206 protein-coding genes, 4 tRNA genes and 1 riboswitch (2 of these 211 running past the window's edge) are annotated in these 225996 nt (G+C 71.9%); of the genes, 125 read left to right on the top strand and 85 right to left on the bottom strand.

Features of this window, described 5'->3' with window-relative positions; translation table 11 throughout:
- Both ACKUU6_RS14525 and ACKUU6_RS14520 read left to right on the top strand, forming a co-directional pair.
- On the top strand, nt 1-522 hold the 3' portion of the coding sequence (locus ACKUU6_RS14525; RefSeq protein ID WP_407988949.1) for a DeoR/GlpR family DNA-binding transcription regulator. 258 nt of this gene lie to the left of the window's left edge; the window shows 522 of its 780 coding nt (coding positions 259-780); the start codon falls outside the window, past its left edge; the stop codon is at nt 520-522.
- 133 nt (nt 523-655) lie between these two features.
- On the top strand, nt 656-1945 hold the full coding sequence (locus tag ACKUU6_RS14520; protein WP_407988948.1) for an extracellular solute-binding protein: 1290 nt from the start codon (nt 656-658) through the stop codon (nt 1943-1945).
- A 21-nt stretch (nt 1946-1966) separates the two neighbouring features.
- Here the strand turns inward: ACKUU6_RS14520 and ACKUU6_RS14515 are convergent, their stop codons facing one another.
- Nucleotides 1967-2323 carry a cupin domain-containing protein gene (locus tag ACKUU6_RS14515; RefSeq protein ID WP_407988947.1) on the bottom strand — a complete coding sequence of 119 codons (357 nt, stop codon included), beginning with the start codon at nt 2321-2323 and terminating at the stop codon, nt 1967-1969.
- Between the two features lie 115 nt (nt 2324-2438).
- On the opposite strand from ACKUU6_RS14515, the gene ACKUU6_RS14510 reads away from it, so the two are divergent.
- Together ACKUU6_RS14510 and otsB are read left to right on the top strand one after the other, a co-directional pair.
- Nucleotides 2439-2666 (top strand): DUF3263 domain-containing protein, encoded by a 228-nt coding sequence (locus ACKUU6_RS14510; RefSeq protein WP_407988946.1) that lies wholly within the window; start codon nt 2439-2441, stop codon nt 2664-2666.
- Between the two features lie 36 nt (nt 2667-2702).
- Nucleotides 2703-3527, top strand: a complete 825-nt coding sequence (gene otsB / locus ACKUU6_RS14505; protein WP_407988945.1) for a trehalose-phosphatase — start codon at nt 2703-2705, stop codon at nt 3525-3527.
- Here the strand turns inward: otsB and ACKUU6_RS14500 are convergent.
- From ACKUU6_RS14500 to ACKUU6_RS14480, 5 genes are read right to left on the bottom strand one after another with little or no spacing between them, the layout of a single operon-like run.
- Complete coding sequence (locus tag ACKUU6_RS14500; RefSeq protein ID WP_407988944.1) at nt 3524-4519, bottom strand: LacI family DNA-binding transcriptional regulator; 996 nt, start codon at nt 4517-4519, stop codon at nt 3524-3526. The two genes, otsB and ACKUU6_RS14500, sit on opposite strands and share 4 nt — an antisense overlap.
- Complete coding sequence (locus ACKUU6_RS14495) at nt 4516-6258, bottom strand: glycoside hydrolase family 36 protein (RefSeq protein WP_407988943.1); 1743 nt, start codon at nt 6256-6258, stop codon at nt 4516-4518. The genes ACKUU6_RS14500 and ACKUU6_RS14495 overlap by 4 nt, the downstream gene beginning before the upstream one ends.
- Complete coding sequence (locus ACKUU6_RS14490) at nt 6255-7070, bottom strand: carbohydrate ABC transporter permease (RefSeq protein WP_407988942.1); 816 nt, start codon at nt 7068-7070, stop codon at nt 6255-6257. Before ACKUU6_RS14490 ends, ACKUU6_RS14495 begins: the two co-directional genes overlap by 4 nt.
- On the bottom strand, nt 7067-7909 hold the full coding sequence (locus ACKUU6_RS14485; protein WP_407988941.1) for a carbohydrate ABC transporter permease: 843 nt from the start codon (nt 7907-7909) through the stop codon (nt 7067-7069). Before ACKUU6_RS14485 ends, ACKUU6_RS14490 begins: the two co-directional genes overlap by 4 nt.
- Nucleotides 7906-9249 carry an ABC transporter substrate-binding protein gene (locus ACKUU6_RS14480; protein ID WP_407988939.1) on the bottom strand — a complete coding sequence of 448 codons (1344 nt, stop codon included), beginning with the start codon at nt 9247-9249 and terminating at the stop codon, nt 7906-7908. The genes ACKUU6_RS14485 and ACKUU6_RS14480 overlap by 4 nt, the downstream gene beginning before the upstream one ends.
- Nucleotides 9250-9440: 191 nt before the next feature.
- On the opposite strand from ACKUU6_RS14480, the gene ACKUU6_RS14475 reads away from it, so the two are divergent.
- Together ACKUU6_RS14475 and ACKUU6_RS14470 are read left to right on the top strand one after the other, a co-directional pair.
- Nucleotides 9441-11405 carry a hypothetical protein gene (locus ACKUU6_RS14475; protein WP_407988938.1) on the top strand — a complete coding sequence of 655 codons (1965 nt, stop codon included), beginning with the start codon at nt 9441-9443 and terminating at the stop codon, nt 11403-11405.
- A gap of 101 nt (nt 11406-11506) precedes the next feature.
- A complete protein-coding gene (locus ACKUU6_RS14470; protein WP_407988937.1) occupies nt 11507-12247 on the top strand; it encodes an SDR family NAD(P)-dependent oxidoreductase in 741 nt (246 codons plus the stop codon).
- Between the two features lie 3 nt (nt 12248-12250).
- Here ACKUU6_RS14470 and ACKUU6_RS14465 read toward each other — a convergent pair whose 3' ends face one another.
- Both ACKUU6_RS14465 and ACKUU6_RS14460 read right to left on the bottom strand, forming a co-directional pair.
- The gene (locus tag ACKUU6_RS14465; RefSeq protein ID WP_407988936.1) at nt 12251-13723 is read right to left on the bottom strand and encodes an alpha,alpha-trehalose-phosphate synthase (UDP-forming); all 1473 of its coding nucleotides are present in this window, start codon (nt 13721-13723) and stop codon (nt 12251-12253) included.
- Nucleotides 13724-13851: 128 nt separating this feature from the next.
- Nucleotides 13852-14835: a glucosyl-3-phosphoglycerate synthase gene (locus ACKUU6_RS14460; protein WP_407992129.1), complete on the bottom strand. Its 984-nt coding sequence runs from the start codon at nt 14833-14835 to the stop codon at nt 13852-13854.
- Between the two features lie 204 nt (nt 14836-15039).
- A riboswitch (SAM riboswitch) is annotated at nt 15040-15176 on the top strand.
- Between the two features lie 17 nt (nt 15177-15193).
- On the opposite strand from ACKUU6_RS14460, the gene thrC reads away from it, so the two are divergent.
- From thrC to ACKUU6_RS14430, 6 genes are all read left to right on the top strand, one after another.
- Complete coding sequence (gene thrC / locus ACKUU6_RS14455; RefSeq protein WP_407988935.1) at nt 15194-16507, top strand: threonine synthase; 1314 nt, start codon at nt 15194-15196, stop codon at nt 16505-16507.
- A 32-nt stretch (nt 16508-16539) separates the two neighbouring features.
- On the top strand, nt 16540-16818 hold the full coding sequence (locus tag ACKUU6_RS14450) for a ubiquitin-like small modifier protein 1 (protein WP_407988934.1): 279 nt from the start codon (nt 16540-16542) through the stop codon (nt 16816-16818).
- 588 nt (nt 16819-17406) lie between these two features.
- Nucleotides 17407-17613, top strand: a complete 207-nt coding sequence (locus tag ACKUU6_RS14445; RefSeq protein ID WP_184915598.1) for a cold-shock protein — start codon at nt 17407-17409, stop codon at nt 17611-17613.
- Nucleotides 17614-17928: 315 nt separating this feature from the next.
- Nucleotides 17929-19551, top strand: coding sequence for a chaperonin GroEL (gene groL / locus ACKUU6_RS14440; RefSeq protein WP_407988933.1), 1623 nt, complete (start codon nt 17929-17931; stop codon nt 19549-19551).
- Nucleotides 19552-19726: 175 nt separating this feature from the next.
- Nucleotides 19727-20083, top strand: coding sequence for a hypothetical protein (locus ACKUU6_RS14435; RefSeq protein WP_407988932.1), 357 nt, complete (start codon nt 19727-19729; stop codon nt 20081-20083).
- Complete coding sequence (locus ACKUU6_RS14430) at nt 20070-20411, top strand: DUF4031 domain-containing protein (protein WP_407988931.1); 342 nt, start codon at nt 20070-20072, stop codon at nt 20409-20411. The genes ACKUU6_RS14435 and ACKUU6_RS14430 overlap by 14 nt, the downstream gene beginning before the upstream one ends.
- Here the strand turns inward: ACKUU6_RS14430 and ACKUU6_RS14425 are convergent.
- Nucleotides 20392-21021 carry an HD domain-containing protein gene (locus tag ACKUU6_RS14425; RefSeq protein WP_407988930.1) on the bottom strand — a complete coding sequence of 210 codons (630 nt, stop codon included), beginning with the start codon at nt 21019-21021 and terminating at the stop codon, nt 20392-20394. The two genes, ACKUU6_RS14430 and ACKUU6_RS14425, sit on opposite strands and share 20 nt — an antisense overlap.
- 180 nt (nt 21022-21201) lie before the next feature.
- On the opposite strand from ACKUU6_RS14425, the gene ACKUU6_RS14420 reads away from it, so the two are divergent.
- Complete coding sequence (locus ACKUU6_RS14420; RefSeq protein WP_407988929.1) at nt 21202-21888, top strand: copper homeostasis protein CutC; 687 nt, start codon at nt 21202-21204, stop codon at nt 21886-21888.
- Nucleotides 21889-21949: 61 nt separating this feature from the next.
- On the opposite strand, the gene ACKUU6_RS14415 is transcribed toward ACKUU6_RS14420, so the two are convergent.
- From ACKUU6_RS14415 to ACKUU6_RS14405, 3 genes are all read right to left on the bottom strand, one after another.
- Entirely contained in the window at nt 21950-24016 is a 2067-nt protein-coding gene (locus ACKUU6_RS14415; RefSeq protein ID WP_407988928.1) for a HelD family protein, read from the bottom strand.
- A gap of 206 nt (nt 24017-24222) precedes the next feature.
- Nucleotides 24223-25860: a DNA repair helicase XPB gene (locus ACKUU6_RS14410; protein WP_407988927.1), complete on the bottom strand. Its 1638-nt coding sequence runs from the start codon at nt 25858-25860 to the stop codon at nt 24223-24225.
- 88 nt (nt 25861-25948) lie between these two features.
- A complete protein-coding gene (locus ACKUU6_RS14405) occupies nt 25949-28480 on the bottom strand; it encodes a tetratricopeptide repeat protein (protein ID WP_407988926.1) in 2532 nt (843 codons plus the stop codon).
- A 192-nt stretch (nt 28481-28672) separates the two neighbouring features.
- Between ACKUU6_RS14405 and ACKUU6_RS14400 the strand changes: the two genes are divergently transcribed.
- A complete protein-coding gene (locus ACKUU6_RS14400) occupies nt 28673-28921 on the top strand; it encodes a hypothetical protein (RefSeq protein ID WP_407988925.1) in 249 nt (82 codons plus the stop codon).
- Between the two features lie 3 nt (nt 28922-28924).
- Here the strand turns inward: ACKUU6_RS14400 and pgeF are convergent, their stop codons facing one another.
- Complete coding sequence (pgeF, locus tag ACKUU6_RS14395; RefSeq protein ID WP_407988924.1) at nt 28925-29644, bottom strand: peptidoglycan editing factor PgeF; 720 nt, start codon at nt 29642-29644, stop codon at nt 28925-28927.
- A 10-nt stretch (nt 29645-29654) separates the two neighbouring features.
- Nucleotides 29655-32189, bottom strand: coding sequence for a helicase-associated domain-containing protein (locus ACKUU6_RS14390; protein WP_407988923.1), 2535 nt, complete (start codon nt 32187-32189; stop codon nt 29655-29657).
- 126 nt (nt 32190-32315) lie between these two features.
- On the opposite strand from ACKUU6_RS14390, the gene ACKUU6_RS14385 reads away from it, so the two are divergent.
- Complete coding sequence (locus ACKUU6_RS14385) at nt 32316-32948, top strand: hypothetical protein (RefSeq protein ID WP_407988922.1); 633 nt, start codon at nt 32316-32318, stop codon at nt 32946-32948.
- A 2-nt stretch (nt 32949-32950) separates the two neighbouring features.
- Here the strand turns inward: ACKUU6_RS14385 and ACKUU6_RS14380 are convergent, their stop codons facing one another.
- Nucleotides 32951-33934, bottom strand: a complete 984-nt coding sequence (locus ACKUU6_RS14380; protein WP_407988921.1) for an ABC transporter substrate-binding protein — start codon at nt 33932-33934, stop codon at nt 32951-32953.
- A 105-nt stretch (nt 33935-34039) separates the two neighbouring features.
- Between ACKUU6_RS14380 and ACKUU6_RS14375 the strand changes: the two genes are divergently transcribed.
- Nucleotides 34040-34645 (top strand): HAD family hydrolase, encoded by a 606-nt coding sequence (locus tag ACKUU6_RS14375; RefSeq protein ID WP_407988920.1) that lies wholly within the window; start codon nt 34040-34042, stop codon nt 34643-34645.
- A gap of 49 nt (nt 34646-34694) precedes the next feature.
- Here ACKUU6_RS14375 and ACKUU6_RS14370 read toward each other — a convergent pair whose 3' ends face one another.
- Nucleotides 34695-34910 (bottom strand): hypothetical protein, encoded by a 216-nt coding sequence (locus tag ACKUU6_RS14370; RefSeq protein WP_407988919.1) that lies wholly within the window; start codon nt 34908-34910, stop codon nt 34695-34697.
- Between the two features lie 168 nt (nt 34911-35078).
- Between ACKUU6_RS14370 and ACKUU6_RS14365 the strand changes: the two genes are divergently transcribed.
- Nucleotides 35079-36218 carry an alpha/beta hydrolase gene (locus tag ACKUU6_RS14365; RefSeq protein WP_407988918.1) on the top strand — a complete coding sequence of 380 codons (1140 nt, stop codon included), beginning with the start codon at nt 35079-35081 and terminating at the stop codon, nt 36216-36218.
- Nucleotides 36219-36599: 381 nt separating this feature from the next.
- The gene (locus tag ACKUU6_RS14360; protein WP_407988917.1) at nt 36600-36983 is read left to right on the top strand and encodes a cold-shock protein; all 384 of its coding nucleotides are present in this window, start codon (nt 36600-36602) and stop codon (nt 36981-36983) included.
- 7 nt (nt 36984-36990) lie between these two features.
- Here ACKUU6_RS14360 and ACKUU6_RS14355 read toward each other — a convergent pair whose 3' ends face one another.
- From ACKUU6_RS14355 to ACKUU6_RS14340, 4 genes are all read right to left on the bottom strand, one after another.
- On the bottom strand, nt 36991-37833 hold the full coding sequence (locus ACKUU6_RS14355) for a 1,4-dihydroxy-6-naphthoate synthase (protein WP_407988916.1): 843 nt from the start codon (nt 37831-37833) through the stop codon (nt 36991-36993).
- On the bottom strand, nt 37830-38570 hold the full coding sequence (locus tag ACKUU6_RS14350; protein WP_407988915.1) for a futalosine hydrolase: 741 nt from the start codon (nt 38568-38570) through the stop codon (nt 37830-37832). The genes ACKUU6_RS14355 and ACKUU6_RS14350 overlap by 4 nt, the downstream gene beginning before the upstream one ends.
- 2 nt (nt 38571-38572) lie before the next feature.
- Nucleotides 38573-39133, bottom strand: a complete 561-nt coding sequence (locus tag ACKUU6_RS14345) for a hypothetical protein (RefSeq protein ID WP_407988914.1) — start codon at nt 39131-39133, stop codon at nt 38573-38575.
- 101 nt (nt 39134-39234) lie between these two features.
- Nucleotides 39235-40542 carry an MFS transporter gene (locus tag ACKUU6_RS14340; protein WP_407992128.1) on the bottom strand — a complete coding sequence of 436 codons (1308 nt, stop codon included), beginning with the start codon at nt 40540-40542 and terminating at the stop codon, nt 39235-39237.
- A 498-nt stretch (nt 40543-41040) separates the two neighbouring features.
- Here ACKUU6_RS14340 and ACKUU6_RS14335 point away from each other — a divergent pair, with 498 nt between their 5' ends.
- Together ACKUU6_RS14335 and ACKUU6_RS14330 are read left to right on the top strand one after the other, a co-directional pair.
- Entirely contained in the window at nt 41041-41916 is an 876-nt protein-coding gene (locus tag ACKUU6_RS14335; protein WP_407992127.1) for a DUF3027 domain-containing protein, read from the top strand.
- 303 nt (nt 41917-42219) lie between these two features.
- Entirely contained in the window at nt 42220-45510 is a 3291-nt protein-coding gene (locus ACKUU6_RS14330; protein ID WP_407988913.1) for a sacsin N-terminal ATP-binding-like domain-containing protein, read from the top strand.
- A gap of 40 nt (nt 45511-45550) precedes the next feature.
- Here ACKUU6_RS14330 and ACKUU6_RS14325 read toward each other — a convergent pair whose 3' ends face one another.
- On the bottom strand, nt 45551-48016 hold the full coding sequence (locus tag ACKUU6_RS14325) for an HAD-IC family P-type ATPase (protein WP_407988912.1): 2466 nt from the start codon (nt 48014-48016) through the stop codon (nt 45551-45553).
- A gap of 52 nt (nt 48017-48068) precedes the next feature.
- On the bottom strand, nt 48069-48344 hold the full coding sequence (locus ACKUU6_RS14320; protein ID WP_407988910.1) for a DUF2530 domain-containing protein: 276 nt from the start codon (nt 48342-48344) through the stop codon (nt 48069-48071).
- Nucleotides 48345-48588: 244 nt separating this feature from the next.
- Between ACKUU6_RS14320 and ACKUU6_RS14315 the strand changes: the two genes are divergently transcribed.
- Complete coding sequence (locus tag ACKUU6_RS14315) at nt 48589-50049, top strand: NCS2 family permease (protein WP_407988909.1); 1461 nt, start codon at nt 48589-48591, stop codon at nt 50047-50049.
- 217 nt (nt 50050-50266) lie between these two features.
- The gene (locus ACKUU6_RS14310) at nt 50267-51964 is read left to right on the top strand and encodes a hydrogenase maturation protein (protein ID WP_407988908.1); all 1698 of its coding nucleotides are present in this window, start codon (nt 50267-50269) and stop codon (nt 51962-51964) included.
- A gap of 57 nt (nt 51965-52021) precedes the next feature.
- On the opposite strand, the gene ACKUU6_RS14305 is transcribed toward ACKUU6_RS14310, so the two are convergent.
- Complete coding sequence (locus ACKUU6_RS14305) at nt 52022-52801, bottom strand: MHYT domain-containing protein (RefSeq protein ID WP_407988907.1); 780 nt, start codon at nt 52799-52801, stop codon at nt 52022-52024.
- Between the two features lie 237 nt (nt 52802-53038).
- Here ACKUU6_RS14305 and ACKUU6_RS14300 point away from each other — a divergent pair, with 237 nt between their 5' ends.
- Together ACKUU6_RS14300 and ACKUU6_RS14295 are read left to right on the top strand one after the other, a co-directional pair.
- Nucleotides 53039-53479, top strand: coding sequence for a MarR family winged helix-turn-helix transcriptional regulator (locus ACKUU6_RS14300; RefSeq protein WP_407988906.1), 441 nt, complete (start codon nt 53039-53041; stop codon nt 53477-53479).
- 230 nt (nt 53480-53709) lie between these two features.
- Nucleotides 53710-55125, top strand: a complete 1416-nt coding sequence (locus ACKUU6_RS14295; protein ID WP_407992126.1) for an MFS transporter — start codon at nt 53710-53712, stop codon at nt 55123-55125.
- A 21-nt stretch (nt 55126-55146) separates the two neighbouring features.
- Here ACKUU6_RS14295 and ACKUU6_RS14290 read toward each other — a convergent pair whose 3' ends face one another.
- A complete protein-coding gene (locus ACKUU6_RS14290) occupies nt 55147-55665 on the bottom strand; it encodes a GNAT family N-acetyltransferase (RefSeq protein WP_407988905.1) in 519 nt (172 codons plus the stop codon).
- A gap of 44 nt (nt 55666-55709) precedes the next feature.
- On the opposite strand from ACKUU6_RS14290, the gene thpR reads away from it, so the two are divergent.
- On the top strand, nt 55710-56300 hold the full coding sequence (gene thpR / locus ACKUU6_RS14285; protein WP_407988904.1) for an RNA 2',3'-cyclic phosphodiesterase: 591 nt from the start codon (nt 55710-55712) through the stop codon (nt 56298-56300).
- Between the two features lie 43 nt (nt 56301-56343).
- On the opposite strand, the gene fxsT is transcribed toward thpR, so the two are convergent.
- From fxsT to pdxH, 6 genes are all read right to left on the bottom strand, one after another.
- Nucleotides 56344-60348 carry an FxSxx-COOH system tetratricopeptide repeat protein gene (gene fxsT / locus ACKUU6_RS14280; RefSeq protein ID WP_407988903.1) on the bottom strand — a complete coding sequence of 1335 codons (4005 nt, stop codon included), beginning with the start codon at nt 60346-60348 and terminating at the stop codon, nt 56344-56346.
- Nucleotides 60345-61748, bottom strand: coding sequence for a TIR-like protein FxsC (locus tag ACKUU6_RS14275; protein ID WP_407988902.1), 1404 nt, complete (start codon nt 61746-61748; stop codon nt 60345-60347). Before ACKUU6_RS14275 ends, fxsT begins: the two co-directional genes overlap by 4 nt.
- 117 nt (nt 61749-61865) lie before the next feature.
- Nucleotides 61866-62654, bottom strand: a complete 789-nt coding sequence (locus tag ACKUU6_RS14270; RefSeq protein ID WP_407988901.1) for an aminoglycoside N(3)-acetyltransferase — start codon at nt 62652-62654, stop codon at nt 61866-61868.
- A gap of 8 nt (nt 62655-62662) precedes the next feature.
- The gene (locus tag ACKUU6_RS14265; RefSeq protein WP_407988900.1) at nt 62663-64999 is read right to left on the bottom strand and encodes an FxsB family cyclophane-forming radical SAM/SPASM peptide maturase; all 2337 of its coding nucleotides are present in this window, start codon (nt 64997-64999) and stop codon (nt 62663-62665) included.
- 27 nt (nt 65000-65026) lie between these two features.
- Nucleotides 65027-65209, bottom strand: coding sequence for an FxSxx-COOH cyclophane-containing RiPP peptide (gene fxsA / locus ACKUU6_RS14260; RefSeq protein ID WP_057227683.1), 183 nt, complete (start codon nt 65207-65209; stop codon nt 65027-65029).
- A gap of 203 nt (nt 65210-65412) precedes the next feature.
- Nucleotides 65413-66111, bottom strand: coding sequence for a pyridoxamine 5'-phosphate oxidase (gene pdxH / locus ACKUU6_RS14255; protein WP_407988899.1), 699 nt, complete (start codon nt 66109-66111; stop codon nt 65413-65415).
- A gap of 329 nt (nt 66112-66440) precedes the next feature.
- On the opposite strand from pdxH, the gene ACKUU6_RS14250 reads away from it, so the two are divergent.
- Nucleotides 66441-67541, top strand: coding sequence for a citrate synthase 2 (locus ACKUU6_RS14250; RefSeq protein WP_407988898.1), 1101 nt, complete (start codon nt 66441-66443; stop codon nt 67539-67541).
- Between the two features lie 180 nt (nt 67542-67721).
- Nucleotides 67722-68840 (top strand): phosphoserine transaminase, encoded by a 1119-nt coding sequence (gene serC, locus ACKUU6_RS14245; protein WP_407988897.1) that lies wholly within the window; start codon nt 67722-67724, stop codon nt 68838-68840.
- Between the two features lie 224 nt (nt 68841-69064).
- Here the strand turns inward: serC and ACKUU6_RS14240 are convergent, their stop codons facing one another.
- Nucleotides 69065-69976 carry an AraC family transcriptional regulator gene (locus tag ACKUU6_RS14240; RefSeq protein WP_407988896.1) on the bottom strand — a complete coding sequence of 304 codons (912 nt, stop codon included), beginning with the start codon at nt 69974-69976 and terminating at the stop codon, nt 69065-69067.
- Nucleotides 69977-70061: 85 nt separating this feature from the next.
- Here ACKUU6_RS14240 and ACKUU6_RS14235 point away from each other — a divergent pair, with 85 nt between their 5' ends.
- Nucleotides 70062-71822 (top strand): glycoside hydrolase family 35 protein, encoded by a 1761-nt coding sequence (locus ACKUU6_RS14235; RefSeq protein WP_407988895.1) that lies wholly within the window; start codon nt 70062-70064, stop codon nt 71820-71822.
- A 28-nt stretch (nt 71823-71850) separates the two neighbouring features.
- Entirely contained in the window at nt 71851-72804 is a 954-nt protein-coding gene (locus ACKUU6_RS14230) for a 2-hydroxyacid dehydrogenase (protein WP_407988894.1), read from the top strand.
- 19 nt (nt 72805-72823) lie between these two features.
- On the opposite strand, the gene ACKUU6_RS14225 is transcribed toward ACKUU6_RS14230, so the two are convergent.
- From ACKUU6_RS14225 to ACKUU6_RS14215, 3 genes are all read right to left on the bottom strand, one after another.
- On the bottom strand, nt 72824-73696 hold the full coding sequence (locus ACKUU6_RS14225) for an alpha/beta hydrolase (protein ID WP_407988893.1): 873 nt from the start codon (nt 73694-73696) through the stop codon (nt 72824-72826).
- Nucleotides 73697-73761: 65 nt separating this feature from the next.
- Nucleotides 73762-74715, bottom strand: coding sequence for a DUF4231 domain-containing protein (locus tag ACKUU6_RS14220; RefSeq protein WP_407988892.1), 954 nt, complete (start codon nt 74713-74715; stop codon nt 73762-73764).
- Nucleotides 74716-74890: 175 nt separating this feature from the next.
- Complete coding sequence (locus ACKUU6_RS14215) at nt 74891-75640, bottom strand: sugar isomerase domain-containing protein (RefSeq protein ID WP_407988891.1); 750 nt, start codon at nt 75638-75640, stop codon at nt 74891-74893.
- 219 nt (nt 75641-75859) lie between these two features.
- Here ACKUU6_RS14215 and ACKUU6_RS14210 point away from each other — a divergent pair, with 219 nt between their 5' ends.
- The gene (locus ACKUU6_RS14210) at nt 75860-76558 is read left to right on the top strand and encodes a metal-dependent transcriptional regulator (RefSeq protein ID WP_407988890.1); all 699 of its coding nucleotides are present in this window, start codon (nt 75860-75862) and stop codon (nt 76556-76558) included.
- A gap of 413 nt (nt 76559-76971) precedes the next feature.
- On the opposite strand, the gene ACKUU6_RS14205 is transcribed toward ACKUU6_RS14210, so the two are convergent.
- Entirely contained in the window at nt 76972-77667 is a 696-nt protein-coding gene (locus ACKUU6_RS14205) for a bifunctional DNA primase/polymerase (RefSeq protein ID WP_407988889.1), read from the bottom strand.
- Nucleotides 77668-78021: 354 nt separating this feature from the next.
- Between ACKUU6_RS14205 and ACKUU6_RS14200 the strand changes: the two genes are divergently transcribed.
- Both ACKUU6_RS14200 and ACKUU6_RS14195 read left to right on the top strand, forming a co-directional pair.
- Nucleotides 78022-79398 carry a transcriptional regulator gene (locus ACKUU6_RS14200; RefSeq protein ID WP_407988888.1) on the top strand — a complete coding sequence of 459 codons (1377 nt, stop codon included), beginning with the start codon at nt 78022-78024 and terminating at the stop codon, nt 79396-79398.
- 157 nt (nt 79399-79555) lie between these two features.
- Complete coding sequence (locus ACKUU6_RS14195) at nt 79556-80641, top strand: hypothetical protein (protein ID WP_407988887.1); 1086 nt, start codon at nt 79556-79558, stop codon at nt 80639-80641.
- 56 nt (nt 80642-80697) lie between these two features.
- Here the strand turns inward: ACKUU6_RS14195 and ACKUU6_RS14190 are convergent, their stop codons facing one another.
- The gene (locus ACKUU6_RS14190) at nt 80698-81897 is read right to left on the bottom strand and encodes an ABC transporter substrate-binding protein (protein ID WP_407988886.1); all 1200 of its coding nucleotides are present in this window, start codon (nt 81895-81897) and stop codon (nt 80698-80700) included.
- A gap of 267 nt (nt 81898-82164) precedes the next feature.
- Here ACKUU6_RS14190 and ACKUU6_RS14185 point away from each other — a divergent pair, with 267 nt between their 5' ends.
- Nucleotides 82165-82683, top strand: a complete 519-nt coding sequence (locus ACKUU6_RS14185; protein ID WP_407988885.1) for an SCO4402 family protein — start codon at nt 82165-82167, stop codon at nt 82681-82683.
- Between the two features lie 111 nt (nt 82684-82794).
- The gene (gene purU / locus ACKUU6_RS14180) at nt 82795-83661 is read left to right on the top strand and encodes a formyltetrahydrofolate deformylase (RefSeq protein WP_407988884.1); all 867 of its coding nucleotides are present in this window, start codon (nt 82795-82797) and stop codon (nt 83659-83661) included.
- Between the two features lie 12 nt (nt 83662-83673).
- On the opposite strand, the gene ACKUU6_RS14175 is transcribed toward purU, so the two are convergent.
- The gene (locus ACKUU6_RS14175; protein ID WP_407988883.1) at nt 83674-84795 is read right to left on the bottom strand and encodes a zf-HC2 domain-containing protein; all 1122 of its coding nucleotides are present in this window, start codon (nt 84793-84795) and stop codon (nt 83674-83676) included.
- A complete protein-coding gene (locus tag ACKUU6_RS14170) occupies nt 84792-85310 on the bottom strand; it encodes an RNA polymerase sigma factor (RefSeq protein ID WP_407988882.1) in 519 nt (172 codons plus the stop codon). The genes ACKUU6_RS14175 and ACKUU6_RS14170 overlap by 4 nt, the downstream gene beginning before the upstream one ends.
- 426 nt (nt 85311-85736) lie before the next feature.
- Here ACKUU6_RS14170 and ACKUU6_RS14165 point away from each other — a divergent pair, with 426 nt between their 5' ends.
- The 7 genes from ACKUU6_RS14165 (at nt 85737) to ACKUU6_RS14135 (ending at nt 94486) form a co-directional block, all read left to right on the top strand.
- Nucleotides 85737-86207 (top strand): ATP-binding protein, encoded by a 471-nt coding sequence (locus ACKUU6_RS14165; RefSeq protein WP_407988881.1) that lies wholly within the window; start codon nt 85737-85739, stop codon nt 86205-86207.
- Nucleotides 86208-86558: 351 nt separating this feature from the next.
- Nucleotides 86559-87821, top strand: a complete 1263-nt coding sequence (locus tag ACKUU6_RS14160; protein WP_407988880.1) for an MFS transporter — start codon at nt 86559-86561, stop codon at nt 87819-87821.
- A gap of 56 nt (nt 87822-87877) precedes the next feature.
- Nucleotides 87878-89161: an MFS transporter gene (locus ACKUU6_RS14155; RefSeq protein ID WP_407988879.1), complete on the top strand. Its 1284-nt coding sequence runs from the start codon at nt 87878-87880 to the stop codon at nt 89159-89161.
- Nucleotides 89162-89172: 11 nt separating this feature from the next.
- Nucleotides 89173-89697, top strand: a complete 525-nt coding sequence (locus tag ACKUU6_RS14150) for a GNAT family N-acetyltransferase (protein ID WP_407988878.1) — start codon at nt 89173-89175, stop codon at nt 89695-89697.
- A gap of 111 nt (nt 89698-89808) precedes the next feature.
- The gene (locus ACKUU6_RS14145) at nt 89809-90135 is read left to right on the top strand and encodes a DUF4229 domain-containing protein (protein ID WP_407988877.1); all 327 of its coding nucleotides are present in this window, start codon (nt 89809-89811) and stop codon (nt 90133-90135) included.
- Between the two features lie 14 nt (nt 90136-90149).
- A complete protein-coding gene (locus tag ACKUU6_RS14140; protein WP_407988876.1) occupies nt 90150-91178 on the top strand; it encodes a LacI family DNA-binding transcriptional regulator in 1029 nt (342 codons plus the stop codon).
- A gap of 113 nt (nt 91179-91291) precedes the next feature.
- Nucleotides 91292-94486 (top strand): SdrD B-like domain-containing protein, encoded by a 3195-nt coding sequence (locus ACKUU6_RS14135; protein ID WP_407988875.1) that lies wholly within the window; start codon nt 91292-91294, stop codon nt 94484-94486.
- Nucleotides 94487-94544: 58 nt separating this feature from the next.
- Here the strand turns inward: ACKUU6_RS14135 and ACKUU6_RS14130 are convergent, their stop codons facing one another.
- Nucleotides 94545-95756, bottom strand: coding sequence for an MFS transporter (locus tag ACKUU6_RS14130; protein WP_407988874.1), 1212 nt, complete (start codon nt 95754-95756; stop codon nt 94545-94547).
- A gap of 354 nt (nt 95757-96110) precedes the next feature.
- Between ACKUU6_RS14130 and ACKUU6_RS14125 the strand changes: the two genes are divergently transcribed.
- Both ACKUU6_RS14125 and ACKUU6_RS14120 read left to right on the top strand, forming a co-directional pair.
- Nucleotides 96111-97409, top strand: a complete 1299-nt coding sequence (locus ACKUU6_RS14125; RefSeq protein WP_407988873.1) for a dicarboxylate/amino acid:cation symporter — start codon at nt 96111-96113, stop codon at nt 97407-97409.
- Nucleotides 97410-97528: 119 nt separating this feature from the next.
- Nucleotides 97529-98089 carry a Uma2 family endonuclease gene (locus ACKUU6_RS14120; RefSeq protein WP_407988872.1) on the top strand — a complete coding sequence of 187 codons (561 nt, stop codon included), beginning with the start codon at nt 97529-97531 and terminating at the stop codon, nt 98087-98089.
- Here the strand turns inward: ACKUU6_RS14120 and ACKUU6_RS14115 are convergent.
- Together ACKUU6_RS14115 and ACKUU6_RS14110 are read right to left on the bottom strand one after the other, a co-directional pair.
- A complete protein-coding gene (locus tag ACKUU6_RS14115) occupies nt 98086-99075 on the bottom strand; it encodes a bile acid:sodium symporter family protein (RefSeq protein ID WP_407988871.1) in 990 nt (329 codons plus the stop codon). The genes ACKUU6_RS14120 and ACKUU6_RS14115 overlap by 4 nt on opposite strands.
- Nucleotides 99076-99241: 166 nt before the next feature.
- Nucleotides 99242-99445, bottom strand: a complete 204-nt coding sequence (locus tag ACKUU6_RS14110) for a cold-shock protein (RefSeq protein ID WP_057227626.1) — start codon at nt 99443-99445, stop codon at nt 99242-99244.
- 350 nt (nt 99446-99795) lie between these two features.
- On the opposite strand from ACKUU6_RS14110, the gene ACKUU6_RS14105 reads away from it, so the two are divergent.
- From ACKUU6_RS14105 to ACKUU6_RS14070, 8 genes are all read left to right on the top strand, one after another.
- Entirely contained in the window at nt 99796-100668 is an 873-nt protein-coding gene (locus tag ACKUU6_RS14105) for a menaquinone biosynthetic enzyme MqnA/MqnD family protein (protein WP_407988870.1), read from the top strand.
- An 84-nt stretch (nt 100669-100752) separates the two neighbouring features.
- Nucleotides 100753-101961, top strand: a complete 1209-nt coding sequence (gene mqnC / locus ACKUU6_RS14100) for a cyclic dehypoxanthinyl futalosine synthase (protein WP_407988868.1) — start codon at nt 100753-100755, stop codon at nt 101959-101961.
- 9 nt (nt 101962-101970) lie between these two features.
- Nucleotides 101971-102570: a hypothetical protein gene (locus tag ACKUU6_RS14095; RefSeq protein WP_407988867.1), complete on the top strand. Its 600-nt coding sequence runs from the start codon at nt 101971-101973 to the stop codon at nt 102568-102570.
- 183 nt (nt 102571-102753) lie between these two features.
- Nucleotides 102754-103326, top strand: coding sequence for a hypothetical protein (locus tag ACKUU6_RS14090; RefSeq protein ID WP_407988866.1), 573 nt, complete (start codon nt 102754-102756; stop codon nt 103324-103326).
- 99 nt (nt 103327-103425) lie between these two features.
- Nucleotides 103426-104118 carry a demethylmenaquinone methyltransferase gene (locus ACKUU6_RS14085; RefSeq protein ID WP_407988865.1) on the top strand — a complete coding sequence of 231 codons (693 nt, stop codon included), beginning with the start codon at nt 103426-103428 and terminating at the stop codon, nt 104116-104118.
- Between the two features lie 83 nt (nt 104119-104201).
- On the top strand, nt 104202-105485 hold the full coding sequence (locus tag ACKUU6_RS14080; protein WP_407992125.1) for a geranylgeranyl reductase family protein: 1284 nt from the start codon (nt 104202-104204) through the stop codon (nt 105483-105485).
- A gap of 162 nt (nt 105486-105647) precedes the next feature.
- Nucleotides 105648-106364, top strand: coding sequence for an NAD(P)H-binding protein (locus ACKUU6_RS14075; protein ID WP_407988864.1), 717 nt, complete (start codon nt 105648-105650; stop codon nt 106362-106364).
- Complete coding sequence (locus ACKUU6_RS14070) at nt 106364-106531, top strand: hypothetical protein (protein ID WP_407988863.1); 168 nt, start codon at nt 106364-106366, stop codon at nt 106529-106531. The genes ACKUU6_RS14075 and ACKUU6_RS14070 overlap by 1 nt, the downstream gene beginning before the upstream one ends.
- Nucleotides 106532-106580: 49 nt before the next feature.
- On the opposite strand, the gene ACKUU6_RS14065 is transcribed toward ACKUU6_RS14070, so the two are convergent.
- Nucleotides 106581-106901 (bottom strand): MazG-like family protein, encoded by a 321-nt coding sequence (locus ACKUU6_RS14065; RefSeq protein WP_407988862.1) that lies wholly within the window; start codon nt 106899-106901, stop codon nt 106581-106583.
- Nucleotides 106902-106967: 66 nt separating this feature from the next.
- A complete protein-coding gene (locus ACKUU6_RS14060) occupies nt 106968-107657 on the bottom strand; it encodes a peptidylprolyl isomerase (protein WP_407988861.1) in 690 nt (229 codons plus the stop codon).
- 233 nt (nt 107658-107890) lie between these two features.
- On the opposite strand from ACKUU6_RS14060, the gene ACKUU6_RS14055 reads away from it, so the two are divergent.
- The 19 genes from ACKUU6_RS14055 to ACKUU6_RS13965 all read left to right on the top strand — a co-directional run bounded on the left by ACKUU6_RS14055 (nt 107891) and on the right by ACKUU6_RS13965 (nt 130413).
- A complete protein-coding gene (locus ACKUU6_RS14055; protein WP_407988860.1) occupies nt 107891-108784 on the top strand; it encodes a DMT family transporter in 894 nt (297 codons plus the stop codon).
- 583 nt (nt 108785-109367) lie between these two features.
- Complete coding sequence (locus ACKUU6_RS14050) at nt 109368-109727, top strand: NADH-quinone oxidoreductase subunit A (protein ID WP_407988859.1); 360 nt, start codon at nt 109368-109370, stop codon at nt 109725-109727.
- Between the two features lie 67 nt (nt 109728-109794).
- Nucleotides 109795-110349 (top strand): NuoB/complex I 20 kDa subunit family protein, encoded by a 555-nt coding sequence (locus ACKUU6_RS14045; RefSeq protein ID WP_184915313.1) that lies wholly within the window; start codon nt 109795-109797, stop codon nt 110347-110349.
- Complete coding sequence (locus tag ACKUU6_RS14040; protein ID WP_407988858.1) at nt 110346-111050, top strand: NADH-quinone oxidoreductase subunit C; 705 nt, start codon at nt 110346-110348, stop codon at nt 111048-111050. Before ACKUU6_RS14045 ends, ACKUU6_RS14040 begins: the two co-directional genes overlap by 4 nt.
- 1 nt (nt 111051) lies before the next feature.
- Nucleotides 111052-112392, top strand: a complete 1341-nt coding sequence (locus ACKUU6_RS14035; RefSeq protein WP_407988857.1) for an NADH-quinone oxidoreductase subunit D — start codon at nt 111052-111054, stop codon at nt 112390-112392.
- On the top strand, nt 112389-113129 hold the full coding sequence (nuoE, locus tag ACKUU6_RS14030) for an NADH-quinone oxidoreductase subunit NuoE (protein WP_407988856.1): 741 nt from the start codon (nt 112389-112391) through the stop codon (nt 113127-113129). The genes ACKUU6_RS14035 and nuoE overlap by 4 nt, the downstream gene beginning before the upstream one ends.
- The gene (gene nuoF / locus ACKUU6_RS14025) at nt 113129-114484 is read left to right on the top strand and encodes an NADH-quinone oxidoreductase subunit NuoF (protein WP_407988855.1); all 1356 of its coding nucleotides are present in this window, start codon (nt 113129-113131) and stop codon (nt 114482-114484) included. The genes nuoE and nuoF overlap by 1 nt, the downstream gene beginning before the upstream one ends.
- A complete protein-coding gene (locus tag ACKUU6_RS14020) occupies nt 114481-116919 on the top strand; it encodes an NADH-quinone oxidoreductase subunit G (RefSeq protein WP_407988854.1) in 2439 nt (812 codons plus the stop codon). The genes nuoF and ACKUU6_RS14020 overlap by 4 nt, the downstream gene beginning before the upstream one ends.
- A complete protein-coding gene (gene nuoH, locus ACKUU6_RS14015) occupies nt 116916-118247 on the top strand; it encodes an NADH-quinone oxidoreductase subunit NuoH (RefSeq protein ID WP_407988853.1) in 1332 nt (443 codons plus the stop codon). The genes ACKUU6_RS14020 and nuoH overlap by 4 nt, the downstream gene beginning before the upstream one ends.
- Nucleotides 118248-118249: 2 nt before the next feature.
- The gene (nuoI, locus tag ACKUU6_RS14010; protein WP_407988852.1) at nt 118250-118831 is read left to right on the top strand and encodes an NADH-quinone oxidoreductase subunit NuoI; all 582 of its coding nucleotides are present in this window, start codon (nt 118250-118252) and stop codon (nt 118829-118831) included.
- Nucleotides 118828-119685 (top strand): NADH-quinone oxidoreductase subunit J, encoded by an 858-nt coding sequence (locus ACKUU6_RS14005; protein WP_407988851.1) that lies wholly within the window; start codon nt 118828-118830, stop codon nt 119683-119685. Before nuoI ends, ACKUU6_RS14005 begins: the two co-directional genes overlap by 4 nt.
- Nucleotides 119682-119981, top strand: a complete 300-nt coding sequence (gene nuoK, locus ACKUU6_RS14000; RefSeq protein ID WP_184915291.1) for an NADH-quinone oxidoreductase subunit NuoK — start codon at nt 119682-119684, stop codon at nt 119979-119981. The genes ACKUU6_RS14005 and nuoK overlap by 4 nt, the downstream gene beginning before the upstream one ends.
- Nucleotides 119982-119995: 14 nt before the next feature.
- On the top strand, nt 119996-121891 hold the full coding sequence (gene nuoL, locus ACKUU6_RS13995; RefSeq protein ID WP_407988850.1) for an NADH-quinone oxidoreductase subunit L: 1896 nt from the start codon (nt 119996-119998) through the stop codon (nt 121889-121891).
- Nucleotides 121892-121922: 31 nt separating this feature from the next.
- Nucleotides 121923-123539, top strand: a complete 1617-nt coding sequence (locus ACKUU6_RS13990) for an NADH-quinone oxidoreductase subunit M (RefSeq protein ID WP_407988849.1) — start codon at nt 121923-121925, stop codon at nt 123537-123539.
- The gene (gene nuoN, locus ACKUU6_RS13985; protein WP_407988848.1) at nt 123536-125167 is read left to right on the top strand and encodes an NADH-quinone oxidoreductase subunit NuoN; all 1632 of its coding nucleotides are present in this window, start codon (nt 123536-123538) and stop codon (nt 125165-125167) included. The genes ACKUU6_RS13990 and nuoN overlap by 4 nt, the downstream gene beginning before the upstream one ends.
- Before the next feature lie 159 nt (nt 125168-125326).
- Entirely contained in the window at nt 125327-126340 is a 1014-nt protein-coding gene (locus ACKUU6_RS13980) for a polyprenyl synthetase family protein (protein ID WP_407988847.1), read from the top strand.
- 243 nt (nt 126341-126583) lie between these two features.
- Nucleotides 126584-127246, top strand: a complete 663-nt coding sequence (locus tag ACKUU6_RS13975) for a LuxR C-terminal-related transcriptional regulator (protein ID WP_407988846.1) — start codon at nt 126584-126586, stop codon at nt 127244-127246.
- Between the two features lie 273 nt (nt 127247-127519).
- Complete coding sequence (locus tag ACKUU6_RS13970; RefSeq protein WP_407992124.1) at nt 127520-129382, top strand: 2-oxoacid:acceptor oxidoreductase subunit alpha; 1863 nt, start codon at nt 127520-127522, stop codon at nt 129380-129382.
- On the top strand, nt 129382-130413 hold the full coding sequence (locus ACKUU6_RS13965; RefSeq protein ID WP_407988845.1) for a 2-oxoacid:ferredoxin oxidoreductase subunit beta: 1032 nt from the start codon (nt 129382-129384) through the stop codon (nt 130411-130413). Before ACKUU6_RS13970 ends, ACKUU6_RS13965 begins: the two co-directional genes overlap by 1 nt.
- A 35-nt stretch (nt 130414-130448) precedes the next feature.
- Here ACKUU6_RS13965 and ACKUU6_RS13960 read toward each other — a convergent pair whose 3' ends face one another.
- On the bottom strand, nt 130449-130832 hold the full coding sequence (locus tag ACKUU6_RS13960) for a winged helix-turn-helix transcriptional regulator (protein WP_407988844.1): 384 nt from the start codon (nt 130830-130832) through the stop codon (nt 130449-130451).
- Nucleotides 130833-130928: 96 nt separating this feature from the next.
- On the opposite strand from ACKUU6_RS13960, the gene ACKUU6_RS13955 reads away from it, so the two are divergent.
- Together ACKUU6_RS13955 and rarD are read left to right on the top strand one after the other, a co-directional pair.
- Nucleotides 130929-131777, top strand: coding sequence for an NAD(P)H-binding protein (locus ACKUU6_RS13955; RefSeq protein WP_407988843.1), 849 nt, complete (start codon nt 130929-130931; stop codon nt 131775-131777).
- Between the two features lie 97 nt (nt 131778-131874).
- Entirely contained in the window at nt 131875-132879 is a 1005-nt protein-coding gene (gene rarD / locus ACKUU6_RS13950) for an EamA family transporter RarD (RefSeq protein ID WP_407988842.1), read from the top strand.
- Here rarD and ACKUU6_RS13945 read toward each other — a convergent pair.
- Genes ACKUU6_RS13945 through ACKUU6_RS13935 form a run of 3 tightly spaced genes read right to left on the bottom strand, consistent with a single transcriptional unit; the run spans nt 132816 to nt 135825 of the window.
- Nucleotides 132816-133676: an ABC transporter permease gene (locus tag ACKUU6_RS13945; RefSeq protein ID WP_407988841.1), complete on the bottom strand. Its 861-nt coding sequence runs from the start codon at nt 133674-133676 to the stop codon at nt 132816-132818. The two genes, rarD and ACKUU6_RS13945, sit on opposite strands and share 64 nt — an antisense overlap.
- Nucleotides 133663-134643 carry an ABC transporter ATP-binding protein gene (locus tag ACKUU6_RS13940; protein ID WP_407992123.1) on the bottom strand — a complete coding sequence of 327 codons (981 nt, stop codon included), beginning with the start codon at nt 134641-134643 and terminating at the stop codon, nt 133663-133665. The genes ACKUU6_RS13945 and ACKUU6_RS13940 overlap by 14 nt, the downstream gene beginning before the upstream one ends.
- A gap of 9 nt (nt 134644-134652) precedes the next feature.
- Complete coding sequence (locus tag ACKUU6_RS13935) at nt 134653-135825, bottom strand: LolA family protein (RefSeq protein ID WP_407988840.1); 1173 nt, start codon at nt 135823-135825, stop codon at nt 134653-134655.
- A gap of 179 nt (nt 135826-136004) precedes the next feature.
- On the opposite strand from ACKUU6_RS13935, the gene ACKUU6_RS13930 reads away from it, so the two are divergent.
- Both ACKUU6_RS13930 and ACKUU6_RS13925 read left to right on the top strand, forming a co-directional pair.
- A complete protein-coding gene (locus ACKUU6_RS13930) occupies nt 136005-138587 on the top strand; it encodes a bifunctional FO biosynthesis protein CofGH (RefSeq protein ID WP_407988839.1) in 2583 nt (860 codons plus the stop codon).
- A 143-nt stretch (nt 138588-138730) separates the two neighbouring features.
- The gene (locus tag ACKUU6_RS13925; RefSeq protein ID WP_407988838.1) at nt 138731-139825 is read left to right on the top strand and encodes an ADP-ribosylglycohydrolase family protein; all 1095 of its coding nucleotides are present in this window, start codon (nt 138731-138733) and stop codon (nt 139823-139825) included.
- Between the two features lie 65 nt (nt 139826-139890).
- Here the strand turns inward: ACKUU6_RS13925 and ACKUU6_RS13920 are convergent, their stop codons facing one another.
- The 3 genes from ACKUU6_RS13920 to ACKUU6_RS13910 all read right to left on the bottom strand — a co-directional run bounded on the left by ACKUU6_RS13920 (nt 139891) and on the right by ACKUU6_RS13910 (nt 142036).
- Nucleotides 139891-140100, bottom strand: a complete 210-nt coding sequence (locus ACKUU6_RS13920) for a DUF397 domain-containing protein (protein ID WP_407988837.1) — start codon at nt 140098-140100, stop codon at nt 139891-139893.
- Complete coding sequence (locus tag ACKUU6_RS13915) at nt 140097-140954, bottom strand: helix-turn-helix domain-containing protein (protein ID WP_407988836.1); 858 nt, start codon at nt 140952-140954, stop codon at nt 140097-140099. Before ACKUU6_RS13915 ends, ACKUU6_RS13920 begins: the two co-directional genes overlap by 4 nt.
- Before the next feature lie 329 nt (nt 140955-141283).
- On the bottom strand, nt 141284-142036 hold the full coding sequence (locus ACKUU6_RS13910) for a GOLPH3/VPS74 family protein (protein ID WP_407988835.1): 753 nt from the start codon (nt 142034-142036) through the stop codon (nt 141284-141286).
- Nucleotides 142037-142222: 186 nt separating this feature from the next.
- On the opposite strand from ACKUU6_RS13910, the gene ACKUU6_RS13905 reads away from it, so the two are divergent.
- Nucleotides 142223-143191, top strand: coding sequence for an IS481 family transposase (locus ACKUU6_RS13905; protein WP_407988834.1), 969 nt, complete (start codon nt 142223-142225; stop codon nt 143189-143191).
- A gap of 212 nt (nt 143192-143403) precedes the next feature.
- Nucleotides 143404-145263 (top strand): D-alanyl-D-alanine carboxypeptidase, encoded by a 1860-nt coding sequence (locus ACKUU6_RS13900; RefSeq protein ID WP_407988833.1) that lies wholly within the window; start codon nt 143404-143406, stop codon nt 145261-145263.
- Between the two features lie 83 nt (nt 145264-145346).
- On the opposite strand, the gene ACKUU6_RS13895 is transcribed toward ACKUU6_RS13900, so the two are convergent.
- From ACKUU6_RS13895 to ACKUU6_RS13870, 6 genes are all read right to left on the bottom strand, one after another.
- A complete protein-coding gene (locus ACKUU6_RS13895; RefSeq protein ID WP_407988832.1) occupies nt 145347-146165 on the bottom strand; it encodes a YhjD/YihY/BrkB family envelope integrity protein in 819 nt (272 codons plus the stop codon).
- A 79-nt stretch (nt 146166-146244) separates the two neighbouring features.
- Entirely contained in the window at nt 146245-147006 is a 762-nt protein-coding gene (locus ACKUU6_RS13890; RefSeq protein WP_407988831.1) for a polyprenol monophosphomannose synthase, read from the bottom strand.
- Nucleotides 147007-147008: 2 nt separating this feature from the next.
- Nucleotides 147009-148499 carry a glycosyltransferase family 39 protein gene (locus ACKUU6_RS13885; protein ID WP_407988830.1) on the bottom strand — a complete coding sequence of 497 codons (1491 nt, stop codon included), beginning with the start codon at nt 148497-148499 and terminating at the stop codon, nt 147009-147011.
- Nucleotides 148500-148598: 99 nt separating this feature from the next.
- The gene (locus tag ACKUU6_RS13880; protein WP_407988829.1) at nt 148599-150050 is read right to left on the bottom strand and encodes a carboxyl transferase domain-containing protein; all 1452 of its coding nucleotides are present in this window, start codon (nt 150048-150050) and stop codon (nt 148599-148601) included.
- 147 nt (nt 150051-150197) lie between these two features.
- On the bottom strand, nt 150198-150734 hold the full coding sequence (locus ACKUU6_RS13875) for a phosphatase PAP2 family protein (RefSeq protein ID WP_407988828.1): 537 nt from the start codon (nt 150732-150734) through the stop codon (nt 150198-150200).
- A gap of 70 nt (nt 150735-150804) precedes the next feature.
- Entirely contained in the window at nt 150805-152124 is a 1320-nt protein-coding gene (locus ACKUU6_RS13870; RefSeq protein ID WP_407988827.1) for a diacylglycerol/lipid kinase family protein, read from the bottom strand.
- A gap of 181 nt (nt 152125-152305) precedes the next feature.
- Here ACKUU6_RS13870 and ACKUU6_RS13865 point away from each other — a divergent pair, with 181 nt between their 5' ends.
- The 3 genes from ACKUU6_RS13865 to ACKUU6_RS13855 all read left to right on the top strand — a co-directional run bounded on the left by ACKUU6_RS13865 (nt 152306) and on the right by ACKUU6_RS13855 (nt 153530).
- Nucleotides 152306-152794, top strand: coding sequence for a hypothetical protein (locus ACKUU6_RS13865; protein WP_407988825.1), 489 nt, complete (start codon nt 152306-152308; stop codon nt 152792-152794).
- A 139-nt stretch (nt 152795-152933) separates the two neighbouring features.
- Nucleotides 152934-153006, top strand: a tRNA-Arg gene (locus ACKUU6_RS13860).
- 134 nt (nt 153007-153140) lie between these two features.
- A complete protein-coding gene (locus ACKUU6_RS13855) occupies nt 153141-153530 on the top strand; it encodes a YrdB family protein (RefSeq protein ID WP_407988824.1) in 390 nt (129 codons plus the stop codon).
- 25 nt (nt 153531-153555) lie between these two features.
- Here the strand turns inward: ACKUU6_RS13855 and murJ are convergent, their stop codons facing one another.
- Together murJ and ACKUU6_RS13845 are read right to left on the bottom strand one after the other, a co-directional pair.
- A complete protein-coding gene (murJ, locus tag ACKUU6_RS13850) occupies nt 153556-155514 on the bottom strand; it encodes a murein biosynthesis integral membrane protein MurJ (RefSeq protein ID WP_407988823.1) in 1959 nt (652 codons plus the stop codon).
- Between the two features lie 304 nt (nt 155515-155818).
- The gene (locus ACKUU6_RS13845; protein WP_407988822.1) at nt 155819-156727 is read right to left on the bottom strand and encodes a phosphatase PAP2 family protein; all 909 of its coding nucleotides are present in this window, start codon (nt 156725-156727) and stop codon (nt 155819-155821) included.
- Between the two features lie 350 nt (nt 156728-157077).
- Between ACKUU6_RS13845 and ACKUU6_RS13840 the strand changes: the two genes are divergently transcribed.
- The gene (locus tag ACKUU6_RS13840) at nt 157078-158049 is read left to right on the top strand and encodes a sigma-70 family RNA polymerase sigma factor (RefSeq protein ID WP_407988821.1); all 972 of its coding nucleotides are present in this window, start codon (nt 157078-157080) and stop codon (nt 158047-158049) included.
- Nucleotides 158050-158182: 133 nt separating this feature from the next.
- Nucleotides 158183-158368: a hypothetical protein gene (locus ACKUU6_RS13835; RefSeq protein ID WP_407988820.1), complete on the top strand. Its 186-nt coding sequence runs from the start codon at nt 158183-158185 to the stop codon at nt 158366-158368.
- 35 nt (nt 158369-158403) lie between these two features.
- Here ACKUU6_RS13835 and mscL read toward each other — a convergent pair whose 3' ends face one another.
- From mscL to ACKUU6_RS13810, 5 genes are all read right to left on the bottom strand, one after another.
- The gene (gene mscL, locus ACKUU6_RS13830) at nt 158404-158820 is read right to left on the bottom strand and encodes a large conductance mechanosensitive channel protein MscL (RefSeq protein WP_407988819.1); all 417 of its coding nucleotides are present in this window, start codon (nt 158818-158820) and stop codon (nt 158404-158406) included.
- A gap of 71 nt (nt 158821-158891) precedes the next feature.
- Nucleotides 158892-159182: a hypothetical protein gene (locus ACKUU6_RS13825; RefSeq protein WP_407988818.1), complete on the bottom strand. Its 291-nt coding sequence runs from the start codon at nt 159180-159182 to the stop codon at nt 158892-158894.
- Between the two features lie 256 nt (nt 159183-159438).
- Nucleotides 159439-159756, bottom strand: a complete 318-nt coding sequence (locus tag ACKUU6_RS13820; protein ID WP_407988817.1) for an FmdB family zinc ribbon protein — start codon at nt 159754-159756, stop codon at nt 159439-159441.
- An 80-nt stretch (nt 159757-159836) separates the two neighbouring features.
- On the bottom strand, nt 159837-161135 hold the full coding sequence (locus ACKUU6_RS13815; protein ID WP_407988816.1) for an MFS transporter: 1299 nt from the start codon (nt 161133-161135) through the stop codon (nt 159837-159839).
- 313 nt (nt 161136-161448) lie between these two features.
- Entirely contained in the window at nt 161449-162933 is a 1485-nt protein-coding gene (locus tag ACKUU6_RS13810; protein ID WP_407988815.1) for a potassium/proton antiporter, read from the bottom strand.
- A 273-nt stretch (nt 162934-163206) separates the two neighbouring features.
- On the opposite strand from ACKUU6_RS13810, the gene ACKUU6_RS13805 reads away from it, so the two are divergent.
- Complete coding sequence (locus ACKUU6_RS13805) at nt 163207-165933, top strand: penicillin acylase family protein (protein WP_407988814.1); 2727 nt, start codon at nt 163207-163209, stop codon at nt 165931-165933.
- 10 nt (nt 165934-165943) lie between these two features.
- Here ACKUU6_RS13805 and ACKUU6_RS13800 read toward each other — a convergent pair whose 3' ends face one another.
- Complete coding sequence (locus tag ACKUU6_RS13800; RefSeq protein WP_407988813.1) at nt 165944-166522, bottom strand: 5-formyltetrahydrofolate cyclo-ligase; 579 nt, start codon at nt 166520-166522, stop codon at nt 165944-165946.
- Between the two features lie 102 nt (nt 166523-166624).
- Here ACKUU6_RS13800 and ACKUU6_RS13795 point away from each other — a divergent pair, with 102 nt between their 5' ends.
- The 8 genes from ACKUU6_RS13795 (at nt 166625) to ACKUU6_RS13760 (ending at nt 172889) form a co-directional block, all read left to right on the top strand.
- Nucleotides 166625-167494, top strand: a complete 870-nt coding sequence (locus tag ACKUU6_RS13795) for a GGDEF domain-containing protein (RefSeq protein WP_407988812.1) — start codon at nt 166625-166627, stop codon at nt 167492-167494.
- A gap of 72 nt (nt 167495-167566) precedes the next feature.
- Nucleotides 167567-168490 (top strand): UTP--glucose-1-phosphate uridylyltransferase GalU, encoded by a 924-nt coding sequence (galU, locus tag ACKUU6_RS13790; protein ID WP_407988811.1) that lies wholly within the window; start codon nt 167567-167569, stop codon nt 168488-168490.
- A gap of 18 nt (nt 168491-168508) precedes the next feature.
- Complete coding sequence (gene glp / locus ACKUU6_RS13785) at nt 168509-169825, top strand: gephyrin-like molybdotransferase Glp (RefSeq protein WP_407988810.1); 1317 nt, start codon at nt 168509-168511, stop codon at nt 169823-169825.
- A gap of 56 nt (nt 169826-169881) precedes the next feature.
- Nucleotides 169882-170379 carry a cyclic pyranopterin monophosphate synthase MoaC gene (gene moaC / locus ACKUU6_RS13780; RefSeq protein ID WP_407988809.1) on the top strand — a complete coding sequence of 166 codons (498 nt, stop codon included), beginning with the start codon at nt 169882-169884 and terminating at the stop codon, nt 170377-170379.
- The gene (locus tag ACKUU6_RS13775; RefSeq protein WP_407988808.1) at nt 170376-170966 is read left to right on the top strand and encodes a MogA/MoaB family molybdenum cofactor biosynthesis protein; all 591 of its coding nucleotides are present in this window, start codon (nt 170376-170378) and stop codon (nt 170964-170966) included. The genes moaC and ACKUU6_RS13775 overlap by 4 nt, the downstream gene beginning before the upstream one ends.
- 23 nt (nt 170967-170989) lie before the next feature.
- The gene (locus ACKUU6_RS13770; protein ID WP_407988807.1) at nt 170990-171589 is read left to right on the top strand and encodes a GNAT family N-acetyltransferase; all 600 of its coding nucleotides are present in this window, start codon (nt 170990-170992) and stop codon (nt 171587-171589) included.
- Between the two features lie 150 nt (nt 171590-171739).
- Entirely contained in the window at nt 171740-172756 is a 1017-nt protein-coding gene (locus tag ACKUU6_RS13765) for a hypothetical protein (RefSeq protein ID WP_407988806.1), read from the top strand.
- 56 nt (nt 172757-172812) lie between these two features.
- Nucleotides 172813-172889 (top strand) — tRNA-Ala (locus tag ACKUU6_RS13760).
- A gap of 255 nt (nt 172890-173144) precedes the next feature.
- On the opposite strand, the gene ACKUU6_RS13755 is transcribed toward ACKUU6_RS13760, so the two are convergent.
- Together ACKUU6_RS13755 and ACKUU6_RS13750 are read right to left on the bottom strand one after the other, a co-directional pair.
- Entirely contained in the window at nt 173145-174938 is a 1794-nt protein-coding gene (locus ACKUU6_RS13755) for a hypothetical protein (protein ID WP_407988805.1), read from the bottom strand.
- The gene (locus ACKUU6_RS13750; RefSeq protein ID WP_407988803.1) at nt 174935-175858 is read right to left on the bottom strand and encodes a hypothetical protein; all 924 of its coding nucleotides are present in this window, start codon (nt 175856-175858) and stop codon (nt 174935-174937) included. Before ACKUU6_RS13750 ends, ACKUU6_RS13755 begins: the two co-directional genes overlap by 4 nt.
- Before the next feature lie 39 nt (nt 175859-175897).
- Here ACKUU6_RS13750 and ACKUU6_RS13745 point away from each other — a divergent pair, with 39 nt between their 5' ends.
- Nucleotides 175898-176248 carry a helix-turn-helix domain-containing protein gene (locus ACKUU6_RS13745; RefSeq protein ID WP_407988802.1) on the top strand — a complete coding sequence of 117 codons (351 nt, stop codon included), beginning with the start codon at nt 175898-175900 and terminating at the stop codon, nt 176246-176248.
- 208 nt (nt 176249-176456) lie between these two features.
- Here ACKUU6_RS13745 and ACKUU6_RS13740 read toward each other — a convergent pair whose 3' ends face one another.
- Complete coding sequence (locus ACKUU6_RS13740; protein WP_407988801.1) at nt 176457-176978, bottom strand: hypothetical protein; 522 nt, start codon at nt 176976-176978, stop codon at nt 176457-176459.
- Between the two features lie 421 nt (nt 176979-177399).
- The gene (locus tag ACKUU6_RS13735; protein ID WP_407988800.1) at nt 177400-177771 is read right to left on the bottom strand and encodes a hypothetical protein; all 372 of its coding nucleotides are present in this window, start codon (nt 177769-177771) and stop codon (nt 177400-177402) included.
- A gap of 164 nt (nt 177772-177935) precedes the next feature.
- On the opposite strand from ACKUU6_RS13735, the gene ACKUU6_RS13730 reads away from it, so the two are divergent.
- The gene (locus tag ACKUU6_RS13730; protein ID WP_407988799.1) at nt 177936-178337 is read left to right on the top strand and encodes a contact-dependent growth inhibition system immunity protein; all 402 of its coding nucleotides are present in this window, start codon (nt 177936-177938) and stop codon (nt 178335-178337) included.
- 58 nt (nt 178338-178395) lie between these two features.
- Here ACKUU6_RS13730 and ACKUU6_RS13725 read toward each other — a convergent pair whose 3' ends face one another.
- The 3 genes from ACKUU6_RS13725 to ACKUU6_RS13715 all read right to left on the bottom strand — a co-directional run bounded on the left by ACKUU6_RS13725 (nt 178396) and on the right by ACKUU6_RS13715 (nt 180795).
- Entirely contained in the window at nt 178396-179079 is a 684-nt protein-coding gene (locus ACKUU6_RS13725) for an SMI1/KNR4 family protein (protein WP_408649631.1), read from the bottom strand.
- A gap of 123 nt (nt 179080-179202) precedes the next feature.
- Nucleotides 179203-179826, bottom strand: a complete 624-nt coding sequence (locus ACKUU6_RS13720) for a hypothetical protein (RefSeq protein ID WP_407988797.1) — start codon at nt 179824-179826, stop codon at nt 179203-179205.
- Between the two features lie 258 nt (nt 179827-180084).
- Nucleotides 180085-180795, bottom strand: a complete 711-nt coding sequence (locus ACKUU6_RS13715; protein WP_407988796.1) for a hypothetical protein — start codon at nt 180793-180795, stop codon at nt 180085-180087.
- Nucleotides 180796-180863: 68 nt separating this feature from the next.
- Between ACKUU6_RS13715 and ACKUU6_RS13710 the strand changes: the two genes are divergently transcribed.
- The 4 genes from ACKUU6_RS13710 to ACKUU6_RS13695 all read left to right on the top strand — a co-directional run bounded on the left by ACKUU6_RS13710 (nt 180864) and on the right by ACKUU6_RS13695 (nt 182836).
- On the top strand, nt 180864-181376 hold the full coding sequence (locus ACKUU6_RS13710; protein WP_407988795.1) for a DUF2199 domain-containing protein: 513 nt from the start codon (nt 180864-180866) through the stop codon (nt 181374-181376).
- A 184-nt stretch (nt 181377-181560) separates the two neighbouring features.
- A complete protein-coding gene (locus ACKUU6_RS13705) occupies nt 181561-181800 on the top strand; it encodes a hypothetical protein (protein WP_407988794.1) in 240 nt (79 codons plus the stop codon).
- Nucleotides 181801-181843: 43 nt separating this feature from the next.
- Nucleotides 181844-182176 carry a hypothetical protein gene (locus ACKUU6_RS13700; RefSeq protein WP_407988793.1) on the top strand — a complete coding sequence of 111 codons (333 nt, stop codon included), beginning with the start codon at nt 181844-181846 and terminating at the stop codon, nt 182174-182176.
- A 135-nt stretch (nt 182177-182311) separates the two neighbouring features.
- Entirely contained in the window at nt 182312-182836 is a 525-nt protein-coding gene (locus tag ACKUU6_RS13695) for a hypothetical protein (RefSeq protein WP_407988792.1), read from the top strand.
- A 99-nt stretch (nt 182837-182935) separates the two neighbouring features.
- On the opposite strand, the gene ACKUU6_RS13690 is transcribed toward ACKUU6_RS13695, so the two are convergent.
- The 6 genes from ACKUU6_RS13690 to ACKUU6_RS13665 all read right to left on the bottom strand — a co-directional run bounded on the left by ACKUU6_RS13690 (nt 182936) and on the right by ACKUU6_RS13665 (nt 186389).
- Complete coding sequence (locus ACKUU6_RS13690; RefSeq protein WP_407988791.1) at nt 182936-183439, bottom strand: hypothetical protein; 504 nt, start codon at nt 183437-183439, stop codon at nt 182936-182938.
- Nucleotides 183440-183508: 69 nt separating this feature from the next.
- Entirely contained in the window at nt 183509-183802 is a 294-nt protein-coding gene (locus tag ACKUU6_RS13685; protein ID WP_407988790.1) for a transposase, read from the bottom strand.
- 13 nt (nt 183803-183815) lie between these two features.
- Complete coding sequence (locus ACKUU6_RS13680; RefSeq protein ID WP_407988789.1) at nt 183816-185015, bottom strand: IS30 family transposase; 1200 nt, start codon at nt 185013-185015, stop codon at nt 183816-183818.
- 74 nt (nt 185016-185089) lie between these two features.
- Entirely contained in the window at nt 185090-185884 is a 795-nt protein-coding gene (locus ACKUU6_RS13675) for an IS3 family transposase (RefSeq protein WP_407988788.1), read from the bottom strand.
- Complete coding sequence (locus ACKUU6_RS13670; RefSeq protein WP_407988787.1) at nt 185881-186192, bottom strand: transposase; 312 nt, start codon at nt 186190-186192, stop codon at nt 185881-185883. Before ACKUU6_RS13670 ends, ACKUU6_RS13675 begins: the two co-directional genes overlap by 4 nt.
- Before the next feature lie 68 nt (nt 186193-186260).
- Complete coding sequence (locus ACKUU6_RS13665; protein ID WP_407988786.1) at nt 186261-186389, bottom strand: hypothetical protein; 129 nt, start codon at nt 186387-186389, stop codon at nt 186261-186263.
- A gap of 219 nt (nt 186390-186608) precedes the next feature.
- Here ACKUU6_RS13665 and ACKUU6_RS13660 point away from each other — a divergent pair, with 219 nt between their 5' ends.
- The 3 genes from ACKUU6_RS13660 to ACKUU6_RS13650 all read left to right on the top strand — a co-directional run bounded on the left by ACKUU6_RS13660 (nt 186609) and on the right by ACKUU6_RS13650 (nt 188661).
- Nucleotides 186609-187097 (top strand): hypothetical protein, encoded by a 489-nt coding sequence (locus ACKUU6_RS13660; RefSeq protein WP_407988785.1) that lies wholly within the window; start codon nt 186609-186611, stop codon nt 187095-187097.
- A complete protein-coding gene (locus ACKUU6_RS13655) occupies nt 187094-187486 on the top strand; it encodes a hypothetical protein (RefSeq protein ID WP_407988784.1) in 393 nt (130 codons plus the stop codon). The genes ACKUU6_RS13660 and ACKUU6_RS13655 overlap by 4 nt, the downstream gene beginning before the upstream one ends.
- Before the next feature lie 992 nt (nt 187487-188478).
- Nucleotides 188479-188661: a GNAT family N-acetyltransferase gene (locus ACKUU6_RS13650; RefSeq protein WP_407988783.1), complete on the top strand. Its 183-nt coding sequence runs from the start codon at nt 188479-188481 to the stop codon at nt 188659-188661.
- A gap of 135 nt (nt 188662-188796) precedes the next feature.
- On the opposite strand, the gene ACKUU6_RS13645 is transcribed toward ACKUU6_RS13650, so the two are convergent.
- Both ACKUU6_RS13645 and ACKUU6_RS13640 read right to left on the bottom strand, forming a co-directional pair.
- The gene (locus ACKUU6_RS13645; protein WP_407988782.1) at nt 188797-189684 is read right to left on the bottom strand and encodes a peptidase; all 888 of its coding nucleotides are present in this window, start codon (nt 189682-189684) and stop codon (nt 188797-188799) included.
- Nucleotides 189685-189686: 2 nt separating this feature from the next.
- Nucleotides 189687-190997, bottom strand: a complete 1311-nt coding sequence (locus ACKUU6_RS13640; RefSeq protein ID WP_407988781.1) for a VWA domain-containing protein — start codon at nt 190995-190997, stop codon at nt 189687-189689.
- Between the two features lie 29 nt (nt 190998-191026).
- Here ACKUU6_RS13640 and ACKUU6_RS13635 point away from each other — a divergent pair, with 29 nt between their 5' ends.
- The 9 genes from ACKUU6_RS13635 to ACKUU6_RS13595 all read left to right on the top strand — a co-directional run bounded on the left by ACKUU6_RS13635 (nt 191027) and on the right by ACKUU6_RS13595 (nt 202669).
- Nucleotides 191027-191431 carry a hypothetical protein gene (locus ACKUU6_RS13635; protein WP_407988780.1) on the top strand — a complete coding sequence of 135 codons (405 nt, stop codon included), beginning with the start codon at nt 191027-191029 and terminating at the stop codon, nt 191429-191431.
- 139 nt (nt 191432-191570) lie between these two features.
- Nucleotides 191571-192080: a DUF1269 domain-containing protein gene (locus ACKUU6_RS13630; RefSeq protein ID WP_407988779.1), complete on the top strand. Its 510-nt coding sequence runs from the start codon at nt 191571-191573 to the stop codon at nt 192078-192080.
- A gap of 74 nt (nt 192081-192154) precedes the next feature.
- A complete protein-coding gene (locus ACKUU6_RS13625) occupies nt 192155-193525 on the top strand; it encodes an FtsW/RodA/SpoVE family cell cycle protein (RefSeq protein ID WP_407988778.1) in 1371 nt (456 codons plus the stop codon).
- Between the two features lie 113 nt (nt 193526-193638).
- Complete coding sequence (locus ACKUU6_RS13620; protein ID WP_407992122.1) at nt 193639-195045, top strand: penicillin-binding transpeptidase domain-containing protein; 1407 nt, start codon at nt 193639-193641, stop codon at nt 195043-195045.
- A gap of 155 nt (nt 195046-195200) precedes the next feature.
- Complete coding sequence (locus tag ACKUU6_RS13615) at nt 195201-196460, top strand: glycosyltransferase 87 family protein (RefSeq protein ID WP_407988777.1); 1260 nt, start codon at nt 195201-195203, stop codon at nt 196458-196460.
- A gap of 12 nt (nt 196461-196472) precedes the next feature.
- Nucleotides 196473-198083: a DUF2079 domain-containing protein gene (locus ACKUU6_RS13610; protein WP_407988776.1), complete on the top strand. Its 1611-nt coding sequence runs from the start codon at nt 196473-196475 to the stop codon at nt 198081-198083.
- Between the two features lie 138 nt (nt 198084-198221).
- Nucleotides 198222-199703, top strand: a complete 1482-nt coding sequence (locus tag ACKUU6_RS13605; RefSeq protein ID WP_407988775.1) for an amino acid permease — start codon at nt 198222-198224, stop codon at nt 199701-199703.
- Between the two features lie 105 nt (nt 199704-199808).
- Nucleotides 199809-201125: a glycosyltransferase 87 family protein gene (locus ACKUU6_RS13600; RefSeq protein WP_407988774.1), complete on the top strand. Its 1317-nt coding sequence runs from the start codon at nt 199809-199811 to the stop codon at nt 201123-201125.
- A 29-nt stretch (nt 201126-201154) separates the two neighbouring features.
- Nucleotides 201155-202669, top strand: a complete 1515-nt coding sequence (locus ACKUU6_RS13595) for a N,N-dimethylformamidase beta subunit family domain-containing protein (RefSeq protein WP_407988773.1) — start codon at nt 201155-201157, stop codon at nt 202667-202669.
- Nucleotides 202670-202704: 35 nt separating this feature from the next.
- Here the strand turns inward: ACKUU6_RS13595 and ACKUU6_RS13590 are convergent, their stop codons facing one another.
- Both ACKUU6_RS13590 and ACKUU6_RS13585 read right to left on the bottom strand, forming a co-directional pair.
- Nucleotides 202705-204402, bottom strand: coding sequence for a penicillin-binding transpeptidase domain-containing protein (locus tag ACKUU6_RS13590; protein ID WP_407988772.1), 1698 nt, complete (start codon nt 204400-204402; stop codon nt 202705-202707).
- 118 nt (nt 204403-204520) lie between these two features.
- Nucleotides 204521-206296, bottom strand: coding sequence for a dolichyl-phosphate-mannose--protein mannosyltransferase (locus ACKUU6_RS13585; protein WP_407992121.1), 1776 nt, complete (start codon nt 206294-206296; stop codon nt 204521-204523).
- A gap of 324 nt (nt 206297-206620) precedes the next feature.
- Here ACKUU6_RS13585 and rsmI point away from each other — a divergent pair, with 324 nt between their 5' ends.
- The 8 genes from rsmI to ACKUU6_RS13545 all read left to right on the top strand — a co-directional run bounded on the left by rsmI (nt 206621) and on the right by ACKUU6_RS13545 (nt 215439).
- Nucleotides 206621-207469 carry a 16S rRNA (cytidine(1402)-2'-O)-methyltransferase gene (rsmI, locus tag ACKUU6_RS13580; protein ID WP_407988771.1) on the top strand — a complete coding sequence of 283 codons (849 nt, stop codon included), beginning with the start codon at nt 206621-206623 and terminating at the stop codon, nt 207467-207469.
- Between the two features lie 251 nt (nt 207470-207720).
- Nucleotides 207721-208095: a hypothetical protein gene (locus ACKUU6_RS13575; RefSeq protein ID WP_407992120.1), complete on the top strand. Its 375-nt coding sequence runs from the start codon at nt 207721-207723 to the stop codon at nt 208093-208095.
- Nucleotides 208096-208169: 74 nt separating this feature from the next.
- Nucleotides 208170-209789: a methionine--tRNA ligase gene (gene metG, locus ACKUU6_RS13570; protein ID WP_407988770.1), complete on the top strand. Its 1620-nt coding sequence runs from the start codon at nt 208170-208172 to the stop codon at nt 209787-209789.
- Nucleotides 209789-210658: a TatD family hydrolase gene (locus ACKUU6_RS13565; RefSeq protein WP_407988769.1), complete on the top strand. Its 870-nt coding sequence runs from the start codon at nt 209789-209791 to the stop codon at nt 210656-210658. The genes metG and ACKUU6_RS13565 overlap by 1 nt, the downstream gene beginning before the upstream one ends.
- A gap of 63 nt (nt 210659-210721) precedes the next feature.
- Nucleotides 210722-211609, top strand: a complete 888-nt coding sequence (gene rsmA, locus ACKUU6_RS13560; protein ID WP_407988768.1) for a 16S rRNA (adenine(1518)-N(6)/adenine(1519)-N(6))-dimethyltransferase RsmA — start codon at nt 210722-210724, stop codon at nt 211607-211609.
- Complete coding sequence (locus tag ACKUU6_RS13555) at nt 211609-212526, top strand: 4-(cytidine 5'-diphospho)-2-C-methyl-D-erythritol kinase (RefSeq protein ID WP_407988767.1); 918 nt, start codon at nt 211609-211611, stop codon at nt 212524-212526. The genes rsmA and ACKUU6_RS13555 overlap by 1 nt, the downstream gene beginning before the upstream one ends.
- A 75-nt stretch (nt 212527-212601) precedes the next feature.
- Nucleotides 212602-213579, top strand: coding sequence for an aldo/keto reductase (locus tag ACKUU6_RS13550; protein ID WP_407988766.1), 978 nt, complete (start codon nt 212602-212604; stop codon nt 213577-213579).
- A gap of 66 nt (nt 213580-213645) precedes the next feature.
- Complete coding sequence (locus ACKUU6_RS13545; RefSeq protein ID WP_407988765.1) at nt 213646-215439, top strand: ABC-F family ATP-binding cassette domain-containing protein; 1794 nt, start codon at nt 213646-213648, stop codon at nt 215437-215439.
- 15 nt (nt 215440-215454) lie between these two features.
- Here the strand turns inward: ACKUU6_RS13545 and ACKUU6_RS13540 are convergent, their stop codons facing one another.
- A complete protein-coding gene (locus tag ACKUU6_RS13540; protein ID WP_407988764.1) occupies nt 215455-215643 on the bottom strand; it encodes a hypothetical protein in 189 nt (62 codons plus the stop codon).
- A 224-nt stretch (nt 215644-215867) separates the two neighbouring features.
- Here ACKUU6_RS13540 and ACKUU6_RS13535 point away from each other — a divergent pair.
- The 7 genes from ACKUU6_RS13535 to ACKUU6_RS13505 all read left to right on the top strand — a co-directional run bounded on the left by ACKUU6_RS13535 (nt 215868) and on the right by ACKUU6_RS13505 (nt 222739).
- Nucleotides 215868-215943: transfer RNA gene (locus ACKUU6_RS13535), tRNA-Thr, on the top strand.
- A 174-nt stretch (nt 215944-216117) separates the two neighbouring features.
- The gene (locus tag ACKUU6_RS13530) at nt 216118-216789 is read left to right on the top strand and encodes a helix-turn-helix transcriptional regulator (protein WP_407988763.1); all 672 of its coding nucleotides are present in this window, start codon (nt 216118-216120) and stop codon (nt 216787-216789) included.
- Between the two features lie 96 nt (nt 216790-216885).
- Nucleotides 216886-217971 carry a galactose-1-phosphate uridylyltransferase gene (gene galT / locus ACKUU6_RS13525; RefSeq protein WP_407988762.1) on the top strand — a complete coding sequence of 362 codons (1086 nt, stop codon included), beginning with the start codon at nt 216886-216888 and terminating at the stop codon, nt 217969-217971.
- On the top strand, nt 217968-218930 hold the full coding sequence (gene galE, locus ACKUU6_RS13520; RefSeq protein ID WP_407988761.1) for a UDP-glucose 4-epimerase GalE: 963 nt from the start codon (nt 217968-217970) through the stop codon (nt 218928-218930). Before galT ends, galE begins: the two co-directional genes overlap by 4 nt.
- Nucleotides 218927-220057 (top strand): galactokinase, encoded by a 1131-nt coding sequence (galK, locus tag ACKUU6_RS13515; RefSeq protein WP_407988760.1) that lies wholly within the window; start codon nt 218927-218929, stop codon nt 220055-220057. Before galE ends, galK begins: the two co-directional genes overlap by 4 nt.
- A gap of 223 nt (nt 220058-220280) precedes the next feature.
- Nucleotides 220281-221147: a LuxR C-terminal-related transcriptional regulator gene (locus tag ACKUU6_RS13510; protein ID WP_407988759.1), complete on the top strand. Its 867-nt coding sequence runs from the start codon at nt 220281-220283 to the stop codon at nt 221145-221147.
- Nucleotides 221148-221203: 56 nt separating this feature from the next.
- Nucleotides 221204-222739 (top strand): polysaccharide biosynthesis protein, encoded by a 1536-nt coding sequence (locus ACKUU6_RS13505; RefSeq protein WP_407988758.1) that lies wholly within the window; start codon nt 221204-221206, stop codon nt 222737-222739.
- Nucleotides 222740-222931: 192 nt separating this feature from the next.
- Here ACKUU6_RS13505 and ACKUU6_RS13500 read toward each other — a convergent pair whose 3' ends face one another.
- From ACKUU6_RS13500 to ACKUU6_RS13490, 3 genes are all read right to left on the bottom strand, one after another.
- Nucleotides 222932-223423, bottom strand: coding sequence for a MarR family winged helix-turn-helix transcriptional regulator (locus ACKUU6_RS13500; protein ID WP_407992119.1), 492 nt, complete (start codon nt 223421-223423; stop codon nt 222932-222934).
- 89 nt (nt 223424-223512) lie between these two features.
- On the bottom strand, nt 223513-224223 hold the full coding sequence (locus ACKUU6_RS13495; RefSeq protein ID WP_407988757.1) for a TetR family transcriptional regulator: 711 nt from the start codon (nt 224221-224223) through the stop codon (nt 223513-223515).
- Nucleotides 224224-224249: 26 nt separating this feature from the next.
- Nucleotides 224250-225212 carry an acyl-CoA desaturase gene (locus ACKUU6_RS13490; protein ID WP_407988756.1) on the bottom strand — a complete coding sequence of 321 codons (963 nt, stop codon included), beginning with the start codon at nt 225210-225212 and terminating at the stop codon, nt 224250-224252.
- Nucleotides 225213-225392: 180 nt separating this feature from the next.
- Here ACKUU6_RS13490 and ACKUU6_RS13485 point away from each other — a divergent pair.
- Both ACKUU6_RS13485 and glmU read left to right on the top strand, forming a co-directional pair.
- Nucleotides 225393-225463: transfer RNA gene (locus ACKUU6_RS13485), tRNA-Gln, on the top strand.
- Between the two features lie 148 nt (nt 225464-225611).
- On the top strand, nt 225612-225996 hold the beginning of the coding sequence (glmU, locus tag ACKUU6_RS13480) for a bifunctional UDP-N-acetylglucosamine diphosphorylase/glucosamine-1-phosphate N-acetyltransferase GlmU (protein ID WP_407988755.1). The gene runs 1058 nt beyond the window's last position; 385 of the gene's 1443 nt are visible here — the first part of the coding sequence; its start codon is at nt 225612-225614; its stop codon lies off the right edge, out of view.

Genomic DNA, 225996 nt, shown 5'->3' with positions numbered 1-225996 from the left:
GAACTGGTCGCCCCCGGTGAGGTGGTGGGCCTGAACGGCGGCACCACCACCACCGAGGTGGCCCGCGCGCTGGCGGTCAGGCCTGAGCCCGAGGGTGCCGGACAGGGTGTCACCATCGTCACCAACGCGGTCAACATCGCCAACGAGCTGACGGTCCGCCCGCACGTGAAGATCGTGCTCACCGGCGGGGTGGCCCGGCCGCAGTCGTACGAGCTGATTGGCCCGCTGGCCTGTCTGGTGCTCAACGAACTGGCCCTGGACATCACGGTGTTGGGAGTGGATGCGCTCGACGCCGAGCACGGCGCGACCGCCCACAATGAGGGCGAGGCGAGTGTCAACCGGCTGCTCGCCGACCGGGCCCGCCGGGTGGTGGTGGCGGCCGACTCGTCCAAGCTCGGGCGCCGTGCGTTCGCCCGGATCTGCGGGCTCGACGAGGTCTCGGTGCTGGTCACCGACACCGGCATCGGGCCCGAACTGGCTGCCGCCTTCACGGAGTCCGGAGTCCGGGTGATCGCGGTCTGAACAGCGGCCGCTGTTGCACGGGGCGCAACGGCGGCGGAGATTGGGTAACTCCTCCGGTTACAGGTCTGGACCACTGGCGGTCCGTGCTGAGAGGGTGGCCGACGCTCCTCCTCCCCCCGAAGGTGGTCCCCCGTTGTTCAGCGCCGTCCGGAAGCCCGTCCTACCCCTGACGGCGCTCGCCGTCTCCACCGCGCTGCTGGCCGGCGGCTGCGGGTCGAGCGTGCTCGGCTCCGGCGGCGATGTGACGCTGCGCCTGGTGGTGGCCGACTACGGCGACAGCCCGGCGAACAGCTCAACCCTGTACTGGAACGACCTGGTCAAGCGCTTCGAGCAGGCCAACCAGGGCATCGAGGTCGAGCTCGAAGTGGTGAGCTGGGACGACATCGACAAGCGCGTCGCCGAGCTGATCCGCAGCGGCCGGATCCCCGACATGCTGCAGACCGGCGGCTACGCCGACCACGTGGCGGCCGGGCGGCTCTACCCGGTGAGCGACGTGCTCACCATCGACGCCCAGGTCAACACGATCGACGCCTTCGCCAAGGCCGGCCAGGTGCTGGGCAGCCAGTACGGCATCCCGTTCATCGCCTCCTCGCGCGCGTTCTTCTACAACAAGGCCATCTTCGAGAAGGCGGGCATCTCTCAACCCCCGACCAGCTGGGACGAGTTGCGCAAGGACGCCAAGCTGATCAAGCAGAAGGTCCCCGGCGTGGTGCCGTACGGGCTGCCGCTCGGCCCGGAGGAGGCGCAGGCCGAGTCGCTGATGTGGACGACCAGCGGCGGTGGCGGACTGGCCGACGACGCGGGCAACTACAGCATCGACAGCGCGCCCAACCGGGCCACTTTCGAGTGGCTGCGCACCAACCTGGTGAAGGACGGTCTCACCTACGGCGAACCGGGGACGGTGAACCGCAAGACCGCGTTCGCGGACTTCGCGGCGGGCAAGGTCGCGATGCTCAACGGCCACCCCGCGCTGGTCCAGAAGGCGGTCGCCGCGAAGATCGACTACGGCCTCGCCCAGATCCCGCGCAAGGACCCGGGGAGCAAGGCGGCCGGGTTCGCGGTGGCCGACTGGATGATGGCGTTCAAGGCCAACGGGCACCGCGCCGAGATCAAGAAGTTCCTCTCCTTCGCGTACCGGAAGGAGAACACCCTGAAGTTCTACGAGACCTACAACATGCTGCCGGTCACCCAGGACGCCCGCCTCCAGATGACCACCGACAGCGCCCACGCCGACCTCAAGCCGTTCCTGGACGCGCTCCCGGACGCGCGCTTCTACCCGTACGGCGAACCGTCCTGGGCGAAGGTCAGCGAGCAGCTCAAGAAGGAGATCGGCGGCGCGGTGAAGGACGGCGGCGCCGAGACGCTGGCGCGGCTGCAGACCGCCGCCGCCGAGGCGGCGGCGGAGGCCCGCAAGCAGGGCTAGGGCCAGTCCACCGGACGGGCCCTAGCCGGTGGGGCCGAGGTCGATCGCGTACGCCTTGCGGAGGGTCTCGTGGACCGTCCAGGTGGTGCGGTCGCCCTCGTTCAGCACGGCGAGGTCGCCGGGGCCGACCTCCAGCACGGTGCCGTTCTCGAACGCGATGGTGGCCCGGCCGCTGATCACCACGAAGATCTCGTCGGCCTCGGTGTCGGTCACCACGCCCGGGGTGATCTGCCAGACGCCACGGATCCGGCGGCCGTCCGGCGACTCCCAGACCACCTTCCCGGAGACCTCGGGGGTGCCGGAGACGATCTGCGCCGGGTCCAGCGGGTCGGGTTCGAGGTCGGCGTCGGGGATGTGCAGCGCGAAACTGTTGGTCATGGCACCCGACGCTAACGCCCCCGTCCGGGTGCCGGGGGCGGCACACTGTGTCGGCCCGAACGGGCAGAATGACACCCCGTAAGACCGGTCGGTCCGAGTGGAGGTGAACCCGACCATGTCCGAGCTGACCGAACGCGAGCTGGCGGTGCTGGCCCTGGAGAGCCGCACCTGGCGCACCACTGGCGCCAAGGAACGCGCCGTCCGGGAGGAGCTCGACCTCTCCGCCACCCGGTACTACCAGATCCTGAACCGGCTGCTGGACCGTCAGGAGGCGCTCGCCCAAGCCCCGGTCCTGGTCAACCGGCTCCGCCGGGTCCGCGAGACGAAGCGCGCCGAACGCTGAGTTCCCCGAGCCCCCGGCGTCACCTATGGTCGAAGCATGGGTATTCCTGAGCCGAGTACGTCCGCCGGTCGAGCCGGGTTGGCCGCGTTGCTGGCCGAGCCGGCGTCTGCGGTGGTGGCGCTGGACTTCGACGGAACGTTGGCGCCGATCGTGGGGGACCCCGATCAGGCGCGGGCGGATCCGGCCGCGGTGGCCGCCCTGGCGGCGCTGGCGCCCCGGGTCGGTGCCGTGGTCGTGGTGACGGGCCGTCCGGCGGCGGTCGCGGTGGAGTACGGCGGCTTCGCCGGACTGGAGCGCTTCACGGTGCTCGGGCAGTACGGCGCCGAGCGCTGGGAGGCGGGCGTGCTCACCTCCCCGGCGCCACCGCCGGGGGTCGCCGCCGTACGGGCCGAACTCCCGAAGCTGCTGGCCGAGGCGGGCGCCCCCGAGGGCACCTGGACCGAGGACAAGGGCCGGGCCCTGGCCGTGCACACCCGCCGGACCACCGACCCGCAGGGCGTACTGGAGCAACTCCGCTCCCCGCTGGAGCAGTTGGCCGCCGCGCACGGGCTGATGGTGGAGCCGGGCCGGTACGTGCTGGAGCTCCGGCCGCCCGGGGTCGACAAGGGTGGCGCCCTGACCGCCTTCCTGTCCGAGCGGGCGCCGGGGCCGGTGCTCTACGCCGGTGACGACCTCGGCGACCTCCCGGCCTACGACGCGCTGGAGCGGCGCCGCACCGAGGGGCATCCCGCCCTGCTGGTGTGCAGCTCGGTCACCACCGGCGAGGCGCAGGTGGCCGAACTGGCCGACCGGGCCGACCTGTTGGTCCCGGGCCCGGCCGGCGTGGCGGAGCTGCTCGGTCTGCTGGCCGCCCGGCTCTAGCCGGGTGGCGGCGCGGTGGTGGAGCGGATCACCAGCTCGGGGTCGAACAGCAGCTCGCCCACCGGCACGGGCCGGTTGGCGACCAGGGCGAGGACGCTGCGGCCGACCTCAAGGGCCAGCCGGTCGGCCGGCTGGCGGACCGTGGTCAGCGGGGGGTCGGTGAACTCGGTGATCATCGTGCCGTCGTAGCCGACCACCGAGACGTCCTCGGGCACCGCGCGGCCCTGCCGCCGGACGCCGCGGATGGCGCCGAGCGCCATGAAGTCGCTGGCCGCCACGATCGCGGTGGCCCCCCGCTGGACCAGGGCGGCGGCCGCCGCCTGGCCGCCCTCGACGGTGTAGGACTGCCGGATCACCCACTGCTCGGCGTCGGCCAGGCCGCGCCGGGTCATCGCGGTCAGGAAGCCCGCCACCCGCCGGTCCGCCGGGTGGTTCCCGGCCGGGCCCGAGGCCATCCCGATCCTGCGGTGGCCGAGCCGGTGGAGGTGGTCCACCGCCAGCTCGGCCGCCAGCGCGTCGTCGGTGGAGAAGACCGGTGCCGGATGGCCGTCCTCGAACTGGCCGTTGACGCCGACATACGGGATGCGGCGGTCCCGCAGCAGCTCGTACGTCTCGGTGTCGGCGCCCTCCAGGGTGTTGCTGGCGGAGAGGAAGACCACCGCCGCGACGCCCCGGTCGGCCAGTGCGGTGACGAAGTCGCGCTCCTGCACACCGCCGGGGAAGGCCGGGCAGAGCACCATCTTGAGCCCGTGCGGGGCGAGCGCGGACTCGATCCGCTCGGCCACGTCCGCGAAGAACGGGTTGGAGATGTGCTCGGTCAGCACGGCCACCAACTGCCCCGGTGTGGACCGCTCGTAGCCGAGCTCGGCCATCGCCTGCTCGACCGCGTCCCGGGTCTTCTTGGCGACCCCCTGCCGTCGGTTGATCACCCGGCTGACGGTCGCCTCGCTGACTCCCGCGCGCGCCGCGAGTTCGGTGATCCCGACCTTCATGCCGTCCCTTCCAAGCTGGTGAGAGTGGCCAGGCCCGAGCGTGGCACCGGCAGGCTGTGCAGGCCGGGCGACAGCGTGAGCCGACTCCGCTCGATGATACGGCCGGTGGGGCCGTGAACCGTGAGCTCGGCCGAACCGCCCGGACCGGCCACCTCCAGGACCAGCCGGTCGGCCGCCGACCCGTTCACCAGGACCAGCTCCTCGAACCGGCCCAGCGCGACCGGCACCACCTGCTCGGCGTGCACGCTGACCAGCAGCCGCCGGTCGTCGGCCGCCCGCACCACCGGGTACAGCTCGTCCGGGCGGCCCGGTTCGGTCTCGCCGTCCAGCAGGGTGCCGCTCAGCCGTCGCCACTGCCCGAGCCAGAACGCCACCGCGGCGAGGTGCTCCTCCGGCAGCCGGGTGAGCCGGACGGAGACCTGCGGTACGGAGTGCAGGGCGCCGGCCAACTGCCGGGCCGCGCTGTGCGCCGGCGCCTCCGGGGGCCAGAGCAGCATGTCGGAGTGGACCGCGCCGCCGACCGCCAGGAAGGCGGTGTCGATGGTGCGCACCCGGTTGGCGGTGGAGTCGGCCGGGCAGTCGAAGGAGCGCAGCATGTTCCCGTAGGGCGCCATGCCGGGTCCGACGTACGGCTGGCGCAGCTCCAGCAGCAGCCCGGGGCGGATCGGCTCCAGCTCGGCCCGCAGCTCGGCGAGCAGCACGGTCATCGCCCGGCCGACGTCCGGGCCGCCGTCGCCGGCGTGCACCATGGCCTCGTCGAGGAAGTCCAGCTTGAGCCCGTCGAGCCCGAACTCCCGCACCAGGGAAACGCAGAGCCCGACCACGTGCCGCCTGATCTCGGGCAGGCGCGGGTCCAGCACGTAGGCCCCCGGCACGGTGGCGGGGACGGTGGGAGCCCACCGGCGGTACGCCTCGGACTGCGGGCCGACCAGCAGGGGGGCGGTCCAGAGCAGGTAGCGCAGGCCGCCCTCGCGAACCCGGCCGACGTGGGCGGCGAGATCGGGGAACTTGGCGGGGTCGGGCCGCCAGTCGCCGCAGCCCGCGTAGCCCCGGCCGTGGCCGCCGAGCTGCCAGCCGTCGTCCAGGATCAGCGCGCCGAAGCCGAGACCGGCCGCCACGGCGGCCTCCTGTTCGACCGATTCGGCGTCCACCCGCTGGTTGAAGGCGTACCAGGTCGAGTAGACCGGGGTGCGGGCGCCCTCGGGGACCGGCATCGCGTCGGTGCCGGCGGCGTACCAGCCGCGCAGCGCCCGCATGGCCGTGGCCACGGTGGGCGAGCGGGGCACGAAGAGCAGCCGGTGCGGCTCGGCGGACGGCGGCAGCAGGATCTGGACGACGTAGCTGTCGGTCTCCTCCGAGACGCCGAACCGGAGGTGGGCCTCGGGCACCGGGTCGGCCGCCGCGAAGGTCAGCAGGGTGGCGCCCGCGTGGTCGAACAGGCAGCCGGTGGCCAGCGCGTCCACCAGCGAGACCTTCGCCCTGCCCTCCCAGTCGGCGGGCAGCGTGCGCCGCCAGCCGCCCTGCGGGTGCCAGTACCCGGCGGCGTCGCCGAGCGGGACGGTCAGCCGGACCTCGACCGGTCCGCCCCCCGCCTCGACGGCCACCAGGCGGATGCCGGAAGGGAGTTCGGTGCTGGACCAGTGGCCGCCCGGGACGGCGATCGAGACCTGGTCGAGCAGCGGCTCGTACGCGGCCGGGGCCAATTCGGCCGTGGTGACGGCGTCGTGGAGGGAGGTCACTCCTTCACCGCCCCGGCGAGCAGCCCGGACACGAAGTGTCGCTGGAGGGCGAGGAACAGCGCGGACATCGGCAGTGCGGCGATCGCCGTGCCGGCCAGGATCGCGCCGTAGTCGGTGTCGTCCACGCCCTGCAACGAGGCGAGCGCGACCGGGATGGTGAGGGAGGCGTCGTCCCGGAGCACGATCAGCGGCCAGATGAACTCGTTCCACTGGAACAGGAAGAGGAAGATGGCGAGCGCGGCCAGCGCCGGCCGCATCGGCGGCAGCGCGACCCGGAGGAACAGCCGCAGTTCGCCGCAGCCGTCCACCCGCCCCGAGTCGAGCAGTTCGTCCGGCAGCGCGGCCATCGACTGGCGCATCAGGAAGATCCCGAACGGCAGTGCCAGGTTGGGCAGCAGCACCGCCTGATAGGTGTCCAGCCAGCGCAGCTCGGCCATCAGGCGGAACAGCGGCACCAGGGTCACCTGTGCCGGAATCACCAGGCCGAGCATCAGCAGGCCGAACAGCGGCTCGCGGCCCCGGAACCGGAACTTGGCGAAGCCGTACCCGGCCAGCGTGCAGACCGTACCGGCCAGCAGCGTGTAGACGGTGGCGATGCCGAGCGAGTTGAGCACCACCCGGCCGAAGCCGGCCTTCTCCTGGAGGCTCTCCAGGTTGTCCAGCAGGTGCCCGCCGGGGACCAGCGGCGGCGGGGTGCGGAAGATCTCCTGGGTGCTGTGGGTGGCCGCGACGACCAGCCAGTAGAACGGGACCAGCACGGCGGCCAGCGTGATCGCCAGCGACCAGGTCAGGGTGAGACTGCGGAGCTTCACGACTTCCCTCCGAGCACCTTGAACTGGAGCAGGCCGAGCGCCCCGATCAGCAGGGCCAGCGCGTAGGCGATGGCCGAGGCGTAGCCGAAGTCGAAGTACTTGAAGGCGTTCTGGTAGAGGTACATGCCGATCGTCAGGGTCGCGTTGTCGGGCCCGCCGCCGGTCAGCACATAGGGCTCGTCGAAGAGTTGCAGGGTGCCGATGGTGGAGAGCACGGTGGTCAGCAGCAGCGCGGGCCGCAGCCCGGGCAGGGTGACGTGTCGGAAGGCGCCCCAGGCCCCGGCACCGTCCACCGCCGCCGCGTCGTACAGCTCGGTGGGGACGGTCTGCAGCCGGGCCAGCAGGATCACCGCGTTGTAGCCGGTGTAGTGCCAGGTGAGCGCCAGGCCGAGGGAGACCTTGGCGAGCAGTGGGTCGGTCAGCCACGGAATGTCGCTGCCTAGCAGCCAGTTGAGCAGTCCGTACTGCTGGTTGAGCAGCACCGAGAAGACGATCCCGTACGCCACCAGGCCGGTGACCATCGGCAGGAAGAAGCCGAGTCGGAACACCGAACGGGCCTTGAGGAGACGAGAGTTGAAGGCGACCGCGAGGCCGGTCGCGAGCGCCAGCATCAGCGGGACCTGGACGACCAGGATCACCGCGCTGTTGCCGAGCGCGGTCCAGAACAGCGAATCGCCCACCAGCCGGGCGTAGTTGTCTAGACCGGCGAAGGTCTCCGCCCCGCCCGACTGCTTGAAGAGGCTGAGGCGGAACGAGGCGAGGATCGGGTACAGCTTGAAGGCGGCGAACAGCAGCACTGCCGGTAGCACGAACAGGTAGGGCATGGTGCGACGGGTCATCGCACGACCTTGCGCCCGGTCTGCTGGCCCAGTTGGTCGGCCGCCTGCTTCAGCACCTCGGCCGGGTCGGCGCCCTTGAGCAGCACCTTGGTCTGGGCGTCGGTGACCACCTTGAGCGCGCGGGCGTAGTCGGCGGAGTAGTTGAAGGCGGGGGAGGGGGCCTTCAGCGCGCCGAGGAAGATCTCGCCCTTCTTCTGCCCGCTGAAGAACGCCGAGGGCTCGTGGAAGATCGCGTCCTCGTACGCGGCCATCAGGGCCGGGGCTATGCCCTTGCCACGGTAGATCGCCACCTGCGAGGACGGCTTGGTGAGCACGTACTCGACGAAGGTCCACGCGGCGGCCTGCTGCTTGCTGGACCCGGCGATCGCCAGGTGGGTGGAGTTGACGGTGGCGGCGGTGGCGCCACCCCGGCGGACGGCCGGGGGCAGCCGGACCTTCCACTTGCCGGCCTCCTGCGGGACCAGGCCCTCGATGATGCCGCCGAACCAGGTCGGCCAGGGCAGCACGGCGGCGGTGCCCTGCTTGATCGAGTTCTCCAGCGCGCTCCAGCCGCCGGACAGGTCGCTGACCAGGCCGGCGTCGTTCATCTTCTTGATCAGGGTGAGGGCGGTGACCGCCTCGGGGGAGTCCAGCGTGATCGCGCCGTCCAGGTCGAAGTAGAACTTCCCCTGGAGCTGTAGCAGCAGTTGGAAGAAGTTGGCCGCGTCGGCCTGCGAGGCGGGCTTGTCGATGCCGAGCAGGTGGGCACCGGTGGCGGCCTTGAGCTTCTTGCCCGCCTCGATCACCTCGTCCCAGGTCGCCAGCGACTCGACGTCCACCCCGGCCCGCTCGAAGAGGTCGGCGCGGTAGTAGAAGCCGCCGGAGTTCGCCTCCCACGGCAGCGCGTTGACCCGGCCCTTGGGGGCGACGGTCTGCCACAGGCCCTGGGCGAAGGCGTCCTTGTGCCGGTCGGCGCCGAGCGGGCCGAGGTCGGCCAGGCCGGTGGGGAACTTCTCCACGTAGCCGGGCAGGTAGTCCACCCCGATGTGCAGCACGTCGGCCAGGCCGCTGCCGCCGGCCGCCAGGCCGGTGGTGATCTTGTCCCAGATCGCCGGGTTGCCGATGTCCTGAACGGTGACCTTGATGTCCGGATACGTCTTGTTGAACTCCGGCAGCAGCGCCTTGAGCTGGGCGGCCGGGCCCTGCCAGCTCCAGACCGTGATCTCGCCCTTGCGGGGGTCGCCGGCGCCACCGCCACCGCCGTCGGTGCCGGTCCCGGAGCCCGAGCAGGCGGCGAGCCCGGCGCCCAGGGTCAGGGCGCCGCCGAGTCTGAGGAGTCCGCGTCGGTTGAGGGTGGTCATCGTGGTGCCTTTCGAGGGTGGGGTGTGACGGCCTGGACGTTAGCAACGAGCCGCGCAGGCTTGCAATGGATCGATGAAAACTTTCTTCGGAATCGTGCAGGCTAGAAAGAATTCTTGCTCCTCCTCATTGAAAGTCGGCCCTGCTCGCTGTTAGCGTCGCGGCACCCTCGACGGAGAGACCTGGAGACCTGATGCGACGCGCCAGACTGCCGCTGCTCACCGCTCTCGCACTGCTGATACCGCTCGTGCTACAGACCCTGGCGGTGGCCGCCGAAGCCCCCGCCACCGCGAAGGTGCCGACGGTGGTCAATCCCGGGTTCGAACTGGGCACCAGGGGATGGGAGTTCACCTCGGGTGCGGGTGTTGCCGGCAACTACCCGCACGGCGGTGCCAAGTTGGCGTACCTGGACGCCGGCCGCGGCTTCCGGGTCGGCCAGACCCTGACCGCCCCGACCGCCGGCCGGTACGACATCTCGGCCTGGATCGCCACCGGCGGCCCGAACGGCCGGTTCGTGGTGCGGGTGAACGGCGTCGAGTCCGGTGCGGTCACCGTGCCGACGCGGTACGAGTACTCCCGGCACACCGTCAGCCGGGTCCGGGTGGCCAAGGGTGACCGGCTGGAGATCGCCTTCGAGTCCGGCGACGGCTGGCTCAACGTGGACGACGTGATGATCTCGCCGGCGGCCCCGGCCGACCCCCGGATCAGCTCCTCCGACCCGAAGATCGTCGAGATGTTCGACTGGGCCAAGCGGAAGGCCAACAGCTGGGTGCAGCTGCCCGGTTCGACCGGCCCGGTGAACGTCGACGAGAACAACCGCTCCGGTACCGGCACCGCCACCTACGGCCCGTCCTACTGGGCGGGGTACGCCAACCGCAGCGGCTACTACTCCCGGGACATGGCGCACCAGGTGGTCGGTGCCCAGGTGCTCGGTCTGACCGCCGAGAACCGCAGCATGCTGCACTCCTTCGCGGCCTCGGCCACCGAGGCGCACCGGTACTACCCGGTCTGGGCGCAGAACTTCGACACCCGTACCTACCTGAGCATCGACTACCGCAACCCCGCCTCCTTCGTCCGCGAGGTGCCCGCCCCGTTCGAGCTGGTGGAGAAGGCCGCCCAGGCGTACCGCTGGAGCGGTGACGCGGCGTACGTCGAGGACCCGGTGTTCTGGGACTTCTACCGGCACACCACCAAGGAGTTCGTCGCCCTGCACGACGGGGCCAAGGCGAACGGCCCGGTGCAGGTCGCCGAGGGCACCGGCCAGGGCATCTTCTCCGGCACCGCCAGCTACAACGAGCAGGGCAACGAGCGGCTCGCCGAGGCGGGGGACGGCATCGCGGCCCAGTACCAGGCCTACCTGGCGGTGGCCTCACTGGCCAGGGCCAAGGGCGACACCGCGCTGGCCGCCGAGGCGGAGCGGCAGGCGGTGGCGCTGAAGCAGTACTTCAACTCCGAGTGGAGCGGTGCCGGTTCAGGCGCCGACATGGTCCGGGCGTACTCCCTCGACGGCACCGCGTTCAAAGGCTGGGGCCTGGAGAACAGCTGGTTCATGCCGATGAAGAGGATCATCGACGCCGGCCCGCGCAACGACGCCTACCTGGACTACGTCGACGCCCAGGCCGCCGGCGCCGACGGGCCGTCCAACATCGAGGCGTTCACCTACCTGCCCGACACCTTCTTCAACAACAACCGCAACGACACCGCCTGGAAGTGGATGCGGCACGTGTACGACCAGCGCGACGTCCAGCACGTGAACGCCTCGCAGGGCCCGAACGGCGACTACCCCGAGGTCTCCTTCACCCTGGTCGGCCAGACCGTCTCCGGTCTGCTCGGCCTCGACCCGGACGCGCCCGCGCGCCGGCTGACCTCCCAGTCCCGGCTGCCCACCGGGATGGACTGGCTCCAGGTCGACGACATCCCGGTCGGCAAGGACACCGTCAGCCTCCGGCACGACGGCGCCACCAGCTCCACCCTGACCAACCACTCCGCCTCCCGCGGCTACACCTGGGAGGCTCGCTTCGTCGGCAGCCACCCGACGCTGACCGTGAACGGCACCACCAGGTCCGCGCTGACCAAGGTCGAGCACGGCGTCACCTACAGCTACGCCGAGGTGAAGGTGGCGCCGGGCCAGACCGCCGTGGTCGCGGTGGTCGGCTGAACGGCGTTCCGGGGTGCGGAGGTTGTGGTGACACCGCACCCCGGAACGCGAGGTCCGAATCCCGCCGGACCGGGCCGCCCGGCTCGACCATGCTCGTCCACATGAACCGAATCGAAGGACAGGTGGCCCTGGTGACCGGCGGCAGCAGGGGGATCGGCGCGGCCGTGGCGCTCCGGCTCGCCGAGGAGGGCGCCGACCTGGCGCTGACGTACGAGCAGAACGCGGAACGGGCCGGGCAGGTGGTCGAGCAGGTGAAGGCGCTCGGCCGCCGGGCCCTGGCGATCCGGGCGGACAGCGCGGACCCGGAGGCGGTCCGGGCCGCCGTGGACGGGGCGGCCGCCGAGTTCGGGCGGCTGGACATCCTGGTGAACAACGCGGCGGTGTTCCCGATGGGCTTGCTGGAGGAGCTCGAACTCGCCCAGCTGGACCGGACCTTGGCGGTGAACGTTCGTGCGCCGCTGCTGGCCGCCCAGGCGGCCGTCCGGCACATGACCGGCGGCGGCCGGATCATCGGCATCGGCAGCAACGTGGCCGAGCGGGTGGTCTTCCCCGGCCTCGCCCTGTACGCGGCGACCAAGACCGCCCAGATCGGCCTGGTCAAGGGCCTGGCCAGGGAGCTCGGCCCCCGGGGCATCACCGTCAACCTGGTCCACCCGGGGCCGACCGACACCGACGCCAATCCGGCCGAGGGCCCGTTCGCGGAGACCGTGAACGGCTTCACCGCGCTGGGGCGTTACGCGCAGCCGGACGAGATCGCGGCCACCGTGGCGTTCCTGGCCGGTCCTGACGGCCGGTACGTCACGGGTGCCGCGATCAGTGTGGACGGCGGGTTCGCCGCCTGACGGTCAGTCGCGCAGCGCCGTGAGCTGGTCGAGGAACCACTGCTGCGGCGGCAGTGCGGTGGAGGCGGCGGCCAACCGCTTGGTGCGATCGGCCCGTTCGGCCGCCGGCATGGTGAGGGCCCGGTGCAGTGCCTCGGCGGTCTCGATGACGTCGTACGGGTTCACCGTGATGGCGTCCTCGGCGAGTTCGGCGTACGCGCCCGCCTCCCGGGAGAGCACCAGGGCGCAGCCGGCGTCGGAGACCACCGGCACCTCCTTGGCGACCAGGTTCATCCCGTCCCGGATCGGGTTGACCAGCGCCACGTCGGCGAGCCGGTACGCGGCCAGCGAGCGGGGGAAGTCGTCGTTCACGTGCAGGATCAGCGGCTGCCAGTCGGGCGTGCCGAACTCGTCGTTGATCTCGTGGGCGATCCGCTGCACGGCGGCCGTGTACTCCCGGTACTCGGGCAGGTCGTGCCGGGACGGGTAGGCGAAGGCGATGTGCACCACCCGGTCCAGCCACTCCGGGCGGGAGCGCAGCAGGTGCCGGTAGGCGAGCAGGCCGCGGACGATGTTCTTGCTCAGCTCGGTCCGGTCCACCCGGACGATCGTGCTGCGCTGCCCGACGGCCTCCTTGAGGGTGGCCAGCCGGGTGTCCACGTCCGGCCGGTGGGAGCGCTCGCGGAGGAAGTCGGCGTCCGCGCCCAGGGCGTGCACGCCCAGCCGGGTGGTCCGGCCGGCGTGCGTCACGGTGAGCGCGGCCCGATCCACGGTGGCGCCGAGCACCGCCTCGCAGCAGTCCGCGAAGGCCAGCGCCCAGCGGCGGGTCAGGAACGCCGCGCGGTCCGCGCCGAGGATGCCGGTGAGTACGTCGGCGGCCACGTCGTCCGGCAGCAGCCGGTAGTACTCGGGCGGGGCCCACGGGGTGTGCGAGAAGTGCCCGATCCGCAGGTCGGGCCGCAGCTGCCGGAGCAGCTCCGGGGCGAGGGAGAGGTGGTAGTCCTGGATCAGCACCGCCGCACCCGGCGCCGCCTCGGCGGCCAGGGCCTCGGCGAAGGCCGTGTTGTACGTCCGGTAGGAATCCCACTCGCGGCGGAACCGGTCGTCGAAGACCGGGGCCACCGGGGTCCCGTACAGCAGGTGGTGGACGAACCAGAGGGTCGAGTTGGCCACGCCGTTGTAGGCCCGGGCGAAGGTGCCGGGATCGATGTCCAGCATCCGGACGGCCTGTCCGCCGACCTCGAACCCGCCGAGGTCGAGCCGGCCGTCGGGGGAGCGGCGGGCCGCCGTCCGGTCGGCCTCCGAGAGGGCGGCGCAGACCCAGACGGCGGACGGGTCGTCGATCGCGGACAGGCCGGAGACCAGCCCGCCGCCTCCTCTGCGCAGCGTCAGCGAGCCGTCGTCCTCGGCGGTGAAGGACACCGGCCCCCGGTTGGAGGCCACCAGGATGGGGGCGGCCCCGGTCAGATTCGAACGTTCGGTCGCGAGATCGGCCATGACACCAACCTTGCCTTGCACCCGGGGACCCAAACCACCCGAGCGGTGTCGCAGGGGCTCGGAACGTCCGGTTCAGGGGCTCGGGGCGAGCTCCCTGACGGGCACCTTCGCAGTGCCCGAGCCCCTGGTCAGCCCCGGCTGAGGTATTCGGGGACGGTGATCATCGGGGGACGTTCCAGGGCGGTGACCGGGTGGGTGTGGGCGGTGAACTCCCGGGTGGCCGGATCACGGGTGAACTGGGTGAGCAGGGGGTGGACCAGGTCGGGGGTGGTCTTGAGGCGGTGGGTGCGGTCGAGGCGGTCCAGTGCGGTGCGGTAGATGGTGGCCGCCATCCGGCCCAGGGCCTGGCCGTCCTGGTGCCGGTGGTGCCGGACGCCCACGTCCACCTGGGCCAGGGCGTCCAGGCCGACCAGGTCGAGCGCGTCCACCAGCAGACCCAGCTCGACGCCGTACCCGGTCGGGAACGGCAGCCGCTCCAGCAGTGACCGCCGAGCCGCGTACTCCCCGCCCAGGGGCTGGACGAAGCCGGCCAGTTGTGGCCAGTGCAGGTTGAGCAGCGGCCGCGCCACCAGTTCGGTCACCCGTCCGCCCCCGGTCGGCATCACCGCGCGGCCGGTCTCGAGCGGCCGGTCGTACATCGCCTTGACCAGCTGGATCGCCGGATCGGTCAGCAGCGGGCCGACGATGCCGGAGACGAAGGCCGGGTCGAACTCCCGCAGGTCCGCGTCGATGAAGCAGACGATCTCGCCCGAGGTCACCAGCAGTGAGCGCCAGAGCACCTCGCCCTTGCCCGGGGCGGCGGTCAGCCGGGCCAGGACGTCGTCCCGGTGCACCACCCGGGCGCCGGCCGCCGCCGCGGCCGTGGCGGTGCCGTCCACCGAGCCGGAGTCGACCACCACGATCTCGTCCACCAGCGGCAGCCGTTCCATCAGCTCCCGCCGGATCACCCGGACGATCTCGCCGACCGTCGGCTCCTCGTCGAGCGCGGGCAGCACCACGCTGACCGTCCCGGCCGGGCCGGCGGCGCGTTTGGCGGTGAGCAGGTCGGCCGGAGGCCGGTCGGCCGCCGTCCAGGAGCGTCGGCGCAGCCAGTCGGCCACCTCCGGCAGCAGCTCCTCGGGCGGGTCGGCCGGGGTCGGCTGGTCGGGCACGTCTGGTCTCCTCGGTTCGAACGCTCGGGACGGGGCTCCCGGGACGGGGCATCTCGCGACTCGGACGCACGGTTCCCCGCCGGGCGCCTTCGGATACAGTCTTCGTACTGCGGTCAGACCTTCGCACGTCGGGGTCGGCCGGAGAGCAGGACCACAACTTCACAGAGCTCATCCAGAGGGACTGAGGGAACGGCCCGTCGAAGTCCCGGCAACCTTCTCGTACGGCCGACCCCAGGGGTCATCCGGCGGGACAGGTGCCAATTCCGTCCTGTGGCGCGACCGCGTCACGGGGAAGATGAGGAGAGAGGCCTCCGCCATCATGGCTACCGCTGTTTCTGCCGCCCCGACCGTCGACCTCGGCCCCGCTGCCGCCCTGTCCTGTCGTGAGTGTGGCACCCGATTCCCGCTCGGTCCGAGCTTCGCCTGCGTCGAGTGCTTCGGCCCGCTGGAGATCGCGTACGAGTTCGGCTCCGAGTCCGCCGAGGAGCTGCGCAAGCGGATCGAGGCCGGTCCCGCGTCGATCTGGCGCTACGCGCCGCTGCTGCCGGTCCCGGCCGACGTGGCGGGCAAGCCCAACCTGAACCCGGGCTGGACGCCGCTGGTGAAGGCCGACAACCTGGGCCGCGAGCTCGGGTTCACCGCCCAGCTGCACGTCAAGGACGACTCGGGCAACCCGACCCACTCCTTCAAGGACCGGGTGGTCGCCTGCGCCATCGAGGCGGCGCGCGCCTTCAACTTCACCACCCTCTCGTGCTCCTCCACGGGCAACCTGGCCGGCGCCGTCGGTGCCGCCGCGGCCCGGGCCGGTTTCAAGTCCTGCGTCTTCATCCCGCACGACCTGGAGCAGGGCAAGGTCGTGATGGCCGGTGTGTACGGCGGCGAGCTGGTCGGCATCGAGGGCAACTACGACGACGTGAACCGGTTCTGCTCCGAACTGATCGGCGACCCGGCCGGCGAGGGCTGGGGCTTCGTCAACGTCAACCTCCGGCCGTACTACGGCGAGGGCTCGAAGACGCTGGCGTACGAGATCTGCGAGCAGCTCGGCTGGCGGCTGCCGGAGCAGCTGGTGATCCCGATCGCCTCGGGCTCCCAGCTCACCAAGATCGACAAGGGTCTGCAGGAGCTGATCAAGCTCGGCCTGGTCGAGGACCGGCCCTACAAGATCTTCGGGGCCCAGGCCGAGGGCTGCTCCCCGGTCTCCGCCGCCTTCAAGGCGGGCCACGACGTGATCCGCCCGGTCAAGCCGGACACCATCGCCAAGTCGCTGGCGATCGGCAACCCGGCCGACGGCCCGTACGTGCTGGACATCGCCCGCCGCACCGGCGGGGCGGTGGAGGACGTGACGGACGCCCAGGTGGTCGACGCGATCAAGCTGCTGGCCAGGACCGAGGGCATCTTCGCCGAGACCGCCGGCGGGGTGACCATCGGCGTGCTGAAGAAGCTGGTCGAGACCGGTCAGCTCGACCCGTCCAAGGAGACCGTCGCGATCAACACCGGTGACGGTCTGAAGACCCTGGACGCCGTCGCCGAGGCGGGCCTGACCGCCACCATCCGCCCGACGCTGGACTCCCTCCGCGCCAGCGGAATCCTCGACCAGCACAGCCGCGCCGCCGGTCTCGCCGCCTCCGCCTGATCCCCCCTCACCTCCCCGCTAGGAGCCCGCGCATGAGCGCCACCGTCCGCATCCCGACCATCCTGCGCACCTACACCGGCGGCGCCGCCGAGGTCACCGCCGAGGGCGCCACCCTGGGCGCCGTCATCGCCGACCTGGACGCCAACCACCCCGGCATCGCCGCCCGGGTGCTGGACGACGCGGGCAAGCTGCGCCGCTTCGTCAACGTGTACGTGAACGACGACGACGTGCGATTCGCCGAGGGTCTGGAGACCGAGATCAAGGACGGCGCGGGCATCTCGATCATTCCCGCGGTGGCCGGCGGCTGCTGAACTCCGGCACTCCGCGGAATGCCGTCGAGCCGCCGCCGGTACCGGAATCGCTATTTCCGGTACCGGCGGCGGCTCGCCGTCGTCGAGTGGAAAGTCGGGTGGAAATCCGGGTGGGCGCGAGGGAGTAGAGTGCGACTCGAGTCGGCGAATCCGCTCCAGCCGCCGCCAGTTCCACGCACCGTCAGCCGATCGCGTACGCAAGGCCCGTCCGGCCGTTGAGACATCCGCCGGACCGCGTGAGACAGAAGATGTCAGGCAAGCGTCAGAAATCTGGCCGCATTTTGCGGTGATGAGTCCGCTATGCCCGGAGTGAATTGCCGCATTCTGCCGCTTTCCTCCCTCGATATCCCATTCGACCGCTCCTGAATTCAGCAAGGTGGGCCCTGTTGCAGAGGGCGTCTGTCCGGATACATTCAGCCGCGATCGACGCATTCACCCGTCGGCCGGACCGCCTCGCGGTGGCCCGGTGGGGCGTTTGCGGCGTGCACGGCTGCGCCCAGGGGGGGTTCCCTCGGGCGTGCCTGTTCAGACCTGGGCCCGCATCCTGCGGGTCCGCGAAGGGCCAGCACAGCACAAGGGGAGTTCGGAATGGCTCAGGGCACCGTCAAGTGGTTCAACGCGGAGAAGGGGTACGGCTTCATCGCGGTCGACGGTGGTGCGGACGTGTTCGTCCACTACAGCGCGATCCAGATGGACGGCTACCGCACCCTCGAGGAGGGCCAGCGGGTCGAGTTCGAGATCTCCCAGGGACAGAAGGGCCCGCAGGCGGACATGGTCCGTACGCCGGCGGTCTGATCCTTTCCGAACCTCGGAGTCTCGGCTCGGCCAACGAGCTGGCGTCACCTGCTCGGTCCGCAGGCCCGTACGACACCCGTCGTACGGGCCTGCGGCGTTCCCGTCCGGAGGACGCCACTACCACGGTGGGGCTTGCACTCGATACCCGAGAGTGCTAATCATTGGCGTTAGCACTCACAGCATGAGAGTGACAACGGACCGGGTCGGTGAGGCCCCCGGGAGCGGTAGGGGACAAGACCCCCGCACACCAGGGCCGTCCGTCGCGGGCGCCCCTCGGTCCGGTGCAGTCGACCGTGTCCTGGAGGACCACTTCCGATGGCCAAGATCATCGCTTTTGACGAGGAAGCTCGCCGCGGACTCGAGCGTGGCATGAACCAGCTTGCCGACGCCGTCAAGGTGACGCTGGGCCCCAAGGGCCGCAACGTCGTCCTTGAGAAGAAGTGGGGCGCCCCCACGATCACCAACGACGGTGTCTCCATCGCCAAGGAGATCGAGCTCGAGGACCCGTACGAGAAGATCGGTGCCGAGCTCGTCAAGGAGGTCGCCAAGAAGACCGACGACGTCGCGGGCGACGGCACCACCACCGCCACCGTGCTGGCCCAGGCGCTCGTGCGCGAGGGTCTGCGCAACGTCGCGGCCGGCGCCAACCCGATGGCCCTCAAGCGCGGCATCGAGAAGGCCGTCAAGGCCGTCTCGGACCAGCTGCTGGCCCAGGCCAAGGATGTCGAGACCAAGGAGCAGATCGCTTCGACGGCCTCCATCTCGGCCGCCGACACCCAGATCGGCGAGCTCATCGCCGAGGCCATGGACAAGGTCGGCAAGGAAGGCGTCATCACCGTCGAGGAGAGCAACACCTTCGGTCTCGAGCTCGAGCTCACCGAGGGCATGCGCTTCGACAAGGGCTACATCTCCGCGTACTTCGCCACCGACCTGGAGCGGATGGAGACCTCGTTCGAGGACCCCTACATCCTGATCGCCAACTCCAAGATCGGCTCGGTCAAGGACCTGCTCCCGCTGCTTGAGAAGGTCATGCAGAGCGGCAAGCCGCTCGTCATCATCGCCGAGGACGTCGAGGGCGAGGCCCTGTCGACCCTGGTCGTGAACAAGATCCGTGGCACCTTCAAGTCCGTCGCCGTCAAGGCCCCGGGCTTCGGTGACCGTCGCAAGGCCATGCTCGGCGACATCGCCATCCTCACCGGTGGCACCGTGATCTCCGAGGAGGTCGGCCTCAAGCTCGAGAACGCCGGCGTCGACCTGCTGGGCACCGCCCGCAAGGTGGTCATCACCAAGGACGAGACCACCATCGTCGACGGTGGCGGCGAGAGCGACCAGGTCGCCGGCCGGGTCAACCAGATCCGTGCCGAGATCGAGAACTCCGATTCGGACTACGACCGCGAGAAGCTCCAGGAGCGCCTGGCGAAGCTCGCGGGCGGCGTGGCCGTCATCAAGGCCGGTGCCGCGACCGAGGTCGAGCTCAAGGAGCGCAAGCACCGCATCGAGGACGCCGTCCGCAACGCGAAGGCCGCCGTCGAGGAGGGCATCGTCGCCGGTGGTGGCGTCGCGCTGCTGCAGGCCGGTGTCGTGTTCGACAAGCTGGAGCTCGAGGGCGACGAGGCCACCGGTGCCAACATCGTCCGCGTCGCGCTGGAGGCCCCGATCAAGCAGATCGCGGTCAACGCCGGCCTCGAGGGTGGCGTCGTCGTGGAGAAGGTCCGCAACCTGCAGGCCGGTTGGGGTCTGAACGCCGCGACCAACGAGTACGTCGACCTCATCGCCGCGGGCATCATCGACCCGGCCAAGGTCACGCGCTCGGCGCTGCAGAACGCCGCCTCCATCGCGGCGCTCTTCCTCACCACCGAGGCCGTCATCGCCGACAAGCCCGAGAAGGCCGGTGCCCCTGCGGGCGGCGGCATGCCGGGTGGCGACATGGACTTCTGATCCTCCTGAGGATCAGTCGGTTCCGAACGTCCGTCAGGGCGGTCTCCCCTTCACCGGGGAGGCCGCCCTGCGGCGTTTCACCCTCGTGGATGATGACGCCGCCCAACGGCCCAGGACCTGGCCCGCTTTCCGCGGGCCGTCTCCGGCTCTTGAGCAGCTGCGGGACAATGGTGGGATGAGTGCCACCGACATCGAAGCCGCGCTGCACGCCGCGCGGGCGCTGATCCTTGCCGACCTGACCGCTCGGGACGTGGCCGACCCGCAGGTGGTGTCGCTGGTGGAGGACGCCGTGACCCACCGGCGGTGGTGGTTGGAGCAGTGGCCGGACGGGACGGACTACGTGCTCGGGCTGGTGGCGCAGGACGTGCAGGACAAGCTGCTGGAGGCGTACGGGCGCTGGCCGCTGTGCGAGGCGTGTGCGGCCGAGGGGGACCCGCACGCGCTGAGCGTGGAGCCGGAGCTCGGGCCCGAGCCGCACTGGATGTGCGGCAAGGAGGCGACCGTGGTGGCGCCGGTGGGTGCGCTGTCGTGATCCTGATCGACCTGCCCTCCCTGCCCGGCATCGGGCAGGAGACGCCCTGTCCTGGCCGGGGCACGGGAAGCACTGGTCGGTGAGCGACGCCTCGTACGAGGAGCCGCACGCCTTCGCCGAACGGTTGGGCGCCCCCGCGCGCGGTTTCGAACGTGACCTCCCCCAGCCTTCGGCCGGGGGCCCCTTGGACATCCCGGCCGCCTGGTACGAGAAGGCGGTCGGGCCCGGCGCGCAGCCGGTGGGTAGCAAGGAGCTGGTGGCCCGGCTGACCGCGGCCGGACTGCGGCGGCGGAAGGCCGGTCGCGGGGTCAGCGCTCCAGGAGCATGAGTTCGGCTGCCAGGTTGCGGCGGGCGGGCTCGTCGTAGCGCTCCCGGGCGTCGGTCGTCCGGTAGAGCGCGGGCAGGGTGAGGAGCTGGCGCAGGATGGCGGCCCGGCCCTCGCGGAAGGCGTCCTCGGGGACGAAGGCGTACTCCGCGCGGACGGCGGCTGCGTAGGCGGCGTACTGCTCGGGGGTGCCGCCGAGGACGGCGAGGTCGGCGTCGCAGAGCACCTCGCCGTTGCGGTCGCCGGGAGCGGGGTGGTGGCCGACGGTGAGCCGGACCAGGCGGGCGACCTCCTCGGTCAGCGGCTCGGCGAGGCCGGCCTCGCGCAGGGCGCGGACGGCCAGTTGGGCGCTGCGCTCCTCGTTCTCCGACCGGTCGGGCTTGTAGACGGCGTCGTGGAACCAGGCGGCCAGCCGGATGGCGTCCGGGTCGTCGGCGTGTCCGGCGAGCGCGTCGATCTGGTCGAGGACGGCCGCCAGGTGCTCGGTGCGGTGGTAGTGCCGCTGCGGTTCGGCCCAGCGGGCCAGCAGGTCGCGGCCGTACGGCTCCGGGTCGACGGTGGCTCCGGCGCGGAGCAGCAGGGCGGTCCAACGGTCGAGCAGCTCGGTCGTCATGACGGGCATTCTTCCCGACGGCGCACCGGCGGTCGCTGCCGCCGTCCGCCGTATGTTCGGGCACGGCGCCGGAGCGGTTCTGCCGGGCGCTCGCCGCGCCGGGAGGCGCAGGGCGGACTGATCCGTTCCACTGCGCAGGGGGCTCGCCGACGGGCCTCCTGATGTGGCAGGGTAAGCAATATGTCTAGACCAATGTTCGAAGTGATCGCGTTGACGGCGGAGGACGCCCGGGCTGCTCAGGCGGGCGGTGCCGACCGACTCGAACTGGTCACCGACATGGCCGCGGACGGGCTGACGCCCTCGTCGGCGGACTTCGCCGCGATCCGGAACGCGGTCGACCTGCCGCTCCGGGTGATGCTCCGGATCCGGGACGGCTTCACCCCCGGCAGCCTGGACGAGCTGCGCGCGCGGGCCGCCGCGCTGCGCTCCGAGGGGGCCGAGGAGTTCGTCTTCGGGTTCCTGGACGCCGACGGTGCGGTGGACCTGGCCGCGACCGAGGCCGTCGCAGAGGCCGTGGCGGGCTGCCGCTGGACCTTCCACCGGGCGATCGACCACAGCCTGGACCGGGCCGCCGTCCGGGCCGCCGTGGGCGATCTGCCGGGCCTGGACACCTTCCTCACCTCCGGCTCCGCAGCGGGGGTGAGCGCGGGCGGGGAGGTGCTGGCGGGCGAACTCGCCAAGTCCGGTGACCCCGGCTACCGGCAGGAGATCCTGATCGGCGGTGGTCTCCGGGCCGAACACGTCCCCGGTCTCCGGGCGGCCGGCTTCGACGGCTTCCACGTCGGCGGGCCCGTGCGCCGCAACGGCTGGGCGACTCCGGTCGACCCCGCCAAGGTCGCCGCCTGGCGGGCGCTGATCGACGCGTGAACGCGGGGGCTCCCTGCCGGTGTGCGGCGCCGCCCGCGACGGAGCCGCACACCGGCAGCGGCTAGCGCAGCTGCTCCGGAAGTGGCTGGGCGTGCAGCACCGCCAGCCCGGAGACCGCCCGGGTGAGGGCGACGTAGAGGCGGCGCAGGCCGGTCCGTTCGTCGGGTTCGCCGGCGACGACGGCGGCCGGTTCGTCGAGGACCACGTAGTCGTACTCGAGGCCCTTGGCGAGGGAGGCGGGGACCAGGGTGAGGCGGGCGTCGGCGCTGGTCTCGGTGCCGGGGTCGAGGAAGGGCAGTCCGGCGGCCGTGAGTGCTTCGGCCAGCGCGGGGATGCGGGCGTCGGCGGCGATCAGACCGGTGGAACCCTCGCGCTCCAGCGCACTGCGGCAGGCCGCGACCAGGGCCGCGTCCAGCGCGTCGGCCTCGACCTGACGGAGGCTCAGCGAGCCGGGCGCGTCACGGACCGAGGTGGCCGGTGCGAGGCCGGGGGCGATCGCGGGCAGCAGCCGGGAGGCGTACGCGATCACCTCCTCGGGCACCCGGAAGCCCTTGGTCAGCTCCTCGACGTGGGCGGTCGGCTTGCCGAGGTGGTGCAGGGCCTCGGCCCAACTGCCGGTCGCCCAGGGGGTGGTGCCCTGGGCCAGGTCGCCCAGCACGGTGGCGGAGCCGGTGCTGCACCGGCGGCCGACGGCGCGGTACTGCATCGGTGAGAGGTCCTGCGCCTCGTCCAGGACGACGTGACCGAGTGAGGCGGTGCGCTGGACCAGGTCGGCGGTCTCGTCGACCAGCACCGCGTCGGCGGCGGTCCAGGGGGCAGTCCGCACCGAACGGGTGGGCCTGGTCCAGCGGATGGTGGCCTGCTCCTCCTCGGTCAGGACCCCGTCGGCGCAGCTCGCCAGGAACGCGGCGTCGGTGAGCAGCCGGTGCACCAGCTTGGCCGGGTCGACCGGCGGCCAGCACTGCTTGACCATGGCCTTGACCTGCGGATTACGGGCCACCGCGTCCTGCACCCGGTCGTCGGGGGCCTCGCCGTCCTGTTCCATCTTGAGCAGGATCGCGTGCGCCAGCCGCTGCGGCAGCGCCTCGCCCGCCGCGCCGTAGCGGATCTCCCGTCCGCGCAACTCCTCGATGATCTCGACGAGTTCGTACACCGGCAGGCGCCAGCGGCGGGAGCCGCGGACCACCACGAGCGGTTCCGTCGGCAGGCTGATGCCGGACCGGACGGCACGCCGCAGCACCTCGGCCATCCGGGCGTCGCCCTTGAGGCGGGCGGCCTCGGACGGGTCCTCGGCGCGGATCTCGACGTGCTTGACCAGCTCCTGCACGGTCGCCTGGGCGACGTCCAACTCGCCCAGTGCGGGCAGGACCTGCTCGATGTAGTGCAGGAACGAGCGGTTCGGTCCGACCACCAGGGTGCCGGACTTGGCGAGCCGGTCGCGGTGCGCGTACAGCAGGTACGCGACCCGGTGCAGGCCGACGGCGGTCTTGCCGGTGCCGGGGGCGCCCTGGACGCAGATGGTGCCGCCGATCTCGGCCCGGACGATCTCGTCCTGCTCGGGCTGGATGGTGGCGACGATGTCCCGCATCGGGCCGACGCGGGGCTTCTCGATCTCGGCGGCCAGCAGGGCGGAGGTGCCGTCGGTCTCCGCCGGATCGGTCAGGTGTTCGTCCTCGTACGCGGTCAACTCGCCGCCGGTGTAACCGAACCGGCGCCGCCGGTCGACATCCAGCGGGTCGGTCCTGCTGGCCCGGTAGAACGGCTGGGAGACCGGGGCCCGCCAGTCGATCACCATCGGGTCGCCGGTGGCGTCGTGCACGTGCCGCCGCCCGATGTAGAACCGCTCGCCGCTGCCGCCCTCGGCGGCCTCCTCGCTGATCGCGTGCCGGTAGTCCAGCCGGCCGAAGAACAGCGGGGTGTGCGCCAGGTCGGCGAGTGCGGCGATCCGGTTCTCGATCTGGTTCTGCAGGACGGCGGCGGAGACCCAGGTGCCGGTCACGTCGCGCAGGTCGAGCGACTCGACGTCCGCGCGCATCGCGCGCAGCGCGGCCCGGGAGGCGGCCAGGTGGTCCCGTTCGCGCTGGAGCAGCGGGTCGATGGGCGGCGGGTCAACGGTGGGGGAGTGCACAGCGAACCTTCCCGGCCACCCGGCGCGGGGTGGCGGTCTCGTCGTTAGCTCACGGTGAAGAAACCGCCCGGTTGCCGACCGGACGGGCTCCCACGGCTGCCGTGACGGCACCACGCTTCGGGAGGGGGCAAGATCGGAGATCCTAGACCTGCCCCCGCCCGGGGCGCGAATCGTTTTCGCGCCCTGACGCCCCGCTAACTGGACCCCTACAGGACCTCGTCCGCGTCGATGATCCGGTAGGCGTAGCCCTGCTCGGCCAGGAAGCGCTGCCGGTGGGCGGCGAAGTCCTGGTCGACGGTGTCCCGGGCCACCACCGAGTAGAAGTGCGCGGAGTGTCCGTCCGCCTTCGGGCGCAGCACCCGGCCGAGGCGCTGGGCCTCCTCCTGCCGGGAGCCGAAGGTGCCGGAGACCTGGATCGCCACCGTCGCCTCGGGCAGGTCGATGGAGAAGTTGGCCACCTTGGAGACCACCAGCACGCTGATCTCCTTGGTGCGGAACGCCTCGAACAGCTTCTCGCGCTGTGCGTTGCTGGTCTCGCCCTTGATCACCGGCGCGTTCAGCACCTCGCCCAGCTCGTCCAGCTGGTCGATGTACTGACCGATGATCAGGGTCTGGTCCTTCTCGTGCTTCTTGACCAGGGCCTCCACCACGCGCCGCTTGGTCGCGGTGGTGGCGCAGTACCGGTAGCGCTCCTCCGGCTCGGCGGTGGCGTAGGTCAGCCGCTCCGAGTCGGTGAGGGTGACCCGGACCTCGCAGCAGTCGGCGGGCGCGATGTAGCCCTGCGCCTCGATCTCCTTCCACGGCGCGTCGAACCGCTTGGGCCCGATCAGCGAGAAGACGTCGCCCTCCCGGCCGTCCTCGCGGACCAGCGTGGCGGTCAGGCCGAGCCGCCGCCTGGCCTGGAGGTCGGCGGTGAACTTGAAGACCGGCGCGGGCAGCAGGTGCACCTCGTCGTAGACCACCAGGCCCCAGTTCCGCGCGTCGAACAGCTCCAGGTGCGCGTAGGTGCCCTTCCGCTTGGTCGTCATCACCTGGTAGGTGGCGATGGTGACCGGGCGGATCTCCTTCCGCGTCCCGCTGTACTCGCCGATCTCGTCCTCGGTCAGCGAGGTCCGCTTCACCAGCTCGTGCTTCCACTGCCGGGCCGAGACGGTGTTGGTCACCAGGATCAGCGTGGTCGACTTGGCCTCCGCCATCGCGGCCGCGCCGACCAGCGTCTTGCCCGCGCCACAGGGCAGCACCACGACACCGCTGCCGCCGTGCCAGAAGCCCTCCACCGCCTGCTGCTGGTACGGGCGCAGCGTCCAGCCGTCCTGCTCCAGCTCGATCGGGTGCGCCTCGCCGTCCACGTACCCGGCGTGGTCCTCGGCCGGCCAACCCAGCTTGAGCAGAACCTGCTTGATCTGGCCGCGCTCCGAGGGGTGCACGACCACGGTGTCCGGGTCGAGCCTGGCGCCCACCAGCGGGGCGATCTTCTTCGACTTCAGCACCTCCTCCAGCACCGGCCGGTCGGTGGTGCTCAGCACCAGCCCGTGCACCGGGTGCTTGGACAGCTGCAGCCGCCCGTACCGGCCCATGGTGTCGGCCACGTCCACCAGCAGCGCGTGCGGCACGGGGTAGCGCGAGTACGTCACCAGAGCGTCCACCACCTGCTCGGCGTCGTGCCCGGCGGCCCGGGCGTTCCACAGCCCGAGCGGGGTGACCCGGTAGGTGTGGACGTGCTCGGGCGCCCGCTCCAGCTCCGCGAACGGCGCGATCGCACGGCGGCAGTCGGCTGCCTTGGGGTGGTCGATCTCCAGCAGCAGGGTCTTGTCGCTCTGGACGATCAGCGGTCCGTCGTTCACACGCGTCCCTTTCGGGCAGGGGTGGCCCGACCCGGGTGCGGGTGGCCAAACGTCCAGTCTGCCGCATCAGCGCCGGCGGCGGAGGAGCTCAGCGCCTCAGCCAGTGCTGCGGGCGCCAAGGGCGTCTGCGCGGAGTCTGGTTCCGGAGCCGCATGACCTTGGCGAGGTTCTCCTCGTCGCCGGTTTCCTGGAAGGCGGCGGCTGACTCGCCGAACGCCTGGTCGGCCGCCCGCAGGTCGCCGGTGCGCCGGTACGCCAGGCCGAGGTTGAGCAGGGCCTGTGCCTCGTAGTGGCGTCCACCCAGCTGCCGGTAGAGGGTGACGGCCGCTGTCTGGGCCTGGACGGCCTCGCCGTACGAGCCGGAGAGCTCCAGGGCCGAGCCGAGGTTGGTCAGTGCCATCGCCTCGGTGTGGCGGTCTCCGGTCCGGCGGCTCAGTTCGAGCACCGACGTGAGGGGCTCGATCGCCTGCTGCGGGGAACCGACCTGCATCAGGACGTTGCCGAGGTGGTTCCGCGCCTGGGCCGCCATGTGGTCGTCGCCCAGCGAGTCCAGGATTTCCACGGCCGTCAGGAGCCTGCCGAGGGCCTCGCGCGGCCCCTCTCCCTCACGGCCCATGGCGAGGGCCAGCCCGAGGTTCGCCTGGGCCAGGCCCTCGCTGTGCCGGTCCTTGGTCTCCCGGGCGGCCGCGAGGGCGCGCCGGTGGGCGTCGACTGCGGCCGGGAACTGCCCCAGGTCCCGCAGGACCATCCCCAGGTTGTTGAGCGCGACGCCCTCACCCCTGAGGTCACCGGCCTCCTGGCAGATGACGATGTCCTCGCCGAAGGCTTCGGCGGCCTCCTGGAGTCGGCGCACGCTGTGCAGGGCCTTGCCGAGGTTGTTGTGGGTCATGCCCCGGAAACGGGGGTCGGTCTCCGGCGGATAGAGCGCCAGGGCCTGCCGGAGGACCTCCACGGCCAGCTCGGGACGGTTCATCTGCTGGTAGGTCAGACCGAGGTTGTTGAGCGTGCCGGCCACCGACTCGGCGTCCCCGCTGAGCCGGTGCAGGCTCTCGGCCTCCTGGTACGAGGCCACCGCGTCGTCGAACCGGCGCAGCTCGCGCTGGGCCGTGGCGAGGTTGTTCAGGACGCTGGCCTCGACCTCCCTCGGCATCGGGTGATCCGGCGATCGGACCGCTTCGAGTGTCGCGAGGGCCAGTTCGGCGGACTCGTCGAGGTTCCGGCGGAGGGACTGGAACTCGATCAGCGAGTAGTGCAGGTCGAGCAGCACCCCGGGCCGTCCCAGCCGCGGTGCGACGAGGGCGGCGGCGAGCAGGTTGTGCCGCTCGGTGTCCAGCCAGGTCAGGGCGGTGTCCAGGTCGGGGAAGAGGGAATCGGGCTGCGCTCCCGGGACCAGCCGGGAGTCCGCGGCGTGTGTGGTGACGACGTAGTACTGGAACAACCGGTCTGCGGCCGCCTCCCGTTCGTCCGGGGTCTCCTGCGCGCGGCAGAGTTCCTCCGCGAACAGGCGCATGAGGTCGTGCATGCGCCAGCGCCCGTACGACGATCCGGACTCGACCAGATGCCCGCGGACGAGCGGCAGCAGCAACCGCTCCGCGTCACCGGGCGCCAGGTCGGCCAGCCGGGCCGCCGCCTCGGTGGACAGGTCGGGCCCCGGGTTGAGCGGCAGCAGTCGGAAGAGCCTGGCCTGGTCGGGGCACAGGTGCCGGTACGAGAGGTCGAAGGCGGCGCGGACGGCGAGATCCTCCCGGCTGAGCTCCTCCAGCCGGTGGCGTGCGTCGCCCAGGGCGGTCGCCATCGAGCGCAGCGGCCGGGCCGGGACGTCCGCCAGCAGGGCGCTGACGACCGAGAGCGCGAGGGGCAGTCGGCCGCAGAGGGACGCCACCGCGTCGGCCGCCTCCGGCTCGTCCCGCACCCGGGTGTCGGCGGGGCCGACCACCTCGTGCAGGCTCCGCCCGATGAAGTCCACCGCTGCCTGCTGCTCCAGGACGGACAGGTCGAGCAGGCGGGCCCCGAGGTCGCTCAGGGAGTGCCGGGAGGTGATCAGCACGGGGATCCGAGGGTCACCGGGGAGCAGCGGACGGACCTGGGCGCTGTCCATCGCGTTGTCGAGGAGCACCAGGATCCGCCGTCCGCCCGCCGCGTAGGTGGCGAGGGCCGAGCGGTACTGCCGCTCCCGGTCCGCCGGGTCCTCCGGGATGCACTCGTCGGGCACGGCCAGCGAGCGGAGCAACGAGCCGAGGGCCCGGTGGGGGCCCACCCGGCGCTGGTCGTCGTAGCCGAACAGGTCGATGAAGAGAACGCCGCCCGGTAGGAAACCCGGCTCCCTCAGCGCGTGGTGAGCCACCTGGAGAGCCAGCTCGGTCTTCCCCACTCCGGGCAGCCCGACGATCACGTGGCCCGCTCCGGCCGGGGCCGAGCCTGGCCGGAGCGCTTCGAGCAGGGTGTCCCGCGCGGCGTCCCGGCCGGTGAAGGCCGGGGAGGGGGAAGGCAGACCGGAGAGTGCGGGTGGGACGGTGGCGGGGAGTTGGAGCGTCACGTCGGCGCCCTGCACCACGGTGCCGAGGTACAGCCCGCCGCTGATCTCGTTGCGGACGCTGTGCCTGTCCTCCGAAGCGGTCACACGGTCCTCGCCCTCGCCCGATGCCGGCGCCCCCACCGTAGGAGAACTCCGGGGTCCCTGTCAGCCGGAATCGGTCCGATGCGAAGCCGGTCCTGGCCGGTCGTCAGAACGGCACGGCGCGCAGCCCGTTCGGCGCACTCGGGTGGTTGTGGGTGACCTGCGTGGAAACGGCTCGTTGGGCAGGGCATGAAGATGCCGAATCGTCTGCTCGCCGCAGTCGCGCTGTCCGGTGCCGCGCTGGCCGCCGCCGCCGTGCCCGCCCATGCGGCCAAGACCCCCGGGATGCCCGACATCAAGAACGCCGGTGGGGTGTTCGGGTTGGTCGCGTTCACCGGGGCGGAACTGCTCACCGGGGTGGACCCGACGCCGCCGGACCCGGAGGTGCTGATGGAGCAGGCCAAGCAGCAGCAGGCCGAGCAGGCCGCCAAGGAGAAGAAGTAGCCGTCAGGCGGTGAGCCAGACGTAGGCGGCGAACCGGCCGGTGACCTGCTCCCTGCGGTGCGAGAAGAAGTTCTCGTCCTCGATGGTGCAGCGGTCGTCGTGCCGAATCTCGCCGACCCCGGCCCTGGTGAGCTGGGCGGTGATGCCGGCCCGGACGTCCAGGGACGGGGTGCCCCGGCGGGTGGTGGCCCAGAGCTCGGGGAGCTGCTCGCAGGCTTCGGCTCGCATCTGCTCGGGCACCTCGTAGCAGCGGCCGCAGGCCAGCGGGCCGACCAGGGCGACCAGGTCGGCCGGGTCGCTGCCGCGCGCGGTCAGCGCCGCGACCAGGGCCGTCGCCATCCCGGCGACCGTGCCGGCCCGGCCGGAGTGGGCTGCGCCGACCAGCCGCCGGACCGGGTCGCCGATCAGCACGGGGGCGCAGTCGGCGGCCAGCGCGACCAGCCCGAGGCCGGGGCGGTCGGTGACGATGCCGTCCAACGGTGGTGCGGTGTGCGGTTCGTACGGCTCGGTGACGTAGGCGACCTCGGTGCCGTGCACCTGACGCATCATCACCACCCGGGCCGGGTCCAGGCCCAGTTCCAGCGCGGTGAGTTCGCGGTTGCGGCGGACGTTCGAGGGGTCGTCGTCGGTCCGCCCGCCGAGGTTGCGCGAGTCGTACGGGGCCTGGCTGACCCCGCCGTGGCGGTCCATGACGGCGTACCGGATTCCGGGTGCGAGCTCCATGATCCGAAGGTTACTGCGCGCTGTCCGCCAGTTCGGCGACTCCGGTGATCCGGTGCAGGGCGAAGGTGCGGACCTCGTCGCTGAGGTGGTCGTACGCGGTGACGTAGCCACCCTCGACCTTCACCGGGTCGATCACCCGCTGCGAGGAGAGACCCTCGGCGTTCACGTAGCCGATCCACATCCGGTCGCCGAGCAGCACCGCGGTCTGGAGCGCGGCCAGCGTGTCCGCCGCGGCGGTGCGCGGGAGTTGGCGCAGGTCGCTGCGGGCCGGGCCGCTCTGCGGGTGGTGGGCGGCCGGGCCCGTGACGGTCTCCCTGCGGACGGCGGTGGCGGCCCGGTCGCCCGCCCGGACGGCCTTGACGGCGGCGGTCAGCAGGACCTGGTCCGGCTCCGGCGGCCCCTCCGGGACCGGGGTGGGGGCGGTGCGCGGCGGGGTGCGGCGGCTGTCGGGGTGGGTCAGCAGCACGTCGCCCTCGGCGGACTCGGCGGCGGGGGCGTATCCCATCGACCTGAGCACCGAGAGCAGCGTCTCGGGCCCGGCCTGGGCGGCCAGCACGGTCGGGGCGAGCAGGCGCAGCCGCAGCTCGGCCGCGCGCCGGTCGGCCAGCACCTCGGCCAGCAGCCCGGGGTCGTCGCAGCGCAGGTACGAGGAGGCCGCGCCGACCCGGAGCACGCCGTGCCGCCGCGCCACGTCGTCGATCAGGTAGCTGAGCGGTTGCGGGACGGGGGTGCGGGAGTGCTGGGCCAGGAAGGAGTGCAGGTCGGAGGCGGACCGCCCGGCGTCCAGCGCGCGCCGGATCGAGGCGGTGGTGAACCGGTAGACCGTCGCACCGCCCTTGGACTCGATGTCCGCGCTGAGCGCCAGTGCCTGGGCCAGCGGGGTGAGCAGCGGGCCGGGGGCGATCGCGGTCAGGTCCGGCTGGAGGATCACGTGGTCCAGGGGCTGCGGGAGCAGCGGGTCCAGGACGCCGGCGGGGTCGGCGTGGTCGAGCAGCGCCCGGGCCGGTGTGCCGAGGGCGCCCCGGCCGGTGATGCCGAGCAGTTCGGCCTCGTGCAGCGTCCAGTCGACCAGGTGGTCCCGGAAGTCCCGGCCGTCCGGGCCCACCGGGCCGCCGCGGAGCGGGCGTTGCCAGCGGAGCAGCGGCAGCAGCGTCGCGGCGTCCGCCACGCCTCCGGCCGGCAGACCGGCAAGGGCCTCCAGGACGGCGCGGCGTACGGACGGTGCGAGGGTGCGGTCCAGCTCGGGGCCGAGCGGGGCGCGGGTCCTGCCCTTGCCGTCCGGCGTGCCGGTCAGGCCGGCCACCCGGGTGGCGGTCAGCCAGTTGCGGGCCAGCAGCGACCAGCGGTCGGCGGTCGACTGCTGCAGCCAGTGGTCGTACGCCGGGGTGGGCGCCCAATGCTCGTCGGTCTCCCCGTCCGGCGCCAACAGGCCGGAGACGTAGGCGAGTTCGAGCCAGAAGGCGGCGGTCTGCTCGCTGCACTCCAGGATCAGCGCGGCCCGCTTGAGGTCCCGTACGCCGAGGCCGCCGGCCCGCAGAGTGGGCGGCGCCTGGAGACCCCAGGCCTCCAGCACCTCCTCGACGGTGCGGACGGCGGTGTAGGCCTGCCCGGCCGCCGCTCCGTCCACAGCCTGTGGATCACGCTCGACGGTCGGCGTGATCACGGGCGGGACCGGCTCGACCGTACGGTGACTGCGGCCGCCGCGCAGGTGCAGTGCCAACTCCCGTGGGATCACCACCGATCCGGCGCTGGAGGGGAGCAGCAGGCCGCGGGCGAGCAGCCATTCGACCGGGCTGCGGGCCTCGTCCGCGGTGACCGGCCTGGCCGCGTCCGGGACGGTGCCGGTCGGTGGCCCCCAGACCAGCTTCTCGAGCAGGGCGAGCGCCGGGGCCGGGGCTCCGGCCAGCAGGGCGGCACAGCGCTTGCGGTCCTGGAGCAGGCCGCCGAGCGCGGCGACGGCGGTCACCGGGTCGGCGGTGGGCGGCAGTCCGGCGCCGGCGATCAGTTGCTGGAGCCTGGCCGGCGACATGCCGACGGTCGCCTCGGCCAGGGTCGGGCCGAGTCCGGTCCGGCCGGGGTTGGCGGCGGTCGGGGCGAGCGCCTCGCGGACCGCGATCACCAGCCGGAGCGCCGAGTCCGGGCCCCAGAGCAGCACCTGCGAGCGGAGCGTGGCGATCGCGCCGGGCAGGGCGGCGGTGACGGCGGCGCGGTCCACCTGGGTCGCGTCCGGGTGCGGCTTCACCCGGGCGGGGCCGGCCAGCAGGTTGCGCACCACGGTGTCGGGGCAGCCGTCCGGCGCGGCGGCGAGCGCCTCGGCGGTCTGGAGGGTGAAACGGTCCAGCCGCTCCAGGGCCCGGAGGGTGGACGCGCGGCTGGAGAGCCGGGCGGCCAGCTGGGTGAGGTCGCTCGGCACCGGGTTGAGCAGGTCGGGGCGGGCCCGCAGCAGGTCGGCGAGCGCACGGTCGTCGCGCGCGCGGAGCTCCTCGGCGAGGGTCCGGGGTGCAGCGGCCCTGGCCGGGCGGGGCTCGCTCTGCTGACTGGTCATCCGACCCAGATTACGGCACGGGAGCGGACAGGCCAGGGGTCCGGGCGGACGGTCTCCCGGCAGAGCCCCGAGCCGTGATGGGCGAACCGGGTGACCGCGCCCCGGCGCGTGGGTAGCGTCGGGGGTATGGCGGACGGTGAGTGGTGGCGGGTGTCGGGGCGGAAGGTCGAGGTGGGGGAGTCGGTGTACGCGCCGGAGGTGCCGGTGGAGCCGGTCGAGGCGCCGGTGGCGGAGGTGGTGCCGAGCCGTACGGTGAGCGCCGCCGACTTCCCGGGGTGGGACAGCATCACCTTCGACTTCCCGGTGGCCGAGCCGGAGCCCGCCGTCGAGCAGGTGGTGGAGGCGGCGGCGGAGCACGAGCCGGAGGGGCAGGAGACCGCGCCCGGCCGGTCGTTCCTGACGGGCCGTCGGCCGTCGCCGGTGGTGCTGCTGGCGGTCGTGGTGCTGCTGGCGGGTGCGGTCACCGGCCAGCTGCTCGCGCTGCTGGCGGGCTGGGCGGTGGCGTACGTGTCCCGGCTGGGTGATCTGACCAGGAAGTTCGCGGTGCTGGGGGTGCCGTTGGGCACGATGACCGGGTCGGCGGTCTGGCAGTGGGGGCGCGCGCAGGGCCGGTGGGGCTCCCCGGCGGGCCCGGCCGACCAGTTGGGGCGCCAGGTGTGGGACGGCGCGCCGGATGCGCTGCGGGTGGCGGCGGTGCTGTCGGCGCTGTTCCTGCTGCTGGTGACGTTGCGTCGGCGCAAGGCCGTGGCGGAGGGCTGAGCTCAGGCGCCGAGGAAGTGCTGCAGTTCGGCGAGGATCAGGTTCGCGCCGGTGTAGCCGATGCCCTCGAACCACAGCTGGTCCTCCACCGCGAAGGCGCGGTGCGCCCTGACGGCGCCGAGCGCCTGCCAGCCGGCGCCGGCCAGCACGGCGTCGGTGCCGGCCTTGGCGGGGTCACCGTACGTCGAGTAGAAGAGGACGTCCCCGTCGGCCTGGCCGATCCGGTCGGGCGGCACCTCGACGGCGAACCGGTCGACGTTCTGCGGGTCGGGGCGGCCGAGCTGGAGGTCGGTCAGCAGGGTGCCGACGAAGCTCTGCTTCCCGTACAGCCGGACGGTCGGTGACCCCTCGACGAACCGGACCACGCTGATCCGCCGGCCGCCCGAGCCGGCGTTGCCGATCGCCTGGACGACCCGGCCGACGTGCCGGCCGTACTCGGCGGAGACGACGGCACCCTGCGCCTGGCGGCCGAGGGCCTGGGCGTGCAGCTGGAAGTTCTCCTTCCAGGGGAAGCCGGTGGTCCGGCTCAGCACGGTGGGGGCGACCGCCCGCAGGGCGTCGTAGCGCGCGCCGTCCCGGGTCTGGTTCCCGAGCAGCAGTTCGGGGGCGAGGGCGCTGATCCGGGCGCTGTCCGGGCTGCCGATGTCGCCGACGATGCCGATCCGGTCCAGCCAGGCGGCCGGCCAGTAGTCGGGGAGCTCCCGGTCTGCGGCGGCTCTGGCGGCGCCGACCGGGGGGATGCCGAGGGTGAAGGCGGAGTCCAGTTCGGCGGTGTCCAGCACCACCACCCGCCGGGGTGCGCCGGGCACCACGACCTCGCCGGTGGCGGCGGTCACGGTGACGTTCGGCACCGGCGCGGGGCTGGGTGTCTCCGTTCCGGACGGCAGGTCGGGGAAGGCCGGGGGAGCGGGTGAGGCGGTGCAGCCGGTCACCAGGGCCGCCCCCAGTCCGGCCAGTGCGGTACGGCGGGAGAGTTGACGCGGCATCGGCACCTCGGACGGCTCGACGGTACGAGTGCTGTCGATTATGTCCGAGTTGTCTGCTGGTGGGCGCCGTCGGTGCGGTGAGTTCCCCCTTCTAGGGTGGGGGCCATGTCTCTCACCGTGGGCTTCGACCTCGACATGACCCTGCTCGACACCAGGCCCGGCATCCGGGCGACCTATGACGCCCTGTCGGCCGCCACCGGCGTGCCGATCGACAGCGCGCTGGCGGTCACCCGGCTCGGGCCGCCGCTGGCCCACGAGATCGCGAACTGGTTCCCGGCCGAGGAGGTGGCGGAGATGGCCGACCTGTACCGGACGCTCTACCGCGAGCACGCGCTGCCCGGCACGCTGCTCCTGCCCGGTGTGGTCGAGTCGCTGGCCGCCGTCCGGGCCCACGGCGGGAGGGTCGCGGTGATCACCGGCAAGTACGAGTCCAACGCCCGGCTCCAGCTCGACCACGTCGGCCTGGCCGTCGACATCCTGGTCGGCGACACCTGGGCCGAGTCGAAGGGCGACGCCCTCCGCGAGCACGACGCCACCGTCTACGTCGGCGACCACCTCGGGGACATCATCGGGGCGCGGGCCGCGAGCGTGGTCGCGATCGGGGTCGCGACGGGGCCGTACACCGCGGCGGAACTCCGTGCGGCGGGGGCGGACGTGGTGTTCGCGGACCTCACGGAGTTCCCGGGCTGGCTGGACACGTACGTGGCGTGAGGGCCCGAGCCCCTGCCGCCCGGAGCCCCTGCCGCCCGGAGCGCCTGCCTCAGTGCTGCCTGCGCGCGGACCGGAGCAGGCCGGTCAGGGCGACCAGGAAGCCGAGGGGCATGAGCATCGAGATCCAGTAGGCGACCGACGGCAGCCGGGCCAGGTCGAAGAAGAGCGGGACGAAGGTCGCCAGGGTGGCCACCGCCCCGATCAGGAAGACGATGGCACCGGCTCGGACAAGGCCGTCGCCGCGGTCGGTGGTGGGGGTGCTCACGGGGGCTCCTCGACGTCGTGACCCGGGACGGTTCCAGTGTCGCAGTTCGCCGCCCCCGTCGATCGGCGGGGGCGGGCTCAGCCCAGACGCTCAGACCGGGGCCCCGGCGCTCGGGCACCCTTGAGGTGTCGGGTGGAACGAGTGGGCAGAGCAGGGGCGTACGAACACATGGGTCTGACGAGTCACAAGGTGCTCGCGCTGTCCGCACTGGTCTCGGTGCTGACGGTGGCCGCGACGGTCTGGCTCTGGCCCCGGCTGGCCAGGCGGAGCTGGGCGACGGTGTTCGGCCGGATCGGGACCATCCTGGCCACCCAGCTCGCCGTGATGTGCACCGTCGGTCTGGTGGCCAACAACTACTTCGCGTTCTACAGCAGCTGGGACGACCTGATCGGCAGCAACCAGGACGGCCCGGTGGTGATCCAGAGTCAGCTCGCCGACGGCCGCAAGGGGGCTGTGGTCCAGACGATCTCGAGCGAGAACGTCCGGGGTTCCAACACGGTCGGCCGGGAGGCCGCGGCGGTCGGGAAGCTGGAGAAGATCCGGATCCCCGGCGCCTCCACCGGTCTGAGCACCGAGGGGTACGTCTACCTGCCGCCGCAGTACTTCCAGCCGGAGTTCAAGGACCGGAAGTTCCCGGCCGTGATCGCCATCACGGGCTTCCCCGGTGACGCGAAGAACCTGATCACCAAGCTGAACTACCCCTCCACCGAGCTGTCGCTGATCAACGAGGGGAAGACCAAGCCGTACGTCCTGGTGCTGATGCGCCCGTCGCCCGCCATGCCCCGGGACACCGAGTGCGAGGACGTCCCGGGCGGCCCGCAGTCGGAGACGTACTTCGCGCAGGACGTGCCGCAGACCGTCCGGGACTCCTACCGGGTCGCCTCGGGGCCGGGCAGCTGGGGGATCATCGGCAACTCCACCGGCGGGTACTGCGCGCTCAAGCTCGCCATGAAGCACCCGGACGTGTTCGCCGCCGGGGTCTCGCTGTCCGGCTACTACCGGGCGGCCGAGGACCCGACCACCGGTGACCTGTTCGGCGGCAGCCACGACCGCCGCGACCAGGCGGACCTGGACTGGCGGCTGGCCAACCTGCCGAAGCCGGCCGTCTCGCTGCTGGTCGGCGGGAGCAAGGAGGGCGACGGGGACTACTACCCCGCGACCCGGAAGTTCGTCGACGCCGCCAAGGGCAGCGCCACCAAGGTCTCCTCGATCACCCTGGAGACCGGCGGCCACAACTTCAACACCTGGAGCCGGATGCTCCCCGCCTCGCTCGGCTGGCTCGGCGACCGGCTCAACGCGCCCGCCTGAGCCCACGCCGCCGACCTGCGCGGATCCGACGGTCCGTCACGGACCGCAGTTCCTCGGGGACGGAAAGTTTCGGGCTGCGGGTGGTCAGGGTATGCAGCTCTCGCGCGGGGCCGTTCGGGTGCCCCGCCGTCCTGATCGGGGGTGTCGCCAGTGCAGAGCGCTCAGCCGCTCCCCGGCCGCGCCAGGCCCCGGTCGGGCAGTGCCGGGCACGTCAGGTCGCCGTACGAGAAACCGGCTGCGTGCCGGTGAGGCACTGACGGATCATTAGGCTGCTCACCCCGACACCGATCCGGCGCCCCGGCGCGGTCGGCGCGCCATCCACCCCGGTGATCCCCGGCCCACGGCCGGGGTCTCCCCGCACCCACACGAGGACTTTTCGAGATGCCCACCGGCCAGGTCAAGTGGTTCAACGAGACGAAGGGCTTCGGCTTCCTGTCGCGCGACGACGGCGGTGACGTCTTCGTGCACACCAAGGCGCTGCCCGCCGGGGTGACGGCGCTGCGGCCTGGACAGCGGGTCGAGTTCGGCGTGGTGGCCGGTCACCGGGGCGACCAGGCGATGTCGGTCACGCTGCTGGAGGCGCTGCCCTCGGTGGCCGCCGCCCAGCGCAAGAGCGCGGACGACATGGCCCCGATCGTGCAGGACCTGATCACCACGCTGGACGCGGTGCTCCCCGGCCTCCAGCACGGCCGCTACCCGGCCAAGCCGACCGGCGAGAAGCTGGCCGCCCTGCTGCGCGGGGTGGCGGACCAGTTCGACGTCTGACGGGCCTTCAGAACTCCAGCGCACCCGGGTCGATCGCGGGCACCAGCCCCTCGGCGGCGGCCCGGGTGAGCAGGCCGCGCACGGCGGCGTAGCCGGCCTCGCCCAGGTCGGCGGTGAACTCGTTGACGTACAGTCCGATGTGCTGGTCCGCCACCGCCGGGTCCATCTCCTGCGCGTGCGCCAGCACGTAGTCGCGGGACGCCTCGGGGTCCTCCCAGGCCATCCGGACCGAGCTGCGGATGGCGGCCGCCAGCTCGTCCAGCCGCTCGCGGCCGAGCGACCTGCGGGCCACGATGGCGCCGAGCGGGATCGGCAGGCCGGTCTCCAGCTCCCAGGCCTCGCCCATGTCGGCGAGCCGGTGCAGGCCGTACTGCTGGTACGTGAAGCGGGCCTCGTGGATCACCAGCCCGGCGTCCACCCTGCCGTCCCGGACGGCGGGCATGATCTCGTGGAACGGCAGTACCACGATCTCGCCGAAGCCGCCGGGCACCGCATTCGCCGCCCAGAGCCGGAACAGCAGGTAGGCGGTGGAGCGCTGGCTCGGCACCGCCACCGTACGGCCCGTCAGATCCGTCGGCGCGCCCGCCTCCCGGGTCAGCACCAGCGGGCCGCAGCCCCGGCCCAGCGCGCCGCCGCAGGGCAGCAGGGCGTACTCGTCCAGCACCCAGGGCAGCTGGCCGTAGCTGATCTTCAGCAGGTCCAGCTCCCCGCGCTCGGCGAGGCCGTTGGTGACGTCGATGTCCGCGAAGGTCACCTCGGGCGCCTCGGCGCCGGGCACCAGCCCGTGCGACCAGGCATGGAAGACGAAGGTGTCGTTCGGGCAGGGGGAGTACGCGACCTGCAGGGTCATCGGGCGACCTCCTGGATCAGCTCTCGGTACGGCAGGTGGACGAACGCCCGCTCCAGTGCCCCCAGCGCCTCACCGATCCGCCAGGCCGCCCGGTCCCGGGGGCCGACCGGGTTGGAGACGGTGCGCAGCTCCAGCATCGGTACGCGGTACCGCTCCGCCGCCTGCGCCACCCCGTAGCCCTCCATCGCCTCCGCCACCGCGTGCGGGTGACGGGCCGCCAGCTCGGCCGCCCGCTCGGCGCTGCCGGTCACGGTGGACACGGTCAGCACGGTGCCGGTCGCGGCGTCGAGCGCGTCGGCGGCCAGCCGGACGGCTCCCGGGGGCGGGGTGTACCTGATCCGGCCGAAGCCGAGCTCGGTCACGTCCTGGAACCCCTCGGGGGTGCGGGCGCCCAGGTCCGCCACCGCGACCTCCTCTGCCAGCACGATCGACCCGATCGGTGCCCGGGGGACGAAGCCGCCGGCGATCCCGGCGGAGATCACCAGGTCGTACGGGTGCGCCGCCAGCACGGCGGCCACCGAGACGGCGGCGGCCGTCGGGCCGACGCCGGCCACCAGGACGTCCACCTCGGTGCCCGAGGCGTGCTCGCTGCGCCGCAGCTCGCCGATGTCCAGCGGCACCGGCCGGGCGCCGTCCCGGAGGCCGCGCAGCACCGCCTCGGCCTCCGCCTGAACGGCGACGGCGACGAGCAGCCGGGGGGTTCCCGGCCGTTCGTCGCCGTACTGAGCTGGTGTCACCGTCACTGGGACTGCTGGGTCGCAGGCTGCTGCTGCTCGCCGACGGCGTCCTCGTTGTTCAGCTGGAAGTACCAGACGCCGATGATGTCGCCGGTCTTCTCGTTCGCCTCGACCACGGTCACCTGGGTCTTCTTGGTGGAGGCCAGCAGGCCCGAGGCCGGCAACAGACCGGAGAAGGTGGAACCCGTCCGGGTCGACGCCAGGGTGGCGCGCTGCTGCTGGCCGCCGTCGGTGAAGGCGAACCAGCCCTTCTCGGCCACCTCGGGGGCGACGCCGACGCCGATCCGGTCACCGATCTTCACGTCGGAGGACGGCAGGGTGCCCTCCTGGAGCGCCTTCTGGGCGTCCTTCTGGCACTTCGCCTGGGCCGCCTCGTCGAGCGGCTTGCCGTCGTTGTAGCAGGCCGGACCGGCGGCCATGGAGGAACGGCCGACCACCAGGGTGGCCTTCGGCTCGTTGGGCTTGCCCTCGCTGCTGGCATGCGCGATGGAGAGGCCGACCGTGCCGGCGCCGATCACGACAACGGCGCCGAGGGCGGCGATGACACGGGTGCTGAGGCTCATGGGCCACAGGCTACCGGCCGGGTCCGATCACCGGACTCCCGGGTCGCCCGTCCGGTCCCGCGCCGGAGGGTCTTCACCCGAACGGGCAGTTCCCTGGAGGCTCAGACCGCTCGGGGCGCCCGGTGCGGGCCGAGGCGGAGCAGGGCCCAGACCGTCCAGACCATCGGGACGGTGAGCAGCCCCGCCGCCACGCCAAGGCCGAGCGAGCCGTCCAGCGGCAGGGTGATGCCCAGTGCGCCGCCGGCCACCCAGCAGAGCTGGAGCAGCGTCTCGGACCGGGCGAAGGCGGAGGTCCTGACCGCCTCGGGCACGTCCCGCTGGATCAGCGCGTCCAGTGCCAGCTTGCCCAGCGAGGCCGCCGCCCCGGCGGTGGCCGCGACCAGACCGACCGTCAGCAGCCCGTACCAGATCGCCGCGGCGGCGGCCGCGACCGTGGCGAACAGCAGGCAGGTGGTGGCGATCAGCTCGGAACTCCGGGTCCGCAGCCAGGAACCGAGCACCGAACCGAGCGCGTTGCCACCGCCCGCGCAGGCCGCCACCACCCCGATCGTCACGGTCGGCTGCAGCCCGCCGACCGGGTCGTCCCTGAGCAGGAAGGCCAGGAACATCACCTGGAAGCCCACCAGCGCCCGCAGCGAGGCCACCGCCCGCAGGGCGAGGATCACCGAAGGGCCGACCGTCCGCAGCCTGGCGCGGTCGGGCTTGCGGCGGTGCTCCTCGCCGGTCAGGTGCTCCTCGGAGTGCAGCACCGCGCGCTGCTCGCCCTTGGCCGAGTCGACCTGGTGCGGCAGGTGAAACGCCATCAGGGTGCCCGCCACGAAGACCAGGAAAGCCCCGCGCAGCGGCCAGGCGGGGCCGATCAGATGCAGCAGGCCGCCCACCCCGGCGGCCACCATGCCTGCCACCAGCCCCGCCAGGGTGACCCGGGAGTTGGCCTTCACCAGGGAGAGCCGGGGCGGCAACAGCCGGGGCACCACGACGCTGCGCACCACCCCGTACGCCTTCGAGGCGACCAGCACCCCGAGCGCGGCCGGGTAGAGCGTGAGGCCGCCGTCCACCACCGGGCCCGCCATCGTCCAGGCCAGCATCGCGCGGGCCAGCATGGAGATCGCCACCGCGGACCGGCGGCCGTGCGGCAGCCGGTCCAGCAGCGGGCCGATCACCGGGGCGAGCAGCGCGAACGGGGCCATCGTGATCAGCAGGTAGAGCGCCACCCGGCCGCGGGCCTCGCCGGTCGGGACCGAGAAGAAGACGGTGGAGGCCAGCGCGATCGTGATCAACATGTCGCCGAACGAGTTCAGCGCGTGCAGTTCGATCAGCTTGGCGAGTCCCGACTCACCGGCGCCCTCGGCGGCGGTGGCGCGGCGGATCCGGCGACCGGTGCCGTGCACCACCCGGCCGGTGCGCAGCCCGGCGGAGGAGGCACCGCGTACCAACAGGTTCCGGCGGGGCGTCGTCGTCCCACCCTCCGGCGGCGGTCCGCTCTCGCTCGCCGGGGGGACGGGGTTGGGCAGTCGCGGCACCGGTGGCTGCGGGCCTGGTTGGTTCCGGCCGTCCGCCTCGGGCCGCGACGGGATCTCGTCCGCCACGTAGCCCATCCTGCCCGAGAATCAGCCGGACAACGCAGGGGAACACCATGATCACCACGGCTCGACCCGACCCGCGGCCAAGCCGGACTGTCCTGGGTGGCCGACCGGCGGGTAGCCTGCACTACGCGCGTGCACTGCCCAGCGGGCGGCGCGGCCGGTCAGCGGACAGGCGCGGGTCGCGCAGAATGAGTACGAGAGACGGTGCCCACCGGACCGGAGCTCCTGGCAGGACCGCGCGGGTCCAGCAGCTGACGGACCGTGGGCAAATGGGCCGCAGGCTACAGAACTTGGGAGAGAATCGACGCCGTGAGTGCTGCGATGCGAAGCCGTACCCCCGACCGGCTCTGTGCCGAGGCCGTCGAGATCGCCCGTCAGGCCGCCGTCGAGGCGGTCGGCCCGGACGCCGTAGGGGCGCACCTCGGTGTCCGCGCCGACGGCGAACGGGTTGTGACCCACACCTTCGAGTGCCTGGACGCGGCCTACCGCGGCTGGCACTGGGCGGTGACGGTGGCCCGAGCGCCCCGGGCGAAGAACGTCACGCTGGACGAGACGGTGCTGCTGCCGGGCCCCGACGCGGTGCTCGCGCCGCAGTGGGTGCCGTGGAGCGAGCGCCTGCGTCCCGGTGACATGGGTCCCGGCGACCTGCTCCCCACCGACGCGGACGACCTCCGACTGGAGCCCGGCTGGACCGGCGAGGACGAGCCGGCCCCGAACTCGGTGGCTGTCCTCGACGACACCGAGGACCTGGTGGTCGCCGACGTTCAGCCCACCCCGGTCAGGGCGCAGATCGGTGCGATCGCCGAGGAGCTCGGCTTCGGCCGGCCCCGGGTGCTCTCCCGGCTCGGCCTGCACCTGGCCGCCGACCGCTGGGAGAACGCCCACGGCCCGCACACGCCGATGGCCCAGGCGGCCCCGGCCAACTGCGACAGCTGCGGCTTCCTGATCCCGATCGGCGGCTCGCTCGGGCAGGCCTTCGGCATCTGCGGCAACGAGTTCAGCCCGGCCGACGGCCAGGTCGTCTCCTTCGCCTACGGCTGCGGCGGCCACTCCGAGGCGGCCGTCATCCCGGCCCCGCCGGCGCCGTCCGAGCTGATCCTCGACGAGCTCCAGCTCGAGCCCATGCAGCTCCACCCCGACCGCACCAGCGGCTCCGTCGAGCCCGACGCACCGGCCGAGGAGCTCGGCCACTCGTAGGTGGGTGCGCCGTGGGCAGGCGGCACAGTTGCACCACCCAGGGGCTCGGGGCTCCGCTGACGTACGGCTCCGCCGCGGGGCGAAGCCGACCTCGGAAGAGGTCACCCGTGCGTACATGGGCAGGCACTTTCGCAGTGACCCGAACGGCAGATCTCCTCGCAGTTCCCCGAGCCCCTGGGGGAGTGCCACTGAGCCGCCTGCCCACAGTGCGGAGCCCAGCGCCTGAGCCCCTGCGGAAATCCGCTGCCCCGGCAGGGGAGAATGCCCCGTACGGCAAGGGTGGCGGCGGAAGGCGGCAGTGCAGTGGAGCCTCGGATCATCGGCGGCAGCAGCGACGAGCAGGTGGCCGATCCCTTCGACACGGCCGGCCTGCGGCGACGGGTCCTGGAGGCGTGGACGGCGGCTCCGGCGCGGTTCCGGGAGGACGCCAACGCCGAGGAGGAGTTGGCGCTCGGCGGCTACCGCGACCGCCTGATCGTCGAGTTGGCCCAGAACGCGGCCGACGCGGCGGCCCGCTCGGGCGGTGGCCCTGGCCGGCTCCGGCTGACGCTCCGTGACGGCGTGCTGGCCGCCGCCAACACCGGCGCCCCGCTGGACGCGGCGGCCGTCGAGTCGCTGGCCACCCTGCGGGCCTCCTCCAAGCGCACCGACGAGGCCCGCACCGTCGGCCGGTTCGGCGTCGGCTTCGCGGCGGTGCTCGCGGTCACCGACGAACCCGCCGTGCTCTCGGCCCACGGCGGCGTCCGCTGGTCGCTGGCGGAGGCCCAGGCGCTCACCGAGGAGCGGCCGCAGCTGGCCGAGGAGCTGCGCCGCCGGGAGGGCCATGTCCCGCTGCTGCGGCTGCCGTTCCCGGCCGAGGGGGCTGCGCCGACCGGGTACGACACCGTGGTGGTGCTCCCGCTCCGGGACGCGGCCGCGCAGGACCTGACCCGTCGTCTGCTGGCCGGGATCGACGACGCGCTGCTGCTCACCCTGCCGGGCCTGGCCGAGGTCACCGTCGAGACGCCCGACGGCGTCCGGACCCTGACCCGTTCGGCGGACGGTGAGCCCACCGAGGGCATCACCACCGTCACCCTCACCGACGGCGAGCGCAGCACCAGTTGGCAGACGGTCACGCAGAGCGGCAGCACCGCGCCCGAGCTGCTGGCCGACCGGCCCACCGAGGAACGGGCCCGCCCGTACTGGTCGGTGACCTGGGCGGTGCCGATCTCCGCGGACGGTGCCCCGCAGCCGCTGCGCACCGATCCGGTGGTGCACGCGCCGACGCCGAGCGACGAACCGCTCGGCGTACCTGCGCTGTTGATCGCCGGGTACCCGTTGGACTCGACGCGCCGTCATGTCGCCCCCGGCCCGCTGACCGACTTCCTGACCGAGCGGGCGGCGGACGCGTACGCCGACCTGCTGCGGGCCCGGGGTGGCGACCTCGGGTCGCTCCGGCTGGTGCCGGGGCCGCTCGGGGAGGGCGCGTTGGACAACGCGCTGCGCTCGGCGATCCTGCGCCGGCTGCCCGGCACGCCGTTCCTGCCGCACCCGGCTCCGGTGGAGGAGGGCACCCCGGCGCTCCGGCCCCGGGACGCCACGCTGCTCGAAGGCGCCGACCGGGACGTGGTCGAGGCGCTGGCGCCGATCTTCCCCGGTCTGCTGCCGGCCGGTCTGGAGCGCCGCACGGAGCTGCGGGTGCTCGCGGTCCGCCGGGTGCCGCTGGCCGAGGTGGTCGACCAGCTCGGCGGCCTGGACCGGGAGCCGGCCTGGTGGCGGAACCTGTACGCGGCGCTGGCCGGCGCCGATCCCGAGGCGCTCGGCGCGCTGCCGGTGCCGCTGGCCGACGGCCGTACGGTGACCGGCCCGCGCCGGGTGCTGCTGCCCTCGGACGCGGCCGACTGGGTCGGTTTCGAGGGCTACCCCGAGTCGCTGGCCGACGCGCTCGGCCTGCTCGACCTGCGGCTGGCCCACCCGGAGGCGGCGCACCCGCTGCTGGCCAAGCTCGGCGCCGGGACCGCCACGCCCGCCGGGGTGCTGGACACGCCGGAGGTGCGCGCGGCGGTGGCCCGTTCGCTGGAGCTCGGCGAGGACGACTTCGACGCCGCCGTGGATCTGGCCGACGCGGTCCTGGCGCTGGTCAGGGCCGCCGGGGCGACCCCCGGCGAGCACCCCTGGCTGGCCCGGCTGGCGCTGCCGGACGACGAGGGCGAGCTGTCCCGCGCGGGTGAGCTGATCCTGCCCGACTCACCGCTGGCCGTGCTGGCCCGGGAGGACGACGCCGGGTACGTGGACGAGGACCTGTTGGAGCGCTGGGGCCCCGAAGTCCTGGCGGCGGTAGGGGCGTTGAGCACCTTCGTGCTGGTCCGCGCCGAGGACGTGGTGCTCGACCCGGACGACCTGGAGCGGCTGGACCCGACCGCGCCCGCCGACCGGGCCGCCGGCGGCCGTCCGACCGGCCTGCTGGACGAGGCGCCGGACGGGCTGGCCGACTGGTGCGAGGACGCGCTGGAGGCCCTGCACGCTGACGACAACGGGGAGTTGGGCGTCCCGCCGGTGGCCGCCGAACTGCTCGCGGTCCGCGACCTGGACCTGGTGGACGAGGACGCCTGGCCCGAGGCACTGGCCCTGCTCTCCCGCCCGCCGTACCGGGAGGCGGTGGTCAACCCGGTCCGCACCCTGCTGCCGAACGGCAGTTACGTCGACCTGCCGCCGTACACCGCCTGGTGGCTGCGCGACCACCCCGTGCTGGACGGCCGCGAGCCCGCGGGTCTGCGCGCCGCCGGGGCCGACCCGCTGCTGCGCGGCCTCTACGACGAGGCCAGGACCACCCTGGACGAGACCTTCCTGCACGCCCTAGGCGTACGCACCACCCTGGCCACCCTGCTCGCCGAGCCGCATGGCCCGGACGAGCTGCTGGACCGGCTGACCGACCCGGCCTCCACCGTCTCGCACCGCCAGCTGCACGGCATCCACAGCGCGTTGGCCGGCGTACCGGCCGACCGGGTGGAGGCCCTGGACGTGGTCAGGGCGGTGCCGCCGATGGACCCGGAGACCGGCCGGCGCCCCGACACCACCGTGCTGGTGGACGCCTCCGAGGCGGTGGTCGCCGACGCCCCCGACCTGGTCGAGCTGCTGCACCCGTACCCGCTGCTGCCGGTCGCCCCCGAGCTGGCCCCCGAGCTGGCCGAGCGCCTGCACGTCTCGCTGGCCAGCGAGGTGGCGGGCGGCCGGGTGCTCTCCGAGGGCACCCTGCACCGCACCCCGCCGATGGTAAGGGAGTTGCTGCCCGGCTGCCCCGCCGTCTACGAGGAGCACGACGAGCTCCTGGTGGTCGGCCCCGACGGCAACGAGGCAGCGGTCGGCTGGCGTTGGGACACCTCGGCGGCCGCACCCGAGCTGCCGTACGACCCCGAGGACGCCGAAGCCGCCGACGAGGACGACGAGTTCGACGTCCCGCCGGTCCCCGGCCTGCTGCATGCCGCCACCCCCGAGGGCCTGGCGGCCGGACTGGCCTGGTCGGTCGGCCAGTGGCACCGCCGCTTCGAGATCCTGGCCGCCCTCACCGAACCCGACCGGGCCTACGAACTGCTGGCCGCCCGGGACTTCGAGTAGCCGACGGTGGCCCGCTCCCGCTACGGAGGGGGAGCGGGCCTCAGGCGTCGCCGTTGCGGCGGACGATGACCCGCCAGACCACTTCGAGCAGCAGCCCCGCGACGGTCGCGATGCCCACCCCGACCCAGGGGTCCCTGGTGCCGGCCAGCGAGAGCTGGAAGAAGTCCGACAGCCAGGGCACCAGCAGCACCAGGGCGAACGCCCCGCCCATGGTGGCGATCAGCGCGATCCGGAGCCAGTTGTACGGCCGGGCCACGATCGCCAGCACCCACATCGCGACGAGGAACAGGGTCAGCGTCGCGACGCTGGTGTCCGCCTTCAGGTCGGTCGAGTGGTCGGACCTGGCCAGCATGTACGCCGTGAAGGTGGCGGTGCCCGCGATCGCGCCGCCCGGCACGGCAAGCCGGAGCACCCGGCGGACGAAGCCGGTCCTGGCCCGTTCGAGGTTCGGCGCCAGGGCCAGGAAGAAGGCCGGGATGCCGATGGTCAGCGAGCTGAGCAGGGTGGAGTGCCGGGGCAGGAACGGGTACGGCACGTGCGTGATCACCACCAGCAGGGCCAGCAGCACCGAGTAGACCGTCTTCACCAGGAAGAGGTTGGCCACCCGTTCGATGTTGCCGATCACCCGGCGGCCCTCGGCCACCACCGAGGGCAGGGTGGCGAAGCTGTCGTTCAGCAGCACGATCTGGGCCACCGCCCGGGTCGCCTCGCTGCCGGAGCCCATCGCGACGCCGATGTCGGCGTCCTTGAGCGCGAGCACGTCGTTGACGCCGTCGCCGGTCATCGCCACGGTGTGACCCCGGGACTGCATGGCGCCGACCAGCTCGCGCTTCTGCTGCGGTGTCACCCGCCCGAAGACGCTGGTCCGTTCGGCGACCTCGGCCAGCTCCTCGAGGTCGGTGGGCAGGGTGCGGGCGTCCAACGGCCGCTCCGCTCCCGGCAGCCCGAGGTGTGCGGCGACCGCGCCGACCGAGACGGCGCTGTCGCCGGAGATCACCTTGGCCTCGACCTGCTGGTCCTCGAAGTACCGCAGAGTCTCCGACGCGTCCCCGCGCAGCCGCTGCTGCAGCACCAGCAGGGCGAGCGGCTGGAGCTCGGCGGCCAGGTCGGAGGAGTCGAGCGGCTGCGTGGTCCGGCCGAGCAGCAGGACGCGGAGGCCGCGTGAGCCGAGCTCGTCCACCTCGGCCAGCGCCGGGTGGCCGGAGGGCAGCAGGACGTCCGGGGCGCCGAGCAGCCAGCCGGCCTCGGCGCCGGCCGGCTCCCGCAGCCGCACCCCGCTCCACTTCCGGGCGGAGGAGAACGGCACCGCCTCCAGCACCTGCCAGCGCTCCCCGTCCCGGTGCCCGTCGCCGTAGGCGTCGATCACCGCCCGCATGCTGGGGTTGGGCCGGGAGTCGGCGCCGCCCATCGCGCCGAGCGCCTGCTGCAGCAGCTGCCGGTCGGCGGGCCCGTGGTCGGCCGACCCGGTGCGGTCGTCGGCTTCGGTCAGCGGGCGCAGGTCGACCACGTCCATACCGCCCTCGGTGAGAGTGCCGGTCTTGTCCAGGCAGACCGTGTCGACCCGGGCCAGGCCCTCGATCGCGGGCAGCTCCTGCACCAGGCACTGCTTGCGGCCGAGCCGGACCACGCCGATCGCGAAGGCCACCGAGGTGAGCAGCACCAGGCCCTCGGGCACCATCGGCACGATGCCGGCCACCATCCGGCGGACCGCTTCGCGCCAGTCGTTCCGCTCCACCGCGAGCTGACTGATGATCAGCCCGATCGCGGTGGGGATCAGCAGGTACGTGATGAACTTCAGGATCGCGTCGATCCCGCTCCGCAGCTCCGACCTGACCAGGGTGAACCGGCTGGCCTCCTCGGCCAGCTGCGCGGCGTACGCGGCCCGGCCGACCTTGGTGGCGGTGAACGCGCCGCCCCCCGCGACCACGAAGCTGCCGGACATCACCTGGTCGCCGGGCTGCTTGAGCACCGGGTCGGGTTCGCCGGTGAGCAGCGACTCGTCGATCTCCAGACCGTCCGCCTCGGTGACCCGGCCGTCCACGATCACCTTGTCGCCGCTGCCGAGCAGCACGGTGTCGTCGAGCACCACGTCGGCCACCGTGACCTGCTGCACGGTGCCGTCCCGGCGGACCTGCGGCTTGGCCTCGCCGATCAGCGCGAGCCCGTCCAGGGTCTTCTTGGCGCGCAGCTCCTGGATGATGCCGATCGCCGTGTTGGCGACGATGACCAGGCCGAACAGTCCGTCCTGGATGGGTCCGACCACCAGGATGATGCCGAACATGACGCCGATGATCGCGTTGAACCGGGTGAACACGTTGGCCCGGACGATCTCGCGGGTCGAGCGGCTGGACCGGACGGGTACGTCGTTCACCTCGCCGCGGGTCACCCGTTCGGCGACCTCGGCGGCGGTCAGGCCACCCGGGCGCTCCTTGTCCTCCTGGCGGGAACTGCGGGCGGGCGCGTCGTCGCCGGGCTCGGTCGCCGTGTTCTCCGCAGGGTGAGTCATGAGACCGACTCTAGGTGGGCGATTTGCGTGATGCGCCCTACCTTGGTCCGATTCAGTCCAACCGAGTGGCGGGGCTCTCGGCCGCCGTCTCCCTGCTCCGGCGGATCGCGTCCCGGCGGGCCCGGCAGTACCAGAGGCCGATCAGGCCGAGGGCGGCGCCGGCCAGGCAGATCCATGGCCAGCTGCCGTGACCGCTGCGCTCCAGGCTGCCCTTGAACGGGAGCAGCACCAGGAAGCCGACGAACCAGAGCACCGTGCCGCCGCCGACGATCGCGACGTCGTTCGCTTCCAGCGGCGGGGGAGAGGGGCGCAGTGCGGTCTTGGCCATGGGGCCCAGCCTACGGGGCGGGGTGTGCCGGACCGTAGTGCCGATCGGTGTCAGCTGATCGAGTCCGACCGTAATGGGCTCTTTCTACGCGCGAAGATGGCGCGTGCACGACCGGGAATCCATACTGATAACCCGCTACGGCCCTGGCGCGTTCCCCCGACTGCCCGGCCGTCGCCCGGTGGCCCCGGCCAGTGACGTTCCGGGTCTCCGCCCTCCTCACCTCCCCCACCCGACGAGGACGCGCATGTCTCCGCTGGCCCCGCCGACCGAAAAGTCGCCCGAGCCCTCCCAGGCCCCCACGCAGCCGTCCAGCCCGCTGGACCGGTACTTCCGGATCTCCGAGCGCGGCTCCACGCTCGCCCGCGAGGTCCGCGGTGGTGTCGCCACGTTCTTCACGATGGCGTACATCCTGGTGCTCAACCCGATCATCCTGGCCAGTGCCGTCGACATGAACGGCACCCACCTGAGCAGCGCCCAGCTGGTCACCGCGACCGCCCTGACGGCGGGTCTGACCACGCTGCTGATGGGCGTGATCGGCAACGTGCCGATCGGTCTGGCCGCCGGCCTGGGCGTCAACACCATCGTCGCGCTCCAGCTCGCCCCCCGGATGACCTGGCCGGACGCCATGGGCATGGTGGTGCTGGCCGGCTTCGCGATCATGATCCTGGTGGCCACCGGGCTCCGCGAGCGGGTGATGAACGCGGTGCCACTCGGCCTGCGCAAGGCGATCGCGATCGGCATCGGCCTCTTCATCTGCCTGGTCGGCCTGGTCGACGCGGGCTTCGTCAGCCGGATCCCGGACGTCGCGCACACCACCGTCCCGCTCCAGCTCGGCGCCACCGGCCACCTGAACGGCTGGCCGGTGCTGATCTTCATCCTGGGTCTGCTGCTCACCCTGGTCCTGATGATCCGCAAGGTCCCGGGCGCGATCCTGATCAGCATCGCCACCATGACCGCCGTCGCGGTCCTGGTCGACCAGGCAGCCAGTGTCCCGGCGACCTCCTGGGGCCTGACCGTTCCGCAGTGGCCGGGCAACCCGGTGGCCGCCCCCGACTTCGGTCTGGTCGGTCAGGTCAGCCTGTTCGGCGGCTTCGGCAAGGTCGGCGTCCTGACCGGCAGCCTCTTCGTCTTCACCGTGCTGATGTCCTGCTTCTTCGACGCGATGGGCACCATCCTCGGCGTCGCCGACGAGGCCCACCTGCTGGACGAGAAGGGCGACCTGCCCGGCATCAACAAGATCCTGATGGTCGACGGCATCGCCACCGCGGCGGGCGGGGCGACCTCCTCGTCCGCCAACACCTGCTTCGTAGAGTCCACCGCCGGCGTCGGCGAGGGTGCCAGGACCGGTTTCGCCTCGATCGTCACCGGTGCGCTCTTCCTGGTCGCGCTCTTCCTGACCCCACTCGCCACCATGGTTCCGGCCCAGGCCGCCACCCCGGCGCTGGTCACCGTCGGTTTCCTGATCCTCGCCAACTCGATCCGGGACATCGACTGGTCCGACTACACGATCGCCGTGCCGGCCTTCCTGACCATGGTGCTGATGCCGTTCAGCTACAGCATCACCAACGGCATCGGCGTCGGCTTCATCACCTTCTGCGTGCTGCGCCTCGCCGTCGGCCGGGGCCGCACGGTGCCGGTCGCGCTCTACGCGGTCGCGGCGGTCTTCGCCTTCTACTACCTGATGCCGGCGCTCGGCCTCGGCTGACCCGACGGCGTCACACGGAGCCCTTCCACGCCCGGCGTGGGAGGGCTCCGTGCGTTCCAGGCGGGCGTTTCGGAGGGGAGTTGTAGAGGTCCGGAGCGGGCCCGTTCGATTGGGCATGAACATGTTTGGATGAGCTCGCCCGGGGCTCGGGGGCGGGGCTGAGCAGGGCGTGAACGGGGGGAGTTCGCGGTACTGCTGACCTGCCGTCGGAGGGCAAATGCGCATTCTGCTGATCGCCAGCGCTTTCAACAGCCTGACCCAGCGCGTCCATGTGGAGCTACGGGAGCGGGGACACACGCTCGGGGTCGAACTCGCCCTCGGCGACGAGGCGGTACGGGCCGGAGTGGACCGGTTCCGGCCCGACCTGATCCTGGCGCCGATGCTGACCCGGGCGGTCCCGGAGGACGTCTGGCGGCGGTACCCGGTGCTGATCGTGCACCCCGGGCCGAAGGGCGACCGGGGGCCCTCGTCGCTGGACTGGGCGATCCACCAGGGCGCGGCCGAGTGGGGCGTGACGGTGCTGCAGGCGGTGGCGGAGATGGACGCCGGGCCGATCTGGGCCTCGGTGCCCTTCACCGTCCGAGCGGGCGGGAAGAGCGAGCTGTACCGGAACGAGGTCGCGGACGCGGCGGTCGAGGCGGTGCTGCTGGCGGTGGAGCGGTTCGAGAGCGGCTGGTACGCGCCCGAGCCGCTGGACTACTCGCAGTGGGACGTCACCGGGCAGCTGCGCCCGTACCACGCCCAGGAGTTCCGGCGGATCGACTGGGCGGTGGACGACACCGCGACGGTGCTGCGCAAGCTGCGGGCGGCGGACAGCCAGCCCGGTGTGGTCGACGTGCTGTTCGGCCGTGAGTACTTCCTGCACGGCGGCTGTGCCGAGGACGAACTGCGGGGCCGCCCGGGAGAGCTGGTCGCCAGCCGGGACGGTGCGGTGTGCCGGGCCACGGTGGACGGGGCGGTCTGGATCCCGCAGCTGCGGCCGCGCCGCGAGGCGGGCGGACCGCCGACCTTCAAGCTGCCCGCCGCGCGGGTGCTCGGTCCTGCGCTGGTGCTGGCGGGAGTCCCCGAGGTGCCGGTCACACCCTCGGCGGCGGCCGGGCGGCAGACCTGGTCGGAGATCCGGTACCGGGAGGCGGGGGAGGTCGGCTACCTGGAGTTCGCCTTCCCGGGCGGGGCGATGAGCACGGCGCAGTGCCGCCGGCTGCTGGCCGCGTACCGGGTGGCGGCGGCCCGGCCGACCTCGGTGCTGGTGCTCGGCCCGGCGCGGGACTTCTTCTCCAACGGCATCCACCTGAACGTGATCGAGGCGGCGGCCGACCCGGCCGAGGAGTCCTGGCTGAACATCAACGCCATGGACGACCTGGTCGAGGCGATCCTGACCAGCACCGACAAGTACGTGGTGTCGGCCCTGGCCGGGAACGCGGCGGCCGGGGGCCTGATGCTCTCGCTGGCCGCCGACGAGGTCTGGTGCCGATCCTCGGCGGTGCTCAACCCGCACTACCGGCTGATGGGGTTGTACGGCTCCGAGTACTGGACCTACACGCTGCCCCGCCGGGTCGGTGCCGAGCAGGCCGGGCGGCTGACCGAGGCAGCCCTGCCGGTCGGGGCCACGGAGGCGCTGGCGCTCGGGCTGGTGGACCGGGTCTCCGGCGGCGACTCGACGGCGTTCCGGGGCTGGGTCCAGGAGCAGGCCGAACTGGTCGTCAGGTCGGGTGAGCTGGCGGCGCGGCTGCTGGCGAAGAAGCAGCGGCGGGCCGACGACGAGGCGGTCAAGCCGCTGGCGGCGTACCGAGACGAGGAGTTGGCCCGGATGCGGCACAACTTCCTCGATCCGGGCGAGAGCTACCACCAGCTGCGGCGGGCCTTCGTGCACAAGAACTGCCCGTCCGAGACACCGGCGCACCTGCGCGGGTAGCGGACACGGGAGAAGGGGCCCCCGCCGGGCAGCGGCGGGGGCCCCTTCGTGTCCGGGCTAGCGGGTCCGGACGGTGAGGGGGGCGGCCGGGCCGAGGAAGACCGAGGAGCGGCCCGACTCCTTGCTCGGGGCGACGGCGAACGCCAGTGCGCTGGAGAACACGTAGGTGCCGAGGCCGACGGCGAGCGGGAAGACGAACTGCAGGCCGATCACCCCGGGCGGCGTGGTGCGGGCCGCCGAGAGCTGGACGCTGATCGCGGCCATGCCGGTGTAGTGCATCGCGCAGACCGCGACCCCCATCACCGGTGCGGCGGCCAGCACGGCCGCGGTGCCCTGGATGTTCAGCGCGGCCCAGAGCGCGGCGGTCGCCGCGAGGACCGCGATGGCGACCGAGGCGGCCACCGTGGTGGTGTCGTACTTGATGGTGCCGGAGACCCGCATCGCGGCCATCCCCAGGTAGTGCATGGCGGCCACGCCGATCCCGGTGGCCACGCCGCCGGCCAGCAGCGAGCCGACCGGGCGGCTGCTGTAGCCGACCGTGAAGATGCCCGCGCCGACCACCAGGATGGCGACCACCAGGCTGAGTACGGTGAGCGGGACGTTGTAGCGGATCTCGGCGCCGCGGACCGCGAAGCCGAGCATCGCGACGAAGTGCATGCTCCAGATGCCGAGGCCGAGCGAGACGGAGGCGAAGGCGAGCCAGTTGCGCCTGGTCCGGCCCTCGGTGAGCAGGGCCCAGCGAGTGCTGCGGAGGGCGAGCAGAGCACCGAGGCAGGCGGCCAAGTAGGAGATCGCCGGGGTGATCCAGCCGTGGACAGCGTGATCGATGTGACCCAAGAAGACTCCCTGGACGGGGGCGGGGAGCACTGTGCCGGCGTGCTGTGTTCCTGACAACGGTGAGGCTAACGGCAGGTCAGAAACCGAGCAACCCTGGGGTTTTCGGTGAACTCGCAGGTCAGGGCGGGTCCTTCACGAGAGGGGCAAAGGGTGCGCACCAAGTCCTGACGGGATGTCCAGGCTTCCTGGCGACCGGCGGGTAAGCATTTTTATTAGCGAGAGTAATGAGATAGGCTAATGACTATGCCCGAGATGTCCGAGGAGGACCTCGCAGCGGTCAGCCAGCTGCGTTCCTCCGCCATGCGCCTCTCCCGCCGGTTGCGACACCAGCGGGTCGAGGAGTCGTTGAGCCCCACCGAGATCGGGGTGCTCGGCACCCTCGGCAGGTGCGGCCGAGCCACCCCTGGCGAGCTCGCCAGGAAGGAGCACGTCCAGCCGCCGTCGATGACCCGGATCATCGCGATGCTGGAGGAGAAGGGCCTGGTCCGGCGCGAGCCGCACCCGGAGGACCGCCGGCAGGTGGTGGTCAGTGCCACCGAGCAGGCGGAGGCGATCCTCGCGGAGAGCCGCCGCAAGCGGAACGCCTGGCTGGCCGAACTGGCCCAGGGGCTGACCGAGGAGGAGTGGGCGGTACTCAAGGAGGCCGCACCCGTCCTCTACAAGCTGGCCCACTTCTAGAGCTGGACAGGCCTCGGACGAAGACGAGTCGGGACCGGAAGAAGGAGTACCGCATCACCGCACGACACCACCGCACATTCAGCAGCGTGACCGCAGCCACCACCGTGGTCGCGCTTCGAGGGGAGAGCACCGTGACACCGCCGGCCGCCGCCAGCGCCATCCGTACCGACGACTCCAGCACCGAATCCGCAGCGACCACCGCTGCCGCCGACAGCCTGGCGCCGACCCCCGTGGGTCTGCCCGGCAGCGGCGACGACGACCCCGACGAACGCACCGCGGCGGCAGCGACCGCCGCGTCCGCCCCGCCCCGGAAGGCACCGGGAGGGGACGGTCCCACGGGGGCCAGCTTCACCCGGCCCGGCGGGATGTTCTCCTCCCTGCGGGTCCGCAACTACCGCTACTACTTCGCCGGCCAGGTGGTCTCCAACACCGGCACCTGGATGCAGCGGATCGCCCAGGACTGGCTGGTGCTCAGCCTGACCGGCAGCCCGCTCGCCGTCGGCATCACCACCGCGATGCAGTTCCTCCCGATGCTGCTGCTCGGCCTCTGGGGCGGCGTACTGGCCGACCGGCTGCCCAAGCGGCGGCTGCTGATCGCCACCCAGGGCGCGATGGGCCTGCTGGCCGTCGGCCTCGCGGTGCTCACCATCTCCGGTGCGGTCACCGCCGGGTACGTCTACGTCTTCGCACTGCTGCTCGGCCTGGTCACGGTGGTGGACAACCCCACCCGGCAGGCGTTCGTCAGCGAGATGGTGCCCGCGAAGGACCTGGCCAACGCGGTCAGCCTGAACGCCGCCAACTTCCAGACCGCCCGGCTGATCGGTCCGGCGGTGGCCGGTCTGCTGATCGCCGCCGTGGGCAGCGGCTGGGCCTTCGCGGTCAACGCGCTGTCCTTCGCCGCCGTGATCGGCGGCCTGCTGGCGATGCGGACGAGCGAGCTGCGCCCGACCGAGCGGGTGGCCCGGCAGGGCGGCCAGCTCCGGGAGGGGCTCCGGTACGTCAAGGAGCGTCCCGAGCTGCTCTGGCCGATGGTGCTGGCCGGTTTCATCGGCACCTTCGGGTTCAACTTCCCGACCCTGCTCTCGGGCTTCGCCTACGGCACCTTCCACGTGGGTGCCGGGCAGTACGGCCTGCTGAACACCGCGATGGCGGTCGGTTCGCTGGCCGGGGCCCTGCTCGCCGCCCGGCGCGGGGTGCCCAGGCTGCGCCGGCTGGTCGGCGCCGCGCTGATCTTCGGTGCGTTGGAGATGCTGGCCGCCTTCGCCCCCGGGTACTGGTCGTTCGCGCTGCTGCTGACCGTGATCGGGGTCTTCGGGCTGACCTTCAACACCGCGGTCAACTCGATGATCCAGCTCTCCACCGACCCCGAGATGCGCGGCCGGGTGAGCGGGCTGCTGGTGCTGGTCTTCACCGGTGGCACGCCGATCGGCGCCCCGGTGGTCGGCTGGGTGACCGACGTCTACGGTCCCCGGCTCGGCCTGCTGGCCTGCGGCGCGGTCTCCGCGCTGGCCGCCCTGACGGTCGGCCTGGTGCTGGCCAGGGCCGCCGACCTCAAGGTCAGGCTCGACCTGCACCGCGGCTCCCGCGTGGTGGCCTTCGTCCCGCGCACCCCGGTCCGCACCCGGGAGCTGGCCACAGCCTGCTGACGCAGGCCGGACGGCCCGGTCTCAGATCCTGATCTCCAGGACCTGACCGGGCCACCGGCGGCCGTCGTCCAGGGTGACCTCGAAGGGCTCGGTCGGCGTGAAGCCGAGCCGCTGGTACTGCGCCACCAGCCGCCGGTCGTCGCCCGCGTAGCAGTCCACCCGCAGCGCCGACACCTCGCGGCGGCGGGCCTCGGCGAGCGCGTCCTCGACCAGCGCCGCGCCCACGCCGGTGCCGCGGGCGGCGCGGTCGGTGACCAGCCAGCGGATGTACAGCTCGGGTCCGTCGGCCGGGGCGGCGTACTCCGGGGCGCGCTCGGCCAGCAGGCAGCTGCCGAGCACCCGGCCGTCCGGGTCCACCACGAGGCGGACCAGCAGTTCGGCGGTGGCCTGTTCGAGCCTGGCCACCGCGGTCGGGCGGCTGCTCCACGGCTGCTCGCCCCACTGGCCGGTCCGGCCCTCGGCGGCCAGCCAGGCCACGGCACCGTCGAGCAGCGCCAGGATCGCGGGGGTGTCGGCGCGGCCGCCGGTGCGGATCTCCATGGAAATGTTCTACCAGGCCGCCACCGGTGGCCGATCATGGAGGCATGAGGCTCTTCGTGGCGGTGAATCCGCCGGTGGCGGCGGTGCAGGAACTGGCTGATGCGGTGGCGCCGTTGCGCGAGCTTCCGGGCGCGGAGCGGTTGCGGTGGACCGGCGTGGAGGGGTGGCACCTGACGCTGGCGTTCCTGGGGGAGCTGCCGGTGACCGAGCTGCCGGCGCTGACCGGGCTGCTGAGCCGGGTGGCCGGGGAACACGGTGCGCACCGGCTGCTGCTGGCCGGCGGTGGCTGCTTCGGGGACCGGGCGCTCTGGGCCGGGGTGGACGGTGAGGTCTGGGCTCTGCGCCGGCTGGCCGAGGCGGTCCGCGAGGGGGTGACCGAACTCGGCGTCGAGTCCGACCAGTTCGGCTTCCACCCGCATCTGACGCTGGCCCGCGCGGGCTCCGCGCACGGCCGCCGCCGGGCCGCCCGGCGGACCGACGCGGGCGACCTCCAGGGGCTGGCCGGGGCGCTGGACGGGTTCCGCGGCGGTGAGTGGCGGGCCGGTGAGCTCTGTCTGATGCGTAGTGACCAGGACCTCGGCGCGTCCCGCTACACGGTGCTGGAGCGCTTTCCGTTGGCGGACTGGAGCGCCTGACCCGCCCGGCGGGCACCTGGCGGGCGCCTACCGGGCTGGGGGGTCAGACCGGCTGCGGCTCCAGGTCGCGGTTGATCCGGCGCCAGCCCCGGGTGGAGACGGTGTTGGGGTGCTCCTCCCCGAACAGCCGGAGCAGTTCGGTCAGCGCGTGCTCGCGGAGTTCGGCGGCCTGGGCGGGGTTGGACTTGCGCAGGGTGACCGCGAGGTTGGACTCGCAGGCGATGGCGTCCGGGTGGGCGGGGCCGTAGCGGTTGCACAGGCCCGCGTACGCGGCCCGCTCCAACTCCTCGGCCTTGGCCAACAGTCCGCCGTCCCCGTAGGCGTTGGCCAGGTTGATCATCGCGTTCAGGGTGAACGGGTGGTCCGGGCCGAGCACCGCCCTGAGGTTGTGCACGGTGTGCGTGCCGCGCCGGATCGCCGCGTCCACGTCGCCGCTGCCGCGCAGGTAGATGCCGAGGTTGTTCTCGCAGGCCAGGGTGAACGGGTGCTCGTCGCCGAACAGCCGCTGGTGCCCCTCGTAGACGGCGGTGGCCAGGTCCCGGGCCGCCTCCTTGTCGCCGGACGCGCTGTGGTCGGCTGCCAGGTTGAGCGCGCAGGCCAGCGTCTCCGCCGCCTCCGCCCCGACCCGGTCCAGGTAGCGTTCGTACGTCTGCATGGTGAGCTGCCTGGCCTCCCGCAGGTGGCCGTCCCGACGCAGGGACACCGCAAGGGACTTGGCGTTGCGCAGGTTCTCCGGAAGGTCGGCCTGGAGCACGTCGGCGAGCTCCTCGGTGACCTCCCTGAGCAGCTCGATCGACCCCTTGTAGTCGCCGATCTCGCGCAGGTCGCGGGCCAGGTTGGACTTGCTGGAGAGGGTGTACGGGTGCTTCGGGCCGAGCACCGCGAGCCGCCGGTCGTAGGTGTCCTGGTCCAGGTCGCGGGCGGCCTCGCTGTCGCCGACCAGGCGGTAGTCGATCGCCAGGTTGTTGGCGATCGACAGGGTGCGGGCGTTCTCCTCGCCGAACAGTTCGCGGAACTGGCCGTACGTCTCCAGGTCCAGCTCCAGGGCTTCCTGGAACCGGCCGAGCGCCCGCAGGTCGGCGCCGAGCGATCCGGCCGTCATCAGGGTGTACGGGTTGTGCTCGCCCAGCAGCGCCTTCTGCCCGGCCAGGGTGCGCTCGTCCAGCGCCCGGGCCTCGGAGTAACTTCCTTGCGAGCGCAGCACGTTGCCGCGCTGGAAGTTGAGGCTGAGGACCTGGCGGCGCAGGTGCCTGGCTTCGCCGTCGTCCCGCTCGCCGGCCAGCCGGGCGGTCCAGGTGGCGTCCAGCTGCTCGGCCAGCAGCCGGGCCCGGTCGAGGTCGGTGCGCTTCCACAGGTAGCGGACCCGGTCGATCAGCAGTTCGCGGGTCTCCCGCTCGTCGCAGTCCTGAGCCCTGGAGGGTGCCAGGTGCGGCCAGATCCGTTCGAACCGGGGCCAGTTGGCCGGGTTGTCGGTGTCGCCGAGGGTCGGCCTGGCGCCGACCAGGATGCGGTGCACCTCGTGCATCGCGGCCTCCCGGGCGTCGTCGTCCATCTCGGAGCGGACCACCGCCTGGACCAGCCGGTGCACCTGGAAGCTGTTGCTGCCCGCGTCCACCTTGGCCAGCGCGTACCGGCCGACCGCCTGGATCACCTTGCCCAGCATGAAAGTGTCGCTGAGGTCCTCGTCGTACCTGACCAGCGACCTGATCATCTGGTCGCTGTAGAACAGGTCCATCGAGATCGGCTCGGGCGCGAAGAACGCGCAGAGTTGCAGCAGCCGTACGGCGGCCGGGGACTGCTCGCGGAGCCGGGCGATCGAGACGTTCCAGGTCGCGCCCACCGGCGTCGGGTAGTCGGCCGGGCGGCCGACCGCGAGCGCCCGGGTGGCCTCCTGCTGGAGCTGCTGGACGTAGGTGTCCACCGGCGTCCTGGTGGTGTCCAGCCAGGCGGCCGCCACCTCGACCGCGAGCGGCAGGTCGCCGACGGCCTCGGCCACCCGGTCGGCGTCGGCGCGGGACAGGCCCCTGGTCCGGCGGCACAGGTGCTCGACGCTCTCGCCGCGGGTGAAGACGTCCACCCCGAGCACACCGGCCTGACCCGACCAGGCCTGGTTCCGCGAGGTGACCAGGATGTGGCCCGAGCCGCCGGGGAAGAACCGGCGGATCTCGGCCGGCTCGTCGGCGTTGTCGAAGATCAGCAGCCAGCGCGAGGTCGGGTTGCCCCGGCGGAGCGCCTCCCTGGCCGCCTCGGCGGACTCGTTGACGCTGTCGCCGACCCGCAGCCCGAGCCGGCCGGCGAGCTCGGCCAGCGCGGTCGGGATCAGCTCGGTCTGCTCGGCGTCGATCCACCAGACCAGGTCGTAGTGCGACATGTAGCGGTGCGCGTACTCCAGCGCCACCTGGGTCTTGCCGACGCCCCCGAGCCCGTACAGCGTCTGCGGGGTCGGCAGCACCACCATCGGGCCGCCGACCAGCTGTTCGCGCAGCTCCTCCAGCACCTTGGCCCGGCCGGTGAAGGAGGGGTTGCGCTGCGGCACCGACCAGTACGAGGGCTTGGTGCCGGGGAAGCGCGGGATCTGCACCTCGGCGTCGATCTCGGCCTCGGCCCGGCCGAGCGCGCGGAGCAGGATGGCGGCGGCCTGGGTTTCGTCCCGGCCGACCAGGTCGACCGGGTTGCGGCTGACGAACGGCGCGTTCAGCCGGACGTCGCTGACCCGGACCGGGACGATCTGCCGACGGCTGCCCGAGGGGTCGAAGCCGCCCATCGAGTCCCAGAGCGCCCGGGCCTGAGGGGCCCTCAGATAGGCGCCGGAGAGCACCGCGACGGTCCGGTAGGCGGCGTCGATGCCGCGCTCGGTCTCGGTGCGGGTGTCCGCCCCGGCGCCGATGTCCCGGGGCACCACCCGGAACCCGGCGCTCTCCAGCACGGCGGCGATCCAGTCGGCCCAGATCCGGTCCTCCGGTACGAAGGAGAGGTAGAGGTCGGCGGGCACGGTCGGCCGCCGCCGGGTGTACGCCTCCACCCAGTGCAGCCGGACGTCCTCGTCCAGCGGCGGCAGCGCGGTGACCCGGCCCTTGGTCAGCACCGAGGTGAGCCGCTCGCAGGCGGCCAGCATCGAGGTCGGGGTGCCGGTCTGGTCGCCGAAGGTGGCGAGGATCTCCTCGTAGGCGTAGAACGGCCGGTACGGGATCTCCACCGAGCCCCAGTACTGGGCGAGTTCCTCCTCGACCAGCCCCTCGGGCAGGCCGGAGAACCGCAGCCGGGCCAGCGCCCGGCCGGCGTCGGCCTTCTCCTTCTCGCCCTCGTCGATCCGCATCGGCACCGGCAGGATGCGGATGGCCCGCTCCCGGTACCGGTCGTTGATGTGCTGGGCGATCTTCGAGGCGCCCTCGATGCTCTGGTCGCTCAGGGTGAAGCAGACCACCAGGTCGTCCGGCATCTGCACGGTGCAGATCTCGGCGATGTCGGAGAGGCCGGTCCGGCTGTCGATCAGGATGTAGTCGTAGCGGCGGCTCATGTCCCGCTTGAGGGCGTCGAAGAACTGCCCGCCGTCGAACCGGTCGTAGAAGAGGTCCCAGTCGAGCCGCCCGACCACCTCGGAGTAGTCCCGGTTCAGCTGCCCGGCGGAGAGGAAGTCCAGGCTGCCGCCGGGCGGGAACCCGGGCCAGGAGAGCGAGAGCGCGTGCGGGTGGACCCGGGCGAAGTTGCGGTGCCAGCCCTCCGGGTGCTCGACCTCGCGGAGCGCCTCCTCCCGGTAGTCGGTGATCAGGTCCATCATCCCGGTGGTGCCGGCCAGGGCGCCCTGGTCGAGGAAGGGCCGGAAGAACTTGGCCAGGCCCGGGGCCTCCAGGTCCCAGTCCACGGTGAGCACCCGGAAGCCGTTGGCGGCCAGGATCCAGGCGGTGTTGGCCAGCGCCATGGTGCGGCCGGTGCCGCCCTTGTAGGAGTAGAAGGTCACCACGCGGCCCTGGCGGTCCTCGTTGGCCTGCGGCTCGGCGTCCTCCACCGGGTCGGCCATCCGGAGCCTCCTGGTCGGCTTGTCGGTCATAGCTCTCCTCCCCCGAAGGCGATCCCCGGGGGAGAATCGTCCTCCTCGTGATAGCGCGGCTGGTCGCTGTCCCGTTCGTCCCGGCTCCAGGGCCGTCCGGCGCGCAGCTCGTCACCGGTGCCCGGCGGACTCTCGAAGGCCCGGCGCAGGCTGGGCCTGGCACTGCCCGTCCCGCTGGGTTGGTTGCTCTGTCCGTTCGGCGGCCTGGAACTCTCCTCGTAGGCGTACTTGGCCCGCATCACCGCTCGTGGCAGCGCGGCCTCGAACTCCTCCAGGCTGCCCAGCTCGGTCGGGGTCCCGTGGAAGCTCGGCCTGCTGTCGCGGTGCTGGGCGCGCAGCGTGCGGGCGCTCAGCTCGGTCAGGTCCGCGCCGTCGGCCAGGCAGTCCGGGTCGGTGCTGTTCCACGGCTCCAGCACGCTCACCCAGGCCGGGTTGCGGCGGTCGAAGTCCACCACCGCCTCCCGCCGGGTCTCGTCCCGCAGCGCCCAGCGGTCCAGCAGCAGCAGTCCGGGGGCGGTCGGCGGCCCGTCGGCGAGGATCGCCTCGGCCTCGTCCTCGTACGCGTGCACGCTCGGCTCGAACCCCAACTGCCGGGCGACCCGCGCCGCGTGGTCGGCCAGCGGCCGGGAGGAGGTGGGCTGGTACGGGCGCCAGTCGGTCGGCTTGGGTCCGTAGTAGTCCGGGTTGCGCCCCTCCGGCAGCTCGGTCTGCGGGTAGGAGAGCACCGAGATCCGCAACTGCCGGGTGCGCGGCGTCGGGAAGGCGCTCGGCTGGGACTGGAAGTCCAGCGGCCGGCCCGGCGGGATCACCGTGCTGGCCGCCACGTCCACGATCCGCTCGGCCAGCCGGTGCACGGCCAGCTCGTACGCCTGGCGGAAGTAGCCGAGCCGCATCAGCGCGTACAGGCCCTCCGCCTCGTAGTCGGGGCCGAAGCCCCGGTGGTTGAACTGGAGTTGCCGGGCGACCTCGGGAAGCTGATGGTCACTCATCGGGATCCACAGCACCGGCACGATGCCGGTCGGCCGCTCGGTGCTCTGCCGCTCGGGGAAGACCGGCCGCTGGACGAACGAGTGCCACTCCTGGCCGCAGGCCACGCTGGTGAAGTAGCGCGGTGAGTAGAGCGGGACGAAGACCCGGCAGCTGGCCAGCTCCTGGGACAGCCGCTCGGCCCACAGCTGGCCCTGGTGCATGGACTGGTCCATGAAACCGACCGGGGCTCCGCCGCGCAGGTCGGTCAGGTGCAGCACCTCGTCGCAGAGGTCGTGGAAGAGGCGGTTCACCCACTGGTTGGGATCGCCGGCCCCGCCGGTGCGGGATCGCGGTACGTGCGCGTAACTGAGAAAGAAGTACGGACGCTCCGCGCTCTCGTCCCACCCGCCAGGGTCGTCGTCGCCGTACACACGCGCCTCCCCCGAGACCATCCGGTGTGTTGCTGGTGCACCGTCTCAGACGTAGCCGGGGTGTGCTCAGTTCCCAACGGCGTCTTTCCCCCACAGTGGGCCTTCAGTGTAGGAAGGTCAGGTTCGCGAATGGAATAGGGCGTTGTCCCGGAGGAACTTGTCGGCCACGTCGACCCCGTCCGCAATGTCCATCACGAAGCAGTCCGCCGCACCCAGCCGGCCCCGGCGGAGGCTCGCCATCCCGCTCAGCACGCCGGTCATCGGCTCGAAGTGTTCGTCCCGCAGGTGCACCGCGTCGAACGACTGCCAGCGACCGTTCGGCATCACGCAGCTGTAGGTCTGGATCGGCGGATCGGGCTGCCGGTACTCCGCGAGGTGCAGCGCCGTGCAGCACCAGACCGGTACGCCGATCAGCAGGGCCCGGGCCCGGGAGGCGTAGAGGCGGCCGATCGGGGAGTTCTCGCCCAGGTGGGAGTCGAGCGGGTGATCGACCGTCAGTTCCTCCGCACGGCTCCCGATCGCGGCGAACGAGGTCTGCGGGTGGTGGCTGCGGTGGGCGCCCGGGGTCTTCCGAAGCACTTCGGAGAAGTGGCCGAGAATGCGCGAGGTCGGGGTGGCGTATGGGTCGAAGGGGGGGCGTGAATCCCAGTACGCCTGCTTCTGTTGGTCCGTCATTCCGTCGGTGGGGGCGAGGGAGAGACGGGAGGTGTTGGAGTTCTCGGGGGTCGCGGTGTAGACGACGACGGTGCCCTGCGGGCCGAGGACGCGGCGCAGTGCCGTCAGCAGGGTGGCGGGGCCGCCCTCGATCGGGCCGACGGCGCGGAGCGAGGACTGCACCAGCAGGGTCTCGGCGGGCCGGATGCCGAGGGCGCGCAGGTCCTGCTCCAGGTCGTCGACACCGGTCACGGGCGCCGTCACCGTACGGGGGTCGGCGTCGCGGTGCCCGGGGCCCGCAGGCTGTCGATGGTGGAGCGCATGATCTCGGTGAAGCGGGTGCCCGGCGCGGTCAGGGAACCGGAGGCGAGGAGGGTCTCGACGGCGGTGGCCGTGTGGGTGCGCCAGGTGTCGTGCTGGGCGCGGGCGTGGCCGGCGGCGGGGCTGTCGAGGCCCGCGTAGGCGTGGACCCGGGTGGCCCAGAACTCGGTGACGGCGAGGTGGGCGTAGGTGCCCTGGAGGAGGCCCTCCAGGGGGCGGGGGTCGGGGCGCCAGGGGGCGTGGAAGAGGCGGTCGTCGGCGGGGTCGTAGAGGTCGTGGAAGTCCAGGACGGCGCCGAGTTTGACGTGGTTGAACTCGTGCGCGAGCAGCAGTGCGAGGATCGGCGCGGTGCCCGGCCGGGCGATGCCGACCGCGCCGAACGCCTGCCGGGCCGCCGCGCTGACGTCCCGTCCGGCGGGGCCAGGGCGGAGCGGGGTCACGGTGGAGAGGCCGGCCCGCAGGCCGGCCGCGTGGTCCGGCAGGTCGCGGCCGAGCAGTTCCCAGGCCTCCCGCAGGCCGCCGGTCCAGCAGAGTAGTTCCTCATCGGTGAGCCGGTCGGTGACCGGCCACTGGTGGCTGTCGCGCTGCGGGTCGGTGTCCTCCAGGGCGAGCGTCCAGCCGCCCGGGAGCGCGATCCGCCGGACCGGCTGCCAGGCACCGCCGCCCGGATCGTCCCAGCCGACCTTCACGTCCCGGACGGTGAAGCCGTCCGGGGTGCCGCGCAGCACCGCCTCGCCGGCTCCGCCGACCTCGACCCGGCCCAGCGTCGGCAGGTGCACCGCGCCGCCGCGGACCGGGACCGGCAGCTCGAACTCCCGCCCGGCCCGGAGCGCGGCGGCGGCGGCCAGCTCGGCGAAGCCGCCCAGGTCGGCGCCCGGGTCCCGGTCCAGGCAGCGCACGGCCCAGGCCCGGACGTACGGGTGGCCGAGGGCGGCGTCCAGGGCGTCCGGCGCGGTGGTGTCCAACTCGGTCAGCAGGGCCCAGGGCTCGGGCGCGGCGGCCGACAGGGCGGCCAGCATCCTCCTGGTCAGCCCGAGTTGGGCCGAGACCAGGGCCCGGACGGTGGAGTCGCTGCCGTGTCCGGTCGCCAGCTCGGCCAACTGGGCCTCGGTGAGCGTTCCTTCGGCCGGTCCCGGCTGGGCCGGGACGGTGGTCGCGGGGGCGACCCGGTCGCGGATGGTAGTGATCAGCTTCATCAGATCCCCGCAGAAGACGGAGGGGTTGTCGAATCCACGGCCGCTCCGGTACCGGTGCGCGTACAGACCGCCGCCGCAGGAGCGGACCACCGGGCAGGACCGGCAGTCCGCGCTCAGCCCGGCGAGGCCGGACTGACGTTCCATCATGCCCGGGTGTCCCGCCACCTGGTCCAGGCTGTGCGCGAAGACGTCGAAGCCGGTCGCGGGCGCGCCGTCGTACGCCGTCTTGAGGCTGTCCGCCTGCTCCAGCGTGCCGTCGGTCTCGATCACCACCAGGTCGGCCGGGTCGAGCCCGAGCGACTCGGTCAGGCTGGAGCGGCCGCGCAGGGTGCGGTGCACCGAGTCGAAGATCCGGACCGGTACCGGGCGGCCCTGCGCCGTCCAGCGCCGGTGGACGGTCAGCAGCCAGTCGGCGTACGGGGCGGGCCCCGCACCGGAGGGACGTTTCGGCGGATCGTCCCAGGTGGCGTGCGGGAGCAGGAAGTCGATCCGGGGCGGGGCGAGTTCGACCAGCGCGTCGTAGACGGCGACCGGGTCGTTCGCCACGTCGACGGTGCAGAGCAGCCCGGCGTACAGGTGGCGGTAGGCGGGGCGGCGGAGCAGCTCGACGGCGGCCAGCACCTTGGCGTGGCTGCTGCGGCCGTCCGCGTACCTGCGGTGTCGGTCGTTGGCCGCGCGGTCGCCGTCCAGGGAGACGCCGACCTTGATGTCCAGCTCGGCGAACAGGTCGCAGAACCGCTCGGACAGCTGGACGCCGTTGGTGTGGATGCGCAGGTCGAGCGCGCAGCCGGGGGGGAGGGCGGCGCGCAGCAGCTCGGCGGCCCGGCGCAGCACGGCGGGGCCCGCGAGCAGCGGCTCCCCGCCGTGCAGCACCACGTGGACGGCCGTCAGCCGGTGGGCCAGGGCATGCTCCGCGATGCGGTCGGCAGTGGCCGCCAGGACGCGCTCCGAGACGGTGCGCGGCTTGCCACGCCAACTGGTGTCGGCGTGCTCGTACACGTAGCAGTGATCGCAGGACAGGTCACAGCGGCTGTGCACCTTGAGGACGAACTGGGAGAACGGCGCGGGGGGACGGGACATGACGAGGTGTCGGCTGCGCGGCGACCGTCAGATGGAGGAGTTGAAGGCCGCCACGGCGACCTGGCCGCTCTCCTGGCCGGGCAGCGCCCGGTGCAGCTCCGCGGTGAGGTGATCGGTGCCCAGAGCGGCGAGGGCGGCGAGCGAGGCCCGTGGGGCGGGCTGCTCGACGGAGTCGCGGTCAGCAGGCCGGATGGCGAGTGCGGTGACCATTGCAGTCTCGTTTCTGCGGTTGAAGCGCGGGGAAACGGGGTAACCCAGAGTCGCTGGAACCGGCTCCGGGCCCGCCCGACTACCGCCGAGTGTCCCAAACGCGCCTGAGTGCCGCCCGCCAAATGGCCATAAATCCATCAGATCGTGCGAGCGGCCACTACTGCGATTGACGTAGGGTCAGCTGCGCCTGCCCGTGGCGCCCGTTACGGGCAGAGCCGCTCGACCCGCCAGCCCTCGCCCTCGGCGACGTAGCGCAGCCGGTCGTGCAGCCGGTTCTCCCGGCCCTGCCAGAACTCCACGGTCTCGGGGATCACCCGGTAGCCGCCCCAGAACGGCGGCACCGGCACGCCCTCGCCCTCCGGGTAGCGCCGCTCCAGCTCCGCGTACCGCTGCTCCAGCACCTCCCGGCTGCTCACCGGGCTGGACTGCTCGCTGGCCCAGGCGCCCAGCTGGGAGCCGTGCGGGCGGGTGCGGAAGTAGGCGGCGGTCTCGTCCCGGCCGACCTTCTCGACCCGACCGTTGACCACCACCTGGCGGGAGATCGAGATCCACGGGAAGAGCAGCGAGGCCCACGGGTTGACGGCCAGTTCGCTGCCCTTGCGGGAGCCGTAGTTGGTGAAGAAGACGAAGCCGCGCCGGTTGTAGCCCTTCAGCAGCACCGTCCGCGAGCTGGGCCGGCCCTGCGCGTCGGCGGTGCTCAGCACCATCGCGTTGGGCTCGGTCACCCCGGCGTCCACCGCCTGGTGGAACCACTCGGTGAACTGGGCGACCGGCTCGGCCGTGAGCTGCTTCTCGGCCAGGCCCTCGTGCTGGTAATGCTTGCGCATCACGCTCGGGTCCGGGACGGGCCGGGCCTCGGTGGGCGTGGTCGGAGGGGTCGGGTGACGATCCGCGGTAGGCACGGCAACATCATCCCGTACGACAAGCGTCGGATACCGCTACGTCCGGGCAAACCCGGGTGGGAGATAAGGTGTCTCGCCACCGCTCCACCCATCGCCAGGTAACGGAACGCCCCGGTTCGTCCGGTACGTCCCGCCACGGTCCGCCGACGCCGCCGGCCCGTGACCGGCCGGATCGGGGCGGCCTCAGGGAAACATCACCATGGTGGTGTCTGGCGCAATGCACTCGGTGCCTGTCAGGCTGACACCGAGTGCCAACACACCATCGGTCACCGGCAGCGTCCGCCCCACCAGCGGCGGCCCGCCGGAATCGGATCACTGAAGGAGCCGTCATGTCCGACTTCGTACCCGGGCTCGAGGGAGTCGTCGCGTTCGAGAGCGAGATCGCCGAACCCGACCGGGAGGGCGGCGCGCTCCGCTACCGCGGCGTGGACATCGACGACCTGGTCGGGCACGTCTCGTTCGGGCACGTCTGGGGCCTGCTCGTGGACGGCAAGTTCAACCCGGGCCTGCCCGCCGCCGAGCCGTTCCCGATCCCGGTGCACTCCGGTGACATCCGGGTGGACGTGCAGTCCGCGCTCGCCATGCTCGCGCCCGTCTGGGGCCTCAAGCCGCTGCTCGACATCTCCGCCGAGGAGGCCCGCGACAACCTCGCCAGGGCCGCCGTCATGGCGCTCTCGTACGTGGCGCAGTCCGCCCGTGGCCAGGGCCGCCCGATGGTCCCGCAGAGCGAGATCGACAAGGCCGAGACCGTGGTCGAGCGGTTCATGATCCGCTGGCGCGGCGAGCCGGACCCGAAGCACGTCAAGGCGATCGACGCGTACTGGACCTCCGCCGCCGAGCACGGCATGAACGCCTCCACCTTCACCGCCCGCGTCATCGCCTCCACCGGCGCCGACGTGGCGGCCGCGCTCTCCGGCGCGGTCGGCGCGATGTCGGGCCCGCTGCACGGCGGTGCCCCGTCCCGGGTGCTCGGCATGATCGAGGAGATCGAGCGGACCGGCGACGCCGCCGCGTACGTCCGCAAGGCCCTCGACAACGGCGAGCGCCTGATGGGCTTCGGCCACCGGGTCTACCGGGCCGAGGACCCGCGTGCCCGCGTGCTGCGCCGTACCGCCAAGGAGCTCGGCGCGCCGCGCTTCGAGATCGCCGAGGCGCTGGAGAAGGCCGCGCTGGAGGAGCTGCACAACCGCCGCCCCGACCGCGTGCTCGCCACCAACGTGGAGTTCTGGGCCGCGATCATGCTGGACTTCGCCGAGGTCCCGGCGCACATGTTCACCTCGATGTTCACCTGCGCCCGGACGGCCGGCTGGTCCGCCCACATCCTGGAGCAGAAGCGCACCGGCCGGCTGGTCCGCCCGGCCGCCCGCTACATCGGCCCCGGCCCGCGCAGCCCGCAGGACATCGAGGGCTTCGAGTCGATCGCGCACTGATCCCGCGTCACTCTTTCGAGCGGGTCCGGGACGTCCGTCCCGGACCCGCTCGACACCCGGTGGAGCCCTGCCGGGAGGCCCGCTCGAACCCGGCTCGAACCTACTCTGAGCGGGGAAGATCACATCTCAGCGGGCGGACGGGCGCTGCGAGTTCGGCCCCCCGCGCAGTAGGCTGCCGCCGTGGCTAAGATCCAGATCCCCGCTGACATCAAGCCCGCAGACGGCCGTTTCGGCTGCGGTCCGTCCAAGGTGCGCCCCGAGGCCCTGAGTGCCCTCGCCGCCACCGGTACCTCGCTGCTGGGCACCTCGCACCGGCAGGCCCCGGTGAAGAACGTGGTCAAGCGCGTCCGTGAGGGCGTCGCCGACCTGTTCTCGCTGCCGGAGGGCTACCAGGTGGTGCTCGGCAACGGCGGCTCCACCGCGTTCTGGGACATCGCCGCCTTCGGGCTGGTGCGCGAGAAGTCCCAGCACCTCAACTTCGGTGAGTTCTCCTCCAAGTTCGCGTCGTCGGTCAAGGCCGCGCCGTGGCTGGGCGAGCCCTCGGTGATCAAGTCGGAGCCGGGCACCCATCCGCTCCCGGTCGCCGAGGCGGGCGTGGACGTCTACGCCCTCACCCACAACGAGACCTCCACCGGTGTCGCTATGCCGATCCGCCGCCCGGCGGGCGGCGACGAGGGTTCGCTGGTGCTGGTCGACGCCACCTCGGGCGCCGGCGGCCTGCCGGTCGACATCACCGAGACGGACGTCTACTACTTCGCGCCGCAGAAGTCCTTCGCCTCCGAGGGCGGCCTCTGGCTCGCGACCTTCTCGCCCGCCGCGCTGGAGCGCGCCGCCGAGATCGCCGCCTCGGGCCGGTACATCCCGCCGTTCTTCGACCTGCCGACCGCGATCGACAACTCCTCGAAGGACCAGACCTACAACACGCCGTCGATCTCGACGCTCTTCCTGCTGGCCGAGCAGCTGGACTGGCTGAACGGTCAGGGCGGCCTGGACTGGGCCGTCGCGCGGACCGCCGACTCGGCCGCCCGGCTGTACGGCTGGGCCGAGAAGTCCTCCTACGCCCGGCCGTTCGTGGCCAAGGCCGAGGAGCGCTCGCAGGTAGTCGGCACGATCGACTTCGACGACTCGATCGACGCGGCGGAGATCGCCAAGGCGCTGCGGGCCAACGGGATCGTGGACACCGAGCCGTACCGCAAGCTCGGCCGCAACCAGCTGCGGGTGGCGATGTTCCCGGCGATCGAGCCGGCGGACGTCGAGGCGCTCACGGCGTGCATCGACTACGTGGTCGAGGCGCTCTAGGCACCTGCTCGACCCGGGCTGACCAGGGGCTCGGGGAACGGTGACGTGGCGAGGCCGGCGTCGCGGTTCCCCGAGCCCCTGTGTGCTCCGGCCGAGCGCAGTTCTCCGAGCCCCCGGGTGGCGCTAGCGTCGCAGGAGGGCGCTCACGATCACCACGGCCAGCAGCAGCGCGAGTGCGCCGCTCACGATTCGCATTCGGGTCTTGGGGTCCACGGTGAACGAGGTTACCCGGTGGCGCGGTCGGCCTCGGTGGTGGCCCGTTCCGGGCCGTAGAGGGTGGTCAGTTCCTCGGCCAGTTCGTCGTGCGGGACGGCGCGGAGCCGGCCGTCGCCCCGGTACTGCTGGGCGCGGAAGGCGGACGGCGCCAGGCCGACCCGGCGGGTGAAGATGCGGGTGAAGTAGGCGGGGTCCTCGTAGCCGACCCGGCGGGCCACCGAGGCGACCGGGAGTTCGCTGGCGGCCAGCAGGGCCTTGGCCTCGTTGAGGCGGACGGTCAGCAGGTACTCCTTCGGGCCGACCGCCCCGACCGAGCGGACCGCCCGGCGCAGTTCGGCGACCGTCAGGCCGGCCCGGCGGGCGTGCTGGGCGACCGAGAGCGGGAGGCAGGCGTCCCGGCGGAGGACTTCGAGGACGGGCTCGCCGTTGAGGTCGAGGTCGGCGCGGTGGCGGCGGAGTTCGACCAGCAGCTCGTGCACCCCGGCCGAGGCCTCCAGATCCACCAACGGGCCGCCGCGGCGGCAGGCAGCGGCGATCCGGGCCACCACCCGCTGGGCGGAGTCGGTCGTGGTGAGCGGGGTCACGTCCACGTCGGGCAGCAGACCGAGCTCGGTGTACCCGGCGACGCCCGGGCCGGTGAAGTCGACGAAGGACTCCGCCCAGCCGCCCCCGTCCGGCGCGTAGTGGTGCGGCTCGCCGGGGCGCAGCCAGAGCACGGCGGGCGCGGTCACGGGCTGGCGAGCGCCGTTCGCGCCGGTGAACCAGCCGCGTCCGGTGGTGACCACCACGGCGACCCAGTGGTCCAGTGTCCGCGGCCCCACGGTGGGCAGCCTGCCGCGCTGCATCCCGACGCCGAGGCAGGCCAGGCCGGTCGCGAGCTGTGCCGGACCGGGCGTCAGGTACTGCCACCAGCGCTCCACGACCCACCTCCTTCCCGCCGACAATCCAACACCCGCCGGGGCTTTGTCCATGGCTCCGGCCCTCCGGTTGCCGCAGGCTGGGGGCATGCTCACCTACGACTCCACCGGTTTCCGGCTCGACGGCGGCCCGCTCCGCATCCTCTCCGGGGCCGTGCACTACTTCCGCACCCGCCCCGAGCAGTGGCCCGCCCGGCTGGCCGCGCTGCGCGCGATGGGCCTGAACACGGTCGAAACGTACGTCCCGTGGAACCTGCACGAACCCCGGCCCGGCGAGTTCCGGCGGCTGGACGAACTGGCCGGCTTCCTGGACGAGGCCGCCCGGCAGGGCCTGTGGGCGATCGTCCGCCCGGGCCCGTACATCTGCGCCGAGTGGGACAACGGCGGGCTGCCGGGCTGGCTGACCGCGCGGGTCGGCCGCCGGGCCAGGACCTCGGACCCGGAGTACCTGGCCGCCGTGGACGCCTTCTTCGACCGGCTGCTGCCCCCGGTGGTGGAGCGTCAGACCACCCGGGGCGGCAACGTGCTGATGGTCCAGGTGGAGAACGAGTACGGCTCCTACGGCAGCGACCGGGCGTACCTTCGGCACCTGGCGGACGGGCTGCTGCGGCGGGGCGTGGACGTCCCGCTGTTCACCTCGGACGGTCCGGAGGACCACATGCTCACCGGTGGCTCCCTGCCCGGGGTGCTGGCCACGGTGAACTTCGGCTCGGAGCCGGAGGCCGCCTTCGAGACGCTCCGGCGGCACCGGCCGGAGGACCCGCCGTTCTGCATGGAGTACTGGAACGGCTGGTTCGACCACTGGGGCAGGCCGCACCACACCCGGGACGCGGCCGACGCCGCCGACACGCTGCGCCGGATGCTGGCGGCCGGCGGCTCGGTCAACCTGTACATGGCGCACGGCGGCAGCAACTTCGGCACCGGCGCGGGAGCCAACTTCGCCGACCCGCCGTACAACTCGACCGACTGGACCGAGTCCCCGTACCAGCCGGTGACCACCTCCTACGACTACGACGCCCCGCTGGACGAGCGGGGTGCGGTGACCGCCAAGTACGAGCTGTTCCGTTCGGTGCTGGCCGAGTTCGCGGCGGACCACCCGGAGCAGGTCCGCTACCTGGACGACCGGACGCCCGCGCTGCCGGAGCTGCCGCCGGTGCTGGCCGGGCGGTCGGTGGAGCTGACCGGCTCGGCGCCGATCCCGTTCGGTCCCGAGTCGGTACACCCGGTGCCGCCCACCTTCGAGGAGCTGGGGATCGAGCACGGGGTGGTCAGGTACCTCATCGAGGTCCCGCAGGACCGGCCCGAACTGCCGCTGACCGTCGAGGGGGTGCACGACAGGGCGGTGCTGCTGGTGGACGGCAAGCGGAGGGCGGAGCTGGCCCGGGGGGCGGCCGGGGAGGCCGTCACGGTGCCCGGCGGGGTGATCCTGGAGCTGCTGGTGGACTCGCTCGGCCGGGTCAACTACGGCCCCGGCACCGACCGGAAGGGCATCACGGGCGGGGTCAGGCACGAGCGGCAGTACCTGCACGGCTGCCGGACGGCCGTCCTCGACCTGGGGGCGGAGCTGCCGCCGCTCGACTTCGAGGCCGGGGCCGAAGGACCGGTGTTCCGGGGCGAGTTCACCCTGGAGACCACCGGGGACACCTTCCTGGCCGTGCCCGGCGGGCGACGCGGCCGGCTCTGGGTGAACGGCTTCCTGCTCGGCGCCTACGACCAGCGCGGCCCGCAGGTCACCCTGTTCTGCCCGCAGCCGCTGCTCAGGGCCGGGGTGAACGAGCTGGTGGTGCTCGAACTCGGCGACGCCCGCCCGCGCTCGGTGGAGCTGCGGGAGTCGCCCGAGCTGGGCTGAGCCCGGAGGGGGTGAGTAGGGTCGGGGCATGGACTCGGTACTGGTGACCCGGCGGCTCGCGCCCGGTGTGGTGGAACGGCTGGCCCCGCACGTCGAGGTGACCTCGCACGACGAGGTGCGGCCGATGACGCGGGCCGAACTGCTCGCGGCCGTACACGGCAAGGCCGGGGTGATCACCACGCTGGACGACGTGGTGGACGCCGAGTTCCTGGCGGCCGCCGGGCCCGGGCTGCGGATCGTGGCCAACCACGCGGTCGGCACCCACAACATCGACCGCGCCGCCTGTGCGGCCCGGGGCGTGCTGGTCAGCAACACGCCCGGTGTGCTGACCGCCGCCACCGCCGACTTCACCTGGGCGTTGCTGCTCGCCGCCACCCGCCGGCTGGGGGAGGGCGAGCGGCTGCTCAGGTCCGGCGAAGCCTGGGCCTGGGCACCGACCCTGCTGCTCGGCATGGAGCTGACCGGGACGCGGCTGGGCATCCTCGGCATGGGCCGGATCGGCCAGGCGGTGGCCCGGCGGGCGGTCGGCTTCGAGATGCCGGTGGCCTACCACAACCGCAGCCGCCTCCCGGCGGCGGACGAGGCCGGGGCCGAGTGGCTGCCGCTGGACGAACTGTTCGCCCGGTCCCAGGTGTTGGTGGTGACCTGCCCGCTCAGTGCCGCCACCCGCCATCTGGTGGACCGGCACCGGCTGGCCCAACTCCCCACTGGTGCCGTGGTGGTGAGCGTGGTGGCCGGAGTCGTGAACGAGGAGGATCTGGCCGAATCCCTCGCCTCCGGCCACCTCGCGGCGGCCGCGGTGGACAATTTCGAACGTGAACCCGCCGTCCCGGCGGCGCTGCTGGCCCAGCCGAACGCGGTACTCGCCCCGCACCTGGGCAGTGCCACCGTGCAGACCCGGCAGGCGATGGGCAATCTGGCGGTGGACAACCTGCTGGCAGTGCTGACGGGTGGTCAGCCCCCGACGCTGGTCAGCCCCTAGTGCCTTGCCGGGCACGGCCCTAGGACGTGGCCGCACCGGCCCAGCGCATCGCCTCGGCCATCACCTGGAGGGCGCCGAAGTGCGCGGCGCCCGGCTCCAGGTAGAGCTCGGCGCCGGGGATGTGGTCGGCCAGCCAGCGCGAGTGGCCGACCGGGGAGAACTGGTCGTCCGCGCCGTGCCAGAGCCGGGTCGGCACGGTGATGTCCTCGACCTTGAAACCCCAGTCGGCGAGGAAGGCCAGCACGTCGTCGATCCAGCCGTCGGCGCTGTTCCGGAACGCCTGCCGGTAGGTCGAGATCAGCCGTTGCCGGATGCCCGAGTCGGTCACCAGGGCCCGGTCGGTGGGCGGTAGTTCGGGGACCAGGCCTCTGATCACACTGGCCGGGTCGGCCCTGATCCGGCGGGACCTGGCCTGGAACGAGGCGGCGAACGGGGACCCGCGCTCCGCCTCCTGGTAGGCGTGCACGTTGGACGGCGTCATCCCGGCGTACCAGTCCAGGCCCTCGGCGGTCCGCGGCGCCAGGCTGACCAGCGCGGCCACCCGGCTGACCCGGTCCGGCAGCAGGGCGGCGCATGCCAGCGCGTGCGGGCCGCCGCCGGAGCGGCCGAGGATGGCGATCTCGTCCAGCCCCAGGGCGTCCGCGATCGCCTCCACGTCCGCCGCCGCCGAGGCCACCCGGCGGCCGGGCAGCCGGGTGGAATCCCCGTAGCCGGGCCGGTCGAAGGCGATCAGATGGACCCCGAGGCGGTAGAGCACGGAGGTTCTGGGGTAGGGGCCGACCCGGCTGCCGGGGGTACCGTGCAGGACGAACACCGGCCGCCCGTGCGGATCCCCGAAGGTCTCGACCGCGAGCGAGCGGGAGTCACCGACCTCGACCAGTTGCAACACCACGTGGCTACCTCCTGAGAGTGGTCCCGGCCTCAGGGCCCGAGCGCCCGAGATGGCTCGGGCGGGCCCTAGAGCGGTGCGTCGGTGGTGCGCACCTCGCGTCGGGCCTGCCAGGTGGTGTGCTCCCGGGAGATGGCGTCCTCGGCGTCCCTGGCCAGCCGGGCCCAGTTCTCCTCGGCGTCGGGGGCGTCGACCGCGAGCTGGGTCAACTGGGTTTCGATCACCGCGAGTTCGGAGGCGGCGATGGTGTACGCGGCGGCCTGCGGGCGGTACTGGCGGAGCTGCGCCCAGGCGGACACCGAGGCGGCCACCGCGGAGACCGCGCCCAGTGCGTCGAAGCTGAACTCGCCGAGGGCCCGCAGGACGGCCAGCACCAGGCCGGTGAGCGGGAGCACCACGCCGAGCAGGTCGGCCCACCGGATCGCGTTGGTGCAGTACCTGGCCTTGTTCCGGTACCACTCCCGCTGCGTCCTGACCCGTTCGCGCAGGTACACCTCGCGCCGGACGGTCAGCGGCTGGTCGCGCAACTGCCGCATGGTGTCGGTGATCTGCGGGTGGCTCGGCGGCCGGCCGGCCAGCGGGCCGCGCCAGGACTGCAGCTCCGCCTGCACCCGCCCGAGCTGGGGGATCGCCCGGCTGGTGCCGAACTGGTTGATCACCCCGCCGAGTTGGACGTCGTAGAGCCGCTCGGCGTCCGGCAGGGTCTTCGGCGGCGGCTGGTAGGCGTCCGCCCGGACCGCGTACTTCCAGGACAGCGTCTTGACCGACTCGGCGGCGGCCCGGCCCTCGTACCAGAGGCCCTGGGGGTTCTGCCGGCCGGTCACGGTGGCCAGGCCGACCGTGAGCAGGTACGCGAGGGCGGCCGCCCAGGCCCACAGGCTGCCGTCGGCCGAACCGGCGAAGGCGGCCACCACCAGCAGCAGCAGCTCCCAGCGGGAGAGCGCGACCGCGCGCCGCTGGCCCTGGAGCGAGGAGGAGTCCGCCGTCCAGAACAGCTCGGGCAGCAACTCGTCCTCGCGCACCCACCCCATCGAACGCCCGGCACCAGCCGCCACCATCTGGACCCCCGCCCCTCGCCGTCCGTGTCAGCAGGTACCTACTGCCCCCGACGGAGCGGCGGTACGCTCGGTGTCCGGTCAGTATGTGTGTCAACTGGCCATGATCACAGGGGAACTGACGATCGATCGGGCAAGCTGATCAGAACGTGTAGTAGATCCGTTCGGCGTTCTCCGTCATCACCTTGACGTTCCACTCGGTGCCGCCGTCCACGTTCCCGGAACGGAACAGCGGGGGAGTGATGCCCCGGTCGGCCAGTCGGCCGACGGCCGAGGCGACCACGGCCTGCATCAGCGCGCTGGTGACGATGGTGGAGACCGAACCGAAGGTGGTCCCGGCGGCCGGATGGCTCAGCTCGCCGTCCCCGACCGCGATCTTGCTGTCCAGCACCACGTCGCAGTGGTCCTTGAGGTACGTCCCCGAGGAGTGCTGGGAACTCACCCGGCCCGGGTACGCCAGAGAGCTGACGCCGATGACCGTCAGGCCCCGGGCCCGGGCGTGCTGGGCCAGCTCGACCGGCATGGTCTGGCGGCCGGAGAGCGAGATCACGAAGAGCAGGTCGCCCGCCCGGGCCGGGGTGAGGTCGAGGGTGGTGGTGGCCAGCCCGGAGACCCGCTCCAGCGCACTGCCGAGCGGCGCCGGCATCACGTTCACCCCGGTCATGCCGGGGACGTTCAGCAGATTGATCACCACCAGGCCGCCGGCCCGGTAGACCACGTCCTGGGCGGCCAGTGAGGAGTGCCCGGCGCCGAAGGTGAAGATCCGGCGGCCGTTCGCGACCGCCTCGGCGAGCAGTTCCGCTGCCCGGTCGATCGAGCCGGCCTCCTCCGTCCTGATCCGGTGCAGGTGCTCCACCGCGGCGTCGAAGTACTGCCCGACCAGGTCGTTCATCAGATCTCCGTACCCTGAGGCGGCCCGGTGGTCCAGACCGCAGCTGTGGGAGAAAGCTACGGCCAGCACCGTGCGGCCTGCGGGGTGCCGCTGTCAACAGTGACGAAAAAGCTCCTGAGCTGACGGAAAGCCCAGGGAACAAGGGGTCGCGCGCCGTCGGTTGCTTGCGGCGTACGTCAGAATTGGCGGTGAGGATACCGAGGAACGGAGCCAGCGGCGATGTCTGGGCTGATCGACACCACAGAGATGTACCTCCGCACCATCCTGGAACTGGAGGAGGAGGGCATCGTCCCGATGCGCGCCCGGATCGCGGAGCGGCTGGAACAGAGCGGCCCGACGGTCAGCCAGACGGTCGGTCGGATGGAGCGGGACGGCCTGCTCCGGGTGGCCGGTGACCGGCACCTGGAGCTGACCGAGGAGGGCCGACGGCTCGCCGTCCGGGTGATGCGCAAGCACCGGATCGCGGAGTGCCTGCTGGTGGACGTGATCGGCCTGGAGTGGGAGCAGGTGCACGAGGAGGCCTGTCGCTGGGAGCACGTGATGAGCGAGACGGTCGAGCGCAAGGTGCTCGCCATGCTCGGCCACCCCACCCAGTCCCCGTACGGGAACCCGATCCCCGGCCTGGAGGAGCTCGGGGACACCCGGGCCGAGGGTGAGGGCTTCGACGCCGCGCTGGCCACCCTGGACTCGGTGCGGCCGGGCGACGCCGGGGTCAACGTGGTGGTACGCCGGATCGGCGAGCCGATCCAGACCGACGAGGGCCTGATGCTCACGCTGCGCCGGGCCGGTATTCGCCCGGGCCACACCGTCCGGGTCGGCGCGGGTGCCGACGGCGGCGTGCTGGTCGGCTCCGGAGACAGTGCGGCGGAGCTCCCCAAGGACATCGCCGCCCACCTGTTCGTCGCCGAGGTCCAGTAGTCCACGGACCGTCCACCGAGTGGTGTGGCCGAGCCCGGTGCCTCCCCTGGCACCGGGCTCCGCCGTCCCCCACCGTTCCCCCGCCGTCCCCCGAGAGCCCCCCGATCCGCCTCGCTCGGCTTCCCCGTCCGAGCGCCCTCCTGCGGTACCTCTCGGAGCAATTCCTCCCCTCGGCAGATCTTGGCAATCCTTGAGCGCTGTCACTCGTACGAGCGGCTTCCGCCCCGGTCGGCGGGGTACACCGGTGTCTTATCCGGGCAGACGTGTGACGGGCCCCGACTCCGGTGGGAGGCAGGGCCCGTCAGTCGCGCGCGTGGTCCCGCGCGGTGCACACCCTCACCCGATAGGCGTAGGGCGGCGGTTCGGTGGGGTGGCTGATCCGCCGTCAACCGGGCTGATCCGCCGTCAACCGGTCAGCGCACGGCGGCCGGCTGGCTCGGTTGCGGCCGCAGCGGCGCCGCCTCCCGGCCGCAGGCGTACGCGAGCGGGCTGATCAGGTCCTCGGCGTCCGGCAGCCAGCGGTTCAGCTCGGACGGCGGCCTGGCCCACCGGGTCGGACCGAACTGGCCGACCCGGGAGGGCGGGGCCACGATCCAGTCGCCCTCGCCGCGCGCCACCAGGTCCAGCCGGCCGGTGCCCCAGCCGAGCCGGCGGAGCATCTCGGGCAGCTTGGCCACCACCCCGGGCAGCACCAGGAAGAGCAGCCGCCGCCCGGGCAGACCGGCCGAGGCGGGCGCCGCCACCACCGGGCCGAGCTGGAGGTTCAGCCGCTCCATCCGGGCCAGTGCCAGGCAGCCCGCCACCTCCGGCACGTCCAGCACCTCGAAGAACCGGCCGGTGGGCAGCAGGACCGACGCCCCCGGCTGCTCCGACCACCAGCGGCGGATCACGCCGGGCCCGGCGCTGGCCTCGGCTCGCCACTCCGCGTGGGTGGGGTGCGCGCCGGGCAGCGGGCAGCGCAGGTCGCCGCAGGAGCAGCGGGCCGGGCCGTCGTCGTCGAGCAGCCACGTCCCGGCCGCGACCTCCCAGTGCCGATCCTCGACGTAACTGAGGGCCGCGCCGAGCGGCTTGGTCAGGCCCGACTCGGGGGCTTTCGGGGTCTCTTCCACGTGCTGCTCAACTACCGTCCGTGAGTGGGGTTACGGCCCGTGACCCGGTCGGTTCCGGGCGGGCGGCATTGTCACCCGTACCGGTGACGGCGCCGCGCGGAGGTGACCAACTGCCGGACGGGTTCCGGGGCGTCGGGGGCGGGTAGAACGCGGAGGAGCCCTGACGGCGTAACAGGGGGCGCACAGGGGCATTTGGCAGGGCGCGTGGGGGGTGGGGCCGTCACCGTGGGTATCCCGCTGGTGTTGCTGATCGCTAACCTCAAGTCAGATGTCCCAACCGGTCGGCACGTCGGCAGTTCGAGCAGCAAATCGTCGCCCGCCGGTCAGGGCCGGGGGCGTGGGGAGGCGAAGCCCATGGCCGCAAGAGCACTCGTCGCACGGCAGCCCAACGAGCGTCTGCAGCAGCTGATCCAGGAGGCGAGCTGCTCCAACGCGGGCCTCGCCCGCCGGGTGAACCTCTGCGGCGCCGAGCACGGCCTCGACCTGCGCTACGACAAGACCTCGGTGGCCCGCTGGCTACGCGGCCAACAGCCGCGCGGCCAGGCCCCGGCGGTGATCGCCGAGGCGCTCGGCCGGAAACTCGGCCGTGGTGTCACGGTGGACGAGATCGGCATGGCGGACGGCAAGAACCTCAGCTCCGGCGTCGGCCTCCAGTTCGCCGCCACCCTCAGCGGCGCGCTGGACCAGGTCTGCGAGCTGTGGCGCAGCGACGTCGGCCGCCGGGAGTTCCTCTCCGGTGCCACGGTGGCGGCCTCCGCCCTGGTCGAGCCCAGCCGGGACTGGCTGATCACCCCACCGGATCCGGTGGTGGCCCGCTCCGGCGGTCCCCGGGTCGGTCCCGCCGACGTGGCGGCGATCCGGGCCACCACCCAGATGCTGGTCGACCTGGACCACCGGTTCGGCAGCGGCCACGTCCGCCCGGTGGTGGTGCACTACCTGAACAGCGTCGTGTCAGGACTGCTCAGTGGTGCGTACCGGGAGGAGACGGGCCGTCAACTCTTCGGCGCGGTCGCCCGGCTGACCGAACTGGCCGGGTACATGGCGGTGGACACCGGCCAGCCCGGCCTGGCCCAGCGCTACTACATCCAGGCGCTCCGGCTGGCCCAGGCCGCCGACGACCGGGGCTACGGCGGCTACGTGCTGGCCGCCTCGATGAGCCACCTGGCGGCCGCGCTGGGCAATCCGCGCGAGATCGCCCAACTCGCCCGCGCCGCCCAGGAGGGCGCCCGCTCGGTGGCCACCCCGACCGCGATGGCGATGTTCTACGCGGCCGAGGCCCGGGGCCACGCCCTGCTCGGTGACGCCAGGTCCTGCGAGGCGGTGGCCGCCAAGGCGCTGGCCGCGATGGAGCAGCGCAACCCCGAGGACGACCCGGACTGGATCGTGCACTTCGACGAGGCCTACCTGGCGGACGAGTTGGCGCACTGCCACCGCGACCTTGAGCAGGCCGTGCAGGCCGAGAAGTACGCCCGCACCGCCCTCGAACTCCACCCGCCGACCAGGGTCCGCCGCCGTGCGGTGGACTTGGTGCTGCTGGCCACCGCCCAGCTCCAGCAGCGCGATCTGGAGCGCGCCTGCGAGACCGGCACCCAGGCGGTCCGCCTGCTCAGCGGGCTGCGCTCGAACCGGGGGGTGGAGTACCTGGACGAGTTCCGCCGCCGGCTGGAGCCGTACCGGAGCCACCGCGCGGTGCGGGAGTTCCAGGCCAGGATGGAGCTGGAGGCCGCGTGACGGAGTTCCGGGGCGCGTAGTCACCTGCGGGAGTGACGGGGTAGGTTGGGCGTGATAGTCGGGCGTCCCCTGCGTGGTAGAGGCAGCGAGCGCGCGGACGAACCGAGGAAGCCCCTCCGCAGTGCGGTCGTGGGCCGTGCACAGGTGAGGAATCGCGTTGAGCCAGCGCCGCTCGTACTCCCACTCCAACTCAGGTGACTTCAACCTGGACGACCTCTTCAGACCGGAGCCGGACGCGGCGGCGCCGCCACCACCGGTCCAGCAGGGCGTGCCGACGGAGCAGTTCCAGGGCGGCGGTCCCGAGTACCTGGGCGGGCAGACGTACCCCGGTGCCCCCGGCGTGCCGCAGCAGGCGGCCGCCGAGCCCGCGCCGGCCACCCAGTTCCTGCCGCCGTACCCGAGCGGTGATCCGACGGGCGGTCAGCAGCAGCCGGGCTTCGGGCCTCCGCCGCAGCCCATGGGTGGTCAGCAGTCTTACGGCGGGCAGCCGTTCGGTGACCAGTCGTACGGTGGCGGTCAGAGCTTCGGGGGCCAGCAGCCCTCGTACGGGGGGCAGCAGCAGTACCCGCCCGCGCCCCCGGCGTACCCCGCTCCGATGCCCGCGCCTGAGCCCCGGCGGGCGAACAACCGGCTGATCATCGGCGGCGTGGTGGCGGGCTTCGCGGCGGCCGGCATCCTGGTCGCGGTGCTGCTCAGCGGCGGCGACGACAAGGTCGACAAGGGCGCCGCCCCGGTCGCCAAGACCTCGGCGAACGGCTCGGCCACCACCGGCGGCAGCGGCACGGCGGTCAGCCCGGAGACGAAGGCCCAGGCGCAGGCGCTCGCCACCGTGCTCGGCACCGCCAACGCGACCCGGCAGAGCGTCGGCAGCGCGGTCACCTCGGTGGGCAAGTGCGAGAAGCTGCCGGAGTCGCAGCAGGCCCTCAACGACGCGGCGGGCCAGCGGGACCAGCTGGTCAGCAGCCTGGCCGCGCTGAAGACCGACCAGCTGCCCGGCGGTCCCCAGCTCGCCGACCAGCTCAAGAAGGCGTGGGAGGCCTCGGCCAAGGCCGACCGGGAGTACGCGCTCTGGGCGGCCGACTCGCTCGCGGCCTGTGACCCCGCGAAGAAGGACAATCCGCACTACAAGCTCGGCAACACCGCCAGCGGCGACGCCACCACGGCCAAGCGGCAGGCCAGCACCCTGTGGAACGCGATCGCCGCCCAGGCCGGTCTGCCGACCAAGGCCGACACGGACCTCTGAGCAGCAGTCAGGCCCGGTTCCCGCGAGGGGGGCCGGGCCTGTGCCGTTCCCGGGCCTCAGCCCGCCAGGATCCCGCGGACGTCGACGAAGCCCGCACGCTGCTCGACCAGGCGGCCGCCCTGCACCCGCTGGAAGGTCACCGAGGTGTTCACCAGCCGGGGCGAGTCGGCGCTGGGCAGCATGTTGGTGAGACCCCAGGTGAGCGGCGGGGTGGCCCCCGCGGTCTCGATCGGCTCGCCGCCGTCCAGCACCGCGCGGACCGCCTTGGTGGTGATCTGCCGCCCGTTCCCGGCCCGCTCCACCACCTGCCGGAACACCTCGTACGCGACCCAGGTGGTCTGCACGCCGGGGTCCGAGACGTCGATCGGGGCGCTGCCGCCGCCGTGCAGGCGCACGGTGGAGCGCAGCGCGTCCCAGACCCGGGAACTCTCCGGCGGGTACCAGCCGGTGGCCAGCGCACCGCCGAGCGGGCCGCCGTCGCCGCCGGTGGAGTCGACCACCGACTGCTGGAAGCTGCCGATCACCGAGGCGAGCTGGGTCCGCCGGGGCTCCAGCCGCCGGTACGGGTCCAGCAGGTTGGCGGTGGGCTCCGAGCCGAGCGCGAGGGTGACGCAGTTGCCGGCCCGGTCGTCGCCGATCGCCTTCCTTGCGATCCCCGTGTAGTCGTTCGAGCGCTCCGGGGCCTTGACGTCCTTGAGGGTGATCCCGGCGGGCTTCAGCGCCCCGGCCAGGAAGCCGAGCAGGGTGTCGCCGGCCCGGGTGTCCGGGCGGATCACCGCGACGCTCTTGCAGCCGGCCTCGACCAGCTGCCGGCCGCTGCCCGCGATCAGCGCCGGGGTGCCGCCGGAGACCGGGTAGGAGAACGGGCTGCTGAACTCGGGCGTGGAGAGGCCGTAGCCGCCGACGTACGGGATACCGGCCGCCTCCAGGACGGGCATGAAGGTCTCGCCGTACTGGCTGTACGAGCCGACCACGGCCAGCGCGTGCGCGGACACCGCCTGCCGGGCGCACTCGGTGACGCCCTCGGTGGTGTCGTGCTCGTTGCAGGTCAGCACCCGGACCCGGTGCCCGGCCAGGCCGCCGCCGGCGTTCAGTTCACGGCCGACCGCCTCGGCCAGCGCGGTCATCCCGGGCCGGTCGGCGGAGCCGGTGCCGGAGGGGGCCCAGGTCATCACGGTGATCTCGTCCGGCGGGGAGGCGTCGGCGGGGCCGCCGCAGGCGGAGAGCAGGGCGGGCAGCAGCAGCGCGGCGGTCACCGCTCCGGCGGTGCGGCGGCATCGGCCCCCGCTCCCGCTGCCGGTAGGCCGTGCGTGCTCGGGCGATCCGCTGCGCCTCATGATGGGGTGCCCCTCCCGGGTTCAGACGACTGCCGGCCAGGTCGGCCGCATCAAGCCTTGACCCGGCGGAGTGCGCCGAGAGGGCCGAAAAGCGAACGACGGGCCAACGCGGACGGAACACCGGGTGGGAAGGTCGGAGTGACGCGAGTAGAACCTGTGAAGTCGGGACACGTAGCATCGAGCTCCATGTCCGCGAGTACAGATTCTTCGTATCGGTCCGCCCGAACCCCTTCTCGTAGCGGGCACCGCTCAAGCACGATGGGCGGCATGCCGCTCAACGACCTGCCCTGGTGGCGCTGGCGAGCCCGACTCCGCTCGGCGCTCCACATGCTCTCCGACCCCGCGTTCCAGCAGCAGACCTGGCTGACCGGCCAGGACGGCTTCGGCGACGTCACGGACGCCGTCTACCGGCTGGTCGAGGACACCTGGCTGGACCGCTGGCCGGCCGAGAAGTACGTCGGCACGATCCTGCGGGACGCCGAGGAGGCGGCTCTGGTGGACGCCGCGGTGCTGCGGGTACTCCGGGTGCTGCACGAGATCGGCGCGGACGCCCCCGCCCACGCGTACCTGGGCCACCCCGGCTGGCCGGAGGCGGTCGGGGCGGCCCGGGCCGCCCACGTCCGGCTCAGCCTGGCGGACGGCGAGGACCCGGACGGGCCGCCGCGCTCGCTGGACGTGCTGCGGATCCTGACCCGGGTCGGCTGACCCGCCGTCCGCACTGCACCGTCCGCACTGCGGGCGGGCGGGCGGGCGGCGTCCGGTATGTGACACCCTGGGCGGTCCGCCACCAGCGACCCGCAGAACGGAACGACACCCGTGGACCAGCCGACGGCCAGCGCCCAGTACGTCCTCACGCTGTCCTGCCCGGACAAGCAGGGGATCGTGCACGCGGTCTCCAGCTACCTCTTCATGACCGGCTGCAACATCATCGACAGCCAGCAGTTCGGGGACTCGGACAGCGGGCTGTTCTTCATGCGAGTGCACTTCTCGGCCGACCAGCCGGTCAGCACCGAGAAGCTCCGGGCCAGCTTCGCCGCCATCGGCGCCTCCTTCCGGATGGACTGGCGGATCACGCCGAGCGCGGAGCGGATGCGGGTGATCCTGATGGTCAGCAAGTTCGGGCACTGCCTGAACGACCTGCTGTTCCGCACCCGGATCGGCGCCCTGCCGGTCGAGATCGCCGCAGTGGTCTCCAACCACACCGACTTCCGGGAACTGACCGAGTCCTACGGCATCCCGTTCCACCACCTCCCGGTGGACCGGGAGAACAAGGCCGAGGCGGAACAGCAGCTGCTCGACCTGGTCGCGGCCGAGCACGTCGACCTGGTGGTGCTGGCCCGCTACATGCAGGTGCTCTCGGACGACCTGTGCAAGGCGCTGACCGGACGCATCATCAACATCCACCACTCCTTCCTGCCGAGCTTCAAGGGCGCGAAGCCGTACCACCAGGCGCACACCCGGGGCGTGAAGCTGATCGGTGCCACCGCCCACTACGTCACCGCCGACCTCGACGAGGGCCCGATCATCGAACAGGAAGTCGCCCGGGTCACCCATGACGTGACGCCCGACCAGCTGGTGGCGGTGGGCCGGGACGTCGAGTGCCAGGCGCTGGCCCGCGCGGTCAAGTGGCACAGCGAGCACCGCGTTCTGCTGAACGGCACCCGGACGGTCGTCTTCGCCTGACGACTGCGGCGGTCAGGGTCGCGACAGCAGGGGCGCGGCCCGGAGCACCTCCCGGATGGCGCCGCGGTCGCCGTGCTCGCCCGCCGGGATGCGGTCGGGGTCGCGGTGGGCGGCCACCAGGTTGCAGAACTCGATTCCGTCCAGCACCAGTTCGGCCACCGGCGGCCCCGCGGTGCCGGCGCCGTCAAGCGGGATCAGCCACTCGCCGGACGCCGGGCCCTCGATGACGAGCCTGAGCACCCGTCCGGGGCCGGCCGCCGGGGAGCGGGCGGCGGCCAGGGCCACCGGGAGCATCCGGACCGCCAGGTCGACCATCAGCCGCAGGTGCCGGGGCAGCGGTGGCGGGTAGGGGTAGTCCACCGCGCGGGCGATGTCGTCGCCGTGCACCCAGCACTCGAAGGCGCGGTCCACGAAGGCGTCCCTGAGCGGCAGTCGGGCGAAGCCGAAGTCCACGGCGGCCCCGCCGCGCGGGCGGAGCGCGGCGCTGCGCACCAGGGCGTGGCCCTGTCGTCGCCACTGCGCCCGGACGGTGCCCGGGTCCTGGCCGGTCTGGGCGGCGAGCAGCCGGATGGTGCGCTCCAGGACGCCGGCGGCGGGGCTGCCCTCGACCGGGACCCCGTGCTGCGCGGGCACCCGGGCCGGTGCCGTCGTGGCGGTGCCGGGGACCGGGTCGGGGAGTCCGAGGCCGGGGGCCAGGTAGCCGTCCACGGCGGTCAGGTGGCCGAGCACCTCGGCCGGGCGCCACCGCTGCACCCCGCCGTACCAGGGCAGTTCGGCCACCTCCTGCCACTCCTCGTGGCCGAGGTCGCGGAGCAGCGCGTCCAGCTTCGCGGTCTCGGTCGCGTACGGTGCGGCCCAGTCCGGGACCGGGAGTTGTGCCGGGCGGCGGGCCAGGCACCAGTCCAGCACCTGCCGGCGGAGCGAGCTCGACGGGTCGAGCGGCTCGTCCGGGGAGAGCCGGCCCGCCGCGTTCCGCAGCCGGGTGGCCTCCTCGGCGCAGTCCGGGCAGCCGGCCAGGTGCTGGGCCAGCTCGGCCGCCTCGCGGCGCGGGCAGGCGTCCAGCGCCCAGGCGCCGAGCAGGGAACGGTACGCCTCGTGCCGGAGTTCGGCCGCCGGGTCGTACGGAGGCGTCACGACTCGCGCTTTTCGTCGGCCAGTTCGGTGGCGAGCAGTTGGAGGGCGAGCCGGAGCCGCTGCTTGGCGGCCTGCTCGGTGATGCCCAACTGCCGGGCGGTCTCCTGGTAGCTGCGGCCGTCGAACCAGGCCAGCGCGATGGTCTCGCGCAGCGGATCAGGCAGCGAGTCGACCACGTACTGGGCCCGGGCGGCACCGGCGCGCTCGCGCAGCTGCCGGTCGTCGGCGTGGTCCAGCCGGAGCCGGTCCAGGGCGCGCCGCCTGGTCAGCGAGCCGAGCCAGGCGCGCAGCGAGCCCTGCCGGGGGTCGAAGGACTCGGGGTGCTCCCAGAGTTGGCCGAAGACCTCGCGGGTGAGCTGTTCGGCGGCGTCCTGGTCGGTGAGTATTCGTCCGGCCAGCCCGTGCACCAGCGGTGCCAGCCGGTCGTAGAGCTCGGCGAGCGCGGTCTCCTCGCCCCGGGACAGCCGCCAGTGGATCTGCTCGTCCCAGCTCGGCACCGGTCCGGCGGTCTCCATCGGCCCTCCCCTGCTCGCTCCCACCGTAACCGTCCCGGAATCGGTGGCGCGGGGAATCGTGTGAAGAAGGTGCGGACCGTCAGTTGACGCCAGTGGTAAGGACGTTCGTCGTTCGATCCGCGCTGGACAGATGTAGCAAGGGTGGTTCGCTCGTGGCGGCGGTCGGATCGGCGCCGTGGCGCGGTACGTTTCGTTACGTTCGCGCCGAACCGTCGGAAGGCCAGGTCGGAGCGGGTGGCCGGACGATCGCCGGTGCGACGCTCGCCGGAGTGAGCGGGACAGTATGCACTGCGCTGTCCCCCGAACGCTGGAATATGCCCGAAGCGCTTGCTGCGATCGTCCTGCCGGATCATTCTGAGGCGTATTCGTGACGGAGTCATGGCCGGTCCGACCGGGCCTCGAACTGCGAGTGCGGGTGGTGGAGCGGTGCAGGTACTTCAGGTCCAGTTGGCCGTCCAGGCGGATCCGGCCGAGGTCGGCCGGGCGCGCCGGTGGGTGCGCTCGCGGCTGCAGGGCCACGGGTTCGACCCGGACGCGGCGATCGCCGAGACCCTGGTCCTGGTGGTCTCCGAACTGGTCACCAACGCGGTGGTGCACACCGGTTTGCCGGCCGTGCTGCGACTCTCGGTACCGCTGCCCGTGGGTGACGGCGCGTCGGCTCCGACCATGGTCCGGGTCGAGGTGGCGGACGGCAGCTGTATCGCGCCCGCCCCCCGGTGCGCGGCGGGTGACGCAACCAACGGGCGGGGCCTGGAGCTGGTGGAGCTGCTGTGCGAGCGCTGGGGCTGGTACCCGGACGGCTCCGGCAAGCGGGTCTGGTGCGAGATCGGCGCGGGCGCGATGATGGTGCCGGCCCTGGAGCGGACCAGCGGCGCAGGGGGCGCACTGATCGCCTGAGCGTCCGCCGTACGCTCCCGAGTGTCGGTAAATGCGCCGCAACCATTCCGAATTTCCGACAACCCATTGACGTGACGTATCCAACTGATCACTCTTGGGTGCAGTTCTCCGTTGTGAGGGGACGTCGAGGGAGCACCGGCGCGGCCAGCATGGGGGTCGCAGGCTGCCGGACGCGCTGATGGATTCCTTCCTCGACGAGTACGGAGCGCTCGGTGCGCGGGTGCAGGGGCCCCGGGCACGCCGATCGGACGGCGGCCGTCGTGCCGTGCTCGGGGCGCGCATGCCGCGCCGCCGTTCGATCGTGACCGTAAACCACTGGAAATCCGAGTGGTCTACACCAAAACTGCTGGGGTGACGCTTCCCCAACTCCAGGACCAGCCCGTCGAGATCCGGTCGACCACGACCCGGCCGGCCGAGCCCCCGGCGATCTGGTCCCGCAACTTCCGGTACTACTTCACCGCCCGCAGCGCGGGGTTGCTGGGTGACGCGATGCTTCCGGTCGCCGTCACCGCCGGACTGGTCGGCGCCCACCACGGCGCCGGCACCGTGGGCTTCGCCCTGGCCTTCCTGTTCGGCCCGTTCGCCGGCCTGGTGCTGTTCGGCGGCGTCCTCGCCGACCGGTTCACCGCCCGCCGGATGATGATCGGCGCGGACCTGCTCAACCTGACCACCCGGGTGCTGCTCGCGGTGCTCTTCTTCCGGGGCGTCGACCAGCTCTGGCAGCTCTACCTGCTGCTCGCCCTGGCCGGGACCGCCGCCGCGATGTTCCAGCCCGGGGCGGCCTCCACCGTCCCGCTGGTGGCCCGCGACGTGCAGGGGGCCAACGGCGTACTGCGCACCTCCGAGGCCTTCGCCGCCCTGCTCGGTCCGGCGCTGGCCGGGGCGCTGGCCGCCGTCGCCACCGGCTGGGTGATGGTGATCGCGGCCCTCAGCTTCGGGATCAGCGCGATCTGCCTGTTCGCGCTCCGGCTCGGCGCCGTCCCGGCTCCGCCGCCGGGCGACAGCCTCTGGCGCAACCTGGTGGTCGGCTGGCGGGAGTTCCGGTCCCGCAGCTGGCTGTGGGGCGTGATCCTGATCTGGCTCTTCTTCACCGTGCTCGGCTGGGGGCCGTTGCTGCCGGTCACCTCCGGGGTGGTCATCCCCCGGTACGGCGACTCCGCCTACTTCCTGCTCAACTGCGCCTTCGGCGCGGGCACCGTGGTCGGCGGCCTGCTCGCGGTCCGCTTCAAGCCCCAACGCCCGCTCGCCGCCGGAGCGGTGGCCATGCTCGCCTTCCCGCTCTACCCGATCGGCATCGTGCTGGGACAGCCCGTCTGGCTGCTCGCCGCCGCCCAGGTGGTGGTCGGCATCGGCCTCACCTTCTGGAGCGTCATGTGGGCCACCAGCGTGCAGACCCAGGTCCCGGGCGAGGTGCTCAACCGGATCCACGCCTACGAGGTGGCCGGATCGGTCTGCATGTTCCCGATCGGCAGCGCGCTCTCCGGGCCTGCGGTCGAGGCCTTCGGCGCCACCCGGGTGCTCCAAGTCGGCATCGTGGTCTCCTTCCTGGTGGTCGCCGCCCTCCTCCTCACCCGGCCCGTCAGGACCCTCCGACGCGTCCCCGACCGGGCCTGAGGCGCATGGGAGGCCCTGGCAGCCCGTCACCCGGGCGACTGCGGAAGGATCAGCACGTGAACGAAACCCTCGCCGTGGTCACGTCCCGTCGCCCGCACTACGCCTGGGTGGTGGCCGGCGTCACCCTGCTGGTGCTGCTCGGTTCGGCCGGCTTCCGGTCGACGCCCGGGCTGATGATGGACGCCCTGCACACCGAGTTCGGCTGGTCGCACGGCACCATCTCCGCCGCCGTCTCGGTCAACCTCACCCTCTACGGCCTGACCGCACCCTTCGCCGCCGCCCTGATGGACCGCTTCGGCGTCCGGCTGATCGTGGTGAGCGCCCTGCTGACGATATCCACCGGCGCCGGTCTGACCATGCTGATGACCCAGAGCTGGCAACTGGTGCTCTGCTGGGGCGTCCTGGTCGGCCTCGGTTCGGGCTCGATGGCGGGGGCGTTCGCCACCACGGTCTCGGGCCGCTGGTTCGCGGCCCGCCAAGGACTGGTCACCGGGGTGCTCACCGCCGCCGGGGCGGCGGGCAATCTGGTGTTCATGCCGCTGCTCGCCTGGCTGGTCGAGGAGCAGGGCTGGCGGACCGCCGTGGTGGTGGTCTCGGTCTCCGCCACCGTGGTCGCCCTCCCGGTGCTGCTGCTGATGCGCGAACGTCCGGCCGATCTCGGCCTGCTCCCGTACGGAGCCACCGAGGAACCGCCCGCGCCGAAGACCGACGGCAGTGCGATCCTGCGCAGCCTGCGGATCCTCCGTGAGGTGAGCCGCAGCCGCGCCTTCTGGCTGCTGGCGGGCTCGTTCGCGATCTGCGGTGCCACCACGGCGGGCCTGGTCGGCACCCACTTCATCCCGGCCGCCCACGACCACGGCATGCCGGTCACCACGGCCGCGAGCCTGCTCGCCCTGGTCGGCGTCTTCGACGTGGTCGGCACCATCGCCAGCGGCTGGTTCACCGACCGCTTCGACTCCCGCTCGCTGCTGATCACCTACTACGCGCTGCGCGGCCTCTCGCTGCTCTTCCTGCCGCAGCTGTTCGCCGGTTCGCTGGAGCCGCCCATCCTGGCGTTCGTGATCTTCTACGGTCTGGACTGGGTGGCCACAGTGCCGCCGACCATCGCCCTCTGCCGCCGCCACTTCGGTGCCGACGCACCCGTGGTGTTCGGCTGGGTGCTGGCCTGCCACCAGCTCGGCGCCGCCGCGGTGGCCGGCTTGGCCGGCCTGAGCCGCGACCGGTTCGGCGACTACGACCTGGCCTGGTACGGCGCCGGGGCGCTCTGTGCGGTGGCCGTCCTGCTCTGCCTCGGCCTCGGCCGGACCACCGCCGCCCGGCCCGTCACAGCCGCCGCTTAGGCTTGGTGACCATGACGCTGACCTTCGTCCTGGCCCCCGAGCTGACCCCTGAGCTGCGGGCCTCGATCATCACCCTCTGGACCGACGCGACCAACGCGGGCGGCGCCGTCGGGTTCGTCCCGCCGGTGACGGAGGACCAGGTCTGGGTGACGGCGGAGAAGCAGTTCGCGGGCCTCGGCCCCGGCCAGCCGGACATGCTGCTGGTGGGTTTCGAGCCGGGCGGCCGGTTGGCGGCGGCACTCTTCTTCGAGGACATGCGGTTCGGCCTGATGGACCACTGGCGGCTGCTCAAGCGGGTCATGGTGCACCCGGACTTCCAGGGCAGCGGCTACGGCGTGCAGCTGATGGCGGAGGCCGCCCGGGTCGGCCGCGAGGCCGGCTGGGTGGGCCTCAAGCTCACCCTCCGGGGCGGCCTCGGCCTGGAGAAGTTCTACGGCCGCTGCGGCTACACCGAGGTCGGCCGGGTCCCCGGAGCCATCCGGGTGGCACCGGGCGACGACCGCGACGACGTCACCATGTGGCTCGACCTCCGGTAGCGGCACGGCCGTGCCTCAGCAGCGTCCCCTGCCCTGCACAGGGCGCAGTCGTGAGGTCGTGCTTCACTGGATAGCCGCGTCAGCCGTACCCCCGCAGTGAAGGACGTCCCCGTGAGCAGCAAGAAGCACGCCACGCTCCGCTACACCTCGATGCGCCTGAGCATCTTCCTGTCGTGCCTGCTGATCGCCATGCTGCTCGGACACTTTGGGGTCATCCCGGTCACCGGCAGCACCGGTGTGGTCTTCCTGGTGCTGCTCGCGGGGCTGGTCTCCGCGCCGCTCAGCTACGTACTGCTCAGCAGGCAGCGCGACGAGATGTCCGCGCAGCTGGCCGAGAAGGTGGCGAACCGCCGGTCCCGTTCGGCCCAGGTCGCCGCCGAGGAGGACGCCGCCGACGACGCCGCCCGCGCGGCGGCCGCCGCGCAGGGCCAGGGCTGAGCCGTCCGCCGGTGATGACCGAGCCCTCCGCACCGACTCCGTCCCGGCGCCCGACCGGGCGGGACGTGGCGCGGCTGGCCGGGGTCTCGCAGGCGACCGTCTCGCTGGTGTTCTCGGGGGCGGAGGCGGGGCAGCGGGTCTCCGGGGCGACCAGGGAGCGGGTCCGCGAGGCGGCCAGGACGCTGGGCTACCGGCCGCAGGCGGCCGGTCGGCAGCTGCGGCTGGGCCGGAGCGGGATGATCCTCCTCGCGGTGCCGAACATCCTCGGGCCCTTCTTCGGCCGGGTGCTGGTGGGGGTGCACGAGGAGGCGGGCCGGCACGGGCTGGCCGTGGTGGTCAGTTCCGGCTGGGGGAGTGCGACGCTCGCCGAGGCGGCGACCACCAGCCGGTTCGACGGGTTGCTGCTCTGCTCGCCGGACGACAGCCAGCTCGGCGTGCTGCCCGCCGACACCCCCGCGGTCTTCCTGGACGCCGACCCGGCGTTTGGCGACCCCGGCACCGGCGGTGCCCGTCCGACCGTCGAGCTGGACGTAGCGGGCGGCATGCGGGCCGCCGTGGAACACCTGACCGGGCTCGGCCACCGGCGGATCGGCCATCTGCGCTCCACCCACTCCGCCTACACCTTCCGAGTCCGGCAGGCCGCCTTCGAGGCGGCCACCGAGGGACTCGAAGTGCTCGAAGTGGGCGTCAGCCTGAACGAGGGTCAGCGCGCCGCCAGGACCGCCGCCCACCAGCTGCTCAGCCGGCAGGACCGCCCGCACGCGGTGGTCTGCGACGACGACGTGGTCGCCTCCGGGCTGTACCAGGCCGCCGCCGAACTCGGCCTGCGGATCCCGGACGACGTCTCGGTGGTCGGCATCGACAACATCCCGGTGGCCGACCTGCTGGCACCGCCGCTCACCACCGTCGACCTGCCGGGCGAGGAGCTCGGCCGCACGGGCGTCGCCGCCCTGGCCGCCCTGCTGCGCGGCGAACCGGTGCCCCCGGTCGCCCCGCTCGCCACCGGACTGGTGCTGCGGAGCTCCACCCGCCCCGCCCGGTAGGCCATCTGACGAGCTGTTGGTCCTACCGGCTGACAACTCCGTCGTGGCGCACCGACTGTCTGGGACGGTACGCGTCAAATGGCGAAATGTGGAAGAAATCCAGGGTCCCCCGGTTGCTGACAGCCTGTGGGCTGCTGTCCGTCAGCCTGCTCGCCGGCACCGTGGCCGGCACCCCGAACGCGCTGGCGGCGATCACCTTCACCAAGACGGTGGACAGGGCGAACCCGGCCCCCGGGCAGAACGTCACCTACACCCTGAGCTACACCTGCTCCGAGAACGACTGTACGAACGGGAAGATCGCCGACACCCTGCCGGCCGGCATGGAGTTCGTCGGCTGGACACCGGACGCCACCACCGTGGACGTCGCCCACTCCACGGTGCCCGCCGCCGGGGCGACAGGCGGCACGATGAACATCGCGCTCAACCCGCTCACCCCCGGCACCACGGCGACCGTCAAGGTCACCCTCAAGTACCCCAACTTCAGCACCGCCAACGGCACCCGGGCCGTCAACTCGGCGACCTTCACCGCGGACGGCGAGAGCCCGCAGACCGGTACCGCCACCACCACGGCGGTGGTGCAGCCGCAGTACAAGGTCACCAAGGGCGTGCAGACCAGCAGCCAGGACGGCCGCACGGTGACGTACCAGTTCAACTCCTGCTCGACCGACGGCGTGCCCAACGTCGACCTGGACCTCAGCAAGCTGGTCGACCGGCTGCCGGCCGGCGCGGTGGTGGACACCTCGCGCTCGCCCGGGTGGGCCGACGACGGGAGCGGCACCAACACCTGGCAGTTCGACGGTGGACCGTTCGTGTCCGGCAACAGCCAGGCAGGCTGCCGCAACTACGGCGTCCTGGTGGTCAACTACCCGGCCCCGACCTTCCCGACCGGCAGCAACGTCACCAACTCGGTCACGCTGAACGGCGACCCGCTCGGCCCCGACGGCGCCCGGGACCTGGACACCGCGAGCACCACCAGCCCGACCTTCCAGGACCCAAGCACCGGGGTACAGGTGGCCTCCTCCAAGACCTGGGGCAGCAGCTACGTCTCCGGTGACATCGGATCGTTCAGCCTGCACCCGGGCAACGTCTCGATCCCGGTCACCAGCCTGGTGATGACCGACCCGGGCACCGGCACCACCGACGACCTCTACAACTGGCTGCTGCCGCAGAGCATCCAACTTGAAGCCTGGAACCCGAACAGCATCGGGATGACCCTCGAGTACCGCCTGAACGGTGACCCCGCCTGGCACACCTTCACCCCGGGCACCACCTTCAACGGCGCGGCCGCCCGCCGGATCACCTTCGCCGTCGGCGCGGGCGATCCCGCCAACGACGTGCTCGGCATCCCGGCCGGCCGGTGGCTGCACGGGCTGCGGTTCGGCTGGGCCGGTCCGATCCCGACCGGCTGGAGCCCGGGCAACGCCGTCCAGGTGCTGGCCCAGGTGGTCGCGACCGGTCAGGACGGCCGCCCCGCGCCGAAGCCGCTGCACAACTGCGTGGACGTGGTCGGTACCGACGGCCGCACCACCGACACCGCGACCGCCTGCGCGGACGCCACCGTCACCGCCGCGACCAACCTCGGCGCCGCCAAGACCACGGTGGCCGGAGCGGTGCTCGCCCCCGGCGCCAACGCCACCTTCCAGGTCGTCCCGTACAACCGGACCGGCTACACCCTCGACAAGCCGCTGGTGCTCTACGACCTGCTGCCGCCCGGCATGGTGTACGTGGACGGCTCGGTCCGGCCCGACCCGGCCTGGACGGACGCCAAGGGACCGCAGGAGGTGGTCGTGCTGCCCGGCAGGAACGGCCGGCAGCTGATCCGGATGACCTGGCCCGCGGGCAGCCCCGACATGACGTACCTGCACGACAACCTGGCCTACCGGGTGCTGTTCGAGGCCCAGGCGGCAGGCAGCGCCCGGCCGGGCATGCTCACCAACGACGTCTACGTCACGGCTGACGGCGCGTCACCCCCGGTGACCTGCCTGTTCTACGGCACGGACAGTTCGGTGCCGGACGCCGACGACCTCAACGAGAACGGCAACACCACCGAGAAGCTCTGCCACGCATCCTCCCGGGTGGAGATCCAGGTGCCCGCCGTGCTGCGGGCCTTCAAGGAGGTCAAGGGCGACGAGGACGCCGACTACGGCAGCTCCGCCACCACCTCGCCCGGCGGCCGGATCTCGTACCGGATGACCGTCCGCAACGACTCGCCGGACCCGGTGACCGACTTCGTCGCGTACGACCGGCTGCCGACCCCCGGTGACGGGTACGTGCTGCGGCCCGGCACCCCGCGCGGCAGCGCCTGGACGCCCTCGCTGACCGAGCCCATCACCAGCAGCGACCCGACTGTGGTGGTCGAGTACTCCACCGCACCGGACCCGTGCCGGCCGGTCGAGCTCGGCGGACCGGCCGGGTGCGAGCTCGCCGCACAGTGGAGCACCACGTTCCCCGGCCCTGGGCAGGCCACCTGGTTCCGGATCTCCCGGCCCGGCTCGATGCCCTCGGGCGGACTGTTCACCCTGACCTGGCCGATGGTCGCCTCGTACGACGCTCCCGAATCCGCCTTCGCCTGGAACAGCTTCGCCTACACCGCCACCGACAGCGGCGGGCAGCAGCTGCTGCCCGCCGAGCCCGCCAAGGTCGGCGTCGGCGTGCACCAGAAGGCCGAGCCGAAGAACTCGATCGGTGACTTCGTCTGGAACGACCTCGACCGGAACGGTCTCCAGGACCCGGGCGAGCCCGGCATCGGCGGGGTCACCGTGTACCTGCTGGACGGGTCGGGCCGGAAGGTCCGCGACCTGAGCGGCAAGCCGGTCACCTCGACCAGCAACGGCCGGGGCTACTACGTCTTCCTGCGGCTGCCGGACGGCACCTACGCGGTCCAGTTCGACCTGACCACCGTCCCGACCGGGGCCACCGTCACCGCCAGGGACGCGGTCCGCCGCACGGCGGCCAGTGCGGAGGACTCCGACGCCGATCCCGTCACCGGCATCACCGAGAACGTCACCCTGGCCGGCGGCGAAGCCCAGCTCGACCTGGATCTCGGCCTGGTCCTCCCGCCGGAACCGACGCCGGACCCGAGCCCGACGCCGAACCCGACGCCGCCGCCGAGCCCGGCCCCGACGCCCGCTCCGCCGACGCCGAGCGTGGTGCCGACTCCGCAGCCGACCGCTTCACCGACCGGCGGCCTGCCGAACACCGGCTCGGACTTCCCGGCGGCGCTCTTCGCGGTGCTGGCCCTGGCCCTGGCCGCAGCCGGTGGCGTCATCGGCCTGACGACCCGTCGGCGAGGCCGTCACGACTGGTGAGTGACGAGGGCTCGGGGAACCGTCGGCGTACGGGGTCGGAGTGGACGTGCCTGGCCAGCTAGGCAGGTGCGACGCTTCCGAGGCCGGTGTCGCGGTTCCCCGAGCTCCTGATGGCCGACCGGGTGCCGAAGAGGAGGGTGCCACCCAGGCCGATGCCGCCGACCGCGCAGAGGGCGACCGCCGTCAGGGAGTGCGAGACGAGTGCTCCCGAGACGGCGTAGCCCGCTGCGTTGCCGGTCGCGAAGAGCGTGATCAGCCAGGCGAAGGCCTCGGTGACCGTTCCGGTGGGGGCCAGTTCGGCGATCAGGACGAAGGCGGCGGCCAGCAGGGGGGCCAGGCCGATCCCGGAGAGCAGCGCCAGGACGGCCATCGGCACCGGGCCGGGGAGCAGCAGCAGCGGCAGGTACGAGGCGGCCATCGACAGCGCGATCACCCAGGTGCGGGTGGCGGTGGTGCTGCGCCACTTCACCGCGCCGTAGCCGAGGGCGCCGAGCAGTCCGCCGAGTGCGGCCAGCGCGAGCAGCAGTCCGGCGCCGCCGGGGAGGCCGTCGCGGTGGGTCTCGGCGTAGGCGATGAAGAGCACGTTCTGGGCACCGACGGTCCAGCCGGCACCGGCCAGGCCGACCAGCAGCAGGACCAGGCCGGGTGACCGCAGCGGGCCGAGCAGCCCGGAGGAGGCGTGCCGGGCGGGGGCCCGCCAGGCACGGGCGGGGGCGGCGGTGGCGACCACCAGGGCGCCCGCCAGGCCGAGCCCGGCGGCCGTCCAGAGCGCGGTGACCGGCGAGAACGCGGCGGCGATTCCGGCGACCGCCAACGGCCCGGCCACGTAGAGGAGTTGCTGGGCGGCGGAGTCGAAGGCGTACGCGGTGTCGAGCTGCTCCTCGGCCACCACGGCGGGCCAGAGTGCGCGCAGGCAGGGCTCCAGCGGCGGCATCGCGAGCCCGGCGACCGCCGCGCCGAGGGGTGCGGCCCAGACCGAGCCGGGGGCGAGGGCCAGCAGCGCGTACCCGACCCCGGCGACCACGGCCGAGGCGAGCAGCACGCGCGGCTGGCCGGTCCGGTCGACGATCCGGCCGAGCACCGGGCCGCCGATCGCGGCCGCGATCGCGTACGCGGCGGTGGCCAGCCCGATCCTGCTGTACGGGGTGCCGGCCTCGCGCAGGGCGAGGGCGATCACCAGGGCGGTCATCCCGGCGGGGAGGCGGCCGAGCAGGGTGCCGAGCAGGAGACGGGTGACGTGCGGGGCGCGGAGCAGGGCGACATAGCCCATGGGGTTCGGTCTCCTGAGGGCAGGGGAGGGCGGCGGTGGGTCCAAGTTATACGTATAACCAGACCGGGTCAATCCATCCCATCCCAAACAAGTACTTTGAACATCTCAAAGGTTTGTTGCTAATCTGTCGCCCATGACCACCACAGGCACGCTTCGGCAGCACGACATGGGCCCCGCGCCCATGCGCTGCGCGTGCCTGCCCGGCGCCGTGGACAGCGGCTGTCGCCCCGTCAGCTGTATCCAGGCGGCACGTCGCCCCTGAGGCCCCCGGCGCGTTCCCGCCGTGGTCGGCCCCGTCGTGCCGCCGTCCCTCGCTCCACCCTCCCCCTCCACCTGCCTCGGAGCCGCACCACCATGTCCACAGCGCCCGCGCCCACCTTCCTCACGAAGGTCCGCAACACTCCCTTCTGGGCCCAGATCGTCGGCGGCCTGGTCCTCGGCCTCGCCTTCGGCTACCTGGCCCGGGTCCAGGACATCTCCTGGCTCGCCACCACCCTGGACACCATCGGCAAGACCTTCGTCCAGCTGCTCAAGCTGGCCGTCCCGCCGCTGGTCTTCACCGCGATCGTGATCTCGGTCGCCAACCTGCGGAACGTCACCAACGCCGCCCGGCTGGCCGGCCGCACCCTGCTCTGGTTCCTGATCACCTCGCTGATCGCGGTCGGCGTCGGCCTGGGCCTCGGCCTGCTGACCGACCCGGGCGAGGGCGCCAACCTCTCCACCCAGGGCCTCAAGGCCCCGGAGAAGCCCGGCACCTGGATCGACTTCCTGACCGGCATCATTCCGACCAACATCGCGGACGCCTTCCTCAAGGTCAACGTCCTGCAGATCGTCTTCCTCGGCATCGTGGTCGGCGCCGCGATCCTCAAGCTGGGCGCGAAGGCCGAACCGGTCCGCAAGCTCAGCGAGTCGGTCCTCGACCTCACCCAGACCGCCCTGTGGTGGGTCATCCGGCTCGCCCCGCTCGGCACCCTCGGCCTGATCGGCAAGTCCGTCGCGGTCTACGGCTGGGACCTGCTCAAGCCCTTCGCGACCCTGACCATCGACGTGTACGTCGGCTGCGCGATCGTGCTGTTCGGCGTCTACTCGCTGCTGCTGCGCTTCGTCGGCGGCCTCAACCCGGTGAACTTCTTCAAGGGCGCCTGGCCCGCGATCCAGCTCGCCTTCGTCTCCCGCTCCTCGGTCGGCACCCTCCCGGTCACCCGCCGGGTCACCGAACGCCTCGGCGTCCCGAGCGAGTACGCCTCGTTCGCCGTCCCGTTCGGCGCCACCACCAAGATGGACGGCTGCGCCGCGATCTACCCCTCGCTGGCCGCGATCTTCGTCGCCCAGGTCTACGGCATCCACCTCGGCATCGGCGACTACTTGCTGATCGCCTTCGTCTCGGTGATCGGCTCCGCCGCCACGGCCGGCCTCACCGGCGCCATCGTGATGCTCACCCTGACCCTCTCCACCCTCGGCCTGCCGCTGGAGGGCGTCGGCCTCCTGCTCGCCATCGACCCGATCCTCGACATGGTCCGCACCGCCACCAACGTGGCCGGTCAGTCGGTCGTCCCGATCCTGGTCGCGGCCCGCGAGAAGACCCTCGACCTCACCGCCTACAACAACCCCACCGGCGACCTCCTCGCCGAGGACAAGGTGCTGGCCGCCTGACCCGCCCTCACCTGATGGCCCGTTCCCCACCCGGGGAGCGGGCCATCACCCGTTGGAGTGCACCTCACCCACCGGGTCCGGCCGCGGCGGTAGCGTGGACGAGGATGAAGGAGGAGCTGATGAGCGCCGCCCCACAGGAGTACCCGTACCAGCAGGCGGATCCGGAGCTCGCGCTGAAGTACGCCATTCACCACATGAAGGGCGATCGCGCCGAGATCATCGAAGGGGTCATCGAGCAGGTGGTACCTACCTGGGGGCACGAGCGCGCGATCACCAGCATTCGGCGCCAGCTCGACCCGCGACTGATCGAGCTGGACTGCGAACCGGGCTCGGGGAACCTCGATCTCCCGGGCTCGGCGAACTGGTACATCCCTGACCTGGCGGTGGTGCCGAGCCGGCTGGTCGACGCCGGGGGTGTCCTGGTGCCGGATCAGACCCTCCTCGTGGTCGAGGTGACCTCCGAGTCCAACGGCGAGACCGACCGGGTCGTCAAGCGCCGCCGCTACGCCGAGTACGGTGCGCCGCTCTACCTGCTGGTGGACCGTCAGGAGCGGGCCTGCACCCTGTTCTGCACCCCCGGTCCGCTCGGCTACACCCTGGTCGACGGGCCGCATCCGTTCGGGACGCCCGTCCGCCTGCCGCAGCCGTTCGGTGTCGAGCTGGCCACCGACCGGTTCTAGTCGGTCCGGCGGGCCCAGCGCTGGGCGAGGACCGTGCAGACCATCAGCTGGAGCTGGTGGAAGAGCATCAGGGGGAGGACGGCCATCCCGACCGCCGAGGCGGGGAAGAGGATGGTCGCCAGCGGCAGGCCGTTGGCGAGGCTCTTCTTGGAGCCGCAGAACTGTGCGGTGATCCGGTCGGCCCGGGGGAGGCCGAGACGGCGGGCGGCGGTGCCGGTGAAGAGTAGGACGAAGGCCAGCATGGCCAGGCAGATCGCGGCCAGCCAGAGCAGCTGAGGGACCGTCACCCGGCTCCAGATGCCGTCCCGCACCCCTTCGCTGAAGGCGGTGTAGACGATCAGCAGGATCGAGCCGCGGTCGACCACGAGGGTGAGCCGGCGGTGCCGCCCGAGCCAGGGTGCGACCCGGCGGCGGAGCAGCTGGCCGAGGGCGAACGGGACGAGCAGCTGGAGCACGATGTCGAGGATCTGCGCTCCGCTGATGTGCACGCCGGCGCTGCCGGCCAGCAGCCAGGCGGCCAGCAGCGGGGTGAGCACGATGCCGACCAGGCTGGAGAAGGTGGCCGCGCAGATCGCGGCGGCGACGTTGCCCCGGGCCATCGAGGTGAAGGCGATCGAGGACTGCACGGTGGAGGAGAGCAGGGTGAGGAAGAGCACCCCGGTCGCCAACTGCGGGGCCAGCACGGCGGCGGGGAGCAGCCGGGTGGCCTCGCCGAGCAGCGGGAACAGCACGAAGGTGCTCGCCAGGATGAGCAGGTGCAGCCGCCAGTGCCGGGCACCGGCCAGCGCCTCCTGCGGGGAGAGCCGGGCGCCGTACAGGAAGAAGAGCAGGCCGACCGCGACGCTCACCGAGTCGCTCGCCACGGTGGCGGCGGTGCCCCGGGCCGGGAGCAGGGTGGCCAGGCCGACGGTGCCGAGCAGCAGGAGCAGGTAGCCGTCGATCCCGATCCGGTGCAGGCGGCGGTCGAGGGCCCGTAGCAGGTGCATGGGCCCGATCATGCCTGGCGGGAGCCGGGGACGAGGCAGGGGGCCCGCCGCGTCCGAAGACGTGGCGGGCCCCCTTGGTGTTACTCGTCGTGCTCTACCGGCGGCCGTGCGGGCCGCCGCCGGACCCGAAAGGGGTCCAGAGCGATCAGATCATCGAGGAGATGAATCAGATAGCGGTGACGTTCTCCGCCTGCGGGCCCTTCGGACCCTGGGTGACGTCGAACGAGACCGCCTGGTTCTCCTCCAGCGAGCGGAAACCGTTCGCGTTGATGGCGGAGTAGTGGACGAAGACGTCGGGGCCGCCGCCCTCCTGGGCGATGAAGCCGAAGCCCTTCTCAGCGTTGAACCACTTGACGGTTCCCTGAGCCATGCCGTTCTCCTTGCGAGGGACGTTTCGGTAACCACACCGTGTGGAACCGGTCCGCTGCGCTGATCGCCCCGCCTCCGGAAGGGTCCGGAGTTTTTCGATAACGCTGAAAAACTACGAAAAGCCCGCGGTTACATGCTCCGCAGGCTTCAAGTACTGCAAGGGGAATCAAACTGCAACTGGATGGAACGGTAGCACGCAGCGGCAGCCCCGACCAGGGGTGACCAAGGCCACTCCGCTCGTGTCCCGCGCGCGCGTGACACGGATCGTCAGGGGCCCCTGACCACCCCGGCGGTGTGAACGGGCATACGCTGCGGAGAGCGCACGAAACGGGCAGGTAGGAAGGACGCACGGTGACCGGTCAGGACGCGAGTGGCTCGGCGGCGGTAAGGCCGAGGGTGGGACACATCCAGTTCCTCAACTGTCTGCCGCTCTACTGGGGGTTGGCCAGGACCGGCAACCTGCTCGACCTCGACCTGACCAAGGACACCCCGGAGAAGCTCAGCGACCAACTGGTGGCCGGGGCCCTCGACATCGGCCCGATCACCTGCGTGGAGTACCTGCGCAACGCGGACAAACTGGTGGTGCTCCCGGACATCGCGGTCGGCAGCGACGGCCCGGTGATGTCCTGTGTGATCGTCAGCAGACTGCCGCTGGCCGAGCTGGACGGCCGTCGGGTCGCCCTCGGTTCCACCTCCCGCACCTCGGTCCGGCTGGCCCGGCTGCTGCTGGAGGAGCGGGAGGGCGTCCAGCCCGAGTACTTCACCGCCCCGCCGGACCTGGACGCGATGCTCGCCGAGGCCGACGCCGCCGTACTGATCGGCGACCCGGCCCTGCGCGCCTCGCTGGAGCAGGCCCCGGAGCAGGGCCTCGCGGTGCACGACCTCGGCGCGATGTGGAAGGAGTGGACCGGCCTCCCGTTCGTCTTCGCGGTCTGGGCGGCCCGCCGGGACTACGCCGAGCGCAGCCCCGAGACGGTGGCCGCCGTCCACCGGGCCTTCCTGGAGTCCCGCGACCTCTCGCTGGCCGAGGCCGGCCAGGTGGCCACCCAGGCCGCCCGCTGGGAGTCCTTCGACGCGCCGGTGCTGGAGCGGTACTTCAGCGAGGCGCTGGACTTCTCGCTCGGCGACCGGCAGCTCGCCGGGATCGCCGAGTTCGCCCGCCGGACCGGCCACGACAGTGGTTTCGCGCCTGACGTGACCGTCACCCTCCTCCAGCCGGCCTGAGCATCCGACACCCCCACGGAGGCGTACGGGCCCTGGCGTACGCTGGTTCGCGTCCGACGTCGGAAGAGAGAGAAGGCCAGCAAGGTGTCCGAGCAGAACCTGTCCGCCAGTGACCTGCAGGCCGTCCTCGACCGTGCGGCCGCCGGCGGCCGGATCACCCCGGAGGAGGCGCTGGAGCTCTACCGCTCCGCGCCGCTGCACGCGCTCGGCTCCGCCGCGGACGCCGTACGCCGCCGCCGCTACGCGGGCACCGAGCACATCGCGACGTACATCATCGAACGGAACATCAACTACACCAACGTCTGTGTGACGGCCTGCAAGTTCTGCGCCTTCTACGTGGCGCCGAAGAGCGACAAGGGCTGGTCGCGCGACCTGGACGAGATCCTCCGGCGTTGTGCCGAGACGGTCGAACTGGGCGGCACCCAGGTGATGTTCCAGGGCGGTCACCACCCGGACTACGGCGTCGAGTACTACGAGACCGCGTTCGCCGCGATCAAGGGCTCGTTCCCCGAGCTGGTGATCCACTCGCTCGGTGCCTCCGAGGTCGAGCACATGGCCAGGCTCTCCAAGGTCTCCGTCGAGGAGGCCATCACCCGCATCCACCGGGCGGGCCTGGACTCCTTCGCGGGCGCCGGTGCCGAGCTGCTGCCGGAGCGGCCGCGCAAGGCGATCGCGCCGCTCAAGGAGTCCGGCGAGCGCTGGCTGGAGATCATGGAGACGGCGCACGGCCTGGGCGTCGAGTCGACCTCCACCATGCTGATGGGCACCGGCGAGACCAACGCGGAGCGGATCGAGCACCTGCGGATGATCCGCGAGGTGCAGGACCGTACGGGCGGCTTCCGGGCCTTCATCCCGTACACCTACCAGCCGCAGAACAACCACCTGAAGGGCTCGACCCAGGCCACGGTCTTCGAGTACCTGCGGATGATCGCGATCGCCCGGCTGTTCCTCGACAACATCGCGCACATCCAGGGTTCCTGGCTCACCACAGGCAAGGAGGCGGGCCAGCTCTCGCTGCACTACGGGGCGGACGACCTCGGCTCGGTGATGCTGGAGGAGAACGTGGTCTCGATGGCCGGTGCCAAGCACCGCTCCAACCTGACCGAGCTGATCCACCTGATCCGGGCAGCCGACCGCACCCCGGCCCAGCGCTCCACCACCTACCAGCACCTGCGGGTGCTGGACGACCCGGCCAACGACCCGGTCGACCCCCGGGTGGCCTCGCACATCGCCTCGACCGCGCTCGAGGGCGGCACCGCGCACCCCGAGCTGAAGATCCTCTCCACCACCTGAGACCCGCCGATGCTCACGCTGCACCGGGCCATCGCCCTGGTCGCCGACCCCACCGCCCCGTCGATCCCCGACGGGGCGGTGCTGGTGGACGGCGCGGTGGTGGCGGCGATCGGCCCGTACGCCGCGCTGGCGGACCGTGGGGCCCGGGTCCGGGAGTGGGACGGGCTGCTGACGCCGGGTCTGCTCAACCCGTACGGGCAGTGGCTGCTGGAGAGCGCCTACCACCCGGACCCCCGGGAGGAGCTCGGCACCGAGCCGCTGTCGACCGCCGTCCCCGAGGAACGCCGCGGCGGCAGCGCCCGGCTCGGCCTGCAACGCCTGCTCGGCCACGGGGTGACCGCGGTGGCGGGCCCCTTCACCCTGCCCGCCGTACGTACGGCGGTGACCCGCTCCGGCCTGACCGCCGTGCCCGGCACCGGCGCCGCCGGCGGCCTCGACCCGCTCGCGGGCGCCACGCTGGCCTCGGTCGTGCACCGACCGCTGACCGTCGGCGGGCCGGCCGACTTCGCGGTGTTCGCCGCCACGTCGGTGGCCGAGCTGGAACGGACCGGCGCGGGCCGCTGCCTGGCCACCGTGCTGGGCGGTCGGCTGCTGTACCGCCGTCGCTGACCGGCGCCGTCTGGTGACCCGTCAGGACCGGCCCGGTCCGGCCCGCTCCGTACGAACTGATTGATGGTCGCCGTGACCTGAGGGGTCGCCAGCGGTTACGATCCCGGTCAGCCCTCCGTACTGCGGACGGGTGCTCTCCCACCCGGGTCCTCCCCAGCCCGGTCCGGCAAGCCGACAGGAACCATGCGATCCGCGACCGCTCCCCGCCCGCGCAACGCGCGCCTCGGTCGAGGCTGGTACCTCGCGGCCGTGCTCAGCGCGGTGCTCGCGCTCGGCATGTGCCTGCTCGGCTGGCGCCAGGCAGACCAGGCCGACCGGATCGGCGCCGACCCCGTCCGGGTCCAGGGCACCATCACCCAACTTCCGGCGGGCAGCGCGACCTACAGCTCCATCAGCTACCGGGCCGAAGGCCGCCCGCTCACCGCCACCGACCTCTGGCTGCCCGAGAACGCCAGGACCGGTGACCCGATCTGCCTGGAGTACGCCGCCGCCGACCCCGGCGCGGTCCGGGTCTGCGGCAACCGCTACCCGCAGCCCGCGGGCGTCGGCCTGGCCCGTACCAGCGTCCCCATCGCCCTGATCCTGTTCGCCCTCTGCGCCGCCCGGATCTGGCGCCACCACCGCGCCCGCACTCCTGTCGCCCGGGCCCGCACCACCGTCGTCTTCGCCACCGAGGCCCTCGGCAACGACATGCCCGCCATCACCCACGGCAAGCGCTCCCGCCGTCGCAAGCCCGGCCGCCGGGCCCGCCGCTAGGTCCGGTCCGGGTGGTGGGCGCTCGGCGCCTGCCCGCGGCTCCGGAGGCTCGTTTCCCCCGAGCGTCTGCCGGAAGTCCCCGTGGTGGAGAATGAGCCCGTGACCCGAGCCTCCCTGGACAAGCAGCCGCACGAAGTCGCCGCGATGTTCGACGACGTCGCCGCCAAGTACGACCGTACGAACGACGTGCTCTCCCTCGGACAGGCGCGCGCCTGGCGCCGTGCGGTGGCCGAGGCGGTGGCCGCCCAGCCGGGCCAGACCGTGCTCGACCTGGGCGCCGGTACCGGCACGTCCTCGCTGCCGTTCGTGGAGGCGGGCGCCGACGTCGTCCCGTGCGACTTCTCGCTCGGCATGCTGAGCGAGGGCAAGCTCCGCCACCCCGAACTGGCCCTGACGGCGGGCGACGCGACCAAGCTGCCGTTCGCGGACGACAGTTTCGACGCCGTGACCATCTCCTTCGCGCTGCGCAACGTGCAGGACACCGACGCCGCGCTGCGCGAGCTGTACCGGGTCACCAAGCCCGGCGGCCGGGTGGTCATCTGTGAGTTCTCCACCCCGACCTGGACGCCGTTCCGCACGGTCTACACCGAGTACCTGATGCGCGCGCTGCCCCCGGTCGCCACCGCCGTCAGCAGCAACCCGGACGCCTACGTCTACCTCGCCGAGTCCATCCGCTCCTGGCCCGACCAGCCCGCGCTGGCCGCCCGGCTCCAGCAGGCCGCCTGGTCCAAGGTCGCCTGGCGCAACCTCACCGGCGGCATCGTCGCGCTGCACCGGGGCTTCAAGGCCTAGGGCCGCGCCCTGGTTAGACTCGTCCAAGCCAGCCGACTGACGTAGTAGGAGTGTGCCCAGCCGTGTCCGAGCCCGCAGTTGACCTGAGCAGCGAGACCGTGGAGAGCACCGCCGACGTCATCGTGGTCGGTGCCGGACCGGCCGGTTCCACCACCGCGTACTACCTGGCCCAGGCAGGTCTGGACGTCATCCTGCTGGAGAAGACCGAGTTCCCGCGCGAGAAGGTCTGCGGCGACGGCCTGACCCCGCGTGCCACCAAGCAGTTGGTGGACATGGGCATCGACGTGTCCACCTCGAACGGCTGGCTGCACAACAAGGGTCTGCGGATCATCGGCGGCGGCGTCCGGCTGGAGCTGGACTGGCCCGAGCTGTCCGCGTTCCCGGACTACGGACTGGTCCGCAAGCGCGCGGACTTCGACGAACTACTGGCCCGTCAGGCGCAGAAGGCCGGCGCCCGGCTGTACGAGCGCGCCAACGTCACCGGCCCGGTGCTGGACGACCGGACCGGCCGGATCGTCGGGGTCACCGCCAAGTTGGGCGAGGAGAAGCGTCCGGTCACCTTCCGCGCCCCCTTGGTGGTCGCCGCCGACGGCAACTCCACCCGGCTCTCGCTCGCGATGGGCCTGCACCGCCGCGAGGACCGCCCGATGGGCGTCGCGTACCGGACGTACTTCAACTCCCCGCGCCACGACGACGACTACCTCGAGTCCTGGCTGGAGCTCTGGGACACCCGGGGCGGCGACCGCAAGTTGCTGCCCGGCTACGGCTGGATCTTCGGAATGGGCGACGGCACCTCCAATGTCGGTCTCGGCATCCTCAACTCCTCGCCCGCGTTCGGTGAGTTGGACTGGCGCGAGGTGCTCAAGGCCTGGTGCGCCTCGATGCCCGCCGAGTGGGGCTACACGCCCGAGAACATGACCGACCCGATCCGGGGCGCCGCGCTGCCGATGGCGTTCAACCGGCAGCCGCACTACACCCGGGGCCTGCTGCTGGTCGGCGACGCGGCCGGCATGGTCAACCCGTTCAACGGCGAGGGCATCGCCTACGCGATGGAATCCGGACAGCTGGCGGCGGGCGTCATCGTCCAGGCCCACGCCCGGATCACCGACGCGGGCCGCGAGCGCGCCCTGGCGGCGTACCCGCGCGTCCTCAAGGACGTCTACGGCGGCTACTACACGCTCGGCCGCGGCTTCGTGAAGCTGATCGGCAACCCCAAGGTGATGCAGCTCGCCACCCAGCGCGGCCTGACCCACCCGGTGCTGATGAAGTTCGTCCTCAAGATGCTCGCCAACCTCACCGACCCGCAGGGCGGCGACGCGATGGACCGCATCATCAACGGTCTGTCCAAGGTGGCGCCGAACGCCTGACCTGTCCGTACGGGCCCGTTCCGGTGTACCGGGGCGGGCCCGACGCGTTTCCCGGGGCGGCTCCGCCGCGTACCCGGGGTGAGCCGCGTCACACGCCCGGCCTCCGGTGTCACACTCCGACCGTCGTTCCGCTCAAAGGATGTGACGCGAAGGAGAGACCCGATGCCCGAACCCACACCGGCCGAGGACGTCACCACCGAGGTGTTCGTCGCCCACCGCGAGCTGCTGTTCTCGGTGGTCTACGGGATGCTCGGCCTGGTCGCCGAGGACGTCCTGCAGGAGACCTGGTCGGCCTGGGCCGCCCGGGCCGGGGCGGTGGACGGGGAGGCGATCGAGAGCCCGCGGGCGTACCTGGTGCGGATCGCGGTGAACAAGGCGCTGGCCCGGCAGGACGCGGTCCGGCGGCGGCGGGAGACGTACGTCGGGCCGTGGCTGCCGGAGCCCTTGGCTCGCCCACCTCAGCTGACACCCCCTCGGAAGGAGCCCGCGATGAAGCTCACCATCCTGGCCCCGACCGGTGCCACCGGCCGCCACCTGCTCACCCAGGCCCTGGCGGCGGGCCACCAGGTCACCGCCGTGGTCCGCAACCCCGCCAAGCTGGCGGATCCGTCCGTCCGGACCGTCACCGCCGACCTCTCGCACCCCGACCCGGAGGCGCTCGCCGCCGCGGTCGAGGAGGCCGACGCGGTGCTCTCCGCCCTGGGCGCCACCTCCAGTTCCGAGCCCGGAGTGGCCTGGCGCGGCACCGAGGCGATCGTCGCCGCGATGCGCGACACGGCGTCCGCCGGATGGTCGCCCTCAGTGCCGCCCCGATCGGCGCCGTCGCCTCACCGGCCCGCCCCAACCCGCCGAAGCACGACCCGGGCGACACCTTCCTGATGCGTCACGTCGGCGCCCCGCTGACCCGGTTCTTCCTCCGCGAGCACTACGCCGACCTGGCCCGGATGGAGGACGTCCTCCGCGCCGCCACCGCCCTCGACCGCAACCCCCCGGCGGCAACAGCGCCTCCCGCGCGGACGTGGCCCACTGCATGCTCACCACCCTGACCCGCCCGGACACCATCGGCCACACCCTGGGCGTGGCGTGCTAGATAGATCAGGGCCGCTGCTGGGAGCGCTGGTCGACGTGAGCCATGCGTTCGGTGAACACGGTCCGGGCGTCCGGGGTGAGGGTACGGAGGGCGACCAGGGCGGCGAAGACCACGTCACAGAGTTCGTGTTGGACGTCGGTCCAGGTGTGGGTGGTGCCCTTGCGGGGGTTCTGGCCGGTGGCGCCGATGACGGCCTGGGCGACCTCGCCCGCTTCTTCGGTGACCTTGAGGATGCGGAGCAACTTCTCCTCGCCTGCCGGGAGTTGACTCGCCGTGTCGAGCCAGTCGACCAGGCGGTCGAGGGTGTCCCAGGTGGTGGCGTCCATGGCGGTGCTCCCGTGCGGTGGTGGGTGGTCGGCCGGCACCACCGTACGGGAGCGGAGGTGTGGCGGTCAGCGCTTGCTGATCTTGACGTCCTTGAAGGTGGGGACGAGGTTCGGGTAGCCGTCGCCGGGGTTGTTCTGGGAGTCCGAGCCGGCTGCGGCGATCTTCTGTAGCACGTCCAGACCGGCGGTGACCTGGCCGAACGGGGTGTAGGCGGGGGAGAGCTTGGTGTCCTTCCAGACGAAGAAGAACTGGCTGCCGTTGGTGTTCGGCCCGGCGTTGGCCATCGCCACGGTCCCGGCCGGGTAGGTGGCGCCGGTCAGGTTCTCGTCCGGGAAGGAGTAGCCGGGGCCGCCGCTGCCGGTGCCGGTCGGGTCGCCGCACTGGAGCACGAAGATCCGCTCGGTGGTGAGCCGGTGGCAGTGGCTCCTGTCGAAGTAGTCGTGCTCGGCCAGGAAGCGGAACGAGAAGGTGGTGCACGGAGCTTGGCTGGTCAGCGCCTTGAAGGTGATGGCCCCCTGGGTCGTCTTCAGCGTGGCGCTGTACGGCTGCGCGGCCTTCTTGGCGTCGAAGACCGGGATGCCCTTGAAGTTGTCGGCCGGCACCGCGGGCGTGTAGGTGCAGGTCACCGTCGCCACGGGGGCGGCGTCGGCGACACCCACCGAGGTGGTCAGCAGGAGCGGCACAGTGGTGGCGGCGGTCAGTAACGCCCAGTGTTTGCGCAGCACTTGGGGTGCCTCCGAAGGATAGATTGACATGGACCAATCATCCATGCCCAGCCGTCCGGTCGCCATACACGATGTCAGGTCGCAGGTCGCAGGTCGCAGCTCGCAGCTCGCAGCTCGCGGATCTCCGGCCGCGGCAGGCGGAGACCACCGTCCGTAGGCCGGAAAGGTGTTGATCAGGAGGGCGCCGGTGGGCGACGATGGCGCGCCACCATCTCCGTCCGAAGACGTGCGGGTCAGGTACCCCGTCCGGAGGAGATTCCCAGATGCGCGCTGCCCGAGCTCAGACCATCCGTGACCTGCCGGTGCTCGGGGTCGCCGTGGTGTGGGGTTCTAGCTTTCTGGCGGTCAAGAACGTGGCCACGCCGGACAGTGTGGTGGCCATGCTGGTGCTCCGGTTCGGGCTGGTGCTGCCGCTGTTGGCGCTCTTCACCTGGCGGGCGCTGGCCCGGCTCAGGCCCAGGGAATGGCTCGGCGGCGTGGCACTCGGAGGTGTGCTCGGCGGGATCTTCCTGCTGGAGACGTACGGTGCGGTGCTCACCAAGGTGACCAACGCCGGACTGATCATCAGCCTGACCATGGTCTTCACGCCGCTCGCCGAGAGTACGCTGCGCCGCACCGCGTTGCCCCGGGCGGTGCTGGCCGCTGCAGGCCTCTCGGTGCTCGGGGTCGCCCTGCTCGGGCTCAAGGCCCCGACCGGCGGTGATCTGCTGATGCTCGGCGCGGCGGTGGTCCGGACGTTGCACGTACTGACCATGGCCCGCCTCAAGGCGATCGAGGGGACCGACTCCGGCGCCCTGACCTGGGTCCAACTCGCCACCGCCACTGCCGTCTTCGCTGTCGTGGCGTCGTTCACCGGCTCGTCCCCGCTCGCCCTCGCGGCCTCGTACGGTCCGGCCGACTGGGCGCTGCTGCTGCACCTCTCGCTGCTCTGCACGCTGTTCGCCTTCCTGGTGCAGATGTGGGCCGTCCGGGCCACCTCCCCGTCCCGGGTCTCCCTGCTGCTCGGCACCGAACCGCTCTGGGCCGCCGTCTTCGGCATCACCCTGGCCGGTGATCACCTCGGCCCGCTCGCCCTGCTCGGCGCCCTCCTGGTGCTGGCCGGCACCGAGTGGGGCCGCCGCACGGCCGCCCCGGCTCCGGAGTCGGCCCTTGGATGACGACGGGTCAGCGCGAACCGGCCCTGGAGCGGCGGTAGTAGTCCACGGGGCATGGTGAAGACCCACCTGGCCAACCTTTGGCGGAAGCTCGGCGTCCGGAACCGGGTCGGCATCGCCGCCCGGGTGTGGGGCGAGCGGCGCTGACGAGCCGCGTTCGTGCGCTTGTGAACGAAAGGTCAAGCGCGCGTTCGGAGGCCGCCACCCGGTCGGGTGAGATCCACTATCACGTCGAACCGGCTCCTCGAAATTTGCCCGGGGGCGTTCCCATTGATATGGGCAGAACGCTCTGACCAGTCGGTTCACAGCAGAATGCGACGGTTCGTGAGCACTTGCCTGCACTGTGTTGATTGAAGGTGACTCCGGCGCCTTGATGGTGCTTTGTGAGGTGGCGTAGATCACAAAGATCATCCAGAACTGCGTGTCGCAGATCACAAGCAGACGGGCATAGGATGCGCTCGTTCCAGCCCTTGTGAACTGCCTCACATGAGGTCGATCTCACGGACTGGATCACGGGTCAACCACAGCGTGACCCGTCAGTTCCGATCTGCAGTCAAGGACGACTGGACGGAGGGAGCGGGGGCTCATGAATGCCTACGCGCCGATCCTCGTACTCGGTGCCATCGCGGCGGCGTTCGCGGTCGGCTCCGTCGTGATGGCCTCACTGACCGGCCCGAAGCGGTACAACCGGGCCAAGTTGGAGGCGTACGAGTGCGGTATCGAACCGACCCCGCAGCCCGTGGGCGGCGGCCGGTTCCCGATCAAGTACTACCTCACGGCGATGCTCTTCATCGTCTTCGACATCGAGATCGTCTTCCTCTACCCCTGGGCGGTCAGTTTCGACTCCCTGGGGATCTTCGGGTTGGTCGAGATGCTGCTGTTCATGGTCACCGTCTTCGTCGCCTACGCCTACGTCTGGCGTCGCGGCGGTCTGGAGTGGGACTGAGCAGTGCGCAGCCCCTTGTGAACGCAAGGGCGAACCACCGGACTTGGAGAAGGCAGAGAGGGATCTGATGGGAATCGAGGAGAAGCTGCCGAGCGGCTTTCTGCTCACCAGCGTCGAGACCGCGGCGGGGTGGGTGCGCAAGGCGTCGCTGTTCCCCGCCACGTTCGGGCTGGCCTGCTGCGCGATCGAGATGATGACCACCGGAGCGGGCCGCTACGACCTGGCCCGGTTCGGCATGGAGGTCTTCCGGGGGTCGCCCCGGCAGGCCGACCTGATGATCGTGGCCGGCCGGGTGAGCCAGAAGATGGCTCCGGTGCTGCGCCAGGTGTACGACCAGATGGCCAACCCGAAGTGGGTCATCTCGATGGGCGTCTGCGCCTCGTCGGGCGGGATGTTCAACAACTACGCGATCGTGCAGGGAGTGGACCACATCGTCCCGGTCGACATCTACCTCCCGGGCTGTCCGCCGCGGCCGGAGATGCTGATGGACGCGATCCTCAAGCTGCACGAGAAGATCCAGCACGAGCCGCTGGGCGTGAACCGGCGCCGCGCCGAGGAGTTGGCCGAGGAACTGGCCCTGGAGGCCACCCCGACCAGCGAGATGCGGGGGCTGCTGCGATGACCGAGCAGACACCCGTCCCCGGCACCCGCCGGGAGTTGGCGGTCGAGGTGGTCGGCAAGCGCCAGGGCATGTTCGGCGCCCAGGGCACCGGCGACACCTCCGGCTTCGGCGGCCTGGCCACCCCGATCGCGCTGCCGCCCGCCAGCAGCCGCCCGTACGGCCACGGCTTCGACGAGGTCGCGGACGAGTTCGAGGGCGCGCTGGAGGAGCAGGGGATCGACCCGGCCGAGGTGATCGAGAAGACCGTGGTGGACCGCGGCGAGCTCACCTTCCACATCGCCCGCGAGCACCTGCTCAGGGCGGTTCGGACCCTCCGCGACGACCCGGCCCTGCGCTACGAACTCTGCCTCGGCGTCAACGGGGTGCACTACCCCGGCGACACCGGGCGCGAGCTGCACGCGGTCTACCCGCTGCGCTCGATCACCCACAACCGGCTGCTCCGGGTGGAGGTCACCGCGCCGGACGCCGACCCGCGGATCCCGTCCGTGGTCAGCGTCTACCCGACCAACGACTGGCACGAGCGCGAGACCTTCGACTTCTTCGGCCTGGTCTTCGAGGGCCACCCGGCGCTCACCCGGATCATGATGCCGGACGACTGGACCGGCCACCCGCAGCGCAAGGACTACCCGCTCGGTGGCATCCCCGTCGAGTACAAGGGCGCCCAGATCCCGGCGCCCGACCAGCGGAGGTCGTACAGCTGATATGGCTACTCAAAGCGAACCACGGGCTCAGTACGAAGAAGCCAGGGACACGACCGAGGGCCGCGTCTTCACCGTCACCGGTGGCGACTGGGGCGAGGTCGTGGAGGCCGTCGGCCGGGCCGACGACGAGCGGATCATCGTCAACATGGGTCCGCAACACCCGTCCACCCACGGTGTGTTGCGGCTGATCCTGGAGATCGACGGCGAGACCGTGACCGAAGCCAGGTGCGGAATCGGTTATCTGCACACCGGCATCGAGAAGAACATGGAGTACCGCAACTGGGTCCAGGGCACCACGTTCGTCACGCGGATGGACTACCTGACCCCGATGTTCAACGAGACCGCGTACTGCCTCGCGGTCGAGAAGCTGCTCGGGATCACCGACCAGATCCCGGACCGGGCCAGCGTGATCCGGGTGCTGATGATGGAGCTCAACCGGATCTCCTCGCACCTGGTCTGCCTGGCCACCGGCGGGATGGAGATCGGCTCCACGACGCTGATGATCTACGGCTTCCGGGACCGCGAACTGATCCTGGACGTCTTCGAGTTGGTCACCGGCCTGCGGATGAACCACGCATACGTCCGCCCCGGCGGGCTGGCCCAGGACCTGCCGCCCGGCGCGGTGGACCAGATCCGCGAGGCCGTGAAGACGCTCCGCTCGCGGATGCACGAGTACGACAAGCTGGCCACCGGCAACCCGATCTTCAAGGCCCGGCTGGTCGACGTCGGCTTCCTGGACCTGGCGGGCTGCCTGGCGCTCGGCGCCACCGGGCCGATCCTGCGGGCCACCGGTCTGCCGCACGACCTGCGCAAGAGCGACCCGTACTGCGGGTACGAGAACTACGAGTTCGAGGTGGCGACCGCCGACAGCGCGGACTCCTACGGGCGGTTCCTGATCCGCCTTGAGGAGATGCACCAGTCGCTGCGGATCGTCGAGCAGTGCCTGGACCGGCTGAAGCCGGGCCCGGTGATGGTTGCGGACAAGAAGATCGCCTGGCCTGCCCAGCTCTCCGTCGGCCCCGACGGGATGGGCAACTCGCTGGACCACATCCGGAAGATCATGGGCACCTCCATGGAGGCCCTGATCCACCACTTCAAGCTGGTCACCGAGGGCTTCCGGGTCCCGGTCGGCCAGGCGTACACGGCGGTCGAGTCGCCCAAGGGCGAGCTCGGGGTGCACGTGGTGAGCGACGGCGGTACCCGGCCCTACCGGGTGCACTTCCGCGACCCCTCGTTCACCAACCTGCAGTCGATGGCGGCGATGTGCGAGGGCGGCCAGGTCGCCGACGTGATCGTCGCGGTGGCCGGGATCGACCCGGTGATGGGAGGGGTGGACCGGTGAGTGACGTCCAACTGGGGATGCCGGCGCTGCCGGCGAAGCCGTACCCGGCCGAGGTGCACGCCCGACTGGCCGAGGACGCCAAGGAGTTGATCGGCCGCTACCCGGTGGCCCGGTCCGCTCTGCTGCCGCTGCTGCACCTGGTGCAGGCCGAGGAGGGCTGCGTCACGCCGACCGGCATCCGGTTCTGCGCGGAGCAGTTGGAGCTGACCACGGCCGAGGTGACGGCGGTCGCGACCTTCTACACCATGTACCGCAGGAAGCCCGCCGGGAAGTACCACGTAGGCGTCTGCACCAACACGCTCTGCGCGGTGCTCGGCGGCGACCAGATCCTCGACGAGCTCAAGCGGCACCTGGGCATCGAGAACAACGAGACCACCGCCGACGGCGAGATCTCGATCGAGCACATCGAGTGCAACGCGGCCTGCGACTACGCCCCCGTGGTGATGGTCAACTGGGAGTTCTTCGACAACCAGACCCCGGACAGCGCCCGGCAGTTGGTGGACGACCTGCGGGCCGGTCACGACCCGAGGCCGACCCGGGGTGCCCGGCTCTGCTCCTTCAAGGAGACGTCCCGGATCCTGGCCGGCTTCCCGGACGAGCGCCCCGGCGCGGTGGACGCCTCCGGAGCGGGCGGCGCGCCGTCGCTGGCCGGGCTCCGGCTGGCCAGGGGCGAGGCACTGCCCGGCACCCCGGGCGCCAAGGTCGTGGCCCCCCGGCACGAAGGGACGGAAGCGTGATGACCTCCGCAGAGCCGGCCGAGAAGCTGCTCTCGCCCGTGCTGTCCGCCTCCTGGGACGACGACCGTCCCTGGACGCTGGAGACCTACCTCCGCCACGACGGCTACCGAGGCCTGCGCAACGCGCTCGCGATGGCGCCGGACGACCTGATCGCGCTGGTCAAGGACTCCGGTCTGCGCGGCCGTGGCGGGGCCGGCTTCCCGACCGGCATGAAGTGGCAGTTCATCCCCCAGAACGACGGCAAGCCGCACTACCTGGTGGTGAACGCCGACGAGTCCGAGCCGGGCACCTGCAAGGACATCCCGCTGCTGTTCGCCAACCCGCACTCGCTGATCGAGGGCATGATCATCGCCTCGTACGCGATCCGCTGCGACCACGCCTTCATCTACCTGCGCGGTGAGGTTGTCCCGGTGCTGCGGCGCCTGCACGCGGCGGTGGCCGAGGCGTACGAGGCCGGGTACCTCGGCAAGAACATCCTCGGCTCCGGGATCGACCTGGACATCACCGTGCACGCGGGCGCCGGGGCGTACATCTGCGGCGAGGAGACCGCGCTGCTGGACTCGCTGGAGGGCCGTCGCGGCCAACCGCGACTGCGGCCGCCGTTCCCGGCCATCGCCGGTCTGTACGCCTGCCCGACGGTGGTCAACAACGTCGAGTCGATCGCCTCCGTGCCGCCGATCCTGGCCAGGGGCAACGAGTGGTTCAAGTCGCTGGGCACCGAGAAGTCGCCCGGCTTCACGCTCTACTCGCTCTCCGGACACGTCACCAACCCTGGCCAGTACGAGGCCCCGCTCGGCATCACGCTCCGTCAGCTGCTGGACGTCACCGGGGGAGTGCGGGCCGGGCACCGGCTGAAGTTCTGGACCCCGGGCGGCTCCTCGACCCCGATGTTCACGGACGAGCACCTGGACGTGCCGCTGGACTACGAGGGCGTCGGCGCGGCCGGGTCGATGCTGGGCACCAAGGCGCTGCAGATCTTCGACGAGACCACCTGCGTGGTCCGCGCGGTCACCCGGTGGACCGAGTTCTACGCCCACGAGTCCTGCGGCAAGTGCACCCCGTGCCGCGAAGGCACGTACTGGCTGGTGCAGTTGCTCAAGCGGATCGAGGCCGGTCAGGGCGTCCCGGGCGACCTGGAGAAGCTGCTCGACATCGCCGACAACATCAACGGCAAGTCGTTCTGCGCGCTCGGCGACGGTGCGGCCAGCCCGATCGTCTCCTCGCTCCAGCACTTCAGGGCCGAGTACGAGCAGCACCTGAGCGAGCGGCGCTGCCCGTTCGACCCGGCGGCCTCCACCGTCTGGGCCGACCGCCGCGCCCACGAGTCCACCACCGAGAGGGAGGTGCACGCATGACCGTGACCGAGCCGCAGACCAGCACCGACCTGGTCACGCTCACCATCGACGGGGTCGAGGTCAGTGTGCCCAAGGGCACCCTGGTGATCCGCGCCGCCGAGCAGATCGGCACCCAGATCCCCCGGTTCTGCGACCACCCGCTGCTCGCCCCGGCCGGGGCCTGCCGCCAGTGCATCGTGGAGGTGGAGGGTCAGCGCAAGCCGGTCGCCTCCTGCACCATCCCGGTCACCGAGGGCATGGTGGTCCGTACGCAGCTCAGCTCGCCGGTGGCCGAGAAGGCCCAGCGCGGCGTGATGGAGCTGCTGCTGATCAACCACCCGCTGGACTGCCCGGTCTGCGACAAGGGCGGCGAGTGCCCGCTGCAGAACCAGGCGATGTCCACCGGGGACACCGACTCCCGCTTCGACGGCATGAAGCGGACCTACGCCAAGCCCGTCCCGATCAGCAGTCAGGTACTGCTCGACCGCGAGCGGTGCGTGCTCTGTGCCCGCTGCACCCGCTTCTCCCAGGAGATCGCAGGTGACCCGTTCATCGAGCTGCTGGAGCGCGGTGCGTTGCAGCAGGTCGGCACCGGTGAGGGCGACGACTTCGAGTCGTACTTCTCCGGCAACACCATCCAGATCTGCCCGGTCGGCGCGCTCACCTCGGCCGCGTACCGGTTCCGCGCCCGGCCGTTCGACCTGGTCTCCTCACCGAGCGTCTGCGAGCACTGCTCCGCGGGCTGCGCCCAGCGCACCGACCACCGGCGCGGCAAGGTGCTCCGCCGACTGGCCGGCGAGGACCCGGCGGTGAACGAGGAGTGGAACTGCGACAAGGGCCGGTTCGCCTTCCGCTACGGCCAGCAGCGCGACCGGCTGACGAGCCCCATGGTGCGCAAGGACGGTGAGCTGGTCGCCGTCTCCTGGCAGGAGGCGCTGGCCACCGCCGCGGCCGGTCTGACCGGCGCCAGGGCGGCCGTGCTGGCCGGAGGCCGGGTGACGGTCGAGGACGCGTACGGTTACGGCAAGTTCGCCCGGGTCGCGCTCCGCACCAACGACGTGGACTTCCGGGCCCGCCCGCTGAGCGGCGAGGAGGCCGACTTCCTGGCCGCCGCGGTCGCCGGTCGCGGCGTCGACCTGGACGGTACCGGCCTCTCCTACCAGGCACTCGAGGCCGCACCGGCCGCGCTGCTGGTCGGCTTCGAGCCCGAGGAGGAGTCGCCGATCGTCTTCCTGCGGCTGCGCAAGGCCAACCGGGCCGCCGGGCTCCAGGTCTTCTCGGTGGCGAGCCACCGCAGCCGGGGCCTGGCCAAGCTGCGCGGCGCGCTGCTGCCCGCCGCGCCCGGCACCGAGGCCGAGTGGCTGACCGCCCTCGCGGACGACACGGCGCTCGGCGACGACGCCGGGCGCGCGGGTCAACTGCTGCGGCAGGCAGGTGCGGTGATCCTGGTCGGCGAACGGCTGGCCACCGTCCCCGGTGGGCTGACCGCCGCGCTGCGGCTGGCCGCCGCGACCGGGGCCGAGCTGGCCTGGGTGCCGCGCCGGGCCGGTGAGCGCGGCGCCGTCGAGGCGGGCGCGCTGCCCGGTCTGCTGCCCGGCGGCCGTCCGGTCTCCGCCGCCGAGGCGCGCGGCGAGGCCGGCGCGATCTGGGGCGGCGCCGAACTCCCGTCCCGGAGCGGACGGGACACCGACCAGATCCTGGCCGCCGCCGCCCACGGCGACCTGGACGCGCTGGTGATCGGCGGCCTGGGTCTGGACGACCTGGCCGACCCGGCGCTGGCCGACGAGGCGCTGGCCCGGATCCGGTTCGTGGTCTCGCTGGAGATCCGCCCGTCCGCGGTGACCGAACGCGCCGACGTGGTGCTGCCGGTGGCCGCCGTGGCGGAGAAGACCGGCACCTTCCTGGACTGGGAGGGCCGGGTCCGGATGTTCGAGACCGCGATCAAGCCCGACCAGCAGATGGGCCGTCACCTGCACTCGGACGTTCGGGTGCTGAGCATGCTGGCGGACGCGCTGGACCGGCCGATCGACCTGCCCGACGTCCGGGCCGCCCGGCTGGAGCTGGACCGGTTCGCCCCCTGGACGGGGGACCGTCCGGCGGCGCCGAGTGCCACCACCGTCCCGCTGCCCCGCCCGGCCGCCGGCCAGGCGGTGCTCGGCGGCCACCGGCTGCTGCTGGACCAGGGCACGCTGCAGATCGGCGACGAGCACCTGGCCGGCACCCGGCACCCGGCGGTGGCCCGGATCTCGCCCGCAACCGCCGCCGAGATCGGCGCGACCACGGCGCTCCGGGTCACCGGACCGGCCGGCTCGCTCGTCCTGCCGCTGGAGCTGAACTCCGAGCAGCCCGACCGCACCGTCTGGCTGCCGCTCAACTCCACGCCGGGCGGCGCCCACCGCGCCCTCGGCACCACCACCGGCCACCTGGTGACCATCGCCCCGGCGGAGGAGTCATGACACTCGCTGCTTCCGACACCCTGAGCTTCTTCGGGCACGACCCGTGGTGGCTGGTGCTGATCAAGGCGGTCTTCGTCTTCGCCTTCCTGGTCGGCACGGTGCTGATCGCGATCGTCTGGGAGCGCAAGGTCGTCGCCTGGATGCAGCTGCGGATCGGCCCGAACCGGCACGGACCCTGGGGCATGCTGCAGTCGCTGGCCGACGGCATCAAGCTGGCGCTGAAGGAAGACCTGGTGGTCACCGGGGCCGACAAGGTGGTCTACGTGCTGGCCCCGATCGTCGCCGCGATCCCGGCCTTCATGGCCTTCGCGGTGATCCCGCTCGGCCCGGCGGGCAACGAGATCTCGATCTTCGGCACCCGGACCCCGATGCAGCTCACCGACCTGCCGATCGCCCTGCTGTACATCCTGGCGGTGGCCTCGGTCGGCATCTACGGGATCGTGCTGGCGGGCTGGTCCTCCGGCTCGACCTACCCGCTGCTCGGCGGGCTGCGCTCCTCGGCGCAGATGATCAGCTACGAGATCGCGATGGGCCTGTCCTTCGCGGCGGTCTTCATCTACTCGGGCTCGATGTCCACCTCGGAGATCGTCGCCTCCCAGCAGCCGACCTGGTTCGCGGTGCTGCTGCCGGTCTCGTTCATCATCTACGTCATCGCGATGGTGGGTGAGACCAACCGGGCGCCGTTCGACCTCCCGGAGGCCGAGGGCGAGCTGGTCGGCGGCTTCAACACCGAGTACTCCTCGCTGAAGTTCGCGATGTTCATGCTGGCCGAGTACGTCAACATGGTCACCGTCTCGGCGGTGGCGTCGACCCTCTTCCTGGGCGGCTGGCGGGCCCCGTACCCGATCTCCACCTTCTGGGCGGGCGCCAACCACGGCTGGTGGCCGCTGCTCTGGATCACCATCAAGATCCAGCTGCTGCTGTTCTTCTTCATCTGGCTGCGCGGCACCCTGCCCCGGCTCAGGTACGACCAGTTCATGAAGCTGGGCTGGAAGGTGCTGCTCCCGGTCTCGCTGGTCTGGCTGGTGATGGTGGCCACCGTCCGCGCGCTGCGGAACGAGGGCTACCAGTTCGGCCAGGTGGTGCTGTACGTCGGGGCGCCGATCGTGGTGATCCTGCTGGCCTTCCTGATCCGGGATCTGGTCAAGCCCAAGGAGAAGGACGAACTCCCCGCCGAACAGGCCGAGTTCGACCCGACGGCGGACGGCTACCCGGTGCCTCCGCTGCCCGGCCAGAGCCTCCCGCCGGTCCCGCGCCGGCCCAGCCGGGCCCCGAAACTCCAGGACGCCCTGAACGGCGCCCACCACTCCTCGTCGGAAGGGAGCTGACCATGCCCGACGAGACCGACAAGGCGTCGATCCTCGGCCCGGCCGCAGGCTTCGGCGTGACCTTCAAGGCCATGTTCAAGAAGCGGCTGACCGAGCAGTACCCGGAGCAGAAGAAGCCCACCGCTCCCCGCTTCCACGGCCGCCACCAGCTGAACCGGCATCCGGACGGCCTGGAGAAGTGCGTCGGCTGCGAGCTCTGTGCCTGGGCCTGTCCGGCCGACGCGATCTACGTCGAAGGTGCCGACAACACCGACGAGGAGCGCTACTCGCCGGGCGAGCGGTACGGCGCGGTGTACCAGATCAACTACGCCCGCTGCATCCTCTGCGGCCTCTGCATCGAGGCCTGCCCGACCCGGGCGCTCACCATGACCAACGAGTACGAGCTGGCCGACTCCTCCAGGGCCGACCTGATCTTCACCAAGGAGCAGCTTCTGGTGGGGCTCACCGAAGGCATGGTTGACAGCCCGCACGCCTACTACCCGGGCGCCGACGAGAGCGCCTACTACCTGGGCGAGATCACCCAGGCGGCGCCGGGCACCGTGCAGCAGCAGCGGACCGACCGGGAGCGGGAGGTGCAGGGATGACCTCCACCGGAGAGGCGGTCCAGTTCTGGATCCTCGCCGTGATCGCGGTCGGCGGCGCGCTCGGCATGCTGCTGATGAAGAAGGCGGTGCACAGCGCACTCTGCCTGGCCGCCACCATGATGGCGCTGGCGGTCTGTTACTTCGCCCAGGGCGCGGTCTTCCTGGGCGTGGTGCAGATCGTGGTCTACACGGGCGCGATCATGATGCTCTTCCTGTTCGTGCTGATGCTGGTCGGTGTGACGAGCGCCGACTCGCTCAAGGAGCAGCTGAAGGGCCAGCGGATCGCCGCCGTGCTCTGCGGCCTCGGCTTCGGCGTGCTGCTGACCGCCGGGATCGCCAACGCCAAGCTCACCACCTTCACCGGCCTGACCGAGGCGAACGCCGAGGGCAACGTGCAGGGCCTGGCCCGGCTGCTGTTCACCGACTACGTCTGGGCCTTCGAGCTGACCGGTGCGCTGCTGATCACCGCGGCGATCGGCGCGATGGTGCTGACCCACCGTGAGCACGTCCGGGCCCCGCTGACCCAGCGTCAGCTGGCCGCCCAGCGGGTCAAGGACAACATCCAGCTGCCGCCGCTGCCCGCCCCCGGCGTGTACGCCCGGCACAACGCGGTGGACGTCCCGGCCCTGCTGCCGGACGGCACCGTCAGCGAGGACTCGGTGATGAGCACGCTGCGCGAGCGCGGCCAGATCCGCGACGTCAGCCGGGACATGCTGGATCGGATGGCCGAGCTGGAGGCGAGCACCGCCGACTGGCTGGGCCGCCCGCGGTCGGCCCGTCCGCCGGTGAGCGGCCCGCGCAAGGCGCTGGAGACCGTCCCGCAGAAGTCCCCGGAGCAGGAGGACGAGGCGTGAACCCCGTCAACTACCTCTACCTGGCAGCCCTGTTGTTCACCATCGGTGCCTCCGGCGTGCTGATCCGGCGGAACGCGATCGTGCTCTTCATGTGCGTCGAGCTGATGCTCAACGCCTCGAACCTGGCGCTGGTCACCTTCTCCAGGATGCACGGCAACCTGGACGGTCAGATCATCGCCTTCTTCACCATGGTGGTCGCCGCGGCCGAGGTCGTGGTCGGCCTCGCCATCATCGTGTCCATCTTCCGGTCCAGGCACTCGGCTTCGGTCGATGACAGCAACCTGATGAAGCTGTAGGCGGAGGGCCCACGGTGAACTCACTCATTCCGCTGCTCGTGGCGGCCCCGCTGCTCGGCGCCACCCTGCTGCTGCTCGGCGGTCGGCTGTTCGACCGCTACGGGCACTGGCTCGGCACCGCGCTGGCCGCCACCTCGTTCGGGCTCGGCCTGGCACTGTTCTCGGACATGCTGGGCCGGGACGCCGAGCACCGCTCGGTCTCCCAGCGCCTGTTCAGCTGGATCGAGGTCGGCGGATTCAAGGCCGACGTCGCCTTCCAGCTGGACCAACTGTCCGTCACCTTCGTCCTGTTGATCACCGGTGTCGGCACGCTGATCCACATCTACTCGATGGGCTACATGGCGCACGACCCGCGCCGCCGTCGTTTCTTCGCCTACCTGAACCTCTTCCTGGCTGCCATGCTGCTGCTGGTGCTGGCGGACAACTACCTCCTGCTGTACGCGGGCTGGGAGGGCGTCGGGCTGGCCTCGTACCTGCTGATCGGGTTCTGGCAGCACAAGCCGAGCGCGGCGGTGGCCGCCAAGAAGGCCTTCCTGGTCAACCGGGTCGGTGACCTCGGGCTCTCGATCGGCATCATGCTGATGTTCGTCGAGTTCGGCGACATCACCTTCGCCGGGGTGTTCGGCACCGCCGACCAGGCGAGCGAGGGCAAGCTCACCGCGATCGCGCTGATGCTGCTGCTGGCCGCCTGCGGCAAGTCCGCCCAGGTGCCGCTGCAGTCCTGGCTCGGGGACGCGATGGAGGGCCCGACCCCGGTCTCGGCCCTGATCCACGCGGCCACCATGGTGACCGCCGGGGTCTACCTGATCACCCGGTCCAGCGTGATCTTCAACCTGGCCCCCGACGCCCAGACCGTGGTGGTGGCGGTCGGTGCGGTGACGCTGCTGTTCGGTGCGATCGTCGGTTGCGCCAAGGACGACATCAAGAAGGCGCTGGCCGGCTCGACCATGTCGCAGATCGGCTACATGGTGCTGGCCGCGGGTCTCGGCCCGATCGGCTACGCCTTCGCCATCATGCACCTGGTGACGCACGGCTTCTTCAAGGCCGGGCTGTTCCTCGGCGCCGGGTCGGTCATGCACGGCATGGACGACGAGGTGAACATGCGGCACTACGGCGGCCTGCGGAAGTACATGCCGGTCACCTTCGTCACCTTCGGCCTCGGGTATCTGGCGATCATCGGCTTCCCCGGCCTGTCCGGCTTCTTCTCCAAGGACCTGATCATCGAGGCGGCCTTCTCCAAGGGCGGCACCGAGGGCTGGATCCTCGGGATCTGCACCCTGGTCGGCGCGGCGGTCACCGCGTTCTACATGACCCGCGTGATGATCATGACCTTCTTCGGCGAGAAGCGCTGGCAGACGGATGACGAGGGCCACGAGCCGCACCCGCACGAGTCCCCGGCCAGCATGACGCTGCCGATGGTCGTGCTGGCCTTCGGCTCGGTCTTCGCCGGCGGACTGTTCGCGTTCAACGAGTCCTTCGTCGGCTGGCTGGAGCCGGTCACCGGGCTGGTCCACGGCCACTCGCCGCTGAACGCGGCCACGGTCACCGTGCTCACCTCGGTCTGCGTGGCCGCCGGTGTGCTGCTGTCCTGGCTGATGTACGGCCGCTCCCCGGTGCCGGTCACCCCGCCGGTGGGCTCGGCGCTCACCCGGGCGGCCCGCCGCGACCTGCTCCAGGACGACTTCAACCACGCCGTGCTGGTCCGTCCCGGCTCCGCCCTGGCAGCCTCGCTGGTCTTCCTGGACAGCAAGGCCGTGGACGGCTTCGTGAACGGCCTCGCCGCCGCGATCGGCGGCATCTCCGGCCGGCTGCGCCGGGTCCAGACCGGCTACGTCCGGACGTACGCGCTCTCGATGTTCGGCGGCACCCTGGTGCTGGTCGCCACCACTCTCCTGATGAGGTCGGTCTGATGTCTCGTCACTTCGCAAGGGAGGTACGGCGATGAGCTACCTGCTGACCGCCACCTGTGCCGTCCCGGCCGCCGGGGCGGTGCTCACCGCGGCGCTGCCGGGCGGCACCACCGAGGCCCGCCGCCGGACGGCGAAGCTCACCGCGATGGCCGTCTCGACGGCCACCCTGGCGCTGGCCGCACTGGTCGCCGTCCGCTACGAACCCGGCGGCGCGCGCTACCAGTTGGCCGAGTCCTACAGCTGGATCAGGTCCTTCGGGATCAGCTTCTCGCTCGGTGTGGACGGGATCGGCGCGGTCCTGGTGCTGCTCACCGCCGTGCTGGTGCCGATCGTCATGCTGGCCTCCTGGCACGACGCGGAGCCGATCCAGAACCCGGACGGCACCTTCGAGAACCTCCGCCGGACGCAGGGCTTCTTCGCCCTGGTGCTGGCGGTCGAGGCGATGGTGGTGGTCTCCTTCCTGGCCACCGACGTCTTCGTGTTCTACGTCTTCTTCGAAGCCATGCTGATCCCGATGTACTTCCTGATCGGCGGCTTCGGCGACCGGGCCGGCGGTCCGGACGCGAGCGCCCAACGCTCTTACGCCGCCGTCAAGTTCCTGCTCTACAACCTGCTCGGCGGACTGGTCATGCTGGCCGCCGTGATCGGGCTGTACGTGATCGCGTCCGGGCAGGGCCTGGCCACCTTCGACCTGCCGACGCTGACCGACGCGATCGCCGACGGCAAGCTGGTGATCGACCCGACCGCCGAGAAGGCGCTCTTCCTGGGCTTCTTCTTCGCCTTCGCGGTCAAGGCGCCGCTCTGGCCGCTGCACACCTGGCTGCCGAACGCGATGGGCGAGGCCACCGCCGGAACGGCCGTCCTCATCACGGCCGTCGTCGACAAGGTCGGCACCTTCGCGATGCTGCGGTTCTGCCTGGGGCTGTTCCCGGAGGCGTCCACCACCTTCGGTCCGGTGATCCTGGTGCTGGCCCTGATCGGCATCGTCTACGGCGCGCTGCTGGCGGTCGGTCAGAAGGACATCAAGCGCCTGGTCGCGTATGCCTCGATCTCGCACTTCGGCTTCATCATCATGGGCATCTTCGCCTTCACCACCCAGGCGCAGAGCGGTGCCACCCTCTACATGGTGAACCACGGCATCTCCACCGCCGCCTGGATGCTGGTCGCCGGCTTCCTGATCTCCCGGCGCGGCTCGCGCCTGATCTCCGACTTCGGCGGGGTGCAGAAGGTTGCGCCGGTGCTCGCCGGAACCTTCCTGATCGGTGGCCTGGCCACCCTCTCGCTGCCGGGTCTCGCACCCTTCGTCAGCGAGTTCCTGGTACTGGTCGGCACCTTCACCAAGTACCCGGTGATCGGAATCATCGCCACCCTGGGCATCGTGCTGGCCGCGCTGTACGCGCTGCTGCTCTACCAACGCACCATGACCGGCCCGGTCAAGCCGCAGATCGAGGGCATGCCTGATCTGAAGGTCCGTGAACTGGCCGTGGTGGCACCGCTGGTGGCGCTGACCATCCTGCTGGGCGTCTACCCGAAGCCGCTCACCGACCTGGTCAACCCGACCGTGGACGCCACCCAGTCCCAGGTCCACCAGCACGACCCGGCACCGGCCCACCCGGTCGCCGCCACCACCGGAGGTGAGCACAAGTGAGCGGTTGGCTCGCCGCCGCGGGCGGCAACAGCCCCAGCATCCCGGCCCCGCACATCGAGTACGGGCAGCTCTCGCCGATGCTGATCGTCTTCGGCGCCGCCCTGCTCGGCATCCTGGCCGAGGCGTTCCTGCCCCGCCGGGCCCGGTACGGCACCCAGCTGACCATCGCCCTGCTCGGCCTGGTGGCCTCGTTCGGCGCGGTGGTGGTGCTGGCCGCCCAGGGCCACGCCACCACCGAGTCCGGGCTGCTGGCGATGGGCGCGGTGGCCATCGACGGTCCCGCACTGTTCCTCCAGGGCGTCATCCTGCTCTCCGCCGCGGTGGCCGTGCTCACCTACGCCGAGCGCCGGCTCGAGCCCAGGCTGAACGGCAACGCGGTGGACGCCTTCACCGCCCAGGGTGCGTCCGTCCCCGGCAGCGAGCAGGAGCGGGAGGCCACCAGGGCCGGGTTCGCCTCCACCGAGGTCTTCCCGCTCACCCTGTTCGCGGTCGGCGGCATGCTGCTTTTCCCCGCAGCCAACGACCTGCTGACCATGTTCGTGGCGCTGGAGGTCTTCTCCCTCCCGCTCTACCTGCTCTGTGCCCTGGCCCGGCGGCGCCGACTGCTCTCCCAGGAGGCGGCGGTCAAGTACTTCCTGCTCGGCGCCTTCGCCTCGGCCTTCTTCCTGTTCGGCACCGCGCTGCTGTACGGCTACGCGGGCACCGTCCGACTGGGCGAGATCGCCGACGTGGTGTCCGGGGTCGCCCAGGTCACCCCCGCGCTGGCGAGCTCCACCCAGAACGACGCGCTGCTGCTGATCGGTCTGGCGATGATCTCGGTCGGCCTGCTGTTCAAGGTCGGCGCGGTCCCGTTCCACGCCTGGACCCCGGACGTGTACCAGGGCGCGCCGACCCCGGTCACCGGCTTCATGGCGGCGGCCACCAAGACGGCCGCCTTCGGCGCCTTCCTCCGGCTGTTCTACGTGGCCTTCCCCGGCCTGCGCTGGGACTGGCGGCCGGTCATGTGGGGCGTGGCGATCCTGACCATGGTGGTCGGCGCGGTGCTGGCCGTCACCCAGCAGGACGTCAAGCGGCTGCTGGCGTACTCCTCGATCGCGCACGCCGGCTTCATCCTGACCGGGGTGATCGCCTCCAACAAGCAGGGCATCGGGGCGGTCCTCTTCTACCTGGCCGCGTACTCCTTCGTCACCCTCGGTGCGTTCGCGGTGGTGACCCTGGTGCGGGACTCCAAGGGCGAGGCCACCCACCTCTCCAGCTGGGCCGGTCTTGGCCGGCGCTCGCCGCTGCTGGCGGCGGTCTTCGCGCTCTTCCTGCTGGCCTTCGCCGGTATCCCGCTGACCTCGGGCTTCACCGGCAAGTTCGCGGTGTTCCAGGCGGCGGCGGCCGGTGGTGCCACCCCGCTGGTGATCGTCGGTGTGCTCAGCTCTGCCGTCGCGGCCTTCTTCTACATCCGCGTGATCGTGCTGATGTTCTTCTCCGACCCCCGCCCGGGCGGCCCCGCCGTGGCCGTGCCGAGCGTGCTCACCAGCACCGCCATCGCGATCGGCGTCCTGGTCACCCTGGTGCTCGGTCTGGCCCCGCAGTACTTCCTGGACCTGGCCACCTCGGCCTCGGTCTTTGCACGCTGAGCCCGGCCGTAGGGCCCGCAGCCGCAGGCTGCGGGCCCTACGTCGTTCTCACCCGCACGCCCGTGCAGTGATCCACTCGTGACCGGATACCCTCCTAGTAGGCCAGCGGCGGCACTCAGGGACCGGGCCGCGAATCGACCAGGGACAGGAGTGGTCTGCGTGACCGTCGTGGGGCCCTTCGGGCTGAGCGTGCAGGACCGCGATCTGACCAGTGACGTCCAGGCCGGCATGGACGCCGTCGAAGCGTCCCTGACCGAGACGGTCAAGAGTGACGTCCCGTTCATCACCGTCACCGCGAGCCACCTGATCGAGGCCGGCGGCAAGCGCTTCCGCCCGCTGCTGGTCATGCTGGCCGCCCAGTTCGGCGACCCGTACGCGCCCGGTGTGGTCCCCGCCGCCGTGGTGGTCGAGCTGACCCACCTGGCCACCCTGTACCACGACGACGTGATGGACGAGGCCCCCGTCCGGCGGGGTGCCCCGAGCGCCAACTCCCGCTGGGACAACTCGGTCGCCATCCTGACTGGTGACTTCCTCTTCTCCCGCGCCTCCCAGGTGCTGGCCGACCTCGGCCCGGCGGCGGTCCGTCTCCAGGCCGACGCCTTCGAGCGGCTGGTGACCGGCCAGATCCTGGAGACCGCGGGTCCGCGCCCCGGCGACGACCCGCTCCAGCACTACCTGGACGTGGTCGCGGGCAAGACCGGGTCCCTGGTGGCGGTCGCCTGCCACCTCGGCGCGCTGATGTCCGGCGCCGACCCGGAGGCGGTCGAGATCCTCCGCCAGTACGGCGAGCGGATGGGCACCGCGTTCCAGCTCGCCGACGACGTGCTCGACATCGCCAGCGACGGCCACGAGTCCGGCAAGACCCCCGGCACCGACCTCCGCGAGGGCGTGCCGACGCTGCCGATCCTGCTGCTGCACCAGATGCCGGTGGACGAGGACGACGCCGAGGACCTCCGGCTGCGAGAGCTGCTCACCCTGGACCTGGCGTCCGACGACGAGCTGCACGCCGAGGCGCTCAAGCTGCTGCGCCGGCACCCCGCGCTGGAGCGCGCCCGCCGGGACACCCTGCGCTACGCCGAGGAGGCCCGCGCGCTGCTCGCCCCGCTGCCGGACTGTCCGGCGAAGGCGGCCCTGCAGGGCCTCTGCGACGCGGTGGCCATCCGCACGATGTGACGGACCGTCTGCTCAGAGGGTCCGTCAGTGGGGCCGGCGTCGCGACGCCCGAGCTCTCTCCCCCACCCTTCGGGCGGGAGGTGCCCCCTTGAACGGTTTCTCCTCAGTCGCCGATGCTCCGCATGGACTCCATCGTCGGCGCCGCCCAGACTCGGCTCGGACGCCGCTTCTTGATCCGGCCCCACTGACGGACCCTCTGGGGGAGACTGGACGCCGTCCGGTCACCCTGCCCGAAAGGCCGCCATGCTCCGTGTCGTCATCGCCGAGGACTCCGTACTGCTGCGCGAGGGTCTGACCAGGCTGCTCACCGACCGGGGCCTGGACGTGGTCGCGGGTGTCGGGGACGGCGAGTCGCTGGTCCGTACCGTGCAGGAGCTCGCCGCCACGGACGCGTTGCCCGACGTGGTGGTGGCCGATGTCCGGATGCCGCCGACCCACACCGACGAGGGGGTCAGGGCCTGCGTCACGCTGCGCGGGTTGTACCCGGCCCTGGGGGTGCTGGTGCTCTCCCAGTACGTCGAGGAGAAGTACGCGGGCGAGTTGCTGGCCGGCTCCACCCGGGGAGTCGGCTACCTGCTCAAGGACCGGGTGGCCGAGGTCAGGGAGTTCGTCGACGCGGTGGTCCGGGTCGCCGACGGCGGCACCGCGCTGGACCCGGAGGTGGTGCAGCAGCTGCTCAGCCGCAGCCGCAAGGGCGACGTCCTGGCCGGGCTGACCCCGCGCGAGCGCGAGGTGCTCGGACTGATGGCCGAGGGGCGGACCAACGCCGCCGTGGCCCGGCAGCTGGTGGTCTCGGACGGCGCGGTGGAGAAGCACGTCAGCAACATCTTCCTCAAGCTCGGCCTGACCCAGAGCCCCGAGGACCACCGCCGGGTGCTCGCAGTGCTCACCTACCTCCAGTCCTGACCGCGCCACCCCTGTGCGGGGGCATGAAGACCCCTAGTGCCGACGTTGTGTACCGGTGGAGGCCCCGCCGTTCGGTCCGAAGTTCCGGCCCGTGCGGGGTCGGGCCGCCTAGGATGCGAAGCAGTGCACCAGGCGGACGGGGCACACGGCTCACGCCCGCGGCTGGCGCCCACGAGGAGGTCCGCGGCAGTGACCAGTCAGGTGGATCAGGCAGAGGCAGTGGACGGCTCGGACGGTGGCGAGAGCCGCTCGGGGCCGGTCGCGCCACCAGGTGTGCGGCAGCGCCCCGCGAAGCCGATCCGGCGGGTGGACCGGGTGATCATCCGGTTCGCCGGGGACTCCGGTGACGGCATGCAGCTCACCGGTGACCGCTTCACCTCCGAGACGGCCTCGTTCGGCAACGACCTCTCGACCCTGCCGAACTTCCCGGCCGAGATCCGGGCCCCCGCCGGGACGCTGCCGGGCGTGTCGTCGTTCCAGCTGCACTTCGCCGATCACGACATCCTCACCCCGGGTGACGCGCCGAACGTGCTGGTCGCGATGAACCCGGCGGCGCTCAAGGCCAACCTCGGCGACCTGCCGCGCGGCGCCGAGATCATCGCCAACACGGACGAGTTCACCAAGCGCGCGCTGGCGAAGGTCGGGTACGCCGCCGATCCGCTCGGCGACGGCTCGCTGGAGGCGTACCACGTGCACCGGGTGCCGCTGACGGCGCTCACCCTGGAGGCGCTCAAGGACTCCGGTCTGGCCCGCAAGGACGCCGAGCGGGCGAAGAACATGTTCGCGCTCGGGCTGCTGTCCTGGATGTACCACCGGCCCACCCACGGCACGGAGGCCTTCCTGCGGCAGAAGTTCGCCAAGAAGCCCGACATCGCCGAGGCCAACATCGTGGCCTTCCAAGCGGGTTGGAACTTCGGCGAGACCACCGAGGACTTCGCGGTCTCCTACGAGGTGGCCCCGGCCAGGCTGCCGCTAGGCACCTACCGGAACATCTCGGGCAACCTCGCGCTCTCCTACGGGCTGGTCGCGGCAGGGCAGCGCTCCGGTCTGCCGGTCTTCCTCGGCTCGTACCCGATCACCCCGGCCTCGGACATCCTGCACGAGCTGTCCAGGCACAAGAACTTCGGGATCCGGACCTTCCAGGCCGAGGACGAGATCGCCGGGATCGGCGCCGCGCTCGGTGCGGCCTTCGGCGGGGCGCTGGGCGTCACCACCACCTCGGGGCCCGGCGTGGCGCTCAAGTCGGAGACCATCGGTCTGGCCGTCTCGCTCGAACTCCCGCTGCTCGTCATCGACATCCAGCGCGGCGGCCCGTCCACCGGCCTGCCGACCAAGACCGAGCAGGCCGACCTGCTGCAGGCGATGTTCGGCCGCAACGGCGAGGCGCCGGTCCCGATCGTGGCCCCCGCCACGCCGGCCGACTGCTTCGACGCGGCGCTGGAGGCGGCCCGGATCGCGGTCACCTACCGCACCCCGGTCTTCCTGCTGAGCGACGGCTACCTGGCCAACGGCTCTGAGCCGTGGCGGATCCCGATGGTGGATGAACTCCCGTCCATCGACCCGGACTTCGCCACCGGCCCGAACCACGACGGCGAGTTCTGGCCGTACCAGCGCGACCCGGCCACGCTGGCCCGCCCGTGGGCGGTACCGGGCACGGCGGGCCTGGAGCACCGGATCGGCGGGATCGAGAAGCAGGACGGCACCGGGAACATCTCCTACGACCCGGCCAACCACGACTTCATGGTCCGCACCCGGCAGGCCAAGATCGACGGTATCGACGTCCCCGACCTGGCGGTTGACGACCCGTCGGGCCGAGCCAGGGTCCTGGTGCTCGGCTGGGGCTCCACCTACGGCCCGATCACCGCCGCCGTCCGCCGGGTCAGGGCCGACGGCGGCGAGGTGGCGCAGACCCACCTGCGGCACCTCAACCCCTTCCCGGCCAACCTGGGGTCGATCCTCAAGGCGTACGACAAGGTGATCGTGCCGGAGATGAACCTCGGCCAGCTCGCCCTGCTGCTGCGGGCCAAGTACCTGGTGGACGCCGAGTCCTACAACCAGGTGCGCGGCCTGCCCTTCAAGGCGGCCCAGCTGGCCGACGTGCTGTCCGCCGCCATCGGCACTCTGGAGGAGAAGTGATGGAGAGCCTTCGACTGGTCCCCAAGGCCGAGGCGCTGCAGACCGCCAAGGAGTTCAAGACCGACCAGGAGGTGCGCTGGTGCCCCGGCTGCGGGGACTACGCGATCCTGGCCGCCGTCCAGGCCTTCATGCCCGAGCTGGGCATCCGGCGGGAGAACACCGTCTTCGTCTCCGGCATCGGCTGCTCCTCGCGCTTCCCGTACTACATGAACACGTACGGGATGCACTCGATCCACGGCCGCGCGCCGGCGATCGCCACCGGACTGGCCGCCTCCCGGCGGGACCTGTCGGTCTGGGTGGTGACGGGTGACGGCGACGCGCTGTCGATCGGCGGCAACCACCTGATCCACGCGCTGCGGCGGAACGTCAACCTGAAGATCCTGCTGTTCAACAACCGGATCTACGGGCTGACCAAGGGCCAGTACTCGCCCACCAGCGAGGTCGGCAAGATCACCAAGTCCACGCCGATGGGCTCGCTGGACCACCCGTTCAACCCGCTCTCGCTGGCGATCGGCGCCGAGGCCACCTTCGTGGCCCGGACCATCGACTCGGACCGCCAGCACCTGCAGTCGGTGCTCCGGGCGGCCGCCGAGCACCAGGGCACCGCGCTGGTGGAGATCTACCAGAACTGCAACATCTTCAACGACAACGCCTTCGAGGTGCTCAAGGACCCGGGCACCAGGGACGAGGCGCTGATCCGGCTGGAGCACGGCGCCCCGGTCACCTTCGCCGACCGGGGCGTCTTCCGGGACGCGCTGGGCGGGCTGCACGTGGCCCCGCTCACCGAGGAGAACCGGTCCGACGTCCTGGTGCACGACGCCCACCACCCCAACCCGGCACTGGCCTTCGCGCTGTCCCGAATCGCCGACGCGGACACCCTGCACCACACGCCGATCGGCGTGCTCCGCGCGGTCCAACGGCCGGTCTACGACGACCTGATGGGCGATCAGCTGGACCAGGCCGTCGAGCAGCACGGCCCCGGAGACCTCGGCGCCCTGCTGACCGGCAAGGACACCTGGACGGTGGCCTGACCCGCTCCCGCCGCCCGCTGGCCCCCACCATGGGGTCAGCGGGCGCTGTCGTACTCCTGACGGGCCGCCAGCACCGTCGGGGTGTGCCGCTCCACCCAGTGCGCCAGGCCGCCGACCAGCTGGGCCGCCTCGGTGCCGAGCGGGGTGAGCCGGTAGTCGACCCGGGGCGGGATCACCGGGTGCGCCTCGCGGTGCACGAAGCCGTCCCGCTCCAGGTTCTGCAGGGTCTGGGCGAGCATCTTCTCGCTGACCCCGGCGACCCGGCGGCGCAGCTCGCTGAACCGGTAGTCGCGCTCGGCCAGTGCGATCAGCACCAGGACGCCCCAACGGCTGGTGACGTGCTCCAGCACGCCCCGGGACGGGCACATCCGGTCGTTGACGTCCGGCGGGTGCTGGAGCTGCTCGACACTTACCTTCATGTCAGTACCCTACTTCAAGGTGCGTACTTCCGATTGGTAAGTCCAGTACATACGGTGAGTGCTGTCAGCACAAGAGCTCACCGCAGGGAGAACGTCATGATCGTCGTCGCCGGAGCCACCGGACAGCTCGGCCGCCTGGTCGTCGAGGGCCTGCTCGCCAAGGTCCCCGCGACCGAGATCGTCGTCGCCGTCCGCTCCGCCGAGAAGGCCGCCGACTGGGCCGCCCAGGGCGTCGACGTCCGGGTGGTCGACTACGACCGGCCAGAGACGCTGGCGGCCGCCTTCGGCGCGGGCGACAAGGTACTGCTGATCTCCGGCACCGCGATCGGCGCCCGGATCCCGCAGCACACCGCGGTGGTGGAGGCGGCGGCGGCGGCGGGGGTCGCGCTGTTCGCCTACACCGGCGTGCTGGGCGGCGACGACGCCAACTTCGCGCTGGCCGACGACCACAAGGGCACCGAGGCGGCGATCCGCGCCTCCGGCCTGCCGTACGTCTTCCTGCGCAACGGCTGGTACACCGAGAACTACACCGCCAACGCCGCCGTCGCCCTGGAGCACGGCGCGGTGGTCGGCAGCAACGGTGACGCCCGGATCGCCACCGCCGCCCGGCGCGACTTCGCCGACGCGGCCGTCGAGGTGCTCACCGGCGAGGGCCATGCCAACCAGGTGTACGAGCTCAGCGGCGACGTGGCCTGGAGCTTCTCCGAGTACGCGGCCGCGCTGGCCGCCGCCTCGGGCAGGCCGGTGGAGTACCGCGACCTGCCGGCCGAGCAGCACCACGCCGTCCTGGTCGGTGCGGGCCTGCCGGAGGGCTTCGCCTCGATCCTGGTCGACGTGGACGCCGCCATAGCCCGGGGCGAACTGGCCCGGCACCAGGGCGGGCTGAGCAAGCTGATCGGCCGCCCGACCACCCCGCTGGCCGAGACGGTCGCCGCAGCCGTCTGACCTGTCATGAGTCAAACCCTGATACGGAGATGACAGTCCGCCCTCCGTGCCGCTACCTTCGACCGAGGATCAGCGCGCGCGGAGGGCAGGCCGGTCGATGGCGGTACAGCAGCAGGCCGGTGGTGGGAACGGGATCGGCTACGGCGTGGCCGCGTACGGGATCTGGGGGCTCTTCCCGCTGTTCTGGCCGCTCCTGGAGCCCAGCGGCGCGGCCGACATCCTGGCCAACCGGATGACCTGGTCCCTGGTGGCGGTCGCCCTGATGCTGCTGGTGCAGCGTCGCTGGGCGTGGATCCGTCCGCTGCTCGCCCAGCCCCGCAGGCTGGCGCTCTCGGTGCTGGCCGCGCTGGCGATCTCGCTCAACTGGGGTGTCTACATCTGGGGCGTGAACTCCGGCCACGTGGTCGAGAGCAGCCTCGGGTACTTCATCAACCCGCTGGTCACCATCGCCTTCGGGGTCCTGTTGCTGCACGAGCGGCTGCGCACCGCGCAGTGGGTGGCGGTCGGCATCGGCACGGCCGCGGTGGTGGTGCTCACCTTCGGGTACGGGCGGCCGCCCTGGATCGCGCTGACCCTGGCGTTCTCGTTCGGGATCTACGGCCTGCTCAAGAAGAAGGTCGCGCTGGGCGGGCTGGAGAGCTTCGCGCTGGAGAGCGCGGTGATGTTCCCGTTCGCGGTCGGCTTCCTGATCTGGCTGGCGGTCCGCGGCCAGGGCAGCTTCCTGGTGGCCGGGTGGGGGCACACCGGGCTGCTGATGCTCAGCGGGGTGATCACCGCGGTCCCGCTGCTCTGCTTCGGCGCGGCGGCGATCCGGGTGCCGCTCAGCACCCTCGGGCTGCTCCAGTACCTGGCGCCGGTGTTCCAGTTCCTGATCGGCGTCACCGTCTTCCACGAGCAGATGCCGCCCGCACGGTGGGCCGGCTTCGCGCTGGTCTGGCTCGCACTCGCGCTGCTCACCTGGGACGCCCTGCGCCGCCTCCGGCGGACCCACGGCCCGGAGGCGGCGCCGGCCGTGCAGGCGGGCGCCCTGCCGGAGGCTCAGGCCGTGATGTCGCGCGACGTGAACCTCGCCCACGCGGCCGAGCCGAAGACGGCCACGTAGACCGCCTGGAGCCCGAGGTTCTGCAGCACGTTGTCCCAGTAGACCGGCTGCCTGAGCAGGTCGCCGAAGCTGAGCCACTGGTGGGTGAAGAGGAACGGTTGGATGGCGTGCAGCTGGGGGAAGGTGTCCAGGATCTGCACGGTGATCACCAGCACCACCGTGGTGGCCATGGCGGCGATCCCACTGCCCGTCAGGGTGGAGACGAACAGGCCGATCGCGACCAGCCCGCCCAGCGAGGCGGCGACCACCAGGGCGATCAGGACCGCCCGCAGCAGCGCCGTGCCGGGGCCGACGGTGTCACCGGAGAGCAGGGTGACCTCGCCGAGCGGGAACAGCGCCGCGCCGGTGGCCAGGGCGGAGAGCGCCACGGCCAGGGTGGCGGCCAGGCAGAAGGTCATGCCCGCCGCGAACTTGACGGCCAGCAGCCTGGTCCGCCCGGCCGGGGCGACCAGCAGGTAGCGCAGGGTGCCGGAGGCGGCCTCCCCGGCGATCGAGTCACCGGCCACCACGCCCACCGTCATCGGCAGGAAGATCGGCAGGGTGACGGCCAGTGAGGTGAAGACCAGGAACAGGCCGTTCTGCGTCACCTGGGCGATGAAGGCGGGACCGCCGCCGCCCCCGGAGCCGTCCGTCTGGGACTTGATCACCACCCCGATCAGCACCGGCAGCGCGGCCAGGATGCCCAGCAGGGTGATCGTCCTGGCCCGGCGGAAGGTCAGCCCGAGCTCGCTGCGGAACAGCGAGAGCGAACCCCGTGCGGCCGCCACAGCGGCAGGCCGCGTCTCAACCAGCGACATCGAAGCCCTCCCCGGTCAGTGCCACGAAGGCGTCCTCCAGTGTGCCGCGCTCCACGCCGAAGCCGTGCACGCGGACCCCGGCCCCGACCAGGGCGGCGCAGAGCTCGGGGAGCTCCTGGTCGCCCAGCGGGGTGCCGGAGACCCGGTCGTCGTCGCCGGTCAGGTCAGCGACCTGACGGGCGGTCAGCACCTCGGCCGCCAGCGCGACGTCCGGCGTACGGACCACCAGGCGGCCCTGGGCGCGGGCGGCCAGCTCGGCCACCGTGCCCTGGACCAGCAGGCGGCCCTTGGCCATCACGGCCGCGTGGGTGCAGACGTGCTCGATCTCGTCCAGCAGGTGGGAGGAGAGGAAGACGGTGGTTCCGTCGGCCGCGACCTCCCGGATCAGGGCGCGGATCTCCCGCATGCCCTGCGGGTCCAGGCCGTTGGTCGGCTCGTCCAGCACCAGCAGGTCGCGCGGCCTGAGCAGGGCCGAGGCCAGGCCGAGCCGCTGTTTCATGCCGAGGGAGTAGGCGCGGGCCTTCTTGCCCGCCGCGGCGGTCAGGCCGACCCGGTCCAGCGCCTCGTCCACCCGGCGGGCCCGGGTGCGCGAGTCGGTGGTGGGGTCGGCGGCGTCGATCCGGGCCAGGTTGTCCCGGCCGGTCAGGAAGCCGTACAGGGCCGGGCCCTCGATCAGGGCGCCGACCCGGGGCAGCACCGAGGACACCGCGCCGGGCATCGGCTCACCGAGTACGGTGGCCACCCCGGCGGTGGGGGCGATCAGGCCCATCAGCATCCGGATGGTGGTGGTCTTGCCGGAGCCGTTCGGGCCGAGGAAGCCGAAGACCGACCCCCGGGGCACCGTCAGGTCCAGGTTGTCCACCGCCAGCTGCCCGCCCCGGAACCGCTTGGTCAGGCCGCTGGTGCGGATCACGTCCGCCGGAGCGGCCGGGCGGCTGGTGGCCGCCCGGCCGTCCGACTGTTCCAGAAGAGCCACTCACTTCCCCCCGGCCGCGCTCTGCAGCACCTGCGGGGTGACCGCGCCGGCGAACACCCGGCCGTCGTCGGTGATCAGGACGTTCAGCACCTTGGTGCCGATCAGGGTGCCGCCGCCGACCGGCTTGCCGAGCGCCTTGGCGAAGGATGCGCCCTCGCCCACGGGCAGCTTGGCGGTGAGCACGGTGGCCCAACCCTGGCCGACCAGGTCGAGGCCGTCCGTGGTGTGACCACCGGCGTTGTGGCCGCCCGCGTCGTGGCCGTCCGTCTTCTGCCCGTCCGTGGTCAGACCGGGCACAGTCGGTACGGCCGGGGCCTCGGCCCGACGCTCCGTCACCTTGGCGCCCTTCGGCGCGGTGAAGGCGAATGTCGAGGCGCTCGGCTTGGCGAAGGAGACCTGGCTGAAGTGCACGTCCAGCACCTTGGAGCCGTCGGTCGCGCGGACCAGCACCGCCAGCGGCACGCCGTTGTCGGCGGCCACCGCGATCCGCACCTCGGCGATGGTCGACCCGCTCTGCTTGGGCTTCACGCTCAGCTGGTACGCCTTCTGCCCGGCCACCTCGGCCGTGCCGTCCACCACCACGGAGGTGGTGTCGGCGCCCAGCGCGAGGAACCGGCGGGCCGCGTCCTGCGGGGTGACCGGCAGCGGCGTCTTCGGCCGCTGGCCGACGGCGGCCGCCGGCCCCGTCAGGTGGACCGCGTCGTTGCTTCGGCTGTCCCAGGCCCACAGCTCGCCGCCGTTGTGCACCAACTCGTAGCCGGACAGACCGCCGATCAGCCCGATCCGCTGGCGGTCCGGACCGTCCACCGCGACCTGGAGGGTGTGCTCGCCGCCGAGCAGTTCGAGCAGCTTGCTCTCGGGCGCGGCCTGCGACGAGCCCTGGTCACCGCCGCCGCGGCCACCGGCGGCGCCCGGCAGCCCGCCGAGCAGCTGGGCCGGGACCCCGAGATCGGCCTTGACCTTCACGGTGCCCGAGAGCGACTCGGTGTCGGAGCCGAGCGCCTTGGCCACCACCTGCTCCGCCGTCAGGGCCGGCAGCGAGGGCCCGGAGTCGCCCGCCATCGCGGGCACCAGGCCGATCCCGGCCGCGGTCAGCGCCACCACACCGACCGGGACCAGGACCCGGGCGGTGGTACGTCGTCCGGAGCGGTACGGCCGCACTTGGTCCACCATGACTTCTACCCCTGTCGTCGTCAGATGTCCTGCTCTGCACAACCCATTAGAGCCCGGCGCGGGTTCCCCGGCATCGCCCCACAGGGCGGGACGGCCCTACACCCAGCGGCGCAGCCGACCCTGAGACCACGTCAGGGTTCCGTCATCCCGACGGACCAACCCGTGGGTATCGTCACCCCATGAACGCAACGGAGGACCAGCCGCCCGCACCGACCGCCACCTCGATGCGGCGCGCGCTCCGCCGGGCCAGGGACGGGGTGGCGCTGGACGTGGCCGAGGCCGCGGTGCTGCTCCGGGCCAGGGGCGAGGACTTGGCGGACCTGTGCGCCACGGCGTCCCGGATCCGGGACGCCGGGCTGGCCGAGGCCGGGCGTCCGGGGGTCATCACGTACTCGAAGAAGGTGTTCATCCCGCTCACCCGCCTCTGCCGGGACCGCTGCCACTACTGCACCTTCGTCACCGTGCCCGGCAAGCTCCGCAAGGACGGTCACGGCCTCTACCTGTCGCCCGACGAGGTGCTGGAGATCGCCCGCCAGGGCGCGGCGCTGGGCTGCAAGGAGGCGCTGTTCACGCTCGGCGACCGGCCGGAGGACCGCTGGCCGGAGGCGCGCGAGTGGCTGGACGCGCACGGCTACGACGACACCCTCTCCTACCTCAGGGCGATGTCGATCCGGGTGCTGGAGGAGACCGGGCTGCTGCCCCACCTCAACCCCGGTGTGCTGAGCTGGACCGACTTCCAGCGGCTCAAGCCGGTCGCGCCCTCGATGGGCATGATGCTGGAGACCACCGCGACCCGGCTCTGGTCCGAGCCCGGCGGCCCGCACCACGGCTCGCCGGACAAGGAGCCGGCCGTCCGGCTCCGGGTGCTGGAGGACGCCGGCCGCAGCGCGGTGCCGTTCACCACCGGGGTGCTGATCGGCATCGGGGAGACGTACGAGGAGCGCGCCGACGCGCTGTTCGCGATCCGCCGGACCGCCCGCCGCTACCACGGCGTGCAGGAGGTGATCGTGCAGAACTTCCGGGCCAAGCCGGACACCGCGATGCGGGGCATGCCGGACGCCGAACTGGAGGAGCTGGCCGCCGCGATCGCGGTCACCCGGCTGGTGCTCGGCCCGTCCGCCCGGATCCAGGCGCCGCCGAACCTGGTCGACGAGCAGTACCCGCTGATCATCGGCGCGGGCATCGACGACTGGGGCGGCGTCTCCCCGCTCACCCCCGACCACGTGAACCCCGAGCGCCCCTGGCCGCAGATCGAGGAGCTGGCCGCCCGGACGGCCGCCCAGGGCTTCGCGCTGCGCGAGCGGCTGACGGTGTATCCGGAGTACCTGCTGCGCGGCGAACCGTGGCTGGACCCGCGCGTCCTGCCGCACGTCCGGGCGCTGGCCGACCCGGAGACCGGGCTGGCCCGGGCGGACGCGATGCCGGTCGGCCTGCCCTGGCAGGAGCCGGAGGACCTGCCCGCCGCCTCGGGCCGGACCGAGCTGCACGCCGAGATCGACACCGAGGGGCGGACCGGCGACCGGCGGGCCGACTTCGAGGAGGTCTACGGCGACTGGGAGGAGCTCCGGGCCCAGGTGGGTTCCACCGCGCCGGAGCGGCTCGGCGGCGACCTGCGGGAGGCCCTGTCCGTCGCGGCCGAGGACCCGACCCGGCTGACGGACGCTCAGGCGCTCGCCCTGTTCCAGGCCGACGGCGCCGTGCTGGACGCGCTCTGCGGCATCGCCGACGCGGTCCGCCGGGACACTGTGGGCGAGGAGGTCACGTACTGCGTCACCCGGAACATCAATTTCACCAACGTCTGCTACACCGGCTGCCGGTTCTGCGCCTTCGCCCAGCGGCGGACCGACGCCGACGCGTACAGCCTCTCGCTGGACCAGGTCGCCGACCGGGCCGAACAGGCCTGGGAGGTCGGGGCCACCGAGGTCTGCATGCAGGGCGGTATCCACCCCGACCTGCCGGGCACGGCGTACTTCGACATCGCGCGCGCCGTGAAGGCCCGGGTGCCCGGGATGCACGTGCACGCCTTCTCGCCGATGGAGGTGGTCAACGGAGCCACCAGGACCGGCCTCTCGATCCGCGACTGGCTGACCGAGGCCAGGGCCGCCGGACTCGACACCATCCCCGGCACGGCGGCGGAGATCCTCGACGACGAGGTCCGCTGGGTGCTGACCAAGGGCAAGCTCCCGGCCGCGACCTGGGTCGAAGTGGTCAGCACGGCACACGAGTTGGGCATCCGCTCGTCGTCCACCATGATGTACGGGCACGTGGACGGGCCGCAGCACTGGCTGGGCCACCTGCGGCTGCTGGCGCAGATCCAGCAACGGACCGGCGGCTTCACCGAGTTCGTCACGCTGCCGTTCATCCACACCAACGCCCCGGTATACCTGGCCGGGATCGCTCGGCCGGGACCCACCATGCGGGACAACCGCGCGGTGATGGCGATGGCCCGGCTGCTGCTGCACCCGCACATCCCCAACATCCAGACCAGCTGGGTGAAGCTCGGCGCCGAGGGCGCGGCCGAGATGCTCCGCTCCGGCGCCAACGACCTGGGCGGCACCCTGATGGAGGAGACCATCTCCCGGATGGCCGGCTCCGCCTACGGCAGCTACAAGTCCGTCCGCGACCTCGAGGCCATCGCCGAGGCCGCCGGCCGTCCGCACCGCCAGCGCACCACCACCTACGGCGAGGTCACGCCCGAACGCCGGGCGGCGGCGCTCGCCTCGGACGGGCACCTGCCGCAGCTGCTTCCCGTCCTGGACTGAGCCGCACGGCCCGGGGGCGTCGGGGCGGGGTTCACCGGCGGAGGTCCAAATCGGAGCGGTATTCGAATACAGTGCGGATGCGCTCCAGCCCGGCCCGTTCGGGTGGTGCGGTTCCCGTACCCGACGAAAGGTGCCGTCCGTTGATGCCACTGTGGTCACGCACGCAGCAGCAGGACTTCCGCAGCAGGGTGCGGGGCTGTCTGCTCGGCGGGGCGATCGGTGACGCGCTCGGCGCCGGCATCGAGTTCGAGTCGCTGGAGAGCATCCGCGCCGCGCACGGTCCGGCCGGGGTGACCGGGTACGTCCCCGCGTACGGCAGGCCGGGCCGGGTCACCGATGACACCCAGATGACGCTGTTCACGATGGACGGGCTGATCCGGGCGCACGTCCAACGGGACGGCGGGAGTTGGCACCCGCCGACCGACGTGCACCACGCCTACCTGCGGTGGGCAGCGACCCAGTACGACTGGGGTCCGGACGAGCGCAAGGATGACCTCGGCTGGCTCGGGCGGCAGGAGTGGCTGTACGCGCAGCGGGCCCCGGGGCAGGCCTGCCTCTCCGGGCTGACCGGTCCGGACGCGGAGCGCCCGGGGACGAGGGAGGCGCCGCGCAACCCGGAGTCGAAGGGGTGCGGCACGGTGATGCGGGCGGCGCCGTTCGGGCTGCTGACCGCCTGGGAGCCGGGCCTGGTCTTCCAACTGGCGGTCGAGTGCTCGGTGTTGACCCACGGCCATCCGACCGGCTACCTGTCGGCCGGCGCCTTCGCGGTGATCGTGCACACGGTGGCCAGGGGCGGCACCCTGGAGGAGGGCGTCCACCTGGCGCTGGCCACCCTCTCCGACCAGCCCGGCCACGAGGAGACCACCACGGCGCTGCGCAAGGCGCTGGACGCGGTACGGGCGGGGGAGCCCTCGGCCGAGCGGGTCGAGGAGCTGGGTCAGGGCTGGGTCGCCGAGGAGGCGCTGGCGATCGGGGTCTACTGCGCGCTGGTCGCGCACGACGTGAAGTCCGGTCTGCTGCTGGCGGTCAACCACTCCGGAGACAGCGACTCGACCGGCCTGGTCTGCGGGAGCCTGCTCGGCGCCCTGCACGGCGAGACGGCGCTCCCGCCCGACCTGCTGCCCGAGCTGGAGGGCCGGGGGACCATGCTGGAGCTCGCCGACGACTTCGTGCTCGAGCTGTTGCACGGTCCCGAACTGCGCGGCCCCGCCTGGTCGGAGCGCTACCCGCTCAAGTAGCCCAGGAACGGCAGAGCGGGCCGCAGGCTGCTCGCCTGCGGCCCGCCCTCCGTCGTGGCGGAGTCTCAGATCTCGCCGAAGGCGCCGGTGGCCGTGGCGGTGGCGAAGGCGGCCCAGGCCTCCTTGGTGAAGTGCAGCTGGGGGCCCTCGGGGTCCTTGGAGTCACGGACGGCGATGGTGGCGCTGCTCGGGACGGCGATCTCGACACAGGCGCCGTTGCCGCCGCTGTGGCTGCTCTTGCGCCAGGTCAGGTTGCTGGTCGACTTCGTGCTCATCTCTTGAACCCCTCTGCATAGGTGTGAATCAATGACCGGCTCTCCGCGACGCTGAGCGCTGCGGCCCGCAGGTGGTCGTACAGATTGGTATAGCGGCGGACGTCGGCCTCCTTCTCCAGGTAGAGGTCGCTCGTCACTCCTTCGAAGTAGACGACGGTCGAATCCGCCGACTCCGGAAACTCCATCAGGGAGAATGTCCCGGTCATGCCGGGGTGGGCGCCGTGCCGGAACGGGATCACCTGGAGGTTGATGTTCGGCCGCTCGCTCAACTCCAGCAGCTGGAGCAGCTGATCGGCCATCACCCGCGGGCCGCCGACCACCCGGATCAGCACGGCCTCGTCTATCACCACCCAGAGGCTGCCGAGCTGGTCCTCGCCGTATATCCGGCTCTGCCGCTTCAGCCGGACGTCCACCCGCCGCTTGATGGCGCTCACGTCGGTGTCCGGCTGGGTGCCCTCGACCACCGCCTCCGCGTACTCCCTGGTCTGCAGCAGGCCGGGGACGAAGGAGGACTCGTACGCCCGGATCGAGCTCGCCTCGGCCTCCAGGCCGATGTAGACGCTGTACGGGATGTCACCGAACTCGTGCCACCATCCGCGTTGGCGGGACTCCCTGGCCATCTCCATCAGCCCGGCCCTGATCCGCTCGTCGGCGACCTCGTAGACGTCGCAGAGGTCCCGGACGTCGCGTTGGCTGATCGAGCGGCGGCCGTTCTCCAGCCGGCTGATCTTCGACTGGGAGACCATCAGGCGGCCCGCCACCTCCTCGGCGGTCATCCCCTTCAGTTCGCGCAGACGCCGCAGTTCGGCGCCGAGCCTGCGTCGCCGAACTGTCGGATTGATGTTGGCGGACACATCGACCTCCGGCCGGACCTGTGGCGCACCGGAGAGCAGCGCGCCTCGGAAGACTGTGGAAATGGGTACCAACCCCCCTGACTTGGAGCAGCATGCCATCTTGGCTCGGTACGGCGCCGGGAATCACGGGAGCGCACTGGAACAGACCATCGGAAAACCACTCAATCGGGATCTCCGCCCTTGCGCGCCGGCGCCGGAACCGATAAGGGGGACCTCCGGGGCCCGGGAACGCCAATGGGGCGGTCGGGCCCGGCAGTTGTCTGCCGGGCCCGACCGCCCCGAAAGGGTCTTTCCGATCACCGGCGCGCACGGTCCGCCGCGCGCTCCGTTCAGCGGGCTACCGCCCGACCGGCCATCCCGTGGCCGTTGCCGCCCGCGGTCGGCCGGCTCGGCGCCGGACGCCCGGCCGGAGCCGGCCTGCTCGGTCCGGCGGTCGTCGCCGGACCACGGACCTGGTTGGGCAGCCCGTTCTGAACGTCCATCACCGCGTGCGCCACCATGCCGCCCAGCGGGTCGTACCTGATCAGGTCGCGCAGCCGGGACCGCGAGGACCTGCCCTCGTTGCCCGGATAGAGGTGCTTGCCCAGGCCGACGGCATGCGCCAGCGCGGCCAGTGCGGCCGTTCTGGGGTCCGGCGGGACACCCGTGCGGATCGCGGTGTCCAGCCGCTGCTTGATCGCGGCATTGGTGCAGTCGTCGGACGCCTGGTACCGCGTCGTCGGAAGCACACCGCACACCTGGCCCGGCACGGCGGTCACCATGCCGCACCGTTCCAGGTGCGCCAGGTAGGTCTGCCGGAGCCCCAGGCGGGGCCCGCCGATCCAGTGCGCGGCCCGCACCGGGCTGCCGCGACGGCGCAGCAGTTCCAGCGCGTGGTCCAGCGTCGGGTCACCGGTCGGTCGTGGCATCACCACGGCGATCCGGTCCCCGTCCGGGACGATCCTTCCGGCCAAGGACAGCTCGACGAGCTGTGCCCCGGCGAGTCCGAGGTCGAGGGTCTGCGGCTGCGCCGTGGTGCCCGTGGTCGGGTCCAAGGCGAGCAGCAGGAGCTCCTCGGGAATAGTTCTGCGGCTCTTGCCCATCCAAGCCTCCCCGCGTGGATGAATGACAGAGTGACGCCTCTCACAGCGGCTTGTCGAGTACGCCTCCGAATCGTGACCTAGCTGTACTCGGCCGACACGTTGATGACAGGTGGCGTCGGTACTTGATCATGGAGGGACCTCCGGGCGTAGTGGAGTTTGCCGTCTTCACTCACCTCGGAGGTCCTGGTGGCCCACGCTAATGCCCGGCTGACCTTTCACGGCAGATGCCTGCTGGTCCGCCGTGTCGTACTCGACGAACGTCCGGTCGCGCACGTCGCGAAGGAGCTCGGTGTCTCACGCCAGTGCGCCCACCGTTGGGTCAACCGGTACCGGGCGGAGGGCTGGAACGGTCTGCACGACCGGACCAGCCGCCCGCACCACTGTCCCGCACGCACCTCGCCCGCGGTCGAAAGACGCGTACTGAAGGCCCGCCACCAGTTGCGGGTGGGCCCGGGCTTCCTGGCCGAGCAGACCGGTGTCCCGGCCCGGACGGTCAGCAGGATCCTGCGCCGCCACAACGTGCCGCCACTGTCCGCCTGCGACCCGCTGACCGGTGAAGTCATCCGTGCCACCCGGGCAGGCGGGCGGCGTTACGAGCACGCCGGCCCCGGCGACATGATCCACATCGACGTCAAGAAGCTCGGGAAGATCCCGGACGGCGGCGGCCACCGCGCCCACGGCCGCGGCGAACGCCCCCGCGCCCTGCGCGGCCTGGGCTACGACTACGTCCACGCCGCCGTCGACGACCACTCCCGCCTCGCCTACGCCGAGGTCCTGCCCGACGAGAAGGGCGCCACCTGCGCCGGCTTCCTCACCCGCGCCGCCACGTTCTTCCAGGCACACGGCATCACCCGGATCGAACGCGTGATGACCGACAACGCCAAGAACTACCGGATCTCGCACGACTTCCAAGCCGCGTGCCGGGAACTCGGCGCACGCCAGAAGTTCACCCGCCCGCACTGCCCATGGACCAACGGCAAGGTCGAGCGCTTCAACCGCACCCTGCAGACCGAATGGGCCTACCGGCAGGTCTTCACCAGCAACACCCAACGCACCCGCGCACTCGCACCCTGGCTCGACTTCTACAACACTCGACGTCGACACACCGCGCTCGGCGGCCAGCCACCGATCAGCCGACTGTCACCAACCTCATGACCGAGTACACCTAGCGCCGGGGCCCTGGAACCGCCCCCCGGGGGGCCCGCGTCTGAGGCTGGGAGAGCCCCGGAAGAGGCCGGTTCGGCCGAATAGTGGCCGGTCGGGCGGGGTGTGACGGCCGTTACGGCCTTTGGTGCCGGAGACTGGACAGCTAACCGGCGAACGGAAATCGAGTTCGGCCGGTACGGCGGACGAGGAGGTTGGATCACGTGGGCGAGTCCCCCGACAAGGTGCGGCGCGACGGGGAAGGCGAGGAGGAGGTGCCGACCGACCCGGCCGGGACCGGTTCGAGCGGCTCCACCGTCCAGCTGAGGGTCCGCGATGTGGACAACCGGACCACCATGCTGAGGCTGCCGGTGGACAACGCGACCACCATGCTCCGGCTGCCCGAGGAGACCGATTCCGAGGCTGTGACCAGCCCGGACGGTCCGGACGCGGACGCGGCTGAGCCGGCCGCGAAGCCCGGGGCGGTCGATCCCCGTCTCGCGGTTCGGGACGCCAGGGACGAGGCGGACGTGGCCGAGGAGACCCCCGCCGACGCCGAGCGCGAGCCTGCGGAGGCCGCTGCGGTGGCCGAGCCCGAGGTGGCCCGCGCGAAGGCGGCGCCCGCGGCGGCCCCTGCAGAGGCCGACGCCGAGCCCGAGGAGCCCGTGGTGGCCGAGGAGCCCCCGAAGCCGCCCACGCCGGTCCGTACGGCTCCCGAGCCCGTCGCCCCGCCGGTCGCGGAGCCGCCGTCCCCGCCGACGCCGCCCGCCCCACCTGCCCCACCCGCTCAGCCCGCTCCGCCGTCGCTGCCCGAGACCACCGACGAGGCCATGGAGGTGCTGGCCGCCCTCTCCGCCCGTCCGGTCTCGCCGTTCCGACGGGCCGTCAAGCGGGCCACCGTCTGGAGCCTGTTCCTCGCGCTGCTGGTCGGTGCGGTGGTGGTCGCCCAGCTGCTCCGCCCGCTGCCCGACCCCAAGACCAAGCTCTCGCTGGCCGGTTCGTTCACCTTCACCGGAAACCCGCTCGGCATGCCCTGGCCGGCCAAGGGCCAGGCCGCCGCCGAGGTGGTCGGGGTCGGCAGCCTCGGCAGCTCGGGCCCGGAGACCCCGGCGCCGATCGCCAGCGTCACCAAGGTGATGAACGCTCACCTGATCCTCCGCGCCCACCCGCTGAAGAAGGGCGAGCCGGGCCCGGTCATCACGGTGGACCGGCAGGCTGCCGCCGAGTCCACCAACGGGGACGAGTCCCGCGCCCAGCTCACCGAAGGTCAGAAGCTCTCCGAGTTCGAGGCGCTCGAACTGCTGATGCTGCCCTCCGCCAACAACGTCGCCCGGCTGCTGGCCCGCTGGGACTCCGGCACCGAGGCGGAGTTCGTCAAGAAGATGAACGACGAGGCCAAGGCGCTCGGCATGACCAACACCACGTACGCGGACCCGGCCGGGTACAACAACGACACCAAGAGCACCGCCAAGGACCAGCTCAAGCTGGCCGGCGAGGTGATGAAGGACGACGTGTTCCGCCAGGTGGTCGCCACCCCGGACATGACCTCCAACGGCCAGCGGATCTACAACACCAACGGGCTGCTCTCCGCCAGGAACGGCGTGATCGGCGTCAAGACCGGCTCCAGCAGCCCCGCCGGGTCCTGCCTGATGTGGGCGGCGGTCAAGGAGATCGGCGGCACCAAGCGGCTGATCCTCGGCGTCACGCTGGGGCAGCCCGCGACCACGACCGACAACTTGCTGAAGGCCGCCCAGACGGTCAGTCAGAAGATCATCACCGCCGCACAGGACGGCCTGACCGGCCAGACCCTGGCCAAGCAGGGCCAGGTCGTCGGGTACGTGGACGACGGACTCGGCGGCCGGGTGCCGCTGGTCGCCACCAAGGACCTGACGGTTGCGGGCTGGTCCGGGGTCACCGCCAAGCTCACCCTGGGGGCCGACCGGCTCGGACACACCGTCAAGGCAGGCACCCAGGTCGGGACCATCACGGCCGGTGAGGGCGAAGGCAAGGTCGAGGTGCCGGTGGCCCTCCAGTCGGACCTGGCCCCGCCGTCGATCATGTCGCGCCTCCTGCGCATCGCCTAGCCAGGCACACACCAGGGGCTCGGGGCACTGTTGACGGACCGTCGCAGAGCCCCGAGCCCCTGGTGTGCTCCGACCGGGCGAGGTCAGCCCCGGCGCGCGATCAGTGGCTCCTCGGCCAGGACGCGGCCCAGCGCGATGGCCAGCGTCACCGCGGTGAAGGTCACGATCAGCCAGGACAGTGAGGTGAACACCACGCCGTACGGGCCGAACTTGGTGATGCTGCGGCTGACCGCGCCCGGCAGGTAGACCTGGGCCGCGACGCCGAGGCCGGTGCTGGCGGCGCCGGCGAGCAGGGCACCTGGGAACAGCGGGTACCAGCCGACCCGGTTGCCGAGCAGGAGGTGCTGGGTCCACCACCAGAGGGCGGTGGCGAGCAGCAGGAAGAGCGGCAGCCCCAGCCAGGCCCCGACGCCGAAGCCCTTGCGGACCGGCGACTGGAAGACCAGCACGACCAGCCAGACCACCAGCCAGACGAGCCAGCGCCAGGCGGCCACCCGGGTGCCCGACCTGGGCAGCTCCCAGCAGCGTTCGCAGACCCGCTGCATGGCCCGGCTGAGCGCGGTCGCGGAGAGCAGGGTGATTAGGGCGCCGACCAGCCCGAAGCTCTCGGCCACCTCGTCGTGGCCGGCCGACAGCAGCCCCCGGACCTCCTGCTGGGCCGCGCCCTCGATGCCGAGCTGGTCCCGGAGCGAGCTGACCACGTTGTCCCGGATGGCGGCGGGCGCGAACACGGCGACCACGAAGAGGGCGGGCAGGGCACTCAGGAAGGCCTGGGCAGCCAGCCGGGTCGCGCTGTCCAGCAGGTTGACCCGGACGAGCTGCCCGACCGCCCGGCCGAGGATCGGCACCTGGTCGGGCAGGCCCTTGGCGGTCGCGGCCAGGGCGGCGATCCTGCTCCTCACGCGAACCTCCGGGGTGGGCTGGACAGGCCCTCATCCTCGCGCCGAAGCAGCGGCCCCGCACGCGGGGCCTGAGCTGCCGTCACTTGCCCCGCAGTTTGTCGAGGCGGGCGGTGAGGCCCCAGGCGGTGACCCGCCACAGCGCCTCGACCACGATGCTCCGGCTCATCTTCGAGGCACCGAGCTCCCGCTCCACGAAGGTGATCGGCACCTCCGCCACCTTGAAACCCGCCTTGACCGTCCGCCACGCCAGATCCACCTGGAAGCAGTACCCCGCCGAAGCGACCTGGTCCATACCCAGCCCCTCCAACGTCTCCCGCCGGAACGCCCGGTACCCACCCGTCACATCCCGGATCGGCACATCCAGCATCAACCGCGAGTACAACGAACCACCCCGCGACAGCAACAGCCGCGAACGCGGCCAGTTCACCACCTCACCACCCGGCACCCACCGCGAACCCAGCACCAGATCCGCCGTCCGCAACGCCGTCAACAACCTCGGCAGCTCCTCCGGGCGGTGCGAACCGTCCGCATCCATCTCCACCAGCACCTGGTACCCCTGGTCCAGACCCCAACGGAAACCCGCCAGATAGGCCGCCCCCAGCCCCTCCTTGCCCCTGCGGTGCAACACGTGCACGTGATCATCCGCCGCCGCCAACTTGTCGGCCAGATCACCCGTACCGTCCGGACTGTTGTCGTCCGCCACCAGAACGTGCGCCTCCGGAACCGCCGCCCGCACCCGCGCGGTGATCAACTCGACGTTCTCCGCCTCGTTGTACGTCGGAATGATCACCAGCACCCCACCGAGATCGGCGAAGGAACTCTCCTGGTCAGCCGTGGTCACGTCTAAGCCTTTCTCACCAGCAGTGACACCGTCATACCCGGCAGGCGCCGGGTATCGGTGAGGACGAACGCGTACCGCAGGGCCTCGGTCTGGCCGTCCGGCAGGCCCTCGTAGGGGTCATCGCCCGTGCCGATGGTAACGAGCCAGGTCCGGGGCGCGTCACCGACGCAGCGCTGGGCCACCGGGCAGGGCACGGCGTACAGGTCCTGGGCCCGGGTGGCGTCCCGCTCCACGAACATCGGGACCGGGCGGACCGACGCCGGAAGGTAGAAGGTGACGCCCGGCTCGACCATCGCCCAGGCCTGGTCCCCGGCGGCCGTGACCAGCCCGTCGCCCGGTTGGTAGCCGGCCGCGATCACGGCGGCCGCGCCCGCGAAGTCCCGGTCGGCGTGGGCGAGCAGGGCGCGTTGCTGCTGCTGCCGGGGGGCGCCGAGCACCAGTGGGACCGCGATCAGGGACAGCGCCGCGGTGACGGCGAGCGGACGGGCCGTCAGGTGGCCCAGCAGCCCGGCCACGGCGGCGACGCCCCCGCCGGCCGCCATGGCCAGGGCGGGCACGGTGAAGAGCAGGTACCGGTTGGTGAAGTACGAGCCGCTACCCTGCGAGGCCAGCCAGACCAGCAGCACCGGCAGTGTGCCCAGCAGCAGCGCCTGCACCGCGCCCCGGGTGAACCGGGGGTGCAGCAGCGCAAGCAGGGCGAGCGCCGCGAAGACCTGCATCTCCCGAGGTGAGCCCAGCAGGTCGTGCCAGAAGTACTGCAGGTCGTGCACCGAGGGTCGGGGCACCCAGCCGAGCTGCCGGCCGACCTGCCGACCGCCGTAGACGGCCACCGGCGCGGCGGCCAGCAGCACGGCCAGTACGGCCAGCGGGAACTGCCAGAGCACCCGGGCCGCCCCGGGCTCCCGGCGGCGGCCCCACCAGTGCGCGAGCACCAGGACCAGCTGACCGGCCAGGCTGCTCAGCGAGATCAGGTGGCAGCAGCCGGCCAGCGCCATCGCCAGCGCGTACAGGGACCAGCGGCCCGCCCCGGGCCGCTCCAGCGCGCGGAGCAGCAGGCAGCAGGCCGCCGCCACCGCGCAGGTCACCAGGGCGTAGGTGCGGACCTCCTGGGCGAACCGGGAGACCAACGGGACGGTGGCGGGCAGCAGTCCGGCGGCCAGCCCGGCCGTCCGGCTGTCGAAGAGCCGTCGCGCGGTGAGCGCGGTGAAGGCGGCCGCCCCGGCCATGGCCAGGGCGGACGGCATCCGCAGGCTGAGCACCGAATCGCCGAACAGCGTGGTCCAGAAGTGCAGCAGGACGTAGTAGACGCCGTTGCTGGCGTCGACGTTCTCCAGCATCCCGACCAGGGCGCCGAGGTCGCGTGTGGCGGCGCTCCAGCTGGAGATCTCGTCCCGCCACAGCTCGGGGTGGGCGGTCCGGAGCAGACCGACCAGCAGCATGACCAGGGCGGGCCCCAACCAGACGCTGCGGAGGAGTGCGCGTACGTGACTCAAGATCTGATCTGATCATCCGGGTAAAAAGGGACAAATCAGGATTCAGACTAGCGCCCGGACGAGGCGGTCCAGAAATCGTGCCTCCGCCCTCCCGGCTGCTCAGCCGCCGCCCAGCTGCCGGTTCCGCCGCCGCCGTTCGGCGGCCCGCCGTTCGGTCGGACGGGCCGTCAGCTCTCCCAGTGCGGAGGCGATCGCCTCGGCCACCCGGTCGGCGAAGGCGAGCGGCTCCTCGGCGGCGTCCGGCCGCTCGGGGATGATCCGGTCGACCAGGCCGGCCGTCCGCAGGTCGGCGGCGCCGATGCCCTGGGACCGAGCGAGTTCGGCTGCGTGGGCGCCGTCCCGGTGCATGATCGCCGAGGCACCCTCGGGCGGTAGCGGCGCCAGCCAGCCGTGTTCGGCCGCGAGCACCCGGTCGGCGGGCAGCAGGGCCAGCGCGCCCCCGCCCGAGCCCTGTCCGAGCAGCACCGAGAGGACGGGGGTGCGTAGGGCCACCAGTGTGCTGAGGCAGCGGGCGATCTCGACTGCCAGGCCCTCGAGTTCGGCCTGAGCGGAGAGTTCGGCCCCGGTGGTGTCCACGAGGGTGACCAGCGGCAGTCCGAGCTGTTCGGCGATCCGCGCCGTCCGCCGGACGGCGCGCAGGTCGGCGGCGGTGAACGGGCGTTCGGCGCCCGGCCGTTGGCCGACCAGGACGGCGGGCTGGCCGCCGAACCTGACCAGCGCCCGGACCAACGCCACGTCCGGGGAGGCGAGTTCCACCCGGCCGGGATCCGCCGCGGCCAGCACCGCGTCCGTCCCCGGGCGCCCGGGCAGGCGGCTGCGGCCGACCGACTCCCAGGCGTCGGTGGGTGGCGGGGTGTGGGCGGGTGCCGGGGCGGGGGCCGGTCCGGCCGGGTCCGCCAGCACCGCGAGTGCCCGGTCGACCGTCCCGGCCAGCCGCTCGGGCGGGACCACGGCGTCGATCAGGCCGCGCTCGGCCAGGGTCTCGGCGCGCTGGACCTCGGCGGGCAGCTCGACGCCGCGCAGCTCCTGGTGGGCCCGGGGGCCGAGGAAGCCCAGCCGGGCCCCCGGCTCCGCCAGCACCAGGTGGCCGAGAGTGCCCCAGGAGGCGAACACGCCGCCCATGGTGGGGTTCCGCAGATAGGTCAGGTACGGCAGCCCGGCCTCCTGGTGGGCCAGCACGGCGGCGGAGATCCGCACCATGCAGAGGAAGGCCGCGGTGCCCTCCTGCATCCGGGTACCGCCGGAGACCGGCAGGGCCACCAGCGGCAGCCGCTCGGCGGTGGCCCGCTCCACCGCCCTGGTGATCCGTTCGGCCGTGGCCACCCCGATCGAGCCGCCCAGGAAGCCGAACTCCGAGACCACCACCGCCACCGGCCGCCCGGCCAGCAGGCCCCGACCGGTGGTCACCGCCTCGTCCAGGCCGGTCCGTACCCTGGCCCGCTCCAGTGCCGCGGCGTACGACGGGTCGGCCCCGTCGTACCGGACCGGCTGGTCCCAGCACGTGAAGCTCCCCGCGTCGAGCAGGAGCTCGATCATCCGATCCGCCGTCAACTCACCCTCCCCGAAAGATCCGTCACGGGCTAACCCTGCCCGATGCGGCCGCCGCCGTAGCCGGGGAGGGACGTGTTCACGATCACGGCCCGGTGGACGTCCGCCTCTCGAAGGGCACCAGGTGGACGACGGCCGGCGCGGCCCGGTCTACGCGAGGGTGATCCGGACGGCCGTGGCGGCTGCCACGCCGAGAAGTCCGCCGGCCATCACGTCGCCCGGGTAGTGGACACCCGTGTGCACCCGGGAGTACGCCACGGTGGCCGCCAGCAGGCTCAACGGCACCGCCGTCCGGGGCAGTTCGGCCCCCACCGCGACGGCGAAGGCGAACGCCGAGGCCGAGTGCCCGGACGGGAAGGAGGCCGAGGTGGGCATCCGTACGTGCCGGGCCTCCGGCACCAGCGCGCCCAGCCGGTCCGGCCGCTCCCGCCGCACCAGGTTCTTGCCCAGCAGATTGGCGGCGGCCGAGGCGACCCCGATCGCGGCCACCCCGAGCAGCGCCGCCCGCCGGGTGCGGCCGCCGCGCAGGGCCAGCAGCCCGGCCAGCGCGAAGGAGATCTTCGAATGGTTCGCGGCGTGCGAGAGCCGCCGCATCGCGCCGTCCAGCGAAGGCGTCGGGGTGATCGCGATCGCCCCGTACACCGCCCGGTCCAGGGCGGCCAGGTCCAGCACGATCGGTTCGGTCATCGGGCTACGCATCGATCGCCACTTCCCTCTTCCGTTCCAGTTCGGTCATCCTTGCGCACCGCCGCCCGAGTCAACGGCCCAGGGCGAGCCTGCCGACCCGCCGCCAGTCCCGCAGCGGGGCGACGGCCGTCGCCCCGGGGCGGTCGCGCGGCACCAGCACCCGCAGCGCCCCCGGCCGGATCTCGCACCGCACCGGCGTCGGCAGGGTGAGCGCCTCGCCGTCCACGGCCACCGGGATGGTGCCGTTGTCGGAGGTCACGGTCACCTGCCGGGCCGTCAGTACGGTCAGGCCCTGCGCCTGTTCGCCGCGCAGGGCCAGTTCGGCGGCCTGTGCCGCGCCGTCCACCCGCAGGCTCAGCACGCCCAGCGTGCCACCGTCCAGTCGGGGACGGCTGCCCGCGCCCAGCAGGTCGCCGGTCTCGTACGGGTTGTTGCTGACCAGCAGCGCCTGAGGGTCCGCCAGCCGGGTCTCGTCCGCCTGCGCGGTCAGCCGGGCGCCGGCCCGGTTGGCCAGCAGGTCGGGCAGCGCATCGAGGGCGGTGGCGGCCTTGGCGTCCCGGTACTCGGGGCTCTGCACGATCTCCGCGTACGCGCCGAAGGAGACCGTGTTGACGAACGGCCGGTCGGCCACCGACCCGAGGTCGACGCTCAGTTCGACGCCGTCGGTGAGGGCGTCCAGGCAGCGGGCCGGGTCGGACCGGTCCAGGCCGAGGTCCATCGCGAAGTGGTTTCGGGTGCCGGCCGAGATCACCAGGAAGGGCAGCCGGTGCTCGGCGGCGACCGCCGCCACCAGCGCCTGGGTGCCGTCGCCGCCCGCGACGCCGAGCAGGTCGGCGCCGTCCCTGACGGCCTGTTGGGCCAGCTCGGTGACGTCCTGGTCGGCCAGCAGCACCACCTTGGCGCCGAGCGCCTCGGCCTTCGCCACCAGGTCGAACTTCTCGACCTTGCCGCCGCCGGACTTCGGGTTCATGATCAGCACCGGCCGGGCGGGCCGCGCGGCCTGGGTCTCCGGTACGGTCCGCTCCTTGCGGTCCTGCCGCAGGGCACCCGCCGCCGTGGTCATCGCCCCCGCCCAGAGCGCCACCGCCAGCAGCGAGGCCACGCCCATCCCGCTGTCCACCAGTAAGCCCAGTACCCAGACCGGCGCGGCCACCGCGAGCACCAGCCCGAACAGCCGCGTCGCCCCGCGGTACGCCAGCCCCCACCAGACCCCGGCGGCGGCCACGCCGAGCCCGACCAGCCCGGCCACCATCACGCCGATCCCGCGCAGTCCGACCAGCGTCACCAGCACCAGCACCGCAGCCGCGGCACACCCGACCGCCAACCGTGCCAACCGCTGTGCCCGCATCGCGCCCTCCGCGTCCTCCGCGTCCTCCACCGATCGATCCATCTTCCCGGCTCCCTCCCGATCCTGCCGCAACCCCACCAGCCCCACCCACCCGCCACGACGCCGGGGTGGCACCTCGTCGGTTCCCGCCTACCCCGGATCCGGCGCGGCCTGTGGCATCGTCAGGGCTGCCGTGCCCAGGATGACCTGATGGCCCGAAACCGCCCCGACCGATCGGAACGCGATGACCGACCAGCACAACATCGTCCTGCTCGCCTTCGCCGACCCCGCCGCCTGCCGCTCCGCCCTGGCGCAGGCCGAACACCTGCCCGGCCTGCGCCAGGCCGCCGTGCTGGAACGCTCCGCGGACGGCCTGCTGGAGATGGGCGACAGCTTCGCCCGGGGCGCCGGCCTGCCGACGGTCGGCTCCGGCGTGGTCGGCGGCCTGCTCGGCCTGCTCGGCGGCCCGGTCGGCGCCTTCCTCGGCTTCGCCGCCGGGGCCGCACTCGGCAACGCCGCCGAACAGGAGCGGGGCGCCACCGGCGGCGCCGGCCTGATCGTGCTCGGCCCGAGGGTCGCGGACGGCACCGGCCTGCTCGTCCTCGACATCAAGGAGGAGTCCGCCGAGCCCGTGAACACCTTCGCCGCCGACCACGGCTCCACCGTGGAACGCCTCCCGGCCGACGACTTCGCCGAACAGGTCAGGGCCGCCGAGGAGGCCGCCGACTCCTGACCGGGGGAGGCGCCGCCGGAGCTCACACCGAGGTGCGGTCGAACAGAGGAGATCCGCGACAGTACGATCCGCTAGTCTGTCATCGGTCAGACGGTCGTCCCCACCGGGGAACGGTCGGCGGCAGCCTCTCGGCGGCCGAGCCTCATTAGCTCAGGGGATAGAGCACGGCTCTCCTAAAGCCGGTGTCGCAGGTTCGAATCCTGCATGGGGCACACCTGGCCGAAGGGCCCCGAACCACCACGGTTCGGGGCCCTTCGCAGTTGCGGGGCCGTAGCCGCCTGTCCGGGCCCGTGCCCGGCCCGGTCGCCATGACCGGCCCGCGTTCGTGACGAAGGATGGCAGCCGTATGAAGCTCCCGACTCCCCTGCACGTGATCAACGAGGGACTGGCCTTCGTCCTGGAGGTGGCGGCCCTCGCCGTGCTCGCCGGATGGGGGTGGCAGAGTGCGGAGAACACCGTGCTCCGGCTGCTGGTGGCGGTGGCCGCCCCAGGGGCGGCGGCCGTGCTGTGGGGGCTGTTCGCCGCCCCGAAGGCCCGGATTCGGGTGCCCCTGGCGGGCGTTCTGGCGGTGAAGGCGCTGGTGTTCGGCGCTGCGGCCGTTGCCCTCTACGGTATGGACCGACCTGGCTGGGGCCTGGCCTTCGCCGGCGTGGCCGTCGCCAACACCGTCCTGGCGACGCTGGACCGACAGGCCTGGATGCACCGGCAGGAAGAGGCGTTGCCCGAGGGTGGGTGAGCGGGGCGCCTCTGCAGGACGGGCCCTAGCGGCGGTGCTTGCCGCCGCCGACGGGCTGCTCCGGGTAAGGGATGCGGAGCTTGCGGGCCAGCGGCGCGACTGCCGCGCCCGCACCGAGCGGACGGGCCAGCAGGAGCACCGAGACCAGTACCGCGAGCGGGCCGACCGCCAGGGCCGCCAGCGAGGCCGGCACACCGCTGCCGAGCGCCGAGTGGAGGCGTCCGGTCAGCCAGTACGCGGCCAGTGCGCCCGGCGCGCAGGCCAGCGCCAGCGCCAGGTGCAGGGCGACCAGTCGGCCGCCGTCCAGGCCGCTGCGAATTCGGGGGCGGCGTCCGGTGCCGAGCTCCAGAGTGGCGTCGGGGGGCAGCGGGGCGGCGACGGCGGCAGCCTCACGGCGCAGCCGGCGGCCGAGCGCGCGCCCGGTGATGGCCGCGCTGATCAGCACCGCGACGGTGTGGGCGCACGCCATCCCGACGATGATCCAGCGGCTGGGCAGCACCAGGTAGGCGACCCAGGAGAGCAGCACGTTGCTGCCCGAGGTGATGGTGGTGAGCCAGAACGGGGTCCGGGCATCGCTCATCGCGTAGAAGCCGCGGGCCAGCGCGTACTGGGCGCAGAACGCGGGGAGGCCGAGCGCGAAGGCCATCAGGACCTGGGTGACCACCTCGATGTCCGCGTCCGTTACGTTCCCGTGCCCGTAGGCCAGGGCCGCGATCGGGCCGGCCAGTGACAGGAAGATCGCCGAGGCCGGGACGATCATCCCGGCCGAGCTCCGCAGGGTCTGCGCCAGCTCCCGGCCGACGTCCTCGAACCGGCCCGAGCCGACCGAGCGGGACATGCTCGGCAGGATCGCGGTGACCAGGGAGACCGTGATGATGCCCTGCGGGACGATGAAGAGCAGGTAGGCGTTGTTGTACGGGGTGTAGCCCAGGCCCTGTGTCAGCCCGTCGTGCTTGGCCAGCGAGGCGGCGCCGGTGGCCAGGTTGGTGATGGCGAGGAAGGCCAGCTGGGTGACCACCACCAGCAGCAGCGCCCAGCCGGCCGCCCGCAGCGGGGTGGTCAGACCGGAGCCGCGCCAGTCGAAGCGCGGGCGGTAGCGGAAGCCGGAGGCCCGCAGCGAGGGCACCAGGGCCAGCGCCTGCACCAGGATGCCGAAGGCGCTGCCGAGCCCGAGCAGCATGGTCGCGCCGGCGGAGAAGTCCTTGGCGTCGGTGGCGTGCACGAAGACCGCCAGGTAGAGGCTGAACACCGCGATCACGACGACGTTGTTGAGCACCGGGGCCCACATCATCGCGCCGAACCTGTCGCGGGAGTTGAGCACCTGGCCGAGCAGGCCGAAGAAGCCGTAGAACAGGATGGCCGGAAGGCAGTACCTGGCCAGCGCGATGGTCAGATCACGCTGGGCGGTGTCGCCGGGGCCGTACGGGGTGTAGCTGTCGACGATCAGCGGGGCACAGAAGAACGCCACCGCGGTGATCGCGATCAGGACGACCCCGCAGACCGTCAGGAGGCGGTTGGTGTAGGCCACACCCTTGTCCGCGTGGTGCTGCGCGGCGCGCACCAGCTCGGGGACGAACACGGAGTTGAGCACGCCGCCGATCAGCATGATGAAGATCGTGTTCGGCAGCATGGTGGCCACCGCGTAGCCGTCGGCCAGGAAGCCGGTGCCGAGCGCGGCGGTGATCACGCCGGCCCGGACGAAGCCGAGGGCGCGGGAGGTCAGTGAACCGAGCGCCATGATCATGCCGTTGCGGGCGGTCGAGCTCGGCTTGGCCGCCTCGGTGGGCGCCGCTGCCGGAGGCGCGGCCGGAGCCGGCGGGACCTCCGCGTACGGCGGCCGGGGACTCGGTACCTGCTGGCTGAGGTGCATGGTCGGTTGACCGCCGGGACCGTCGATCAGCTCGTCGTCCGTTATCTGCCGCAGCGGCATGGTGGGCGGATCGCCGTACGGGCCGGCGGGCCCGTCCGTCGTGTGCATGGTCATTCGCCCCCCGTCGCTCGGTGCCTGGGCAGTGGACGTGCGGTTGCTGTGCTGCGACTGCCCGGCCCGGTCGGGTGCAGGCACACCCGGCCGCAGCAGTCTGCCTCACCTCGGCACTCGATGGGGAGATCCGTGCCCTGTGCCCGACATCTCCCGACCTGGGAGGAGGTGCGCCGAATCCGGTCCTGGCCTGCCGCGAACGGGGTGGTTGGTCCCGATTTTTCCAGTGCGCACAGGGACTGTTCGCGTTGACGGATCCCTGTCCCTTCCCTTCGGACGCGCCGCCCGAACGGAGATGTGATGCTTCTCACTGACCGTCAGCTCGGCGGCCGGGCGCCCGGAGTGGCCCGGTGGCGGGGCCGGAGTCCGGCTCGAAGCCCGGCTCGAGCGGCTCGAACGGCCCGGATGGATCGAACGGGTCCAACGGGTCCACCCCCGGAGTGTCGGTCGCCAGTACGCGCTGGATCCGTGGCCTGGTCCGCCAGTCCACCCGGCGGACGTCCCGGGACAGCGCGCCGGGCTGCCAGAGCTCGACCGCGAGCGTGACGGTGCTGACGATCAGGGCAGCGGCCAGCCAGCCGGCCAGCACGTCGCTCGGCCAGTGCGTGGCGAGCGCGATCCTGGTCCAGCCGATCGCGAGCACCGTGAGTGCGGCGAAGGTGCAGGAGACCACGCGGCCGGCCCGGTTGGCCCGGGGCCAGACCAGGATCACCAGGGCGGCGCAGGTGATGGCGGAGGCGAGGGCATGGCCGGACGGGAACGAGAACCCGTTGGTCTGCGCGACCGAGTCGGGGAAGCGCGGGCGCTCCCGGCCCACGATGTTCTTGCCGGACCAGCCGGCCAGCCAGCCGGTCAGTATCAGGGTGGCCGCCCAGCCGCCGAGAGTGCGGGCGCCGATCGCCCAGAGCCAGACCGCCGCCAGCCCGAGGAGGGCCCGCATGGTGGTGGTGCCGCCGATGTCGGCGAGCGTCTGCATGGCCGCCGTCCAGACGTTGTGCCGGACCGCGTAGCCGTGCAGGGAGCTCACCCAGCCGTGGTCCAGCCGGGCCAGCGGGCCCCAGTGAGACGTCACCAGGGCCAGCAGGACCCCGAGCAGCGCGGCGGAGCCGAATGCCACGGCCGAGCAGATCAGCAGCTGCTGGCGGCGTCGGGCGGCCCTGGAGGCGGAGGCGGCCGGCCCGGGATCGGCGGGAGCGCCGTCGTTGGGCGGGTACATGACTGACACCTTCCCAGGGTCGGTGGTTGATTCCGCCCCGGAGTGATCGCGATTTGGCATCGTTTGTGGGGAGAAGCTGCGGATGGGAGCCGTCGTTCGTTGACCAAGTACCGGGAGGTGCAACCGGCACCGGCCGTGGTCGCCCCGTCGCAGCCCGTTCATGATCGCGGGGAAAAGTCGCAGGATACTGCATCGAGGGAAGAAACTGGGCGAGTTGGGAATGTTGTCCGGATTCTGTGCGTTGGATCGTTACGTGTGAGCCTCCGTGAGGCCCGCATCTCTTTGCCCCGGCCCAGGCTCGCCTGGCGGGGCGGGATCCGATGACCGGCACCAGCAGCAAGGGAGCAAGCATGGCCACTCGTGCCGTCGTTCGCGACAGGGCCGACCGGACTCGCGCCGCCCGCCCGAACAACCTTGAGGCCGACCGTGACCTCGTCGGCATGTACCTCGACGAGATCGCCCGGACACCGCTGCTCGACGCTGCGGAGGAGGTCGAGCTCTCGCTGCGGATCGAGGCCGGTGTCTACGCCCAGCACCTGCTGGACCAGGCGACGCTTCCCAAGGGTGCGAAGCGGGAGGAGCTGGAGGCGATAGCCGAGGACGCCGAGCGGGCCAAGGACGTCTTCATCAGGTCGAACCTCCGGCTGGTGGTGGCGGTGGCCCGGCGCTACCCGCGCAGCGGTCTCCCGCTGCTCGACCTGATCCAGGAGGGCAACGCCGGTCTGGTCCGGGCGGTCGAGAAGTTCGACTACGCGAAGGGGTTCAAGTTCTCCACGTACGCGACCTGGTGGATCCGGCAGGCGATCACCCGGTCGATCGCCGACCAGTCGCGCACCATCCGGCTCCCCGTCCACCTGGTGGAGGAGCTGGGGCGGATCCGGCGGGTGCAGCGGGAGAAGGCGAAGGAGCTCGGGCGCGAGCCCGACCCGGCGGAGGTGGCCGCCGAGCTGGACACCACCGAGCAGCGCGTCAAGGACGTGCTGGACTGGGCCCGGGACCCGGTCAGTCTGAACATGGCGGTGGACGACGAGGGCGAGACCCAGTTCGGTGACCTGGTCGAGGACACCGGCGCCGTCTCGCCGGAGGACGCCGTGATGGTGATGCTCCGTCGGGAGGAGCTGGACGATCTGATCGGCCGGCTGGACGACCGCACCGCCTCGATCATCCGGTCCCGGTACGGGATGGAGGACGGCCGCGAGCGGACGCTCACCGAGGTGGGCAAGCAGCACGGGCTGACCCGGGAGCGGATCCGGCAGATCGAGAAGCACGCCCTGGCGGAGCTCAAGAAGATCGCCGACCACGCGGGCTTCGAGGCGGCCTGAGCCGGCTCGGCGTCTGAACGGACCCTGCGGGGGCTTCGGCCCCGGCGGGGTCCGTCGCCGTTGCGGCCTAGGCTTGGGGAATCGGTCGGCGGATCGGTCGGGGAAGTGAGAGGGACGAGAGGGAGTGGACGCGGTGCCGGAGCAGCAGCCCGAGCAGCAGGCGAAGGAGCCGAAGCGGAAGCCGAAGCTGGTCTTCGAGGACCCCTTCGACCGGCAGACCAGTGACGACACGGACCAGGGCTGGGGCGGCGCGGGGGAGAGCTCGGGGCGCGGGATCGACTGGTACCGGAGTCAGCGGCCGCCGCACCACGGGGAGTAGCGGGACGGCGGCCGGTGCGGGCGGGCCCGGGTGGGTCAGCGCTGGCGGACCAGGGCGTCGCGGATCTCGGTGAGCAGTTCGACCTCCCTTGCCTCCGCCTCGGCGGCCTCCTCGACGGGACTCTTGCGCTTGGCCATCATGTGCTTCATCGGGACGATCAGCACGAAGTAGACCACCGCTGCGGTGATCACGAAGGTGAGCAGGGCGCTGAGCACCGAGCCCCACAGGATGAAGATGCCGGAGGTGACCTTCCCGTCGGCGTCCACCTCGCAGGGGCCCTTCAGGCAGGACGAGTAGGACGCCAGGTCCTTGGTGCCGAACACCCCGACCAATGGGTTGATGACCCCTTCGACGAAGGCATTGATGACCTTGGTGAAGGCCGCGCCGACGACGAAGGCGACGGCGAGCTCGATGACATTGCCGCGGAGGAGGAATTCCTTGAAGCCCTTCATGCCGCACTGAACGATGCCGAGTGGGATCGGTCACGGGTGAACTTCATCGCACGGAGTTGACGCCTCGCCGGTTACGAGGGCGGCGACGTGCCCGGGCAGCGGGGTGCGCTGACGGCCTCGGCGGCCATGGTGGGGGACGAGGCCGGAGGCGGTGAGCCCGGCCGGAGCGGGCCTGCGGCGAGGGCGGTGGCCGCGGCCAGCAGGCTGGTGGTGAGCAGGCCGGGGCGATGGCGGACGGCTCGCTGGAGGCGGTGCCGGCCGCCGGAGCCGCGGCGGATCGGTGGGAAGACCGGCACCACCTGGCGGGGCGGGACCGAGGAGGTCGCCTCGGGCACCGTGGTGCGGGTGTGCAGGGTCGTCATGGGGGCACCGCCTCCGATCGGGACGCGACATCGCAGGAACGAGCGTCGCGGTGATCAGCGTGCGTCCGGACCGCGGCCGACGGCGGGACGAGGCGCAACCCTGTGGACAACCCGGGCCTGTGGACAGCGCGGGTCACCCGCCTGGCTGTGGAAAAGCACCTCCACCTGGCGGTGGAGAATCACCTGGCGGCGGAAATGCCGGACGGCCCGGCCGCGCACCGAAGTGCACGACCGGGCCGTCCGGGAAGAACGCGGGTCAGCCCGTCGAAGCCGGGGCGGAGCTCGACGTCGAGGACGACGAGCTCGTGGAAGCCGCCGGAGCGGGCGCCGAGGCGGCGGGAGCCGAAGAGGACGACGACGCGGACGACGTAGAGGAGCTCACCGTGCTGCTGGACGACGAGCGGCTGTCGGTGCGGTAGAAGCCCGAGCCCTTGAAGACCACACCCACGGCGGAGAAGACCTTGCGGAGCCGCCCCTGGCACTCGGGGCACGTGGTGAGCGCGTCGTCGGTGAACTTCTGCACCGCCTCCAGGCCGGTCCCGCACTCGGTGCACTGGTACTGGTACGTGGGCACTTGTCTTCCTCCTGCACTTCCCCCTGGCACTCTCGCCTGATGAGTGCTAACGATCCTCAATGATGCGGCATTCCGTGGAATCAGTCCAGCGCCGCAGGTGTGAGAACGGACGCCTGCCCACTGCCGACTGTTCCGCACCGGGCCACGGTACGGCTGGCCGTGCTCGGCGGGACCAGCAGCCGACGCAGCGTCAGCAGGGCGACCAGGCCGAGCCCGGAGCCCACCACGGGCACCAGGAACCCGCCCGAGGCGCCGTGGCTGTCGATCAGCACGCCCGCCACCGTGGAGCCCGCCGCCAGGCCGAGGCCGATGGCGCCGGTGAGCCAGGTGAAGGCCTCGGTCTTGGCGCCGTCCGCGACCAGCGTCTCGACCAGCGTGTAGCCGGTGATCAGGGTGGGTGCGATGGCCAGACCGCAGAACAGTCCGGCGACCGCCAGCGCGGTCAGGTTGGGCATTGCCCACAGGGTGGAGCAGCCGAGCACCAGAAGCGCGTAGCAGCCGAGCATCCGCTGCCGGGCCGGCTGCCGCCAGGCGATCAGCCCGTACAGCACGCCGGCCAGCATCGAGCCGCCGGCGAAGATGCCGTAGACGGTGCCGTTCAGCCCCTCCTGGCCCGCGCTCCGGGCGAAGGCGGTGACCGAGACCTGCATGGCGCCGAAGACGGTGCCGACCCCGAGGAAGGAGCCCGCCAGCAGGCGGACGCCGGGGGAGGCGAGGGCCGAGACGCGCTTGACCCCGGCGGTGCGTGGGTGCCGGGTGGGAGCGGTGGAGCGCTGGGCGGCGAAGGCCAGGCCGCCGACCACGGTGAGGACGGCCTCGGCGATCAGTCCGGCCGAGGGGTTGATCCCGGTCGCGATCGCGCTGGCCAGGACCGGGCCGATCACGAAGGTGAACTCGTCGGTGACCGACTCGAAGGCGAAGGCCGTGTTCAGCGTGGCCGGGGAGTCGGAGAGCCGGGAGACCCAGCGGGACCGGACCATCGCGCCGATCTGCGGGACGCTGGCCCCGGCCAGGGCGGCGGCCGGGAAGAGCGTCCAGACCGGTGCCCCGCCGACGGCCAGCGCGATCAGCGCGCCGACCGAGAGGGCGTGCACCAGGACGCTCGGCACCAGGACGGCGGACTGCCCGTACCGGTCGGCCAGTCGGCCGGTCTGCGGGCCGATCAGGGCCTGGGCGACGGCGGAGACCGCCGCGACCAGACCGGCGGTGCCGTAGGAGCCATGGGTGTCGAGCACCAGCAGCACGATGCCCAGGCTGAGCATGGCGTACGGGAGTCGGGCCGCGAAGGCGGGTGCGAGGAAGGTCCAGGCACCGGGGGTGCGGAGCAGCGCTCCGTACCCGACGCGGGTGGGGTTGTCGACCGTTCGGCGGGCCGCCACGGTGGGTTCTTTCCGCTGCCTGGTAGCGCGGAAGGGGTTGGGTGGACCCCGACGGCGCCGAGAGTCGTCCTCTCGCGCGTCGACCGGGGTGATACCGGGTCCGGCTGGCCGTCGTGGAAGCGGGGGCCAGGAGGCAGGAACTGCTGCGGACCGCGGCCGCCGAGCGGTCGCGCCAACTCTGCATCAGGCAGATGTTGCGGGTGTGTCTGTTGATACCAAAGCTTTACCCGTCATCCTACGGGTTGGACGGCGTCGAGCCCAGCGAACCGAAGGTGAACGTTGCGTAGAACACAGCGTTGCGCTGAATCGCGGACTACCGCCCGCGTAGCCATCCGGCCAGCTTCCCGCCCTTGTCGACCGCGCGCAGCCGGTGCTCGGCGGCCTCGCTGACCTCCTCGGTGGTGACCACCAGGAGTTCGTCGAGCGGCCGGAGCACGGTGGTGCGGTCGGGGACGAAGCTGCTGCCGTCGCGGACCACCAGGGTGACGGCGGCCCCGGCGGGCAGCCTGAGCTCGCCGATCTCGACGCCGGCCATCCGGGAGCCGGCCGAGAGCGAGACCGAGAGCAGCCGGCCGTGCAGTCGCTCCAGCGGGGCGGACTCGATCCCGAGGTCATGGCCGAGCGCGCCCTCGGAGATCCGCAGCCACCTGGCGACCAGCGGCAGGGTGGGACCCTGGAGCAGCGTGAAGACCACCACCAGGATGAAGACGATGTTGAACACCTCGCGCGCCAGCGGCGCCTGCGCGACCAGCGGGATGGTGGCCAGCACGATCGGCACCGCCCCGCGCAGCCCGGCCCAGCTGAGCAGCGCCTGCTCGCGCCAGGGCAGCCGGAACGGCGTCATGGTCAGCAGCACCGAGGCGGGCCGGGCCAGGAAGACCAGCACGGTGCCGATCACCAGCGCCGGGATGATCGCGCTGCCCATGCTGACGGGCGTGCAGAGCAGGCCGAGCACCACGAACATGCCGATCTGCCCGATCCAGGCCAGCCCGTCCGCGAAGCCGCGGACCGCGGGGCCGTGCGGGAGCTTGGAGTTGCCGAGCACCAGCGAGGCGACGTAGACGGCGAGGAAGCCGGAGCCGTGCAGCAGCGCGCCGCCCGCGTACGCGCCGACCGCCAGTGACATCACGGCGATCGGGTACAGGCCGGAGGAGGGCAGCGCCATGTGCCGGACGGCGTACGCGCCGAGCCTGCCGACAGCCAGGCCGACCGCCGCGCCGATCGCCAGCTCGGCGATGATCGTGCCGACCAGCACGTACCAGGAGTCCAGCGGGCCGCTGGTGGCGAACGCCAGCACCAGGATCACCACGGGGGCGTCGTTGAAGCCGGACTCGGCCTCCAGCAGACCGGTCAGCCGGGACGGCAGCGGGACGGTGCGCAGCACCGAGAAGACCGCGGCGGCGTCGGTGGAGGAGACGATCGCGCCCAGCAGCAGCGAGGTGCGCCAGTCGAAGTCGGCCAGGTAGTGCGCGCCGGCGGCGGTGACCGCGACGCTGACCGCGACGCCCACGGTGGCCAGGGCGGTGGCGGCCGGGGTCACGGGCCTGATGGACCGCCAATTGGTCTTCAGGCCGCCCTCGGCGAGGATCACCACGAGCGCCGTGTAGCCGAGCACCTGGGTCAGCCCGGCGTTGTCGAACCGGATACCCAGGCCGTTCTGGCCGAGTGCCACGCCGAGGCCGAGGTAGATCAGCAGGCTGGGGAGGCCGGAGCGGGTCGAGATGCGCACCGCCACCACCGCCACCAGCAGGACCACGGCGGCTTCGAGCAGAAAGCGGTTCAGGTCGTCGACAGTCACGCAGTGGCACCTCGGCGCAGGGAGGGGGCGGGCTGATGGAGCGTCTGGAGGCAGCGTCCACCAGGGCAGCTGACGGTCCGTCCGGTGGGATCGTTACCCAGTCTAACATTTTACCTGTTCTTTTACATCTTCCCGCCCAGGTTCCGCCAAGGTCGGCCCGGTAGGGTCCACCTGACCCGACGTGGGCGCCCCCGAGTGCGACCCCCTCGGTCCGTGCGCCCTAATGTGGTGGTCTGTCACGGCCGCCCGTCTCCCAGCCAAGGACTCAACCAGATGCCCCGCTCGAAGAGGTTCCGGCGCGCTCGTCTGTTCGTGCTCGTGCTGGTGGTGCTGTTGGTCGCCGGGACGGCGGGCGCCGGGTTCTTCGCCGTGCAGACCGTCCGGTCGTCCTTCCCGGTGGTCGAGGGCAGCGTCAAGGTGGCCGGGATGACCGCGCCGGTGGACGTGAAGCGGGACGGCAACGGGATCCCGCAGCTCTACGCCGACAGCTCGGAGGACCTGTTCCGGGCCCAGGGCTACGTACAGGCGCAGGACCGCTTCTGGGAGATGGACGTCCGCCGGCACATCACCGCCGGGCGGCTGTCCGAGATGTTCGGCTCCGGCCAGGTCGAGACCGACTCCTTCCTGCGCACCATGGGCTGGCGCCAGGTGGCCCAGCAGGAGTACGACCAGCTGCTCGCCCCGGACACCAAGAAGTACCTGCAGGCGTACAGCGACGGCGTGAACGCCTGGCTGGCCGAGCACCCCGGCGACAGCTCGGCCTCGCTCGAGTACACGCTGCTCGGCGCGGTGAACGGCGACTACAAGCCCGAGAAGTGGGACCCGGTGGACTCGGTCTCCTGGCTCAAGGCGATGGCCTGGAACCTCTCCGGCAACCTGCAGGAGGAGATCGACCGCTCGCTGCTGGCCCAGGACTTCAGCCCGGAGAAGATCGACCAGCTCTACCCGGCCTACCCGTACGACCGCAACGGCACCATCGTGAAGACCGGCAAGGTCGGCCCCGGTGGCAACTACCTGCCGGGCGACGGGACCACCACGCCGCTGCCCGCCGCCCCCGCCGCCACCACCCAGGGCCGGGCCGGCAGTGAGGCGCTGCTCAAGGACGTGGCGGACCGGATGGGCGCGCTGCCGCAGCTGCTGGGGCGGCCCGGCCAGGGCATCGGCTCCAACTCCTGGGTGGTCGGCGGGCAGTTCACCACCACCCACAAGCCGCTGATGGCCAACGACCCGCACCTGGGCCCGGCCCTGCCGTCGGTCTGGTACCAGATGGGTCTGCACTGCCGCAGCGTCGGCCCGGCCTGCCGGTTCGACGCCGCCGGCTACACCTTCGCCGGGATGCCGGGCGTGGTGATCGGGCACAACCAGAACATCTCCTGGGGTTTCACCAACCTGGGCGCCGACGTGACCGACCTCTACCTGGAGAAGGTCACCAGCCCGGAGACCTACCTGGTGGACAACCAGCAGAAGACCTTCACCACCCGCAAGGAGACCATCAAGGTGGCCGGCGGCGAGGACCGCACCATCGTGGTGCGCACCACCGACCGGGGTCCGCTGATCTCCGACAAGAGCACCGAGCAGCAGAACGTCGGCAAGTACGCCCCGGCCGGCAACGCCCCCGACCGGGCCGCCGGGTACGGCGTCGCCCTGCAGTGGACCGCGCTGATCCCCGGAAAGACCATGGACGCGGTCTTCAAGCTGGACCAGGCGGCCGACTGGGACGCGTTCCGCGCCGCCGCCGCCGACTTCGCCGTCCCCGCGCAGAACCTGATCTACGCGGACACCAAGAACAACATCGGCTACCAGGCCCCGGGCCGGATCCCGCAGCGCACCAAGGGCGACGGCCGCTACCCCGCACCGGGCTGGGACTCCTCGTACGGCTGGAAGGCCGAGCCCGTCCCGTTCCAGTCGCTGCCGTACAGCTTCAACCCGCCGGCCGGTTACATCGTCACCGCCAACCAGGCCGTGGTGGACCAGAGTTACAACTACCTGCTGACCAAGGACTGGGAGTACGGCACCCGGGCCAAGGAGATCAGCACCCAGATCACCGACCGGTTGAAGAACGACGGCAAGATCTCGCCGGACGACATGCGGATGATGCAGCTGGACAACACCAGCGTGATGGCCAAGACCCTGGTGCCGCTGCTGCTCAAGGTCCGGATCGACGACCCGTACGTGCGCGAGGCCCAGGACCTGCTGAAGGACTGGAACTTCCACCAGGACGCCGACTCGGCCGCCGCCGCCTACTACAACGCGGTCTGGCGCCAGCTGCTGACGCTGGCCTTCGGTCAGAAGTTCCCGGCCGGGCTGCGGGCCGAGGGCGACTGCCTGCTGGTCCGCCAGAAGCGCGACTCCACGTTGCCGGACGACGACCTCAACCCCGCGCCGCCGGTCACCGTCTGCGGCACCCGCGACCCCGACCAGGCCCAGCCGGACGGCGGGGACCGTTGGACCGAGGTGGTGCGCTCCCTGCTCGACCAGCCGGACAGCCCGTGGTGGGAGTTCAAGGACGCCAACCACCAGTCGCAGCAGGGGCTCGGCAAGCTGCTCGCCGAGTCGCTCAAGAACGCCCGGCAGGAGCTGACCGCCAAGCTCACCAAGGACATCTCCACCTGGAGCTGGGGCCGGCTGCACACCCTGACGCTCACCGAGCAGACCCTGGGCAAGGACGACTCCTCGGTCGCCTCCGGGCTGGTGCACAAGCTGCTGAACCGCGGCCCGTACGAGCTCTCCGGCGGCACGGCGGCGGTCAACGCGGCGGGCTGGAACGCGGCGGCGGGCTACCAGGTGGACTGGGTGCCGTCGATGCGGATGGTGGTCGACCTGAGCAACTTCGACGGCTCGCGCTGGATCAACGTCGGCGGCGCCTCGGGGCACGCCTTCAACGACAACTACAACGACCAGACCGCGCTCTGGGCCAAGGGCGAACTGCTGCCCTGGGCCTGGTCGCCCGAGGCGGTCGACCAGGCCACCAGGCACCGGCTGGTGCTGACCAACGGCTGAGGCCCGTCGCTCAGCGGTTCAGCCAGTGCACGCCGGACGGGGTCACCGCGGCGTGCACCGGCAGGTCGTGCGGCTCGGCCGGGACGGTGTCGAGCAGTTCGGCGTCGTAGAGCAGGGTGGCCAGCACCGGTTCGGCCCGACGGCGGGTCAGCCGGGCCAGCACCCGGTCGTAGGAACCGCCGCCCCGGCCCAGCCGGATGCCGCGCCGGTCCACCGCCAGGCCGGGCAGCAGCACCAGGGCGGCGGCGCAGACCGCGTCCGGGCCGAGCCGGGGGCCGGTCGGCTCCAGCAGGCCGCGGCCGGCCGGGGTGAGGGTCTCCGGGCCGCCGTACTCGGCCCAGTCCAGGTCGTTGTCGGGCAGCAGGACGGGCAGCAGCACCCGGACCCCGGCCGCCCGCAGCGCGTCCAGCAGCGGCCGGGTGCCGGGCTCACCGCCGACCGAGACGTACGCCGCCACGGTCTGGCCCGCCCGCGCGAGCGACCCGGCGTGCGTGGCGAGCCGTGCGGCAGCGAGCTCCCGCCGTTCGGGGGAGAGTTCACGCCGTTCTGCGAGCAGGCGTGACCTCAGACCGGCCTTGTCGTTGTGCACTGGATACTCCTTGGTCCCGCTCCGGCCGGGTGACCCGCCCGCGCTCTCCTCGGCGAGCGGCGGCCACCCGGTGCACAGAGCCTGACACGCGGAAGGCACCGGATGTCCACCCCGTTCCTGGTCCAGGCGCTGGCCGTGCTCAGCGCCCCGGCGCTGGGCGCCGTCGCCCTGACGGGCCTTCGGCTGCGCCGACGGGTCACCGACGCCGAGAGCCGGGAGGCCGCGCTCCGGCTCCGGGTCGAGGAGCTGACCGCCGAGCGGGACGTGCTCCAGCGCACCGCCTCCTGCGACCCGCTCACCGGCGTGTGGAACTACCGGCACCTCCAGCTCACCCTGGACCGCGAGGTGGAGCGGGCCCGCCGGGTCGACCCGGGCGCGGCGCCCCGGCCGTTGGCCCTGCTGATGCTGGAGATCGCCGGTTTCGAGTCGGTGGTCGCCGAGCACGGCCGGGCCCGGGGCAACGCGATACTGCGCGACCTCGCGCAGCGGCTCAGCGTGGAGATCCGCCGCTCGGACACCCTCGGCCGGTACGGCGGCGAGGAGTTCCTCGTGGTGCTGCCCGACACGGGCCTGGACGGCGCGGTGCAGGTGGCCGAGCGGCTCTGCTGGACGGTCCGCAGGCACCAGCTGCTCGACTGGTCCCCGGCGGGTGCGGAGCCGGGTCGGGTGTCGGGGCGCAACGGCCTGACGGCGGCGGTCGGGATCGCGGTGCTCCCGGAGGACGGGGCGCACGCCGCGCTGCTGCTGCGCGCCGCCGACCGCGCGCTCGGTGCGGCGCGCGCCGGGGGTGGTGACGGCTGGCGCGGGGCCGCGGAGCTGACCGGGGAAGGGCCGGAGGGCCCGGCAGGGGCGGCGGAAGCGGTCGAAATCACCGGTAACCTGTCGCCCGGTGCCGATGAGGTCTCCCTGACCCCCGCCGGCACCGCCCACTCGACGGCCGCTGTGGCTGCTGGACACGACGCGGGCCCCTGACCGGCCGTTGGTTCATGGCTGGTTAACCCCGCACTCAGCCCGGTGGAAACCCGCCTTAGTAAGGTCTCACGCATGACGACGACGAACGCCCGCCGCCTCCCTGTCACCAAGGCCGTGGTGCCTGCCGCCGGGTTGGGTACCCGGTTCCTCCCCGCGACCAAGGCCACCCCGAAGGAGATGCTGCCGGTCGTCGACAAGCCCGCGATCCAGTACGTCGTGGAGGAGGCCGCCGCAGCCGGCCTCTCCGACATACTGATGGTCACCGGCCGCAACAAGCGCGCCCTGGAGGACCACTTCGACCGGGCCTACGAGCTCGAGGAGCTGCTCGCCCGCAAGGGTGACAAGGACAAGCTCCGCCGGGTCCAGGAGTCGGTGCAGCTGGCCAACATGCACTACGTCCGGCAGGGCGACCCGAAGGGCCTCGGCCACGCGGTCTCGGTCGCCGAACAGCACGTGGCGGGCCAGCCGTTCGCCGTCCTGCTCGGTGATGACCTGATCGACCCGCGCGACCCGCTGCTGTCCCGGATGATCGAGGTCCAGCAGGAGCTGGGCGGCTCGGTGGTGGCGCTGATGGAGGTCGAGCCGGAGCAGATCCACCTGTACGGCTGCGCCGCCGTGAAGCCCAACGGCTTCGGCGACGACGTCTTCCGGATCACCGACCTGGTGGAGAAGCCCGACACGGCCGACGCGCCGTCCAACTACGCGGTGATCGGCCGCTACATCCTCGATCCGGCCATCTTCGACGTGCTGCGCGCGACCGAGCCGGGCCGGGGCGGCGAGATCCAGCTGACCGACGCGCTGCGGGAGTTGGCAACCCGGGACGAGACCGTCGGCGGCCCGGTGCACGGCGTGCTGTTCAAGGGCCGTCGCTACGACACCGGCGACCGTTCCGACTACCTTCGCGCTATCGTCCGTCTGGCGTGCGAACGTGATGACCTGGGACCGGACTTCCGGTCCTGGCTCAAGGAGTTCGTCGCCACGGAGATGCAGGGCTGACCAGAAGGCGAGTGTGCGATGACCGGGACGACTTCGGACTCCTGCTGCGAAGAGACCCCGGCGCCGCCGCGCACGTGGAGCGTGGACGAGCATCTGGCGGACGTGCTGTCAGATGTCGTCCCGCTCCCGGCGATCGAGCTCCAGCTTCTTGACGCCCAGGGCTGCCGGCTGGCGGAGGACGTCAGCTCCGAGGTCGACCTGCCGCCCTTCGACAACAGCTCGATGGACGGCTACGCGGTCCGCACCGCCGACACCGCCGGGGCCACCGGGCAGTACCCCTCGGTGCTCACCGTGGTCGGCGACATCGCGGCCGGTGCGGGTGAACTGCCCAAGGTGGGCCCGGGGCAGACCGCCCGGATCATGACCGGCGCGCCCGTGCCGCCCGGCGCCGAGGCGGTCGCCCCGGTCGAGTGGACCGACGGCGGCAGCGGCAGCGGAGAAGCCGCCGACACGATGACCGCTCAGGGCGCGGAGAGCTCGGTCACCGCCGGCTCGGACGAGGTCAGGGTGTTCCGCCCGGTCAGCCAGGGCGCGCACATCCGCCGCCGGGGTAGCGACCTCTCGGCGGGGGAGCGGGTGCTGGAGGCGGGCGCCCTGCTCGGCCCCACCCAGCTCGGCCTGCTGGCCGCGATCGGCCGCGGCACCGTCCGGGTCCGGCCCCGGCCGCGCGTGGTGGTGCTCTCCACCGGCAGCGAACTGGTCCAGCCCGGCGAACCGGTGGGCCCCGGCCAGATCTCCGACTCCAACAGCTTCACCCTGACCGCCGCCGCCCAGGACGCCGGGGCGATCGCGTACCGGGTCGGCGGCGTGCCCGACGACGCGGCGGTGCTGCGCGCGGTGCTGGAGGACCAGCTCGGCCGGGCCGACCTGATCGTCACCAGCGGCGGGGTCAGCGTGGGCGCGTACGACGTGGTCAAGGAGGTCTTCGCCGAGTACGGCGAGGTGGACTTCCGGCGGCTGCGGATGCAGCCCGGCAAGCCGCAGGGCTTCGGCCGGATCCAGGGCACCCCGCTGCTCGCCCTGCCGGGCAATCCGGTGAGCTCGTACATCTCGTTCGAACTGTTCGTCCGCCCGCTGATCCGCACCATGATGGGCGCCCCGGACATCCACCGGCCGGTGGTCCGCGCGGTCTGCACCGCGGAGCTGCGCTCGCCGGCCGGGCGGCGGCAGTACCTGCGCGGCTGGTACGCGGACGGCGAGGTGGCGCCGGTCGGCGGCGAGGGTTCGCACCTGGTCGGCGCGCTGGCCCGGGCGAACTGTCTGATCGTGGTGGCCGAGGACGAGACCTCGGTGGCCGCCGGACGCACCGTCGATGTGGTCCTTCTCACGGGCTGACCGGGGCGGGGCTGTACGGTAGCGCGGTACTCGACCCGTGCCACCGTGGAGTCCCCTTGTCCGAAACACCGCGCCTCACCCACGTCGACGAGACCGGCGCCGCCCGGATGGTCGACGTCTCCGAGAAGGCCACCACCGTCCGGACGGCCGTCGCCGCCGGACGGGTCCGGGTGGCCGCCCGGGTGATCGAGCTGCTGCGCGGCGAGGGCGTCCCCAAGGGCGACGCCCTCGCGGTGGCCCGGATCGCCGGGATCATGGGCGCCAAGAAGACCCCCGACCTGATCCCGCTCTGCCACCCGATCGCGATCTCCGGCGTCACCGTCGACCTCACGGTGGCCGACGACGCCGTCGAGATCACCGCCACCGTGCGGACCGCCGACCGGACCGGCGTCGAGATGGAGGCGCTGACCGCCGTCGCGGTGGCCGGGCTGACCGTGATCGACATGGTCAAGGCCGTGGACAAGGGCGCCACCATCGAACACGTCCGGGTGCTCAGCAAGACCGGCGGCAAGAGCGGCGACTGGGCGGTCGGGTCCTCGGCGGCCTCGTCATGAAGGCGCTCGCCCTCACCGTCTCCAACCGCGCCTCGGCCGGGGTGTACGAGGACAGGGGCGGCCCGCTCGTCGCGGCCGGACTGCGGGCGATGGGTTTCACCGTGGACGGGCCGCAGGTCGTCCCGGACGGCGAACCGGTGGAGGCTGCGCTGCGGGCCGCCGTGGCCGCCGGGTACGACGCGGTGGTCACCACCGGCGGCACCGGCATCTCACCGATGGACCTCACGCCGGAGATGACCGCCCGGGTGATTGACCGTCAGATCCCCGGCATCGCGGAGGCCATCCGGGCGTACGGCCGGGAGAAGGTGCCCACCTCGGCGCTGTCGCGGGGCCTGGCCGGCCTGGCCGGACGTACCCTGATCGTCAACCTGCCGGGCTCCACCGGAGGGGTCAAGGACGGCCTGGCCGTGCTGACGCCGCTGCTCCCGCACGCCGTGGACCAGCTCGGAGGTGGCGACCACCCGCGGTCGGCGGGCGGCCCTCCGGGAGCTTCCGACGCGGCCGGAGCGTCCCACGGAGCCGCAGCTTCCGACGTGGCCGGGGCGTCCGACGAGGCCGGGGCGTCCGATGAGGGGAGTACGCCCTGAACGCATCCTGGCAGGTCGAGCTCTTGGAGGGGGACGTCGCGCTGCGTCCGATCCGGGTTCGCGACCAGCGTTCCTGGCAGGAGGTCAGCCAGCGCAACCGGGACTGGCTGCGCCGCTGGGAGGCCACCGTGCCGCCCGCCGGACCGGGCCGCGCCGGGATGTCCCGGCCGACGTTCCGGCAGATGGCCCGCTACCTGCGGCACGAGGCGGCGGCGGGCCGGATGGTGCCGTTCGTGGTGCTGCACCGGGGCCGCCTGGTCGGGCAGCTGACGGTCGGTGGGATGACCTGGGGCTCGATGTGCTCGGCCAACATCGGCTACTGGGTGGACGAGTCGGTGGCCGGCCGGGGCATCATGCCGACGGCCGTGGCACTGGCCGTGGACCACTGCTTCGGCACCCTCGGCCTGCACCGGATCGAGGTCTGCATTCGGCCGGAGAACTGGCCGAGCCGCCGGGTGGCCGAAAAGCTCGGCTTCCGCGAGGAGGGAATTCGGCCACGGTATCTCCACATCGACGGCGACTGGCGCGACCACCTGGTCTACGCGCTGACCGCCGAGGAGGTGCCGGAGGGCATGCTGAACCGCTGGCGGTCGGTCAGGAGCCGGGACCGCAGCGATAATTGAATAAATGTTCGAAAGAGATATCGATATGGCATCGCAGGTAGGCCGAGTGGTCACAAATACCGGCAAAATAGTCGGAGAATCAGCTTGATCACACGACACGCCGCGCCAAATTGCTGCCGGGCCTTCCCCCGCGCCCGTACCGTGTGAAACATGCGCAGTAGCGGCCTTATCTACGCGGTCATCGTAGGGGCCTGGGCTGCCTATCTGGTGCCGATGTGGCTCCGCAGGCAGGACGAACTCAACGAGGCCCGTCCGACGGAACGCTTCAGTACCGCGATCCGCCTGCTGGCCGGACGGTCGGCCATGGAGCGGCGGGCGACCCGGGTATTCGGCGACGACGAGACCATCCTTGAATCGGAACCCTCCCCGGCGGCGGACACCGATCCCTCAGCCATGGCCCCGGACGAGCCGGCTGCTCCCTCGGCCACGGTCCCGGCCTCGGCGTCGGCGTCTGCCCCGGCGTCGGCCTCGGCCTCGCGTGGGTCGGTCGAGCGGCGGGCCCGACTGCTGGCCCGACGTCGGCGGATGGTCACCACGCTCTTCCTCGCCTTCGCCGCCGGTGCGGTGGTCGCGGCGGTGTTCGGCGTCGCCTTCCTCTGGGTGCCCGCTCTGCCCGGCCTGCTGCTCACCCTCTACATCGGCCACCTGCGCCGCCTGGAGCGCCAGCGGTACGAGGTCAAGCTCGACCGCACCCGGGCCGCCCGGGACGCCGAGCGACTGCGCGACCGCGAACGCACCCGGGCCGCCGCCCCGCGTCCGCTCCCCGAGCGCCCGCGCTCGACCGACGGTCAGCGGGTCGCCGCCTCGGCCTCGGTTCCCGCGCCCGGTCCGGCCCCCGCTCTAGGTGAGGGCCGGCCGCACCTGCGGCTCGCCACCACCGAGTCGGCCCTCGTCGAGGCCACCGACCACGAGGAGTGGGTCGACGGCATGCGCGAACGCGCCGCCGCCGGTCCCGACTCCTGGGAGCCCGTCCCCGTCCCCCTCCCCACCTACGTCACCGCCCCGGTGGCCCCCCGCTCCACCCGCGCCCTCGACCCCCGCTCCACCTGGGACGCCGGCCGCACCACCGAGGCCCGCAACACTCCCCTCTTCGACCAGTACGCCGAACCCACCCCCGCCGACCCCGAGGCGGAGTACCCCTCCCGGCCCCGCGCCGCGAACGAGTAGCCAGGTGAGGGGTGGTCACGAGCCCCCGCGAAGAGATGCTAGAGTTTCTTCTCGTTGGGGCTGTGGCGCAGTCCGGTAGCGCACCTCGTTCGCATCGAGGGGGTCAGGGGTTCGAATCCCCTCAGCTCCACCAACGGCTGTTCACGAGTTCTGCTCGTGAAGGGTCATGAGATCCCGTCCGATCCATGTGATCGGGCGGGATTTCTGCTTTCCGGGGGCTTGTTCGAGGTGCTGTGCGATCTCGGTGGGCCTTCGGGAGCGTGGTCCAGGGGTCTGCGGCGGTGGTTCGGGGGTGGTCCAGGTGCGGGAGGCATGCCGAGGCCGCCGCTGGGATGGGGGCCAACGGCGACCGGGGGTCGTGTTCTTCGGGAGGCGGGCGGACTGCTCGTCAGCCGGGTGGCGGGGGAAGTCCGTTGGCGGTGGGCGGCATCGGGACGAGCCCGTCGTAGCCTTGACCGTCGTCGGCCTTGATGGGTTCAGGGCTGCTGGTGCGGGTCCAGTCGTGCAGGATCTGCAGGTTGATCATGAGGATCATCAGGGCGAGCAGGACGGTCTGGGCGACGCGGCCGTGGGCGAGGCGCTTCCTGGGATCGGCGATGTCGATGTGGTGGCCCTTGGCGCGGCCGTTGAGGCCTTCGTTGTGCGACCGGATGGGCTTGTAGGCGTCGTGCCAGGTCGGGCTGAGGTAAGGGCGGTCCTGGCGGAACTTGTCGATCATGCCCAGGTCGCCGGGGCGGACGGTGATCGTCGGCTTGCGGCAGATCCGCGGCAGTTTGTCCTCGTTGGGTGGCCGCAGGCGCTCGGCGGGGCTGATCTGGATGCTCGGCTTCGCGGAGCGGTGGGCTGCGGTGGCGCGCGCATTGGTGAGGTCTACGACGACAGGGGCGCTGGCCTGGGGCCGGTGCAGACGATTGAAGCGAGCACAGGTCACCGAGGGAGACGGGCCGGCGGCGGGGCACTGCAGGCGGATGGTCCCGTCTGGGGCCGGGCCCTGCTTGAGCTTGAGGAAGTACGGCTCCCGCTTGGCGAGGCGTTGTTCGAGCGTCTCATCGAGGTCGCGGACGGCCTTGTCGTCCAGGCCGGTGGTCGCGTTGGCCAGCACGTCGGGCATACATGAGCACGCGAGAGTGCCGTCGACGAGTATCGCGCCCAAGTGGGTGCCCTGGACGCCGCGTTGGTCCCTCTTGTAGTCGAGGGCGAGTTGGTAGCCCATGCGGCGGGCGTGGAGTTGGAAATGCTCGGTCTTCTGGTCGGTGTAGGCGCGGTCGGCGGCCAGTAGCCCGACGGGCAGACCGAGGGGGACCAGGGTGGTGAGCGAGTGGATGGCGTTGGGGCCGACGCGTTTGCCAGGGGTGTCCAGGACCGCCCCGAGGGCGAGCTGGGGATGCTTGCTGATCCGCCTACCGGCATTCGGATGGCCGACGGAGTGCCGTCGGCTGGCCGCGACCAGCAGCGTCGCGCTGTGGCCGAAGACTCCTTTGTTACTGCCGCCGCTGAAGTGCCAGCCAGCGGTGACTTCGACGGAGGCCAGGTCGCGCTGGTCGCTGGGCTCGTGATGCCAGGCGGGGACGGCGGTGGTGTCGGCGCCGATGTCACCGCGCCAGCCCTTGAAGAGCCCGCGACGCTGGGCGAGGCGGACGGTGACCAGCACCAGACGGTCGCTGATGTCCTGCAGCAGGGCCCGGCGTCGCAGGCGCTCGGTGTCGTTGTCCTCCCAGGCGGCGGTGTGGGCGGCGGCCTCGGCGAGCGGGAGCCGGCGTCTGCGGTCGATGCGCAGGGGGTCCAGGGCCGTGGTCAGGCGGTCGAACGAGCGGTAGACGCGGCGGCTGAACGCGTGCCGCGCCCACTGGTCGTCCCTGTCGATGTCGGGGATGGCGAGCCAGCTCCGGGCCGGTGGCTGGAGTTGGTCGAGGAGGATCCGGCAGGCGTCCGCCAGGCTTGCGCTCTGGTTGTAGTGCAGGGACAACAGCAGGCCGATCAGCACGGTGCGGACCGGCAGGCCGTCCGGCCCGGGGCGGCCTGCCAGTTCGGCGTCGATGAGGTCGAGGGTCCCGGAGCGGTGCAGCAGGAAGTCGAGCTGGCCGACCTTGGAGTCCGGGATCTGTGCGGGGGCGTCGGTGACCGGCCGGGGCCGGCAGTGCCTGATCTTTTCCGGGTTCCGCCAGGCGCGCGGGACGGTCATGCCGGGCGGCCTCGCAGGAGCCTGATCGTGGTGGCGTCGTCGAGCGGGGGGACGAGGTGCTGGTAGCGGGCCAGGGAGGCGGCGGAGGCCAGACCCGCCGCCTTGGCGATCAGGCTGTGGTCGATGCGCTCGCGCATCAGCTCGACGATCCAGCCCGCCCGCAGCCGACCGACCGAAAGCGGCGGCAGTCCGCTGGATGGCTGGTGCAGGAGCGACCAGGAGCCGATGAGGTTTTTGGCGTAGGCGGTGGTGCGATGTGGCCGGAACAGGTAGCCGCGGCCTGCCAGAGCGGCGAGTTCAGCCAGGACGTCCTCCCACGGGGTGCGGGCGACCACCGGGCGTTCGATGCCGGCGTGGACCAGCGCCTCGTCGGGCCGCCCCCTCCGCAGGTCGGCCCCTCGGGTCGCGGCGACTTCCCTGGGCATGAGCCCGCATCCGGCGCCGAGCCCCATCAGGGCGAGCGCGTCGTTGCGCTGCTGTCCGCGCAGATGGTGGGCCCAGTGCCGAAGTCCCGACAACTCCGTTGCACTGTAGGGCTTGTGAGGGCGGGCAGGTGCGTGCAGCTTCGCGGGGATCGGCTCTCCGCGCTCGGTCCAGGCCAGGGCGTCGCGTACCCGCCGCAGCCAGGTCCGGTAGGTGACGACCGAACTCGCCTCGATGGTTGCGGCCCGGGACAGGACGAACGCGTCGATGACCTCCCCTCGCAGCCAGGTGTCCGGATCGCGGGCGAGCCCGTTCGCCTCTGCCCAGAGCGCGAGGGCGGCGGTGATGTGCAGCAGCCGCTCGACGTCGTAGGGGACAGCTGTCACCGCCGCCGCGACCACGCTCCGCACCAGCGGCGCGAGGTCGTCCCAGACGGGTGGTGCCTCGCGGGGGCGATAGCGGGTGATCTTCGCGGACGTGTCTGGATCAAGGGCCACGGTCCACGAATACCGGCTGGTCAAGCAGCCGTCAGGGGATTGATCAACTTCAACGGACAGGATGGTGCGAGCATGGTCGGCGGAAGCGCCCGCGTGCGCCCCCCTCGGGATCTGACCGACGATCCGGAAGCCTGGCCCCGCCTGGCCAGCGCCGACACCGGGGCGGAGGCCGTGCGGGAGATCTCCCGCCGCCTCGCCGAAGCCCTCACCGGCCGGGGTCTGAGCCTTCGTCAGGCTGCCGCCGGATCGGGGGTGAACCGGCAGGCGATCGCCGACCTGCTGGCGGGCCGGTCCTGGCCGGACGTGGCGACCGTCGCCCGTCTCGGAGCGTTCACTGGCGCCGCTCTGTGGCCGGACGGTGCCGTCGTTGAACGGAGTGCGGGGCATTGAGCCTCGATTCCGCCCGGCCACGCAATTTCGTGACCGGGCATGGCGAATTCGCGGCTCCCGCCTCCGAGCGCGTATGACCTCTACTACGCTCGAAGACGCGGAAGCCGCCTCTTGCAGGGAGCTCACGCAAACTGGGTGCCGTCGAGCTGAACCCTCGACGGCACCCGCTTATGACGCCGACCGCACAAAGCTGTCGGCGAACTGGGGGTCACCTCATCCCGGCTGCCTCCCCGTTCACGTGGCCGGTGGTGCCGACCGTTGGTGCGATGCGGAACCAGCCCGGGTGGCCCTCGGTGACCAGTCCTTGCTTCGCCAGGCTCTTCAGCCGTGAGCGGGTGGTCTCGATCCGCCGGTCCGATGCTTTCTCGCCGATCGCCACGGCGATGTCCCGCACCTTCATCTCCCGGCCTGCCGAGGTGAGGAGCACGAGGATCTTCTCGATCGCCTCGTCCAGGCCGACGCCGACCGAGGGCACCCTCGCCGCGCGAGGCGGCCGAGGCTGTGCCGGAGCAGGTCCGGCGGTGGGGGGCTGCCAGGACGCGGACTGCCGGGGCAGGGGCGGGGTTTCGTCGTCCGCGGACACGTCCGTCAGGAGCGACCGGGCTGTCTCCCGGGTGATCGTCAGCCGGGCCAGACGCTCCTCGGCCGCTGCCATCTTCTCCCGCAGCGCGTCCAACTCCCCGCGCACGACGGCCTCTTCCTCATCCAGCCGCTCGAACAGTGTCGCCATCGCCAGCCCCTGATCCTCACCGGTGGCCTCTGAGGTTCTGGCATCCCAGAGCCAGAACCTCGCCCCAGCGTAGGGCCCGCTGCCAGGACTTCGTGGCGGCCTTCCCGGCATTGCCATATATGAACAACACTGGTCCAGATCAGGCGTGTTGGTGATTCATCACCGAACGCCATGAGTGCAGAAGCGGACCGCTATCGCTGCGTGGTGACCTGAGCGGATCTCACCACGCCGCAACGTCGGGACGGACCTTGGGGAGGGCCCAAGGTTCCACCTCACCCGTGACCAGGCCGGCCAGGAACTGAACGGCTCCGCCGGTGTAGTGCCACCAGGCGGAACTCCGTGAGGCGACCGTGACAGTCCACTCCTGGGGCCCGGCTGAACTGGTGGTCCACAGGAAGAAGTCGCCCTGGTTCGAGCTCGCCTACGGAAGCAGACCGCCCGGGGCGGGGTAGGGGTGGAGCGGAACGGTCAGGTCGGCTTCCGCGCACCACTCCTCGATGATCTCCAACGTCTCGCGCAGGCCCTGCACCCAGGAGCGCTCACGGTCGGCCTCCGGGCCACCGAGGCCAAGAAAGTCCCCGAGAGCGAAGGCCGGGTAACGCTCACAGAGGAGCTTGAAGTCCTCTGGCAGGGTGGCGCCCAGTTCGGCTTCCACGACCTGCCAGTTGACGTTCCTAACCTCCGGGAGACGCAACGATGCCAGGTTCGGGACCGCGTTCTCCAGCTCCGCGATCGCCTCCGCAGGGTCGGTCAGCCGGCGAACCGGAACTTGCGTACCAGCGAAATCATCCATGCGATCAGGGTGTCAGAGTGGCACCCCAACGCTGGCTCAGGCCCCTACCTCGAACCAAAGGACACGCCCAGTTAGAGCGGACAGGGATCACGATGGAACGAGTTCAGCAGATCGCCGAAGCAGTGCTGCATCCCAAGCACTGACTCGCGCGAGACAATCGACCGGTGACTCGAACCGTAGACCGTGCCCGCTCCCTGGAAGAGCTTGAGCGCGACTGCTGGCCTGCCCCTCCGGTCGGCGCCACCCGCCTCGTCGTCACCGTTCATGCTCGTCGGGGTAAGCCGATCGGTGAGCTGACCGTCGAGGACATGCGCCTGCTGATCAGGCAGGACGTGGGATTGCCGTATCTCCTGCCGCTGGCGCTGGAGGTCCTGCGGGACAACCCGTTGGCCGAGGGCGACATGTACGAAGGTGACCTGCTGTCCGCCGTCGTCACACGCAGCCCATCGGCCTGGAGCGGGGCGGCCGGGCTCAGGCGGGAGCTTCACGTGATCGTCTCGGAGCTGGCAGCCCTACCGGACGTCCTCTGGCTCGATGTTGAGCGGTTCCTGGCCGCAGGACGCTGAGTCGTGTGGCCGGTCCCCGCCCACCGTGAAGTAACGGGACTGCCGCTGGAGGGAGGGCTCATTTTCGACCCCGCCGCCAGCTTGCCAGCGAGCCCCGCCGTGCTTGGCTGGCTGCCCTCGTCAGCCAGTCCAAGTACCAGTCGCGGAAGCCGACACGGTTCGGTCCCGCCGTGAGCGGTTCGAGGGTGCCGTCGGCGGCTCGAAGGTCAATGAACAGAGTGCCGCGCTCCGGCCCGGTGACGACGAGCCAGGTGAAATACCCGCATCCCTGATGGCTGAGGCAGATCGCCCCGGCGGTCATCGAGGCGTGCAGTTGCTCCCACTCGTCGTCCCAGGCACCGAAAGCAGCGAGGTATGACTGATTGTCAGGATAGTCCGGCTCGACAGGCTCGCGAGCGTTCAGCTCCTCCTCCCAGCGGGCCCGCTCCGCCGCCGACGGGAACGCCTCTCCCAGAAGGGCGTTGTCGCTGCGAACGTTCCGGCCCTCGGCCCAGTGCCATCCCTGCTCGTCGTGCCGAAGGGGAAAGATCCCGTAGTGCGGTCCGGCCCCACCCGCACCCACCTCCAACAGGAAGGTGCGATAGGCGGAGGGGAAGGAGACGCCGAGCTCTTCCTCGGCTGCCGTCACCTCGGCCTCACTGAGCGGCGGCTCCAACTGGAACTCATGTCCGAACCCTTGCCGGGCACCGAAGACCTCCTCCAGGAACGGTGCCTCCCGTAGGGCCAGGACTTGCTCACGCACTCCCGGCCAGCCCACCTCTGACTCCATCAACTACCGTCTCCGCGCACTGGTCATCACCGCTCTGTTGTGGCTGGGCGAGCTTCTTGTCTGCCGAACGACGTGCACGCCACCAGCGAACTGCCGTCAACGCTTCGCGTGATGCCGCCGTTCCTGCGACGACATCACGCGGGCGACCGTTTGCCGGGCGGCATCACGGCCGTCGGGGCGTGCTGCCGGCACCCGAGGGCCTGCCAGATCCCGGCCAGTGAGCGACTTGGCGCCGACAGAGATCCAGTTGGCGCGGCTCACCACGGCAACGTGGCCTTCCACGTGGGCCTTCTGATCCTTCCAGTCATCGGGAGGCGCCATCAGGACCCGAAGGTCCCGGTCGTGCGGCCATTCCAGCCCCAGGACCTGTCGGCCGAAGTCGTGCTCAATCAGCGACAGCACAGTGCCGGTCTCCAGATGGACGAGAAGGAGCTCCCCCTCGAAGAAATAACCGCCGTCGTACTCGCCGGACCCCACCGCGAGCAGGGGAAGAGTCGGATGGAAAGCCATCGTGTGCACGGGGTAATCGGAGCGCAGGAGCCAGCGGCGGCGAGCGCGGTCGGTGACGTCGAAGACGCCGATCGTCTTCGCTTCGTCGTACTCATGCGCGCCGGCCACCGCAAGCAGGCCAAGCCGCTTGTCGGCGACGGCCAAGACGGGATCGCCGATCTCGGAGAAGGGATGGTCACCGCTATCGCGGTCAACGGGAGGCTGGGCCACACCGAGGATCTTCGCAAAGACCCGGAAGAAGTGGGAAGCGCGTTATGCCCACCCGAGCCTCGCGCCCTGCAGCCCACCGCGCTCGGCGCGCCGATTCGACGGCTCACTCGCCAACTGAAGAGCGGTGAGGTCAGGAACGTAAAGAGTCGCGCTCCCGTCGGCGAGGAATCGGCCGAGCAGCTCGAAGAATCACGACAAGGACGTCCTCTTCCTCTTCCAGAGTGAGCTCCCACCCGCCCTCCCAATCGGGAGGGGCGATCAGGGTGTCAGTGCGGCGGAGACGCGGGCCAGGCGGTGGGCTGGCAGCGCGAAGTCGTTGGCCGGATTGCGGAAGGACAGCCCACCGCCGCTGACCCGGACGCCACGGTCTATGGTGCTCCAGGACACCGGACCGCATTGCCCCTGGCCCTCCAGGAGCGCAGTGGCGAGGGCGTCGGGGTCTTCGACCCGGGTGCGGGCACGTAGTGCGGACGCCAGTCGGCCCACAGCGTCAGGGGGCAGGGCGTCGTCACCGAGGGCGGGCAGTAGGAGCAGCAGGCGGGCGTGGGGATCGCTGGTTGCGTCGCCGCCGGGGGTGTGGTCTGCGGCGGCGGCGAGTTCGGGCCAGGACAGGCCGGGGCCCATGAAGTGGCCATCGTCGACGGCGAGGAGTTCAGCCCGTTCCCAGGTGGGGTGGTGCAGGAGGTAGTCGGTGCCGCTGTCGTCGGCGAGGTTTCGGTGGACGATGTGGAGCTGATGGTCGCGGGCCAGGGTGAGGGTGATGAGCGGCCAGCCGTCCTGGGCCATGGTCCGGCGGTAGAACTGGTCGGCCGCGTCGAGATCAGCGCCGAAGAGCAGCTCATCGGCTTGCTCGCTGTGCGAGCAGGAGTAGAGATGGGTGAGCCAGTACAGAGGGTCGTCCAGGTCTGGGCGCTGGGTGAAGGGGCCACCGTCGTAGCCAGGTATCCGGAAGTCTGCACTGTTCGTCACCAGGCAATCATCGCGGTCACCACCGGCAGTGCCAGAAGCCGGGACACGGGGCGGCTAGCCTCATGGTCATGTCGGCCAAGAACGGTTTCATCTGCACGTGCTGCGGTGAGCATCATGCAGAGGTCCCCCTCAACTTCTCCAGCCCCGCTCCCGCGTACTGGCTGCCGGAGATGGGCGGTGACGCTAAGAGCGTGCTGACTGCGGATCAGTGCGTGATCCAGGGCGAGTCGTTCTTCGTCCAGGGACTCATCGAGATACCGGTCATCGGTACGGACGACGTCTTCTCGTGGGGCGTGTGGGTGTCACTGAGCAGGCCGAACTTCGACCGGGCGAGCGAGCTGTGGGAGACGGCCGGCCGTGAGAGCGAGCCGCCGTACTTCGGCTGGCTGTCGACGGAGCTGTTCCTGTACTCACCCTCGACGATCAACCTCAAGACGAGGCTCCACACCCGCCCGGTGGGAACGCGGCCGTTCATCGAACTCGAACCGACCGACCACCCCTTGGCGGTTGAACAGCGCACCGGCATCACCCGGGAACGAGTGCAGCAGATCGCGGAGGCAGTCCTGCACCCAAAGAGCTGACGGGCCGCCAGGACCTGTCCAGGAAGCTGTCTGTAGAACCGGTAATTCGGCGCCGTAGGCTGGCCGCATGCCGTTCGATGATGCGTCACAGAGTGCCCCAGTGCACTGGCGGGAGTGCAGGAGCGTGTACGACTTCCTGGAGCAAGTTCGCCTCCGCCCCGGGATGTGGCTGCCCGGTGGCGACTTGAAGCATCTGCAGTCGATGTTGATCGGCTACCAGGTGGCTCTCGGCGTGCACTCCATCGACGAACCCTTTGACTTCTGGAACGACGGCCCGTTCAGCACGTGGCTCTGGCAACACATCGGCGAGTCCAGCTCCCTCGGCTGGGCCACCGAGATCGAGCGGCTGACGGCGGACGGTTCCACACCGATTGAAGAGTTCTTCCGGCTGCTGGACGCGTACCTCCACGAGACCGCCGCCTGATCGGGGCAACCAAGCCGCACCTGTTGCATGCCATGATCGACGCGTGAGTGAGTACTCGTGGCCTGACGACGGCGCCGACGCCGCAGCAAGGGCCCAGGCAGAGTGGACCGCGACGTGCCGGGCCCTGCCCGTCGGGACTCAGATCGCCGGCGAGGTCATCGGTCGGCAGCGCTTCGGCGTCTTCCTCAGTATCAACGGCTACCCCGACGCGATCGGACTGGCCGAGATCACTGCCATGCCCAGAAACGCGGACCTCCCACGCGTCGGCGAACAGGTGTCCGGCGAGGTCATCTCGCATGCCGATCACAACTGCCAGGTGAAGGTGAAGCTTGCCGACTGGTCGCTGCATGAAGATTCGCTTCGAGGACGGCCGTGAGCTGGGCCGGAGGTTGCCCCGCCTGACGGAGCTCTACTCGGTCGCCGCGTAACGGGCACCGCGGCGAAGGAACTGCTGCCCTTCCCCGAACCCCGGCGACGAGCGCTGTCGGCCTTTGCCACTACGGTGCGATGCATGCGACCGCTGATCACCACCATCCGCGAAAAGGACGAGGTTGCCGGTTTCCTGGCATGGCCGGGCGATTTCGACCTGGACCGAGGCGACCACATCGAGGAGGTCCACCTGGCTTCCGGCGCGGTGCTGGAAGGCTTCGCGGGCGACGGTGCCGGGGGCACCTACTTCTTCTGCGGTGACGGCGGCGAGGAACGTCCGGTCCTGTACGCAGACTCCGAAGGCGGTGCCGCTCTCGTTGCGCTCGGCCTGCCGGAGCTCCTACGGCTCCTGCTGGTCGCGCCCTGGTGGCGCGACTGTCGCGCGTTCACGGCTGAGGAGAGCGCCGAGTCGGCTGCCGGGTACCTGGAGGACATGCCCGACTTGGCCGTTCGGCGGGACCGCGCGGCAGCCGCTCTCGGCCTCGATCTCCCCACTGAGGCCGAGGTCCTTGCCCGCCTACGCAAGGTCGCCACCGAGGTAGGCAAAGGCTTCGTCCTGGTCTTCACGCCTGAGAATGAGCCGTACGACCTGCTGATCAAGGGCTGAGCGCTCCCGGTCCGGGAAACGAGCCCCAATCGGTCGGGCTTCCGCCGGAGTTGATCCCTGACGTCCTGGCGACCAGATGCATGACAGTCAGATCCCGGATCAGCCCAAGACGCTGTAGCCCAGCCTGCGGGCCTGCTCGGAAATGTCCTCGTAGCCTGCGGAGGGGGAGAGCGAGGCGACCGTTCCCCGGGTCAACGGAGCACCTGCCAGGACCGCCGCCACCGCGTCCCGGTGAACAGAACGTTCGAAGTAGTCCTCGGCATAGCTCACGTAGGCATCCGGGCTTCCGTCCGCGACGAGATCGAACAGCCAGTCGGCGCCGTCCGACTCGTCAGGGGCGAACTCCACTGGCCCGCACCGCCACCTGGTGTCGCCAGCCTCACGCCAGGCGCACACCGTAGCGTCGAAGAACCCGTCGAACTGAAACTCCGGCGCCTCCGAGTAGCGCACAAGCGAGGCAGGCAGGCCATCGAGCAGGCCGGGCCAGTGTGCTCGGTCCTCCTCCCGCCACGGAGTGGCATTGCTCTCGTGGTCGAACCCGTAGAGGAACACCCCGGCCGGGTCGAACACGATCGCGTACTGGTCGCCCGAGCCGTTGTCCATGCACGCCAGATCCACACCGTCCCGCCAGCCTGAGCTGTCCCGAGTTTCGTGGAGTCCGTGATTGTGTGTTCAGGCGGACTGCGGGGTGGCGGCCTGGGTCCGCCAGTAGTCGCGTTCGTACTCGGCCGGCGGCAGGTAGTCGAGGGCGGAGTGGAGCCGTTCCTCGTTGTACCACGTGACCCACTGGAAGATCGCCCGCTCGACCTGCTCGAACCCGGTCCACGGCCCCTGCATCTCGATCAACTCGGCCTTGAAGGTGCCGTTCAGGGCCTCGGCCATCGCGTTGTCGTACGAGTCCGCGACGGAACCGACCGACGCGGCGGCGCCGATCTCCGAAAGCCGTTCGGTGTAGCGAATGGACACGTATTGGGCGAGTTCAACCAGTCGTTGCAACACTGGGCTGTTGCAGGGAGCGTAGCTGCTCCTCGAAGACCTCAGCCGGCGTCCGCCAACCGAGGACCTTGCGGGGCCGGTTGTTGATCGCCATGGCGACGGCTTCCAGGTCCGTGGACGACCACCGCGAGAGATCAGTGCCCTTCGGGAAGTACTGACGCAGCAGCCCGTTCGTGTTCTCGTTTGTAGGTCGTTGCCAGGGCGAGTGCGGATCGGCGAAGAACACCTTCGTCCCGGTATCGAGAGCGAACTGGGCATGACCGGAGAGTTCCTTCCCGCGGTCCCAGGTGAGGGTCTTACGTAGCTGCTCGGGCAGCCGGATCATCGACGTCGTGAGCGCCGCGTTCATCGCGATCGCACCATAGCCCCCGAGCGAGGGGCCGTTCTTCACGGGCGGACTCTCGCCCCAGCCCTCGAGCCGAGGCAGGTGCACCAGGAGCGTGGAGCGGCTGCTGCGCTCGACAAGCGTGCCGATCGCGGAGCGGCCCGTCCCGATGATCAAATCGCCTTCCCAGTGTCCGGGGACCGCGCGGTCCCCGGCATCGGCGGGGCGTTCACTGAGGATGACGTCCGCGGTGACATGCCCCTGCGGCTTGTTCTGCGACCGTGCACGGGGAACCCGCAGCGCCCGGCCGGTGCGCAGACACATGACCAGTTCCCGCTTGAGCGCGCCACGGCCTTCGATGAACAGCGCCTGGTAGATCGCTTCGTGGCTGATGCGCATGGACTCATCATCGGGGAAGTCGACATGGAGCCGGTGCGAGATCTGCTCCGGGCTCCATGCCGTCGCCCAACGCCTGTCCTGCCGATGCGGCTTGTTCAGCCCTTTCCATCCAGGCGTCTCAGGCCCGGTGACGATCATGCCGTCGGGGCGACGGACGCTGCCGGCGAGCCGCTCCTGCACGTACTCACGCAACCTGTCGTCGCCCGCGAGCTTCGCGGTCTTCGGACGCTTCGCAGCCTGCTGCGCTTTCCACTGCGCCACCAGAGCCCGGTAGACCGGTTTGCCGCCCCGGGTCGCCGCGTTGCGGCGCAGCTCGCGTGAGATCGTGCCCGCGTCGCGGCCGATCCTGCGCGCGATCTCCCGCACGCCGAACTCCTGGGCGCGCAGTAGCGCGATCTCCTCACGCTCAGCGAACGACAGATAGCGGCCGGTGGGCTCGTCCAGGCTGATCGGCGGCATCCCGCCAGCGTGACGGAACCACCGGGTTCCAACCGGCCATGAAACGCCAACAGCCACCGCGGCCTCTGCCGTCGTCACTCCCGACGCGATCCGCCGCCAGAAGTGGCGCTGCACTGCACGAGACGGCTCCGGCCGACCCGGTGAACGCATCGGCGGTCGCATCGCCCGATCCGCCGCCCACTGCCGTCGCGCACCCGCAGGCACCTGCGGCACCCTCTGCTTCTGGTCGCGTCCCATCGCACACCTCCGTGATCAAGGTGTTGCGACGACCAGTTGAATCCGCCTTGCGACCCCCTGTCGCTGTGGTGAATCAGCCCGGAGCCCTTCTTAATTCTCCGGCGCCACAGGGCCATCTCCAGCGCGTCCAAAGGGAGTTCGGTCCGCATGTGGTCAGCGACCTGCCAGCCGACGATCGTCCGGGAGAACACGTCCAGGACGAACGCGACGTAGACCCAGCCGGACCAGGTCCGCACGTAGGTCATGTCCGCGAGCCACAGCTGGTCGGGCCGCTCGGCGGTGAAGTCGCGGTCGACAAGGTCCGGTGGCCTGGGCGCGGTCGGCTCCGGGATCGTCGTGCGGCGCCGCCGGCCGCGGATGACGCCTTCGATGCCCAGCTCGGCCATCAGCCGCTCGACCGTGCACCGGGCGGCCTCTACGCCCTTGCGCCTGAGCGCGCGTGTGATCCTCCGGGCACCGTAGGTGGCTCCGGACTCGTCGTGGACCTGGGCGATCAGTGGCATGAGCTGTTCGTCGCGGAGCCGTCGGGCGGACTTCGGCCGCTGCTTGCGGGCGAAGTAGGTGGACGGTGACAGGTCCAGAACCCGGCATACGGGATCGACCCCGAAGCCGTCGCGCAGGTGGTCGATCACCTGCTCGGCCTCGTCCGGGGACGGTCGATCTCCTGGGCAAAAAACACGCTGGCGGCCTTGAGGATCTCGTTCGCCCGCCGCAACTCCGCATTTTCTCGGCGTAGTTGCTTGAGTTCCTCGAGTTCGTCGCTGGTCGGCCGGTCGTCGCGCTCTCCGGCGTCGGCCTCGGCCTGGCGGACCCAGTTTCGTAGGGCTTCCTTGTGGATGCCGAGGTCCCGCGCGACGTGCGCGATCGGGCGGCCCGTGGTGCGGACCTCGCGGATCGCGCGCTCACGGAGCTCGTCGGGGTACTTACGTGGTGCTGGCACAGCAGGCGGTTCTCCTTACGCCAGGATCGTAACCCTGGCTTCAGGGACTCCACCAAACTCAGAGCAGCTCAGCCGGACACGAACGTGTGAGTGGGGGCGTACGCGTCGAGAATGGTGTCGAGCAGCGCGATCGCCCGGCAGCGAGCGAGCAGAGCAGCGGGTTCGGGCAACAAGGACACCAGTTCACGAACGGTCATGGCGCACATTCAACAGCGCGCCACCGACACCATCGACCGCAGGTCGAGGCATCCGAGCTGAGCCCGTTCCCCGGCCAGCCGCGGGTGACGGAACCCTGTCACCACGGAGGGACTGCGGGGCCGTCAGAGATCACCTGATCGGTGTCCAGCCAAGGCAGCCGACCGGGTCCGGACCCACCATGGGGACACATCAATGTCTCCGGGAAAGGCCCTGCCACCATGGGAAGAACCCGCTTCGCCACCCTCGCCTTCGTCAGCGCAGTCGCCATGACAGCCTCGACCGGAACGGTCGGCGCGCACGCCGCCCAACAAGACCAGCCCGCCCACACCCGCGCCACGGAGGTCTGCACCGGGGAATTCGCCGAGATCCAGCTCCACAACAACGGCACCAAGGACTACATCCACTACGGCGGCATCCAGCAGTGCACGCCCAACCCCGCCCAGCAGACGCTGACCATCATGCTGTTCCGGGTCACCGGCGGTCAGCCCGCCCTGGTCGCTCAAAGGAGCGGCAGCAAGGTCGACTGGACGCTCCCGGTGTGGGGTGAGCCGTTCTGTGACAGCAGCCGCACGGCGACTTACCAGATGAGTGCCCAGGGCAGCGCGGACGGAGTGCCTTCCAATCCCTGGCCGGTGGCCTGGAGCCAGCAGTTCACCCTGAACTGCTGGATCGACGAACCCGCCACCCCGGCGACCGCCCTGTCATGACCGGTGTCGACGCCGGTGGCGCCTATCGTGGCATCGTGGACAACCAGCACGCGTACGCCGTCTACGGCCAAGCCGGGCCCTTCCCCGAGATCGCCGGCCGCACCGCCTGGCACACCGCCGTCAGCGTCGGGCAGAACATGGCACTGCTGGCCATCGTGCGCACCCACCCACCAGACCCGGACCTCGTCAACCGTACCTACCGACCCACCCGCGTGCGCTGGCACGACGAAGACCTGGACCGGCGTTCCGCCGGCGGCGGCTCCAACGGCAGGGTCAGCGAGAGCCTGGAGATCTTCGCCGTGCCCGACGGTCCACTGCCCGACGAGATCGAACTCACCTTGCACGCCACCGACGGGACTCCGCACACCGTGCGTCTGCCGCGGCTCTGAAGCGTTGGGGAACGATTACCCGCGCACGGGAAGCGATCTTCAACGGGCTGGAACGCCGCTGGCCAGGCCCCGGAGATATGGCGACTCGTTTTTTCGGGAAGCGATCACTCCCCGCGCGGGAAGCGATCTTCGGCCGCCCTCGTCGGCTCCTGGTCAGCCCCACTCGTGAACACCCCACCAACAAGGTCCCGTCCGATCCAAGTGATCGGGCGGGACCTTTGCGTTGCACGGGAGTGCGGCAGCTCGCGGAGGCAGTCCTGCACCCCGACAGCTGGCCGCTCACCGTCGAAGGTCCCGATGAGCCGGTCAGCTGGGCCGATCCCGAGCGGTACCGCCGGATGATCGACACGGGGGCTACCGGCCCGCCCACACCTGGATCGCCCAGGGCGAGGACGGGCGGCTGCTGGCCCGCGCCGTCTGGTGGGCCTTCCCCGAGAGTGACCGGCCGCTGGCGCTGGACTGTGTCTGGGTGGCCCCGAGGTGTCCGACCGGGTCGGGCTCGCGGCCCGGCTGCTGGGCACCGCCCACGACGCCTTCCGAGCGGCAGGCTGGGACGGACCGCCCGAGTGGCACCTCTTCCTGGACGCGGGCCGGCGGGACGATCCGGCGGTCGCTGCGGCCCTGGAGCGGCGGAAGGCCGCCGCCGAACGCAGCGGCCTGACCCACAGGTTGGAGCGGCTGCGGTACGAGTGGACCCCCGAGCTGCCGGTGCCGGGAGGCGAGCGGCCGGCTGGTCTTCCGTACCGAGCCGGACGACGAGGTCTTCGTCGACGTGTTCCGGCAGGCGGCCGAAGGCAGCCTGGGCGACGACACCCGGCGGGGCCTGGCGCGGCTCGGCGCGGACGGGCAGGCCAGGGAGACGCTGGACGGTTACCTCCGCATGCCGGGTGAGCGGTCCTGGTGGCTGCTGGCGCACACGCCCGAGGGGCAGTTGGCCGGCTTCGCCCTGCCGTCCGCCAACCAGGGCGGCCCGGTGGTCGGGTACCTGGGGGGTGCCCGCCCTGCGCGGCCGGAGCTACGCGGACGAGCTGCTCGGCGAGATCACCCGGTTCCACGCGGCCCGGGGTGCGCGGCGGATCGGCGCCGACACCGATCTGGGCAACGCGCCGATGGCGGCCTGCTTCGAGCGGGCGGGGTACCGAAACTTCGGCGTACGCCTGGTGCTGACGCCGTAAGCGGGCGGCGCTCCGGGTACCAGGAGCGGGGAACTGCGACGCCCGCCTTCGAAGAGGTGATCGTCACGTGCGTGGGCAGGCGCTCTGCACTCTGACCCGAACGCGCAGTTCCCCGCGGCCTGGCTCAGCGCGCGCCTACAGCGCGGCGCCCGGACCGCCAGGCGCCCGGCGCGGGTGGCGGGGGTGCCGGGTGAGGCAGTAGCCGAGGACACCGGCCAGGGCGGCCAGGATGCCGCCGCCGAGGGTCCAGAACCAGCGGGTGTTGCGGCCCTGGAAGGGGGCGGAGTACCAGTGCGTCTCCTCCTCCACGGGGGCCACCGCACGGTCGGACGGCGCCGCCGTGGCGGTCGCGGCCGGAGCCGCCGCCGCTGCGGGGGAGCCGGCGTTGACCGGCGGGACCAGCGGGGCCCGCAGCTCGCCGTCCTCGGGCTGGGCGTTGCCCGCCCCGCCCTTGCTGGTCAGGCGCAGCTGGACCCGGGCCGCCAGGCCGAGGTCGTTCTGCGGGACCTGACCTGCCGTCAGGCGGACGTAGTACGTGCCCGGCAGCGGGTCGCCGGACCAGGGTTCGGCCCAGGAGCGGATCTGCCGCAGGCTGCAGCGCAGCGCCAGGGTGCCGGCCGCGGTCTCGGCGGTGGCGTCCTGCGGTCCCGAGGTGCAGGACTGGCGGCGCCGCAGGCCGTCGAAGAGCTCGACCGACCAGCTCTGCGGCCCGTGCCGGTCGGCGCTGGGGGGCAGCGTGACGGTCACGTCCACGGTGGTGGTCTGGCCCTCGGCGGCTCCGAAGGCCCAGTACAGGTAGTCACCGGTGGAGGCGGCCACGTCGGCGCTCTGACCGGAGCCGAGCGCGATCGCGGTGAGGAAGCTGGTGCCCGCGTCGGTCACCGGCTTGGCGGTGCCCGCGACGGACGGGCCGCTCGAGACGGACGGGCTGGGGGACGGGGACGGGGACGGGGACGGCGAGGCCGCGATCAGCAGTGGCAGCCCGGCGGCGAGCAGTGCGGCCCGCTGTGCAGTGGTACGCATCGTCAGTTCTCCCGCCAGACAGCGATTCGCCAGCGTGCCAGCCAGCCGAAGATCAGCCCGGTCAGCAGTCCGGCCAGGGTGAGGACGAGCAGCAGGACCCAGCCCCGGCCGAGCCCGGCGGACCAGCCGTCGGGGGCGGGGGAGGCGGCGGCCACGTCCAGGGTCAGTTCCAGCGGCAGGCCGGGTTCGGCGGCGACGCCGGGGGCCGGCGCGAAGGAGTTGCTGACCACCAGGCAGACGGTGTCCTCGGGCCTGACGGAGGCCGAGCCGCTCGAAGCGGAGGGCGACGCCGTGCGGCCCGAGGACCAGCGGACGCCGGTGGAGGCCACGTCCGTCCGGCCGCTGCCCGCGTCGGTGCCGCGGACCAGTTCCTGGCCGCCCGGGTCGGTGGCCTTCAGCAGGACGCCGTAGTCCCGGGCGAGGGCCCGGTCGAGCGAGATGCTGACCGAGGCCCGCAGCTCCTGGCCGGGCCGGACGTTCACCCGGTAGACCCGGTGTTCGGCGAACTTCTCCCGGTCGCTGTAGACGCCGGGGGTCAGCACCGGTGCGGTGGCGCACTGTTCGGTACCGGTCGCCCGGGTCGGCGCGACGCGGTTGGTGGCGCCCGCCCGGTTGACCAGCTGCTTGACCTTGTCGGTCAGTTGCTGCTGGCTCTGGACGTCCGTGAAGGTGCCGCCGGTGGCGTTGGCGATGCAGAGCAGTTGCTGCCGGGTCTTGTCGTCGTGCGAGAGCCCGAGCGTGTCGACCACCAGGTGAGTGCCGAGGGCCGCCAGTTCACGGGCCACCTCGCAGGGGTCCGGCGGGGCGCAGGAGTCCTCCCCGTCGGTGATCAGCACGATCCGGCGGGTGGTCGAGCCGGTGCCCAGGTCCTGGGCGGCACCGCGCAGCGCGAGGCCGATCGGGGTCCAGCCGGTCGGCCGCAGGGTGGCCACGGCGGTCTTCGCCTCGGTCTTGTCGGTCTTGCCGACCGGGTAGAGCTGCTTGGTGTCCTTGCAACCCTCGGCCTTGTTGTTGCCGGGGTACGTGGCACCGAGGGTCCGGATGCCGAAGTAGGTCTCGGCCGGCAGCGCGTCGATCACCTCGTTCAGCGACTGCTGGGCCACCGCCATCCGGCTCTTTCCCTGGATGTCGGTGGCCTGCATCGAGCCGCTCACGTCCAGGACCAGGTCGACCCGGGGCGGCTCGGTGGCCGCCGCCCCGGCGGTGGTCTCGTCGGCGTACGCGGGTATCCCGTGCAGGATGGCCCCGGCGGAGATCGCCAGGGCGGCCAGTAGCCCGAGTGGGCGGGCCGGCAGTCGTCGTCGTGTCGTCACGGGCCGCATCTTATGGATCATCAGTTCGGATGACCAAAGCCGCCCCGACCCGAACTCGCCCACCGGACAAGCTTCCAGACCCTGCCGGTCGGACGCCCGGCCGACCGGACCGACGCCACGCGCCGAGCCGGCCGGACCGGCCGGACAAGCTACCGGGTGAGCTGGCCCGGGCCGGCGGGGACCACCGGGCCGCCTTCGCCGCGTACGAGGGCCGGCTGCGGGAGTACGCCCAGGGCTGTCAGAAGGGCGGTGACCGGACCGGGAAGTTCCTCGCCCCCGGCCGCCGGATCGGGGGTCGGCTGCGGGACGCGGTGCTGAACCGGCCCGCGCTGCTCCGCTGGATGCTCGCGGAGGGCAGGAAGGTCAGCACGGTCGACCTGCCGGACTACCCGGCGGAGCTGGGCCCTTTCCGGGCACCCGACGCCGCCCGCTGATCCGCCACGATCGGCCGGTTCGGGAGCAGTGCGAGGGTCGGGCCAATATGTGACACACCGACATCAAGCCCCATAAATATGGCTAATCCTCGTTAGGGTGCTGTGGAGCTGAGCCCGTCGAGTTGGAAGGACCCATCCCGTGAGCAACCTGTTCGCGATCGCCTACCCCGACCTCGCCACCGCGGAGCAGGTCCGCAGCACCGTCTTCGGACTGCAGAAGCAGAAGCTGATCGAGCTCGAGGACGCCGTCGTCGTCGAACGCAGGCAGGACGGCCGGATCAAGCTGCACCAAGCCGTCTCCACCGCCGGTGCCGGTGCCGCCTCGGGTGCGCTCTGGGGCGGCGTGATCGGGCTGCTGTTCTTCATGCCGTTCCTCGGTGCGGCCGTCGGCGGTGCGACCGGTGCGGCCGTCGGGGCCACCACCGATGTGGGGGTGGACGACAACTTCATGCGCCAGGTCGGCGAGCACCTGACCCCCGGCAGTGCCGCCGTCTTCCTGCTGGTCCGCAAGGCGACCGCCGACAAGGTGATCCCGGCGGTCGCCCAGTACGGCGGCCAGATCATCCAGACCTCGCTGAGCACGGAGGCCGAGACCGAGCTGCGGGCCACCGTCGAGGCCGCCCGGAGCCAGGCGCCCGCCGGCGTCTGACCACCGAACCGCTGTGGGTGGACCGGGCCTGACGGCCCGTCCGCCCCCGCCGTGCTACCTCCGACAGGACGCCCGTGGCCTCTCCCTCCGCCGTGGCCAAGGCCGGTGTGCCGCCCCGGCGCCCGGTCAAGAGCCGCCGCAACACCGAACTGGTGCTGGTGGTCGGGGCGGTGCTCATCGCCGTCCTCGGGTACGTCGAGGTCGGCCTCGACCTCGACGACGAGGTCCCGTCCGACGCCGCCGGGTACGGCGCGGCGCTCGGAGTGCTGGCCCTGCTCGCGCACGGGGTGATCCGCTGGAAGGCGGCGTACGCCGACCCGCTGCTGCTGCCGATCGCGATCCTGCTGAACGGGATCGGACTGGTCGTCATCTACCGCCTGGACCGGGCCACTCCGGGCAGTGAGGCGGCGCCCACCCAGCTGCTCTGGTCCACCCTCGGGGTGGCGCTCTTCATCGGCGTGCTGGTGCTGGTGCGCGACCACCGGGTGCTCCGGCGGTACGCCTACGTCGGTGCGCTGGCGGCGCTGGTGCTGCTGATCCTGCCGATCTTCTTCCCACCGGTCTACGGCTCCCGGATCTGGATCGTGATCGGCCCGATCTCGTTCCAGCCGGGCGAGTTCGCCAAGATCCTGCTGGCGATCTTCTTCGCCGCCTACCTGGCCGTGCATCGGGACGCGCTGGCGCTGACCGGCAAGCGGGTGTGGAAGTTCCAGTTCCCGCGCGGCCGTGACCTCGGCCCGGTGCTGCTGATCTGGGCCGCCTTCGTCGGGGTGCTGGTGCTGGAGACCGACCTCGGCACCTCGCTGCTCTTCTTCGGCCTGTTCGTGGTGATGTTGTACGTGGCCACCGCGCGCAGCGGCTGGATCGCTATCGGCCTGTTCCTGGCGGCGGTCGGCGCGGTCGCGGTCGGCTGGCTCTCCCCGCACGTGCACAGCCGGGTCACCGACTGGCTGGACCCGCTGGGCTCGATCGCGGCCGGGCAGGGCGCCAACCAGATCGCCCAGTCGCTGTTCGCGTTCGCCTGGGGCGGGGTGCTCGGCACGGGCCTGGGGCTCGGCCACTCGATCCTGATCGGTTTCGCCGCGAAGTCGGACTTCATCCTGGCCACCATCGGTGAGGAGCTCGGTCTGGTCGGGCTGATCGCGCTCTTCCTGCTCTACGCCCTGCTGATTTCCCGCGGTTTCAGGACCGGGATCGCGCTCAGGGACCCGTTCGGCCGGCTGCTGGCGATCGGCCTGGCCGCGATCGTCGGCATCCAGCTGTTCGTGGTCGCGGGCGGCGTCCTCGCCCTGATCCCGCTGACCGGGATGACGCTGCCCTTCATCGCCCAGGGCGGCTCCTCGGTGGTGACCAACTGGATCATCGTGGCGCTGCTGGTCCGGATGAGCGACCAGGCCCGCCGACCCGCCCCCGAGCCCGCAGCCGACCTGGTGAAGCAGCCGTGAAGTCGAGACGAGGACCGGGGGCCCGCTCCACCGGCGGCCCGCAGGGGCTGCCCGGCATCTCCACCACCGGGCGCCGGGCCGGGACCTTCTGCCTGGTCCTGGTGCTCGCGCTGATGGGCCAGGCCACCTATGTCCAGGTGTTCCGGGCCGGGTCGCTGAACGACAACCCGGCCAACCAGCGGCAGACCGTCCAGCGCTACGCCCAGCCGCGCGGCAACATCCTGGTCGGGGCCGACCCGGTCACCGGCTCGGCCCCGACCGGCGGGCGGTACGCCTACAAGCGCACCTACACCGACGGGCCGACCTGGGCGGCGGTCACCGGCTACTCCTCGCAGACGTACGGGAACACCCAGCTCGAAGGGGTCGAGGACGACCTGCTCTCCGGCACCGACTCCCGGCTGGCGGGCTGGGCGCTCTGGGACGCGATCGCCCGAAAGCAGAACCCGGGCGGCGATGTCCACACCACGCTGAACCGGGCCGCCCAGCAGGCGGCGGTGAAGGGCCTCGGCAGGCAGACCGGTGCGGTCGCCGCGATCGAGCCGGCCACCGGCCGGATCCTCGCGCTGGCCTCCACCCCGAGCTACGACCCGGGCAGCTTCGCCGGCTCCTCGGCCGCCGACCAGGACGCCTGGAACAGGCTGCAGGCCGACAAGGACCAGCCGATGCTGAACCGGGCGCTCCGTCAGATCTACCCGCCCGGGTCCACCTTCAAGGTGGTCACCGCCGCCGCCGCGCTGGCCGACGGCGTGGTCACCGACATCAACGCGCCCACCGCCGCGCCGTACCCCTTCGTGATGCCGGGCACCACCACCGAGCTGGTCAACGACACCAGCGCCTGCGACAGCCCGGGACAGTCGCTGGACGAGGCGATGGTCAGGTCCTGCAACAGCGTGATGGGCTACCTCGGCACCCGGGTCGGCCTGGAGAAGATGGTCGCGATGGCGCAGAACTTCGGCTTCAACGACGCGAAGCTGGACATTCCGGTCCGGGCCGCCCGGTCGAACTTCGACACGCAGATGAACGCCTCGCAGGTCGCGCTCTCCTCGATCGGCCAGTTCGACACCGCCGCCACCCCGCTGGTGATGGCGATGGTCGCGGCGGGTGTCGCCAACAACGGCACCGTGATGTATCCACAGCTTGTGGACAAGCTGACGAAGAGCGACGGCAGCTCGGTCCAGGTGATGCGGCCCGCCACCTACCGGCAGGCGATGAGCCCCACCGTGGCCGGCCAGGTGCAGAAGCTGATGACCGACGTGGTCGAGACCGGCACCGGCCGGAGCGCCCGGATCACCGGCGCCACCGTCGGCGGCAAGACCGGTACCGCGCAGCAGGGCGTCGACAACTCCGGCATCCCGTACGCCTGGTTCATCTCCTGGGCCAGACCGAGCGGCTCCAACCAGGTGCCCCCGGTGGCCGTCGCCGTGGTGATCGCCGACAGCAACGCCACCGACGTCACCGGCGGCGGGCTGGCCGCCCCGATCGCCAGGTCGGTCATGCAGGCCGTCCTGAGCGGCGGCTGACGATCCGGAGCCGCACTGTGACAGAGGATGTGGCGGCAGTCACGGCCCGGTCGGCCGGGCTCGGCTAGCGTGGACGACTTCGTGCCGCGCCATAGGGGGAACTGTCATGCCGTCACACCGTCGAACCCGGTCCCTGCGCTCGACGGCGAGCCGTCATGCCTGACCGGCTCAGGGCGCTGATGCGGACCAGTACGGCCAGTACGGCGCTGGTCGCGCTGGCGCTGCTCTCGGTCTTCGCGGTGGTGCGGCACTTCCACGGCTTCAACATGGTGGACATGCTGGTCTACCGGGCCGAGGGCTCGGCGGTCGCCAACCACCAGGACCTGTACGCGATGCGCCTCCCCGGCTGGGACCTGGCCGCCACCTACCCGCCGTTCGCCGCGATGCTCTTCGTGCCGGGCACCTGGTTCGACGTCTCGCTGCTGCGGGTGCTGGTGACGCTGGGGAACGTGGCCCTGCTGGCCCTGCTGGCGCACCTCTCGTTCCGCCTGGTCGGCTGGCCCGGGCGCGGGAACACCGGGCCGGCGATCCTGCTCGCCACCGGCCTCGGGGTCTTTCTGGAGCCCGTCTACACCACCTTCCAGTACGGCCAGATCAACCTGCTGATCGCCTGTCTGGTGCTCTGGGACCTCACCCGCTCGGACGCCAACCGCCTCAAGGGCGTGGGCATCGGCCTGGCCATCGGCATCAAGCTCACCCCCGGCGTGTTCACCGTCTACCTGCTGCTGACCGGCCGGATCCGGGCCGCCGGGGTGTCGGTGGCCGTCTTCCTGACCACCGTGCTGCTCGGCACCGTCGTGGTGCCGGGCGACTCGTACGGCTTCTGGACCGAGTACCTCTGGGACCCCCGCCGGGTCGGCGTCATCGAACTGGTGGACAACCAGTCACTCCGGGGGATGGTGGCGCGGCTGCTCTCCACCAACGACCCGGGGCTGCTCGCCGGCGCGGTGACCGGCATCACCGGCCTGTTCGGCTTCGCGGTCGCGGCGCTCGCCGCACGCTCGCGGCTGCGCCGGGCCGAGGCCTGGGCCGTGGTCACGGTGGCGCTCACCGGGGTGCTGATCTCGCCGATCAGCTGGAGCCACCACTGGGTCTGGTGCGTGCCGCTGCTGATCCTGCTCTGCGCCGAGGCGGCCCAGGAGGCACGGGTCAGGGGCCGGTTCGGCCGCTCCTGGCGGGACCGTCGCTGGCGTGTCCTGCTGACGGTCACCACCCTGGTCTTCGGCAGCCATCTACTCTGGACCGTGCCCAAGCGTCCCGGCCTCGGCATCGAGCCGTACTGGCAGCCCGTCAGTTCGCTCTACCCCCTGGCCGGCCTTGCGGTGCTCGCACTGACCGCCGTACGGCTCCGGCGCAGCGCCCGCCGGGTGATCCCGGTCCGGGCGGTGCCGATCGAATCCGTGCTGTTCAAGTAGATATGACGTGATGTGACGCTCCAGCCTGTCGACCGGCCGCGCCTCCGGGCTGCCCGGCTGCTGCCCGTGCCCGGCCCGGGAGCCGGGCTCTCCGCGACCCGCCGAGGCCTGCTGTCGGCGTTGCTCTGCCTGGCGGTCTGCCTGGCGATCGGGTTCCAGCAGTGGTCGGCCCTCCAGCTGGGGGGCTTCGACGTCGGGATCTTCGACCAGGGGGTGCGCGGGTACGCGCACTTCGGGCTGCCGGTCTCCTCACTGAAGTCCTTCCACCACGAGTTCCCGCCGGGCTTCTCGCTGCTGGGGGACCACTTCTCCCCGGTGCTGGCGCTGATCGCTCCGCTGTACTGGGTCTGGGACGACCCGCGTTCGCTGATCATCGGTCAGGCCGTGCTGTTCGCCGCCGGCGTCCCGCTGGCCCGGCGGATCGCGGCCCGCTGCTTCGCCCAGGCCGACCCGGGCACCGCCCGGTGGGCGGTCGACCTGGCCGGACTCGCGTACGGCCTCGGCTGGCCGCTGCTGGTCGCCTCGCGCGGCGGCTTCCACGAGGTGGCGTTCGCCGCGCCCCTGACGCTGCTGATGTTCGAGCGCGGCCAGGCCCGCCGGTACGGCGGAGTAGTGCTGGCGGCGCTGCTGCTCTGCGGCACCAAGGAGGACCTCGGCCTGCTGGTCGGCGCGTACGGTCTGGTGCTCATCCTGCGGGCCCGTCCCACCCGGGACCGGCGGCAGCTCCGCTACGGTCTCGCCCTGCTGGTCGGAGGCCCGCTGGCCGCCATGGTGGCGATCACCTGGCTGATCCCGGCGATGGGCGGCCAGCCGGGCTACTACTGGAACTACACCGCGCTCGGCACCGACGGCGGCGACGCCCTGCGCAACGTGCTGGACAACCCGCTGCTGCTGGTGCGGGCGGCCTTCGACGCCCCGCTCAAGCCGCTGCTGCTGCTCTGGCTGCTCGGCACCACGCTGGCGCTGCCGCTCCGCTCGGCCACCGCGCTGTGCGCACTCCCGCTGCTGGCCGAGCGGATCCTCTCCAGCAACCCCAACCACTGGTCGATCGCCCGGCACTACGACGTCTTCCTCTGGCCGGTGCTGGTGACCGCCACCCTGGAGGTGCTCGGTCGGCTCTGCGCGGACGGCCGCCCCCAGGCCCTGGCCCGCCGGGCCGGGCTCGCGGTGGTCGGCGTGACCCTGGTCGCCGCCGTGCCGATCGGTCTGGCCGGGCTGGCCATACCGTCTCACTGGACGCCGAACAGCAGCCTGGCCGCCCTGCTCAGGGGCGCCGCGCTGATCCCCGACGGAGCATCGGTGGAGGCGGACAACCAGGTGGCGGTACGGCTCACCGCGCGCGCCGACGTGGTGCTGGTGGACGGTACGCCGCGCGGCCGCGAGTACGTGCTGATGAGGTCGGACAAGCGGTCGTTCCCGTTCGCCACCGACACCGAGCAGGCCGCCCGGATCAGCCTGCTGCTCGCGCACGGCTACACCCGGGTCTGGTCCGAGGACGGCGCGGTGCTGCTGAAGCGCACCTCCGACCAGCCGATCCCGGGCGAGGCCGTCCCCGGCCCCGGCAGCACGCCGGTGCAGGACGTGGTCCCGTCCGACGTCGGCCGGAACCTGTTCCGGGGCTGATCCTGCGGGCCACCGTCCGACGATCCGTACAAGGCCGTCTCCGGTGTGCTCCGTTTGCGTGACTTGTGGCGTCCCGGGCTGCTGTCCCATCTTTGTCCGGTTGATTCAGGTTTTCCCCCGCCCAGAAGGAACCACCCCTTGAGCACCCAGAGCACCCCCGGCTCGCGCCTGCTCCGGAAGAAGCCGGTCGCCACCCTGATCGCCGAGAGCGGGGCGGCCGACGCGCCGCCCGCCGGAGCACCCGAGGAGGGCGGCCGGTCCGGCATCCACCTGCGCCGCTCGATCGGCCTCTGGCAGCTGTCCTCGATCGGCATCGGCGCCACCGTCGGCACCGGCATCTTCTTCGTGCTCAGCAGCGCGGTGCCCGAGGCCGGGCCCGCCGTGGTGCTCTCCTTCCTGCTCGCCGCGGTGACCGCCGGACTCACGGCGCTCTGCTACGCCGAGATGGCCTCGGCGATCCCGGTCTCCGGCTCGTCCTACTCCTACGCGTACGCGACCCTCGGCGAGATCGTCGCCTTCGGGGTCGGGGTCTGCCTGCTGCTGGAGTACGGGGTCTCGGCCTCGGCGATCGCGGTCAGCTGGGGGCAGTACCTGAACAAGTTCTTCGACCTGGCCTTCGGCTTCACGCTGCCGGAGTGGATGGCCAACCCGCCCGGCGCCGGCGGAGTGTTCAACCTGCCCGCGGTGATCCTGGTGGCGATGGTGGTCACGCTGCTGATCCGCGGTGCGAGCGAGTCCGCCAAGGTGAACGCGACCATGGTGGCCATCAAGATCGTCATCCTGCTGCTGTTCGTCGCGATCGGCCTGACGGGCTTTCACTCCGGCAACCTGACCCCGTTCATGCCGCTCGGCGTCGGTGGTGTCGGGGTGGCCGCGTCCAGCATCTTCTTCTCCTTCATCGGTCTGGACGCGGTGTCCACGGCGGGTGAGGAGGTCAAGAACCCGCGTCGGACCCTGCCGGCCGCGATCATCATCTCGCTGGTGGTGGTCACCCTGCTCTACATCGGCGTGGCGATCACCGCGATCGGTGCCCAGCCCTGGCAGCAGTTCGACGGCCAGGAGGCCGGGCTCGCGCAGATCCTCCAGGACGTCACCGGACAGACCTGGCCCGCCGCCGTGTTCGCGGTCGGTGCGATCGTCTCGATCTTCAGCATCACCCTGGTGGTGATCTACGGTCAGACCCGCATCCTGTACTCGATGGGCCGGGACGGCATGCTGCCGAAGAAGTTCGCCGAGCTCTCACCGAGGACCGGCACCCCGGTCTGGAACACCCTGGTGGTCGGCGTCGGTGTCGCGGCGCTCGCCGCCTTCGTGCCGTTGGACATCCTCACCGACCTGACCAGCCTGGGCACCCTGGTGGCGTTCTCGGTGGTGTCGGTCGGCGTCATCATCCTGCGCCGGACCCAGCCCGACCTGCCGCGCGGCTTCAAGGTCCCCGGCTACCCGGTGGTGCCGGTGCTCAGCGTCGGCTTCTGCGTGTACCTCATCCTCAAGCTGCACCCGCTCACGTACGTGTTCTTCGGGGCGGCCCTGGCCGTCGCCGCCGCCGTCTACTTCGGCTACAGCGTCAAGCACTCGAAGCTCGACCAGCCCGATTCGGAACTCACCCGGACGGGTTGACCTGCGGTGGACCCGGCGTCCCGGTGCCGGGTCCGCCCAACAGCTCCACATAACAGTTGCCTCCCCTGCGGCGGAACAGCCGAACCCAGCCCCTACCCTTCCAGCATGGCGACCACCCGAACCCCCGGCGTACCCGAGCAGGCGGTCTGCACCCTGCACGAGGCACCCAGGTCAGGGGTGGTCGCCGCCCGGATACCGGACCAGCGCACGGCCGGACGGTCCGCAGACCGGCTCCGGCCGACCCAGCGGCGGACCGTCCAGGTGCTGGGCTGCGCGGTCGCGGCCGGCTGGGCGACCGCCTTCCCACTGGTCTCCGACCTGCGGAACCAGATCTTCTGGGGCACGGTCGCGGCGCCCGCCTACGGCCTGGCGGCCCTGCTCTGCCTCGCCCTGCCGCGCAGGTACTCGGCGCGGGCGGCGGCGGGGGTCGCCGTGCTCGGCGCGGTGCTGCTGCCGCTGGTGCTGCTGGTCCTCCAGGGCCGGTACCAATCCGAGGTGATGGTGGTCGAACGCTCGGCCCACCTGTTGCTGCACACCGGCAGCCCGTACCTGCCGAACCCGGCCCTGGTCACCGACTACGACCCCTACCTGCCGACGATGGCGCTGTTCGGACTGCCCAGGGCGCTGCTCGGCAGCGGCAACCCGGTGGCCACCGTGCTCGGGGACGCCCGGATCTGGTTCGCCGTCACCTTCCTGGCCTGCCTGCTCGCCTGCTGGCGGCTGCTCAGACCACGGGGCTCGGCCTCCCCGCTCCTGCCGCTGGCCACCCTGACGGCCTCCCCGCTGATCGCCCTCGCGCTGGTCGTCGGCGGGGTCGACCTGCCGCTGATCGGGGTCTGCTGCCTGGCGCTGTCGCTGGCCGCCCGGGGGCGGGCGGTCGCCGCCGGGCTGGTGCTGGTGCTGGCCTGCACCCTCAAGTGGACCGCCTGGCCCGCGTTGCCGGTGGCGGCGCTGCTGCTCTGGCAGTTGTACGGCCGCCGCCCGGCCGCCCGCGCCACCCTGACCGCGGTGGCCGGCAGCACCGCGGTGGTGCTGCCGTACCTGCTGACCCAGGGCGCGGTCCTGCGCGAACAGGTGGTGCGGTTCCCGCTCGGGCTGACCGCCGTACACACCCCGGCCGGCAGCCCGCTGCCGGGCAAGGTGCTGGCCGGGTTCGGCCCGACCGGGCACACCATCTCGCTCACCCTGCTCTGCCTCGGCGCGCTCGGGGTGGCGATCTGGCTGCTGGCCTACCCGCCGACCTCCGCCGTCGCCGCCTGCGACGTGCTGGCGGTCGGCCTGACCGTCGCCTTCACCCTCGCCCCGGCCGGCCGGTTCGGCTACCTGGCCCTCCCGGCGGTCCTGGTGATCTGGCCCCGGCTGGCCGCCAACCCCCGCCCGCTGGACCGACTCACCACGATCCTGACGGGGGTTCAGCTCTGACCCGGACCGACCCGTGGGACGATTCGGGCATGGTGCAACATAGAGGACGGCGGCAGTTCCTCGGACTCGCCGTGGCGGCAGCCGGTCTGACGGCCTGTGGGAGCGCCGCGACCCCCGAGCCGCAGCGGGCGGAGAGCGCGCCGCCGGCGCCAGGACCCTCGCCGGTCCGGGCCGAGAACGACCGGCCGGGCGACACCGACTGGAAGGTCACCGCACCGGGACCGCAGGACGCGATCGAGGGCTTCACCGACCGGGTCAGCGTGCTCCCCGGCGAACCGCTCGGACTGCACGTGTCCACCACCGCCCCCGGCTTCACCGTCTCCGCGTACCGGATGGGCTGGTACGGCGGCGCCCGGGCCCGGCTGGTCTGGAAGTCCGACCGGCTGCCCGGAGCGGCCCGCCCCGGGCCCACCGTGGCCGCCGTGACCAGGACCGTCAGGGCCGGCTGGCCGAAGAGCACCACGATCGACACCACCGGCTGGCCCGAGGGCAGCTACCTGCTCCGGCTGGACGCGGTCGGCGCTCCCGGCCAGCGCTACACGCCGGTCACCGTCCGGTCGAAGGAGGCCGCGGGGCGGACCGTGCTGGTGAACGCCGTGGCCACCTGGCAGGCGTACAACGAGTGGGGCGGCCACAGCCTCTACAACGGCCCGACCGGCGGCTACGCCACCCGGTCGATGGAGGTCAGCTTCGACCGGCCGTACCGCTACGACGACGGCGCCGGATTGTTCCTGGTGTACGAGGCCCCGCTGATCGCCCTGGCCGAACGGCTCGGACTGCCGCTGGGCTACACCACCGGCGTGGACCTGGCCCGCGAACCCGAACTCCTGCGCGGAGCACGAGCGGTGGTCTCCCTGGGCCACGACGAGTACTGGTCCGACGAGCAGCGGCGGCACGTCACCGCCGCCCGCGACGCGGGCACCAACCTGGCCGTCCTGGGCGCCAACTGCTGCTACCGCAGGGTCCGTTACGAACCCTCGGAGCTCGGCCCGGACCGGACGGTGGTGTGCTGGAAGTCCGACTACCGCGACGACCCCGGCTTCCGGGCCGGCCGCCCCGCCACCACCGACTTCCGGGCGGGACCGGGCGCCGATCCGGAGAGCGGCCTGCTCGGCGTCAGCTACGACGGCTACCCGGTGGACGCGCCGTACGTGGTCAGCAACCCCGGCCACTGGCTGCTCGCCGGGACGGGCGCCAAGGAGGGCGACAGCTTCCCGCACCTGGTCGGGGTCGAGTACGACCTGGTCCCCACGGACCGCCCGGCGGCGTTCCCGACCGAGATCGTCTCCCGCTCACCGGTGGTCTGCGAGGGCCGCCGCAGCCGGGCCGAGTCGGCGTACGGCACGGTGCCGAGCGGGGCCGGGGTGTTCGCCACCGGCACCATGCGCTGGGTGGAGGCGCTGGACGCCAACGGGCCCGGCGGCACCCGGGCCGACCACGGGATGGACCACCGGGCCGGGACGTTCACCCGGCAGGTCACCGAGAACCTGCTGCGGGCCTTCGCCACCGGCCCGGCGGGCCGTCAGCACCCCGTGGGCAGCTGACCGTCGGGCCGTTGCCGCCCGCGGGTACCTGACCGTCAGCCGTTGCCGACCTTGAGCACCAGCGCGGAGGCCGGCCCCGCAGCCGCGGCGCCGTGGCCGCCCCCGCCGACCTCGGCGGCCACCGCGAGGTTGCCCCGGTAAGCGGTGAACCAGCTGTTGTCGTCGGCCTGGCCGTTGACCTGGGCGGTACCGGTCTTGGCGCCCGCCCCGGCGGTGATGCCGCTCATCGCCCCGGCGGCGGTGCCGCTGGTGGCGGTCAGGTTCATCATCGCGCGCAGGCCCTGGAGCGTGGTCGGGGAGAGCGTCCGCTCGGCCTTCAGCTGCTCGGCCCCCGGCACCAGGATCGGCTGCCGGAAGACGCCGCTCTGCACGGTCGCGGAGATCGAGGCCATGGTGAGGGCGTTCATGGTGATGCTGCCCTGGCCGATCAGCTGGGCGGCGCGCTGGTTGTCCCCGGACGGCGCCGGGGCCTTGGCGGGGGCCAGCAGCATGCCGGTCTTCCAGGTCGGGCCGATGCCGAAGGCGTCCTTGGCGAGGGATTCCATGTCCCCGCTCTTGAGCACCTCCAGACCCTTCTTGATCATGGCGGTGTTGCAGGACTGGGCGAGATCCTGGGAGAACTTCCAGTCCTCGTGCGGCTCGGTGAAGTCGTTCTTGAAGGTCTGTCCCGCCACGCTCAGGGTGGCGGGGCAGGGCAGGACGTCGTCCGGCTTGACCCCGGCCTCCAGCAGGGCGGCGGCCGTGATCACCTTCATGGTGGAGCCGGGGGCGATCGCGGCCAGGAAGGCCCGGTTCTGCCCGCCGGCCGGGGCGTTGGCGAAGGCCAGCACGTTGCCGGTGCTGGGCTCGATCGCCACCAGCGAGGCCGGCAGGGTGCCGCCCTTGGAGGCGGCCGCGACCGCCTTCTCGGCCTCCGCCTGGAGCCTGCCGTCGAGGGTGAGCTTCAGCGAGGGCGCGGGCTTCGGGTCGGTGATCGTGAACAGCTTGTCAGGGGTGCCGCTGCCGTCGTCCTTGGTGATCACCACGCCGGTCCCGGCGTCCTCCGGGGCCCCGGAGGCGTTCTGCTTGAACTTGGCCATCAGGGCGGGGGTCAGCGAGGGGTAGTTGAGCGGCTTCCCGTTCCGGTCCAGCACCATCGGGGGCTCGGCGAAGACCGGCTTCACCGCGATGCTCTCGCCGGTGTCCAGCTTCGGGTGGACCACGTTCGCGGTCCAGTGCACGGCGGCCTTGCCGTCGCTCATCTTGACCAGGCCGAGCCGGCCGTCGTAGTTCCACACGTTGGTGGTCCCGGCGAACTCCACCCGGGCCTTGAAGCTCAGCGGCACCTCCGTACCGGCCGGAGCGCTCGCACTCGCGGCGGGGCTGGCCTTCGCCGAGGCGGAGGGGCCGGCGGACGGGCTCGCGGACGCGGTCGGCGCACCACCGGGGGTCAGGGTGAGGGCGCTCGGCTTCACCTTGTCCTGGAAGGCCTTCAGGGTGGCGATGGCGGTGTCCGGGCTGTCGGTCAGCGCCCCGGCCGCCTCCAGGTCACCCTTGGCCCACGCCTCCAGGAACGCCTTGGCCCCGGCTGCGGCCAGGTCGGCGCTGGGCGCCTCGGCCACCACGGTCCGTACCTTCGGCGTCTTGGACTCGTTCCCGGTGACCGCGTCGTACACGTTGTACGCGCCGAATCCGGCCGCACCGACCAGTGCCGTGCAGACGGTGGCGATGCCTATCTTGGCGCCTCTGTTCATAATGCTGAATTCCCCCGATGGTCATGGCAGGTCCAGTCCACAGTAGGTGGGGGAACTCCGTGCACCGGCATTCACCCCGACGGTTGTGACCCACCTGGTACACGGGGCGGGTGGTACCTCAGATCCAGCTGTTGAACCACATCCGGGCGCGCCAGTCCTCCATCGGGATGGTCTGGCCCGTGTAGATCGGGAGGAAGTAGAGGAAGTTCCACATCACCAGCAGGACCAACAGCCCGGCCGCCGTCCCGCCGACCACCCGCCGGTCCCTGGAGGCCGTTGCCGGACCGATCAGCGCCCCGAGCATCAGGGTCACCGCCAGGACCAGGAACGGCACGAAGACCACGGCGTAGAACAGGAAGATCGTGCGCTCCTGGTACAGGAACCACGGCAGGTACCCGGCGCCCAGCCCGCACAGGATCGCGCCCGCCCGCCAGTCCCGCCGCAGCACCCAGCGGTACAGGCAGAACAGCACCGCGACCAGGCCCGTCCACCAGAGCAGCGGCGTGCCGATCCCGAGCACCTCGGCCGCGCACTCGGCCACCTTGCAGCCGGACTGGCCCAGCTTGGGTGACTCGTAGGAGAACGAGACCGGACGGCCGACCAGCAGCCAGCTCCACGGGTTGGACTGGTAGGTGTGCGGGCTGGTCAGGCCGACGTGGAAGTCCCACATCGTCGCGTGGTAGTGCCAGAGGCTGCGCAGCGCGTCCGGAACCCAGGTCAGGTCGACCTGGAACGGCATCTTGACGCCCCTGACGGACTCGGGCGAGAGCCCGCCCCGGTGCAGGGCCCAGTCGCGGCCGTACCCGCCCTTGCCCGGCTCGGTGCTGGACATGAACCAGCCGGTCCAGGAGGCCACGTACACCGAGACCGCGATCGCCGGCAGCAGCAGCCCCACGAACACGGCGTCCCAGAGCGCGTACGCCAGCGGGAACCTCACCCCGGCCAGCTTCCGTGCCCCGTAGTCCCAGCAGAGGCCGAGCGCGATGAACGCGAGCAGGATGTACGCCCCGCTCCACTTGGTCGCCAGGGTGAGCCCGATGCACACCGCCGCCGCCAGCCGGTACGGCCGCCAACCGAGAAAGAGCAGCCAGGTGTCGCCGATCGGGCCCTGTTCCAGGCGACGGGCGATCAGCGCCCTGGTCCGGTCCCGGTCGAGCAGCAGGAAGCCGAACGCGGCCAGGCACCAGAACATCACCACCATGTCGAGCAGCGCCGACCGGCTCATCACGAAGTGCAGCCCGTCCACCGCCAGCAGCAGCCCGGCCACCGAGCCCAGCAGGGTGGAGCGGAACAGCCGCCGCCCGATCCGGGCGATCATCAGCACCGACAGCGTGCCGAGCACCGCCACCGCGAACCGCCAGCCGAACGGGTTCATCCCGAACCAGTGCTCGCCCAGGCCGATCAGCCACTTCCCGACCGGCGGATGGACGATGTAGGACGGGTCGGCCCGGAACGGGATGGACGGCTGGGGCGAGAGGATCTTGCCGTTGGCGTCGTCCGGCCAGCTGGTCTCGTAGCCGACCTGCCAGAGCGAGTAGGCGTCCTTGGCGTAGTACGTCTCATCGAAGATCATCGCGTGCGGGGAGCCCAGGCCGCTGAACCGCAGCACCCCGGCGAACACAGCCACCGCGAGCGGTCCGAGCCAGCCCGCCCAGCGGCACAGCCAGGACCACAGCGCGTCCGGCAGCCGCACTCCGAGGCGGAGCAGTACCGGCGACGGCGGCACCCGACGGGGCGTCACCCCGGGGCCGTCCGGCATCGGCGGCACCAGCCGCTCGGCCGTCCCGGCCCGCTCGGGCGCCCGGTAGCCGAACCGTTCCAGCCCCTGTCGCCAGCCCGGCCGCTCGGTCTCACCGGCCCGGGGCCCCGGAACCTGGGCAGCGTCTTCCAGCAGGACCGCTCCGCCAACCGGCCCCTCAGGGCCCTTTTCGCCGCTCACCCGCCACATCGTAGGGGCGGCTCCTGAGCAGGCAACGGCTCGCCGTGATCCTGCCCCTTTCCTCACCATTTCTGCTGCGCCCGCACGCGGCGCTCAGACGCTTGGGACCAGGTGGCGACGGCGGCCTTTGAAAGGTGATCGTCGGGCAGGTGGTCAGCGACATTCGTCTGACCCGAACGCCAGATCTCCTCCCAGGTGCCCGAGCCCTTCGACCGCGCGGGCGGGCGCCCTGCGCAGGCGCAGCCCGGAGCGCCCGCGAAAAGCTGGGAGGATGGGTGCGTGACAGGCGTACTCGTGCTCGCAGGAACCCCCATCGGTGACGTCTCGGACGCGCCGCCCCGGCTGCTCACCGAGCTGGCCACCGCAGACGTGATCGCGGCGGAGGACACCCGCCGCCTCCGCCGGCTGACCCAGGCGCTCGGGGTGACCCCGACCGGGCGGGTGCTGTCGTACTTCGAGGGCAACGAGGTGGGCCGGACCCCGGAGCTGGTCGAGGCGTTGCAGAGCGGCGCCCGGGTGCTGCTGGTGACCGACGCCGGGATGCCGTCCGTCTCGGACCCGGGGTACCGGCTGGTGGACGCTGCCGTGGCCGTCGGGATCAAGGTCACCGCCGTACCTGGACCGTCCGCCGTGCTCACCGCGCTGGCGCTGTCCGGCCTGCCGGTGGACCGGTTCACCTTCGAGGGGTTCCTGCCCCGGAAGAACGGTGACCGGGCCCGGACGCTGGCCGAGCTCAAGGCCGAACCCCGCACGATGGTGTTCTTCGAGGCCCCGCACCGGATCGCCGAATCGCTCGCCGCGATGGCGGACGCCTTCGGGGCCGACCGCCCCGCCGCCGTCTGCCGCGAGCTGACCAAGACGTACGAGGAGATCAAGCGCGGCGGCCTGGCCGAGCTTGCCGCCTGGGCCGCCGACGGGGTCCGGGGCGAGATCACCGTGGTGGTGGCGGGGGCCCCGCCGGCCGCGCCGCAGGAGCACACGCCGGCCGAGCTGGCCCGGCTGGTCACCCTGCGGGAGCAGGAGGCGGGCGAGCGCCGCAAGGAGGCGATCGCCTCGGTCGCCGCCGAGCTCGGGCTGCCCAAGCGGGCGGTCTTCGACGCGGTGGTGGCGGCCAAACACGGCGGCTGACGCCGGACCCCTGACGCGCGTACCGTGGAGGAAGCACTCCGTAAAGCCATGGCTTGTTGAAGTTTTGGCCCCGTTGTCGTACAGGCATTTCCAATTCGGTGCCAAGCTTCGGAAACCCGGTTGGCGAAGTGCGGGCCCCGGGCATTCCCTGGGATGGAAAGACCCGTGCCGGGCGAACGCCCGGCGGGCGCAGGGAGACCGCCATGAGCGACACGATCGGCAGTCCGACGAACTCGAGCGACACGCTGGGCATGACCAGGCCGCACACGCCGGTGGAGACCGTCCGTGAGGCGTACTCCTTCGCCTGCCTGAGCTGCGGCTACGGGTGGGAGCAGGACTACCGGATCGAGCACCACGTGGCCCGGGACGGGCACGCCGTGATCGAGTACCACGCCAACGGCGTCCGGGTTCCCTCCCCGCTGCTCAAGCCGACCTGCCCGGGCTGCGGCGGCCACACCGTGCGGATCATGCGGGAGGGCCGGGTCGCCTCGGCCCAACACTCCTGGCACCACGCCCCCGGCTACGCCGGCCGGGCCGAGCCGGAGCACCCGGAGCAGCCGCACACCCGGCTGCCGCACCGCTCGTTCGGGGCCTGGCTGCGCTCGCTCTTCGGCCGCGCGGCCTGACACCCGCAGCGGAGGAACCACCCCGCGGTAATCGAGTCGAGGGTGGTTCCTTCGCGCGGCTAAGATTTCCGACCATGGCGGCCACTGCAGACCACAGCACCACCGAGGCATCGAACTCGGCCTACTACGTCACCACCCCGATCTACTACGTGAACGATCGCCCGCACCTGGGCCATGCGTACACCACCGTCGCCGGGGACGTCCTCACCCGCTGGCACCGCCAGCGCGGGGAGAAGGTGTGGTACCTGACCGGTACCGACGAACACGGCCAGAAGATCATGCGCACGGCGGAGGCCAACGGCGTCACGCCGCAGGAGTGGTGCGACAAGCTGGTCGAGGAGGAGTGGAAGCCGCTCTGGCAGCACCTCAACGTTGCCAACGACGACTTCATCCGCACCACCCAGCAGCGGCACACCGACCGGGTCCAGGAGTTCGTCCAGGACCTGTTCGACAAGGGCGAGATCTACAAGGGCGGCTACGAGGGCCCGTACTGCGTCGGCTGCGAGGAGTACAAGCTCCCCGGCGAGTTGCTGCCGGGCGCCACCGAGGGCGAGAAGCTCTGCCCGGTGCACAAGAAGCCGGTCGAGTGGCTGGAGGAGGAGAACTACTTCTTCCGGCTCTCCGCGTACGGCCCGAAGCTGCTGGAGTTCTACGCCCAGAACCCCGACTTCATCGCCCCGGCCTCGGCCCGCAACGAGGTGCTCCGCTTCGTCGAGCAGGACCTCAAGGACCTGTCGATCTCCCGCTCCACCTTCAACTGGGGCGTCCCACTGCCCTGGGACGAGAAGCACGTGCTGTACGTCTGGGTGGACGCGCTGCAGAACTACATCACCGCCGCCGGGTACGGCGCCGACCCGGAGCGGTTCGCCGAGCTGTGGCCGGCCTCGGTGCACCTGGTGGGCAAGGACATCCTGCGGTTCCACGCGGTGATCTGGCCCGCGATGCTGATGGCGGCCGGCCTGCCGCTGCCCAAGCGGGTGGTGGCCAACGGCTGGCTGATGGTCGGCGGCGAGAAGATGAGCAAGTCCAACCTGACCGGCATCTCGCCGCAGGACCTCACCTCGCACTTCGGGGTGGACGCGTACCGCTACTACTTCCTGCGGGCGATCCCGTTCGGCACCGACGGCTCGTTCTCCTGGGAGGACTTCTCCGCCCGGTACACCTCGGAGCTGGCCAACGACTTCGGCAACCTGGCCTCCCGGGTGGCGGCCATGGTCGGCAAGTACTTCGAGGGCTCGCTGCCCGCCGCCACGGCGGCCGGTGCGGCCGAGCAGGCGATCGCCGAGGGGCTGGTGACGGCCACCGGGCTGGCCGACCGCAAGATCGGCGAGGAGCTGGACTTCGCGGGCGGCATCGCGGCCGTCTTCGACTTCATCAAGCAGGTCAACGGCTACCTCACCGAGCAGGAGCCGTGGAAGGTCGCCAAGGACACCTCCGAGGAGGGTCAGGCGCGGCTCGCCACCATCCTGTACACCGCCGCCGAGGCGCTGCGGGCCACCGCCGTGCTGCTCAACCCGCTCATGCCGGCCACCGCCGAGAAGCTGTGGGAGTCGCTCGGCGCGGAGCCGGAGCTCGGCCCGCTGGCCGCGCAGACCATCGCCACCGTCGCCGACTGGGGTCGCCTGCCGGTGGGTGCCACGGTGACCAAGGGCGACATCCTGTTCCCCCGCCTGGAAGAGAAGCCCGCCGTCTGATGGCCGACGACCGCTCGACCCCGCCGCCGCTGCCCGTCCCCCTCGGGGTGGCGGTCGCCGACTCGCACACCCACCTGGACATGCAGTCCGGCACCCCCGCCGAGAGCCTGGCCAAGGCCGCCTCGGTGGGGGTGACCACCGTGGTCCAGGTGGGCTGCGACGTGGCCGGCTCCCGCTGGGCGGCCGAGCTGGCGGCGGAGTTCGAGCAGGTCCACGCGGCCGTCGCGCTGCACCCCAACGAGGCGCCCCGGCTGGTGCTCGGCGACCCGGACGGCTGGTCGGGGCAGCGCCGGGAGCCGGGCGGCTCGCCCGCGCTGGAGGCCGCGCTGGCCGAGATCGACCGGCTGGCCGCGCTGCCGCAGGTGCTCGCGGTCGGCGAGACCGGCCTGGACTACTTCAGGACCGGGCCCGAGGGCGTGGACATCCAGAAGGAGTCGTTCCGCCGGCACATCGAGATCGCCAAGCGGCACGGCAAGGCCCTGGTGATCCACGACCGGGACGCCCACCAGGACGTGATCGACGTCCTGCTGGCCGAGGGCGCGCCCGAGCGGACGGTCTTCCACTGCTACTCCGGCGACGCCGAGATGGCCAAGGTCTGCGCCGAGCACGGCTGGTACCTGTCCTTCGCCGGACCCGTCACCTTCAAGGCCAACCAGCCGCTCCGCGACGCGCTGCTGGCCACCCCGCTGGACCGGGTGCTGATCGAGACCGACGCGCCATTCCTCACCCCGCACCCGTACCGGGGCCGACCCAACGCGCCGTACCTGATCCCGGTGACGCTGCGCTCGATGGCGGCCACCCTGGGCCTGTCCGACGACGGCCTCGCCACCGCGATCGCCGCCAACACGGCCCGCGCCTTCGGGTACTGAGGCCCTCCGGCCGGTGGTGGGCGGCGTCGCGGCGCGGGCCCGGGCGGCTCGTATCCTTGCAGGGTGAACAGCGACCCCACCCCCACGACCGACAGCTTCCTGCTCGGCGCCTCCGACATCCGTGAGCTGGCTGCCACGCTCGGGGTGAAGCCCACCAAGCAGCGCGGGCAGAACTTCGTGATCGACGGCAACACCGTGCGCCGGATCGTCCGCGCGGGCGGGGTGACGGCCGAGGACGTGGTGGTCGAGGTCGGGCCCGGGCTCGGGTCGCTGACGCTGGCCCTGCTGGAGGTCGCGCGGCACGTCACGGCGGTGGAGATCGACCCGCTGCTGGCGAAGCACCTGCCCACCACGGTGGCCGCCCGGCTGCCCGAGCGGGTCGCGGACTTCGACCTGGTGCTCAGCGACGCGATGGAGGTCACCGAGCTGCCGGGCCCGCCGCCCACCGCGCTGGTCGCCAACCTGCCGTACAACGTGGCGGTGCCGGTGCTGCTGCACATGCTGGCCACCTTCCCGACCATCGAACGCACCCTGGTGATGGTGCAGAGCGAGGTCGCCGACCGACTGGCCGCCAAGCCGGGCAACAAGGTGTACGGGGTGCCCTCGGTCAAGGCCAACTGGTACGCCGAGGTGAAGCGGGCCGGGGCGATCGGCCGGAACGTGTTCTGGCCCGCGCCGAACGTCGACTCCGGTCTGGTCTCGCTGATCCGCCGTCAGCCGCCGCAGACCACCGCCTCCCGCAAGGAGGTGTTCGCCGTGGTGGACGCCGCCTTCGCGCAGCGCCGCAAGACCCTGCGCGCCGCTCTGGCCGGCTGGGCCGGCTCCCCGGCCGGGGCCGAGCAGGCTCTCGCCGCCGCCGGGATCGACCACAGGCTGCGCGGCGAGATGCTGACGGTCGAGCAGTTCGCCGCGATCGCCGAGCACAAGCCGAAGCCCGAGGACGTCGCCTGATGATCACGGTACGGGTGCCCGCCAAGGTCAACGTGCAGCTCGGCGTCGGCGGCCTGCGGGCCGACGGCTTCCACGACCTGGCCAACGTGTTCTTCGCGGTCGCCCTCGGCGACGAGGTGACGGCCCGTCACGGCGAGGGCGTCACGCTGACCTGCACCGGGCCGGACGCCGCGTCCGTCCCGCTGGACGACAGCAATCTGGCCGCCCGCGCGGCCCGGCTGCTCGCCGCCCACCACGGCATCGAGGCGAACGTCGCGCTGCACATCGCCAAGGCCATCCCGGTCGCGGGCGGCATGGCGGGCGGCAGCGCCGACGGGGCGGCCGCGCTGGTGGCCTGCGATGCGCTGTGGGGGCTGGACACCCCGGCCGAGGTGCTGCACGCGCTGGCCGCCGAGCTGGGCTCGGACGTGCCGTTCGCGCTGCTCGGCGGGGTCGCACTGGGGCGCGGGCGGGGCGAGATCCTGTCGCCGCTGCCGGTCGCGGGCACCTTCCACTGGGTCTTCGCGGTGGCCGACGGCGGGCTCTCCACCCCGGCCGTGTTCCGCGAGTGCGACCGGCTGCGGGTCGAGGCGGGCACCGGCTGCACCGAGGCCGAGGTGGCCACGCCGGACGCCGATCCGGCGCTGCTGGCCGGGCTGGCCGCCGGTGACCCGGTCGCGGTGGCCGGGGCGCTGAGCAACGACCTGCAGTCCGCCGCCGTCTCGCTCCGCCCCGCGCTGGCCGACACCCTGGCGGTCGGCACCGAGGCGGGTGCGCTGGCCGCGCTGGTCTCGGGTTCGGGGCCGACCACCGCCTTCCTGGTCAAGGACGCCGAGTCGGCCGAGGCGGTGGCCAGGGCGCTGCGGGAGTCCGGCACCTGCCGGGCGGCGCACGCCACGTACGGCCCCGTGCCGGGAGCAGCCGTCCGGACCGGTTGACCTGGAGTGCGCTCCAGAATCCAGACTCCTGACCACCGCCCGCAGCTGACGGGCCGTGAGAAGGGGACATCTGGCATGCAGTACCGCACGATCGGCACCGACCCGAGGACCCGACGCGAGGTCAGCGTGCTCAGCCTGGGCGCGATGCTGATGGGCACGCTGACCGACGAGGCCACCTCGTTCGCCGTGCTGGACCGCTACGCCGAGGCGGGCGGCACCTTCATCGACACCTCCAACAACTACGCCTACTGGATCGACGGCAGCCGGGGCGGTGCCAGCGAGGAACTGCTCGGCCGCTGGCGCCGCAGCCGGGGCATCACCGACCAGTTGGTGATCGCCACCAAGCTCGGCGCCCGTCCGAAGGCGGCCGGCACCGGGTACGTGGAGAACCGCGAGGGCCTGTCCGCGCAGGCGATCCGGGCCGAGGCCGAGGGCAGCAGGCGGCGGCTCGGGGTGGAGAAGCTGGACCTGCTGTACGCGCACGTCGAGGACCCGACCGTGCCGCTGGCTGAGACCGTCGAGGGCTTCGGCGCCCTGGTGAACGAGGGCACGGTGGGCCTGCTGGGCGTCAGCAACCACTGGTCCTGGCGGGTCGAGCGGGCCCGCAACCTGGCCGGGCTGCCGGGGTACGAGGTGCTCCAGTACAGCCACAGCTACTTCCGCCGCCGGGCCGACCTGCCGGGCGGGCTCACCGCCGACGGCGACCAGGGCGTGGTCAACGGCGACCTGCTCAGCTATGTACGGGAGGACCCGGCGCTCACCCTGGTCGCGTACTCTCCGCTGCTCGGCGGCGGCTACACCCGCCCGGACAAGCCGCTCGGCGCGGCCTTCGACCACGCGGGCACCCGAGCCCGCAAAGCCGTACTCGACCAGGTCGCCGCCGAGACCGGGGCCACCGTCAACCAGGTGGTGCTGGCCTGGCTGATCGGCGGCGAGATCCCGGTGATCCCGCTGGTCGGCGCCTCCTCGGTGGCCCAGCTGGACGAGAGCCTGGCCGCCCTGGACCTGGAGCTGTCGGCCGAGCAGCGCGGCCGGCTGGACAGCGCCGGCTGAGCACCCCATTAGGCTGGAGGTTCCGGGACGTCTCCCGGTCTCCCTAGTTCCAGGAGCGCAGCTGCAGTGGCCGTCAACCTCGCCACCATCGAGTCCGTCAGCAAGGTCTACGGCACCCGGGCCCTGCTCGACGGGGTCACCCTCGGCGTCAGCGAGGGGGACCGGATCGGTGTGGTCGGGCGGAACGGTGACGGCAAGACCACGCTGATCCGGATGCTGGCCAAGCTGGAGGAGCCGGACAGCGGCCGGATCACCCACTCCGGCGGCCTCCAGCTCGCCGTCCTCACCCAGCACGACTCGCTGGACCCCAAGGCGACCATCCGCCAGGAGGTCATCGCCGGCCGGGCCGACCACGAGTGGCTCGGCGACTCCCGGATCCGCGACATCATCCAGGGCCTGTTCGGCGGCCTCGACCTGCCCGGTTTCCCCGAGGGCCTGGACACCGTGATCGGCCCGCTCTCCGGTGGTGAGCGCCGCCGGATCGCGCTGGCCCAGCTGCTGCTCGGCGAGCACGACCTGATCGTGCTCGACGAGCCCACCAACCACCTCGACGTCGAGGGCATCGCCTGGCTGGCCGGGCACCTACAGAACCGCCGCTCGGGACTGGTCTGCGTGACCCACGACCGGTGGTTCCTGGACCAGGTCTGCACCCGGATGTGGGACGTCCAGCGCGGCGAGGTCCGCGAGTACGAGGGCGGTTACTCCGACTACGTCTTCGCCCGCGCCGAGCGGACCAGGGCCGAGGCCACCGAGGAGCAGAAGCGGCAGAACCTGGCCCGCAAGGAGCTGGCCTGGCTCCGTCGGGGCGCCCCGGCCCGGACCTCCAAGCCGCGCTACCGGATCGAGGCGGCCAACGCCCTGATCGCCGACGTGCCGGAGCCCCGGGACAAGAGCGAGCTGATGAAGTTCGCCAACGCCCGGCTCGGCCGGACGGTCTTCGAGCTGGAGAACGTCACCATCAAGGCCGGTCCCAAGCTGCTGCTGGAGAACCTGACCTGGAACCTCGGCCCCGGTGAGCGGATCGGCCTGCTCGGCGTCAACGGCGCGGGCAAGACCTCGCTGCTGCGCGCCATGCAGGCCGCCCACGCCACCCAGGGCGACGTGCAGCCCGCGTCCGGCGTGATCAAGGTCGGCAAGACCGTCCGGCTGGCCTACCTCTCCCAGGAGATCGCCGAGCTGGACCCGGCCACCCGGGTGCTCCAGGCGGTCGAGCAGGTCCGCGGCCGGGTCGACCTCGGTAAGGGCCGCGAGATGAGCGCCGGTCAGCTCTGCGAGCAGTTCGGCTTCGGCAAGGACAAGCAGTGGACCCCGGTCGGCGACCTCTCCGGCGGTGAGCGGCGCCGGCTCCAGCTGCTCCGGCTGCTGATGGACGAGCCCAACGTGCTCTTCCTCGACGAGCCCACCAACGACCTCGACATCGAGACCCTCAACCAGCTGGAGGACCTCCTCGACGGCTGGCCTGGCTCGATGGTGGTGATCAGCCACGACCGGTTCTTCATCGAGCGGACCACAGACACCGTGCACGCGCTGCTCGGTGACCAGCGCCTGCGGATGCTCCCGAACGGCGTCGACGAGTACCTGGAGCGCCGGGCCCGGATGGCCGAGCAGGCCGTCCCCGCAGCCCTCGCGACCCCTGCCGCCAAGCCCGCCGGGGACAGCCGGGCGGTCAAGAAGGAGATGCAGAAGCTGGAGCGCCAGATCGCCAAGCTGGACACCCAGGAAGCCAAGCTCCACACCCAACTCGCCGAGCACGCCGCCGACTTCGCCAAGATCTCGGAGCTGGACGGCCAGCTCCGCAAGGTCCGCGAGGAGAAGGAGGAGCTGGAGCTCGCCTGGATGGAACTCGCCGAGCAGGAGTAACCGGCCCGGAACCGGTCAGCGGAAGCTTCGTACCGTCAGGGCGAGCGAACACGCGGCGACCACCGCGCCGGGTATCGGCCAGCCGATCGAGCCGCCCTCATGACGGAGCGTCAATCCCAGGTCCAGCAGGAAGAATCCGAGTGCCAGGCCGAGCACCGGAAGGACTCTGGCGAGAACGCCACGATTGCTGAACAGCTCCGGCATGTCCGCGTCCTTTCCCGCCCAGGAGCGCACACCATACCGCCAGGAACCGGGACATGCACCCCCCCGGCGGATGCCCGGGCCCGCACTCCCGGTTCACCCGGACGGTCACCGGCCCGGGCCCCGCCCCGGCCGGTGACCGTCCGGGCGGGGTCAGGGGCGGCTCGGTGGACGGATTTCACGTACCGGGCGATCACCGTGTAATGTCTTCCTCGTTCGACCGGTTCGCCCCTATAGCTCAGTCGGTAGAGCGTCTCCATGGTAAGGAGAAGGTCTGCGGTTCGATTCCGCATGGGGGCTCCAGTCACAGAAGGCTCCCGCCACTACGGCGGGGGCCTTCGGTGTTTTCCCAGGACGCCGGCCGGCCCGTCCGGCGCTCTGGCGGGCCGTGGCCGAATGCGCTGTGATGGTGCGTCACGGCGGCCCGCCGGGTACGGACGGGGTGCGGGGGTGGCCGGACGGGGAGTGGAGGGCGCCATGGGCGTTCGGCTCGTGGTGGTCGACGACCACCGACTGCTCGCGGAGGCGCTCGCCGCCGCGCTCGTCCTGCGCGGGCACCGGGTGCTGGGCATCGGCTCACCGGCCCGGGCAGTGGCCGAGTCGGTGGCCGGCCGGCGGCCCGAGGTCTGCCTGCTGGGGGTGGCGGCCGGGCCCGGGGCACCGGACGCCTTCGACTCACTGCGGCGGCTGCGCCGGGAGCGGCCGGAGATCGCCGTGGTGGTGCTCGGTCCGGTCGGCGAGCCGGTGCGGGTCGCGGCGGCGTTCGCGGCCGGAGCGGCGGGCTACGTGCGCAGCGACGAGCGGATCGAGGTGGTCGAGCGCGCGATCGCGCGGGTCAGAGCCGGTGAGGCGGCGGTCGCGGTCGAGGTGCTGCAGGGGGCGTTCGAGCGCGTGCTCCGCCCGGTGGCCGAACCGGACGACGACGCGCTGCGGCTGCTCAGGGCGCTGACCCGCCGGGAGGTCCAGGTGCTGATCCGGATCACCGAGGGCCAGGACACCACCGCGATCGCCGCCGGCATGGGCATCGCCTCCAGCACCGCCCGCACCCACGTCCAGCGCGTCCTGATGAAGCTCGGCGCCCGCACCCGCCTCGAAGCCACCGCCCTCGCCGCCCGCACCGGCCTGCTGGAACGCATCACCCGTACCTGACCTCCCGCGCCGTCGGGCGCCCGCAGAAGCCCTCTGTTGACTCGTGTGCTGTTCTGTTTGATTATGTGACGGCAGAGCACATCGGAAGGCGGAGCCGTGCAGAAGACCACGACCAAGCTGGCGGACGGCCGCGAGCTCATCTACTTCGACGCGGAGGAGTCCGCCGACCGGGCCTACACCGACCTGCGTCCGTTGGAGGCCACCACCGCCCTGTCGGAGGTCCGCCGCGACCCGGTCACCGGCGACCACGTCACGGTCGCGGCGCACCGCCAGGGCCGGATCTACCACCCCCCGGCCGACGAGTGCCCGCTCTGCCCGTCCCGGGACGACCGCCTCAGCGAGATCCCGGCGCCGGACTACGAGGTGGTGGTCTTCGAGAACCGGTTCCCCTCGCTGGCCCTCGGCGCCGCCGCCGAGGTGGAGGCCGACCTCACCCCGCTGCGCGAGCTGAAGCCCGGCGTGGGCCGCTGCGAGGTGGTCTGCTTCACCGCCGACCACGAGGCCTCGTTCGCCGACCTGAGCGAGTCCAGGGCCCGCCTGGTGCTGGACGCCTGGACGGACCGGACGGCCGAACTCTCCGCGCTGCCGGGCGTCGAGCAGGTCTACTGCTTCGAGAACCGGGGCGCCGAGATCGGCGTGACGCTGGCCCACTCACACGGCCAGATCTACGCCTTCCCGTTCGTCACCCCGCGCACCGTCCGGATGCTCGCCCGGGCCGAGGAGCACCGCGCCGCCACCGGCCGGAACCTCTTCGAGGACGTGCTCGCGGCCGAACTCGCCGATCCCGTACGAGTGGTGCTCCGGGGCGAGCACTGGACGGCGTTCGTCCCGTTCGCCGCCCGCTGGCCGTACGAGGTGCACCTGTACCCGAACCGGCGGGTGGCCGACCTGACCGAGCTGACCGAGCCGGAGCGGGCCGAGTTCCCGGGGATCTACCTCGAACTGCTGCGCCGCTTCGACCGGTTGTTCGACGGCAGTGCACCGACCCCGTACATCGCGGCCTGGCACCAGGCGCCCGCCCGGCACCGCACCGAGGCGGCACTGCATCTGGAGCTGTTCACGATCCGTCGTACGGTAGGCAAGCTCAAGTTCCTGGCCGGCGTCGAATCCGGCATGGACGCATTCATCAACGATGTGTCGCCCGAGTCGGCGGCGCACCGCCTGCGGGAGGTCGCAACATGAGTAAGTACCTGGTCACCGGTGGCGCCGGCTACGTCGGCAGCGTGGTCACCGCGCACCTGCTGGAGGCGGGCCACCAGGTCACCGTGCTCGACGACCTCTCCACCGGTTTCCGCGACGGCGTCCCGGCCGGGGCCGAGTTCGTCCGGGGCCGGATCCAGGACGCGGCCGAGGTGCTCGACTCCTCCTTCGACGGCGTGCTGCACTTCGCCGCCTGCTCGCAGGTCGGCGAGTCGGTCGCCGACCCGGAGAAGTACTGGCGCAACAACGTGGCCGGCTCACTGGAGCTGATCAGCGCGATGCGCAAGGCCGGCGTGAGCAAGCTGGTCTTCTCCTCCACCGCCGCCGTCTACGGCGAGCCGGAGGAGGTGCCGATCGCCGAGACCGCCCGCACCTCGCCGACCAACACCTACGGCGCCACCAAGCTCGCGGTGGACCACCTGATCACCAGCGAGGCGGTCGCGCACGGGCTGGCCGCGGTCTCCCTGCGCTACTTCAACGTGGCCGGGGCGTACGGCGCCTACGGCGAGCGGCACGACCCCGAGTCGCACCTGATCCCCCTGGTCTTCCAGGCCGCCCTGGGCGAGCGCCCGCACATCGCGGTCTACGGCGAGGACTACCCGACCCCGGACGGCACCTGCATCCGCGACTACATCCACGTCGCCGACCTCGCCGACGCCCACCTGCTGGCCCTGGACGCCGCCACGGCGGGCGAGCACCTGATCTGCAACCTCGGCAACGGCAGCGGCTTCTCGGTCCGCGAGGTGATCGAGTCGGTGAAGCGCGTGACGGGCCGTGAGATCCCGGTGGTGGTCGCCGACCGCCGCCCCGGCGACCCGGCCGTCCTGGTCGCCTCCGCCGCCCGCGCCCACCAGGCGCTGGGCTGGACCCCCCGTCGTGCCGACCTGGACGAGATCGTCAAGGACGCCTGGCAGTTCACCCTGGAGAAGAAGCACGCATGACCGATTTCCAGTCCGTCCACGGCGCCGCCCCGGCCGGGGTCTGGGCAGCGCCCGGCCGCGTCAACCTGATCGGCGAGCACACCGACTACAACGACGGGTTCGTGCTCCCGATCGCCCTGCCTCACAGCACCAGGGCAGCCGTCCGACTGCGCACCGACGGCCTGCTCAGGCTGTGGAGCGAGCAGGGTGACGGCCGTGTGACCGAACTGGACGTCGCCGGGCTGGCCCCCGGCGCCGTGGACGGCTGGGCCAAGTACCCCGCCGCGGTGGTCTGGGCCCTCCGCGAGGCCGGGCACCAGGTGGGCGGCGCGGATTTCTGGTTCGACAGCGACGTGCCGACCGGGGCGGGCCTCTCCTCCTCCGCCTCGCTGGAGTGCGTGGTCGCCACCGCCTACCGCGACCTGTACGAACTGGACCTGGGCGCGGCCGACCTGGCGCTGATCGCGCAGCGGGCCGAGAACGCCTTCGTCGGCGTCCCGTGCGGCGTGATGGACCAGATGGCCTCGATGTGCTGCGCCGAGGGCGGCGCGCTCTTCCTGGACACCCGGGACCTGGCGCAGCGTCAGGTCCCGCTCGACCTGGCGGGCCGGGGGCTACGGCTGTTGGTGATCGACACCCGGGTCAAGCACGACCTGGCCGACGGCGCCTACGCCGCCCTGCGGGCCGGCTGCGAGCGCGCCGCCGCGCTGCTCGGGCTGCCCGCCCTGCGCGACCTCGACCTGGCGGGCCTGCCCGCCGCACTGGACCGGCTGCCCGCCGAACTCCAGCCGCTGGTACGGCACGTGGTGACCGAGGACGCCAGGGTCGAGCAGGCGATCGCCCTGCTGGACGCCGGTGACCTGACCGGTCTCGGCCCGGTGCTGACCGCCGGGCACGCCTCGCTCCGGGACGACTACGGGGTCTCCTGCCCGGAGACCGACCTCGCGGTCGCCGCGGCGGTCGAGGCCGGTGCGCTCGGCGCCCGGATGACCGGCGGCGGCTTCGGTGGTTCGGTGATCGCCCTGGTCGACGCCGACCGGCTGGACGGCATCGCGGCCGCCGTGACCGGTGCCTTCAAGGCCGCCGGGTACGCCGGCCCGCGCACCTTCACGGCCACCCCGGCCGCCGGAGCCCGCCGACTGGGCTGAGCCTCCCGCACTCCCGCCCCGGACCGACCCCGCGTCGGTCCGGGGCGGTGTCATGTCCGGACAACTGCGGGGCGGATGACGAAACTTCACCAAATCCCCACCGATCCGCTGCGCGCTTCCGTACGCTGAGTCCCGCAGGGAACCGGGGGGCAGATGTGGGCGAGCCCGTCGCAGTGGGCCCGGCAGCCGGTGGGGGTCGGCACCTGAGCAGGGGGGAACGACGATGGGACGGGTTCGCGTCCTGGTGGTCGACGACCACCGCATCTTTGCCGAGGCGCTGGCGGCGACCCTGGCCGCCGAGGCGGACGTCGAGGTCGGTGTGGCCGGGAGCCCGGCCGGCGCCGAACGCGCCCTGGAGCGGGCCGCCGCCGAGGGGCGGCCCTTCGACGTGATCCTGATCGACGCCGACCTGGGCCCCGCGAACACCACCGCTCTCCGGCGGCCCCGCCAACCGGCTGAACCGGAGGGGCAGTTGGGTCGCCCACCGGCTCCCACCCGGCCACCAGGGCCGCAGCTCGCCGTACCGCAGCCCGCCGGGCCGCCCAGACCGGCGCCCGACGGACTGCCCCTGCTGGCCAGGGCCTGCCGCAGCCACCCCGAACTGCGCGCCGTGGTGCTGGCCCGCGAGGACGACCCGCGCCGGGCCGTCCGGGCCCTCCAGGCCGGCGCCTGCGGCTGGGTGGCCAAGGACAGCTCGCTGCCGCGTCTGATGGCCGTCATCCGCGGCGTCCTGCGCGACGAGACCCACCTGCCACCCGCCCTGCTCACCGGCGTGGTACGGGAGTTGACCGCCGCGCGGCGCGACCGGACGGAGAGCGAGCGGCTGGTGGAGAGCCTCACCCCCCGGGAGGAGGAGGTGCTCCGCTGCATGGTCGCCGGGCTCGGCCGGCAGGCGGTGGCCGAGCGCCTCTACCTCTCCCCGCACACCGTCCGCACCCATATGCAGAACGTGCTCGGCAAGTTGGGGGTGCACTCCACCCTCGCCGCCGTCGCGGTGGCCCGGCGGGCGGGCGTCAGCCCGTCCGAACCGGCCGCCCCACCCACCCCGCGCACCAACCCAACCGTCGCCACGGGCCCCGGCGCCGGCTGACCAGCCCCCCCAAGCCCAGGTACCGACATCGTCAGGTCAGGGAATTCGGAGGACACATGTCGCCGTACAGCAATGCCGCACGCCTGAACACGTCCAACCATCCACTCCAGGAGGGCGGTTCAGGTCTGCGTACGATCGTGGTCGGCGCCGGTTCGGCCGGCACCGCACTGGTCCGCGACCTCGGCCGGACGCCCGACTTCGGGCTGCTTCCGGTCGGACTGCTGGACGACGACCCGCTGAAGGCCGGTCAGTCGGTCGGCGGTGCACCGGTGCTCGGCACGCTCGCCGAGCTGACCGAACTCGCCGTGCGGCACCGGGCCCAGGTGGTGGTGCTGGCCATCCCGGGGCTGGCCCACCAGCGGGTCCGTCGGCTGGCCACCGCCGCTGCGGCGGCCGGCGCCTCGGTCCGCTACCTGCCGTCCTTCCTGGCCGCCCTCCGCCGCGAGGTGGTCGGCTCCGACCTGCGCAGCCTGGACGTCAACCGGCTGATCGGCCGGCACGAGGTGCACGTGGTCTCCTCGGACGTCCGGGCCGTGATCGAGGGCCGCCGGGTCCTGGTCACCGGCGCAGGCGGCTCGATCGGCAGCGAGCTCTGCCGCCAGCTGCACGCCTTCGGCCCGGCCGAGCTGTACATGCTCGACCACGACGAGTCCAACCTGCACCGGCTCCAACTGGACATCTGGGGCGAGGCGTTGCTCACCGACGACGCCCTGGTGATCGCGGACATCCGGGACCGGCCGAGGATCCAGCAGATCTTCCGCGACCTCAAGCCCGAGGTGGTCTTCCACGCCGCCGCCCACAAGCACCTACCGCTGCTGGAGCGTCATCCGTCGGAGGCGGTCAAGTCCAACGTGCTGGGCACCGACAACCTGGTCGAGGCCGCCCTCGCGACCGGCGTCGAGCGGTTCGTGCTGATCTCCACCGACAAGGCGGCCGACCCCACCTCGGTGCTCGGCGCCAGCAAGCGGCTGGCTGAGCTGATCGTGCAGGCGAACGCCCGGGACGCGCGCAACCTCGGGACGGGGGTGTTCTCGGCGGTCCGCTTCGGCAACGTGCTGGGCTCGCGCGGCTCGCTGCTGTCGGTCCTGGCCGAACAGCTGCGCAGCGGCAGTCCCGTGACGGTCACCCACCCCGACGTCACCCGGTTCTTCATGACCATCGAGGAGGCCGTCGGGCTGGTGCTCGAAGCCGGCCGGATGGCGCACGGCGGGGAGGTGTTCGTGCTGGACATGGGGGAGCCGGTGCGGATCGTCGACCTGGTGCACAACTTCGCCCGGCAGGTGCAGCTGGAGGCGGACGAGGTAGAGATCCGGTACACCGGCCTGCGGGCGGGGGAGAAGCTCAACGAGGCCCTGTTCTCCGAGGGTGAGGTACGCGTCCCCACCGCGCACGCCCGGATCTACGCCACCGTCGCCGACTCCTCGGCCGGCCCCGAGGACCTGGCCGGCGGCCTGACCGGTCTCTACCAGGCCGCGGCGGGCAACTCCGACGCGGAGGTCCGCCGCCGCCTCGCCGAACTCCTCCCGGGCTACCGCACCCCTGAGGCCCAACCCGTGCCGGCCCTCAGCTCCCCGTACCCGGACGGCTTCTAGGGCACGCGTTCAGCCACCAGGGGCCCGGGGCTCTGCTCACGTGCGGCTCCGCCGCGTGGGCGGAGCCAACCCCAGGAGCGTTCAACGTCCGTGCAGGGTCGGGTACTTCGCCTTTCGACCCGAGCGCCGGACAGCCTCGCCCCGGCGGCGGAGCCGCCCGTCAGCAGAGCCCGAGCCCCTGGACGGTGCAGCTCAGCCGGCGTCGAAGGGTGCGACCAGCTGCCGCAGCAGGCCCGCTAGCTCCGTCTGCTGGGCGCCGGTCAGCTCGGAGAGCAGGGCGCGTTCGTGGCTGAGCAGCCCGGCGAGGGCCTCGTCGGCCCGGTCGCGGCCGTCCTCGGTCAGCCGTACCAGCACGCCCCGTCGGTCGTCGGGGTCGGGCAGCCGCTTGACCAGGCCCTTGCCGGTGAGCCGGTCGATCCGGTTGGTCATGGTGCCGGAGGTGACCAGGGTCTGGGTGAGGAGCTGGCCGGGGGAGAGCTGGTACGGGGAGCCGGCCCGCCGGAGGGCGGTCAGCACGTCGAACTCCCAGGGCTCCAGCCCGTGCTCCGCGAAGGCGGTGCGGCGGGCGCGGTCCAGGTGCCGGGCGAGCCGGCTGACCCGGCTGAGTACCTCGAGCGGCCGCACGTCGAGGTCGGGGCGCTCACGGCGCCATGCAGCGACCAGCCGGTCGACCTCGTCCTCCATGTGGATCAGTGTAGCCACGGGTGTGTCGATATGAAGCCTCTTGACGTCAAGACTTCCGCGGTGAACACCGTGGGCACACCAGCCACCCGTCAGAGCTGGCGGTCGCCGACCAGCTTGGGGTGCCGCTCCATGCCCTCCAGCCCGTGCCAGGCCAGGTTCACCAGGTGGGCGGCCACTTCGGCCTTGCCCGGCCGGCGGACCTCCAGCCACCACTGGCCGGTGAGCGCGACCATGCCGACCAGCATCTGCGAGTACATCGGTGCCAGCCGGGCGTCGAAGCCGCGGGACTTGAACTCCAGGCCGAGGATGTCCTCGACCTGGGTGGCGATGTCACTGATCAGCGAGGCGAAGCTGCCGGTGGCCTGGGCCACCGGCGAGTCCCGGACCAGGATCTTGAAGCCGTCGGTGGAGGTGTCGATGTAGTCCATCAGCGCGAAGGCGGCCTGCTCCAGCAGCTCGCGGGAGTGGCCGCCGGTGAGTGCGCCGGTAACCATGTCGAGGAGGAGCTGCATCTCCCGGTCGACCACGACCGCGTACAGCCCCTCCTTGCCCCCGAAGTGCTCGTATACCACCGGCTTGGAGACGCCCGCCCGCTCGGCGATCTCCTCCACGGAGGTGCCGTCGTAGCCGCGTTCTGCGAAGACCGTCCGGCCGATGTCCAGCAGCTGCTCGCGGCGCTGCTTGCCGGTCATCCTGACCCGGACGGCCTTGGCGGTGCGGGCGGGAGCGGCCGACCGGGTACGGGCGGACTCCGCTCGTGTGGTCCGACCGTCCGTGGTGTCTCCGTTGCTCCCGTTCACCCTTACATCATGCTGCAGGCGTCGGGTCATGCGGTGCGGCGGGCGGCGATCCGCTCCGCGTCGGGCCACCGCACATCCGTCGCCCAGCCGGCCTGTTCGAACCAGCGGATCAGCCGTGCCGAGGAGTCGATCTGGCCGCGCAGGACACCGTGCCTGGCCGAGGTGGGGTCGGCGTGGTGCAGGTTGTGCCAGGACTCGCCGCAGGACAGCACCGCCAACCACCAGACGTTGCCGGACCTGTCCCGGGACTTGAACGGCCGCGAGCCGATCGCGTGGCAGATCGAGTTGATCGACCAGGTGACGTGGTGCAGCAGCGCCACCCGGACCAGCGAGCCCCAGAAGAAGGCGGTCAGCGCGCCCTGCCAGGACATCGAGACCAGACCGCCGACCAGCGGCGGGATCAGCATCGAGACCAGGGTCCAGACCCAGAACAGCCGGGAGATGGTTCGCAGCGCCGGGTCCTTCACCAGGTCGGGCGCGTACTTGACCTGGGAGGTCTGCTCCTCGTCGAACAGCCAGCCCATGTGGGCCCACCAGAGGCCCTTCATCAGCGCGGGCACCGACTCGCCGTAGCGCCACGGCGAGTGCGGGTCGCCCTCCTTGTCGCTGAACCGGTGGTGCTTGCGGTGGTCGGCCACCCAGCGCACCAGCGGTCCCTCGATCGCCAGGCTGCCGGCGATCGCCATCGCGATCACCAGCGGGCGCTTGGCCTTGAACGAACCGTGCGTGAAGTAGCGGTGGAAGCCGACCGTGATGCCGTGACAGGCGACGAAGTACATCACCGTGGCGATCGCCAGGTCGGTCCAGCCGAGGCCCCAACCCCAGGCCACCGGCACGGTGGCCAGCAGAGCGAGGAACGGCACCCCGATGAAGAGGCCGAGCGTGATCCGCTCGGCGAGTCCCTGCTTCTCGCCACCTCGGGTGGCGGAGAGCTGGGTGGCGGCTAGGGCTTCGGCCTCAGGGGGCGCTTCGCTGGCCTGGATCGTCATGGGGGTCCTTGAGGGAAGGGGCTACCTACGTAGCCGTAACTTACGGCATCGTAAGTTCTGTCGACCCGGTTGGGAAGACGTGTCGTACCCCCTCTGGGGCCCCTATTGGTGGTGGATGTGGGGGCCGCTACCCCGTAGGCTGTGGACCGCGTGCCAGGCGACCGGCACGCGGCAGCTCCTTCCCGGATCGTCTAAGGGCAGGACAGCTGGTTTTGGTCCAGCTTATGGGGGTTCGAATCCTCCTCCGGGAGCGTCCACGACGGCCCCCGGACCGCCACGGCGGTCCGGGGGCCGATCGCTGTCCGGGCTAAGCTCTGGGCAGCCCGGGCGCGGCCGTGCGGAGTGCCGCCCTTCGGGCCACCACCCCCTCTTCCTGCGCCGAACCGAGGAGCCTCCCGCGTGAGTGCCAACACCCCTGCTGCCGTGATCGTGCTTGCCGCCGGCGGCGGGACTCGGATGAAGTCCAAGAGCCTGCCCAAGGTCCTGCACCCGATCTGTGGCCGTACCCTGGTCGGGCACGCAGTGGCCGCCGCCCAGGAGTTGACGCCGGATCGGCTGCTGGTGGTGGTCGGCCACCAGCGCGAGCTGGTGGAGGCGCACCTGGCGGAGTACTACCCCGGCGTGCGGACGGCCGTGCAGCTGGAGCAGAACGGCACCGGCCACGCCGTACGCACCGCGCTGGCGGCACTGGCCGCCGAGGGCGGGGAGCCGGCCGGCACCGTGGTGATCACCACCGGCGACGCGCCGCTGCTGACCGGCGGCACGCTGGCCGCGCTGGTCGCCT

Origin of the sequence: Kitasatospora sp. CMC57, assembly GCF_045866025.2 — a bacterium.
Lineage (GTDB): Bacteria > Actinomycetota > Actinomycetes > Streptomycetales > Streptomycetaceae > Kitasatospora.
The sequence above is the reverse complement of the archived record's forward strand: the minus strand, read 5'-3'. Positions and strand labels throughout refer to the sequence as shown.

Coding starts and splice junctions, on each gene's coding strand:
- ACKUU6_RS14515 (WP_407988947.1), bottom strand. CDS start 2,323: ATGACCAACAGTTTCGCGCTGCACATCCCCGACGCCGACCTCGAACCC.
- ACKUU6_RS14510 (WP_407988946.1), top strand. CDS start 2,439: ATGTCCGAGCTGACCGAACGCGAGCTGGCGGTGCTGGCCCTGGAGAGC.
- otsB (WP_407988945.1), top strand. CDS start 2,703: ATGGGTATTCCTGAGCCGAGTACGTCCGCCGGTCGAGCCGGGTTGGCC.
- ACKUU6_RS14500 (WP_407988944.1), bottom strand. CDS start 4,519: ATGAAGGTCGGGATCACCGAACTCGCGGCGCGCGCGGGAGTCAGCGAG.
- ACKUU6_RS14485 (WP_407988941.1), bottom strand. CDS start 7,909: ATGACCCGTCGCACCATGCCCTACCTGTTCGTGCTACCGGCAGTGCTG.
- ACKUU6_RS14480 (WP_407988939.1), bottom strand. CDS start 9,249: ATGACCACCCTCAACCGACGCGGACTCCTCAGACTCGGCGGCGCCCTG.
- ACKUU6_RS14475 (WP_407988938.1), top strand. CDS start 9,441: ATGCGACGCGCCAGACTGCCGCTGCTCACCGCTCTCGCACTGCTGATA.
- ACKUU6_RS14470 (WP_407988937.1), top strand. CDS start 11,507: ATGAACCGAATCGAAGGACAGGTGGCCCTGGTGACCGGCGGCAGCAGG.
- ACKUU6_RS14465 (WP_407988936.1), bottom strand. CDS start 13,723: ATGGCCGATCTCGCGACCGAACGTTCGAATCTGACCGGGGCCGCCCCC.
- thrC (WP_407988935.1), top strand. CDS start 15,194: ATGGCTACCGCTGTTTCTGCCGCCCCGACCGTCGACCTCGGCCCCGCT.
- ACKUU6_RS14450 (WP_407988934.1), top strand. CDS start 16,540: ATGAGCGCCACCGTCCGCATCCCGACCATCCTGCGCACCTACACCGGC.
- ACKUU6_RS14445 (WP_184915598.1), top strand. CDS start 17,407: ATGGCTCAGGGCACCGTCAAGTGGTTCAACGCGGAGAAGGGGTACGGC.
- groL (WP_407988933.1), top strand. CDS start 17,929: ATGGCCAAGATCATCGCTTTTGACGAGGAAGCTCGCCGCGGACTCGAG.
- ACKUU6_RS14435 (WP_407988932.1), top strand. CDS start 19,727: ATGAGTGCCACCGACATCGAAGCCGCGCTGCACGCCGCGCGGGCGCTG.
- ACKUU6_RS14425 (WP_407988930.1), bottom strand. CDS start 21,021: ATGACGACCGAGCTGCTCGACCGTTGGACCGCCCTGCTGCTCCGCGCC.
- ACKUU6_RS14420 (WP_407988929.1), top strand. CDS start 21,202: ATGTCTAGACCAATGTTCGAAGTGATCGCGTTGACGGCGGAGGACGCC.
- ACKUU6_RS14400 (WP_407988925.1), top strand. CDS start 28,673: ATGCCGAATCGTCTGCTCGCCGCAGTCGCGCTGTCCGGTGCCGCGCTG.
- pgeF (WP_407988924.1), bottom strand. CDS start 29,644: ATGGAGCTCGCACCCGGAATCCGGTACGCCGTCATGGACCGCCACGGC.
- ACKUU6_RS14390 (WP_407988923.1), bottom strand. CDS start 32,189: ATGACCAGTCAGCAGAGCGAGCCCCGCCCGGCCAGGGCCGCTGCACCC.
- ACKUU6_RS14385 (WP_407988922.1), top strand. CDS start 32,316: ATGGCGGACGGTGAGTGGTGGCGGGTGTCGGGGCGGAAGGTCGAGGTG.
- ACKUU6_RS14380 (WP_407988921.1), bottom strand. CDS start 33,934: ATGCCGCGTCAACTCTCCCGCCGTACCGCACTGGCCGGACTGGGGGCG.
- ACKUU6_RS14375 (WP_407988920.1), top strand. CDS start 34,040: ATGTCTCTCACCGTGGGCTTCGACCTCGACATGACCCTGCTCGACACC.
- ACKUU6_RS14365 (WP_407988918.1), top strand. CDS start 35,079: ATGGGTCTGACGAGTCACAAGGTGCTCGCGCTGTCCGCACTGGTCTCG.
- ACKUU6_RS14360 (WP_407988917.1), top strand. CDS start 36,600: ATGCCCACCGGCCAGGTCAAGTGGTTCAACGAGACGAAGGGCTTCGGC.
- ACKUU6_RS14355 (WP_407988916.1), bottom strand. CDS start 37,833: ATGACCCTGCAGGTCGCGTACTCCCCCTGCCCGAACGACACCTTCGTC.
- ACKUU6_RS14345 (WP_407988914.1), bottom strand. CDS start 39,133: ATGAGCCTCAGCACCCGTGTCATCGCCGCCCTCGGCGCCGTTGTCGTG.
- ACKUU6_RS14335 (WP_407992127.1), top strand. CDS start 41,041: ATGCGAAGCCGTACCCCCGACCGGCTCTGTGCCGAGGCCGTCGAGATC.
- ACKUU6_RS14325 (WP_407988912.1), bottom strand. CDS start 48,016: ATGACTCACCCTGCGGAGAACACGGCGACCGAGCCCGGCGACGACGCG.
- ACKUU6_RS14320 (WP_407988910.1), bottom strand. CDS start 48,344: ATGGCCAAGACCGCACTGCGCCCCTCTCCCCCGCCGCTGGAAGCGAAC.
- ACKUU6_RS14315 (WP_407988909.1), top strand. CDS start 48,589: ATGTCTCCGCTGGCCCCGCCGACCGAAAAGTCGCCCGAGCCCTCCCAG.
- ACKUU6_RS14310 (WP_407988908.1), top strand. CDS start 50,267: ATGCGCATTCTGCTGATCGCCAGCGCTTTCAACAGCCTGACCCAGCGC.
- ACKUU6_RS14300 (WP_407988906.1), top strand. CDS start 53,039: ATGACTATGCCCGAGATGTCCGAGGAGGACCTCGCAGCGGTCAGCCAG.
- ACKUU6_RS14290 (WP_407988905.1), bottom strand. CDS start 55,665: ATGGAGATCCGCACCGGCGGCCGCGCCGACACCCCCGCGATCCTGGCG.
- thpR (WP_407988904.1), top strand. CDS start 55,710: ATGAGGCTCTTCGTGGCGGTGAATCCGCCGGTGGCGGCGGTGCAGGAA.
- fxsT (WP_407988903.1), bottom strand. CDS start 60,348: ATGACCGACAAGCCGACCAGGAGGCTCCGGATGGCCGACCCGGTGGAG.
- ACKUU6_RS14265 (WP_407988900.1), bottom strand. CDS start 64,999: ATGTCCCGTCCCCCCGCGCCGTTCTCCCAGTTCGTCCTCAAGGTGCAC.
- fxsA (WP_057227683.1), bottom strand. CDS start 65,209: ATGGTCACCGCACTCGCCATCCGGCCTGCTGACCGCGACTCCGTCGAG.
- ACKUU6_RS14250 (WP_407988898.1), top strand. CDS start 66,441: ATGTCCGACTTCGTACCCGGGCTCGAGGGAGTCGTCGCGTTCGAGAGC.
- ACKUU6_RS14235 (WP_407988895.1), top strand. CDS start 70,062: ATGCTCACCTACGACTCCACCGGTTTCCGGCTCGACGGCGGCCCGCTC.
- ACKUU6_RS14230 (WP_407988894.1), top strand. CDS start 71,851: ATGGACTCGGTACTGGTGACCCGGCGGCTCGCGCCCGGTGTGGTGGAA.
- ACKUU6_RS14215 (WP_407988891.1), bottom strand. CDS start 75,640: ATGAACGACCTGGTCGGGCAGTACTTCGACGCCGCGGTGGAGCACCTG.
- ACKUU6_RS14210 (WP_407988890.1), top strand. CDS start 75,860: ATGTCTGGGCTGATCGACACCACAGAGATGTACCTCCGCACCATCCTG.
- ACKUU6_RS14200 (WP_407988888.1), top strand. CDS start 78,022: ATGGCCGCAAGAGCACTCGTCGCACGGCAGCCCAACGAGCGTCTGCAG.
- ACKUU6_RS14185 (WP_407988885.1), top strand. CDS start 82,165: ATGTCCGCGAGTACAGATTCTTCGTATCGGTCCGCCCGAACCCCTTCT.
- ACKUU6_RS14170 (WP_407988882.1), bottom strand. CDS start 85,310: ATGGAGACCGCCGGACCGGTGCCGAGCTGGGACGAGCAGATCCACTGG.
- ACKUU6_RS14150 (WP_407988878.1), top strand. CDS start 89,173: ATGACGCTGACCTTCGTCCTGGCCCCCGAGCTGACCCCTGAGCTGCGG.
- ACKUU6_RS14140 (WP_407988876.1), top strand. CDS start 90,150: ATGACCGAGCCCTCCGCACCGACTCCGTCCCGGCGCCCGACCGGGCGG.
- ACKUU6_RS14130 (WP_407988874.1), bottom strand. CDS start 95,756: ATGGGCTATGTCGCCCTGCTCCGCGCCCCGCACGTCACCCGTCTCCTG.
- ACKUU6_RS14125 (WP_407988873.1), top strand. CDS start 96,111: ATGTCCACAGCGCCCGCGCCCACCTTCCTCACGAAGGTCCGCAACACT.
- ACKUU6_RS14120 (WP_407988872.1), top strand. CDS start 97,529: ATGAGCGCCGCCCCACAGGAGTACCCGTACCAGCAGGCGGATCCGGAG.
- ACKUU6_RS14115 (WP_407988871.1), bottom strand. CDS start 99,075: ATGCACCTGCTACGGGCCCTCGACCGCCGCCTGCACCGGATCGGGATC.
- ACKUU6_RS14110 (WP_057227626.1), bottom strand. CDS start 99,445: ATGGCTCAGGGAACCGTCAAGTGGTTCAACGCTGAGAAGGGCTTCGGC.
- ACKUU6_RS14095 (WP_407988867.1), top strand. CDS start 101,971: ATGCTCACGCTGCACCGGGCCATCGCCCTGGTCGCCGACCCCACCGCC.
- ACKUU6_RS14090 (WP_407988866.1), top strand. CDS start 102,754: ATGCGATCCGCGACCGCTCCCCGCCCGCGCAACGCGCGCCTCGGTCGA.
- ACKUU6_RS14075 (WP_407988864.1), top strand. CDS start 105,648: ATGCCCGAACCCACACCGGCCGAGGACGTCACCACCGAGGTGTTCGTC.
- ACKUU6_RS14070 (WP_407988863.1), top strand. CDS start 106,364: ATGCGTCACGTCGGCGCCCCGCTGACCCGGTTCTTCCTCCGCGAGCAC.
- ACKUU6_RS14065 (WP_407988862.1), bottom strand. CDS start 106,901: ATGGACGCCACCACCTGGGACACCCTCGACCGCCTGGTCGACTGGCTC.
- ACKUU6_RS14060 (WP_407988861.1), bottom strand. CDS start 107,657: ATGTCAATCTATCCTTCGGAGGCACCCCAAGTGCTGCGCAAACACTGG.
- ACKUU6_RS14055 (WP_407988860.1), top strand. CDS start 107,891: ATGCGCGCTGCCCGAGCTCAGACCATCCGTGACCTGCCGGTGCTCGGG.
- ACKUU6_RS14050 (WP_407988859.1), top strand. CDS start 109,368: ATGAATGCCTACGCGCCGATCCTCGTACTCGGTGCCATCGCGGCGGCG.
- ACKUU6_RS14045 (WP_184915313.1), top strand. CDS start 109,795: ATGGGAATCGAGGAGAAGCTGCCGAGCGGCTTTCTGCTCACCAGCGTC.
- ACKUU6_RS14040 (WP_407988858.1), top strand. CDS start 110,346: ATGACCGAGCAGACACCCGTCCCCGGCACCCGCCGGGAGTTGGCGGTC.
- ACKUU6_RS14035 (WP_407988857.1), top strand. CDS start 111,052: ATGGCTACTCAAAGCGAACCACGGGCTCAGTACGAAGAAGCCAGGGAC.
- nuoF (WP_407988855.1), top strand. CDS start 113,129: ATGACCTCCGCAGAGCCGGCCGAGAAGCTGCTCTCGCCCGTGCTGTCC.
- ACKUU6_RS14020 (WP_407988854.1), top strand. CDS start 114,481: ATGACCGTGACCGAGCCGCAGACCAGCACCGACCTGGTCACGCTCACC.
- nuoH (WP_407988853.1), top strand. CDS start 116,916: ATGACACTCGCTGCTTCCGACACCCTGAGCTTCTTCGGGCACGACCCG.
- nuoI (WP_407988852.1), top strand. CDS start 118,250: ATGCCCGACGAGACCGACAAGGCGTCGATCCTCGGCCCGGCCGCAGGC.
- ACKUU6_RS14005 (WP_407988851.1), top strand. CDS start 118,828: ATGACCTCCACCGGAGAGGCGGTCCAGTTCTGGATCCTCGCCGTGATC.
- ACKUU6_RS13990 (WP_407988849.1), top strand. CDS start 121,923: ATGAGCTACCTGCTGACCGCCACCTGTGCCGTCCCGGCCGCCGGGGCG.
- ACKUU6_RS13975 (WP_407988846.1), top strand. CDS start 126,584: ATGCTCCGTGTCGTCATCGCCGAGGACTCCGTACTGCTGCGCGAGGGT.
- ACKUU6_RS13965 (WP_407988845.1), top strand. CDS start 129,382: ATGGAGAGCCTTCGACTGGTCCCCAAGGCCGAGGCGCTGCAGACCGCC.
- ACKUU6_RS13960 (WP_407988844.1), bottom strand. CDS start 130,832: ATGAAGGTAAGTGTCGAGCAGCTCCAGCACCCGCCGGACGTCAACGAC.
- ACKUU6_RS13955 (WP_407988843.1), top strand. CDS start 130,929: ATGATCGTCGTCGCCGGAGCCACCGGACAGCTCGGCCGCCTGGTCGTC.
- rarD (WP_407988842.1), top strand. CDS start 131,875: ATGGCGGTACAGCAGCAGGCCGGTGGTGGGAACGGGATCGGCTACGGC.
- ACKUU6_RS13945 (WP_407988841.1), bottom strand. CDS start 133,676: ATGTCGCTGGTTGAGACGCGGCCTGCCGCTGTGGCGGCCGCACGGGGT.
- ACKUU6_RS13935 (WP_407988840.1), bottom strand. CDS start 135,825: ATGGTGGACCAAGTGCGGCCGTACCGCTCCGGACGACGTACCACCGCC.
- ACKUU6_RS13930 (WP_407988839.1), top strand. CDS start 136,005: ATGAACGCAACGGAGGACCAGCCGCCCGCACCGACCGCCACCTCGATG.
- ACKUU6_RS13925 (WP_407988838.1), top strand. CDS start 138,731: ATGCCACTGTGGTCACGCACGCAGCAGCAGGACTTCCGCAGCAGGGTG.
- ACKUU6_RS13920 (WP_407988837.1), bottom strand. CDS start 140,100: ATGAGCACGAAGTCGACCAGCAACCTGACCTGGCGCAAGAGCAGCCAC.
- ACKUU6_RS13910 (WP_407988835.1), bottom strand. CDS start 142,036: ATGGGCAAGAGCCGCAGAACTATTCCCGAGGAGCTCCTGCTGCTCGCC.
- ACKUU6_RS13875 (WP_407988828.1), bottom strand. CDS start 150,734: ATGACCGAACCGATCGTGCTGGACCTGGCCGCCCTGGACCGGGCGGTG.
- ACKUU6_RS13870 (WP_407988827.1), bottom strand. CDS start 152,124: ATGGATCGATCGGTGGAGGACGCGGAGGACGCGGAGGGCGCGATGCGG.
- ACKUU6_RS13865 (WP_407988825.1), top strand. CDS start 152,306: ATGACCGACCAGCACAACATCGTCCTGCTCGCCTTCGCCGACCCCGCC.
- ACKUU6_RS13855 (WP_407988824.1), top strand. CDS start 153,141: ATGAAGCTCCCGACTCCCCTGCACGTGATCAACGAGGGACTGGCCTTC.
- murJ (WP_407988823.1), bottom strand. CDS start 155,514: ATGACCATGCACACGACGGACGGGCCCGCCGGCCCGTACGGCGATCCG.
- ACKUU6_RS13845 (WP_407988822.1), bottom strand. CDS start 156,727: ATGTACCCGCCCAACGACGGCGCTCCCGCCGATCCCGGGCCGGCCGCC.
- ACKUU6_RS13840 (WP_407988821.1), top strand. CDS start 157,078: ATGGCCACTCGTGCCGTCGTTCGCGACAGGGCCGACCGGACTCGCGCC.
- mscL (WP_407988819.1), bottom strand. CDS start 158,820: ATGAAGGGCTTCAAGGAATTCCTCCTCCGCGGCAATGTCATCGAGCTC.
- ACKUU6_RS13825 (WP_407988818.1), bottom strand. CDS start 159,182: ATGACGACCCTGCACACCCGCACCACGGTGCCCGAGGCGACCTCCTCG.
- ACKUU6_RS13805 (WP_407988814.1), top strand. CDS start 163,207: ATGCCCCGCTCGAAGAGGTTCCGGCGCGCTCGTCTGTTCGTGCTCGTG.
- ACKUU6_RS13795 (WP_407988812.1), top strand. CDS start 166,625: ATGTCCACCCCGTTCCTGGTCCAGGCGCTGGCCGTGCTCAGCGCCCCG.
- galU (WP_407988811.1), top strand. CDS start 167,567: ATGACGACGACGAACGCCCGCCGCCTCCCTGTCACCAAGGCCGTGGTG.
- glp (WP_407988810.1), top strand. CDS start 168,509: ATGACCGGGACGACTTCGGACTCCTGCTGCGAAGAGACCCCGGCGCCG.
- ACKUU6_RS13775 (WP_407988808.1), top strand. CDS start 170,376: ATGAAGGCGCTCGCCCTCACCGTCTCCAACCGCGCCTCGGCCGGGGTG.
- ACKUU6_RS13765 (WP_407988806.1), top strand. CDS start 171,740: ATGCGCAGTAGCGGCCTTATCTACGCGGTCATCGTAGGGGCCTGGGCT.
- ACKUU6_RS13755 (WP_407988805.1), bottom strand. CDS start 174,938: ATGACCGTCCCGCGCGCCTGGCGGAACCCGGAAAAGATCAGGCACTGC.
- ACKUU6_RS13740 (WP_407988801.1), bottom strand. CDS start 176,978: ATGGCGACACTGTTCGAGCGGCTGGATGAGGAAGAGGCCGTCGTGCGC.
- ACKUU6_RS13735 (WP_407988800.1), bottom strand. CDS start 177,771: ATGGATGATTTCGCTGGTACGCAAGTTCCGGTTCGCCGGCTGACCGAC.
- ACKUU6_RS13710 (WP_407988795.1), top strand. CDS start 180,864: ATGTCGGCCAAGAACGGTTTCATCTGCACGTGCTGCGGTGAGCATCAT.
- ACKUU6_RS13695 (WP_407988792.1), top strand. CDS start 182,312: ATGCGACCGCTGATCACCACCATCCGCGAAAAGGACGAGGTTGCCGGT.
- ACKUU6_RS13690 (WP_407988791.1), bottom strand. CDS start 183,439: ATGGACAACGGCTCGGGCGACCAGTACGCGATCGTGTTCGACCCGGCC.
- ACKUU6_RS13680 (WP_407988789.1), bottom strand. CDS start 185,015: ATGCCGCCGATCAGCCTGGACGAGCCCACCGGCCGCTATCTGTCGTTC.
- ACKUU6_RS13665 (WP_407988786.1), bottom strand. CDS start 186,389: ATGACCGTTCGTGAACTGGTGTCCTTGTTGCCCGAACCCGCTGCTCTG.
- ACKUU6_RS13660 (WP_407988785.1), top strand. CDS start 186,609: ATGGGAAGAACCCGCTTCGCCACCCTCGCCTTCGTCAGCGCAGTCGCC.
- ACKUU6_RS13655 (WP_407988784.1), top strand. CDS start 187,094: ATGACCGGTGTCGACGCCGGTGGCGCCTATCGTGGCATCGTGGACAAC.
- ACKUU6_RS13645 (WP_407988782.1), bottom strand. CDS start 189,684: ATGCGTACCACTGCACAGCGGGCCGCACTGCTCGCCGCCGGGCTGCCA.
- ACKUU6_RS13635 (WP_407988780.1), top strand. CDS start 191,027: ATGACCAAAGCCGCCCCGACCCGAACTCGCCCACCGGACAAGCTTCCA.
- ACKUU6_RS13620 (WP_407992122.1), top strand. CDS start 193,639: ATGGGCCAGGCCACCTATGTCCAGGTGTTCCGGGCCGGGTCGCTGAAC.
- ACKUU6_RS13615 (WP_407988777.1), top strand. CDS start 195,201: ATGCCTGACCGGCTCAGGGCGCTGATGCGGACCAGTACGGCCAGTACG.
- ACKUU6_RS13600 (WP_407988774.1), top strand. CDS start 199,809: ATGGCGACCACCCGAACCCCCGGCGTACCCGAGCAGGCGGTCTGCACC.
- ACKUU6_RS13595 (WP_407988773.1), top strand. CDS start 201,155: ATGGTGCAACATAGAGGACGGCGGCAGTTCCTCGGACTCGCCGTGGCG.
- ACKUU6_RS13590 (WP_407988772.1), bottom strand. CDS start 204,402: ATGAACAGAGGCGCCAAGATAGGCATCGCCACCGTCTGCACGGCACTG.
- ACKUU6_RS13575 (WP_407992120.1), top strand. CDS start 207,721: ATGACCAGGCCGCACACGCCGGTGGAGACCGTCCGTGAGGCGTACTCC.
- metG (WP_407988770.1), top strand. CDS start 208,170: ATGGCGGCCACTGCAGACCACAGCACCACCGAGGCATCGAACTCGGCC.
- ACKUU6_RS13565 (WP_407988769.1), top strand. CDS start 209,789: ATGGCCGACGACCGCTCGACCCCGCCGCCGCTGCCCGTCCCCCTCGGG.
- ACKUU6_RS13555 (WP_407988767.1), top strand. CDS start 211,609: ATGATCACGGTACGGGTGCCCGCCAAGGTCAACGTGCAGCTCGGCGTC.
- ACKUU6_RS13550 (WP_407988766.1), top strand. CDS start 212,602: ATGCAGTACCGCACGATCGGCACCGACCCGAGGACCCGACGCGAGGTC.
- ACKUU6_RS13540 (WP_407988764.1), bottom strand. CDS start 215,643: ATGCCGGAGCTGTTCAGCAATCGTGGCGTTCTCGCCAGAGTCCTTCCG.
- ACKUU6_RS13530 (WP_407988763.1), top strand. CDS start 216,118: ATGGGCGTTCGGCTCGTGGTGGTCGACGACCACCGACTGCTCGCGGAG.
- galE (WP_407988761.1), top strand. CDS start 217,968: ATGAGTAAGTACCTGGTCACCGGTGGCGCCGGCTACGTCGGCAGCGTG.
- galK (WP_407988760.1), top strand. CDS start 218,927: ATGACCGATTTCCAGTCCGTCCACGGCGCCGCCCCGGCCGGGGTCTGG.
- ACKUU6_RS13510 (WP_407988759.1), top strand. CDS start 220,281: ATGGGACGGGTTCGCGTCCTGGTGGTCGACGACCACCGCATCTTTGCC.
- ACKUU6_RS13505 (WP_407988758.1), top strand. CDS start 221,204: ATGTCGCCGTACAGCAATGCCGCACGCCTGAACACGTCCAACCATCCA.
- ACKUU6_RS13500 (WP_407992119.1), bottom strand. CDS start 223,423: ATGGAGGACGAGGTCGACCGGCTGGTCGCTGCATGGCGCCGTGAGCGC.
- ACKUU6_RS13490 (WP_407988756.1), bottom strand. CDS start 225,212: ATGACGATCCAGGCCAGCGAAGCGCCCCCTGAGGCCGAAGCCCTAGCC.